The organism is Roseateles sp. T103 (genome assembly GCF_057219915.1).
In genome coordinates, this window is record NZ_JBXVVS010000001.1 from 621,101 (window position 1) to 847,127 (window position 226,027).

The 226,027-nt window shown below is 67.2% G+C and carries 199 protein-coding genes, 2 tRNA genes, 1 pseudogene and 1 riboswitch (2 of these 203 cut by a window edge); of the genes and pseudogenes, 126 read left to right on the plus strand and 76 right to left on the minus strand.

What is annotated here, in order from left to right; all coding sequences use genetic code 11:
- The 6 genes from AC2EBS_RS02720 to trmB all read left to right on the plus strand — a co-directional run.
- A protein-coding gene (locus tag AC2EBS_RS02720) for an ABC transporter permease (protein WP_484726838.1) crosses the window boundary here: on the plus strand, positions 1-614 show its 3' portion. 361 nt of this gene lie to the left of the window's left edge; the window shows 614 of its 975 coding nt (coding positions 362-975); its start codon lies off the left edge, out of view; it ends in the stop codon at positions 612-614.
- A 2-nt stretch (positions 615-616) separates the two neighbouring features.
- Complete coding sequence (cdd, locus tag AC2EBS_RS02725; protein WP_484726839.1) at positions 617-1,045, plus strand: cytidine deaminase; 429 nt, start codon at positions 617-619, stop codon at positions 1,043-1,045.
- 40 nt (positions 1,046-1,085) lie between these two features.
- Positions 1,086-1,937, plus strand: a complete 852-nt coding sequence (locus tag AC2EBS_RS02730; RefSeq protein WP_484726840.1) for a purine-nucleoside phosphorylase — start codon at positions 1,086-1,088, stop codon at positions 1,935-1,937.
- A complete protein-coding gene (gene deoC / locus AC2EBS_RS02735; protein WP_484726841.1) occupies positions 1,934-2,710 on the plus strand; it encodes a deoxyribose-phosphate aldolase in 777 nt (258 codons plus the stop codon). Before AC2EBS_RS02730 ends, deoC begins: the two co-directional genes overlap by 4 nt.
- Before the next feature lie 14 nt (positions 2,711-2,724).
- Complete coding sequence (gene deoA / locus AC2EBS_RS02740) at positions 2,725-4,044, plus strand: thymidine phosphorylase (protein ID WP_484726842.1); 1,320 nt, start codon at positions 2,725-2,727, stop codon at positions 4,042-4,044.
- Between the two features lie 72 nt (positions 4,045-4,116).
- Positions 4,117-4,866: a tRNA (guanosine(46)-N7)-methyltransferase TrmB gene (gene trmB / locus AC2EBS_RS02745; protein WP_484726843.1), complete on the plus strand. Its 750-nt coding sequence runs from the start codon at positions 4,117-4,119 to the stop codon at positions 4,864-4,866.
- Here trmB and AC2EBS_RS02750 read toward each other — a convergent pair.
- Positions 4,844-5,605 (minus strand): YoaK family protein, encoded by a 762-nt coding sequence (locus AC2EBS_RS02750; protein WP_484726844.1) that lies wholly within the window; start codon positions 5,603-5,605, stop codon positions 4,844-4,846. The genes trmB and AC2EBS_RS02750 overlap by 23 nt on opposite strands.
- A gap of 76 nt (positions 5,606-5,681) precedes the next feature.
- Here AC2EBS_RS02750 and coaBC point away from each other — a divergent pair, with 76 nt between their 5' ends.
- Positions 5,682-6,911 (plus strand): bifunctional phosphopantothenoylcysteine decarboxylase/phosphopantothenate--cysteine ligase CoaBC, encoded by a 1,230-nt coding sequence (coaBC, locus tag AC2EBS_RS02755; protein WP_484726845.1) that lies wholly within the window; start codon positions 5,682-5,684, stop codon positions 6,909-6,911.
- Positions 6,908-7,357, plus strand: a complete 450-nt coding sequence (gene dut / locus AC2EBS_RS02760) for a dUTP diphosphatase (protein ID WP_484726846.1) — start codon at positions 6,908-6,910, stop codon at positions 7,355-7,357. Before coaBC ends, dut begins: the two co-directional genes overlap by 4 nt.
- A gap of 207 nt (positions 7,358-7,564) precedes the next feature.
- Here dut and AC2EBS_RS02765 read toward each other — a convergent pair whose 3' ends face one another.
- Positions 7,565-8,086, minus strand: coding sequence for an FKBP-type peptidyl-prolyl cis-trans isomerase (locus AC2EBS_RS02765; protein ID WP_484726847.1), 522 nt, complete (start codon positions 8,084-8,086; stop codon positions 7,565-7,567).
- Between the two features lie 41 nt (positions 8,087-8,127).
- Here AC2EBS_RS02765 and AC2EBS_RS02770 point away from each other — a divergent pair, with 41 nt between their 5' ends.
- The 3 genes from AC2EBS_RS02770 (at position 8,128) to AC2EBS_RS02780 (ending at position 10,124) form a co-directional block, all read left to right on the plus strand.
- A complete protein-coding gene (locus tag AC2EBS_RS02770; protein WP_484726848.1) occupies positions 8,128-9,243 on the plus strand; it encodes a JmjC domain-containing protein in 1,116 nt (371 codons plus the stop codon).
- 16 nt (positions 9,244-9,259) lie between these two features.
- Complete coding sequence (locus tag AC2EBS_RS02775; RefSeq protein ID WP_484726849.1) at positions 9,260-9,763, plus strand: hypothetical protein; 504 nt, start codon at positions 9,260-9,262, stop codon at positions 9,761-9,763.
- A gap of 166 nt (positions 9,764-9,929) precedes the next feature.
- Positions 9,930-10,124, plus strand: a complete 195-nt coding sequence (locus AC2EBS_RS02780; RefSeq protein ID WP_484726850.1) for a hypothetical protein — start codon at positions 9,930-9,932, stop codon at positions 10,122-10,124.
- A 115-nt stretch (positions 10,125-10,239) separates the two neighbouring features.
- On the opposite strand, the gene AC2EBS_RS02785 is transcribed toward AC2EBS_RS02780, so the two are convergent.
- The 7 genes from AC2EBS_RS02785 to AC2EBS_RS02815 form a co-directional block, all read right to left on the minus strand.
- Positions 10,240-11,028 (minus strand): MBL fold metallo-hydrolase, encoded by a 789-nt coding sequence (locus AC2EBS_RS02785; RefSeq protein WP_484726851.1) that lies wholly within the window; start codon positions 11,026-11,028, stop codon positions 10,240-10,242.
- Positions 11,029-11,145: 117 nt separating this feature from the next.
- Positions 11,146-12,354 carry an outer membrane protein assembly factor BamC gene (bamC, locus tag AC2EBS_RS02790; RefSeq protein ID WP_484726852.1) on the minus strand — a complete coding sequence of 403 codons (1,209 nt, stop codon included), beginning with the start codon at positions 12,352-12,354 and terminating at the stop codon, positions 11,146-11,148.
- Positions 12,355-12,439: 85 nt separating this feature from the next.
- Positions 12,440-13,321, minus strand: a complete 882-nt coding sequence (dapA, locus tag AC2EBS_RS02795) for a 4-hydroxy-tetrahydrodipicolinate synthase (RefSeq protein ID WP_484726853.1) — start codon at positions 13,319-13,321, stop codon at positions 12,440-12,442.
- A gap of 67 nt (positions 13,322-13,388) precedes the next feature.
- A complete protein-coding gene (locus tag AC2EBS_RS02800) occupies positions 13,389-13,964 on the minus strand; it encodes a class I SAM-dependent methyltransferase (RefSeq protein ID WP_484726854.1) in 576 nt (191 codons plus the stop codon).
- Positions 13,961-14,779, minus strand: coding sequence for an SDR family oxidoreductase (locus tag AC2EBS_RS02805; RefSeq protein WP_484726855.1), 819 nt, complete (start codon positions 14,777-14,779; stop codon positions 13,961-13,963). The genes AC2EBS_RS02800 and AC2EBS_RS02805 overlap by 4 nt, the downstream gene beginning before the upstream one ends.
- Positions 14,780-14,847: 68 nt before the next feature.
- Positions 14,848-14,997, minus strand: coding sequence for a hypothetical protein (locus tag AC2EBS_RS02810; protein WP_484726856.1), 150 nt, complete (start codon positions 14,995-14,997; stop codon positions 14,848-14,850).
- Positions 14,998-14,999: 2 nt separating this feature from the next.
- Positions 15,000-16,229, minus strand: a complete 1,230-nt coding sequence (locus tag AC2EBS_RS02815; protein ID WP_484726857.1) for an MFS transporter — start codon at positions 16,227-16,229, stop codon at positions 15,000-15,002.
- An 83-nt stretch (positions 16,230-16,312) separates the two neighbouring features.
- Here AC2EBS_RS02815 and AC2EBS_RS02820 point away from each other — a divergent pair, with 83 nt between their 5' ends.
- From AC2EBS_RS02820 to parC, 3 genes are all read left to right on the plus strand, one after another.
- The gene (locus AC2EBS_RS02820) at positions 16,313-18,322 is read left to right on the plus strand and encodes a DNA topoisomerase IV subunit B (protein ID WP_484726858.1); all 2,010 of its coding nucleotides are present in this window, start codon (positions 16,313-16,315) and stop codon (positions 18,320-18,322) included.
- Between the two features lie 127 nt (positions 18,323-18,449).
- On the plus strand, positions 18,450-19,490 hold the full coding sequence (locus AC2EBS_RS02825; RefSeq protein WP_484726859.1) for a histone deacetylase family protein: 1,041 nt from the start codon (positions 18,450-18,452) through the stop codon (positions 19,488-19,490).
- A gap of 51 nt (positions 19,491-19,541) precedes the next feature.
- Positions 19,542-21,911, plus strand: a complete 2,370-nt coding sequence (gene parC, locus AC2EBS_RS02830; protein WP_484726860.1) for a DNA topoisomerase IV subunit A — start codon at positions 19,542-19,544, stop codon at positions 21,909-21,911.
- Between the two features lie 44 nt (positions 21,912-21,955).
- Here parC and AC2EBS_RS02835 read toward each other — a convergent pair whose 3' ends face one another.
- Together AC2EBS_RS02835 and AC2EBS_RS02840 are read right to left on the minus strand one after the other, a co-directional pair.
- Positions 21,956-22,492 carry a hypothetical protein gene (locus AC2EBS_RS02835; protein ID WP_484726861.1) on the minus strand — a complete coding sequence of 179 codons (537 nt, stop codon included), beginning with the start codon at positions 22,490-22,492 and terminating at the stop codon, positions 21,956-21,958.
- A 51-nt stretch (positions 22,493-22,543) separates the two neighbouring features.
- Positions 22,544-23,584, minus strand: coding sequence for a quinone-dependent dihydroorotate dehydrogenase (locus tag AC2EBS_RS02840; protein ID WP_484726862.1), 1,041 nt, complete (start codon positions 23,582-23,584; stop codon positions 22,544-22,546).
- Positions 23,585-23,692: 108 nt separating this feature from the next.
- On the opposite strand from AC2EBS_RS02840, the gene AC2EBS_RS02845 reads away from it, so the two are divergent.
- The 4 genes from AC2EBS_RS02845 (at position 23,693) to rpiA (ending at position 27,634) form a co-directional block, all read left to right on the plus strand.
- On the plus strand, positions 23,693-24,820 hold the full coding sequence (locus AC2EBS_RS02845) for a 3-deoxy-7-phosphoheptulonate synthase (RefSeq protein WP_484726863.1): 1,128 nt from the start codon (positions 23,693-23,695) through the stop codon (positions 24,818-24,820).
- 144 nt (positions 24,821-24,964) lie between these two features.
- The gene (locus AC2EBS_RS02850; RefSeq protein ID WP_484726864.1) at positions 24,965-25,408 is read left to right on the plus strand and encodes a DUF2141 domain-containing protein; all 444 of its coding nucleotides are present in this window, start codon (positions 24,965-24,967) and stop codon (positions 25,406-25,408) included.
- A 10-nt stretch (positions 25,409-25,418) separates the two neighbouring features.
- Positions 25,419-26,888: a carotenoid oxygenase family protein gene (locus AC2EBS_RS02855; RefSeq protein ID WP_484726865.1), complete on the plus strand. Its 1,470-nt coding sequence runs from the start codon at positions 25,419-25,421 to the stop codon at positions 26,886-26,888.
- 71 nt (positions 26,889-26,959) lie between these two features.
- Positions 26,960-27,634, plus strand: a complete 675-nt coding sequence (rpiA, locus tag AC2EBS_RS02860; RefSeq protein WP_484726866.1) for a ribose-5-phosphate isomerase RpiA — start codon at positions 26,960-26,962, stop codon at positions 27,632-27,634.
- Between the two features lie 503 nt (positions 27,635-28,137).
- Here the strand turns inward: rpiA and mnmC are convergent.
- From mnmC to AC2EBS_RS02885, 5 genes are all read right to left on the minus strand, one after another.
- A complete protein-coding gene (gene mnmC / locus AC2EBS_RS02865) occupies positions 28,138-30,057 on the minus strand; it encodes a bifunctional tRNA (5-methylaminomethyl-2-thiouridine)(34)-methyltransferase MnmC2/FAD-dependent 5-carboxymethylaminomethyl-2-thiouridine(34) oxidoreductase MnmC1 (RefSeq protein WP_484726867.1) in 1,920 nt (639 codons plus the stop codon).
- Positions 30,054-31,355 (minus strand): MgtC/SapB family protein, encoded by a 1,302-nt coding sequence (locus AC2EBS_RS02870; protein WP_484726868.1) that lies wholly within the window; start codon positions 31,353-31,355, stop codon positions 30,054-30,056. Before AC2EBS_RS02870 ends, mnmC begins: the two co-directional genes overlap by 4 nt.
- Entirely contained in the window at positions 31,355-32,716 is a 1,362-nt protein-coding gene (locus tag AC2EBS_RS02875) for an MBL fold metallo-hydrolase RNA specificity domain-containing protein (RefSeq protein ID WP_484726869.1), read from the minus strand. Before AC2EBS_RS02875 ends, AC2EBS_RS02870 begins: the two co-directional genes overlap by 1 nt.
- The gene (locus tag AC2EBS_RS02880; protein ID WP_484726870.1) at positions 32,713-33,396 is read right to left on the minus strand and encodes an NAD(P)H-binding protein; all 684 of its coding nucleotides are present in this window, start codon (positions 33,394-33,396) and stop codon (positions 32,713-32,715) included. The genes AC2EBS_RS02875 and AC2EBS_RS02880 overlap by 4 nt, the downstream gene beginning before the upstream one ends.
- A gap of 87 nt (positions 33,397-33,483) precedes the next feature.
- On the minus strand, positions 33,484-34,974 hold the full coding sequence (locus AC2EBS_RS02885) for a DEAD/DEAH box helicase (protein WP_484726871.1): 1,491 nt from the start codon (positions 34,972-34,974) through the stop codon (positions 33,484-33,486).
- Between the two features lie 337 nt (positions 34,975-35,311).
- Between AC2EBS_RS02885 and ettA the strand changes: the two genes are divergently transcribed.
- The 4 genes from ettA to AC2EBS_RS02905 all read left to right on the plus strand — a co-directional run bounded on the left by ettA (position 35,312) and on the right by AC2EBS_RS02905 (position 39,975).
- A complete protein-coding gene (ettA, locus tag AC2EBS_RS02890) occupies positions 35,312-36,976 on the plus strand; it encodes an energy-dependent translational throttle protein EttA (protein ID WP_484726872.1) in 1,665 nt (554 codons plus the stop codon).
- A gap of 147 nt (positions 36,977-37,123) precedes the next feature.
- Positions 37,124-37,642, plus strand: a complete 519-nt coding sequence (locus AC2EBS_RS02895) for a Spy/CpxP family protein refolding chaperone (RefSeq protein WP_484726873.1) — start codon at positions 37,124-37,126, stop codon at positions 37,640-37,642.
- A 91-nt stretch (positions 37,643-37,733) separates the two neighbouring features.
- Complete coding sequence (locus AC2EBS_RS02900) at positions 37,734-38,450, plus strand: response regulator (protein WP_484726874.1); 717 nt, start codon at positions 37,734-37,736, stop codon at positions 38,448-38,450.
- A gap of 28 nt (positions 38,451-38,478) precedes the next feature.
- Entirely contained in the window at positions 38,479-39,975 is a 1,497-nt protein-coding gene (locus tag AC2EBS_RS02905) for a sensor histidine kinase (protein ID WP_484726875.1), read from the plus strand.
- A gap of 33 nt (positions 39,976-40,008) precedes the next feature.
- Here the strand turns inward: AC2EBS_RS02905 and AC2EBS_RS02910 are convergent, their stop codons facing one another.
- From AC2EBS_RS02910 to trpS, 3 genes are read right to left on the minus strand one after another with little or no spacing between them, the layout of a single operon-like run.
- A complete protein-coding gene (locus tag AC2EBS_RS02910) occupies positions 40,009-41,397 on the minus strand; it encodes an MATE family efflux transporter (RefSeq protein WP_484726876.1) in 1,389 nt (462 codons plus the stop codon).
- The gene (locus tag AC2EBS_RS02915) at positions 41,394-41,825 is read right to left on the minus strand and encodes a DUF3717 domain-containing protein (protein WP_484726877.1); all 432 of its coding nucleotides are present in this window, start codon (positions 41,823-41,825) and stop codon (positions 41,394-41,396) included. Before AC2EBS_RS02915 ends, AC2EBS_RS02910 begins: the two co-directional genes overlap by 4 nt.
- Positions 41,826-41,830: 5 nt before the next feature.
- Positions 41,831-42,823 (minus strand): tryptophan--tRNA ligase, encoded by a 993-nt coding sequence (gene trpS / locus AC2EBS_RS02920; RefSeq protein WP_484727550.1) that lies wholly within the window; start codon positions 42,821-42,823, stop codon positions 41,831-41,833.
- Positions 42,824-42,922: 99 nt separating this feature from the next.
- Here trpS and purN point away from each other — a divergent pair, with 99 nt between their 5' ends.
- Positions 42,923-43,558 carry a phosphoribosylglycinamide formyltransferase gene (gene purN / locus AC2EBS_RS02925; RefSeq protein ID WP_484726878.1) on the plus strand — a complete coding sequence of 212 codons (636 nt, stop codon included), beginning with the start codon at positions 42,923-42,925 and terminating at the stop codon, positions 43,556-43,558.
- Here the strand turns inward: purN and AC2EBS_RS02930 are convergent.
- Positions 43,545-43,817: a DUF1653 domain-containing protein gene (locus AC2EBS_RS02930; protein ID WP_484726879.1), complete on the minus strand. Its 273-nt coding sequence runs from the start codon at positions 43,815-43,817 to the stop codon at positions 43,545-43,547. The two genes, purN and AC2EBS_RS02930, sit on opposite strands and share 14 nt — an antisense overlap.
- 38 nt (positions 43,818-43,855) lie before the next feature.
- Here AC2EBS_RS02930 and AC2EBS_RS02935 point away from each other — a divergent pair, with 38 nt between their 5' ends.
- The 3 genes from AC2EBS_RS02935 to AC2EBS_RS02945 all read left to right on the plus strand — a co-directional run bounded on the left by AC2EBS_RS02935 (position 43,856) and on the right by AC2EBS_RS02945 (position 47,110).
- A complete protein-coding gene (locus AC2EBS_RS02935) occupies positions 43,856-45,118 on the plus strand; it encodes an RsmB/NOP family class I SAM-dependent RNA methyltransferase (protein ID WP_484726880.1) in 1,263 nt (420 codons plus the stop codon).
- Between the two features lie 104 nt (positions 45,119-45,222).
- Positions 45,223-46,446, plus strand: a complete 1,224-nt coding sequence (locus AC2EBS_RS02940) for a DesA family fatty acid desaturase (protein WP_484726881.1) — start codon at positions 45,223-45,225, stop codon at positions 46,444-46,446.
- Positions 46,447-46,570: 124 nt separating this feature from the next.
- Positions 46,571-47,110: a DUF3016 domain-containing protein gene (locus AC2EBS_RS02945; protein ID WP_484726882.1), complete on the plus strand. Its 540-nt coding sequence runs from the start codon at positions 46,571-46,573 to the stop codon at positions 47,108-47,110.
- A gap of 102 nt (positions 47,111-47,212) precedes the next feature.
- Here the strand turns inward: AC2EBS_RS02945 and rpmG are convergent, their stop codons facing one another.
- From rpmG to trxB, 3 genes are all read right to left on the minus strand, one after another.
- On the minus strand, positions 47,213-47,383 hold the full coding sequence (gene rpmG, locus AC2EBS_RS02950) for a 50S ribosomal protein L33 (RefSeq protein ID WP_058934741.1): 171 nt from the start codon (positions 47,381-47,383) through the stop codon (positions 47,213-47,215).
- Between the two features lie 21 nt (positions 47,384-47,404).
- Entirely contained in the window at positions 47,405-47,638 is a 234-nt protein-coding gene (gene rpmB / locus AC2EBS_RS02955) for a 50S ribosomal protein L28 (protein WP_022979438.1), read from the minus strand.
- Between the two features lie 205 nt (positions 47,639-47,843).
- A complete protein-coding gene (gene trxB, locus AC2EBS_RS02960) occupies positions 47,844-48,803 on the minus strand; it encodes a thioredoxin-disulfide reductase (protein WP_484726883.1) in 960 nt (319 codons plus the stop codon).
- A gap of 192 nt (positions 48,804-48,995) precedes the next feature.
- On the opposite strand from trxB, the gene AC2EBS_RS02965 reads away from it, so the two are divergent.
- From AC2EBS_RS02965 to AC2EBS_RS03005, 9 genes are all read left to right on the plus strand, one after another.
- Entirely contained in the window at positions 48,996-49,661 is a 666-nt protein-coding gene (locus tag AC2EBS_RS02965) for a Crp/Fnr family transcriptional regulator (protein WP_484726884.1), read from the plus strand.
- Positions 49,662-49,887: 226 nt separating this feature from the next.
- A complete protein-coding gene (locus AC2EBS_RS02970) occupies positions 49,888-52,116 on the plus strand; it encodes a DNA translocase FtsK (RefSeq protein ID WP_484727551.1) in 2,229 nt (742 codons plus the stop codon).
- Entirely contained in the window at positions 52,109-52,720 is a 612-nt protein-coding gene (gene lolA / locus AC2EBS_RS02975; RefSeq protein ID WP_484726885.1) for an outer membrane lipoprotein periplasmic chaperone LolA, read from the plus strand. The genes AC2EBS_RS02970 and lolA overlap by 8 nt, the downstream gene beginning before the upstream one ends.
- A 15-nt stretch (positions 52,721-52,735) precedes the next feature.
- Positions 52,736-54,448, plus strand: coding sequence for a cation:proton antiporter domain-containing protein (locus AC2EBS_RS02980; RefSeq protein WP_484726886.1), 1,713 nt, complete (start codon positions 52,736-52,738; stop codon positions 54,446-54,448).
- Positions 54,445-55,824: a replication-associated recombination protein A gene (locus tag AC2EBS_RS02985; protein WP_484726887.1), complete on the plus strand. Its 1,380-nt coding sequence runs from the start codon at positions 54,445-54,447 to the stop codon at positions 55,822-55,824. Before AC2EBS_RS02980 ends, AC2EBS_RS02985 begins: the two co-directional genes overlap by 4 nt.
- 189 nt (positions 55,825-56,013) lie before the next feature.
- Positions 56,014-56,937, plus strand: coding sequence for a branched-chain amino acid ABC transporter permease (locus AC2EBS_RS02990; protein ID WP_484726888.1), 924 nt, complete (start codon positions 56,014-56,016; stop codon positions 56,935-56,937).
- A gap of 18 nt (positions 56,938-56,955) precedes the next feature.
- On the plus strand, positions 56,956-58,044 hold the full coding sequence (locus tag AC2EBS_RS02995; RefSeq protein WP_484726889.1) for an ABC transporter permease subunit: 1,089 nt from the start codon (positions 56,956-56,958) through the stop codon (positions 58,042-58,044).
- 21 nt (positions 58,045-58,065) lie between these two features.
- Positions 58,066-58,845 carry an ABC transporter ATP-binding protein gene (locus AC2EBS_RS03000; protein WP_484726890.1) on the plus strand — a complete coding sequence of 260 codons (780 nt, stop codon included), beginning with the start codon at positions 58,066-58,068 and terminating at the stop codon, positions 58,843-58,845.
- Between the two features lie 15 nt (positions 58,846-58,860).
- A complete protein-coding gene (locus tag AC2EBS_RS03005; RefSeq protein WP_484726891.1) occupies positions 58,861-59,586 on the plus strand; it encodes an ABC transporter ATP-binding protein in 726 nt (241 codons plus the stop codon).
- 66 nt (positions 59,587-59,652) lie between these two features.
- Here the strand turns inward: AC2EBS_RS03005 and AC2EBS_RS03010 are convergent, their stop codons facing one another.
- From AC2EBS_RS03010 to AC2EBS_RS03020, 3 genes are all read right to left on the minus strand, one after another.
- A complete protein-coding gene (locus AC2EBS_RS03010) occupies positions 59,653-60,771 on the minus strand; it encodes a Leu/Phe/Val dehydrogenase (protein WP_484726892.1) in 1,119 nt (372 codons plus the stop codon).
- 180 nt (positions 60,772-60,951) lie between these two features.
- Positions 60,952-61,683 carry a 2OG-Fe dioxygenase family protein gene (locus AC2EBS_RS03015; RefSeq protein WP_484726893.1) on the minus strand — a complete coding sequence of 244 codons (732 nt, stop codon included), beginning with the start codon at positions 61,681-61,683 and terminating at the stop codon, positions 60,952-60,954.
- 54 nt (positions 61,684-61,737) lie between these two features.
- On the minus strand, positions 61,738-62,775 hold the full coding sequence (locus AC2EBS_RS03020; protein WP_484726894.1) for a CDP-6-deoxy-delta-3,4-glucoseen reductase: 1,038 nt from the start codon (positions 62,773-62,775) through the stop codon (positions 61,738-61,740).
- Positions 62,776-62,882: 107 nt separating this feature from the next.
- Between AC2EBS_RS03020 and AC2EBS_RS03025 the strand changes: the two genes are divergently transcribed.
- Positions 62,883-63,779 (plus strand): SDR family oxidoreductase, encoded by an 897-nt coding sequence (locus AC2EBS_RS03025; protein WP_484726895.1) that lies wholly within the window; start codon positions 62,883-62,885, stop codon positions 63,777-63,779.
- A 9-nt stretch (positions 63,780-63,788) separates the two neighbouring features.
- Here the strand turns inward: AC2EBS_RS03025 and AC2EBS_RS03030 are convergent, their stop codons facing one another.
- Together AC2EBS_RS03030 and AC2EBS_RS03035 are read right to left on the minus strand one after the other, a co-directional pair.
- Positions 63,789-64,367 (minus strand): rhomboid family intramembrane serine protease, encoded by a 579-nt coding sequence (locus tag AC2EBS_RS03030; protein ID WP_484726896.1) that lies wholly within the window; start codon positions 64,365-64,367, stop codon positions 63,789-63,791.
- A 140-nt stretch (positions 64,368-64,507) separates the two neighbouring features.
- Positions 64,508-64,592: transfer RNA gene (locus AC2EBS_RS03035), tRNA-Leu, on the minus strand.
- Between the two features lie 80 nt (positions 64,593-64,672).
- Here AC2EBS_RS03035 and cysM point away from each other — a divergent pair.
- Genes cysM through AC2EBS_RS03050 form a run of 3 tightly spaced genes read left to right on the plus strand, consistent with a single transcriptional unit; the run spans position 64,673 to position 66,401 of the window.
- The gene (gene cysM, locus AC2EBS_RS03040) at positions 64,673-65,593 is read left to right on the plus strand and encodes a cysteine synthase CysM (RefSeq protein WP_484726897.1); all 921 of its coding nucleotides are present in this window, start codon (positions 64,673-64,675) and stop codon (positions 65,591-65,593) included.
- Between the two features lie 14 nt (positions 65,594-65,607).
- The gene (locus tag AC2EBS_RS03045) at positions 65,608-66,147 is read left to right on the plus strand and encodes an NUDIX domain-containing protein (protein ID WP_484726898.1); all 540 of its coding nucleotides are present in this window, start codon (positions 65,608-65,610) and stop codon (positions 66,145-66,147) included.
- A gap of 26 nt (positions 66,148-66,173) precedes the next feature.
- Positions 66,174-66,401 carry a sulfurtransferase TusA family protein gene (locus AC2EBS_RS03050; protein WP_484726899.1) on the plus strand — a complete coding sequence of 76 codons (228 nt, stop codon included), beginning with the start codon at positions 66,174-66,176 and terminating at the stop codon, positions 66,399-66,401.
- Positions 66,402-66,468: 67 nt separating this feature from the next.
- Here the strand turns inward: AC2EBS_RS03050 and galU are convergent, their stop codons facing one another.
- On the minus strand, positions 66,469-67,344 hold the full coding sequence (galU, locus tag AC2EBS_RS03055) for a UTP--glucose-1-phosphate uridylyltransferase GalU (protein WP_484726900.1): 876 nt from the start codon (positions 67,342-67,344) through the stop codon (positions 66,469-66,471).
- A gap of 80 nt (positions 67,345-67,424) precedes the next feature.
- Between galU and AC2EBS_RS03060 the strand changes: the two genes are divergently transcribed.
- Positions 67,425-68,405, plus strand: coding sequence for an NAD(P)-dependent oxidoreductase (locus AC2EBS_RS03060; protein ID WP_484726901.1), 981 nt, complete (start codon positions 67,425-67,427; stop codon positions 68,403-68,405).
- A 72-nt stretch (positions 68,406-68,477) separates the two neighbouring features.
- Here the strand turns inward: AC2EBS_RS03060 and AC2EBS_RS03065 are convergent, their stop codons facing one another.
- The gene (locus AC2EBS_RS03065) at positions 68,478-71,309 is read right to left on the minus strand and encodes a valine--tRNA ligase (RefSeq protein ID WP_484726902.1); all 2,832 of its coding nucleotides are present in this window, start codon (positions 71,307-71,309) and stop codon (positions 68,478-68,480) included.
- 185 nt (positions 71,310-71,494) lie between these two features.
- On the opposite strand from AC2EBS_RS03065, the gene AC2EBS_RS03070 reads away from it, so the two are divergent.
- Positions 71,495-72,556 (plus strand): alkene reductase, encoded by a 1,062-nt coding sequence (locus tag AC2EBS_RS03070; RefSeq protein WP_484726903.1) that lies wholly within the window; start codon positions 71,495-71,497, stop codon positions 72,554-72,556.
- A gap of 115 nt (positions 72,557-72,671) precedes the next feature.
- Here the strand turns inward: AC2EBS_RS03070 and AC2EBS_RS03075 are convergent, their stop codons facing one another.
- Positions 72,672-73,649: a GMP reductase gene (locus tag AC2EBS_RS03075; RefSeq protein WP_484727552.1), complete on the minus strand. Its 978-nt coding sequence runs from the start codon at positions 73,647-73,649 to the stop codon at positions 72,672-72,674.
- Positions 73,650-74,009: 360 nt separating this feature from the next.
- On the opposite strand from AC2EBS_RS03075, the gene AC2EBS_RS03080 reads away from it, so the two are divergent.
- On the plus strand, positions 74,010-75,131 hold the full coding sequence (locus AC2EBS_RS03080; protein WP_484726904.1) for a beta-ketoacyl-ACP synthase III: 1,122 nt from the start codon (positions 74,010-74,012) through the stop codon (positions 75,129-75,131).
- 10 nt (positions 75,132-75,141) lie between these two features.
- A complete protein-coding gene (locus AC2EBS_RS03085) occupies positions 75,142-76,152 on the plus strand; it encodes an NAD-dependent epimerase/dehydratase family protein (RefSeq protein WP_484726905.1) in 1,011 nt (336 codons plus the stop codon).
- A 6-nt stretch (positions 76,153-76,158) separates the two neighbouring features.
- Here AC2EBS_RS03085 and AC2EBS_RS03090 read toward each other — a convergent pair whose 3' ends face one another.
- Positions 76,159-78,429, minus strand: a complete 2,271-nt coding sequence (locus AC2EBS_RS03090) for a penicillin-binding protein 1A (protein WP_484726906.1) — start codon at positions 78,427-78,429, stop codon at positions 76,159-76,161.
- Between the two features lie 51 nt (positions 78,430-78,480).
- On the opposite strand from AC2EBS_RS03090, the gene sbcB reads away from it, so the two are divergent.
- Positions 78,481-79,938, plus strand: a complete 1,458-nt coding sequence (gene sbcB / locus AC2EBS_RS03095) for an exodeoxyribonuclease I (RefSeq protein WP_484726907.1) — start codon at positions 78,481-78,483, stop codon at positions 79,936-79,938.
- Between the two features lie 145 nt (positions 79,939-80,083).
- Positions 80,084-81,028: a GGDEF domain-containing protein gene (locus AC2EBS_RS03100; RefSeq protein ID WP_484726908.1), complete on the plus strand. Its 945-nt coding sequence runs from the start codon at positions 80,084-80,086 to the stop codon at positions 81,026-81,028.
- An 80-nt stretch (positions 81,029-81,108) separates the two neighbouring features.
- Here the strand turns inward: AC2EBS_RS03100 and AC2EBS_RS03105 are convergent.
- Positions 81,109-81,199, minus strand: a tRNA-Ser gene (locus tag AC2EBS_RS03105).
- A gap of 98 nt (positions 81,200-81,297) precedes the next feature.
- Positions 81,298-81,463: riboswitch (FMN riboswitch) on the plus strand.
- Positions 81,464-81,651: 188 nt separating this feature from the next.
- Here AC2EBS_RS03105 and ribB point away from each other — a divergent pair.
- Positions 81,652-82,272, plus strand: a complete 621-nt coding sequence (gene ribB / locus AC2EBS_RS03110; protein ID WP_484726909.1) for a 3,4-dihydroxy-2-butanone-4-phosphate synthase — start codon at positions 81,652-81,654, stop codon at positions 82,270-82,272.
- 41 nt (positions 82,273-82,313) lie between these two features.
- Here the strand turns inward: ribB and AC2EBS_RS03115 are convergent, their stop codons facing one another.
- A complete protein-coding gene (locus tag AC2EBS_RS03115; RefSeq protein WP_484726910.1) occupies positions 82,314-83,228 on the minus strand; it encodes an SPFH domain-containing protein in 915 nt (304 codons plus the stop codon).
- 40 nt (positions 83,229-83,268) lie between these two features.
- Positions 83,269-83,688 (minus strand): NfeD family protein, encoded by a 420-nt coding sequence (locus AC2EBS_RS03120; RefSeq protein WP_484726911.1) that lies wholly within the window; start codon positions 83,686-83,688, stop codon positions 83,269-83,271.
- A 180-nt stretch (positions 83,689-83,868) separates the two neighbouring features.
- Between AC2EBS_RS03120 and AC2EBS_RS03125 the strand changes: the two genes are divergently transcribed.
- Complete coding sequence (locus tag AC2EBS_RS03125) at positions 83,869-86,127, plus strand: Orn/Lys/Arg family decarboxylase (protein WP_484726912.1); 2,259 nt, start codon at positions 83,869-83,871, stop codon at positions 86,125-86,127.
- Between the two features lie 75 nt (positions 86,128-86,202).
- On the opposite strand, the gene fabI is transcribed toward AC2EBS_RS03125, so the two are convergent.
- Positions 86,203-86,988 carry an enoyl-ACP reductase FabI gene (fabI, locus tag AC2EBS_RS03130; RefSeq protein WP_484726913.1) on the minus strand — a complete coding sequence of 262 codons (786 nt, stop codon included), beginning with the start codon at positions 86,986-86,988 and terminating at the stop codon, positions 86,203-86,205.
- 273 nt (positions 86,989-87,261) lie between these two features.
- Between fabI and rimP the strand changes: the two are divergent.
- The 14 genes and pseudogenes from rimP to AC2EBS_RS03200 form a co-directional block, all read left to right on the plus strand.
- A pseudogene (gene rimP / locus AC2EBS_RS03135) lies at positions 87,262-87,729 on the plus strand (ribosome maturation factor RimP); the annotation flags it as partial.
- Positions 87,730-87,887: 158 nt separating this feature from the next.
- Positions 87,888-89,366: a transcription termination factor NusA gene (gene nusA, locus AC2EBS_RS03140; protein ID WP_484726914.1), complete on the plus strand. Its 1,479-nt coding sequence runs from the start codon at positions 87,888-87,890 to the stop codon at positions 89,364-89,366.
- A 58-nt stretch (positions 89,367-89,424) separates the two neighbouring features.
- Positions 89,425-92,406, plus strand: coding sequence for a translation initiation factor IF-2 (gene infB, locus AC2EBS_RS03145; protein ID WP_484726915.1), 2,982 nt, complete (start codon positions 89,425-89,427; stop codon positions 92,404-92,406).
- 133 nt (positions 92,407-92,539) lie between these two features.
- Complete coding sequence (rbfA, locus tag AC2EBS_RS03150) at positions 92,540-92,923, plus strand: 30S ribosome-binding factor RbfA (protein WP_484726916.1); 384 nt, start codon at positions 92,540-92,542, stop codon at positions 92,921-92,923.
- A gap of 5 nt (positions 92,924-92,928) precedes the next feature.
- Positions 92,929-93,885, plus strand: a complete 957-nt coding sequence (gene truB, locus AC2EBS_RS03155) for a tRNA pseudouridine(55) synthase TruB (protein WP_484726917.1) — start codon at positions 92,929-92,931, stop codon at positions 93,883-93,885.
- A gap of 25 nt (positions 93,886-93,910) precedes the next feature.
- Complete coding sequence (gene typA / locus AC2EBS_RS03160) at positions 93,911-95,740, plus strand: translational GTPase TypA (RefSeq protein ID WP_484726918.1); 1,830 nt, start codon at positions 93,911-93,913, stop codon at positions 95,738-95,740.
- Between the two features lie 48 nt (positions 95,741-95,788).
- The gene (locus AC2EBS_RS03165; RefSeq protein ID WP_484726919.1) at positions 95,789-96,691 is read left to right on the plus strand and encodes a DMT family transporter; all 903 of its coding nucleotides are present in this window, start codon (positions 95,789-95,791) and stop codon (positions 96,689-96,691) included.
- 43 nt (positions 96,692-96,734) lie between these two features.
- Positions 96,735-97,859 (plus strand): enoyl-CoA hydratase/isomerase family protein, encoded by a 1,125-nt coding sequence (locus AC2EBS_RS03170; protein WP_484726920.1) that lies wholly within the window; start codon positions 96,735-96,737, stop codon positions 97,857-97,859.
- Between the two features lie 110 nt (positions 97,860-97,969).
- Positions 97,970-99,268 (plus strand): MFS transporter, encoded by a 1,299-nt coding sequence (locus tag AC2EBS_RS03175; RefSeq protein WP_484726921.1) that lies wholly within the window; start codon positions 97,970-97,972, stop codon positions 99,266-99,268.
- Between the two features lie 37 nt (positions 99,269-99,305).
- Positions 99,306-100,982: a formate--tetrahydrofolate ligase gene (locus tag AC2EBS_RS03180; protein WP_484726922.1), complete on the plus strand. Its 1,677-nt coding sequence runs from the start codon at positions 99,306-99,308 to the stop codon at positions 100,980-100,982.
- Between the two features lie 117 nt (positions 100,983-101,099).
- Positions 101,100-104,069, plus strand: coding sequence for an EAL domain-containing protein (locus AC2EBS_RS03185; protein WP_484726923.1), 2,970 nt, complete (start codon positions 101,100-101,102; stop codon positions 104,067-104,069).
- Positions 104,070-104,157: 88 nt separating this feature from the next.
- Positions 104,158-105,168, plus strand: a complete 1,011-nt coding sequence (dusA, locus tag AC2EBS_RS03190; protein ID WP_484726924.1) for a tRNA dihydrouridine(20/20a) synthase DusA — start codon at positions 104,158-104,160, stop codon at positions 105,166-105,168.
- Between the two features lie 24 nt (positions 105,169-105,192).
- The gene (locus AC2EBS_RS03195; protein ID WP_484726925.1) at positions 105,193-105,777 is read left to right on the plus strand and encodes a methylated-DNA--[protein]-cysteine S-methyltransferase; all 585 of its coding nucleotides are present in this window, start codon (positions 105,193-105,195) and stop codon (positions 105,775-105,777) included.
- Positions 105,778-105,878: 101 nt separating this feature from the next.
- Positions 105,879-107,012: an aminotransferase class V-fold PLP-dependent enzyme gene (locus tag AC2EBS_RS03200; RefSeq protein WP_484726926.1), complete on the plus strand. Its 1,134-nt coding sequence runs from the start codon at positions 105,879-105,881 to the stop codon at positions 107,010-107,012.
- A 305-nt stretch (positions 107,013-107,317) separates the two neighbouring features.
- Here AC2EBS_RS03200 and AC2EBS_RS03205 read toward each other — a convergent pair whose 3' ends face one another.
- The 7 genes from AC2EBS_RS03205 to AC2EBS_RS03235 all read right to left on the minus strand — a co-directional run bounded on the left by AC2EBS_RS03205 (position 107,318) and on the right by AC2EBS_RS03235 (position 114,386).
- Positions 107,318-108,283, minus strand: coding sequence for a recombination-associated protein RdgC (locus AC2EBS_RS03205; protein ID WP_484726927.1), 966 nt, complete (start codon positions 108,281-108,283; stop codon positions 107,318-107,320).
- A gap of 72 nt (positions 108,284-108,355) precedes the next feature.
- Positions 108,356-109,006 (minus strand): DsbA family oxidoreductase, encoded by a 651-nt coding sequence (locus tag AC2EBS_RS03210; protein WP_484726928.1) that lies wholly within the window; start codon positions 109,004-109,006, stop codon positions 108,356-108,358.
- A 57-nt stretch (positions 109,007-109,063) separates the two neighbouring features.
- Positions 109,064-109,480, minus strand: coding sequence for a hypothetical protein (locus tag AC2EBS_RS03215; RefSeq protein ID WP_484726929.1), 417 nt, complete (start codon positions 109,478-109,480; stop codon positions 109,064-109,066).
- Between the two features lie 218 nt (positions 109,481-109,698).
- Complete coding sequence (locus AC2EBS_RS03220; protein WP_484726930.1) at positions 109,699-110,559, minus strand: PIG-L deacetylase family protein; 861 nt, start codon at positions 110,557-110,559, stop codon at positions 109,699-109,701.
- 40 nt (positions 110,560-110,599) lie between these two features.
- The gene (locus tag AC2EBS_RS03225; RefSeq protein WP_484726931.1) at positions 110,600-111,538 is read right to left on the minus strand and encodes a DMT family transporter; all 939 of its coding nucleotides are present in this window, start codon (positions 111,536-111,538) and stop codon (positions 110,600-110,602) included.
- Between the two features lie 162 nt (positions 111,539-111,700).
- A complete protein-coding gene (locus tag AC2EBS_RS03230; RefSeq protein ID WP_484726932.1) occupies positions 111,701-112,621 on the minus strand; it encodes an EDSAP-1 family PEP-CTERM protein in 921 nt (306 codons plus the stop codon).
- Positions 112,622-112,724: 103 nt separating this feature from the next.
- Positions 112,725-114,386 carry an FAD-binding oxidoreductase gene (locus AC2EBS_RS03235; protein ID WP_484726933.1) on the minus strand — a complete coding sequence of 554 codons (1,662 nt, stop codon included), beginning with the start codon at positions 114,384-114,386 and terminating at the stop codon, positions 112,725-112,727.
- 212 nt (positions 114,387-114,598) lie between these two features.
- On the opposite strand from AC2EBS_RS03235, the gene AC2EBS_RS03240 reads away from it, so the two are divergent.
- The 26 genes from AC2EBS_RS03240 (at position 114,599) to AC2EBS_RS03365 (ending at position 145,954) form a co-directional block, all read left to right on the plus strand.
- Positions 114,599-115,201 carry an XrtA/PEP-CTERM system exopolysaccharide export protein gene (locus AC2EBS_RS03240; protein ID WP_484727553.1) on the plus strand — a complete coding sequence of 201 codons (603 nt, stop codon included), beginning with the start codon at positions 114,599-114,601 and terminating at the stop codon, positions 115,199-115,201.
- Between the two features lie 101 nt (positions 115,202-115,302).
- A complete protein-coding gene (locus AC2EBS_RS03245) occupies positions 115,303-116,880 on the plus strand; it encodes an XrtA system polysaccharide chain length determinant (protein WP_484726934.1) in 1,578 nt (525 codons plus the stop codon).
- The gene (locus AC2EBS_RS03250; RefSeq protein WP_484726935.1) at positions 116,880-117,818 is read left to right on the plus strand and encodes an XrtA-associated tyrosine autokinase; all 939 of its coding nucleotides are present in this window, start codon (positions 116,880-116,882) and stop codon (positions 117,816-117,818) included. Before AC2EBS_RS03245 ends, AC2EBS_RS03250 begins: the two co-directional genes overlap by 1 nt.
- Positions 117,787-119,349, plus strand: coding sequence for a TIGR03016 family PEP-CTERM system-associated outer membrane protein (locus AC2EBS_RS03255; protein ID WP_484726936.1), 1,563 nt, complete (start codon positions 117,787-117,789; stop codon positions 119,347-119,349). Before AC2EBS_RS03250 ends, AC2EBS_RS03255 begins: the two co-directional genes overlap by 32 nt.
- A gap of 3 nt (positions 119,350-119,352) precedes the next feature.
- Positions 119,353-120,456, plus strand: a complete 1,104-nt coding sequence (locus AC2EBS_RS03260) for an XrtA/PEP-CTERM system-associated ATPase (RefSeq protein WP_484726937.1) — start codon at positions 119,353-119,355, stop codon at positions 120,454-120,456.
- Complete coding sequence (gene wecB / locus AC2EBS_RS03265; RefSeq protein ID WP_484726938.1) at positions 120,453-121,610, plus strand: non-hydrolyzing UDP-N-acetylglucosamine 2-epimerase; 1,158 nt, start codon at positions 120,453-120,455, stop codon at positions 121,608-121,610. The genes AC2EBS_RS03260 and wecB overlap by 4 nt, the downstream gene beginning before the upstream one ends.
- A 15-nt stretch (positions 121,611-121,625) precedes the next feature.
- Positions 121,626-122,522 (plus strand): XrtA system polysaccharide deacetylase, encoded by an 897-nt coding sequence (locus AC2EBS_RS03270; protein ID WP_484726939.1) that lies wholly within the window; start codon positions 121,626-121,628, stop codon positions 122,520-122,522.
- A gap of 2 nt (positions 122,523-122,524) precedes the next feature.
- Positions 122,525-123,571 (plus strand): FemAB family XrtA/PEP-CTERM system-associated protein, encoded by a 1,047-nt coding sequence (locus AC2EBS_RS03275; protein WP_484726940.1) that lies wholly within the window; start codon positions 122,525-122,527, stop codon positions 123,569-123,571.
- Between the two features lie 8 nt (positions 123,572-123,579).
- A complete protein-coding gene (locus tag AC2EBS_RS03280) occupies positions 123,580-124,800 on the plus strand; it encodes a TIGR03087 family PEP-CTERM/XrtA system glycosyltransferase (RefSeq protein WP_484726941.1) in 1,221 nt (406 codons plus the stop codon).
- Positions 124,797-126,371 (plus strand): exosortase A, encoded by a 1,575-nt coding sequence (xrtA, locus tag AC2EBS_RS03285; RefSeq protein WP_484726942.1) that lies wholly within the window; start codon positions 124,797-124,799, stop codon positions 126,369-126,371. The genes AC2EBS_RS03280 and xrtA overlap by 4 nt, the downstream gene beginning before the upstream one ends.
- Before the next feature lie 36 nt (positions 126,372-126,407).
- The gene (locus AC2EBS_RS03290) at positions 126,408-127,688 is read left to right on the plus strand and encodes a nucleotide sugar dehydrogenase (protein ID WP_484726943.1); all 1,281 of its coding nucleotides are present in this window, start codon (positions 126,408-126,410) and stop codon (positions 127,686-127,688) included.
- Between the two features lie 10 nt (positions 127,689-127,698).
- Positions 127,699-128,874, plus strand: a complete 1,176-nt coding sequence (locus AC2EBS_RS03295; protein WP_484726944.1) for a TIGR03088 family PEP-CTERM/XrtA system glycosyltransferase — start codon at positions 127,699-127,701, stop codon at positions 128,872-128,874.
- Between the two features lie 2 nt (positions 128,875-128,876).
- Positions 128,877-130,847 (plus strand): XrtA/PEP-CTERM system amidotransferase, encoded by a 1,971-nt coding sequence (locus AC2EBS_RS03300; RefSeq protein WP_484726945.1) that lies wholly within the window; start codon positions 128,877-128,879, stop codon positions 130,845-130,847.
- A gap of 2 nt (positions 130,848-130,849) precedes the next feature.
- Entirely contained in the window at positions 130,850-132,073 is a 1,224-nt protein-coding gene (locus tag AC2EBS_RS03305; protein WP_484727554.1) for a TIGR04063 family PEP-CTERM/XrtA system glycosyltransferase, read from the plus strand.
- The gene (locus tag AC2EBS_RS03310; RefSeq protein WP_484726946.1) at positions 132,070-133,176 is read left to right on the plus strand and encodes a glycosyltransferase family 4 protein; all 1,107 of its coding nucleotides are present in this window, start codon (positions 132,070-132,072) and stop codon (positions 133,174-133,176) included. The genes AC2EBS_RS03305 and AC2EBS_RS03310 overlap by 4 nt, the downstream gene beginning before the upstream one ends.
- A 48-nt stretch (positions 133,177-133,224) precedes the next feature.
- The gene (locus tag AC2EBS_RS03315) at positions 133,225-134,568 is read left to right on the plus strand and encodes a phenylacetate--CoA ligase family protein (protein ID WP_484726947.1); all 1,344 of its coding nucleotides are present in this window, start codon (positions 133,225-133,227) and stop codon (positions 134,566-134,568) included.
- An 11-nt stretch (positions 134,569-134,579) separates the two neighbouring features.
- Positions 134,580-135,905 (plus strand): putative O-glycosylation ligase, exosortase A system-associated, encoded by a 1,326-nt coding sequence (locus AC2EBS_RS03320; RefSeq protein ID WP_484726948.1) that lies wholly within the window; start codon positions 134,580-134,582, stop codon positions 135,903-135,905.
- Entirely contained in the window at positions 135,902-136,894 is a 993-nt protein-coding gene (locus tag AC2EBS_RS03325) for a polysaccharide deacetylase family protein (protein ID WP_484726949.1), read from the plus strand. Before AC2EBS_RS03320 ends, AC2EBS_RS03325 begins: the two co-directional genes overlap by 4 nt.
- A gap of 41 nt (positions 136,895-136,935) precedes the next feature.
- Positions 136,936-138,078: a glycosyltransferase gene (locus AC2EBS_RS03330; protein ID WP_484726950.1), complete on the plus strand. Its 1,143-nt coding sequence runs from the start codon at positions 136,936-136,938 to the stop codon at positions 138,076-138,078.
- Positions 138,079-138,090: 12 nt separating this feature from the next.
- Positions 138,091-139,908, plus strand: coding sequence for a hypothetical protein (locus AC2EBS_RS03335; RefSeq protein WP_484726951.1), 1,818 nt, complete (start codon positions 138,091-138,093; stop codon positions 139,906-139,908).
- Positions 139,905-140,510: an arsenate reductase/protein-tyrosine-phosphatase family protein gene (locus AC2EBS_RS03340; protein ID WP_484726952.1), complete on the plus strand. Its 606-nt coding sequence runs from the start codon at positions 139,905-139,907 to the stop codon at positions 140,508-140,510. Before AC2EBS_RS03335 ends, AC2EBS_RS03340 begins: the two co-directional genes overlap by 4 nt.
- A gap of 5 nt (positions 140,511-140,515) precedes the next feature.
- Complete coding sequence (locus AC2EBS_RS03345) at positions 140,516-141,469, plus strand: polysaccharide deacetylase family protein (protein ID WP_484726953.1); 954 nt, start codon at positions 140,516-140,518, stop codon at positions 141,467-141,469.
- Between the two features lie 19 nt (positions 141,470-141,488).
- A complete protein-coding gene (locus tag AC2EBS_RS03350; RefSeq protein ID WP_484726954.1) occupies positions 141,489-141,917 on the plus strand; it encodes a GtrA family protein in 429 nt (142 codons plus the stop codon).
- Complete coding sequence (locus tag AC2EBS_RS03355) at positions 141,918-142,895, plus strand: glycosyltransferase family 2 protein (protein ID WP_484726955.1); 978 nt, start codon at positions 141,918-141,920, stop codon at positions 142,893-142,895. It begins immediately after the preceding gene.
- 3 nt (positions 142,896-142,898) lie between these two features.
- Positions 142,899-144,707 (plus strand): hypothetical protein, encoded by a 1,809-nt coding sequence (locus tag AC2EBS_RS03360; protein ID WP_484726956.1) that lies wholly within the window; start codon positions 142,899-142,901, stop codon positions 144,705-144,707.
- Positions 144,704-145,954, plus strand: a complete 1,251-nt coding sequence (locus AC2EBS_RS03365) for a carboxylate--amine ligase (RefSeq protein WP_484726957.1) — start codon at positions 144,704-144,706, stop codon at positions 145,952-145,954. The genes AC2EBS_RS03360 and AC2EBS_RS03365 overlap by 4 nt, the downstream gene beginning before the upstream one ends.
- A 7-nt stretch (positions 145,955-145,961) precedes the next feature.
- Here AC2EBS_RS03365 and AC2EBS_RS03370 read toward each other — a convergent pair whose 3' ends face one another.
- The 13 genes from AC2EBS_RS03370 to AC2EBS_RS03430 all read right to left on the minus strand — a co-directional run bounded on the left by AC2EBS_RS03370 (position 145,962) and on the right by AC2EBS_RS03430 (position 160,624).
- A complete protein-coding gene (locus AC2EBS_RS03370; RefSeq protein WP_484726958.1) occupies positions 145,962-147,635 on the minus strand; it encodes an asparagine synthetase B family protein in 1,674 nt (557 codons plus the stop codon).
- 88 nt (positions 147,636-147,723) lie between these two features.
- Positions 147,724-148,608 (minus strand): sialate O-acetylesterase, encoded by an 885-nt coding sequence (locus AC2EBS_RS03375; protein ID WP_484726959.1) that lies wholly within the window; start codon positions 148,606-148,608, stop codon positions 147,724-147,726.
- A gap of 5 nt (positions 148,609-148,613) precedes the next feature.
- Positions 148,614-149,612: an acyltransferase family protein gene (locus AC2EBS_RS03380; RefSeq protein WP_484726960.1), complete on the minus strand. Its 999-nt coding sequence runs from the start codon at positions 149,610-149,612 to the stop codon at positions 148,614-148,616.
- 429 nt (positions 149,613-150,041) lie between these two features.
- Entirely contained in the window at positions 150,042-151,295 is a 1,254-nt protein-coding gene (locus tag AC2EBS_RS03385; RefSeq protein WP_484726961.1) for a glycosyltransferase, read from the minus strand.
- A gap of 78 nt (positions 151,296-151,373) precedes the next feature.
- Complete coding sequence (locus AC2EBS_RS03390) at positions 151,374-152,720, minus strand: 3-deoxy-D-manno-octulosonic acid transferase (protein ID WP_484726962.1); 1,347 nt, start codon at positions 152,718-152,720, stop codon at positions 151,374-151,376.
- Positions 152,713-154,167: a lipopolysaccharide biosynthesis protein gene (locus AC2EBS_RS03395; protein WP_484726963.1), complete on the minus strand. Its 1,455-nt coding sequence runs from the start codon at positions 154,165-154,167 to the stop codon at positions 152,713-152,715. Before AC2EBS_RS03395 ends, AC2EBS_RS03390 begins: the two co-directional genes overlap by 8 nt.
- A gap of 37 nt (positions 154,168-154,204) precedes the next feature.
- Positions 154,205-155,257, minus strand: coding sequence for a GNAT family N-acetyltransferase (locus AC2EBS_RS03400; protein WP_484726964.1), 1,053 nt, complete (start codon positions 155,255-155,257; stop codon positions 154,205-154,207).
- Positions 155,258-155,268: 11 nt separating this feature from the next.
- Entirely contained in the window at positions 155,269-156,537 is a 1,269-nt protein-coding gene (locus AC2EBS_RS03405; RefSeq protein ID WP_484726965.1) for a glycosyltransferase, read from the minus strand.
- 2 nt (positions 156,538-156,539) lie between these two features.
- Positions 156,540-157,796, minus strand: a complete 1,257-nt coding sequence (locus tag AC2EBS_RS03410; RefSeq protein ID WP_484726966.1) for a DegT/DnrJ/EryC1/StrS family aminotransferase — start codon at positions 157,794-157,796, stop codon at positions 156,540-156,542.
- Entirely contained in the window at positions 157,793-158,557 is a 765-nt protein-coding gene (locus tag AC2EBS_RS03415; RefSeq protein WP_484726967.1) for an ABC transporter permease, read from the minus strand. Before AC2EBS_RS03415 ends, AC2EBS_RS03410 begins: the two co-directional genes overlap by 4 nt.
- 5 nt (positions 158,558-158,562) lie before the next feature.
- Positions 158,563-159,480 (minus strand): hydrolase 1, exosortase A system-associated, encoded by a 918-nt coding sequence (locus tag AC2EBS_RS03420; RefSeq protein WP_484726968.1) that lies wholly within the window; start codon positions 159,478-159,480, stop codon positions 158,563-158,565.
- On the minus strand, positions 159,477-160,346 hold the full coding sequence (locus tag AC2EBS_RS03425) for a hydrolase 2, exosortase A system-associated (protein WP_484726969.1): 870 nt from the start codon (positions 160,344-160,346) through the stop codon (positions 159,477-159,479). Before AC2EBS_RS03425 ends, AC2EBS_RS03420 begins: the two co-directional genes overlap by 4 nt.
- Positions 160,347-160,375: 29 nt before the next feature.
- Positions 160,376-160,624 carry an acyl carrier protein gene (locus tag AC2EBS_RS03430; RefSeq protein WP_484726970.1) on the minus strand — a complete coding sequence of 83 codons (249 nt, stop codon included), beginning with the start codon at positions 160,622-160,624 and terminating at the stop codon, positions 160,376-160,378.
- 282 nt (positions 160,625-160,906) lie between these two features.
- Between AC2EBS_RS03430 and AC2EBS_RS03435 the strand changes: the two genes are divergently transcribed.
- Together AC2EBS_RS03435 and AC2EBS_RS03440 are read left to right on the plus strand one after the other, a co-directional pair.
- On the plus strand, positions 160,907-162,526 hold the full coding sequence (locus tag AC2EBS_RS03435) for an acyl-CoA ligase (AMP-forming), exosortase A system-associated (RefSeq protein ID WP_484726971.1): 1,620 nt from the start codon (positions 160,907-160,909) through the stop codon (positions 162,524-162,526).
- A 24-nt stretch (positions 162,527-162,550) separates the two neighbouring features.
- Positions 162,551-163,804, plus strand: a complete 1,254-nt coding sequence (locus AC2EBS_RS03440; RefSeq protein WP_484726972.1) for a pyridoxal-dependent decarboxylase, exosortase A system-associated — start codon at positions 162,551-162,553, stop codon at positions 163,802-163,804.
- Positions 163,805-163,814: 10 nt separating this feature from the next.
- On the opposite strand, the gene AC2EBS_RS03445 is transcribed toward AC2EBS_RS03440, so the two are convergent.
- Positions 163,815-164,840 (minus strand): polysaccharide pyruvyl transferase family protein, encoded by a 1,026-nt coding sequence (locus tag AC2EBS_RS03445; RefSeq protein WP_484726973.1) that lies wholly within the window; start codon positions 164,838-164,840, stop codon positions 163,815-163,817.
- 53 nt (positions 164,841-164,893) lie between these two features.
- Complete coding sequence (locus tag AC2EBS_RS03450; protein ID WP_484726974.1) at positions 164,894-166,834, minus strand: bifunctional 2',3'-cyclic-nucleotide 2'-phosphodiesterase/3'-nucleotidase; 1,941 nt, start codon at positions 166,832-166,834, stop codon at positions 164,894-164,896.
- A 172-nt stretch (positions 166,835-167,006) separates the two neighbouring features.
- Between AC2EBS_RS03450 and AC2EBS_RS03455 the strand changes: the two genes are divergently transcribed.
- The 3 genes from AC2EBS_RS03455 to trhP all read left to right on the plus strand — a co-directional run bounded on the left by AC2EBS_RS03455 (position 167,007) and on the right by trhP (position 171,227).
- The gene (locus AC2EBS_RS03455) at positions 167,007-167,477 is read left to right on the plus strand and encodes a (2Fe-2S)-binding protein (RefSeq protein ID WP_484726975.1); all 471 of its coding nucleotides are present in this window, start codon (positions 167,007-167,009) and stop codon (positions 167,475-167,477) included.
- Entirely contained in the window at positions 167,474-169,780 is a 2,307-nt protein-coding gene (locus AC2EBS_RS03460) for a xanthine dehydrogenase family protein molybdopterin-binding subunit (protein ID WP_484726976.1), read from the plus strand. Before AC2EBS_RS03455 ends, AC2EBS_RS03460 begins: the two co-directional genes overlap by 4 nt.
- Before the next feature lie 76 nt (positions 169,781-169,856).
- The gene (trhP, locus tag AC2EBS_RS03465) at positions 169,857-171,227 is read left to right on the plus strand and encodes a prephenate-dependent tRNA uridine(34) hydroxylase TrhP (protein WP_484726977.1); all 1,371 of its coding nucleotides are present in this window, start codon (positions 169,857-169,859) and stop codon (positions 171,225-171,227) included.
- Positions 171,228-171,235: 8 nt separating this feature from the next.
- Here trhP and AC2EBS_RS03470 read toward each other — a convergent pair whose 3' ends face one another.
- On the minus strand, positions 171,236-171,871 hold the full coding sequence (locus tag AC2EBS_RS03470) for a DUF938 domain-containing protein (protein WP_484726978.1): 636 nt from the start codon (positions 171,869-171,871) through the stop codon (positions 171,236-171,238).
- Between the two features lie 61 nt (positions 171,872-171,932).
- Positions 171,933-172,469, minus strand: a complete 537-nt coding sequence (locus AC2EBS_RS03475; protein ID WP_484726979.1) for a hypothetical protein — start codon at positions 172,467-172,469, stop codon at positions 171,933-171,935.
- 232 nt (positions 172,470-172,701) lie between these two features.
- Here AC2EBS_RS03475 and AC2EBS_RS03480 point away from each other — a divergent pair, with 232 nt between their 5' ends.
- From AC2EBS_RS03480 to AC2EBS_RS03505, 6 genes are all read left to right on the plus strand, one after another.
- The gene (locus AC2EBS_RS03480) at positions 172,702-173,097 is read left to right on the plus strand and encodes a YciI family protein (RefSeq protein ID WP_484726980.1); all 396 of its coding nucleotides are present in this window, start codon (positions 172,702-172,704) and stop codon (positions 173,095-173,097) included.
- Between the two features lie 109 nt (positions 173,098-173,206).
- Positions 173,207-173,719 (plus strand): VOC family protein, encoded by a 513-nt coding sequence (locus AC2EBS_RS03485; RefSeq protein WP_484726981.1) that lies wholly within the window; start codon positions 173,207-173,209, stop codon positions 173,717-173,719.
- A 75-nt stretch (positions 173,720-173,794) separates the two neighbouring features.
- Positions 173,795-173,947 (plus strand): hypothetical protein, encoded by a 153-nt coding sequence (locus AC2EBS_RS03490; RefSeq protein WP_484726982.1) that lies wholly within the window; start codon positions 173,795-173,797, stop codon positions 173,945-173,947.
- Complete coding sequence (locus AC2EBS_RS03495; protein WP_484726983.1) at positions 173,947-174,384, plus strand: YciI family protein; 438 nt, start codon at positions 173,947-173,949, stop codon at positions 174,382-174,384. The genes AC2EBS_RS03490 and AC2EBS_RS03495 overlap by 1 nt, the downstream gene beginning before the upstream one ends.
- 27 nt (positions 174,385-174,411) lie before the next feature.
- Complete coding sequence (locus AC2EBS_RS03500; RefSeq protein ID WP_484726984.1) at positions 174,412-174,822, plus strand: VOC family protein; 411 nt, start codon at positions 174,412-174,414, stop codon at positions 174,820-174,822.
- A 25-nt stretch (positions 174,823-174,847) separates the two neighbouring features.
- Positions 174,848-176,125 carry an RNA polymerase sigma factor gene (locus AC2EBS_RS03505; RefSeq protein WP_484726985.1) on the plus strand — a complete coding sequence of 426 codons (1,278 nt, stop codon included), beginning with the start codon at positions 174,848-174,850 and terminating at the stop codon, positions 176,123-176,125.
- Positions 176,126-176,236: 111 nt separating this feature from the next.
- On the opposite strand, the gene AC2EBS_RS03510 is transcribed toward AC2EBS_RS03505, so the two are convergent.
- The 8 genes from AC2EBS_RS03510 to AC2EBS_RS03545 all read right to left on the minus strand — a co-directional run bounded on the left by AC2EBS_RS03510 (position 176,237) and on the right by AC2EBS_RS03545 (position 184,239).
- The gene (locus AC2EBS_RS03510; protein ID WP_484726986.1) at positions 176,237-176,830 is read right to left on the minus strand and encodes a discoidin domain-containing protein; all 594 of its coding nucleotides are present in this window, start codon (positions 176,828-176,830) and stop codon (positions 176,237-176,239) included.
- A 230-nt stretch (positions 176,831-177,060) separates the two neighbouring features.
- The gene (locus tag AC2EBS_RS03515) at positions 177,061-177,861 is read right to left on the minus strand and encodes a nitroreductase family protein (protein ID WP_484726987.1); all 801 of its coding nucleotides are present in this window, start codon (positions 177,859-177,861) and stop codon (positions 177,061-177,063) included.
- Positions 177,862-177,979: 118 nt separating this feature from the next.
- Positions 177,980-180,565 (minus strand): bifunctional aconitate hydratase 2/2-methylisocitrate dehydratase, encoded by a 2,586-nt coding sequence (gene acnB, locus AC2EBS_RS03520; protein ID WP_484726988.1) that lies wholly within the window; start codon positions 180,563-180,565, stop codon positions 177,980-177,982.
- A gap of 41 nt (positions 180,566-180,606) precedes the next feature.
- On the minus strand, positions 180,607-181,011 hold the full coding sequence (locus tag AC2EBS_RS03525) for a type II toxin-antitoxin system VapC family toxin (RefSeq protein WP_484726989.1): 405 nt from the start codon (positions 181,009-181,011) through the stop codon (positions 180,607-180,609).
- A gap of 23 nt (positions 181,012-181,034) precedes the next feature.
- On the minus strand, positions 181,035-181,280 hold the full coding sequence (locus tag AC2EBS_RS03530; protein WP_484726990.1) for an AbrB/MazE/SpoVT family DNA-binding domain-containing protein: 246 nt from the start codon (positions 181,278-181,280) through the stop codon (positions 181,035-181,037).
- Positions 181,281-181,486: 206 nt separating this feature from the next.
- Entirely contained in the window at positions 181,487-182,008 is a 522-nt protein-coding gene (locus AC2EBS_RS03535; protein ID WP_484726991.1) for a hypothetical protein, read from the minus strand.
- 163 nt (positions 182,009-182,171) lie between these two features.
- Positions 182,172-183,170: an HpcH/HpaI aldolase/citrate lyase family protein gene (locus tag AC2EBS_RS03540; protein WP_484726992.1), complete on the minus strand. Its 999-nt coding sequence runs from the start codon at positions 183,168-183,170 to the stop codon at positions 182,172-182,174.
- An 82-nt stretch (positions 183,171-183,252) separates the two neighbouring features.
- A complete protein-coding gene (locus AC2EBS_RS03545) occupies positions 183,253-184,239 on the minus strand; it encodes a malate dehydrogenase (protein WP_484726993.1) in 987 nt (328 codons plus the stop codon).
- Between the two features lie 247 nt (positions 184,240-184,486).
- Between AC2EBS_RS03545 and AC2EBS_RS03550 the strand changes: the two genes are divergently transcribed.
- From AC2EBS_RS03550 to purL, 12 genes are all read left to right on the plus strand, one after another.
- Positions 184,487-185,251, plus strand: a complete 765-nt coding sequence (locus AC2EBS_RS03550; protein ID WP_484726994.1) for a GntR family transcriptional regulator — start codon at positions 184,487-184,489, stop codon at positions 185,249-185,251.
- 96 nt (positions 185,252-185,347) lie between these two features.
- Positions 185,348-185,776 carry a succinate dehydrogenase, cytochrome b556 subunit gene (gene sdhC / locus AC2EBS_RS03555; RefSeq protein WP_484726995.1) on the plus strand — a complete coding sequence of 143 codons (429 nt, stop codon included), beginning with the start codon at positions 185,348-185,350 and terminating at the stop codon, positions 185,774-185,776.
- A 23-nt stretch (positions 185,777-185,799) separates the two neighbouring features.
- Complete coding sequence (gene sdhD, locus AC2EBS_RS03560) at positions 185,800-186,159, plus strand: succinate dehydrogenase, hydrophobic membrane anchor protein (RefSeq protein ID WP_484726996.1); 360 nt, start codon at positions 185,800-185,802, stop codon at positions 186,157-186,159.
- Positions 186,159-187,934 carry a succinate dehydrogenase flavoprotein subunit gene (sdhA, locus tag AC2EBS_RS03565; protein ID WP_484726997.1) on the plus strand — a complete coding sequence of 592 codons (1,776 nt, stop codon included), beginning with the start codon at positions 186,159-186,161 and terminating at the stop codon, positions 187,932-187,934. Before sdhD ends, sdhA begins: the two co-directional genes overlap by 1 nt.
- Positions 187,935-187,944: 10 nt before the next feature.
- Positions 187,945-188,652, plus strand: coding sequence for a succinate dehydrogenase iron-sulfur subunit (locus tag AC2EBS_RS03570; RefSeq protein ID WP_484726998.1), 708 nt, complete (start codon positions 187,945-187,947; stop codon positions 188,650-188,652).
- Between the two features lie 24 nt (positions 188,653-188,676).
- Positions 188,677-188,952, plus strand: a complete 276-nt coding sequence (locus AC2EBS_RS03575) for an FAD assembly factor SdhE (protein ID WP_484726999.1) — start codon at positions 188,677-188,679, stop codon at positions 188,950-188,952.
- 33 nt (positions 188,953-188,985) lie between these two features.
- Entirely contained in the window at positions 188,986-190,296 is a 1,311-nt protein-coding gene (gene gltA, locus AC2EBS_RS03580) for a citrate synthase (protein ID WP_484727000.1), read from the plus strand.
- 298 nt (positions 190,297-190,594) lie between these two features.
- Positions 190,595-191,611 (plus strand): LacI family DNA-binding transcriptional regulator, encoded by a 1,017-nt coding sequence (locus tag AC2EBS_RS03585; protein WP_484727001.1) that lies wholly within the window; start codon positions 190,595-190,597, stop codon positions 191,609-191,611.
- Positions 191,612-191,642: 31 nt separating this feature from the next.
- Entirely contained in the window at positions 191,643-192,578 is a 936-nt protein-coding gene (gene rbsK, locus AC2EBS_RS03590; RefSeq protein WP_484727002.1) for a ribokinase, read from the plus strand.
- Positions 192,575-193,570, plus strand: a complete 996-nt coding sequence (locus tag AC2EBS_RS03595; RefSeq protein ID WP_484727003.1) for a nucleoside hydrolase — start codon at positions 192,575-192,577, stop codon at positions 193,568-193,570. The genes rbsK and AC2EBS_RS03595 overlap by 4 nt, the downstream gene beginning before the upstream one ends.
- 5 nt (positions 193,571-193,575) lie before the next feature.
- Positions 193,576-194,904 carry a TRZ/ATZ family hydrolase gene (locus AC2EBS_RS03600; RefSeq protein WP_484727004.1) on the plus strand — a complete coding sequence of 443 codons (1,329 nt, stop codon included), beginning with the start codon at positions 193,576-193,578 and terminating at the stop codon, positions 194,902-194,904.
- Between the two features lie 128 nt (positions 194,905-195,032).
- Complete coding sequence (gene purL / locus AC2EBS_RS03605; protein ID WP_484727005.1) at positions 195,033-199,034, plus strand: phosphoribosylformylglycinamidine synthase; 4,002 nt, start codon at positions 195,033-195,035, stop codon at positions 199,032-199,034.
- Between the two features lie 414 nt (positions 199,035-199,448).
- On the opposite strand, the gene AC2EBS_RS03610 is transcribed toward purL, so the two are convergent.
- Positions 199,449-200,465 (minus strand): LLM class flavin-dependent oxidoreductase, encoded by a 1,017-nt coding sequence (locus tag AC2EBS_RS03610; RefSeq protein WP_484727006.1) that lies wholly within the window; start codon positions 200,463-200,465, stop codon positions 199,449-199,451.
- A 207-nt stretch (positions 200,466-200,672) separates the two neighbouring features.
- Here AC2EBS_RS03610 and AC2EBS_RS03615 point away from each other — a divergent pair, with 207 nt between their 5' ends.
- Together AC2EBS_RS03615 and AC2EBS_RS03620 are read left to right on the plus strand one after the other, a co-directional pair.
- The gene (locus AC2EBS_RS03615) at positions 200,673-200,999 is read left to right on the plus strand and encodes an HPF/RaiA family ribosome-associated protein (RefSeq protein ID WP_484727007.1); all 327 of its coding nucleotides are present in this window, start codon (positions 200,673-200,675) and stop codon (positions 200,997-200,999) included.
- A 76-nt stretch (positions 201,000-201,075) separates the two neighbouring features.
- A complete protein-coding gene (locus AC2EBS_RS03620) occupies positions 201,076-201,417 on the plus strand; it encodes a hypothetical protein (protein WP_484727008.1) in 342 nt (113 codons plus the stop codon).
- A gap of 27 nt (positions 201,418-201,444) precedes the next feature.
- On the opposite strand, the gene AC2EBS_RS03625 is transcribed toward AC2EBS_RS03620, so the two are convergent.
- Together AC2EBS_RS03625 and AC2EBS_RS03630 are read right to left on the minus strand one after the other, a co-directional pair.
- Positions 201,445-203,433 (minus strand): peptidase U32 family protein, encoded by a 1,989-nt coding sequence (locus tag AC2EBS_RS03625; protein WP_484727009.1) that lies wholly within the window; start codon positions 203,431-203,433, stop codon positions 201,445-201,447.
- 330 nt (positions 203,434-203,763) lie between these two features.
- Positions 203,764-204,900 (minus strand): S1C family serine protease, encoded by a 1,137-nt coding sequence (locus AC2EBS_RS03630; RefSeq protein ID WP_484727010.1) that lies wholly within the window; start codon positions 204,898-204,900, stop codon positions 203,764-203,766.
- Positions 204,901-204,960: 60 nt separating this feature from the next.
- On the opposite strand from AC2EBS_RS03630, the gene AC2EBS_RS03635 reads away from it, so the two are divergent.
- The 3 genes from AC2EBS_RS03635 to upp are packed head-to-tail and all read left to right on the plus strand — an operon-like array spanning position 204,961 to position 207,152.
- On the plus strand, positions 204,961-205,734 hold the full coding sequence (locus AC2EBS_RS03635; protein WP_484727011.1) for an acetyltransferase domain-containing protein: 774 nt from the start codon (positions 204,961-204,963) through the stop codon (positions 205,732-205,734).
- Positions 205,731-206,477: a 23S rRNA (guanosine(2251)-2'-O)-methyltransferase RlmB gene (gene rlmB, locus AC2EBS_RS03640; RefSeq protein ID WP_484727012.1), complete on the plus strand. Its 747-nt coding sequence runs from the start codon at positions 205,731-205,733 to the stop codon at positions 206,475-206,477. Before AC2EBS_RS03635 ends, rlmB begins: the two co-directional genes overlap by 4 nt.
- 42 nt (positions 206,478-206,519) lie before the next feature.
- Complete coding sequence (gene upp / locus AC2EBS_RS03645; protein WP_484727013.1) at positions 206,520-207,152, plus strand: uracil phosphoribosyltransferase; 633 nt, start codon at positions 206,520-206,522, stop codon at positions 207,150-207,152.
- A 36-nt stretch (positions 207,153-207,188) separates the two neighbouring features.
- Here upp and AC2EBS_RS03650 read toward each other — a convergent pair whose 3' ends face one another.
- The 4 genes from AC2EBS_RS03650 to AC2EBS_RS03665 all read right to left on the minus strand — a co-directional run bounded on the left by AC2EBS_RS03650 (position 207,189) and on the right by AC2EBS_RS03665 (position 209,886).
- Entirely contained in the window at positions 207,189-207,731 is a 543-nt protein-coding gene (locus tag AC2EBS_RS03650; protein ID WP_484727014.1) for a chromate transporter, read from the minus strand.
- 17 nt (positions 207,732-207,748) lie between these two features.
- The gene (locus AC2EBS_RS03655; protein WP_484727015.1) at positions 207,749-208,345 is read right to left on the minus strand and encodes a chromate transporter; all 597 of its coding nucleotides are present in this window, start codon (positions 208,343-208,345) and stop codon (positions 207,749-207,751) included.
- Positions 208,342-209,349 carry a D-2-hydroxyacid dehydrogenase family protein gene (locus AC2EBS_RS03660; RefSeq protein ID WP_484727016.1) on the minus strand — a complete coding sequence of 336 codons (1,008 nt, stop codon included), beginning with the start codon at positions 209,347-209,349 and terminating at the stop codon, positions 208,342-208,344. Before AC2EBS_RS03660 ends, AC2EBS_RS03655 begins: the two co-directional genes overlap by 4 nt.
- 96 nt (positions 209,350-209,445) lie before the next feature.
- A complete protein-coding gene (locus tag AC2EBS_RS03665; RefSeq protein ID WP_484727017.1) occupies positions 209,446-209,886 on the minus strand; it encodes a hypothetical protein in 441 nt (146 codons plus the stop codon).
- Between the two features lie 354 nt (positions 209,887-210,240).
- Between AC2EBS_RS03665 and AC2EBS_RS03670 the strand changes: the two genes are divergently transcribed.
- The 5 genes from AC2EBS_RS03670 to AC2EBS_RS03690 all read left to right on the plus strand — a co-directional run bounded on the left by AC2EBS_RS03670 (position 210,241) and on the right by AC2EBS_RS03690 (position 218,058).
- A complete protein-coding gene (locus tag AC2EBS_RS03670) occupies positions 210,241-212,103 on the plus strand; it encodes an O-linked N-acetylglucosamine transferase, SPINDLY family protein (protein ID WP_484727018.1) in 1,863 nt (620 codons plus the stop codon).
- Positions 212,104-212,122: 19 nt separating this feature from the next.
- Positions 212,123-214,498, plus strand: a complete 2,376-nt coding sequence (locus AC2EBS_RS03675) for a type I secretion system permease/ATPase (protein ID WP_484727019.1) — start codon at positions 212,123-212,125, stop codon at positions 214,496-214,498.
- 22 nt (positions 214,499-214,520) lie between these two features.
- Positions 214,521-215,723 carry an HlyD family type I secretion periplasmic adaptor subunit gene (locus tag AC2EBS_RS03680; protein ID WP_484727020.1) on the plus strand — a complete coding sequence of 401 codons (1,203 nt, stop codon included), beginning with the start codon at positions 214,521-214,523 and terminating at the stop codon, positions 215,721-215,723.
- Between the two features lie 81 nt (positions 215,724-215,804).
- Positions 215,805-217,247, plus strand: coding sequence for a TolC family protein (locus tag AC2EBS_RS03685; protein ID WP_484727021.1), 1,443 nt, complete (start codon positions 215,805-215,807; stop codon positions 217,245-217,247).
- Positions 217,248-217,263: 16 nt separating this feature from the next.
- Entirely contained in the window at positions 217,264-218,058 is a 795-nt protein-coding gene (locus tag AC2EBS_RS03690; protein WP_484727022.1) for a glycosyltransferase family 2 protein, read from the plus strand.
- 52 nt (positions 218,059-218,110) lie between these two features.
- Here the strand turns inward: AC2EBS_RS03690 and AC2EBS_RS03695 are convergent, their stop codons facing one another.
- On the minus strand, positions 218,111-220,297 hold the full coding sequence (locus AC2EBS_RS03695) for a glycosyltransferase family 10 domain-containing protein (protein ID WP_484727023.1): 2,187 nt from the start codon (positions 220,295-220,297) through the stop codon (positions 218,111-218,113).
- A gap of 251 nt (positions 220,298-220,548) precedes the next feature.
- Here AC2EBS_RS03695 and AC2EBS_RS03700 point away from each other — a divergent pair, with 251 nt between their 5' ends.
- The 6 genes in view from AC2EBS_RS03700 to AC2EBS_RS03725 are tightly spaced (at most 19 nt apart) and all read left to right on the plus strand, a layout consistent with a single transcriptional unit that may run on beyond the window.
- Positions 220,549-221,544: a 2Fe-2S iron-sulfur cluster-binding protein gene (locus AC2EBS_RS03700; RefSeq protein WP_484727024.1), complete on the plus strand. Its 996-nt coding sequence runs from the start codon at positions 220,549-220,551 to the stop codon at positions 221,542-221,544.
- 19 nt (positions 221,545-221,563) lie between these two features.
- Positions 221,564-222,337, plus strand: coding sequence for a glucose-1-phosphate cytidylyltransferase (rfbF, locus tag AC2EBS_RS03705; RefSeq protein WP_484727025.1), 774 nt, complete (start codon positions 221,564-221,566; stop codon positions 222,335-222,337).
- On the plus strand, positions 222,319-223,431 hold the full coding sequence (gene rfbG / locus AC2EBS_RS03710; RefSeq protein WP_484727026.1) for a CDP-glucose 4,6-dehydratase: 1,113 nt from the start codon (positions 222,319-222,321) through the stop codon (positions 223,429-223,431). The genes rfbF and rfbG overlap by 19 nt, the downstream gene beginning before the upstream one ends.
- Positions 223,428-224,783, plus strand: coding sequence for a lipopolysaccharide biosynthesis protein RfbH (gene rfbH / locus AC2EBS_RS03715; RefSeq protein ID WP_484727027.1), 1,356 nt, complete (start codon positions 223,428-223,430; stop codon positions 224,781-224,783). Before rfbG ends, rfbH begins: the two co-directional genes overlap by 4 nt.
- A 5-nt stretch (positions 224,784-224,788) precedes the next feature.
- Positions 224,789-225,847 carry an NAD-dependent epimerase/dehydratase family protein gene (locus AC2EBS_RS03720; RefSeq protein ID WP_484727028.1) on the plus strand — a complete coding sequence of 353 codons (1,059 nt, stop codon included), beginning with the start codon at positions 224,789-224,791 and terminating at the stop codon, positions 225,845-225,847.
- Positions 225,844-226,027: the 5' portion of a transketolase gene (locus AC2EBS_RS03725; protein WP_484727029.1), read on the plus strand. 635 nt of this gene lie beyond the right edge of the window; 184 of the gene's 819 nt are visible here — the first part of the coding sequence; the start codon lies at positions 225,844-225,846; the stop codon falls past the right edge of the window. Before AC2EBS_RS03720 ends, AC2EBS_RS03725 begins: the two co-directional genes overlap by 4 nt.

Sequence of the window (226,027 nt, forward strand, 5' to 3'; positions counted from 1 at the left end):
CCATCGCACCCGAGCAGCGCCTGACGGCGCTGAGCGGCAGCTTTGCGGAACCGCTGGCCGGCAACTGGTTGGCTTCGGTGCTGGGCCATGGCCTGCTCAGCCACAACACCTTGGTCTACCTGGCCTTCGCCTCGGTGCTCGTGGTCTGGTTCTTCCTGGAGCGCACGCGCCCGGGCCTGCGGCTGCGCGCGGTGGGCGAGAACCCGGCGATGGTCGATGCCGCCGGCGTTTCGGTGCCGCGCCTGCGCTACATGGCGCTGATGATGAACGGCGTGCTCTGCGGCCTGGCCGGCGCCTACCTGACGCTGGCGCAGAATGCGGCCTTCTCGCCGAACATGACGGCAGGCCGCGGCTTCATCGCGCTGGCCGCGATGATCTTCGGCAAGTGGAAGCCGGTGCCAACGATGCTGGCCTGCCTGCTGTTCGGCTTTCTCGACGCGGTGGCGATCCGGCTGCAGGGCGTTGCGCTCCCGGCCTCATTGGGTGGGGGCGAAGTGCCGGTGCAGCTGATCCAGGCGCTGCCCTATCTGCTCACCGTCGTGCTGCTCGCCGGCTTCATCGGCCAGGCGCTGGCGCCCAAGGCGCTGGGCCGCCCTTACGTCAAGGAACGCTGATCATGCTTTGGCAAGACTTGACCCCGGCGCTACGCCAGCAGTTGGTCGACGCCTCGCTCTCGGCGCGAGCCCAGTCCTATTCCCCTTATTCAGGCTATGCCGTCGGCGCGGCCATCCTCGACGAGCAGGGCCGCATCCATGCCGGCGCGAACATGGAGAACGCCGCCTACCCGCAGGGCTGGTGTGCCGAAACGACCGCGCTGGCGATGATGCGCATGGCCGGCGGCCGGCAGGCGCGCGTCGTCGTGGTCAGCGGCCCCGGCCCCGACGTGATCACCCCCTGCGGCGGCTGCCGCCAAAAGCTGCGCGAATTCGCCGCCGGCGATCTGCTCATCATCGCTGCCGATCCGGGCGGCATCCGCCAGCACTGGACGCTGGACGAATTGCTGCCTTTCAGTTTCGGCCCCGGCCATCTCAAGCCCCAGGCCTGATCGGCGTAGGCTTCTCCCATTGCATTTCGATTGCCAGACCATGATTGACAACAAGACTCTCGAGCCGCTGATCCAGACCTCGGTGGCCACGCTGCGCGAGCGCTTCGGCGACGCGCCCGAAGTGGCGGTGGTGCTGGGCTCCGGCTGGGCCGGCGCGGTGGCCAAGGTCGAGGACGCGCAGCCGCTGGCCTACAGTGCGCTGCCGGCCTTCCCGCAGCCCAAGGTCGAAGGCCATGTCGGCGAGATCGTCGTCGGCCGCATCGGCAGCCAGCGTGTGGCCATGCTGCGCGGCCGCGCCCACACCTACGAGAGCGGTGACTGCACTGGCATGGCCGGCGCGCTGCGCAGCCTGGCGCGCTGGGGCTGCAAGGTGCTGGTGCAGACCAATGCCTCGGGCTCGCTGCGCAGCCAGATGCCGCCGGGCAGCCTGATGCTGATCGCCGATCACATCAACGCGCCGCAGCGATCGCCGCTGGTCGGCGAGCAGGGCAGTGAGCGCTTCGTCGACATGAGCGCCGCCTACGATGCGGAGCTGCGCAGCCACGCCAAGTCCATGGCGATGAGCCAGGGGCTCAAGCTGGGCGAGGGCACCTATGTGTGGGCGCTGGGACCGCAGTTCGAGACGCCCGCCGAGATCCGCATGTTCGCTGCCTGGGGCGCCGACGCCGTGGGCATGAGCACCGTGCCCGAGACCATCCTGGCGCGCCATGCCGGCTTGCGCGTGATGGGCCTGGCGCTGATGACGAACATGGCCGCAGGCCTCTCGGACGAGGCGCTGACCCATGCGCTGACGCTGCAGCAGGCCGCCGCCTCGGGCGAGCGCGCCGCGCAGTTCCTCGCCGACGTGATCGCTGGCATGGCGGAGCTGCCGTCGCTGAAGGGCAGCGCATGAACGCGACGAGCAGCCTGAGCCTGAAGGAGGCGGCGCAGCTGGCGCTGCAATGCCTGGACCTGACCAGCCTGAACGACGCCGATACCGCGGCCGACATCGAGGCGCTGTGCCGCCGCGCGCAAGGCCCGCACGGGGCGGTGGCGGCGGTCTGCGTGTGGCCGCGCTTTGCCGCGCAGGCGCGTGCGGCACTGCCGGCGGCGATCAAGGTTGCTGCGGTGGCCAATTTCCCTGACGGCTCGCTGGACCTGCCGCGCACGCTGGCCGAGGTGGCCGAGATCGCTGCGGCGGGTGCCGACGAGATCGACGTGGTGCTGCCCTACCGCGCGCTGATCGCGGGGCAGGCCAGCGAGGTGGCCGAGTTCCTCGCCGAGGTGCGCCATGCCAGCCGGCCGCTGACTTTGAAAGTCATCATCGAGAGCGGCGAGCTGAGGACGCCCGGGCTGATTGCCGAGGCCACGCGCATCGCGCTGATGGCCGGCGCCGACTTCATCAAGACCAGCACCGGCAAGACGCCGGTGTCCGCCACACCCGAAGCGGCGCGCGTGATGCTGGCCGAGATCGCCGCCAGCGGCATGAGCGCCGCGGGCTTCAAGGCCTCCGGCGGCATCCGCAGCGTGGCCGATGCACAGGGTTATCTGCAGCTGGCCGCCGAAGCGCTGGGTCGCGACGCGCTGAACCCGCGCCGCTTCCGCTTCGGCGCCAGCGGCCTGCTGGCGGCGATCGAGGCCGAGCTTGGTGGTGCGGCGGCGCCGGCTGCCGGCCAGGGCTACTGAGGCAAGACATCGCGATGCTGGCCCAGGAAGTCATACGCGCCAAGCGCGACGGCGGCACGCTCGATGCCGCACAGATCGCCGCCTTCGTGCGCGGCCTCACCGATGGCAGCTGGAGCGAGGGCCAGGTGGCTGCGCTGGCGATGGCCGTCTTCCTGCGCGGCATGGACCGCGACGAGGCGGTGCTGCTGACGCGCGCGATGATGCACTCGGGCCGCGTGATGGTCTGGCGCGACATGCCCGGTCCGGTGCTCGACAAGCACTCCAGCGGTGGCGTCGGCGACAAGCTCAGCCTGATGCTGGCGCCGCTGGTGGCGGCCTGCGGCGGCCATGTGCCGATGATTTCCGGCCGCGGCCTGGGTCATACCGGCGGCACCTGCGACAAGATGGAGGCCATCCCCGGCTATTGCACCGCGCCGAGCCCGGCGATGTTCGAGCAGTTGGTGCGCCGCGTCGGCTGTGCCGTGATCGGCCAGACCAGCGACCTCGCGCCGGCTGACCGCCGGCTCTACGGCATCCGCGACGTCACCGCGACGGTGGAGAGCGTGCCGCTGATCACCGCCAGCATCCTGTCGAAGAAGCTGGCCAGCGGGCTCGAAGGGCTGGCCATGGACATCAAGTGCGGCAACGGCGCTTTCGCCGCCACGCCGCAGATGGCCCGTGAGCTGGCCGAGAGCATCGTCGCGGTGGCCGGCGGCGCCGGCTTGCGTACGCAGGCACTGATCACCGACATGAACCAGGTGCTGGGTCACGAGGTCGGCAACGGGCTCGAGGTGCGCGGCGCGATCCGCTATCTGAGGGGCGAGGAGCGCGAGCCGCGCACCCATGCGCTGACGTTGGCGCTGGCCAGCAGCATGCTGCTGATCGGCGGTCTGGCGGCGGACGAGGCCGATGCGCAGGCCAAGCTGAATGCCGCGCTGGACAGCGGTGCTGCGGCTGAGCGCTTCGCCCAGATGGTGAGCGCGCTTGGCGGTCCGGCCGACCTGCTTGAGCGCCCGCAGGCCCATCTGGCGGCAGCGCCGCTGGTCTTGCCGGTCCCGTCGCCGCGGGCAGGGCGCCTGGTGGCGATGGACACCCGGGCCATCGGCCTGGCCGTGGTGGAGCTGGGCGGAGGCCGTCGCCGGCCGGGCGAGGCCATCGACCACCGCGTCGGCCTCGAGCAGGTGCGCCAGCTCGGCGAGACGCTGGCCGCTGGAGAACCGCTGGCGCTGGTGCATGCGGCCGACGAGGCAGCGGCGCGCCAGGCCGTGGCGACGCTGCAGCGCTGTTTCACGCTCGACGAGCCCGGCGCACCTTGGCAGCCGGCGCCGCTGATCCAGGCACGCGTCGGTGCCTGAGGCCGCCCGTTTCGGGACGATCGGCTAGACTGCCGGCCCCTGAAGCAGTCGCCGCAGCAGTCCGACCCCGCCATGTCCGCAGAGAACGCCAACGAATCCGCCGAACCCGTCCAGCCGCCCGAGGTCGAGGCTGGCGAGGCCGCGCCGCGCCGCGGCATCAAGAGCTTCGTGGTGCGCGCCGGGCGCATGGGTACCGGTCAGATCAAGGCGCTGGCCGAGCTGGGTCCCCGCTATGTGCTGCCGTTCAAGCATGAACTGCTGAAGCCGGCCGAGGTCTTCGGCCGGGAGGCACCGCTGGTGCTGGAAATCGGCTTCGGCATGGGCGGCGCCACTGCGCAGATCGCACAGACCCTGCCCGACCACGACTTCATCGGCTGCGAGGTGCACGAACCCGGCGTCGGCGCGCTGCTGAAGCTGATCGGCGAGCAGCAGATTCCGAACATTCGCATCTTTCAGCACGACGCGGTGGAGGTGCTGGAGCAGATGATCGCGCCTGACTCGCTGGCTGGCGTGCACATCTTCTTTCCCGATCCCTGGCACAAGAAGCGCCACCACAAGCGCCGTCTGATCCAGCCCGAGTTCGTCGCCAAGCTGGTCAGGCACATCAGGCCCGGCGGCTATCTGCACTGCGCCACCGACTGGGAGCCCTATGCCCAGCAGATGCTGGAGGTGCTGTCGGCCGAGCCGCTGCTGCAGAACACGGCGGCGCAGGGCTATGCCGAGAAGCCGGCCTACCGTCCGCTGACCAAGTTCGAGAACCGCGGCCTCAAGCTGGGCCATGGCGTGTGGGACCTGGTGTTCAGGCGTCGCGCGAATTCCTGATCGCGTCCGACCGGCTCTTGATCAGGCTGGCCGTCGCCAGCAGCAGCAGGGCCAGCGCCAGCGGCACCGTGGAGACAAAGCCCAGGTGCTTGAAGGCCAGCGCGCCGGCAATGCCGCCGGCGAAGAAGGCGAGCACCAGGCTGGCGTGGATCCTGAGCTTGTGTCGGTTGGCCATCACCTTGTCGAGCGCGCCGCTGTGGCTGCGGTTCCAGTAGACCAGCTTGCCCAGCTCCAGGCCCAGGTCGGTGAGCAGGCCCGTGACATGCGTGGTGCGGATCTCGGCATTGGAGATCTTGGTCACCAGTGCGTTCTGCAGGCCCATGGTGTAGCTGAGCAGCAGCGCAGTCAGCGAGACGCGCTCAATCTGGTGTGGCAGCAGCGCGCTGCCGACCAGGCCGAAGAGCAGCAGCAGCGCCGCTTCCAGCAGCAGCGTGGGTACATAGGCCCAGGCGGGATGCGTGCGTCGGCTGTAGTTCACCAGCAGCGCGGTCGTCGCCGCGCCCAGCACGAAGGCCAGCACCGCGACGAGCGCGCTGACCACCAGGGTCAGCTGGCCCAGGGCCAGCTGATCGGCCGCCATCGAGACCATGCCGGTCATGTGCGAGGTGTACTGGCCGATGGCGAGGAAGCCGCCTGCATTGAGGGCGCCGGCGATGGCCGCCAAGCCTATGCCCAGGTGCAGGTTGGCCCGCGCGCTGCGCTGCGGTGCGGTGAGTTCGGCCAGGTAGTCGACAGGCATGTGGGACCGGAGCATAAGGCTTTGGCGATGCAATATGCGCGCCAGGCGCCGGCCACGTCCTGATAGAGTGCGCGCCATGTCGAACGCAAGCCCTGTCCAACAACTCGCCGGCAAGCATGTGCTGCTCGGTCTCTCCGGCGGCATCGCCTGCTACAAGAGTGCCGAATTGGTGCGCTTGCTGGTGAAGGCCGGTGCCACGGTGCAAGTCATGATGAGCGAGGCCGCGCAGGCCTTTGTGACGCCGGTCACCTTCCAGGCCTTGTCGGGCCGCACGGTCTACACCGACCAGTGGGACGCGCGCGAGGCCAACAACATGGCGCACATCAACCTCAGCCGCGAGGCCGATGCGATGCTGGTGGCACCGGCCAGCGCCGACTTCATCGCCAAGCTGGCGCAGGGCAGGGCGGACGAGCTGCTGAGCCTGACCGCGCTGGCGCGACCTGCCGAGCGCTGCCCGCTGCTGGTGGCGCCGGCGATGAACCGCGAGATGTGGCTGCACCCGGCCACGCAGCGCAATGTGGCGCAGATCGTCGCCGACGGCGCCACGGTGCTGGGCCCCGGCCATGGCGAGCAGGCCTGCGGCGAGACCGGAGACGGCCGCATGCTCGAAGCCGAGCAGCTCAGCGATGCGTTGATCGCCTTCTTCCAGCCCAAGCTGCTGCGCGGCAGGAAGCTGCTGATCACCGCCGGTCCGACCTTCGAGCCTATCGATCCGGTGCGCGGCATCACCAATCTGTCCAGCGGCAAGATGGGTTTCGCGATCGCGCGGGCCGCCGCCGAGGCGGGCGCCGAGGTCACGCTGGTGGCCGGACCGGTGCACCTGCCCACGCCGGCGGGCGTGCGCCGCATCGATGTACAGACCGCGCAGCAGATGTATGACGCCGTGCTGCCGCTGGCGCCCCGGCATGAGGTCTTCGTGGCCACCGCCGCGGTGGCCGACTGGCGGCCGGCGCAGAGCAACGAGCACAAGATCAAGAAGGACGGCAAGAAGCAGGCGCCGGTGTTCGAACTGACCGAGAACCCGGACATCCTTGCCGCCGTCGCCGCGCTGCCCGACAAGCCTTTCTGCGTCGGCTTCGCCGCCGAGAGCCAGGACCTGGCCAAGCACGCGCGCGAGAAGCTGCTGCGCAAGAAGGTGCCGCTGGTGGTGGGCAACCTCGGGCCGGCCACCTTCGGCCGCGACGACAACGCGCTGCTGCTCGTTGACGAGCAGGGCGAGCGCGCGCTGCCGCATGCCGACAAACTCAGCCTCGCCCGCGAACTGGTGCGCGAGATTGCCGACCGATTCGAGAACAAGACACGATGACCACCGTTGACCTGAAGGTGCTCGACCCCCGCATGGACGAGCAGCTGCCGAGTTATGCCACGCCCGGCTCGGCCGGCCTGGACCTGCGCGCCTGCCTGGACGAGGCGATCACGCTGGAGCCAGGGCAGACCATGCTGATCCCCACGGGCCTGGCCATCCACATCGGCGACCCGGGACTGGCGGCGCTGATCCTGCCGCGCTCGGGCCTGGGCCACAAGCACGGCATCGTGCTGGGCAATCTGGTCGGCCTGATCGACTCCGACTACCAGGGCCAGCTGATGGTCAGCTGCTGGAACCGCGGGCAGACCAGCTTCGTGATCCAGCCGATGGAGCGCATCGCCCAGCTGGTGCTGGTGCCGGTGGTGCAGGCGACGTTCCGCCGCGTCGACGAGTTCGACGCGACAGAGCGCGGCGAAGGCGGCTTCGGCTCAACGGGGAAACACTGAGCCAGGACCGAGAAAGGTCCCTGCGGACCTTTCGACGCCTGGCGAAGGACTGGCCGCCTACGAGCGGACAGGCTGGGCCAGGACCGAGAAAGGTCCCTGCGGACCTTTCGACGCCTGGCGAAGGACTGGCCGCCTCTCAGCCAAGCCGCATGTATCGCGGCTCGTCCTTCGCCGGCCACAGGCTCCTTCCGGAGCCTGTGCGCGGGCTCAGTGCAGCGTATCGTCCGGCGCCGCGCCGCTGACGACGCTGAACACCGCTTCGCCGACGCTGCCGTCCTGGATTTCCTGCTCGGTGGCTTCGCGTACGTCGCGCACCTTGATGTGCATGCGCAGGCCGATGCCGGCCAGCGGGTGGTTGCCGTCCAGCACCACATGCTCCGGATAGACCTCGGTGACTGTGTAGACGAGGTCAGGTGGCATGCTCTCGGTGGCCGCGCCCTCGGGCAGGCCCTCGAACTGCATGCCTTCGCTGACGTTCTCGGGCAGCAGGCTGCGGCTCTCGAAGCAGACCAGGTTCGAGTCGTAGTCGCCGAAGGCCTCCTCCGGCTGCAGCGCAAGGCTGGTCTCGAAGCCGATTTCCTGGCCGGCCAGCGCTTTCTCGACCTTGGCGAAGAGGTCTTCGCCGCCGTAGAAGAACTCCATCGGCTCGGCCAGCTCGTCGATCAGCTGGCCTTGGGCGTCTTCGAGTCTCCAGCTCAGGGAGACGACGCAAGGGGCGGTGATTTGCATTGGCGCATTGTTTCACAGCGCTGCGGCGCGACAATGCGCGCATGGATATCGATACCCCGACACCCCTGCTGGGCGGCCTGAGCCGCGCCCAGTTCATGCGCCGCTATTGGCAGAAGAAACCGCTGCTGGTGCGGCAGGCCATGCCCGGCGTGCAGCCGCCGGCGACCCGGCGCGAACTGGCCGAACTTGCAGCCAGCGACGAGGTCGAATCGCGCCTGGTCAGTTCTTTCGGCGGCTGCTGGGCGCTCAAGCACGGCCCCATGGCCAAGCTGCCGCCCTGGAGCAAGCCCGACTGGACGCTGCTGGTGCAGGGCCTGGACCTGCATCTGCCCGCGGCCTACGAGATGCTGCGCCCGTTCCGCTTCGTGCCCGAGGCACGGCTGGACGACCTGATGATTTCCTACGCCACCGACGGTGGTGGCGTCGGGCCGCACTTCGACTCCTATGACGTGTTCCTGATTCAGGTCCACGGCAAGCGCCGCTGGCGCATCGGCGCCCAGAAGGATGCAGTGCTGCGCGACGACGTGCCGGTCAAGCTGATCGCCAATTTCAAGCCCGAGCAGGAGTACGTGCTGGAACCTGGCGACATGCTCTATCTGCCGCCGGGCTGGGCGCATGACGGCGTCGCGATCGGCGAGTGCATGACCTGCTCGGTGGGCTTTCGCACGCCCTGGCGCGCCGAGCTCGCGCGCGAGCTGCTGCCCCGCCTGATGGACGACGAGTCGCGTGCTTACGCCAACCGCATCTACGCCGATCCCAAGCAGCCGGCGACCGATGCGCCGGGCGAGATCCCCGCGTCCTTGATCGAGTTCGCCCGCGACGCGGTGGCACGCGCGGTGGCCGAGCCTTTGGCGCTGGAGCGCGCACTGGGCGAGGCGCTGACTGAGCCCAAGCCCAAGGTCTGGTTCCATCCGGGTGACGGGCTGCCGGCAGGCTGCGGCGTTCGCCTGGACCAGCGCAGCCGCATGATGTACGACCGCGCGCATGTGTTCATCAATGGCGAATCGTTCCGAGCCAGCGGCAGCGATGCGCGGCTGATGCGTCGCCTCGCTGATGGTGGCGCGCTCAGCGCCGCCGAGGTGGCCAAGCTGTCCGAGGGGGCGGCCGAGCTGCTGGAGCAGTGGGTCGAGGACGGCTGGCTGCAGCCGCAGGACTGACCAAAGGAGGGTGGCGATGGCAGACACGCCGGGGATGAGCGAAGGCTTGATCAATTCGCGCGCCGACTGGGTTGCGGCGCTGCGCCAAGGGCTGCTGACCGCCGCGGCGCAGGGCTGCCGCGAGCTGTGCTGCTTCGATAGCGACTTCAGTCAGTGGCCGCTGTCCGAGCAGCCAGTGCTGGATGCGCTAACCCAGTGGGTGCTGCCCCATCGCCGCTTGCGCCTGCTGGCAGCGCAGTACGACGATCTGCGGCGTGTCCATCCGCGCTTCGTCGTCTGGCGGCGGCATTTCGATCATGTCATCGTGGCGCGCCAGTACTCGGCCGACGAGTTGCCGTCCGACGGGCCACATGCGCTTCTGCTGGCTCCCGGGCTTTTCACGCTCCGATTGATCGACGCACGCTCAGGCCGGGCGGTATGCAGCCTGGAAGCCTCCGCCCAGATCTGGGCGCGGGAATGGTTCGATGCCGTCGAGCAGCGCTCGCATGAGGCATTTGCCGCGACCACGCTCGGTCTATAGGACATTCCCGAATTGAGGTTAGAATATCGGGCTAGATGGGAGTGGCGCTCGAGGCCTCTTGCATCTTTGTTGAAACGAGGCCCAAGGAGTCCAGTTGTTTGGACCCGATGTCTGGTCTCGACAATTACCGGTAATTCAACATCGTCTCATCGATTCGAGGACACAAATGAACAAGTCGATCCTGTTGGCATCCCTGCTGGCCGCTGCTGCTCTGACCGCTTGCGGCAAGAAGGAAGAAGCTCCCGCCCCGGCTCCGGCTCCGGCTGCTGCCCCCGCTCCGGCCGCTTCGGAAGCCGCTTCGGCTCCGGCCGCTGACGCGTCGGCTCCCGCTGCCGCCGCTTCGGAAGCTGCCAGCAAGTAATCGGTTATCCGATCACGCAAGAGCCGCCTGGCTGCAAAGCCAGGCGGCTTTTGTTTTTTGGTGGGCTAGTCTGGGCTGGAACGGCCCTGGTCTTGACGCCCGAAACGGCTCTGGCTCAAAGCTCCTGCCAGGCCAGGCCCTGGGCCTGATCGGCCGCGACGAGGCGCGGGCTTGCGGCAGAGCAGGCGTCGGCCAGTGCCGCCAGCGCCAGCTCCGGCCGATTGTTTTCCTCGCTGAGGTGAGCCACCGCGACCAGTTGCAGGTCCGGATGCAGGCAGGCGGCCAGGATTTCCGCGGCGCTGGCGTTGGACAGATGACCGTGCGTGCCGAGGATGCGCCGCTTCAGCGGCCAGGGGTAGCGACCTTCGCGCAGCAGCTGCTCGTCGTGATTGCACTCCAGCAGCAGCGCGTCGCAACGCTGCAGGGCCTCCAGCACATTGGGCGTCGGGCTGCCGATGTCGGTGAGCACGCCCAGACGGCGCTGGCCGTCTTCGAGCCGCAACTGCAAGGGCTCTGCCGCATCGTGCGGCACCGCGAATGGATGGAGCAGCAGGTCGCCGATCGCAGCGGCCTCCCCGGCGCGGCAGAAGTGCAGCAGCGCCGCATCGAAGTCCTCGGCGCCGCGTCGATGTGCGACGGCCTTCCAGGTACCGCGGCTGGTCCATAGCGGCAGCCGGTGGCGCTGTGCCAGCGTCAGCGCGCTGCCGACATGGTCGCCGTGCTCATGGGTGACGAACACCGCATCGATCTGTTCGATCTCCAGGCCTGCACGTGCCAGGCGGCGCCTGAGTTCGCGCTCGCTGAAGCCGCAGTCGATCAGCACGCGCGTGGTCGTGATGCCTTGACTGGCCTCGACTACCGTGGCATTGCCGCCGCTGCCGCTACCTAGACTGCAAAAGCGCATGGTGACTGTTTTGAGGGCCTTGCTTGGCGCCGCCCTTGAAGCAGCGACGCCGTCGCTGCAGAGCATGAACCCTGCATCGCGACGGCGTCTTCAGACCTGCTCAGGCGCTGCTGCGGATCAGCGCAGGTCGTCCATCAGCAGGTTGAGGATGCGCTTGGCGATCTCGTTGGTCTGCTGCTGGCCCTTGTCGTCCAGCACCATCACCGTGCTGCGCTCGCCCTGCGACTTCACCGCGACGCGGTAACGCTTGGCCGTCTGCGTCTGCTCGCCCTTGAAGAGGCGCTGGAAGAAGTTGGGCTCTTCCTTGCCGACCTGGTTCGGATCGGCATAGCGCAGGTAGAACATGCCCTGGTTGCGGTCGCGGTCCTCGATGGTGAAACCATGGCGGTCCAGCGATTGACCGACGCGGCGCCAGGCACGCTCGAAGCCCTCGTTCATCTCGATGCGATCCGGCACCTCGCTGAGCGAGCGGCTGCGAGCGCCGGGCGTCGGCTGAACGCTCGGGGTCGGTGCGGCGGCCGCTGCGGGTGCAGCAGCCACGTTCGCCGCGGATTCAGGCTTGCCGCCCAAGGCCAGCATCAGGCGCGAGAGCATTTCGCCTTCCAGCATCACGTCGGGCTTGCGCGGCTGCCAAGCGGTCTGGTCGCGCATGCCGGAGGTGTAGACCTCCTCCATGCCGCGATGCGCGATGTAGATGTCGGTGCCGCCGCCCGGCGCACGCTCGACGCGGGTGCGGTACATGTCACGCTCGCCGGTCGAATACAGGCCGTCGAAAATGCGACCGATGGTCGAGCGGATCATGTCCTGCGGCAGCTTGGCGCGGTTCTCGGCCCAGTTGGTTTCCATCACGCCGAGCTCGGGCTGGTCCTTGACCAGCGCGAAACCGCGCTCCTGCCAGAAGCTGCGCAACTGCGGCCACAGCTGCTCGGGCGACTGGTTGCTGCGCAGCCAGCGTTGCTCGCCGGCGCGTTCGAGCTTGACATCGCCTGCCGCGCTGAGGGCCACCTGGGCGGCGCCCGACGCCGTCGCGCGCGCTCCGGAGGCCTGTGGCTGAAGCTTGTCCTGCTGCTGTTGCTGCAGTGCCGCCGCGCTGACCGGGCCGCTTTGCGCGCGGTTGCGCGGGTCGCGCGCCAGCTGGCTCAGGTCGGGCGGCACATCAAGGCCGGTGGTCTGCTTGGAGCCGGTGCGGTAGTCGACCTTGTCCGAGCTGATCAGGTTGTCGAACGTGCTGCAGCCGCCGAGTGCAGCAGCGACGGCGGCGATGCCGGCCAGGCGCAGGGCTGCGGGCTTGCGGGAACGGGTGGAGGAACGGGTCACGCTGGACATCTCCGGTTTGTCTGCGACAGGGGGCTGAAAGGCTGGCGTTCGCGGCCGAGTCTTTTGGGGTGGTCGAGGCGGGATGCAGGCCCGCTCAGAGCAGGCCCGCCTCCTGCATCGCCTGCTTGACGCTGGCCTGTCCTGCGGCGGTCAGCGGCGTGATCGGCAGGCGCAGGTGGGGCTTGCAGCGGCCCAGCTGCGACAGCGCCCACTTGGCCGGGGCCGGGCTGGGCTCGCAGAAGAGCTGCTTGTGCAGGCCGAGCAGTTGCATGTGGATGCGCGTGGCTTCGCGCACATTGCCGGCCAGCGCGGCCTTGCACAGCTCGTGCATGGCGCGCGGCGCGACGTTGGCGGTGACGCTGACGTTGCCATGGCCGCCGAGCAGCATCAGCGCAATGGCGGTGCCGTCGTCGCCCGAGTAGATCGAGAAGCCCTGCGGGGCATGCTTGATCAGGTAGGCGGCGCGCTCGATATTGCCGGTCGCTTCCTTGACGCCGATGACGCCAGGCAGGTGCGCGCAGCGCAGCGAGGTCTCGGGCAGCATGTCCGCGACGGTTCGACCGGGCACGTTGTAGAGCATCATCGGGATGTCCACGGCCTCGGCGATCGCCTTGTAGTGCTGGTAGATGCCTTCCTGGCTGGGCTTGTTGTAGTAGGGCACGACGGAGAGCGTGCAGTCCGCGCCGACTTCCTTGGCATAGCGGCTCAGCTCGATGGCCTCGGCGGTGCTGTTGGCACCGGTGCCGGCCATGATGGGTACGCGGCCCTTGGCGTGCTCGACCGCGACGCGGATGACCTCGCGGTTCTCTTCCATCGTGACCGTGGGCGACTCGCCAGTGGTGCCGACCACGCCGATGCAGTCGGTGCCTTCGGCGATATGCCAGTCGATCAGGCTGCGCAGGGCCGCATAGTCGATGCTGCCGTCTTCGTGCATCGGCGTCACGAGCGCCACGATGCTGCCAACAATGGGTGTCATGGGAGGGAATTCCTTGTGATCGGCGGATTCTACTCAGCGGCAGCGGCTGCTTCCGTCGGCACCGGGCTCAGCCCAGCGGATAGCGGGTAAAGACCCCTTCGGGCGCTGCCTCGCGAACCGCAGCAACGCGCTGCACATAGCGGGCGTTGACCGTGCCGTCGGCGCTGGCGGGCTCGAAGCCGTCCTCGTAGGCAACCACGCGGAGCTGGCCGCGGCAGGCCTCGAGCAGTTCGCCCGGTGCCAGCAGGAATTCGGCCCGCGCGGGCCGGCCTATGGTTTGCTGCCCGAGCGCGAAGGTTTCATAGATCAGCCAACCGCCCGGCGCCACCGACTCGACGATGGTCGGCAGCAGCGGCCGCCACAGGTAGTTCGTCACCAGCACCAGGTCGAAGCGCTCGCCGACCAGCGGCCAGGGACCGGCCTCGATGTCGGCCTGCACGACGCGCGCCACGTCGTCCAGCCCGGCCAGTGCCTGGGCATCACGGTCCACCGCGGTGACGCGCATGCCCTGTGCGGCCAGATGGCGCACGTGGCGGCCGGCGCCGCAGGCCAGGTCCAGCGCGCTGCCGCCGGGCCGGATCGCGGCCGGCCAGCGCAACAGCCAGGGTGAGGGCGCGCCAGCACAGGCGCCGGGATTGCTCATTGCAGCTTTTCTTCCTTGTGCAGCGCGGCCAGCGCCATGCGGTCGACCATCGCCGGGGCCAGCAGCTTGAGCCAGCGGCCGATCTTGCCCTTGGAGGTCATCACGATCTCGCGCTTGCGCGCCAGCGTGCCGTCGAGGATCTGCCGCGCGCATTGCTGCACCGGCATTGCGTTGCTTTCGTCCAGCGAGCTGCTGCCCTTGGCTTCGCCCTTGGCATTGAAGCCGCGGTAGCGGATCTGCGTGTCCACCACGCCCGGATAGGCCACGGTGACGCTGACGCCATGCAAGCCCACCTCCGGGCGCAGCGCCTCGAAGAAGCCATTCATCGCGAACTTGCTGCTGCTGTAGGCGGTACGGCCCGGCACGCCGACCAGCCCGGCCAGGCTGGACACCGCCACGACACGGCCGCGGCTGGCCTTCAGATGGGGCAGGGCAGCGTGCGTGGTCCAGACACTGCCCCAGAAGTTCACGCGGAACAGATGCTCGTACCAGGACAGGTCCTCGACCTCGCCCAGCATCGCATGGCCGGAGATGCCGGCGTTGTTGACCAGCGTGTCGATGCGGCCGAAGCGCGCGAGCGCCTGCTCGACCAGTTGCAGGCAGTCGCCCTGCTGCGAGACGTCGCAGCGCAGCGTCAGTACCTCGCCGCCATGGGTGCGGCAGTCCTGGGCGACGGCGGCCAGCTTGTCCTCGCTGCGCGCCGCCAGCACCAGGGCCAGCTTTTCACCCTCGCGCTGCGCCCATTGCCGGGCCAGCTCGGCGCCGATGCCATCCGAGGCGCCGGTGATCACCACCACATTGCTTGCTGTTGCCATCGATGCTCCTCCAGCGGCCGCGCTGTCGTTCAGGCGGCTCGGTTCTCGTCGTCGGCGATTGTGGCGTACTAGAAGCAGGCCCAGAGCTGCTCGGACAGCTGCATCATCAGCGCCGGCTGCGTATAGGCGAGGAAGACGGACAACAGCACGACCAGCAGCAGCGCCCAGAGCAGCGCGCGCCGCCAGCGGCGGGGTCCCTGTGGCGAAGCAGCGCCCATGTTCAGGCCGCCGCCGGCACGGCGCTGCGCTGGATGGGTTGCTCGCGCACCGGCAGGTTGACGATCGCGGCCATCACGCCCAGCGCCACCGCAATCCACCAGACGATGTCGTAGCTGCCCGTCGTGTCATAGAGCTTGCCGCCCAGCCAGACGCCCATGAAGCTGCCGATCTGGTGGCTGAAGAAGACGATGCCGCTGAGCATGGACATGTGCTGCACGCCGAAGATCTGCGCGACGATGGCATTGGTCGGCGGCACGGTGGACAGCCACAGGAAGCCCATGGTCGCCGAGAACAGGTAGACGCTGGTCGGCGACAAGGGCACGCTCAGGAACACGACGATCGCCACCGAACGCAGCGCATAGATGCCGGCGAGCAGGTAGCGCTTCGGGTAACGCTGGCCCAGCGTGCCGGCGATGTAAGTGCCGAAGACATTGAACAGGCCGATCAGCGCCAGTGCGTAGGTCGCGACCTGGGGGCTCAGGCCATGGTCCTTCAGATAGCTGGGCATGTGCACGCCGATGAAGACCACCTGGAAGCCGCAGACGAAGTAGCCCAAGGTCAGCAACTGGAAGCTGCGGTAGCCGAAGGCCTCGCGCAGGGCCTGGCCGATGCTCAGGTGCACCCCGCCGTGGTGGACGTTGGTGTCACGCTCGCGCAGGCCGAAAGCCAGCGGCACGATCAGCGTGGCGGCAATGCCCAGCACGAACAGCGCGTTCTGCCAGCCGGCGCCGGCGATCAGCCAGTTCTCCACCGGCACCATCAGGAACTGGCCGAAGGAGCCCGCGGCCGCCGCCACGCCCATCGCCCAGGAGCGCTTCTCCGGTGCGACGTTGCGGCCGATCACGCCGTAGATCACCGCATAGGTGGTGCCCGACTGCGCCATGCCGATCAAGAGGCCGGCACTGCCGGTGAAGGCCAGGCCGGTGGTGGACAGGCCCATCAGGATCAGGCCCAGCGCATAGAGCAGGCCGCCCACGATCAGCACCTTGAAGGCGCCGAAGCGGTCGGCCAGCATGCCGGCGAAGGGGCCGGCGGCGCCCCAGGCGATGTTCTGCACCGCCAGCGCGAAGGCAAAGGTCTCGCGGGTCCAGCCACGATCCATGGTGATCGGCTGCAACCACAGGCCGAAGCCATGGCGTATGCCCATGGAGAGGGTGACGATGGCGGCGCCGCAGAGCAGCACCTGGGTCATCGAGAGCTTGGCGGTGGAACTGGTTTGCGCTGTGGACATCGCAGCACTGTAGCCAAAGCCGAGCCGCCGTGTCCGTCACCTGTGCGAAAGGCGCGCCGCCGGCTTGCCTAGAATCCGCGCCCATGGCGACCAAAGCTTCCCCTACCTCTTCCGGCAGTACCCCCAGCAGTTACGGCGAAAGCTCGATCCGGGTCCTCAAGGGCCTGGAGCCGGTCAAGCAGCGGCCGGGCATGTACACCCGCACCGACAACCCGCTGCACGTGATCCAGGAGGTCATCGACAACGCGGCCGACGAGGCGCTGGCCGGCTTCGGCAAGCGCATCGACCTGGTCCAGCACGCCGACGGCTCGGTGTCCATCGAGGACGACGGCCGCGGCATCCCCTTCGGCCTGCACCCGGAAGAAGGCGTGCCGGTGGTGGAGATCGTCTTCACGCGGCTGCATGCCGGCGGCAAGTTCGACAAGGGTTCGGGCGGCGCCTACAGCTTCTCCGGCGGCCTGCACGGCGTGGGCGTCTCGGTGACCAATGCGCTGGCCAAGCGGCTGGAAGTGACGGTCTGGCGCGAGAAGCAGGTCGCGAAGCTGGCCTTCGAGCATGGCGATGTGGTGGAACCGGTCAGCGTGCGCCCCGCCGAGACTTCTGGAAAAGCGGGCGACCGCAAGCAGGGCACGACGGTGCGCGTCTGGCCCGACGCCAAGTATTTCGAGAGCGCCGAGCTGCCCAAGGGCGAGCTGATCCATCTGCTGCGCTCCAAGGCCGTGCTGATGCCCGGCGTGACGGTGACGCTGAAGCACGAGAAGTCGGGCGAGCTGCAGACCTGGTCCTACAAGGGCGGCCTGCGCGACTACCTGATGCAGTCGCTGCCGGCCGATCCGCTGATCCCGCTGTTCGAGGGCGGGCAGTACGCCACCGCGGCCGAAGCGGAGAACTTCGCCGAGGGCGAGGGCGCGTCCTGGTGTGTGGCCTTCACCGAGGAAGGCCAGGTCATGCGCGAGAGCTATGTGAACCTGATCCCCACGGTGGCCGGCGGCACGCATGAGTCGGGTCTGAAGGACGGCCTGTTCGGCGCGATCAAGGGCTTCATCGAGATGCACTCGCTGCTGCCCAAGGGCGTCAAGCTGATGCCTGACGATGTGTTCTCGCGTGCTTCTTTCGTGCTCTCGGCCAAGGTGCTGGACCCTCAGTTCCAAGGCCAGACCAAGGAGCGGCTGAATTCGCGCGATGCGCTGCGCCTCGTGTCCGCCTATGTGAAGCCGGCGCTGGAGCTGTGGCTGAACCAGCATGTCGAGCATGGCAAGAAGCTGGCCGAGCTGGTCATCAAGCAGGCGCAGACCCGCCAGCGCGCCGCGCAGAAGGTCGAGAAGCGCAAGGGCTCGGGCGTGGCCGTGCTGCCGGGCAAGCTGACCGATTGCGAGAGCCGCGACATCCTGCACAACGAGCTCTTCCTCGTCGAGGGCGACTCCGCCGGCGGCAGCGCCAAGATGGGCCGCAACAAGGAAACCCAGGCCATCCTGCCGCTGCGCGGCAAGGTGCTGAACTCCTGGGAGGTCGAGCGCGACCTGCTGTTCAAGAACAACGAGATCCACGACATCTCGGTGGCGATCGGCGTGGACCCGCATGGCAAGAACGACTCGCCGGATCTGTCCAATCTGCGCTACGGCAAGATCTGCATCCTCTCGGACGCGGACGTGGACGGCTCGCACATCCAGGTGCTGCTGCTGACCCTCTTCTTCCGCCACTTCCCCAAGCTGATCGAGACCGGCCACGTCTATGTGGCGCGGCCGCCGCTGTTCCGCGTCGACGCACCGGCGCGCGGCAAGAAGCCGGCCGCCAAGATCTATGCGCTGGACGAGGGCGAGCTGACCGCCACGCTGGACAAGCTGCGCAAGGAAGGCGCGCGCGAGAACAGCTGGACCATCAGCCGCTTCAAGGGCCTGGGCGAGATGAGCGCCGAACAGCTGTGGGACACCACGCTGAACCCCGAGACCCGCCGCCTAATGCCGATCGCCTACGGCCAGCTGGACTTCGGCCAGACCGAGGAAGCGATCAACAAGCTGATGGGCAAGGGCGAAGCCGCCTCGCGCCGTGAGCTGATGGAGCTGCACGGCGACTCGGTCGAGGTCGATATATGACCCACCCCCTACGCGCTGCGCGCGCCCCCTCAAGGGGGCGGTGCCGGCCGCCCGGCGGAGCCGGATCGGCGGCACCGGCTCGGGGATGCAAGGCGTGTGCGACGCCGATAGCGACTGAACCTGCACCATGAAGACGATCTACAACCAGCACCACAGCGTGCACGCCGCCGCGAAGGAGTTCTTCCGCGGGCGGCTGGTCGATGCCTTCGAGATTCCGGCCCGTGCTGACTATGTGCTGCGGGCCGTGCAGGTCAGCGGCCTGGGCGAGATCGTCGCGCCGGTGGATCATGGACGCGCGCCGCTGGAGCGCGTGCATGCGCCGGCCTATCTAAGCTTCATCGAGGGCGCGCATGCCGAGTGGCTGGCCACGGGCGGCGAGGGCGAGGCCTTTCCGGCGGTCTGGCCGATTCGCACGCTGCGCTCCGATGTCGAGCCCAGGAGCTTCGCCGCTCGCATGGGCCTGTACTCGATGGACAGCGGCTCGCCGCTGACGGCCGGCACATGGGAAGCCGCTTACTGGGGCGCGCAGGCCACGCTGACAGGGCTTGATGCGATCCTGAAGCAGGGCGAACGCAGCGCCTATGTGCTGACCCGCCCGCCCGGCCACCATGCCGGCGTCGATTTCTTCGGCGGCTACTGCTTCATCAACAACGTCGCCGTTGCCGCGCAGGCTGCGCGCGATGCCGGTGTGGAGCGCGTCGCCATCCTCGATGTGGACTACCACCACGGCAATGGCACGCAGGCGATCTTCTATGCGCGCGCCGATGTGCTCTTCGCCAGCATCCACGGCGACCCGCAGACCGAATACCCGTTCTTCCTCGGCCATGCCGACGAGCATGGCGAGGGCGAGGGGCTGGGCTTCAACCTGAACTTCCCGCTGCCCGCCGGGGCCAGCAACGAGGCCTGGTTCGCGGCCTTCGAGCAGGCGTTGGCGCGCATCCAGGCCTATGCCCCCGGCCTCTTGATCGTCTCGCTGGGCGTGGACACCTATGCCGGCGACCCGATCTCGCATTTCAGGCTCGACCAGCCCGAGTTCCGCCGCATCGGCGAGCGCCTGCGCGGCCTGAACTTGCCGACGCTCTTCGTGCAGGAGGGTGGCTATGCCACCGAGGCGATCGGCCACAACGTCGTCGCCGTGCTCAAGGGCTTCGAGACGCCCGCCGGCTGAACCCAACAGAATCCATCGGTGGCGGCATCAAGCCGGCCCACCCGCAGCACCATGAACCAGAACTCCTTCGATTTCGACGACGAACCGCCGCAGACGCCACCGCCGCCACAGAACCACGGTGGCGATGAGGGCGACGGCGGCGACAGCCTGGCCCTGGCGCATTACGCCGAGCGCGCCTATCTCGAGTACGCGCTGTCGGTCGTCAAGGGCCGGGCCCTGCCCGATGTCTGCGACGGCCAGAAGCCGGTGCAGCGTCGCATCCTCTACTCGATGGAACGCATGGGCCTGGCCTTCACCACGGCCAGCGGCCCGAAAGCGGTGAAGAGCGCCCGCGTGGTCGGCGATGTGCTGGGCCGCTTCCACCCGCATGGCGACCAGGCGGCCTACGACGCGCTGGTGCGCATGGCGCAGGACTTCAGCCAGCGCTATCCGCTGATCGACGGCCAGGGCAACTTCGGCAGCCGTGACGGCGACGGCGCCGCGGCGATGCGCTACACCGAGGCACGCCTGGCGCCGATCACGCGACTGCTGCTCGACGAGATCGACGAAGGCACGGTCGACTTCGTGCCCAACTACGACGGCTCCACGCAGGAGCCCAAGCAGCTGCCGGCGCGTCTGCCTTTCGTGCTGCTCAATGGTGCCAGCGGCATCGCCGTGGGCCTGGCCACCGAGGTGCCCAGCCACAATCTGCGCGAGGTGGCTGCGGCAGCCGTGGCGCTGCTGAAGAACGAGAAGCTCTCTGACGACGAGCTGTTCGCGCTGCTGCCCGGCCCTGACTATCCGGGCGGCGGCCAACTGATCTCGTCCACCGACGACATCCAGGCCGCCTACCGCAGCGGCCGCGGCTCGCTGAAGCTGCGCGCGCGCTGGAAGATCGAGGACCTGGCCCGCGGCCAGTGGCAGCTGGTGGTGACCGAGCTGCCGCATGGCGTGTCGAGCCAGAAGGTGCTGGAAGAGATCGAGGAGCTGACCAACCCCAAGGTCAAGGCCGGCAAGAAGGCGCTGACGCAGGAGCAGCTGCAGCTCAAGGCCAGCGTGCTGGCGGTGCTGGACGGCGTGCGCGACGAGTCCAGCAAGGACGCACCGGTGCGTCTGGTCTTCGAGCCCAAGAGCCGCACGGTGGAACAGCAGGAGCTGATCACCACGCTGCTCGCGCAGACCTCGTTGGAGAGCAGCGCGCCGGTCAACCTGACGATGATCGGCGCCGACGGCCGTCCGGTGCAGAAGAGCCTGCGCCAGATCCTCGTCGAATGGCTGGGCTACCGCCAGGCCACGGTGCAGCGTCGCACCCAGCACCGCCTGGACAAGGTCAATGACCGCATCCATGTGTTGGAAGGCCGCCAGCTGGTGCTGCTGAACATCGACGAGGTGATCCGCATCATCCGCAACAGCGACGAGCCCAAGGCCGCGCTGATCGAGCGCTTCCGCCTGTCGGACCGGCAAGCCGAGGACATCCTCGAAATCCGTCTGCGCCAGTTGGCGCGGCTGGAGGCGATCAAGATCGAGCAGGAGCTGAAACAGCTGCGCGAGGAGAAGGCCAAGCTAGAGGACATCCTCGGCATCCCCGGCGTGCTCAAGCGCACCGTGGTCAAGGAGATCGAGGCCGATGCCAAGGCCTACGGCGACGAGCGTCGCACGCTGATCCAGGAAGAGAAGAAGGCCGTCGCCGAGATCAAGGTGGTGGACGAGCCGGTCACCGTGGTGGTGTCGATGAAGGGCTGGGTGCGCGCACTGAAGGGCCACGAGGTCGATGCGGCTGCGCTGTCCTTCAAGAGCGGCGACCAGCTCTACGGCGTCTTCCCCTGCCGCAGCGTCGATCCGCTGATCGTCTTCGGCAGCAATGGCCGCGTCTACTCGGTGCCGGTGGCGGTGCTGCCCGGCGGCCGAGGCGATGGCCAGCCGATCACGACGATGATCGAGCTGGAAGCGGGCACGCAGATCGCGCATTACTTCGCCGGCGCGCCGGCGCAGCGCCTGGTGCTGGCCGGTACCGGCGGCTTCGGCCTGATCGCGCAGATCGGCGATCTGGTCAGCCGCCAGAAGGCCGGCAAGACCTTCCTCAGCCTGGAAGGCGAGGAAAAACCGCTGCCGCCGGCGCCGCTGCCGGGCGGCGAGGTGCTGGGCGTGCAACTCGCTTGCCTGTCGCTGCAGGGCCGCTTGTTGACCTACCCGCTGGACGAACTCAAGCACCAGCCTAAGGGTGGCCGCGGCCTGACGCTGATGGACCTGGAGGCCAAGGACGCGCTGATCAGCACGGCCGCCTTCACGCAGACTCTGCTGGTCCAGGGCAGCGGCCGCGGCGGCAAGCCCAAGGAAGAGCTGCTCAAGGGCGCGGCGCTGGCGGGCTATGCCGGCAAGCGGGCGCGCAAGGGCAAGGCGGTGGAGGGGCTGCAGAAGGTGCTGCGCGTGCTCGCCGGCTGAGCGCATTGGTTCGTTCGACAGGCCTGCTTGCAGGCCGTGGCGGCTCAGCGCGTCGCGGGCGGGGCACTGTCGCGCTGGCGCTCCTCGAGGGCCGACTTGACCAGACGTTCGGCACGCCGGTCGGCAACCTTGTCGACCACCAGCCGCTGCCAGGCCGGTGCGTCCTTGCGCAGCTTGTGGGACATCGCGTCGCAGGGCGGCGTCAGGCGCTCGCGCTCGGCGGCGCTGAGCCGCGCCAACTCGGCCTTGGCCTTCTCGAGCTCGGCACGGCCCTGCGATTCGCTCATCGAATCCAGATAGGCATGGCCGACAAACACCGCACCCTTGCGCAGCACCTGACTCAGCTCGGCGCGCAGCGGGGCGCGTGAGGCTTCCGCGCTGGCAGCGATGCGCTGGGCGAGCTGGCGCGACAGCTGGTCGAAGTGCGCGGTGCAGAGCGCCTCGCTCGGCGCGGCGACGCTGACGGTTGCAGCCGGCTTGGCCGTTGCCGTCTGCGCCAGGGTCCACGCCGGCAGGGCGATCAAGGCGATTGCAGCTGCCAGCGCCTGGATTCGTGGCAGACCGATGTGCTTGTCAGGCATAGGCTTGTCAAAACGCGCCGCGCGGCCCTTGCGCTGACAGCGTCAGTGCGCTCAGACGCGCGCCAGCGCCTGCGCGCAGGCGCGCACCAGGGCCGGACCCTTGTAGATCAGGCCGGTGTAGATCTGCACCAGGTCGGCCCCGGACTGGATCTTGGCGCGTGCATCCTCGCCGCTGAGCACGCCGCCGACACCGATGATGGGGTAGCTGCTGCCCAAGGCGGCGCGCAGCAGGCGGATTACGCGGTTGCTCGCCTCGAAGACCGGCCGGCCGGAGAGGCCGCCGGTCTCGTCGGCATGCGGCAGGCCCTTCACCGCATCGCGGGCGATGGTGGTGTTGGTGGCGATCACGCCGTCGATGCCGTTCTTCTGCAGGGTCTGCGCGATCACCGCGACCTGGTCCTCGTCCAGGTCGGGGGCGATCTTCACGAACATCGGCACCTTGCGGCCCGACTGCGCCTGCAGCTCCAGCTTGCGCGCCTGCAGGCGCGACAGCAGCGCGTCCAGCGCCTCGTCACTCTGCAGCGCACGCAGGTTCTTGGTGTTGGGGCTGGAGATGTTGACGGTGATGTAGTCGGCATGCGGGAAGACGCCGTCCAGGCCGATCAGGTAGTCGTCGACCGCGTTCTCGATCGGTGTTGCCGCGTTCTTGCCGATGTTCAGACCAAGCAGGCCGCCGGCCGCGCGGAAGCTGCGCGCCTGCCGGACGTTGGCAATGAAGCTGGCGAGGCCTTCGTTGTTGAAGCCCAGCCGGTTGATCAGCGCCTCGGCCTCGGGCAGGCGGAACATGCGCGGTTTGTCGTTGCCCGGCTGGCCCTTGGGTGTGACCGTGCCCACCTCAATGAAGCCGAAGCCCATCGCGCCCAGGCCATCGATGCAGCGGCCGTTCTTGTCCAGACCGGCGGCCAGGCCGATGCGGTTGGGGAACTTCAGGCCGGCGACGGTGACCGGATCGGCGATGCGCGGCTGGCTCCACAGGCATTGCGCCGGCGTGTTCTGCAGCCGTGCGATGGCGCCCAGGGTCAGTTCGTGGGCATGCTCGGCATCCAGGCCGAAGAGAAAGGGGCGGGTGAGGGCGTAGGGGACGAGGGCCATGATGGGTCGAAGCTGTCGCATCAATTGTCGCATCGAGGCCTGCAGGGCGGCGCCGCAGACGCCGATAATCGATGCGAGGCCATCGACGGCCCGACGCTCTGGATACCTATGAACAAGCTTCTCGACGACCACAAGCACGACCGCGAGGTCGGTTCGCTGGATGCCACCCAGGACAGCACCCGCACCGACGACACGCGCATCGGCGCGGTGCGCCCGCTGATCTCGCCGGCCTTGCTGCTGGACGAGCTGCCGGTGCCGGCGGCTTCGCTGGATCTGGTCGAGCGCGCGCGCCAGGAGATCAGCGCCGTGCTGCACGGGCAGGACGACCGCCTGCTGGTCGTCGTCGGTCCCTGCTCGATCCACGACCACGACCAGGCGATGGACTATGCGCGCCTGCTCAAGGGACTGCGCGACGAGCTGGCCCAGGACCTGCTGGTGGTGATGCGCGTCTATTTCGAGAAGCCCCGCACCACGGTGGGCTGGAAGGGCTATATCAACGACCCGCGCCTGGACGGCAGCTTCCACATGAACGAAGGGCTGCGCCTGGCGCGCCAGCTGCTGCTGGACGTCACCGCGCTGGGCCTGCCGGCCGGCACCGAGTTCCTGGACCTGCTGTCGCCGCAGTACATCGCCGACCTGATCGCCTGGGGCGCGATCGGTGCACGCACGACCGAGAGCCAGAGCCACCGCCAGCTGGCGTCGGGCCTGTCCTGCCCGGTGGGCTTCAAGAACGGTACCGACGGCGGCCTCAAGGTCGCCTCCGACGCGGTGCTCGCGGCGCAGGCCAGCCATGCCTTCATGGGCATGACCAAGATGGGCGTGGCGGCGATCTTCGAGACGCGGGGCAATAGCGACTGCCACGTGATCCTGCGCGGCGGCAAGACACCCAACTACGACGCCGCTTCGGTGGCCGCAGCCTGCGAGGTGCTCAAGGGCGCCGGCCTGCGCGAGCAGGTGATGGTCGACTTCTCGCATGCCAATTCGAGCAAGAAGTACGAACGCCAGATCGACGTGGGCCGCGACGTGGCGGCACAGATCGCCGGCGGCGAGCGCCGCATTAGCGGCGTGATGATCGAGAGCCATCTGCACGAAGGCCGCCAGGACCTGCTGCCTGGCCAGTGCAAGGCCGATCTGAAGCCCGGCGTGTCGATCACCGACGCCTGCCTGGGCTGGGATCAGACCGCACCGCTGTTGCGCGAGCTGGCCGCTGCGGTGCGCGCGCGACGCAGCCGCTGAGCAGTCCCGCCGCAGCGGCGGATACCGTTCGCGCCGCGCTGGCTACCGTTGGCGACCAGCGCCAGTGCCCGGTCGCATGCGGCTCGCGAGCCGAGACCTGCCTTTCTAGAGTTCAGCCACCTTCACTGAACCTGGAGATGAGGCATGCGAAACGAATTCAGCGGGCGAGCCCGCGTGGCCCTGCTGGTGGCGGCACTTGGCTTGAGCCTGGGTGGCGCGGCTCGAGCGGCGGACCTGGAAGTCGAGATCGAGGGCCTGACGTCAACCGAGGGCCGCTTGCTGGTGCTGGTGTTTGCCGATGCCAAGGGCTGGCTGCGCCAACCGGCGGCGGTGCGCAGCCTGGCCGCGGCACAGGCGCAGGATGGCAAGCTGCTCATCCAGCTGAGCGCCTTGCCCGAGGGGCCGCTGGCGCTGAGCATCATCCATGACCTCAATGGCAACGGCCGGCTGGACATGAATCCGGTCGGCATGCCGGTCGAGCCTTTCGGCTTCTCCAACAACGCTGGCGGCGGCTTCGGCCCGCCGCGGTTCGAGGACGCCGTGCTGTCGGTGGCCAGCGGCAGCCGTGTCGCCGTCAAGCTCTACTGAGGAGGCGGCCATGCATAGACGTGAATTGCTGGCGGCCGGACTCGGCGCCCTGCTGGGCGCGCCCGCCTTGTCCGCCGCCCCGACGGGCTTCGCGGCGGCTGCGCCGGAGCTGGCGCCGCTGGCGGGCTGGGACGGTACAGATCGCGAGGCCGCCGCGCTGACGATCGAGGGCCGCCTGCCGCAAGGGCTGCGCGGCGTCTACTACCGCAACGGGCCGGGTCTGATGGAGCGCGCCGGTCGCCGCTACGAGCACTGGTTCGACGGCGACGGCCTGCTGCAGGCCTGGCATTTCGAAGATGGCGGCGTGCGCCACCAGGCGCGCTTCGTCAACACGCTCAAGTTCCGCGCCGAGCAGCAGGCCGGCCGATTCCTGCTGCCCACGCTGGGCACGGCGATCAAGCCGGAGCTGCCGATCCGCGGCGCGGACAGCCTGAACACCGCCAACACCAGCGTGATGCGGCTCGATGGCAGGCTGTACGCGTTGTGGGAGGGGGGCAGCGCCTACGAGCTGGACCCGCAGAACCTGCAGACGCGTGGCCCCAAGGCCTGGGCGCCGGATCTGCAGGGCATGCCCTTCTCGGCGCATCCCAAGGTGGAGCCGGACGGCACGCTGTGGAACTTCGGCACCATGAACGGCCGGCTGGTGGTCTACCAGATCTCGCCGCGCGGCCAGCTGCTGCGGCATGCGGTGCTGAAACTGCCGGTGCCGGCGATGGTGCATGACTTCGTGGTGTCGCAGCGCCATCTGATCTTCCTGCTGCCGCCGCTGAGTCTGGACATGCAGGCAGTCCGCGCAGGCCAGAGCATGGCGCAGGCGATGCGCTGGCAGGCTGGCGAGGGGACGCGCGTACTGGTAACAGACAAGGCCGACTTCCAGCAGCTGCGCATCTTCGAGATGCCCGCGACGATGGTGTTCCACTTCGGCAATGCCTGGGATGAGGGCGACGAGATCCACCTGGACTATGTGCGCTCTCAGCCGATGACCGACTTCAATGCCAGCGCCGGCGAGTTGATGCGTGGCATCAGGCCGCAGGAGCGTGGCTCGACGCCTGCGCTGCTGCATCTGTCGCTGTCCAGCGGTCGCCTGCGTCAGGACAGCCGGGATGAAGCGGTGGAGTTTCCGGTGGTCGACCCGCGCGTCGTGGCGCAGCGGCATCGGCAGGTCTTCTACACGCACGCCAGCGCGCTGGCAACGCGTTGGGGCGCCGATGCGCTGATGCGCCTGGACCTGGACAGCGGCCGCCGCGAACGCTTCGTGTTCGGCGCCAATGTGGTGGTGGAGGAGCATGTGCTGGTGCCCAAGCCCGGCAGCCGGCGCGAAGGCGAGGGTTGGCTGGTAGGCATGGGCTACGACCTGCGCCGCCGTCAGAGCTTTGCCAGCGTATTCGATGCTGAGGCCTTGAGCGCCGGACCCATGGCGCGGGTCTGGTTGCCGTACTGGGTGCCTTACGGCTTTCACGGCAAGTTCTACGCTGCCTGAGCCGGGTCAGAGGCCGGGCGGGACAGGGATAATGCGGCGCATCTCCTGTCTGCATCTCCTGCCTGCGAACCATGAACAAGCCCCTCACCCAAGACGAACTCAAGGCCCTGGTCGGCCAGGCTGCGCTGCAGTATGTGCAGCCGGGCTCCATCGTGGGCGTGGGCACCGGCTCGACGGTGGACAAGTTCATCGACGCGCTGGCCGCCAGCGACCGCGCCATCGCTGGCGCGGTGTCGAGTTCGGTGCGCTCGACCGAGCGCATGAAGGCGCTGGGCATCCGCATCCTCGAGGCTTCCGAGGTGACGAGCCTGCCGGTCTATATCGACGGTGCCGACGAGATCGACCACCAGGGCCACATGATCAAGGGCGGCGGCGCCGCGCTGACGCGCGAGAAGATCGTCGCCGACCTGGCCGAGCGTTTTGTCTGCATCGCCGACGAATCGAAGCTGGTGCAGACGCTGGGCAAGTTCCCTCTGCCTGTCGAAGTGATCCCGATGGCCGCCGCGCAGGTGGCGCGCCGCTTCGCCGCGATGGGCGTGGACGCCAAGCTGCGCGAGGGCGTGGTGACCGACAACGGGTGCGCCATCCTCGACGTGCGCGGTCTTGCCATCAGCGACCCCAAGGCCTTCGAAGCCGATGTGAACCAGTGGCCCGGCGTGGTGACCGTGGGCGTGTTCGCGCGCAACCGTGCCAGCGTGTGCTTGCTGGGCACGGCGGGTGAGGTGAAGACGCTGAGCTTCGACTGAGATCTCTTTTTGTGCTGACCTGGCGGCATGCCAAGGTCAGCGCGTGGTGGCGGCTCGGCCCGCTGCCGGGCTCATGCTGCGCGGGTCGGCCCTGCGGGCCGACTGCCCTCGGTGCTCGCTGCGCGGGCCGGGGGCGCAGAACTCGCTACGCTCACCTGCGGTTCGCTGCGCTCGAACAACCGCGCCCAGTTAGATGTTGAAGCGCGCTGCGCGCGCCGGCCCACTCCGCTGCGCTCTCGGCCGCGCAGAAATCGCCCGGCAGCGGGCCGAGCCGCCGCCAGGCACTGTGGTGGCAGGCCACGAGTTCGTGCCAGCGCTCGGCGTCTCGGGCACTGCGGCCCGGGCAGCTGCCGGGTGAATGTGCGGCGCTGAGCAGCGCAGGGGAGTCGGACCGCAGGGCCGACCGCCGAACCTGAACCCGGCGACTGCCCGGGCCGCAGTGCCGCACTCCACCATCAGCACGACCGGTGTTCTTCACCGGTCACGCGCCCGCGAGGAGGTACCTAACGCCGCCGCTGCGCCAACGCAAATCGCGCCGGTGCGATGGCGTCCAGCAGGCCGGCCTCCAACGGCACCGGCGCGCCGCTGAGGCGGCTGGCCAGCACCTGGCCGCACAGCGCCGCCCAGCCGATGCCGCGCGAGGCCAGGCCGGTGCAGACCGCCAGCCCCGGCAGCTCGGGCCACAGCCGTACCTGGTCCTGGCGGCCATGATGCTCAGACACAGGCAGCCCGCCAACCAGCGGCAGCCGGTCCGGCGCCAGCAACCGCCAGCCCACCCGGCCGGCCAAGGGCGCGTCGGCGATGGCTGCATCGATGCCGGCCAGCGCGCGGTACTGCGCCAGATTGGCCGCGTGATCGCTGTCGCGCAGCGTCGCGTCGAGGTCGCCTTCCTGCGCCGTCGCGCCGCACCACAGGCCGCCCTGGCCATCGGCGATCGCATAGCCGGCGCCGGCCACTGGCAGCGTCGGCACTGGCCAGCCCAGACCGGCGGGGATGTGGGCAATCTGCCCGCGCTGCGGCTGCAGTGGCCAAGATGGGATGGCTGTGCGCAGCGAGGCCAGCAGCGCGGGTGTGTCGCGGCCGGCGGCCAGCACCAGCGCATCGGCGCTGGCGATCGTCCGGCCCTCGGCATCCAGCACCGACCAGGCCTCACCGTCCCGGCGCAAGGCCGCGACGGTGTGACCGCTCAGCAGCGGCGTGGCGCCGAGCAGCGCACGCACATAGGCCTGGGGCGGCAGCGCACCGCCGCCGGGGTAGAACCAGGCCGGCTGCGCCAGCGGCAGGCCGCAGCGTGCGGCGGCCTCGCTCGCATCGAGCGCCTGCACATAGTCTGGTGGCAGGCCCAGCCTGACGAGAAGCGTCCGCATCTCATCCATCCCGTAGCGGGTCTCCAGCCGCAGCAGGCCGCGCTGCAGCCAGGGCAGGGCGGGGCCCAAGGTCTGCAGCTGGCGCTCGGTCGCTAGCGCGGCGGCGCGGTTGAAGCGCGCATGCAGGCCGTCGTCAGGATTCAGCGTGCCGTGGAAGAGTCCGCCGGGGTTGCCCGAGCCGGCCTGCGCGGGGCCAGGTCTTGCCTCCAGCACGCGGCAGGCGATGCCCTGCTCGCGCAGCGCATGGGCGCAGGCTGCGCCGGCCAAGCCGGCGCCGACGATCAGCACCTCGCGCGCCTGCGGCGCCAGCGCCAGCCGGCCGGCAGGGCGCTCGGTCGCGTGGCGCGGGCGGAACTCGGCCACACACATCTGTCCCTTGCTGGCGAAGCCAGGCACGCGTTGCACCTCGAAGCCCGCCGCCGCCAGGCCGTCACGCACGCCGCGCGCCACGCTCCAGGTCGCTGCGGTGGCGCCCGGCGCCGCCAGGCGGGCCAGGCGCTTGAGCGTGTAGGCATCCCACATCTCCGGGTTCTTCGCCGGTGCGAAGCCGTCGAGGTAGACCGCATCGACCTCGGCGACCAGCTCGGCCAGCCAATCGCGCACATCGCCCAGCGCCAGCAGCAGCTGCACGCGGCCGCCTTCGAAGACGAGCCGGTGCAGATTGGGCGTCAGCGCCGGCCAGGCCTGCACCAGCTGCGCGGCCAGCGCCGGCTCGGGCGAGGCGGCATGGGCGCGCGCGAGATCGGCGCGCGTCGGCGGATGCTTTTCGATGCTGATGAAGAAGAGTCGCTCGCTGCGCTGAGCATCCTCACGCCAGGCCGCCCAGCTGGCGAGGAAGTTGTTGCCCAGCCCGAAGCCGGTCTCGAGGATCACGAAGCGCGCGCGGCCGCGCCAGCGCTCGGGCAGGCGGTTGCCGCCGAGGAAGACATGGCGGGCCTGCGCGAAGGCGCCGGCGCGTGCGTGATAGACGTCGCCGAAGTCCGGCGCCGATGGCGGTGCATCCGGGCCCGGGCCGTCGAAGGCGATGCGGGCCGGGACGATGGGCGCAGTCTTCATCCCGCCAGTCGTGCCAGCAGCAGCCAGCTGAGCGCGCCGCCGAGCAGCAGCGGCAGCGCCAGCGCCGGGATGACGTAGCGAGCGAAGCCCCAGCCGCCCGAGACTACCGCGGTGATGCTGCGCGTGATGCTGTTGCAGCCGATCGCGAGCATCAGGCCGAGCAGGGCCTGGCCGCGGCTGATCTGGCCGGCGGCCTGCAGGCCGGCCAGCGAGGCGATCGGCGAGTGCGCGTCGGCGAAGGCCGCGATCGCCACCGCGCCGTAAAGGCCCGAGGCGCCGAAGTGCTCGCGCGCCCAGCTGACCACGATGGCCACCGCGCTGAGCATCAGCGACAGGATCAGCGCCTCGCGCAGCCGCAGCGGACCTTGACGCTGGCCATCGCTGCCGCTGGCCGCGGCTTCGCCGTCGGCCTCCAGGCGCCGCGAGCGCCGGGCCAGCAGCAGGCCCATGCCGCCGCACAGCGCAATGCCCAGCGCCGCGACCGGCAACGCCAGCATCGCGGCCTGAGGCGCCATCGCGAACAGCATCAAGATCGCCTGCAGCCAGGTGGCGCAGGTCGACATCACCGCGCCGGAAGCACAGGCCAGACTCAGGCCGGGCATCGCACGCGCGCGCGTGCCCATCGACGCGATGGTGGCGGTGCTCGATACCAAGCCGGAGAGCAGGCCCGACAAGGCCAGGCCGGCCTGCGCACCGGCCAGGCGCAGCGCGATATGGCCCACCGCCTGCAAGGCGAGCAGCAGCAGCATCAGGCCCATCAGCGAATGCGCCTTCATGCCGGCCAGCCAGGGCAACGGGTCCTTGGGCATCAGCGGCATCACCACAAGCGCCAGCGCGCCGAGCAGCAGGCCGTCGTGCAGCTCTTCCTCGCGCAGCACGTCGGTGGCGAAGCGGTGCAGCCGCGTGCGCGCGGCCAGCAGCGCGGTCATGACCACGGCGGCGGGCGCGCCGAGCAGCGGCGCGGTGATGCACAGCACGCCGATCAGGTAGGTGACCAGCAGCGCGATCTCGGTGGTCAGGCCCGGATCGCGGTCGCGGCTGCGCGCATAGGCGATCGCGGCCAGCGCGGTGATCGCCAGCGCGCCCACCGCGACCAAGCCCGGCACATTGAGCGCCTGTGCCAGCGCGCCGCTCATCGAAGCCAGCGTGAAGGTGCGCAGCCCGGCCGGCTCGCGGTGCTGGCCGCGGCGCTTGTGGCGCTCGCGCTCCAGACCGATCAGCAGGCCGCTGCCCAAGGCGGCAGCCAGCCCGGTGATCAGCTCGCCGGAAACGCCGAAGGCAGTGCTGAGCCCGCTCATCACAGCGCCACGCTCTCCCCGTGCTGCGGCACGCGCACGCGCCAGCCCAGCTCGTCCTGGATGCGGCAGCGCAGCGCGTCGCTGGCGTCGGGCTCGCCGTGCACGACGAAGACCTGCTCCGGCTGCTTCTTGAAGCTGCGCATCCAGGCCAGCAGCCCGTCGGCATCGGCATGGCCGGAGAAGCCTTCCAGATGGCTGACCTGTGCGTTGACCGGCACGAAGGCGCCGCGCATCTTGATCTCGCGCGCACCGGCGATCATCTTCGCGCCGCGGCTACCGCCGACCTGGAAGCCGGGGAAGACGATGTGGTGGCGCTCGCCCGGTGCCAGTGTCTTCAGGTAGTTCAGCACCCGGCCGCCGGTGGCCATGCCGCTGGCCGAGATGATCACCGCAGGCCGGCTGATTGCGCGCGTCGCCGCTTTCAGCGAATCGGCCGGCTTGCTGACGATCTGCACATCGTCGCAGAGCGTTGCCACCTCGCTGGCACTGACGCGCAGCAGGCGCCGGTAGTGGCCGAGGATCTCGGTGGCCTCGCTGGCCATCGGGCTGTCCAGGATGATGGGCAGATCCATAGGGATCTCGCCCGCGCTGCGCAGGCGCTGCAGCACCAGCAGCAGCGCCTGGGCGCGACCCACCGCAAAGCTGGGCAGCAGCACGCTGCCGCCACGCTTGATGGTCGTGCGGATGATCTGGCCCAGGTGCGCCTGCACGTCCTCGGCGGGATGCAGGCGGTTGCCGTAGGTCGATTCGACAATCAGGATGTCGGCGCCTTCGACCGGCTGAGGCGGCGGCATCAGCAGGTCGTTGTCGCGGCCGATGTCGCCGGAGAACACCACGGTCCTGCCCTCGGCGGTCACGCTGATGGAGCTGGCACCAAGGAGATGGCCGGCCGGCGTGAAGCGGATCTCGCTCTTGCCCAGCTTGAGTCGGCCATCGCGCGGCAGACCGACGAAGTGCTGCAGCGCCTTCTTGGCGTCCTTGGCGGTGTACAGCGGCAGTGCCTTCTCATGGCGCGAGGTGTGGTCGCGGTTGGCGCGGCGCGCGTCTTCCTCCTGCAGCTTGGCACTGTCCATCAGCAGCACCTCGCAGAGGGCGCGCGTCGCCGGCGTCGAGTAGATCTGTCCGCGAAAGCCCTGGCGCACCAGCGCCGGGATGTAGCCGCTGTGGTCCAGGTGCGCGTGCGAGAGCAGCACGGCGTCGACGCTTTGCGGCGCCACGCCCAGGCCGCTCCAGTTGCGCTCGCGCAGCACCTTGTAGCCCTGGAACAGGCCGCAGTCGAGCAGCAGGCGCTGCTGACCGATATCGAGCAGGTGGCGCGAGCCGGTGACGGCATCGGCGGCGCCGAGGAAGGTGAGTTTCATGAGGCTCCCAGTGTTTGCATCTGTGCGGATTCGAGCACGCAGACTGCGCCCGTGTCTTGACCGATGGCAAGACGCATCGCCCGCGCCACCCGCTCGGCGGCGATCGGTCGCCAGCGTGCCGGGATCAGCGGCGACAGCGGCAGGCTCAGGCGCAGCGCCCAGGACTCGCCGGGCCGGCCCGGCTGGCCGAGCGCGGCGCGGTCGCCGCTGAGCAGCGAGGGCCGCGCCAGCACGAGGCGTGCGAAGCCAAGCGCGCGCAGCGCCTGCTCGGTCTCGCCCTTGACGCGGTTGTAGAAGACGGTGGAGCCGGCGTCGGCACCCAACGCCGACACGACGGCGCAAGACCTGGCCCCGGCGGCGCGCGCCGTCCGCGCGACGTTCAGCACCGCGTCGAAGTCGACGGCGCGGAAGGCCTGCTGCGAGCCTGCTTGCGCCATCGTGCTGCCCAGTGCAATGAACACCTGCGCGGGCGCCGGCAGCTCGCCCGTGCCGAGGTCGGCACGGCTGAAATCGACCCGGTGGCAATGCAAGCGTGGCGAGTCCGGCAGCCCGGCGGGCGCTGCGCGGCGCAGCAGCACATGGAGTTCCACCTCCGGCTGGGCGAGCAGTTGCCGGATCAGCTCGCCGCCGACCAGGCCGGTGGCGCCTGCCAGCCAGACGATCACTGTGTCTTTGCTCATGCGCAGCATGCTAAGCGAGAACGAACAAGGCCCGGCGTTAGCCGGGCCTTGCTTGTCGGCACGTCGTGCCGCGGCTGCGCTGTGGCTTCAGCGCTTGGGCTGGGTCAGGCGCGGGCCGTTGTTGTGCCGCGGGGCGCCGCCGTCGTGGCGCGGGCCGTTGGCATGGCCGGTGTTGCCGCCCGGGCGCGGATGGTTGCCCTGGGGTTGCTGGGCCTTCTTGGCTGCCGGCTGCTGGGCACGGCCCTGGCCGCTGCCCTGGCCCTGCTGCGGGCGACCCTGGCCGCCACCCTGGCCTTGGCGTTGGCCACCGCCACCTCCATGTCCACCGGGACGACCGCCCCGACCACCACCGCCGCCGCCAGGCGCGCGGCCGCGACTGCCGTTGGGGTTGAGCACCATGCGGCCCAGCACGATGGGCTCGGGCTTCTCGTTGGGATCGGGTGCATAGCCGGGCACGATTTCCTTGGGGATCTCGCGCTTGATCAGCTTCTCGATGTCGCGCAGGAACAGGTTCTCGTCCACGCAGACCAGCGACACCGCCTCGCCCTGGGCGCCGGCGCGGCCGGTGCGGCCGATGCGGTGCACATAGTCCTCGGGCACGTTGGGCAGCTCGAAGTTGACGACGTGGGGCAGCTGGTCGATGTCGATGCCGCGGGCCGCGATGTCAGTCGCTACCAGCACTTGCAGCGTGCCGGCCTTGAACTCGGACAGCGCCTTGGTGCGCGCGCCCTGGCTCTTGTTGCCGTGGATGGCCATCGCGCTGATGCCCTGGTCGTTCAGGTAATCGGCCAGGCGGTTGGCGCCATGCTTCATGCGCGTGAACACCAGCACCTGGTGCCAGTCGCCGCTCTTGATCAGATGGGCGAGCAGCTCCTTCTTCTTCTCGCGCGCCACCGGGTGGATCTTCTGCGCGATCGCATCGTTGGTCTGGTTGCGACGCGCCACCTCAATCAGCGCCGGCTGGTTCAGCAGCCGGTCGGCCAGGGCCTTGATGTCGTCGCTGAAGGTGGCGGAGAACAGCAGGTTCTGCCGCTTGGGCGGCAGCACGGCCAGCACTTTCTTGATGTCGTGGATGAAGCCCATGTCCAGCATGCGGTCGGCTTCGTCGAGCACCAGGATTTCGACCTTGGACAGGTCCAGCGTGCCCTGCTGGTGGTGGTCGAGCAGGCGGCCGGGCGTGGCCACCAGGATGTCGACGCCGTCGCGCAGGCGGTTGATCTGCGGCTGCATGCCGACGCCGCCGAACATGACCATGCTGGTCAGCGGCAGGTACTTGCCGTAGGTCTTGACGCTTTCCTCGACCTGGGCGGCGAGTTCGCGGGTGGGGGTCAGCACCAGCGCGCGCACCATGGCCTTGCCGCGCGCGTTGCGCACCGGCTGGCCTTCGCTGAGGCGATGCAGCATCGGCAGCGTGAAGCCGGCGGTCTTGCCGGTGCCGGTCTGGGCGCCGGCGAGCAGGTCGCCGCCCTTGAGGACGGCGGGAATTGCTTGGTTTTGGATGGGAGTCGGCGTGGTGTAGCCGGCGTCGGCGATGGCCTTGAGAAGCGGGGCGGCCAGGCCCAGGGATTCAAATGTCATTGACTGCTTGTTGTGCACGTCGCGCTTGAGTGCAGGGCCGCGCTGTACAGGGTGTGCAGCGCCAGTCGTCGGGCCGGCTGTTGGGAGCGTGCAGGGCTCTGGAAAAAACAAACGCCGCGGAAGACTGGTGGTCCGCAGCGTTGGTGCGCATTATAGGCTCAGCCTTGCTGAAGGCGCTGCCGGCAGCGCGATGGGCCGGCTCGGCGCGAAACTGCGACAATACAAACCTTCGCGTCCCGCCAAGGGGCGCATGCGGGCCGAGGCCGATCGTGATGATCCCAGGGCCGGCAACGCTCCCCCCAAGACTCGCAAAGCTAACCGCAGGAACAGCCCCGCCATGGCGCAATACGTCTTCTCGATGAACCGTGTCAACAAGACGGTTCCCCCCAAACGCCACATCCTCAAGGACATCTCGCTGTCCTTCTTCCCCGGCGCCAAGATCGGCGTGCTGGGCCTGAACGGTTCCGGCAAGTCCACGCTGCTGAAGATCATGGCTGGCGTCGACAAGGAGTTCGAGGGCGAGGCCGTGCCCATGCCGGGCATCAAGATCGGCTACCTGGAGCAGGAGCCCAAGCTCGACCCCGAGCAGACCGTGCGTGAGGCGGTCGAGGAAGGCATCGGCGGCGTGCTGGCGGCCAAGAAGCGCCTGGACGAGGTCTATGCCGAGTATGCCGAGCCGGATGCCGACTTCGACAAGCTGGCTGCCGAGCAGGCCGAGCTGGAAGCGATCATCGCCGCGGCCGGCTCCGAGAACACCGACCTGCAGCTGGAGCTGGCGGCCGACGCGCTGAACCTGCCGCCCTGGGACGCCAAGATCGAGCACCTCTCCGGTGGTGAGAAGCGCCGCGTGGCGCTGTGCCGCCTGCTGCTGAGCAAGCCCGACATGCTGCTGCTCGACGAGCCGACCAACCACCTGGACGCCGAGAGCGTGCACTGGCTGGAGCAGTTCCTGCAGCGCTTCCCCGGTACCGTGGTGGCGATCACCCACGACCGCTACTTCCTGGACAACGCGGCCGAGTGGATTCTCGAGCTGGACCGTGGCCACGGCATTCCCTGGAAGGGCAACTACTCCGACTGGCTGGACCAGAAGGAGCGCCGCCTGGAGCAGGAGCAGAAGAGCGAAGACGCGCGCATGAAGGCGATGAAGGAGGAGCTCAAGTGGGTGCGCTCCAACGCCAAGGGCCGTCAGGCCAAGAGCAAGGCGCGTCTGGCCCGCTTCGAGGAGCTCTCCGACGTCGACTACCAGAAGCGCAACGAGACCAACGAGATCTTCATCCCGGTGGCCGAGCGTCTGGGCAACGAGGTGATCGAGTTCAAGAACGTCACCAAGAGCTTCGGCGACCGCGTGCTGATCGAGGATCTGAGCTTCCGCGTGCCGCCCGGCGCCATTGTCGGCATCATCGGCCCCAACGGCGCCGGCAAGTCCACGCTGTTCCGCATGATCCAGGGCACCGAGACTCCGGATAGCGGCGAGGTGGTCATCGGCAAGACCGCCAAGCTGGCCTTCGTGGATCAGAGCCGCGCCAGCCTGGACGGCAGCAAGACCGTCTGGGAGGACGTGTCCGGCGGCCTGGACAACATCGTCGTCGGCAAGTTCGTCATGCCCAGCCGCGCCTACATCGGCCGCTTCAACTTCAAGGGCAACGACCAGCAGAAGCTGGTGGGCAACCTCTCCGGCGGTGAGCGCGGCCGTCTGCACCTGGCCAAGACTCTGGCCCAGGGCGGCAATGTGCTGATGCTCGACGAGCCGTCCAACGACCTCGACGTCGAAACCCTGCGCGCGCTGGAAGAGGCGCTGCTGGAGTTCGGCGGCAGCGCGATGGTGATCTCGCACGATCGCTGGTTCCTGGACCGCATCTGTACCCACATCCTCGCCTTCGAAGGCGATGCCAAGTGGGTGTTCTTCGACGGCAACTTCACCGAGTACGAGGCCGACAAGGTCAAGCGTCTCGGTGAGGAAGGCGCCCGCCCCAAGCGCGCGCGCTTCAAGTCGATCAAGTAAGTCCGTCCTGCATCGGGTGCAGCATTAGCAAGGGGCCTGCGGGCCCCTTGCGTCTTGTTGCCGCTTCACAGTTCTTTACGCCGCCGGCATCGCTGCGCAACGGCCTGGGCCGACCATCTGCACACCCCGATGTAACAGGAGTGCGAGATGAACAAGCTGCGTTTGATGAAGTGGGTCAAGGCGGCAGCCCTGGCCGTGCCGCTGGCGCTGGGCGCCGGCGTCGCTGTGCACGCGATGCCCGGTGGGCATGGCGGCCCTGGCCATCCGAACCATGGCGGCCCCGGCTACGGGCCGGCGCCTATGGCGGGGCGGATGCTCGATGCGGTGGACGCCAGCGAGACCCAGCGCAAGCAGATCCGCGCGATCATGGATGCGGCCTTCACTGAGCTCAAGCCGCAGCACGATGCGCTGCGGCAGCTGCACCAGGACAGCCGCAAGCTGTTCACGGCGGCGACCATCGACACCGCCGCCATCGAGGCCAAGCGGCAGCAGATGCAGGCCCAGCATGACGCGATCAGCAAGCGCATGAGCCGGGCCATGGTCGACGCAGCCCAGGTGCTGAGCCCCGAGCAGCGCGCCAAGCTGGCTGAACGCATGGCCAAACGCGATGCGCGCCGCGCTGAGCGCATGAAGGACCGCGGCCCGGCAGGCAGCGGCGGCCAGTAAGGACTCGGGCTCGCTTATGCTTGCTCCGCCCCCGCTGACGAGCCAGGCGCGCCGCGCTGCCCTGTGCAGCGATCGCGCCCGGTCTGCCCCCATGAGTCAACAACGCCTGCTGCTGATCGACGACGATGCCCGCCTGACCGGCATGCTGTCCGACTATCTGCGTGCGGCCGGCTTCGATGTCGAGGTTGCTGGCACGCTGGCTCAGGGCCGCCAGGCCCTGGAGGCCCGTGTGCCCGACCTGCTGGTGCTCGATCTGATGCTGCCCGATGGCGATGGCCTGGACTTCTGCCGCATGCTGCGTCGCCAGCCTCGACTGCGCCGCCTGCCGGTGCTGATGCTGTCGGCGCGCGGCGAGCCGATGGACCGCATCCTGGGTCTGGAGCTCGGCGCCGACGACTACCTGGCCAAGCCTTTCGAGCCGCGCGAGCTGCAGGCCCGCGTGAAGGCGCTGCTGCGCCGCAGCGGCCCTGACGAGCAGGGCGACGATGTGCTGCGTTTCGGCCGGCTGGAGATCGATCTGGCGGCTCGCGTGGCGCGCCTGGACGGCAGGCCCTGCGAGCTGACCAGCCACCAGTTCGACCTGCTGGTGGTGCTGGCGCAGAGCCCGGGCCGGGTGCTGACGCGCGACCAGATCATGGACTCCCTCAAGGGCCATCCGCTCGATGCCTTCGACCGCTCGATCGACGTGCATGTGTCGCGCATCCGCGCAGTGATCGAGGACGATCCCAAGAGTCCCCGACGCGTGCTGACCGTGCGCGGCGTCGGCTACGTGTTCGCGCGCAAGCAGGACGCCGACGGCGACAGCTGAGTCTTTGCCGCTGTCCGGAAAGCCCGCATTGAAAAGCCTTTACCTGCGCATCTATCTGACGCTGGTGGCGCTGCTGCTGGCGTTTGCCTTTGGCGCCGCCTGGCTGTTCCAGCGCCAGATCGAGCAGGAGCGCGGCAATTTCGACGCCGCCGCCAATGAGCGGCTTGTCGCGATGGCGGTGCTGATCCAGCGCGCGCTGCCGGCGGCCGATGCGCCGCGCGAGCAGCAGGCCGCAGCGCTGGAGGACTGGGGCCAAAGGCTGCGCATGCCTATCGAACTGCGGGACAGCGGCGACGAACGCATCGCTGCCTCGTCCTTCTTCGAGCGCTACGAAGACGCGCCCGGCGTGCGCCGCAGCAGCGTTGCCCTCGGCGATGGGCGTAGCCTGGTGATGCTGCGTCTGCCACGGCCGTTCGGTCCGGGCCGCGAGCGCCGCGGACCGCCGCCCGAGCCGGCCGGCGAGCGGCCGCCCGGCCTGCCAGCCGGACCGGATGGTGCCGGTCCGCCGCCAGGCCCGCATCCCGGCGGCCCGGCCGAGTTCCATGCCCGGCGCGACGCCGGTACAGAGATGGCCCCGCCGCTGGCACGTGGTGGTCCGCCTGGGGAGCGCGAGCCGCGCAGCTGGTGGAACACTTTTGGTGCTGCGCTGCCGCCTGGCCAGATTCTGGTGCTGCTGCTGGTGCTGCTCTTTCTTGCCGTCGCGATCGCCGCCTACCCGGTGGTGCGCCGCCTGACGCGGAGGCTGGAGCACCTGAAGCAGGGCGTCGAGCAGTTCGGTTCCGGCCAGCTCGATCTGCGCGTGGTCGACGAGGGCCGCGACGAGGTCGGGGCGCTGGCGCGCAGCTTCAACAGCGCGGCCGCGCGCATCGAGGAACTGGTGCGCTCGCACCGCAGCCTGCTGGCCAATGCCAGCCACGAGCTGCGCTCGCCGCTGGCGCGCCTGAAGATGGCCTTCGCCATGCTTGACGATGCAGCGCCGGAGCGGCGCGAGCAGCTCAGGCGCGAGATCGTCACCAACATCGCCGAGCTCGACGCACTGGTCGAGGAAGTGCTGCTGGCCAGCCGCCTGGAGGCCGGCGCGCAGCCCGCTGCGCAGGAGCGAGTGGACCTGCTCGGACTGGCCGCCGAAGAGGCGGTGCGCTGCGGCGCAGAGCTGCAGACACAGGGCGGCGCGGACAGCTTCGTCGCGCGGGGCGACGAGCGCCTGCTGCGCCGCGCGCTGCGCAATCTGCTCGAGAACGCCAGACGCTACGGCGGCGACGAGGTGCTGCTCGAGTTGCGTCGCGGCGATGCGGCGCGCATCGAGATACGCGTCTGCGACCGCGGTCCGGGCGTGCCGGAGGACATGCGCGAGCGCATCTTCGAGCCGTTCTTCCGCCTGCCCGGCCACGCGGAGCGGGCCGGCGGCGTCGGCCTGGGCCTGAGCCTGGTCAAGCAGATCGCCGAGCGGCATGAGGGCCGCGTCGTCTGCGAGTCGCGGGCAGACGGGGGGTCCTGCTTCGTGCTCAGCCTGCCGGCCGCCTGAAGGCGAGCTGACGGCGGGCTGTCTTTGCGGCGTTCAGCTGCGCTCGCCGGCCTCCTGGCGATGCACCCAGGCCAGCAGCGCCCACAGCGCCAGTGCCGAGATCGTCAGGCCGGCGGAGGCCGCGACCCAGAAGCCGCCTGCGCCACGCAGCTCGGCCGGTACCCAGGGCGCGCCGCTGTAGGCGAGGTGATAGCCGCCGCCCAGGCCCACCCCCCAGATCGCCAGCGCGTAGACCAGCATCGGCAGCGTGGCGATGTGATGGGCGCGCAGCACAGCAGCAGCCACGGTCTGCACCGCGTCGGCGGTGTGGAAGATCCATAACCAGAGCAGCAGCGGCAGCGCCGCAGCGATGATGGCCGCGTCATGCGTGTACAGGCCCAGCACCTGTTCGCGCAGCAGGAAGATTGCGCCGGCCAGCGTGGCCGAGGCGATCAGGCCGATCTCCGTGCCATGGCGGCCCAGCCGGCGCGCGTCGTCCCAGTGGCGCGCGCCCAGGCTCTGCGCCACCAGCGTCGCCGTGGCATTGCCCAGCGCCATCGGCAGCATGAACATCAGCGCGGCCAGGTTCACCGCCAGCTGGTGGCCGGCCACCACGGTGGCGCCCAGGCGCGCGATGAAGATGGCCATGAAGGTGAAGCCGGTCACCTCGATCAGGATGGACAGGCCCATGGGTACGCCCAGGCGCAGCTGGCGCCGGATGATGTCCCAACGTGGCCTATGCAGACCGCCCTGTTGCAGGCCGAAGGGCGCATAGAAGGCGTCGCGGCGCAGCAGCAGCCAGCCCAGCAGCACCTGGCCCCACATCACCAGCGTCGTAGCCAGCGCGGCGCCGGTGGCGCCCAGCGACGGAACCGCGGGCAGGCCGGCCGGCAGCGCGAAGCCCTGGATCAGCAGCGCGCTCAGCGGCACCTTGGCGGCCAGGCCGCCGACCTGCAGCGCCATGATCACCTTGGGCCGCGAGACCGCGGTATTGAAGCCGCGGATCGCTGCGAAGACCAGCGCTGCCGGCAGGCCCAGCGCCAGCATGTGCAGATAACCGCGCACGCGCTGCTCGACGTCCGGCGTGGTCTGGGCCAGCGCCAGGAAGGGCTCGGGCCAGAGCAGGAAGATCTCGCCGACGAGGGTCAGCGCCAGCGCCAGCCAGATCGCCTGATGCAGCTGGTCGCCGGCCTCGGGCAGCTTCTTCGCGCCGTAGAGCTGGCCGGCCATCGGGCCGACCGCGATCACCACGCCCATCAGGCCGACGAACACCGTCATGTAGCAGGCGGCGCCGACCGCGAGCGCGGCGAGGTCCAGCGCCGAATGGCGCGCCAGCAGTATGGTGTCCACGGTGGAGAAAGCCAGCACCGCGATCTGGCCCACGAACACCGGCCAGGCCTGAGGTGCGATACGGCGCAGGCTGTCGAGCAGGCCCGGGCTCATGCCAGCGGCTCCGGCGGAGTCGCGTTGCCCAGCGCGCGCTCGGCATAGCGGTTGAAGCGCCAGGCCGTGCCTTCCAGCGTGATGCGCCGCCAGGTGGCACGCTTCTCCGCCGGCGTCAGCACCGGCCAGTGCTGCACCTCGTCGAAGGTTCGGCCGCAGCCCTTGCAGACCTCGTCGCCCTGGCTGGTCGAGCAGATCGCGATGCAGGGCGCGTCAGGCGTGCTCGCATACCAGGCCAGCCAGGCGTCCTTGGCGGCGGCGGGCATGCGGTCTTCGTCGCACTCGCTGTCGCGGTGGTAGATCAGCAGTGCATAGACCTCGGCGAGCGCCTGCACCTCGGCGCAGGCCGACAGGCCGTCCGCCGAGGGCTTGCGCGCGCGCCACCAGTTGATGGCCGCCTCGATGTCGGTGATGTGGATGCCGGCCATTCAGATCAATAGCTCAGGCCCATGGCGCCGCGGAATTCGCGCAGGGTCTTGCGCGCCACCGCGCGGGCGCGTTCAGTGCCGACCTCGACGATCCAGTGCACCTGCTTGGGATTGGCCAGGTACTGGTCGGCGCGTTCGCGCCAGCCGGCCTGCTCGCGCTGGATCGCGTCGATCAGCGGCTGCTTGCAGTCCAGGCAGCCGATGCCGGCGCTGCGGCAACCCTGGGCGGCCCATGTACGCGTGGCCTCGTCGCTGTAGAGCTGGTGCAGAGGCCAGACCGGGCAGTGCGAAGGTTCGCCGGGGTCGCCGCGGCGCGCGCGCTGCGGGTCGGTGGGCATGGCGCGGATCTTCTGCTCGGTGGCCGCCGGCTCGTCGCGCATCGCGATCGCGTTGCCGTGGCTCTTGCTCATCTTCTGGCCATCGAGGCCGGCCAGGCGCGAGGTTTCGCTGAGCAGGGCCTGGGGCTCGACCAGCAGCGGCTGCGCAGCGCTGTAGAGATGGTTGAAGCGGCGCGCCACTTCGCGCGTGACTTCCACATGCGCCTGCTGGTCTTCACCGACCGGCACCAGCGCGGCCTTGTAGAGCAGGATGTCGGCAGCCTGCAGCAGCGGATAGCCCAGCATGCCGTAGGTGGCGCTGTCCGGCGACTTCGCTGACAGATCCTTGAAGCTGGGAATGCGCTCTAGCCAGCTCAGCGGCGTGCTCATCGCCAGCAGCGTGAACAGCTCGGCATGCTCGGGCATGCGGCTCTGGATGAACAGGGTGCTGCGCTCCGGGTCTATGCCTGCGGCCAGCCAGTCCACCACCATGTCGTAGACATGGCGCTCCAGCGTGGCGCGGTCCGGGCGGCTGGTGGTCAGCGCATGCCAGTCGGCGACGAAGAAGAAGCAGTCGTGCGTGTCCTGCAGGCGCAGCCAGTTCTTCAGCGCGCCGTGGTAGTGGCCCAGGTGCAGCGCGCCCGTGGGGCGCATGCCCGAGAGGACGCGGGGGGCGGGCAGGGCAGGGGTGGAATCGGTGCTCATCGTGGGCGGCTGGGCTGAGCGGCGCATTGTAGGGAGGGCGCTCGAGGAGGGCCGGGGGGCTACACTGCCGGCCCTATGAAACGCATCGTGATCCTGATCTCCGGCCGTGGTTCGAATATGGAGGCCATCGTCAAGTCCTGCCAGGCTGAGGGCTGGCCGGCGCGCATCGCCGCGGTGATCAGCAACCGGCCCGATGCCGCCGGCTTGAAGTTCGCCGCCGCGCACGGCATTGCCGCCGAGGTGGTGGATCACAAGGCCTTCGCGAGCCGCGAGGATTTCGACGCGGCGCTGGCCCGCGCGATCGACGCCCATGCGCCGGATCTGGTGGTGATGGCTGGCTTCATGCGCATCGTCGGCAGCGCCTTCACCGCGCGCTACGAAGGGCGCATGCTCAACATCCACCCCTCGTTGCTGCCGGCCTTTCCTGGCCTGCACACGCACGAGAAGGCGATCGCGATGGGCTGCCAGCTGGCCGGCGCGACGGTGCACTTCGTCACCGCGCAGCTGGACCACGGACCCATCGTCGCGCAGGCGGTGGTACCGGTGCTGCCGGGCGACGACGCCGATGTGCTGGCGGCGCGCGTGCTCGTGCAGGAGCACCGCATGTATCCGCGCGCGGTGCGCTGGTTCGTCGAGGGCAAGGTCGAGCTGCTGGCCGATGGCCGCGTGCGCCAGACTGAGGGCGAGACGCAGCTGTTCAGCGGTCTTTGACGGCCGCGCTGTCGTCGCCGGCCAGCGGCGTGAAGCGCGGCTGCGCGATGCCGTCCACCAGCACGGTCTCGAAGAACATCGCGTGCGGCCGCACCCACAGGCCGCTGGTCTGGTAGAGCGGGCGATACAGCACCAGTGGCTCCAGCGTCTCGCTGTGGCGGGCCACGCCGATTACCTCGTACTCGCCGCCCTTGTAGTGGCGGTAGCGGCCCAGTGGTGTGTCGGGCAACTCGGGCAGGTCGCTGTCTGAGTCGTTCATGGCAAGGCTCGTCTGGGTGGGCAGGGATAATCGAGGGCATGCATGCTAATGCCCTTCTCGATCTGAGCTGCGAGCTCCTGCGCGCCGTGCTCAAGTTTGACGCCCCGGCCGACGGCCTCGTCTCCTCCTTCTTCCGCAAGCACAAGGCCCTGGGCCAGCGCGAGCGCCATGCGCTGGCTGAAACCGCCTATGCGGTGCTGCGCCAGCGTCTGCTGTTCCAGCATCTGGCTCAGTCGGGCAGCGGCCCGATGGAGCGCCGCCTGGCGCTGCTCGCCTGGCAGGGCAGCATGGACTTCCTGCGCCAGGCGCTGAGCAAGCAGGAGCAGCAGTGGCTGGACGAGATCGCCACCATCGACCGCAGCACGTTGGCGCCGAAGCTGCGCCACAACTTGCCGGACTGGCTGGCCGAGCCGCTGCTGGCGCGCCTGGGTGAGCAGGAGTTCTGGGCCCTGGCCCAGGCGATGAACGAGGCAGCGCCGCTGGACCTGCGCGTCAATACCTTCAAGGCCAAGCGCGAGGAGGTGCAGGCGGCGCTGAAGGCCAGTGGCATCGAGGCCGAGCCCACGCCGTATTCGCCTATCGGTCTGCGCGTGCAGGGCAAGCCCGGACTGTCCAAGCAGGAGGTCTTCACCAGCGGTGCCGTCGAGGTGCAAGACGAGGGCAGCCAGCTGCTGGCGCTGTTGCTCGATGCCAAGCGCAGCGAGATGGTGGTGGACTTCTGCGCCGGTGCCGGCGGCAAGACCCTCGCTCTCGGTGCGGCGATGCGCAATACCGGACGGCTCTACGCCTTCGACGTCTCGGGCTACCGGCTGGATAAGCTCAAGCCGCGGCTGGCGCGGAGCGGTCTGTCCAACGTGTACCCGGCGCAGATCGCGCATGAGCGCGACGAGCGCATCAAGCGCCTGGCCGGCAAGATCGACCGCGTGCTGGTCGACGCGCCGTGCTCGGGTCTGGGCACTTTGCGTCGCAATCCGGACTTGAAATGGCGGCAATCGCCGCAAGCTGTGTCCGAGTTGCAGTCCAAGCAGGCAGCGATCCTGGAAAGTGCGGCGCGCCTGGTCAAGCCGGGCGGCCGGCTGGTCTATGCGACCTGCAGCCTGCTGGACGCCGAGAACGAGGGCATCGCCGAAGCCTTCGGCGCCCAGCACAAGGATTTCGTCGCCGTGCCGGCGCAGGAAGCGCTGGAGCGTGCCCATGTGGCCCGGGCCGGCGAACTCTGCGAAAACGGCTATCTGCGGCTGTGGCCGCATCGTCACCAGACCGACGGCTTCTTCGCCGCGGTCTGGGAGCGGCGCGCCTGACCCTTGTCTGAGGGAATGGCCCGAGGTGGCAGACAGCGTGTCGCCTACAATTCAGGGACATTGATCAACCCGCATCGAGCTCTGGTGAGCAAGGTCCGTACCGAATGAATCTTTTGACGACTCTGCGCGATGCGCTGGTGCAGTGGCTGGGCCACGGCCTTCTCGATGCGAGCTGGTGGCAGGTCCTTGCCTACACGCTGGTGATGACCCATATCACTATCGCGGCGGTGACGATCTTCCTGCACCGCTGCCAGGCCCACCGCGCACTGGACCTCGGGCCTATCCCTTCGCACTTCTTCCGGCTCTGGCTGTGGCTCACCACCGGCATGGTGACCAAGGAGTGGGTGGCCATCCATCGCAAGCACCACGCCAAGTGCGAGACGGTCGATGATCCGCACAGCCCGCAGACCCGCGGCATCAAGACGGTGCTGCTGCAGGGGGCTGAACTCTACCGCGCCGAGGCCAAGAATCAGGAAACCCTGTCGCGCTTCAGCCATGGCGTGCCGGACGACTGGATCGAGCGCAATCTCTACAGCCGCTACAGCTGGCAGGGCGTGGGCCTGATGCTGATCGTCAATCTGGCGCTTTTCGGTGCCATCGGCGCCACGATCTGGGCTGTGCAGATGCTGTGGATCCCGATCTGGGCCGCCGGCGTCGTCAACGGCATCGGTCACTACTGGGGCTATCGCAATTTCGAGGCGCAGGATGCTTCGACCAATATCTCGCCCTGGGGCATCATCATCGGCGGCGAGGAGCTGCACAACAACCACCACACCTATCCGACCTCCGCCAAGTTCTCGGTCAAGCCCTATGAGTTCGATATTGGCTGGGGCTATATCCGCGCGATGGAGATGATCGGCTGGGCCAAGGTGCGCAAGACAGCGCCCAAGCTGCGCGAGGGCGAGGTCAAGCTGGCTGCGGACAAGTCCACGCTGGAGGCCATCATCGCCAATCGCTACGAGGTGATGGCGAACTATGGTCGTGGGCTGAAGCGCGCCTGCTCCGCCGAGCTGGACCGGCTCAAGGCCCAAGGCAAGCAGCACAGCGCCCAGTGGCAGCAGTTCAAGCTGGCCAAGCGGTGGGTGCACCGTGACCAGGACCGCATCCCGAGCGCCTACCAGCAGGACATCGCTCAGGTGCGCGCGGCCAGTCCGGCGCTGGATAAGCTGCTGAGCATGCGCGAGGAACTGCGTCAGCTGTGGACGCGCACCAATGTGTCGATGGAGCAACTGGTTGCCGATCTGCAGGGCTGGTGCCAGCGGGCCGAAGAGAGCGGCATTGCTGAGTTGCGTGCTTTCTCGATGCAACTGCGTGCGGCGCGGGTCTGATTCGGACGCAGTTCACTCGCATCGTTTCGCTAGGGTAAAGGCGCCGCATCGCGGCGCCTTTTTTAATGGCGAGCTCCGTATACTGAGTTGGAGTTAGAGGTTCCGTACCTATGAGGAGCTCTTCATGGCAGTGACTGGCAATGGGATGTCGGGCAGTGGTCCTGCTGCCAAGGCGCGGAAGATGGGCATGGCCGCTTGCTTCGCGCTGATCGGTCTGGCGGCGACTGCACATGCGGCTGGCGCTGAGCAGGTGGAAGTGCGCTTCATCCAGCCTGAGCGCTTCACCGATGCCGAGGAGTCGGAGCGAGATCGCGAGCGGGCGTTGGGTGAGTTGAGCGCCCATCTGAAGCGGCAGGCCGCCAAGCGCCTCGCCCAAGGGCAGAGCCTGCTTGTCGAAGTCCGCGATGTCGACCTGGCGGGATCCATCGAGCCTGTCGGACGCTCGATGCAGCGGGTTCGTATCCTGCGGAACGTGACCTGGCCGCGGATGAAGCTGCACTTTGTGCTGAAGTCCGGCAGCGAGGTATTTCGCGAGGGTGATGCGGAACTCAGCCGCGTGGCATACCTCGACAGCGTGATGCCGTATTTCGACAGCGAGGCCTACCGCTACGAAAAGGTGATGCTGGACGACTGGCTGATGAGCGAATTCCCGAGCCAGCGCTGAGCGGGTCTCGGCGATACACCGAGCGGCAAGGACAGACAAAAAAAGGCCCGTCATCGACGGGCCTTTCTTGTCTGAGTGGCATGCGCGCCAAGCGCGCCGAGCTCACTTCAGCTTGGTTTCCTTGTACAGCACGTGCTTGCGCGCCTTGGGATCGAACTTCATGAATTCGAGCTTTTCGGGCGTCGTCTTCTTGTTCTTGTTGGTCGTGTAGAAGTGACCGGTGCCGGCAGTCGATTCCAGCTTGATCTTTTCGCGTCCGCCTTTGGATGCCATGGTGTCGCTCCTTGTCTGTGATTAGGCTTGGCCGCGCGCGCGCAGGTCAGCCAGAACGGCGTCGATGCCCTTCTTGTCGATCAGGCGCAGGGCAGCATTGCTGATGCGCAGGCGGACCCAGCGGTTCTCGCTCTCGACCCAGAAACGACGGTATTGCAGGTTCGGCAGGAACCGGCGCTTGGTTTTGTTGTTGGCGTGGGAAACGTTGTTCCCGACCATGGGCTTCTTGCCCGTGACTTCGCAGACGCGTGCCATGTGGACACTCCGATTTGTCATACAGCCAAGCACTTGATTGATCCTTGTGGATCCGATCAGCCACTTGGCCTCACCTCGCCATAGGGTGGCGGTAACCCGTTCTTGCTGGAAGATGTCCCCGGCGCAGCACGAGATCTGCGCAGCGGTTTGCAAGAAAGCCCGCAAGTATAGCCGATCGGCCGTCCTCCGGCCAGCGGCATAGGGCTCAGCGCTCTTCCTGTTCCAGGAAGCGCTGCGCATCCAGCGCGGCCATGCAGCCGGTGCCGGCGCTGGTGATGGCCTGGCGGTAGACATGGTCCTGCACATCGCCGGCGGCGAAGATGCCTGGCACGCTGGTCATCGTCGCGAAGCCATTGAGGCCGCTCCTGGTGACGATGTAGCCGTCCTTCATCTCCAGTTGGCCCTTGAAGATGTCAGTGTTGGGCTGGTGGCCGATGGCGATGAAGCAGCCGTGCAGGGCGATGTCCTGCGTCGTGCCGTCCGTGGTGCTCTTGATGCGCACGCCGGTGACGCCGCTCTGGTCTCCTAGCACCTCGTCCAGCGTGCTGTGCAGATGCAGCTTGATCTTGCCGCTGGCGGCCTTCTCCATCAGCTTGTCGATCATGATGGGCTCGGCGCGGAACTTGTCGCGGCGATGGATCAGATGCACGGTGCTGGCGATGTTCGACAGGTAAAGCGCTTCCTCGACGGCAGTGTTGCCGCCGCCGACCACGCAGACTTCCTGACCGCGGTAGAAGAAGCCGTCACAGGTGGCGCAGCCGCTGACCCCGCGACCCATGAAGGCGGTCTCCGAGGGCAGGCCCAGGTACTTGGCTGAGGCACCGGTGGCGATGATCAGCGCATCGCAGGTGTAGACGCCGCTGTCGCCGGTCAGCGTGAAGGGGCGCTTGCTGAAGTCGACGCTGTTGATGTGGTCGAAGACGATGCTGGTGTTGAAACGTTCGGCATGCTGCTGGAATCGCTGCATCAGCTCAGGCCCTTGCACGCCCATCACGTCGGCCGGCCAGTTGTCGACTTCGGTGGTGGTCATCAGCTGGCCGCCCTGGGCCATGCCGGTGATCAGCGTGGGCTTGAGGTTGGCACGTGCGGCATAGATCGCAGCGGTGTAGCCGGCCGGGCCGGAGCCCAGGATCAACAACTGGTGATGGGTGGTGGTGAGGCTCATGAGGCAGGTCGGTGAGTTGCAGTCACGGCACAGATGCGCGTCCGGCGGGCAGGATACGGCCTAGACCCTATAGGAAAGCGTGACCTAGTTGGCACAATAGCCTGCATTCTAGGCACCGGCCTTACACCGCGCCGGCGTCGGGACAAGAAGTACAAGCTTGCAAACCGATCAGCAATCAGAGGAGTTCATTACATGGCGATGCTGTCCAATCTGGACCTGATCCGCAGGGTGCCGCTGTTTTCGCGCCTGACCACTGACCAGGCGCAGGCCATCGCGGATAGCGTCGTCAAGCGCCGCTTCAAGCGCGGTGAACTGATCGTCGAGCAGGGCACCAAGTCCAATGCGCTGTTCATCCTGCTCAACGGCCGGGCCCGCGTGCTGACTGCCGACAGCCGCGGCCGGGAAGTCATCCTGGCGGTGCTGCAGCCTGGCGACTACGTCGGCGAGATGAGCCTGATCGACAACGAGCCCCATTCGGCGACGGTGCGCGCCGAGGTCCAGACCGACATGCTGGTGTTGGGACGCAACGAGTTTGCCCGCTGCCTACCCGAGTCCTCCAGCCTGGCCTACGGCATCCTCCGTGGCCTGGTCGCGCGTCTGCGCAATGCCGACCGCCAGATCGAGTCCCTCGCCTTGTTGGACGTCTATGGTCGGGTGGCCCGCACGCTGCTGGACATGGCTGAGGAAGAGAAGGGCATCAAGATCATCCGCGGCAAGGTCTCGCGCCAGGACATGGCCAAGGTCGTCGGCGCCTCGCGCGAGATGGTCAGCCGCGTGATGAAGGACCTGGAAGAGCGCGGCGTCATCGAGACGCTGGAGAACGGCTCGGTGGTCATCAAGGAAAAGCTGCACGACTGATGGTGGCAGCCGGGCCTGTCCGGTCCGGTTCGCCAGAACTGTCAGCAGAGGTGACGGTGCAGCGCGAAGCCCGGGCATCCTGGGTCACAATCGCGCCATGAGTTTTCCCCTGGGTTCCCTGTTGGGCGGCGACGAGGGCGCGCCCGGCGACAAGGTCTACAAGCGTCAGAAGCGACAGCAGGCTCCGGCCCCGGCCCGGCCGGCCGGCCGCGGCGCTTCGCCGCTGATGCTGCTGGTCGGCGGCCTGGTGTGGCTGCTGGCCGTGCTGGCGCTGCTCAGCCATAACGGCGGCGATGCTGCCTTCTCCGTCTCGGGTACGGGCGCGCCGACGCGCAATCTGGTCGGCAGCCTGGGTGCCTGGGTGTCCGACCTGCTGCTCTTCGGCTTCGGCTTCTCATCCTGGTGGCTGCTGCTGATCGGCCTGCGCATCTGGCTGGGCAGCCTGGCTTCGCTGTTGCGAGGTGGGGAATCAGGCGTCACACATCCCTCTCGCAGCCTGTGGTTGCTGGGCCTCGTGCTGCTGCTGGTGTCCAGCTGCGCGCTGGAATGGTCGCGCCTGTATGCGCTGGAATCCAGGCTGCCCGGCCATGCCGGTGGAGTGCTGGGCTACACGCTGGGCCCCTGGGGCATGCGCGTGCTGGGCTTCGCCGGCTCGGGCGTGGTGTGGATCGTCGGACTGCTGGTGGGCATGTCTCTGGCGCTGCGCTTTTCCTGGGTGCGCGTGGCCGAGCTGATCGGCAGCTGGATCGAAGGTCAGCGCGAACGCTTGCAGGAGCGTCGCGAGATCGCCGAGGACCAGCGTGCCGGCGAGCAGGCAGCGCTGGAGCGCGAGCAGGTGGTCGAGGTCGAGCGCCACGTTGTCGAGGAGCACAAGCCCATCGTCATCGAGGCGCCGGTGGTCGAGGTGCCGCAGTCCACTCGTGTGGCCAAGGAGCGCCAGAAGCCGCTGTTCAGCGAGCTGTCCGACACCAAGCTGCCGCAGGTCGACCTGCTCGATGCGGCGCCCGGTCGCGTCGAGACGGTGACGCCCGAATCGCTGGAAATGACCAGCCGCATGATCGAGAAGAAGCTGAAGGATTTCGGCGTCGAAGTGCGGGTGGTGGCGGCGTCGCCGGGCCCGGTGATCACGCGCTACGAGATCGAGCCGGCCACCGGCGTGAAGGGCTCGCAGATCGTCAACCTGGCCAAGGATCTGGCCCGCTCGCTGAGCTTGGTGTCGATCCGCGTCGTCGAGACCATCCCCGGCAAGAACTACATGGCGCTGGAGCTGCCGAACGCGCGGCGCCAGACCATCCGTCTGTCGGAGATCCTGGGCTCGCAGGTCTATGCCGACGCGTCGTCGATGCTGACCATGGGTCTGGGTAAGGACATCGTCGGTGCGCCGGTCGTCGCTGACCTGGCCAAGATGCCGCACTGCCTGGTCGCCGGCACCACCGGCTCGGGCAAGTCGGTGGGCATCAACGCGATGATCCTCTCGCTGCTCTACAAGGCCGAGGCGCGCGATGTGCGGCTGATCATGATCGACCCGAAGATGCTTGAGATGAGCGTCTACGAGGGCATCCCGCATCTGCTGTGCCCGGTGGTCACCGACATGAAGCAGGCCGCCAACGCGCTGAACTGGTGCGTGGGCGAGATGGAGCGGCGCTACAAGCTGATGTCCAAGCTGGGCGTGCGCAACCTGGCCGGCTACAACAAGAAGATCGACGAGGCCGCCGAGCGCGGCGAGAAGATAGCCAACCCCTTCAGCCTGACGCCCGAGCAGCCTGAGCCGCTGGAGCGCCTGCCGCATATCGTCGTCGTGATCGACGAACTGGCCGACCTGATGATGGTCGTCGGCAAGAAGATCGAGGAGCTGATCGCCCGTCTGGCGCAGAAGGCGCGTGCCGCCGGCATCCACCTGATCCTGGCCACGCAGCGACCCTCGGTGGACGTGATCACCGGCCTGATCAAGGCCAATATCCCAACGCGCATCGCCTTCCAGGTCAGCTCCAAGATCGACAGCCGCACCATCCTCGACCAGATGGGCGCCGAGGCGCTGCTGGGCATGGGCGACATGCTCTACATGGCCTCGGGCACCGGCCTGCCGGTGCGGGTGCACGGCGCGTTTGTGAGCGACGAGGAAGTGCACCGCGTCGTCGAGTACCTGAAGTCGCAGGGCGAGCCCAACTACATCGAGGGCATCCTCGAGGGCGGCGTGCTCGAAGGCGAGGGCGGCGGCGACGGCCTGCCCGGCCTGGTGGCTGGCGGCGACGGCGAATCCGACCCGATGTACGACCAGGCGGTGGCCATCGTGCTGCAGCACAAGCGCGCGTCGATCTCGCTGGTGCAGCGCCACCTGCGCATTGGCTACAACCGCGCTGCCCGCCTGCTGGAGCAGATGGAAAAGTCTGGCCTCGTGGGTGCCATGGCGACCAACGGCAGCCGTGAATTGATCGTCCCCAAACGCGATGAGTAAGCGTCTCTTGATCGGTGCGGCCCTGGTCGCTGCCATGGTGCCCGTCTGGGCCGATGCGGTGCAGACCCTGAAGGACTTCAGCCGCGAGGTGAAGAGTGGCCGCGCCGACTTCACCCAGACCGTCACCTCGCCGGACGGCAAGCGCAAGAAGACCTCCTCGGGCAGCTTCGAGTTCCAGCGCCCGAACCAGTTCCGCTTCGCCTACACCAAGCCCTTCGAGCAGCTGATCGTCGCCGACGGCAAGAAGGTGTGGATCTACGACCCCGATCTGCAGCAGGCCAGCTCGCGCCGGGTCGATCAGGCGCTGGGCGCCACGCCGGCAGCGCTGCTGGCAGGCGGCAATCTGGAGCGGGACTTCGCGCTCAAGGCGCTGGCCGACGAGCAGGGGCTGAGCTGGGTGCTGGCCACGCCTCGCCAGGCCGACAGCATGCTGCAGAGCCTGCGCATCGGCTTCAAGGGCCGGGAGCTCGCCGCGCTGGAGGTCGTCGACGGCTTCGGCCAGCGCTCGCTGCTGCAGTTCAGCGCCGTCGCTGCCAACGCGAGCATCGCGTCGGAGCGCTTCCGCTTCACGCTGCCGCCGGGTACCGACTTGGTCGAGCAGTAGCAGCAGGCCCGAGCGATGCCGCACGACGTCAGCCTGATCGCCACCATCGCCGCCGGTTTCGGGCTGGCGATCATCCTCGGCTACCTCGCGGCGCGCTTGCGCCTGCCGCCGCTGGTGGGCTATCTGGTGGCGGGCATCGCCATCGGCCCGGCCACGCCGGGCTTCGTGGCCGACGTCGGCCTGGCCGCTCAGCTGGCCGAGATCGGCGTGATGCTGCTGATGTTCGGTGTCGGACTTCACTTCTCGATGGCCGATCTGTTGGCCGTCAAGCGCATCGCCGTGCCTGGTGCCATCGTGCAAATCGGCGCGGCCACGTTGCTGGGCTTCGGTCTCGCGCAGGCCTGGGGCTGGGGTGTCGGTGGCTCGCTGGTCTTCGGCCTGGCGCTGTCGGTGGCCAGCACCGTGGTGCTGCTGCGGGCGCTGGAGGCACGCGGGCAGTTGTCCAGCGCCAATGGCTCTATCGCCGTGGGCTGGCTGGTGGTCGAGGATCTGGTGATGGTGATGGTGCTGGTGCTGCTGCCGCCGCTGGCCGGCCTGCTGGACCCCGACCGGGCCGCCGCAGGCGATGCCCAGGGCGGCATGCTGGCCGCCGTCGGCTGGACGCTGGCCAAGGTGGCGGCCTTCATCGCATCGATGCTGCTGGTCGGGCGCTGGCTGTTCCCGCGGCTGCTCTGGGCGGTGGCACGCACCGGCTCGCGCGAGCTGTTCACGCTGTGCGTCGTCGCCGTGGCAGTAGGCGTGGCCTTCGGTGCGGCCAAGCTCTTCGACGTGTCCTTCGCGCTGGGCGCATTCTTCGCCGGCATGATGATGCGCGAGTCCGAGTACGCGCACCGCGCCGCCGACGAATCGCTGCCGCTGCGCGATGCCTTCGCGGTGCTGTTCTTCGTCTCGGTGGGTATGCTCTTTGACCCACGGGTGCTCGTCGAAGAGCCGCTGCGCGTGCTGGCCGTCGTGGCCATCATCGTCGTCGGCAAAACGCTGGCGGCGATGGCCCTTGTGCTGCTGCTGCGCTATCCGCTCAATACCGCGCTCACCGTCGGCGCCAGCCTCGCGCAGATCGGTGAATTCAGCTTCATCCTTGCCGGCCTGGGCGTGGCGCTGGGCCTGTTGCCGACGCAGGGTCAGAGCCTGATCCTGGCTGGCGCACTGATCTCGATCGCGTTGAATACGGCGCTGTTCTCTGCGCTGGAGCCGCTGAAGGCCTGGATGCTGCGGCGCTCCGCCTGGGCTCGGCGCATGGAGCAGCGCGACGACCCGCTCGCCGAGCTGCCTGCCGAGACGGCCGCCACGCATCTGCAGGGTCAGGTGGTGCTGGTGGGCTGGGGCCGGGTCGGCCGTCGCATCGGCGAGCAGCTGCGCGCCCAGGCGCTGCCCTTCGTGGTGGCCGAGCAGCAGCGCGAGCTGGTCGAGGACCTGCGCGCCCAGGGCCAGGCCGCGGTGCTGGGCGATGCCAGCGAGGCGGCGGTACTGATCCAGGCACACATCGCTCGTGCGGCGCTGCTGGTCGTTGCTGGGGGCGACAGCCTGCAGGCGCGCCGCATGGTCGAGGTGGCGCGCGCGCTCAATCCCGATGTGCAGGTGCTGCTGCGCGCTGCCAGCGAGGACGAGGCGGCCTTGCTCAGCGCCGAGGGGCTGGGCGAGGTCTTCGTCGCCGAGCGCAGCTTGGCGGACCAGCTGGGTCTGGCGGCCGTCGCTCGCGCGAAGGGCGCTGCGACAATGGCGCGATGAGCGCAGAGTCCTCCGCATCGCTGTTTCCTGACCTGCCCGAAGAAGCGGCCGCGCCGCGCAAGCCGGCCACGGCAGGCTTGCCACCGCACCAGCCTCTGGCCGAGCGACTGCGCCCGCACACGCTGGACGAGGTGATCGGCCAGCGCCATCTGCTCGGGCCGGGCATGCCCTTGCGCACTGCCTTCGACGCGGGCCGGCTGCATTCGATGATCCTCTGGGGCCCGCCCGGCGTCGGCAAGACCACGCTGGCGCGGCTGATGGCCCATGCCTTCGATGCGCAGTTCATCGCCATCTCGGCGGTGCTCGGCGGCGTCAAGGACATCCGCGAGGCGGTGGAGCGCGCCGAGGCCGTCGCCCGGCAGGGACGCCGCACCGTGGTCTTCGTCGACGAGGTGCATCGCTTCAACAAGGCACAGCAGGACGCCTTCCTGCCGCATGTCGAATCGGGCCTGTTCACCTTCATCGGTGCGACCACCGAGAACCCGTCCTTCGAGGTCAACTCGGCGCTGCTCTCGCGAGCCACCGTCCATGTGCTCAAGTCGCTGGACAAGGACGATCTGCTTGCATTGATCGAGCGCGGTCGGCAGACCTTGAACGGTCCGCCGTTCACTGCGGCGGCCGCCGAACGGCTGGCCGTCTATGCGGACGGCGATGCGCGCCGCCTGCTCAATGCCGTCGAGGCGGTGCTGAGCATGTCGCCGAAGGGGGCGACACAGATCGACGAGGCCCTGCTCGAGCGCACCCTTGGCGAGCAGCTGCGCCGCTACGACAAGGGCGGCGAGCAGTTCTACGACGTGATCTCGGCGCTGCACAAATCGGTGCGCGGGTCGGACCCGGACGCCGCGCTGTACTGGTTCGTGCGCATGCTCGACGGCGGCGTGGACGCGCGCTACATCGCGCGCCGGCTGATCCGCATGGCCAGCGAGGACATCGGTCTGGCCGACCCGCGCGCGCTGCGCCTGACACTGGACGCTGCCGAGACCTACGAGCGCCTGGGCTCACCCGAGGGCGAGCTGACGCTGGCGCAGGCGGTGGTCTATCTGGCCGTGGCGCCCAAGTCCAATGCCGTCTACAGCGCCTACAAGGCTGCGCGCGCGCTGGTGAAGCAGGACCAGAGCCGGCCGGTGCCGCTGCACCTGCGCAATGCGCCGACCCAGCTGATGAAGGGCCTGGGCTACGGCCGCGAATACCGCTACGCGCACGACTACGAGGGCGGATTCGTGCCCGGCGAGCAGTACCTGCCCGACGGGCTGGAGGGCACGCGCTTCTACGAGCCGGTGCCGCGCGGTCTGGAGCTGCGCATCGGCGAAAAGCTGCAGCAGCTGCGTGCGCTGAACAGCGCCGCGGCGGATGGGACAGACGCCGCTGGCGACTGAGCCGCTGCGTCGTCACAAGGGTGTAATCCCGACCGGGAGCAGCCTGCCGCGCCCCTACAATCCGGGCCGCTTGCCAGGTCGCCACGCCGGAGCCGTGACGGGCCGGGCATCTTTCTTGCTGCAGGTACGCATCTGCATTCTCACCGGTGAGCGGGGCTCGCGCCCGTCCACCGGACCGGAGCCTTCGGTATGGAAACCCTTGTTCAACAAATCATCAACGGCCTGGTGCTGGGCAGCATGTATGCCCTGGTCGCGCTGGGCTACACGATGGTGTACGGCATCATCAACCTGATCAACTTCGCGCATGGCGAGGTGCTGATGGTCGGCGCCCTGGTCAGCTGGACGGTGGTCACCGTGCTGGCCGGCAGCGGTCTGCCCGGCTGGGCGCTGATGCTGGTGGCGCTGGCCTGCGCGGTGGTGGTTTGCGCGGTGCTGAACTTCAGCATCGAGAAGATCGCCTACCGGCCGCTGCGCAATGCGCCGCGCCTGGCGCCGCTGATCACCGCGATGGGCGTGTCGCTGCTGCTGCAGACGCTGGCGATGATCATCTGGAAGCCCAATCCCAAGCCCTTCCCGCTGCTGCTGCCCACCGACCCGATCGACCTGGGCGGTCCGGTGATCACCGTGACGCAGGTGCTGATCCTTGCCGTGACGGCTGTGGTGCTGGCGGCGCTGCTCTGGCTGGTGAACCACACCAAGCTCGGCCGCGCGATGCGCGCCACCGCCGAGAACCCGCGCGTGGCCGGCCTGATGGGTGTGAAGCCCGACTTCATCATCTCGGCCACCTTCGTGATCGGCGCGATGCTGGCCGCCGTGGCCGGTCTGATGTGGGCGGCCAATTACGGCACGGTGCAGCACTCGATGGGCTTCATGCCGGGGCTCAAGGCCTTCACAGCGGCCGTGCTCGGCGGCATCGGCAATCTGGCCGGCGCCGTGGTCGGCGCGCTGCTGCTGGGTCTGATCGAGGCCATCGGTGCGGGCTACCTGGGTGACCTGACCGGTGGCGTGCTGGGCAGCCACTACGCCGACATCTTCGCCTTCGTTGCGCTGATCCTCGTGCTGACGCTGCGGCCTTCGGGCCTGCTCGGCGAACGCGTCGCGGATCGTGCCTGAGCGGGAGGAGACGACATCATGAACTCCAACAGCAACAAGATCTTCGTTTTCCTCGCTGCCGCCATCGGCCTGCTGGTCGTTCCGCTGATCGCGCAGCAGTTCGGCAACGGTCCGGTGCGCATCATCGACCTGGCGCTGCTCTACGTGATGCTGGCGCTGGGCCTGAACATCGTGGTCGGCTACGCCGGCCTGCTGGACCTGGGCTATGTGGCCTTCTACGCGGTCGGCTCCTACATGTTCGCGCTGCTCGCCAGTCCGCACCTCAGCGAGAACTTCGAATGGTTCAAGGCGGCCTTCCCGGATGGCCTGCACTCGCCGCTGTGGATCGTGATTCCGCTGGGCGCCGGCCTGGCGGCCATCGCGGGCGCGGTGCTCGGCGCGCCGACCTTGAAGCTGCGCGGCGACTACCTGGCCATCGTCACGCTGGGCTTCGGCGAGATCATCCGCGTGTTCCTGAACAATATGGAGCACCCGGTCAACATCACCAACGGACCGCGCGGCATCGGCCAGATCGATGCGATCCACTTCTTCGGACTGGACCTGGGCAAGGGGCTGGAGATCTTCGGCTTCAGGCTGCCCAGCGTGACGCTCTACTACTACCTGTTCCTGGCCCTGGTCGTGGCCTCGGTGCTGATCTGCTACCGGCTGGAGACCTCGCGCATCGGCCGTGCCTGGATGGCGATCCGCGAGGACGAGATCGCTGCCAAGGCCATGGGCATCAACACCCGCAACATGAAGCTGCTGGCTTTCGGCATGGGTGCCACCTTCGGAGGCGTGGCGGGCTCGATGTTCGCGGCCTTCCAGGGCTTCGTCTCGCCGGAGTCCTTCTCGCTGCAGGAGTCGGTGATGATCGTCGCGATGGTGGTGCTGGGCGGCATCGGTCACATCCCCGGCGTGATCCTCGGTGCGCTGCTGCTGGCGGCGCTGCCGGAAGTGCTGCGCTACGTCGCTGGCCCGCTGCAGCAGATGACGGACGGACGTCTGGACGCGGCGATCCTGCGCCAGCTGCTGGTCGCGCTGGCGATGATCGTCGTGATGCTGCTGCGTCCGCGCGGCCTGTGGCCGGCGCCGGAGCATGGCAAGGCCGCGCCGCGCAAGCAGCAGTAAACGGGCGCGAGGACACACAACATGGGCAACAACATCGTTCTCAAAGTCAGCGGCGTTTCCAAGCGCTTCGGCGGTCTTCAGGCGCTTTCAGACGTCGGCATCCAGATCGACGCCGGCCAGGTCTATGGCCTGATCGGCCCCAACGGTGCTGGCAAGACGACTTTCTTCAACGTCATCACCGGCCTGTACACGCCGGACTCGGGCAGCTTCGAGCTCGGCGGTGCGCCGTACACGCCGCAGGCGGTGCATCAGGTCGCCAAAGCGGGCATCGCGCGCACCTTCCAGAACATCCGCCTGTTCGCCGAGATGACCGCGTTGGAAAACGTGATGGTCGGTCGCCATGTGCGCACCCACTCGGGCCTGTTCGGCGCGGTGTTCCGCAGTGCTGGCTTCAAGGCCGAGGAGAAGGCCATTGCCGAGCGGGCCCGCGAGCTGCTGGACTATGTGGGCATCGGCAAGTACGCCGACTTCAAGGCGCGCACGCTCAGCTACGGCGACCAGCGTCGTCTGGAGATCGCCCGCGCGCTGGCCACCGATCCCAAGCTGATCGCGCTGGACGAGCCGGCCGCCGGCATGAACGCCACCGAGAAGGTGGTGCTGCGCGAGCTGATCGACCGCATCCGCAAGGACGGCCGCACCATCCTGCTGATCGAGCATGACGTGAAGCTGGTGATGGGCCTGTGCGACCGCGTGACCGTGCTGGACTACGGCAAGCAGATCGCCGAAGGCACGCCTGCCGAAGTGCAGAGGAACGAGAAGGTGATCGAGGCCTACCTCGGCGCCGGACACGCGGCGCATTGAACAGGAAGCACGGCAATGGCAGATAGCAAGAACGTCCTGCTCAAGATCAGCGGGTTGAAGGTGGCCTATGGCGGCATCCAGGCCGTCAAGGGCGTGGATTTCGAGGTGTGCCAGGGCGAGCTGGTCAGCTTGATCGGGGCCAACGGCGCAGGCAAGACCACCACGCTCAAGGCCGTCACCGGCCTGCAGCCGGTGGCTGACGGCGACATCCAGTTCATGGGCCGCAGCATCAAGGGCCAGGGCTCCTGGGACCTGGTCAAGCAGGGCCTGGTGATGGTGCCCGAGGGGCGCGGCACCTTCACCCGCATGACCATCACCGAGAACCTGCAGATGGGCGCCTATGTGCGCAACGACAAGGCAGAGATTGCTGCCGACATCGAAAAGGTCTTCACGATCTTTCCGCGCCTGAAGGAGCGTCGCAACCAGCTGGCCGGCACGATGAGCGGCGGCGAGCAGCAGATGCTGGCGATGGGGCGTGCGCTGATGGCCCGTCCCAAGGTGCTGCTGCTCGACGAGCCCAGCATGGGCCTGTCGCCGATCATGGTGGACAAGATCTTCGAGGTCGTGAACGACATCCACGGCCAGGGCGTGACCATCCTGCTGGTCGAGCAGAATGCCTCGCGCGCGCTGGGCCTGGCCAATCGCGGCTACGTGATGGACTCGGGCGAGATCACGATGAGCGGTGAGGCCAAGCAGCTGCTCAACGACCCCAAGGTGCGCGCTGCCTACCTGGGCGAGTGAGCGCCAGCGGCAGCGCACTGTTGCGCGCCTGGCGGGCCGACAGAGGCCCGCCAGCCCTGACGCGACTCAGGCCGGCTTGACCAGCTTGGCCTGCGCCCATTGGTCAGCGGCGCGGGCCGGGGTCAGTCCCGACGCGCGCGAGCGCTCCAGCAATTCGGCCACGCGCTCGCCGATGCGCGCGACTTCGGCCATCACCGCCGACTCCTCGCCCTCGCCGCGATGCTCGCGGGCGACCGAGATGATGCCGCCCGCGTTGACCAGGTAGTCGGGCAGGTAGCAGATGCCGCGCTGCTGCAGCGCGTCGCCGTCGGCCGGCGTGGCCAGCTGGTTGTTGGCGGCGCCGGCGATCAGGGGTGCGCGGATCTGCGGCACGCTTTGCGCATTCAGTGCGGCACCCAGGGCGCAGGGGGCCAGCACATCGCAGTCGGCCGCAACGATCTGCTGCGGATCGAGCACCTGCGCGCCGAATTCGGCCTGGGCCCGTGCGAGCTTGGCCGCATCGATGTCTGCGACCTGAAGTCGGGCGCCGCTGCGGTGCAGGAGCTCGGCCAGATGCCAGCCGACCGCGCCCAGCCCCTGGATCGCCACACGCACGCCGTCCAGCGAACTGCGGCCCAGCACACGTCGCACGCCCTCGACGATGGCCACGAACACGCCGTAGGCCGTCTTGGGGCTGGGGTCGCCGCCGAAGGCGCCGTCGCGCGGGATGCCGGAGACATGGCGGGTCAGGGCTTGCATGCCGCGCATGTCAGCGGTGGTGGTGCCCACGTCCTCGGCGGTGATGTAGGCACCGTCCAGCGACTCCACGGCGCGAGCGAAGGCGGCGAAGAGGGCGGCGCGATCGAAGTCGCCGGCCGGCTTGATGATCACGGCCTTGCCGCCGCCGAAGGGCAGGTCGGCGAGGGCATTCTTCAGGCTCATGCCCTGCGACAGGCGCAGCGCGTCGTTCAGCGCCGCGAGCTCGCTGTCGTAGCGCCACAGCCGGCAGCCGCCGAAGGCAGGGCCGCGCGCGGTGCTGTGCAGCGCGATGATGGCCTTCAGGCCGGTCTGCGCGTCGGCCGCCAGCAGCACGCGCTCATGCGGGGCTTGGTCGGGCAGACCGAAGAGGGAGGAGGGGAGGGTGGCGGCGGCTGCGCCGTCTGCGCCGGCGAGGGCGCGGGAGAGGTCTGAACTGATGGCGTTCATGGGGATGCACTCGTGATGCCTGAGCTGGAAAAGCCCGCGGGCCAGCGATCGGCTGACCCGCGGCGTGAGTGGCCGCCGGCTTGTGGCCGGCTGGCGCCACGGCAGTGTAGAGGCCCGAGACAGGCTGCCGGGCAAGCGCTTGTGCATGGGCCGATGCCATCCCGGCATCAGCGCCGGCACTCAGGCGGCGGGATCCTGAAAGCCGTGGCGGCGCAGCGTCACCACCAGGGTGTCGCGCCAGCCGTGAGGACCGACGGGCTGGATAGGCGTGGTCTCGTGGATCATGCGCTCGTCGTCGAGCAGCAGCAGGGTCCAGGGCTCGCTCATCGTGAAGCGCTGGCCCTGCGGGCCCTGGGCTTCGAAGATACGCGACTCGCCGCCCTTGATGCCCTGCCGGCCGACCAGGAAGACCGCAACGAAATCGACCCCGTCGCGGTGGGCGCCCTCGGGGGTGGGGCGGCCGATGCCATCGCTGGTGTCGATGCGGAACTGGTGCGCCTCGATGAACCAGGGCTGCTCGCCCTTCAGGTGCGAGGCGATACGGGCCAGCCCGAGCAGCAGCTTGCGCCAGCCGGGCTGCGCGTGCGTCTGCTCGTGCACCGGTTCGAACCAGCGCTCCAGGCCGCCGTGCAGCGCGTTGTAGTCCAGCGGCTGCCAGTGCGCGCGATGCGGCACGAGGGTCAGACTGTCGCCCTCGGCGACCAGGCTGGCATGGCGGCGGAAGCGGTAGCGGCCGCCATCGCGCAGGTACTTGTCAGGGGGCAGGTCTTGCCAGCTGGGTACCAGCGCAGCGAGTTCGGCGGCATCGACGCCGAACAGCGCACCCAGCGTTGCCGGCGCAACGACGGCATGTCCTTGCGTACGCAACTGGGGCTCGAGCTGATCAGCCGTGACATAGGGCGGCGCGAACATCAGCGTGCTCCGGGATGCCTGTGGCTGCGACTTGCGCCGCAGGCATGGCCGCTTTCAGTTGCCATGCTTGTCGGCTTCCGAGGTGAAGGCGTCGGCATAGAACTCGTCTGCTGGCAGCTTGCAGTTCGCGACGAAATCGCGCTGTGCCGACGCCACCATCACCGGTGCGCCGCAGGCATAGACCTGATGGCCGCTGAGGTCGGGGAGGTCGGCCATCACCGCCTGATGGACGAAGCCGGTGCGGCCGGTCCAGCCATCCTCGGGTCTGGGCTCGGACAGCACCGGCACATAGCGCAGATGCGGCATGCCCGCGGCCGTCTGCAGCGCCCAGTCGTGCAGATAGAGGTCGGCCTTGCTGCGGCAGCCCCAGTAGAGCACGACGGGGCGGCTGGAGCCTAGGTGCTGCAGCTGCTCGACGATGGCCTTGATCGGCGCGAAGCCAGTGCCGCTGGCCAGCAGCACGATGGGCTTGTCGCTGTCCTCGCGCAGGAAGAAGCTGCCGAACGGCCCTTCCATGCGCAGGATGTCCTTTTCCTTCATCGCGCCGAACACATGGTCGGTGAACTTGCCACCGGGCATGTGGCGGATGTGCAGTTCGATGGATGGCGGCGTGCCGACCTTGTGCGGCGCATTGGCCATGCTGTAGCTGCGCCGCGCGCCGTCGCGCAGGATGAATTCGACGTACTGGCCGGCGCGGTACTGGAAGTTCTGGTTGGCCGGCAGTTGCAGGCGGAGCACCGCGACATCGGCCGCAGGCCGGCTCATGCTCAGCACCCGGGTGGGCAGCTTGAGCACCGGAAACTCGCCGGCGCCAGGCACGGTGCGGGCCTCCAGCACGCAGTCGGTCTGCGGCGTCGCGCAGCAGGTCAGCACCAGGCCGGCGTTCTCTTCGTCGATCGACAGCGCCTTGGCCTGGTGCGCACCGTGGATCACGCGACCCTCGAGCAGCTTGCTCTTGCAGGAGCCGCAGGCGCCGTCCTTGCAGCCGTAGGGCAGGCCGATGCCCTGGCGGATCGCGGCGCTGAGCAGGGTTTCGTCACGTTCGACTTCGAAGACACGGCCGCTGGGCTGGACGGTGACCTGGAAATTCATGATGGCAGGGGAAGGGCGGGTTCTGTTCGGGGGAGAAAAGGCACGGCCCGCCCGGCTGGACCGGCGGGCCGTACACTCGGCGGCCATTTTGCCTGAGCCCTTGCGCCATGCCTGTTGTCACCGCTCAATCCCTGCGCCGCCCGCGGCTCTTGATCGTCGGCTGCGGCGATGTGGGCCTGCGTGTGGCCAAGCTGCTGCGCAAACGCTGGCAGCTGCTGGCATTGACGTCGAGCCCGCAGCGCGTGGCCGAGCTGCGCGCCGCGGGCGTGCGGCCCTTGCTGGGCAACCTCGACGAGCCCGCCACGCTGGGCCGGCTGGCCGGGCTGGCCGATGCGGTGCTGCATCTGGCGCCGCCGCCGGGACAGGGTACCGAGGATCCGCGCACGCTGAACCTGCTGCGCGCGCTGGCACGCAGCAGTCGGCCGACGCGTCTGGTCTATGCCAGCACCACCGGCGTCTATGGCGATTGCGGTGGCGCGCGTTTCGACGAGACGCGGCCGGTCTCGCCGGCCACCGATCGAGCGCGACGCCGTGTCGACGCCGAGCAGCGGCTGCGCTGGTTCGGTGCGGTGTTCGGCGTGCGTGTCACGCTGCTACGCGTGCCGGGCATCTATGCCGGCGACCGTGCCGGCGGGCATCCGCGCGAGCGGCTGGCGCGCGGCAGCCCGGTGCTGGCGCGCGAGGACGATGTCTACACCAACCACATCCACGCCGACGATCTGGCGCGTGCCTGCGTCGGGGCGCTGCACCGCGGTCTGCCGCAGCGGGCGGTGCATGTCTGCGACGACGGCGAGATGCTGATGGGCGACTACTTCGATCTGGCTGCCGATCTGTGCGGCCTGCCGCGCCCCGAGCGCATTGCGCGTGCGCAAGCGGCGGAGCGCTTCAGCGCGATGCAGCTCAGCTTCCTGAGCGAATCGCGACGGCTGATCAACGGCCGCTTGAAGCGGGAGTTGCGGCTGAGGCTGCGCTATCCCAATCCTGAGACGGGGCTGCTCGCCTAGCGGCGAGGCTCAGCGGCGCCGGCTGGAGCGCCAGTAGCGGATCATCAGATAGGCGCCCAGCATGCCGCCCAGGTGGGCGAAGTGCGCGATGCCGGCGCCGCCGCTGATGCCCATCAGCAGCTCCAGCGTGCCGAACAGTGCGACGAAGTACTTGGCCTTCATCGGGATCGGCGGGAACAGCGGCATGATCACGCGGTCCGGGAAGATCATCGCGAAGGACAGCAGCAGACCGAAGATCGCTCCCGAGGCGCCGACCGTCGGTGCCATCGAGCCGATCATCAAGGTGAAGACTTGCTGCAGCACCGCTGCTGCCAGCACGCTGGCCAGCAGCAGTTGGAGGTAGCGCTTGGAGCCCCAGACGCGCTCCAGCTCCGAGCCGAACATCCACAGGCCCAGCATGTTGAAGAACAGGTGCAGTATGTCGCCATGCAGGAAGGCATAGCTCAGGGGTTGCCAGGGCAGAAAGCCGCCGGAGCTGATGGGCCAGAGTGCGAACCAGGGCTTGAAGCCAGGGAAGAGCACGAAGGCGCAGAAGATGCCGACACAGGCCAGCATGAAGGCTTTGGTGACCGGGGGGAGCTGGGGCATGGTGGTGGAGTGAGCTGATGGCTCCGGACCTGGGAGTTGCAGGCAAGTGTATGCGTGCGGCTGGGTCAACAAAAAAGCCGCAGGTTGCCATAGACAACGTGCGGCTTGCATCGCGGATTCAACCAAAGCTCTACCCAAGCTGGTGCCCAGGGCCGGACTCGAACCGGCACACCTTGCGGCGGGGGATTTTGAGTCCCCTGCGTCTACCGATTTCGCCACCTGGGCCGCTACGGCAGAGCATCTGGCTGCTGCGAGGGCGCGATTATGCCATGTGAGTTCTTGCGCTCGCTGCGACAATGCGCGGCATGACGACGCAAGCTGAACAGACCCGCTATCCGACGCTCGAAGACGTGATCGGCAACACGCCGCTGGTGCGGCTGCAGCGCCTGGGCGCCGAGGCCGCGGCGCGCGGCAATGTGATCCTGGCCAAGCTGGAGGGCAACAACCCGGCCGGCTCGGTGAAGGACAGGCCGGCGATCAGCATGATCCGGCGTGCCGAGGAGCGCGGTGAGATCAAGCCCGGCGACACCTTGATCGAGGCGACCTCCGGCAATACCGGCATCGCGCTGGCGATGGCTGCGGCAATCCGTGGCTATCGCATGGTGCTGATCATGCCGGAGGACCTGTCGATCGAGCGGGCGCAGACCATGAAGGCCTATGGCGCCGAACTGATCCTGACGCCGCGCTCCGGCGGTATGGAGTACGCCCGCGATCTGGCCGAGCAGATGGTGCGCGAGGGCAAGGGCCGGGTGCTCGATCAGTTCGCCAATGCCGACAACCCGCGCGTCCACTATGAGAGCACCGGGCCGGAGATCTGGCGCGACACCGGCGGCCGCATCACCCATTTCGTCAGCGCGATGGGGACGACCGGCACGATCACCGGCACCGGCCGTTTCCTCAAGGAGCAGAGCGCCGACGTGCGCATCGTCGGCGCGCAGCCGGCCGAAGGCTCACGCATCCCTGGCATTCGCAAGTGGCCCGAGGCCTACCTGCCCAAGATCTACGACGCCAGCGTGGTGGACGAGTTGGTGCTGGTGTCGCAGACCGATGCCGAGGACATGGCTCGCACGCTGGCGCGCGAAGAGGGCCTGTTTGCTGGCATCTCTGCCGCCGGCGCCTGCTGGGTGGCGCTGCAGCTGGCGCGCACGCTGTCCAACGCCACCATCGTCTTCGTGGTCTGCGACCGCGGCGATCGCTATCTCTCGACCGGCGTCTTTCCGGCCTGAGTAAGGTCGCGGCGATGCTGCCCTCGCCCTATCGGTACTGCCCGTCCTGCGCCAGCGAGCTTGCCTGGCTGGAGCAGGACGAGGACGGCGGTCGCAAGACCCGGCTGCGCTGCGCTGCCTGCGGCTTCACGCACTGGAACAACCCGACGCCGGTGCTGGCTGCGGTGGTCGAATGCGTGGACCGCGAGGGGCAGGTCTTGCTGGCACGCAATGCAGCCTGGGGCGGGCGCTTCTTCGGCCTGATCACCGGCTTCATGGAAGCGGGCGAATCGCCAGAGGAAGGCGTTGCGCGCGAAGTGAACGGGGAAACGGCGCTGCAGGTCGAATCGCTGGACTTGCTCGGCGTCTGGGACTTCCAGCGCATGAACCAGGTCATCATCGCCTATGGAGTGAAGGCGCGTGGCGAGATCCATCTTTCACCAGAGCTGGCCGAGTACAAGCTCTTCGCGCCGGAGCGCCTGCGCTGCTGGCACGCCGGTACCGGCTTGGCGCTGGCTCGCTGGTTGCGCCTGCGCGGCATTGAGCCACAGTGGCTGGAGCCCAGCCAACCTTAGAATGGCGACATCAGAAGGACCGAGACATGAACATTGACAAGGAACTCGATACGCGCGGCCTGAACTGCCCGCTGCCCATCCTCAAGGCGAAGAAGGCCCTGGCAGAGATGGAGAGCGGTCAGTTGCTCAGAGTCGTGGCCACCGATCCGGGTTCGATGCGCGACTTCCAGGCCTTCGCGCGCCAGACCGGCAACGAACTGGTCGAGCAGAGCCAGAAGGGCGACGACATCGTCCACGTGCTCAAACGCCGCTGAGAGGCAGCGTCCAGAACGAGCAAGCCGCGCCCAGGCGCGGCTTTTCTTCGTCCGCTGGGCTGTCGCTTCAGAGTTCGAGGCTGCGCAGGTAGTCGCGGAAGCCCGGGCCCAGCTGGGGGTGCGCCAGTGCCAGTTCCACATTGGCCTGCAGGAAGCCTTCCTTGCTGCCGCAGTCGTAGCGCTTGCCCTCGTAGCGGTAGGCAAACACCTTCTCGCGGCGCAGCAGGCCGGCGATGCCGTCGGTCAGCTGAATCTCGCCGCCGACGCCACGCGGCTGGCTGGCGATTTCGTGGAACACGCCGGGGGTCAGGATGTAGCGGCCGGCCACGCCCAGACGAGAGGGCGCCACTTCAGGCGCAGGCTTTTCGACGATGCGGCTGACGTCCAGCAGGTGATCGTTGACCGGCGTGCCGGCGACGATGCCGTAGCGGCGCGTGTGCTCGGGCGGCACTTCTTGCACCGCCAGGATGGAGGCACGCCATTCGGCGAACTGCTCGACCATCTGCTTGAGCACCGGCGCGCCATTCTCGGGTCCGACCATCAGGTCGTCGGCCAGCAGCACGGCGAAGGGTTCATTGCCGACCAGGCGCTGCGCGCACATCACCGCATGGCCCAGCCCCAGGGCCTGGGCCTGGCGTACGTAGATGCACTCCATGTCGGCGGGCTTGACCGAACGCACCACGTCCAGCAGCTCTTGCTTACCCGCCTGTTCGAGGGCTAGTTCCAGCTCGAAGGTCATGTCAAAGTGATCCTCGATCGGCCGCTTGTGCCGGCCGGTGACGAAGATCATTTCCCGCACGCCGGCGGCATAGGCTTCCTCGACGGCATACTGGATCAGCGGCTTGTCGACCACCGGCAGCATTTCCTTGGGCTGGGCCTTGGTGGCCGGCAGGAAGCGCGTGCCGAGACCGGCAACGGGGAAGATCGCTTTGCTGACTTTCATGTCCGTACACTTGTTTGGTTTGGCCGCAGTGATTGTGCCTGCGGAAGATGACGCCTGATGAGGGCAAACTGCGCTGTTTCATGAGCTTGTTGATCGTCGAGCCACTGGAAGCCGAGGTGATGCAATGGCTGGCCGAACGCCATGCCGTGCGCTTTGCGCCTGAGCTGGCGCTGGACGGTCAGGCCTTGCGCGAGGCGCTCTATCAGGTCCAGGGTCTGATCGTGCCGCCCACCGTGGCGGTGGATGCGAGCCTGTTGCGCAGCGCGCCGCGCCTGCGCGTGCTCGGCCGCATGAGTGCCGGGGTCGAAAACATCGATATGGAGGCCTGCCGCGCCGCTCGGGTCGAGGTGGTACGCAGCCTCAGTGCAACGGCCAATGCCGAGGCCGAATTCATCGTCGGCGCGCTGCTCGCCTTGCTGCGTCGTGTGCCGGTGCAGGCCAGCGATGGTTTGCTGGTCGGTCGTGAGCTGGGCTGCGCGACGATAGGCCTGATCGGCATGAGCCCGGCAGCACGCATGCTGGCGCAGCTGCTGCCGGCCTTCGGTACTCGCGTGATCGGCTACGACCCCAGCCTGCACCACACCGAGGCACTGTGGGCGCAGTGGGGCATCGAACCGGTGTCGCTGCGCGAGCTGATGGAGCACAGCGACGGTATCAGCGTGCAACTGGCCTATTTCCAGCGCTATCGCGGCCTGATCGGCGATCGCGTCCTGAGCTTCGCCAAGGCCAACCAGGTGCTGGTCAGCATCGCGCACTCGGCGCTGTTCGACGAGCAGGCACTGGCCGATGCGATCGCCAGCGGCCGCATCCTCGCCGCCTGGTTCGACAGCCTGGAGCCCGGCATGCTCGATCCAGGCCGGCCGCTGGCAGGACTGGAGGCGCTGCAGGTGACGCCGCGCCTGGCCAGCACCACGCGCGAATCGCGCGTGCGCGCGGCCTGGGGCGTGGCGCGGCGCATGGACGAGCTGCTTGCTGCGCTGCCGACCACGCAGGCCGGCGACTTCCGGCCCACCGCGCCTGCCGAGCTGCCGGAGCCCTCTGGCGCCCGGCGCTGGCGCTGAACCGCCCGATTCAGGCGGCCTGCAGTGCTTGCGGCTGTGCACGCAGGCGCATCACGGTGTTGCTGACCCGCATTAGATGGCCAGCAACTGACTCAACTGCGCGCGCAAGCGCGTCACGGTGTTGCTGAAATCGGCGATGCGCTGACGCTCCTGCTCCACCACGGCAGCCGGCGCGCGGGCCACGAAGCTTTCGTTGGACAGCTTGGCCGTGGCCTTGGCGATCTCGCCGTCCAGGCGGGCGATCTCCTTGCCCAGGCGCGCCTTCTCTGCCTCGACGTCGATCTCCACCTTCAGCGCCAGGCGCGCGGCGCCGTGCACCAGCACCGGCGACAGGCGGCTGGCCGCGTTGAAGGCCGCTTCGTCCTCGATCAGCTGCACGTCCGACAGCTTGGCCAGCACCTTCAGCACCGGCGCCGCCTCGCGGATGAAGGACAGGTCGCCACCGACCAGCAGCGGCACGCGCTCGGCCGGGGAGAGGTTCATCTCGCTGCGCAGGCTGCGGCAGGTGCCGACCACGTCCTTGAGCTGCGCCACCCAGGCGCAGGCCTTGGCGTCGATGCGCTCGGGCTGCGCCACCGGGTAGGCGGCGTTGACGATGAACTCGGTGTTCTTGCGCCCGGCGATCGGAGCCACGGTCTGCCACAGCGCCTCGGTGATGAACGGCGCGATCGGGTGCAGCAGGCGCAGCGTGGTCTCCAGCACGCGGATCAGCGTGCGGCGCGTGGCGCGCTGCTGTGCCTCGTTGCCGCCCTGGATCTGCACCTTGGCGATCTCCAGGTACCAGTCGCAGTACTCGTTCCAGACGAAGTCGTAGATCGCGTTGGCGACGTTGTCCAGGCGGTAGTCGGCAAAGCCCTGGGCCACCGTGGCCTCGACCTTCTGCAGCTCGCTGCTGATCCAGCGATCGGCCTGGCTGAACTCCAGATAGCCGCCGGCCACGCAGCTGCCGGCCTCGTGCTCGGCCAGGCCGCAGTCCTGGCCCTCGGTGTTCATTAGCACGAAGCGCGTGGCGTTCCAGAGCTTGTTGCAGAAGTTGCGGTAGCCCTCGCAGCGCTTGCTGTCGAAGTTGACGCTGCGGCCCAGCGTGGCCATCGCCGCGAAGGTGAAGCGCAGCGCATCGGCGCCGTAGCCGGGGATGCCCTCGGGGAATTCCTTCTCGGTGGCCTTGCGCACCTTGGGCGCGGTCTCGGGCTTGCGCAGGCCTTGGGTGCGCTTGTCCAGCAGCGGCTCCAGCGCGATGCCGTCGATCAGGTCCACCGGGTCCAGCACATTGCCTTCGGACTTGGACATCTTCTTGCCCTGCGCATCGAGCACCAGGCCATGGATGTAGACATGCTTGAACGGCACCTTGCCGGTGAAGTGCTTGGTCATCATGATCATCCGGGCGACCCAGAAGAAGATGATGTCGTAGCCGGTCACCAGCACCGACGAAGGCAGGAAGAGATCCTGCTCCAGCGTCTTCTCGGGCCAGCCGAGCGTGGAGAAGGGCACCAGCGCCGACGAGTACCAGGTGTCCAGCACGTCCTCGTCGCGGGTCAGCGGCCCCTTGTAGCCGGCAGCGGCGGCCTTGGCATGGGCCTCGGCCTCGTCGCGCGCCACGAAGACCTGGCCGTCCTCGCCGTACCAGGCGGGGATCTGGTGGCCCCACCAGAGCTGGCGCGAGATGCACCAGTCCTGGATGTTCTTCATCCACTGGTTGTAGGTGTTGACCCAGTTCTCGGGCACGAACTTCACCTCGCCCGAGGACACCGCCTCGATGGCCTGCTCGGCGATGCTCTTGCCGCCGGCGCCGGGCTTGCTCATCGCGACGAACCACTGGTCGGTCAGCATGGGCTCGATCACCTGGCCGGTGCGCGCGCAGCGCGGCACCATCAGCTTGTGCTTCTTCACCTCGACCAGCAGGCCTTCGCGCTCCAGCTCTGCAACGATCTGCTTGCGCGCCACGAAGCGGTCCAGGCCGCGGTAGGTCGCCGGGATGTCGGCCACGTCGGTGCTGACCTTGGCCTCGAGATCGAAGATGGTCAGCATGGGCAGGCCGTGGCGCAGGCCCACCTGGTAGTCGTTCTGGTCATGCGCGGGCGTGACCTTGACGACGCCGGTGCCGAACTCCTTGTCCACGTAGGCGTCGGCGATCACCGGCACCAGGCGGCCGGTGATGGGCAGGCGCACCTGCTTGCCGATCAGCGCGGTGTAGCGCTCGTCCTCGGGGTGCACCATCACTGCGGTGTCGCCCAGCATGGTCTCCGGGCGGGTGGTGGCCACGACCAGCGATTCGTCCGAGCCGTCGATGGGGTAGCGGATGTGCCACAGCGAGCCGTCTTCCTCCTCGCTCTCCACCTCCAGGTCGGAGACAGCGGACTTCAGGATCGGATCCCAGCTCACCAGGCGCTTGCCGCGGTAGATCAGGCCTTCCTCATAGAGGCGCACGAAGGTTTCGGTGACCACCTTGGACAGCTTGTCGTCCATGGTGAAGTACTCGTGCTCCCAGGAGACCGAGTCGCCCATGCGGCGCATCTGCTGCGTGATGGTGTTGCCGCTCTGCTGCTTCCATTCCCAGACGCGGGCGACGAAGTTCTTGCGGCCCAGGTCGTGGCGACTCTGGCCCATGCCCTGCAGCTGGCGCTCGACGACGATCTGCGTGGCGATGCCGGCATGGTCGGTGCCCGGCACCCACAGCGTGTTGTGGCCGCGCATGCGGTGGTAGCGCGTCAACGAGTCCATGATGGTCTGGTTGAAGGCATGGCCCATGTGCAGCGTGCCGGTGACGTTGGGCGGCGGCAGCTGGATGCAGAAGGATTCGCGCGCCGGGTCCAGCGTGGGCTTGTACAGGCCGCGGGATTCCCACAGCGGGCCCCAATGGGCTTCGAGGGCGGCAGGTTCGAAGGACTTCGCGAGTTCGGTCATGGATGGGCTCGGCAGGCGCCGCACGGCAGCGCCTGAATGTGTTTCCGGGATGGTCTCGATTGTAGGTGGCCGGCCCGGGCAGGCGTCGGCCCTAGCACAGCGACGCCCAAGTCGTCTCGCACGCGGAATCCGCTCATGGGCACACTGCGCCCTTCAACTGAGCTTCATTGCCACCACATCCGAGCATGACCGAACTTTTCCAAACCCTGCAGGCCGGCGCACTGTCGCTGCCCAACCGCATGCTGATGGCCCCGCTGACGCGCACGCGCTGCGACCCCGAGCACATGCCCAACGCCCTGATGGCCGAGTACTACGCGCAGCGCGCCAGCGCGGGCCTGATCGTTACCGAGTGCGCGGCCATCCTGCCGAACACCTCGGCCTTCGGTGCCGACCCAGGCATCTACTCCGACGCCCATCAGCAGGCCTGGAAACAGGTTGCTGAGGCCGTGCATGCCAAGGGTGGGCGCATCTTCATGCAGATCTGGCACGCAGGCCGGGCCGCACATCCTGCGCTCAATGGCGGCGTGCAGCCGGTGTCGTCCAGTGCGCTGGCCATTGAGGGCGACACCCACACGCCGCAGGGCAAGCAGGCCAATGTGCCGGCGCGCGCACTGGCCGCGGACGAGATCCCGGCCATCGTGAAGGCCTATGCCGATGCCGCTCGACGGGCGCGCGCTGCCGGCTTCGATGGCGTCGAGGTGCATGGCGCCAATGGCTATCTGATCGACCAGTTCCTGCGCGATGGTGCCAACCAGCGCAGCGATGCCTATGGCGGCTCCGTGGCCAATCGTGCGCGCTTCCTGTTCGAGGTGCTCGAGGCGGTGTGTGCTGCCATCGGGCCTGGCCGCGTGGGCCTGCGTCTGTCGCCGCTGAACAGCTACAACAGCATGAAGGACAGCGACCCGATCGGCCTGACTGCCTTCCTGGCCGAGCAGCTGGGGCGCTTCAATCTGGCCTATCTGCACCTGATGCGCGCCGACTTCTTCGGCGTGCAGAAGGCCGATGTGATGACGGTGGCCCGCGAGAAGTACCAGGGCGTGCTGGTCGGCAATATGGGCTACAGCGCCGCTGAGGCCGAGCAGGCCATCGCCGCGGGCAAGCTTGACGCGGTGGCCTTCGGCACCGGCTTCCTGGCCAATCCGGACCTGCCGGCGCGTATCAAGGCCGGTGCGCCATGGAACACGCCCGATCAGGCGACCTTCTACACGCCAGGGGCCAAGGGCTACACCGATTACCCGACGCTGTAATCGCTAGCGCTGGTGTCGAAAGAGAGAAGGGGCCGCGAGGCCCCATCTTTGTTCTGGTACGGGCGGCGTTCTGGCTGCGCTTCGCTGCGCCGGAACGCGGGAGCAAGACCGAGCGTCACATGAACAGGTGCTCGCCCGCGTTCTCCCCACCCAGGATGACGTAGTTGACCTTCTTCAGGTCCACCAGCGAGCGGCCGCCCGCATAGGAGATCGAGCTCTGCAGGTCTTCGCGCATCTCGCGGATGGTCTCGGCGAACTTGCCCTTGATGGGCTCGAGGATGCGCTTGCCCTCGACGTGCTTGTATTCGCCCTTGTTGAAGTCGCTGGCCGAGCCGTAGTACTCCTTGTAGAGCTTGCCGTCGACTTCCACCGTCGTGCCGGGCGACTCCTCGTGGCCGGCGAACAGCGAGCCGACCATCACCATGCTGGCGCCGAAGCGCACGCTCTTGGCGATGTCACCGTGATGGCGGATGCCGCCGTCGGCAATGATCGGTTTGGTGGCCACGCGGGCACACCACTTCAAGGCCGACAGCTGCCAGCCGCCGGTGCCGAAGCCGGTCTTCAGCCGCGTGATGCAGACCTTGCCCGGGCCGATGCCGACCTTGGTGGCGTCGGCGCCCCAGTTCTCCAGATCGATCACGCCCTCGGGCGTGCCGACGTTGCCGGCGATGACGAAGGCCTGCGGCAGCTTGTGCTTGATGTGCGCGATCATGCGCTGCACGCTGTCGGCATGGCCATGCGCGATGTCGATGGTGATGTAGTCGGCACCCACGCCTTCGGCCGCCAGGCGGTCGATCACCGCGTAGTCGGCTTCCTTCACACCCGAGCTGATCGAGACGAATAGGCCCTTGTCGCGCATCGCCTTCGCGTAGGCGACGGTGTCGAGATCGAAGCGGTGCATGACGTAGAAGTAGCCGTTGGCAGCCAGCCATTCGGTCAGGCGCTCGTCGACGACGGTCTTCATGTTCGCGGGCACGACCGGCAGCTTGAAGCGGCGCGGGCCGAATTCGATCGAGGTGTCGCATTCGCTGCGGCTTTCCACGCGGCATTTGCGCGGCAGCAGCAGGATGTTGTCGTAGTCGAAGATTTCCATCTGGTTCAAGTTCGCAAGTGTCGGCGTGCGTTGGTGCAGTGCACGGCCTGGGCTGCGAGCGCTTGACTTGCTTCGGCATGAGGGCGGGTACCCTCGACGGCCGGGGAGGCCGTCGCGTCGGAGGCTGACTTCGCTGGCGAAGTCAGGGCGCGACGCACCGGGCCGAAGACAAAATTTGGGCCCGGTGCTTGATTCTACGCAGATCGCCCCGGGGCGTGGCTGAGGGCGGCGGTAGACCGGATGCCGCGCCAGTAGCGATCGCTACACTTGCTGCCGAGGCTGCGCCTGCGCGAAGAGCGACACGACGCTGCCAGACCAAGATCCAAATAGACAGACAGCCAGAGACCAGGAACGAATCCCATGCATCAAGTCGTCATCAGCGGCACCGGCCTGTACCAGCCGCCTTTCACCATCAGCAATGCGGAACTGGTGGCCTCGTTCAACCGCTACGCCGATCTGCAGAACGAGAAGCACGCCGAGGACATCGCTGCCGGCCGCCGCGAGCCGCTGACGCATTCCAGCGTCGAGTTCATCGAGAAGGCCTCCGGCATCAAGCAGCGCTACGTGATCGACAAGGAAGGCGTGCTCGACCCGACGCGCATGTATCCGCGCTTCCAGGAGCGCGCCGACGACCAGCTGTCGCTGATGGCCGAGATCGCGGTGGACGCCGGCCGCAAGGCGCTGGAGGCCGCCGGCAAGAAGCCCGAGGACGTGGACGCGGTGATCTGCTCGGCCGCGAACATGCAGCGCCCCTATCCGGCGATGGCCATCGAGATCCAGCAGGCGTTGGGCTGTGGCGGCTATGGCTTCGACATGAACGTGGCCTGCTCGTCGGCCACCTTTGCGCTGGAGCAGGCCTACAACGCGGTGCGCTCGGGCGCGTCCAAGTGCGTGCTGATCGTCAACCCCGAGATCACCTCGGCCCACCTGGAGTGGAAGGACCGCGACTGCCACTTCATCTTCGGCGATGTCTGCACCGCCATCGTCGTCGAGCGCGCCGACCTGGCCACGTCCAAGGATCAGTGGGAGATCCTCGGCAGCAAGGCTGCCACGCAGTTCTCCAACAACATCCGCAACAACTTCGGCTTCATGAACAAGGCCGAGGACAGCGACCCGGACGCACGCGATAAGACCTTCCGCCAGGAAGGCCGCAAGGTGTTCAAGGAAGTCGTGCCGCTGGCCGCCGCCCATATCGAGAGCCATCTCGGCACGCTGGACTTCGCGCCGGCGCAGGTGCGCCGCTACTGGCTGCACCAGGCCAATCTGGGCATGAACCAGCTGGTGATCAAGAAGCTGGTCGGCGGCGAGGCCGGCTCGGACGTGGCGCCGCTGATCCTCGACGAGTTCGCCAACACCGCGTCGGCCGGCTCCATCATCGCCTTCCACAAGCACCGCGCCGATCTCGCCGCCAGCGACCTGGGTGTGATCTGCTCCTTCGGCGCCGGCTACTCGATCGGCTCCGTCGTCGTGCGCAAGCGCTGAGCCAGCCACGATGCGCCTGCTGGTGCTGGGCGGCACGCAGTTCGTCGGTCGTCACATCGTCGAGACGGCACTGGCGCGCGGCCATGAGCTGACGCTGTTCAACCGCGGCCAGACGGCCGCGAGCCTGTTCCCGCAGCTCGAATGCCGGCGCGGCGACCGGCGCAGCGATCTGTCGGCGCTGGCCAGCGGCGAGTGGGACGCGGTGCTCGACACCTGCGGCTATCTGCCGCGCGAGGTCGAGGCCAGCGCCAGTCTGCTGGCCGGGCGCGTCGGTCGCTATGCCTACATCTCCAGCATCTCGGCCTATGCCAGCTTCTCGCAGCCCAGCAACGAGCAGTCGCCGTTGGCATCGGTGCAGACGCTGGCCGACCCGGACACCGAGATCGTCGATGGCGCCAGCTACGGCCCTTTGAAGGCCGCCTGCGAGGCGCGCGTGCAGCAGGCCCTCGGCGAGGCGCGCAGCCTGCTGATCCGCCCCGGCCTGGTGGTCGGGCCGCATGACGCGACGCAGCGCTTCACCTACTGGCCGGCCCGCATCTCGCAGGCCAGGGACGGCGAACCGGTGCTCGCGCCCGGCAGCCCGCAGGATGGCCTGCAGTTCATCGACGCCCGCGATCTGGCGGCCTTCGTGCTCGACCAGGTGGAGCAGGGCGCCTCGGGTGCCTACAACGCGGTGGCCGCGCCTGCGCAATGGACGCGGGCAGAGTTGCTGGACACCTGCGCGGCTGTTGCCGGTACGCGGCCGCGCCTGGTCTGGGTGGACAGCGCGACGCTGCTGGCGCGCGGTGCCAAGCCCTGGAACGAGCTGCCGCTGTGGCTGCCCGACACGTACGAGTACGCCGGCTTCATGCAGGCCAGCAATGCCAAGGCGCTGGCTGCCGGCCTGCGCATCCGGCCGCTGGCCGAGACGGTGGCCGACACGCTGGCCTGGTGGCGCAGCCTGCCGGCCGGGCAGCAGGCCTTCAGCAAGGCCGGCATGTCGGCCGAGCGCGAGGCCGAGTTGCTCGCTGGCCTGGTTTGAGTCGACCTAGGGCGCGCTGGCCGCAGCTGCCGCCGGCTCGCCGAGCTGACGCACGCCGGCATCGCCGGCGAACTCCTCGAACACCCAGTCGTCGCCCTGCTGAATGACACCGTCCACCGGCGCAATCTCGCGCGGCGGCTGGCCCTTCAGCGCTTCGCTCATCAAGTTGATCCAGGCGGGCAGCGCGATGCCGCCGCCGCTTTCGCGTTCGCCCAGGCTGCGCGGCTGGTCGTAGCCCATCCACACCACCGCCACCAGGCTGGGATGGAAGCCGGCGAACCACGCGTCGACCGCTTCGTTGGTGGTGCCGGTCTTGCCGTAGATGTCGCTGCGCGCCAGTGTCGCCGACGCGCGTGCCGCGGTGCCGCTGCGCGTGACCTCCTGCAGCAGCGTGCTGGTGACGAAGGCATTGCGCGCGGAGATCGCGCGCTTGTCTTCGCTGGGTGCATCGGGCTGGGCCTCGAAGAGCTGCTGCCCCTTCGCGTCGACGATGCGCGTGATCAGCAGCGGCTTCAGCAGGTAGCCGCCGTTGGCGAACACCGCGTAGGCGCCGGCCATCTGCAGCGGCGTCACCGCGCCCGAACCCAGCGCAATGGTCAGGTTGTCCGGCTGCTTGTCGGCATCCAGGCCGAAGCGGCCCGCCCAGTCGCGCACGCGCTGCGGACCGAGCTGCTGCACCAGGCGGATCGAGACCATGTTCTTCGAGCGCGCCAGCGCCTGGCGCAGCGTGATCGGGCCGTCGTACTTGTCGTCGGAGTTCTTCGGCTCCCAACCGCCGATGCTGATCGGCGCGTCGTCGATCACCGTGGCCGGCGTGACGCCTTGCTCCAGCGCGGCCGAGTAGATCAGCGGCTTGAAGCTGGAGCCCGGCTGGCGCCAGGCGCTGCTGGCGTGGTTGAACTGGTTGCGCGCGAAGTCGAAGCCGCCGACCAGCGCGCGCACGCTGCCGCTGGCCGGGTCCAGCGCGACCAGCGCGCCTTCGGCCTCGGGCTGCTGGGTGATGGCCCAGGCGCCCTTGGGTTCGGACTTGGTCGGCGCGCCGCGCATCACACGGATCACCGCGCCGGGGCGGATGCGCAGCTCGTTCTTCGCCTTGGGCGAGAGCGCCGCCTGCACGCTGCGCAGACCTTCGCCGCTGATGACGATGTCCTCGCCGCTCTGCAGGCTGGCCAGCACCTTGGCCGGCCCGGCCTCGGTGACGACGGCGGCGCGCAGATCGTCCTGGTCGGGATGCTCGGCCAGCACTTTGGCAATGGCGGCGTCGCGCGCGGCTTCGCCCGCGGGCAGATCGATCAGCGCTTCCGGCCCGCGCCAGGGCTTGCGCCGCTCATGCTCCATCAAGCTGGCGCGCAGGCCGCGGTAGGCGGCCGCCTGCTCGCGCGAGTCCAGCGTGGTGTAGACCTGCAGGCCCAGCGTGTAGGCCTCGTCGCCATACTGCGCATGCACCTGCTGGCGCGCCATCTCGGCGACGAACTCGGCATGCAGGCGCGGGTCCTGCGCGCTGCGGATGTGCAGCTTCTCGGCCTTGGCGGCGGCGAGCTGGGTGTCGTCAATCAGCTTGAGTTCGTGCATGCGGCCCAGCACGACGAACTGGCGGCGCTGCGCGCGCGCGAAGTTGGCGATAGGGTTCGCATAGATCGGGTTCTGCGGCAGGCCGGCCAGCATCGCGGTCTCAGCGATGGAGAGCTCCTTCAGGCTCTTGCCGAAGTAGATGCGCGCGGCGGCCTCGAAGCCATAGGCGCGCTGACCCAGGAAGATCTGGTTCATGTAGAGCTCGAGGATCTGCGGCTTGGACAGTGCGGCCTCGATCTTCAGCGTCAGCAGCAGCTCGATGAACTTGCGGCTGTAGGTCTTCTTCTTCGTCAGGTAGAAGTCGCGCGCCAGCTGCTGCGTGATCGTCGAGGCGCCCTGGCTGCGCGAGCGGAAGAGGTTGGCGACCAGCGCCCGCGCGATGCCGGTATAGGAGACGCCGCCATGCTCGTAGAACTGCGTGTCCTCGATCGCCAGCAGCGCGTCCTGCATGGGCTTGGGGATATGCTCCAGCGGCAGGAAGCGGCGCCGCTCGGCGCCGAACTCGCCGATCTGCACGCCGTCGGCGGTGTAGATGCGCAGCGGCTGCTTGGGGCGGTAGTCGGTGAGCTCGGAGAGGTCGGGCAACGTGGGCCAGATCAGCGCGGCCGCCAGCGCCAGCAGCAGCAGGGCCAGCACGGGCAGGGCAGTCAGGAGAGCCAGCAGTCGCGGGCGCGCCATACCCGAGGCGGGGGACGGAATCGGCATGGGGCGCGATTATCGATGCCCGGCGACGATGCCTTCGGGTATCGTGCCGCCATGAGCGAAACAATGAGTTTCTACTGGCACGACTACGAGACCTTCGGTCGCGTGCCGCGCCGCGACCGCCCGGCGCAGTTCGCCGGTGTGCGCACCAATGCCGATCTGCAGGAGATCGGCGAGCCGCTGATGGTCTATTGCCAGCCCGCGCCCGACTACCTGCCCGAGCCCGAGGCCTGCCTGCTGACCGGCATCCTGCCGCAGACCTGTCTGGAACTGGGCGTGCCCGAGCATTCCTTCGCCGCCACCATCGAGGCCGAGCTGTCAAGACCTGGCACCGTGGGCGTCGGCTACAACAGCATCCGCTTCGACGACGAGGTGACGCGCCACCTGTTCTGGCGCAGCCTGATTGATCCCTATGCGCGCGAATGGCAGAACGAATGCGGGCGCTGGGACATCCTCGACGTGGTGCGCTGCGCCTATGCGCTGCGCCCCGAGGGAATCGCCTGGCCCAAGCACGAGGACGGCCGGCCCTCGTTCAAGCTGGAGCATCTGACCGTGGCCAACGGCCTGGTGCACGAGGCGGCGCACGATGCGCTCTCGGACGTGCGCGCGACCATCGCGCTGGCGCGGCTGCTCAAGACGGCGCAGCCCAAGCTGTGGGACTTCTGCCTGAAGCTGCGCAAGAAGGAGGCCGTCTGGGCCGAGATCGGCGCGGGGCGGCCTTTCCTGCATGTCTCGGGCATGTACGGGCCGGAGCGCGGCTGCATCGCGCTGGTCTGGCCGCTGGCGCCGCATCCGACCAACAAGAACGAGCTGATCGTCTGGGACCTGGCGGCCGACCCGGCGGAGCTCTTCGAGCTGGACGCCGCAGCGGTGCGCGAGCGCATGTTCACCCGCCAGGACGAGATGCCTGAGGGCGTGACGCGGCTGCCGATCAAGACCATCCACATCAACAAGTCGCCGGTGGTGATCGCCAATCCGAAGACGCTGTCGCCGGCCATGGCCGAGCGCTGGGGGCTGGACCTGGCGCAGGGCCAGCGCCACGCGCAGCTGCTGGCCGAGCGCGGCCGCAAGCTTGACGGCCTGTGGCGCGAGGTCTTCGCCCGGCCGGCACCGGAGCAGGCACCCGATGTGGACGAGGATCTCTACGGCGGCTTCATCGGCAACGAGGACCGGCGTCTGCTGAACAAGCTGCGCACGCTTGCGCCGGAACAGCTGGCCGAGCGGGTGTCGGAAGGTCGTGTCGGCTTTGCCGACCGGCGGCTGGACGAGCTGCTGTTCCGCTACCGGGCGCGCAACTTCCCGGCGAGCCTCGGCGAGGCCGAGCAGCAGCGCTGGCTGGAACATCGCGCCCAGCGCCTGCACGAGGGCGCCGGCGGCGCGCTGAGCCTGCAGGCCTATGCCGAGCGCATCGACGCACTGAGCGAGCAGGTCGAGGCGCAGGGTGACGAGCGGGGCCAGCAGATCCTCGAGGCGCTGTACGACTACGCCGAGCAGATCGCCCCGGAGTGCTGAAAGCGGGTCGAAATGCCTGCGCCAGCACAACAGAACCCATTGCCACGGGGTTTTCGTCAGCGCACAAAAGGGTTACACCTGCAATAGTCCAGACTAGGGCGGGTGCTGTGTGCCCCGCCGGTTCGCAGGCACTAGGAGAACTGAGATGGCAGCAAGCAATGAGGCATCCAAGGCTGGCAGCGGCGTCGATACCGCAGCGACGCGCCTGCGCGCTCTGCTGGTGCGTTCGCCGGTGGCCGCCGGCTTCGTGCAAGGCGAGCGTTTCGAGGTCGTCAGCGAACACTTCAACAACCTCTTCGGCCATGGCGACGACACCGACCTGAGCGGTCAGCCGATCCGCGCCATCCTCGTCTCGGATGCGGCGCAGGCCAGCCTGCTCGAGCGGCTGGGTGCGGCAATCGGCGCCGGGCGACCGCTGGACGAGGAGGTCGAATGCGTTCGCAGGGACGGCTCGCGCTTCTGGGCCCGCCTACAGGCCACGCCGGTGCAGTGGGATGCACCGTCCGGCGAAGGGCTGTGGATCGTCGAGGACATCACCGCGGCGCGTCAGCAGCGCATGCTGCCGACCTGGACCGCCAAGCACGATGTGCTGACCGAGCTGGCCAATCGCCGCGAGTTCGAGCGGCGTCTTGCCGAGCATGTGGGCAGCCGTCGTCATGAGCCGGTGTCGGTGCTCTGGGTGGATGTCGACCGCTTCAAGGACGTGATCGCGCAGATGGGCGCCGAGGTGGCGAACCATTTCCTCTACGGACTGGGCCAGATGCTGGTGACCAAGGTGCGCGCGACCGACCCGGTGGCGCGCATGGAGGATGACCATTTCGCGGTGCTGCTGGCCGACTGTGACCAGCATTACGCCGAGATCGTGGCCGAGAAGATCCGCGCCTCGGTGGCGGGCTACCGCTTGCGCTGGGGCCTGCACCGCACCCGCGTCAAGGCCAGCATCGGTGTGGTGCAGCTGCAGCCCAGCCTGGAGACGGTGGACGCGGTGCTCGGCGCGGCGACGCTGGCCTGCGCCGAGGCCAAGGCGGCCGGCGGCGACACGGTGCGTGTCTTCGTCTCCAGCGGCGGCTATGAGCAGCTGGCCGGCTGAGCCAGGCGGCGCCCAGAAAGACGAAAGGCCCGGGAGACCGGGCCTTTTGCTTTGCGCGCTGGCTGGCACGCGGTGTTTTCTGGCGGAGAGGGCGGGATTCGAACCCGCGGTGGGCTATTAACCCACACACGCTTTCCAGGCGTGCGACTTAAACCGCTCATCCACCTCTCCTGCAAGCCCGGCATCATAACCGAGTTTGCGGCGGTCGCAGGCGTGACAGCATGCCCGGCGCGCTCCGCTACGATGGCCGCGCCGGTCCTCGGGCCGGCACACGTCTTCAGGGCGGGGTGGAATTCCCCACCGGCGGTATGCCGGCGGGTCGCGCAAGCGGCCGAGCCGGTGAGCCCGCGAGCGCCCGGACCGTCAGGTCCGGGGTCAGCAGACCTGGTGCGATGCCAGGGCCGACGGTCACAGTCCGGATGAAAGAAGATGTGCTGACGCGCGCGCGGCGTCGCGGCCGTCGGGCTCTGCCCGGCCGGTCGCGGCGTCGCGTCGAGCGTTTGCGCGCCCTGAAATGTCTTCTCTCCAACGCGAGGAGCGTTTCAATGCCTCAAACCACGCTGACTTCTTATTCTTCCTCCCTTCCGCAGGCGCGGGCCTGCAGCGAGCAGGAGATCTTGCGCATGCCGGCCCGATTGGCTGCGGCGTTGCTGGCCATGCGTGCCGGCCAGCCCGTGCTGCTCACCGACGACCCCGACCGCGAGGACGAGGCCGACCTGATCGTTGCGGCCGAGCGGCTCGACGAGGCGAGCATGGCCCTGCTGATCCGCGAGTGCAGCGGCATCGTCTGCCTGTGCTTGACGGACGAGCGGATCCGCCGGCTCGAACTGCCGCCGATGGTGGCCGAGAACCGCAGCCGACACGGCACGGCCTTCACGGTCAGCATCGAGGCAGCGCAGGGTGTCTCTACCGGCGTCAGCGCCGCCGACCGTCTGACCACAGTGCGCGCGGCGATTGCGCCGGACGCGCAGCCGCTGGACATCGTCAGCCCGGGCCATGTCTTTCCGCTGCGCGCTGATCCTGGTGGCGTGTTGGCACGACGCGGCCATACCGAGGGCTCGGTGGACCTGGCGCTGATGGCTGGGCTGTCGGGCGCCGCGGTGCTGTGCGAGCTGATGAACCCCGACGGCACGATGGCGCGCGGCCAGCAAGTGCTGGACTTCGCCGCGCGCCATGGTCTGCCGCTGCTCAGCATTGCCGAGCTGGTGGACTACCGCTCGGGCGGCTGGAAGCTGGCGGCCTGAGTGCGGTAGGGCAGGGCAGGGCGGGCGAGCGCTGCAGTGACTCAGCCCGCCTTGCTGCCACCCTTGAGCAGCGCCATCGCGGTGCCGATCAGGCCGCTGACCTCGCTCATATTGCCCGGCACGATCATCGTGTTGTTCTTCTGCGCCAGCTGGGCATAGGCGTCGACGGCCTTCTCGGCGACCTTGAGCTGCACCGCCTGCTCGCCGCCGGGTTGCTGGATGGCGGACGCGATCTTGCGGATCGCGTCGGCGGTGGCGTCGGCCACCGCGGTGATGGCGGCAGCCTCGCCCTGGGCCTTGTTGATCTCGGCCTGCTTCTCGCCTTCGGAGCGGGCGATCGCCGCCTCGCGCTCGCCGGTGGCGATGTTGATCTGCTCCTGGCGACGACCCTCGGACGCGGCGATCAGCGCGCGCTTCTCGCGTTCGGCGGTGATCTGCGCCTGCATCGAGCGCAGGATCTCGGCCGGTGGCGTGAGGTCCTTGATCTCATAGCGCAGCACCTTGACGCCCCAGTTCAGCGCCGCCTCGTCCAGCGCTTGCACGACCGCGGCGTTGATGGCGTCGCGTTCCTCGAAGGTGCGATCCAGCTCCATGCGGCCGATCACGCTGCGCAGCGTGGTCTGCGCCAGCTGGGTGATGGCGACGATGTAGTTGCTAGAGCCGTAGCTGGCGCGCATCGCGTCGGTAACCTGGAAATACAGGATGCCGTCGACGGTGAGCTGCGTGTTGTCCTTGGTGATGCAGACCTGGCTGGGCACGTCCAGCGGGATCTCCTTCAGCGAATGCTTGTAGGCCAGACGATCGACGAAGGGGACGAGGATGTTCAGTCCTGGCGTCAGCGTGGCGTGGTACTTGCCCAGGCGTTCGACCACCCAGGCGTTCTGCTGCGGCACGACTTTGATAGAGCGGACGATGAAGATGGCTGCAATGACCAGCAGCACCAGTGCGATTTCCATGAGGTCTCCCTGAATGGCCCATCCGGGCCGGTTGGTCTTGTCAGTGGCCCAGCAGCAGGCAGCTGCCTTCGACCGCGCGGATCACATGGCGGCCAGCTCCCGGCGCACCGCTGCCGACCCAGCGCGCTTGCCAGTCGCTGCCGCGGTAGCGCACAGTGGCTGAGCCGTCTGGATTCCATTGCTCCACCTGCACGGCCTGCCCGATGTCGAGGTTGACGTCGGGGTTGCGCTCGGCGGGGCGTCCGCGCGGCCGCTTCAGGTGCCAGGCGATGACGGCAGCCCCGCCAACCACGGCCGTGGCGACGATCTGCCCCGCGGTGCCCAGCCCCAGGTGCGCCGCGATGGCGCCGGCCGCAGTGCCGATGGCCAGCATCAGCAGATAGAACGTGCCAGTGGCCAGTTCGGCGGCGACGAGGATGCCGCCGGCCACCCACCAGAGCGTGCTTGCGCTCATATCCATCTCAGACCTCCCTGATCAGACGATGCGCGGGCAGTGTAGCCCCGTGCTGCACCGGCGGTATCGTTCGCTTTGTGCGACAGCGCAGGACTGGCGCAATGGGCTGTCGCCGGCTTGGCCCTACACTTCGCGCCTTCGCGTTTTTCCCCTGGTTTTATCCGTCTCGCCCTCCGGAGGCACCCGATGCTGCGTTTTCGCTTTCCCATCGTCATCATCGACGAGGACTACCGCTCCGAGAACACCTCGGGTCTAGGCATCCGCGCCCTGGCTGATGCCATCCAGAAGGAAGGCTTCGAGGTGCTGGGCGTCACCAGCTACGGCGACCTGAGCCAGTTCGCGCAGCAGCAAAGCCGTGCCAGCGCCTTCATTCTGTCCATCGACGACGAGGAATTCACGCCTGGCCCCGAGCTGGATCCGGCGGTGCTGAACCTGCGCAAGTTCATCGAGGAGATCCGCTTCAAGAACGCGGACATCCCGATCTACGTCTACGGCGAGACGCGCACCTCGCAGCACCTGCCCAATGATGTGCTGCGCGAGCTGCACGGCTTCATCCACATGTTCGAGGACACGCCGGAGTTCGTGGCGCGTCACATCATCCGCGAGGCCAAGAGCTACCTCGACGGCCTGGCGCCGCCCTTCTTCAAGGCGCTGATGGACTATGCGCAGGACGGCTCCTACAGCTGGCACTGTCCCGGCCACTCCGGCGGTGTGGCCTTCCTGAAAAGTCCGGTGGGCCAGATGTTCCATCAGTTCTTCGGCGAGAACATGCTGCGTGCCGACGTCTGCAACGCGGTGGAGGAACTCGGTCAGTTGCTGGATCACACCGGCCCGGTGGCCGCTTCGGAGAAGAACGCGGCGCGCATCTTCAATGCCGACCATTGCTACTTCGTCACCAACGGCACCAGCACCTCGAACAAGATGGTCTGGCACCACACGGTCGCGCCGGGCGACGTGGTGGTGGTGGACCGCAACTGTCATAAGAGCATCCTGCACAGCATCATCATGACCGGCGCGGTGCCGGTGTTCATGACGCCGACGCGCAACCACTACGGCATCATCGGACCCATCCCCGAGAGCGAGTTCTCGCCCGAGACCATTCGCAAGAAGATTGCCAAGAACCCCTTGCTCAAGGGTGTGGACCCTAAGAAGGTCAAGCCGCGCATCATGACCTTGACGCAGAGCACCTACGACGGCGTGCTCTACAACACCGAGACCATCAAGGCCAAGCTAGACGGCTGGATCGACACGCTGCATTTCGACGAGGCCTGGCTGCCGCATGCGGCCTTCCATAGCTTCTACGGCAGCTATCACGCGATGGGCAAGAACCGTCCGCGGCCGAAGACGGCGGTGGTCTATGCCACGCAATCCACGCACAAGCTGCTGGCCGGCATCTCGCAGGCCTCGCAGGTGCTGGTGCAGGACTCGCAGAACGTCAAGCTCGATCGGCACCTCTTCAACGAAGCCTATCTGATGCACACCTCGACGAGTCCGCAGTACAGCATCATCGCCAGCTGTGACGTGGCCGCGGCGATGATGGAGCCGCCCGGCGGCACGGCGCTGGTCGAGGAGAGCATTGCCGAGGCGCTGGATTTCCGTCGCGCCATGCGCAAGGTCGACCAGGACTACGGCAAGGACTGGTGGTTCAAGGTCTGGGGTCCGGACAAGCTGGTCGACGAAGGCATTGGCAAGGCGAGCGACTGGATGCTCAAGGCCAACGAGAAGTGGCACGGCTTCGGCAATCTGGCCACTGGCTTCAATATGCTGGACCCGATCAAGTCCACGGTGATCACGCCGGGCCTGGACATGAGCGGCAAGTTCGCCAAGACCGGGATCCCTGCGGCCATCGTCACCAAGTTCCTCGCCGAGCACGGCGTGGTGGTGGAAAAGACGGGCCTCTACAGCTTCTTCATCATGTTCACCATCGGCATCACCAAGGGCCGCTGGAACACGCTGGTGACGGCGCTGCAGCAGTTCAAGGACGACTACGACAAGAACGCGCCGCTGTGGCGCATCATGCCGGAGTTCTGTGCCGCGCAGCCGCGCTACGAGCGCATGGGCCTGCGCGACCTCTGCCAGAACATCCACGAGGCCTATGCCAAGGGTGACATTGCGCGCCTGACCACCGAGGTCTACCTGAGCGAACTCGAGCCGGCGATGAAGCCCAGCGACGCCTATGCGCACATCGCGCACCGCAAGACCGAGCGCGTGGAGATCGACAAGCTCGAGGGCCGCGTCACCACGGCGTTGCTGACGCCTTACCCGCCGGGCATCCCGCTGCTGATTCCGGGCGAGCGCTTCAACAAGAAGATCGTCGAGTACCTGAAGTTCACGCGCGACTTCAACGCCAAGTTCCCCGGCTTCGCGGCCGACGTGCACGGCCTGGTTGCCGAGACCGGCGAGGACGGGCGCACGCGCTATTACGTGGACTGCGTGGCGGGCTGAACGAAGCTTGCCGATAACAAAACGGGGCCCGAGGGCCCCGTTTTCACGTCCTATCCCGCCGCAGGGCGGGCGAGATCAGACTTCCTCGTCCGTCAGTGCCACGTGGCTGAAGCCGCCGTCCACATAGATGATCTCCGCGCTCAGGCCGGCAGCCAGGTCGGAGAACAGGAAGGCGGCGACGTTGCCGACGTCGTCGATGGTGATGTTGCGGCGGATCGGCGTGTTGGCGGCGAAGTGCGTCAGCAGCTTGCCGAAGTCCTTAATACCCGAGGCTGCCAGCGTCTTGATTGGGCCGGCCGAGATGCCGTTGACGCGGATACCCTTGCCGCCCAGGTTGTAGGCCAGGTAGCGCACGCTGGCTTCCAGCGAGGCTTTGGCCAGGCCCATGGTGTTGTAGTTGGGTACATAGCGCTCGGCGCCCAGGTAGGACAGGGTCAGCAGCGAGGCGCCTGGGCGCAGGCGAGGCAGGGCGGCCTTGGCCAGCGCCGGGAAGCTGTAGGCCGAGATGTCGTGGGCGATGCGGAAGTTCTCGCGCGTCAGACCGTCGAGAAACTGGCCGGCGATGGCCTCGCGGGGGGCGAAGCCGATGGAGTGCACGAAGCCGTCGAACTCGGGCCAGTGCTCGCCCAGGTTGGCGAAGAGGCGCTCGATCTGGGCGTCGTCGCCGACATCGCAGTCGAACACCAGCTTGGAGCCGAACTCGGCTGCGAACTCGCTGATCCGCTCCTTGAAGCGCTCACCGACATAGCTGAAGGCCAGCTCGGCGCCTTCGCGGTGGCAGGCCTTGGCGATACCGTAGGCAATCGAGCGGTTGGACAGCACGCCCGTGATCAGCAGTCGCTTGCCGGCGAGAAACCCCATATGTACTCCTGGTTATTGGAATGGTCGCGGATTTTCGCATGGCTCGCCGCTGCGGCAAGCAGCTTGCTTGCGGGCATGGTGCTTGCATAGTACAATGCCGGCTTCGCTGGAGAGCTCGGTCGCGTGAATCGGCCGAGCAGCCGCAGGGGTGCATGTCAGACATGCGCGCGGCGCAGCGACGACGGTGGGCGGATTCATCCAGCCCATTTTTTTTGCTTGATCGTTTTGTCGACGCATTGCACTGAAAGAGCCTGAGGCCAGAGAAACGCACGCATGAATTGGCAAGCTGCTGTTGAGACAACCGTGACCGGTCTGGGTTACGACCTGGTGGACTGCGAGCGCAGCGCCGGTGGCTTGCTGCGCGTCTTCATCGACAGGCTGCCGGAGCAGGCGTTGGCCGGCGAGTTGATCTCGGTTGACGACTGCGAGCGCGTGACGCGCCAGCTGCAGTATGTGCTCGAGGTCGAGAATGTCGACTATCAGCGCCTGGAGGTGTCCTCGCCTGGCGTGGATCGGCCGCTGAAGAAGGCGACCGACTACCAGCGTTTCGTTGGTGAGGAAGTCGAGATCACGCTGCGCACTGCATTCCAGGGGCGCAAGAAATACCGTGGCCAGCTGTTCGCCGAGGGCGAGGGCTGGCGCGTCGTCTTCAATGACGGCAAGGGTGAACAGGCCTTGGACTTTTCCCTTGACGAGGTGCGTGCGGCGCGTTTGGTGCCGCAACTGAGCTTCAAGGGGCGCGGTGGCAAGCCGTCCGAGTCGGGCCAGAAGCCGGCCAAGCCGGGTGCCGCCAAGGCGGCCAAGCCGAAGAAGAAACAGAGCAATGCCAAGTCCCGTCAGTCGCCAGATGAGCAGGCGGACATGGGCAAGGAAGACAAGGTTGACGGAGGTCTCGATCAATGAACCGCGAACTGTTGATGCTGGTGGATGCGATTTCGCGCGAGAAGAGCGTGGAGCGCGATGTCGTGTTCGGAGCCGTGGAGGCTGCGTTGGCCTCGGCCACCAAGAAGCTCTATGGCGGAGAGGTCGATATCCGCGTGACGATCGATCGCGACTCCGGTGAGTACGAAACCTTCCGCCGCTGGCATGTGGTGCCCAACGAGGCCGGCCTGCAGAATGCCGATGCCGAGATCCTGCTGTTCGAGGCGCAGGAGCAGATCGCCGACATCGAGGTGGATGACTACATCGAGGAGCCGGTCGAGTCGCTGCCCATCGGCCGCATCGGTGCGCAGGCTGCCAAGCAGGTGATCCTGCAGAAGATCCGCGATGCCGAGCGTGAGCAGCTGCTCAACGACTTCATGTCGCGCGGCGAGAAGATCTTCGTCGGCACGGTCAAGCGTCTGGACAAGGGCGACATCATTGCCGAGTCGGGCCGCATCGAGGCACGCCTGAAGCGCGGCGAGATGATCCCCAAGGAAAACCTGCGCACCGGCGACCGCCTGCGTGCCGTGATCCTGGGTGTGGATCCGACGCTGCGTGGCCCGCAGATCATGCTGTCGCGCTCCAGCCCGGAGTTCATGAAGGAACTGTTCGCGCAGGAAGTGCCCGAGATCGAGCAGGGCCTGCTGGAGATCAAGAGCTGCGCGCGTGACCCGGGCAGCCGCGCCAAGATCGCCGTGCTCTCGCACGACAAGCGTGTCGATCCGATCGGTACCTGCGTGGGTGTGCGCGGTTCGCGCGTCAATGCGGTCACCAACGAGTTGGCCGGCGAGCGTGTGGACATCGTGCTGTGGTCCGAAGACCCGGCGCAGTTCGTCATCGGCGCGCTGGCGCCGGCGAACGTGCAGTCCATCGTCGTGGATGAGGAGCGCCACGCGATGGATGTGGTGGTCGACGAAGAGAACCTTGCCATCGCCATCGGCCGCGGCGGCCAGAACGTGCGCCTGGCCTCGGACCTGACCGGCTGGCGCATCAACATCATGTCGGCCGAGGAGTCCGCGGCCAAGCATGAGCAGGAAAGCGAGTCCATCCGCAAGCTCTTCGTCGAGAAGCTCGACGTCGATGCCGAGGTGGCCGATATCCTGATCGAAGAAGGATTCACCAGCCTGGAAGAAGTGGCCTATGTGCCCATGCAGGAGATGCTGGAGATCGAGGCCTTCGACGAGGACACCGTCAACGAGCTGCGTACCCGTGCCAAGGATGCGTTGCTGACGATGGAAATCGCCCGTGAGGAGAAGGTCGAGGAGGTTTCGCAGGATCTGCGCGACCTGGAAGGCATGACGCCCGACCTGATCGCCAAGCTGGCCGATAACGACATCCATACCCGTGACGACCTGGCCGATCTGGCGGTCGACGAGCTCGTCGAAATGGCTGGCGTCGACGAGGCGCAGGCGCGTGCGCTGATCATGAAGGCGCGTGAACACTGGTTCACTGCCTGAGCCTCGCCCCAGCCCATCGCACGACACCGCACCGACAGCATTAGTTAAGGATTCCACAATGGCTGTGACCACCGTCGCCCAGTTCGCTGCAGAGCTCAATCGGCCTGCGAGCACGCTGCTGGAGCAGCTGCAAGCAGCGGGCGTCAAGAAGGCGTCTGCAGATGACACGCTCAACGAGAACGACAAGGAGCGTCTGCTCGATTACCTGCGTACTGCGCACGGTACCGGCGGCGCCGAGCGCAAGAAGATCACGCTGACGCGAAAGTCCACCAGCGAGATCAAGCAGGCTGATGCCAGCGGCAAGGCGCGCACCATCCAGGTGGAGGTGCGCAAGAAGCGTGTCTTCATCAAACGCGACGAAACCGCTGGCGCGGTCGACGAGGCTGCGCAGGCGGCCGCCGAGGAAGCCGAGCTGCAGCGCCGCGAGGAAGAAGCCAAGGCGCAGGCCGAGGCATTGCGTCTGCAGGAAGAAGAGCTGGCCGCTCGCATGCGTGAGCGCGAAGCCGCCGAGCGGGCAGCCAAGGAAGCCGAGGCCCAGCGACGTCAGGAGAAGGCTGAGGCGGAGGCCGCGGCGCGTGCTGCCGAAGAGGCCGCAGCCAAGGCGGCGGCCGAAGCTGCTGCGAAGCAGGCTGCCGCCAGCAAGGCCAGCGCCCGCGAGGCCGCAGCCGATGCTGCTGCCGCGATCAACAAAGCCATGAGCCGCGGCAAGCCGGCGGCAGCTGCGCCTGCACCGGCACCTGCTGCTCCCGAGCCGACGCCCGAGCCGGCAGCTGCGCCCGCGCCCGCGGCGCCCGTCGAGCCGCCCAAGCCCGCGCTGCGCGTGGTGAAGGCTGTCGACGCCGCAGCCGAGGACAAGCAGAAGCAGGCCGAGCTGGAGCGCCGCCGCAAGGCCGCAGAAGCCGAGGCTGCTGCCATTCGCGCGATGATGAATGCGCCGAAGAAGGTGCTCGTCGCGAAGAAGCCCGAAGAGGCCAAGCCGGCCGAGCCGGCCAAGGAGATCAAGGGCACGATTCACAAGAAGCCTGGCGTTGCTGGTGCGCCGGCTCCTGCTGCTGGCGGCAAGCCGGGCGACAAGAAGTCGGTCAAGTCCGAGAAGCTTTCGTCGAGCTGGGCCGACGATGCGGCCAAGAAGCGTGGCCTGAAGACCATCGGCGCTGGTGCGCCGACCGGTGCCCGTCCGGCAGGCTGGCGCGCGCCCAAGGGCGCGGCGGGCCGTCGTGGCGACCGCAACGATCGCGGCGGCGCACCGTCCAACTTCGTCGCTCCGTCCGAACCGGTGGTGCAAGAGGTGCACGTGCCCGAGACCATCTCGGTGGCCGACCTCGCGCACAAGATGTCGGTGAAGGCCTCCGAGGTCATCAAGCAGCTGATGAAGCTGGGCCAGATGGTCACCATCAACCAGCAGCTGGACCAGGAAACGGCCATGATCGTGGTCGAGGAAATGGGCCACAAGGCTTTTGCCGCCAAGCTGGACGATCCCGATGCCTTCCTGGAAGAAGAGGGCGCCGCAGCCGAGGGCCAGCACGAGCTGCTGCCGCGTGCTCCGGTGGTCACGGTGATGGGTCACGTCGACCACGGCAAGACCTCGCTGCTGGACTACATCCGCCGCAGCCGCGTTGCGGCGGGCGAAGCCGGCGGCATCACGCAGCACATCGGCGCCTACCACGTCGACACGCCGCGCGGCACCGTCACCTTCCTGGATACCCCAGGTCACGAGGCCTTCACGGCCATGCGTGCCCGCGGTGCCAAGGCCACCGACATCGTCATCCTGGTCTGCGCGGCCGATGACGGCGTGATGCCGCAGACCAAGGAAGCGATCCACCATGCCAAGGCGGCGGGTGTGCCCATCGTCGTGGCGATGACCAAGATCGACAAGCCCGACGCCAACCCCGAGCGCGTGAAGAGCGAGCTGGTGGCCGAGGAGGTCGTGCCGGAGGACTTCGGCGGCGACAGCCCCTTCGTCGGCGTGTCGTCCAAGACCGGCCAGGGCATCGACGAGCTGCTCGAGCAGGTGCTGCTGCAGGCCGAGGTGCTGGAGCTCACCGCGCCCAAGGACTCCATGGCCAAGGGCCTGGTGATCGAAGCGCGTCTGGACAAGGGCCGCGGCCCGGTGGCCACGGTGCTGGTGCAGAGCGGTACGCTCAAGCGCGGCGACGTGGTGCTGGCCGGCTCGACCTATGGCCGCGTGCGCGCCATGCTGGACGAGGACGGCAAGCCCACGCAGGAAGCTGGTCCGTCCATCCCGGTGGAGATCCAGGGCCTGACCGAGGTGCCGCAGGCCGGCGACGAGTTCATGGTGCTGGCCGACGAGCGTCGTGCCCGCGAAGTGGCGACCTTCCGTCAGGGCAAGTACCGCGACGTCAAGCTGGCCAAGCAGCAGGCCGCCAAGCTGGAGAACATGTTCAGCGAGATGGGCCAGGGCGAGGTGCAGACCCTGCCGCTGATCATCAAGGCCGACGTGCAGGGTTCGCAGGAAGCGCTGGCTTCTTCGCTGCTCAAGCTCTCCACCGACGAGGTCAAGGTGCAGATCGTGCACGCGGCGGTGGGCGGCATCAGCGAGAGCGACGTCAACCTGGCGATCGCCTCCAAGGCCATCATCATCGGCTTCAACACCCGTGCCGACGCCAACGCCCGCAAGCTGGCCGAGGGCAATGGTGTTGATATCCGCTACTACAACATCATCTACGACGCCGTGGATGAGGTTAAGGCGGCGATGGGCGGCATGCTGGCGCCGGAGCAGAAGGAAGAGTTCCTGGGTACGGCCGAGATCCGCGTGGTCTTCGTGGCCTCCAAGATCGGCACGGTCGCCGGCTCGATGGTCACCTCGGGCCTGGTGCGCCGCAACGCCAGGTTCCGCCTGCTGCGCGACAACATCGTCGTCTACACCGGCGAGGTGGAGTCGGTGCGCCGCGAGAAGGACGACGTCAAGGAAGTCAAGGAAGGCTTCGAGTGCGGTATCAAGCTCAAGAACTACAGCGACATCAAGGAAGGTGATCAGCTGGAGTTCTTCGAGATCAAGGAAGTCGCAAGAACTCTCTGAGCCCCCCAGTCGCTGCGCTCCTGCCCCCGAGGGGCGCCGCCCACGCCTCGGGGCGGCCCTTCGGCGGGGCGTGGCTTGATCGAACCCCGCCCAGCAGTACCGGCGGGGTTTGTGTTTGGAGCGTCGAATCATCATGCGTCATAAAAGAGCCATCCCCAACCGCGGTTTCCGCGTGGCCGACCAGATCCAGCGCGATCTGGCGGAGTTGATCCGCGAGCTCAAGGACCCGCGCATCGGCATGCCCACCGTCAACGCGGTTGAGGTCACGCCGGACTATGCGCATGCCAAGGTGTTCTTCTCGGTGCTGGTCGGCGATCCGGCCGAGACCGAGGCGGCGCTCAACGAGGCCGCTGGCTTCCTGCGCAACGGCCTGTTCAAGCGTCTGCAGATCCACACCGTGCCGACGCTGCACTTCCATTTCGATCGCAGCATCGAGCGCGCCGCCGAGCTAAGCGCGCTGATCAGCAAGGCCAACGCCACCCGCGCCCTGGACGACGACGAGAACCGCGAGGACTGAACACCGTGAGCGAGGCCAAGCCCCAGCGCGTCAAGCAAGTTCGCCGTGCCCTGCACGGCGTGCTGCTGCTCGACAAGCCGCTGGGCTTGTCCAGCAACCAGGCCTTGCAGAAGGCCAAGTGGCTGCTGCGCGCCGAGAAGGCCGGCCATACCGGCACGCTGGACCCGCTGGCCACCGGACTGCTGCCGCTGTGCTTCGGTGCGGCGACCAAGTTCAGCCAGGTGAGCCTGGATGCCGACAAGGTCTACGAGGCCACGCTGAAACTGGGCGAAACGACCAGCACCGGCGATGCCGAGGGTGAAGTGCTGCAGACCCGGCCCGTGGCGGTAACGCGCGAGCAGATCGAGGCCGCCTGCCAGGCCTTCACCGGCGAGATCGAACAGATCCCGCCCATGCACTCGGCGCTCAAGCATGAGGGCCGCGCGCTCTATGACTATGCGCGCGAAGGCGTGCAGATCGAGCGCGCGCCGCGCCAGGTGACGATTCACAGCATCGACATCCTGGACTGGCAGCATGAGGCGCTGACGATCGCCGTGCGCTGTTCCAAGGGCACCTACATCCGCACGCTGGCCGAAGACATTGGCGAGCGCCTGGGGTGCGGCGCGCATCTGTCGGCGCTGCGTCGCACCGGCAGCGGGCCGCTGCAGCTGCGCGACGCGATCAGCCTGGACGCGCTGGCCGCGATGACCGAGGCCGAGCGTGAGGCCATGCTGCGGCCGCCCGACGTGCTGCTGCAGCAGTGGCCGGCGCTGGTCCTCGAGGCCGAGGACGCGGCGCGCTTTCTCAGCGGGCTGCGGCGCCGCGTGAAGGCGCCCGATGCGCCGCAGGTGCGGGTCTACGGACCCGGCCGGGCCCTGCTGGGCAGCGCCCACATCAAGGCCGGCGAGCTGATCGCCGACCGCCTGCTGAGCCCGCAGGAAGTGCAGCAGCTGCAACGAGAAGAGCCGAGGCTCAGCGCCTGAACCGAATTCACAGAAAGTTGTCCCTATGAGCACCCAGATTCGCAACATCGCCATCATCGCCCACGTCGACCATGGCAAGACCACGATGGTTGACCAGCTGCTGCGGCAGAGCGGCACCTTTGCCGAGCACGAGAAGGTGGTCGACACCGTGATGGACAACAACGCCATCGAGCGCGAGCGCGGCATCACCATCCTGGCGAAGAACTGCGCTGTGTCTTGGAAGGGCACGCACATCAACATCGTCGACACCCCGGGACACGCGGACTTCGGTGGCGAGGTCGAGCGTGCGCTGTCCATGGTGGATGGTGTGGTGCTGCTGATCGACGCCCAGGAAGGCCCGATGCCGCAGACCCGCTTCGTCACCAAGAAGGCGCTGGCCCTGGGCCTCAAGCCCATCGTGGTCGTCAACAAGGTGGACAAGCCCGGCGCCAAGCCCGACGCGGTGATCAATGCCGCCTTCGACCTGTTCGACAAGCTCGGCGCGAACGACGAGCAGCTCGACTTCCCGGTGGTCTACGCCTCGGGCATCAACGGCTGGTCTTCGCTGGAAGAGGGCGCTCCCGGCGAGCAGTGGGGCCCTGACATGTCGGCGCTGTTCGAGACCATCCTCAAGCATGTGCAGCCGCATGCCGGCAACCCGGACGATCCGCTGCAGCTGCAGATCTCGGCGCTGGACTACAACAGCTTCGTCGGCCGCATCGGCGTGGGTCGCATCAACGCCGGCAAGATCAAGCCGGGCATGAACGTGGCCGTCATGGAAGGCCCGGACGGCAAGACCGTCAACGGCCGCATCAACCAGGTGCTGACCTTCCAGGGGCTGGACCGCGTGCAGGTCAGCGAGGCCGGCCCGGGCGAGATCGTGCTGATCAACGGCATCGAGGACATCGGCATCGGCGTGACCGTGACCGACCCGGCGAACCCCGCGCCGCTGCCGATGCTGAAGGTGGACGAGCCGACGCTGACGATGAACTTCTGCGTCAACACCTCGCCGCTGGCCGGCCGCGAGGGCAAGTTCGTCACCAGCCGCCAGATCTGGGACCGCCTGCAGAAGGAGCTGCAGCACAACGTGGCGCTGCGCGTCTCGGAGACCAGCGAGGACGGCATCTTCGAGGTTTGCGGCCGCGGCGAACTGCACCTGACCATCCTGCTGGAGAACATGCGCCGCGAGGGCTACGAGCTGGCCGTCTCCAAGCCGCGCGTGGTGTTCCAGGAGATCGACGGCCAGAAGTGCGAGCCGATGGAGCTGGTCACCGCCGACGTGGAAGAGGAACACCAGGGCGGCGTGATGCAGGCCCTGGGCCTGCGCAAGGGCGAGATGGTCAACATGGAGCCGGACGGCCGTGGCCGCGTGCGCCTGGAATACCGCATCCCGGCGCGCGGCCTGATCGGCTTCTCCAACGAGTTCCTGAACCTCACCCGCGGTTCGGGACTGATCTCGTCGATCTTCGACGGCTACGAGCCCTTCAAGGGCGAGATCGGCGGCCGCAAGAACGGCGTGCTGATCTCCATGGACGACGGTGAGATCTTCACCTATGCGCTGGGCAAGCTGGACGACCGCGGTCGCATGTTCGTCAAGGCTGGCGACCCGGTCTACGAAGGCATGATCGTCGGCATCCACAGCCGCGAGAACGACCTGGTTGTCAACGCCACCCGTACCAAGCAGCTGACCAACTTCCGCGTCAGCGGCAAGGAAGACGCGATCAAGATCACGCCGCCTATCGAGCTGACGCTGGAATACGGCGTGGACTTCATCGACGACGACGAGCTGGTCGAGATCACGCCCAAGAGCGTGCGCCTGCGCAAGCGCTACCTGAAGGAGCACGAGCGCAAGCGCATGGCCCGCGAGAACGGCTGAGCGCAGGCTGACGCGGCTGCCCCTGAGTCGCCGCAGCTCATGCAAGCCATGTCGCATCGTCGCGCAGTCGCGTTGATGATCTTCGTTACGCTGCTGTGGAGCACAGCGGGCGTGGTCTCGCGCCACCTGGAGGCCGCGCGCGGCTTCGAGGTGACGTTCTGGCGCAGTGCCTTCAATGCGCTGGGTCTGCTGTTCGCGCTGTTGCTCATGCGTGGCGCCGGTCTGTGGCGGCAATTGCTCGGTGCAGGCCGTCGCGTGTGGATCTCCGGTCTGTGCTGGGCGGTGATGTTCACCGCCTTCATGCTGGCGCTGACGCTGACCAGCGTGGCCAATGTGCTGGTGACCATGTCGCTGGGGCCGCTGCTCACCGCGCTGTTCGCTCGCGTCTTCCTGCAACACCGTCTGCCTGTGCGGACCTGGGCGGCCATCCTGCTAGGCAGCAGCGGCATCGCCTGGATGTTCGGCCACGAAATGCAGGCCGGGCTTGCCGGACTCGCTGGCATGGCGGTTGCGCTGGGCGTGCCGCTGGCGGCGGCGAGCAACTGGACGCTGCTGCAGCACAGCCACACGCAATCGGGCCAGGCTGCCGAGGGCGGCGGCGACGACATGCTGGTGGCCGTGCTGATCGGTGCGGTGGTCTCAGCGGCCGTGACGCTGCCGCTTGCCTGGCCGCTGCAGGCCTCGCCGCACGATATGGGCCTGCTTGCCGGACTCGGCGTGTTCCAGCTGGCCTTGCCGTGCCTGCTGGTCGTGCGCCTGACGCGTGTCCTGCCCGCCCCCGAGATCGCGCTGCTCGGTCTGTTGGAAGTGGTGTTCGGCGTGCTCTGGGCCTGGTTGTGGGCCGGGGAAGCGCCGGGTACCGCCACCCTGGTCGGCGGTGTTATCGTGCTGGGCGCCCTGATGGGCAACGAGCTTCTGGGATGGCGCGGGCGCAAGGCCCTGTCGCCATAGAACGAACAACGACAACTCTTCACGACGACGGAGTAGCTGGCCAATGTCCGCCGCACAGACGACGCTTCCCACCTTGCAGTCCGAAGGCCAAATCCTGGCCGAGGTCAATGGTTGCCTGGGCCTGATCACGCTGAACCGCGCGAATGCGCTGAATGCCCTGTCGCTGGCGATGATCCGCGACATAACCACGCTGCTCAAGCACTGGGCCGCTACGCCGGCCATCCAGGCCGTGGTGGTGCTGGGCGCAGGCCGCGAAGGCAAGCCGGCAGCCTTCTGCGCCGGTGGCGACATCCGCTTTTTCCATCAGGCTGCGTTGGCCGGCGATAGCGCGCTGGAGGACTTCTTCACCGAGGAGTACGCGCTCAACCACCTGATCCACCATTACCCCAAGCCCTACATCGCCTTGATGGACGGCGTGGTGATGGGCGGTGGCATGGGCATCAGCCAGGGCGCCAAGCTGCGTGTGCTGACCGAGCACTCGAAGCTTGCGATGCCCGAGACCAATATCGGCCTGTTCCCCGATGTGGGTGGCGGCTGGTTCCTGGGTCAGTGCCCGGGTCGCAGCGGCGAATGGCTGGCCCTGACCGGCCAGGTGATCGGTGCCGGCGATGCGATCGCGCTGGGTCTGGGCGATGTCTTCGTGCCCAGCCGTGAGCTGCCGGCCATCGTCGAGGCTTTCCGCGCCGGGGCGCAGACCAGCGCCGAGCATGTGGTGGCAACGGTGATGGAGCGCGCCGACCTGGCGCCGGCGCCCGACCACCTGGAACTGCGCGAGCGCATCGACACGCACTTCGCCAAGGACAGCGTTGCCGCCATCATGGCCTCCCTGGCCGAGGCTGGCGACGAATGGTCGCGTCATACCCATGCGCTGCTCGCCAAGCGCTCGCCGCTGATGATGGCCGTCACGCTCGAACAGGTGCGCCGTGCCCGCGCGATGAGCCTGGCTGAGGACTTGCGCATGGAGCGCGACCTGGTGCATCGCTGCTTCCATCTGCGCCCGGGCGCTGCGAGTGAAACTGTCGAGGGCATACGCGCGCTGGCGGTGGACAAGGACCATGCGCCGCGTTGGAACCCGACGCGCATCGAGGACGTCACGCCGGCGATGGTCGCCGCCTTCTTCGACAGCCCCTGGTCGGCCGAGACGCACCCGCTGCGCGAGCTGCGCTGAGCATCTCTTCAGCCGCACGCTTGACGCGTTAGGCGCGCCGCTACACTCCCTCGGGACGCCGCCGCGTGCGGCACGACCGCGAAGCGGCACAGCCGAGGGAGACCCCATACATGCTTGCGAGCCTGCCTGCCCGCCTGCGCGCCACCCCAAGCGCGCTGCGCAGCCTGCTGCTCGCCGACGGCCTGTTCCTGCTGGCCACGATGATCGGCGCGGTCACCGTGCCCTGGTGGGTCAGCGCCCATGGGGGCGCAGCGCATCTGGCCTGGCAGGGCGTGGTCGGCTCCTGCTGCGCCTTCCTGGCCGCACCGCTGCTCGGGCCGCTGGGTGACCGGCACCACAAGCGCTGGCTGATCGCTGTCGGCCTGGCCGGCCTGGCCTTGGCGGCCCTGCTGCTGGCCAGTGTCGCGAGCTTCGGGCGCTACGGCCTGAGCTGGGTGCTGGTCTATGCGCTGCTGGGCTCGCTGGCCGGCGGGCTGGTGATGCCGGCGCTGATGACCATCGCGGCCGAGCTGGTCGAACCTGCGGCGCTGCCCGAAGCACTCAGCCTGCAGCGCAGTGCCGAGTCGCTAGGCAGGGTGCTCGGCCCGGCGCTCGCCGGGCTGCTGCTGGCCTTGTACGTCGGTGCCGCGCTGGCAGCCCAGGCGCTGCTGCTCTTGCTCGCCGTGGCGCTGGCCTGGCGTCTGCCGGCTGCGCCGCCGGCGGCGCAGCCGGCCGCGCGTCGTGGCCGGGCGGCCTGGCGCGCCGACCTGCGCGCCGGGCTGCATGCCTGCTGGGCGATGCCGCTGGAGCGCGGTTGGACCCTGGTCAACTTTGTCGGCGTGCTCTTCATGGTGCCGGCCTTCACGATGCTGGTGCCGCTGAAGGTGCGCTCGCTGGGCCTTGGCGCAGGCTGGCTGGCGGCAGCCGAGGTCGGCTTGTCGGTGGGCATGCTGATCGGTGCGCTGGGCGGCTCGGCCTGGATGGTGCAGCGCATCGGCCGCCATGCGACGCGCATCGGGGCGACCGCGGCGCAGGGCCTGGGGCTGGCCCTGGCCGGCTGGGCCGAGCATGGCGCCGTGCTGGTGCTCGCGCTGTTCAGCGTCGGCCTGGCCAACTCCTGCGGCGTGCTGGTGGGGCAGACGCACCGCCTGCTCGCCATACCGCAGTCCTTCCGCGCCCGTGTGCAGGCGGTCGGCATGATGTCGATGACGGTGGCTGGCGCGCTTGGCCCGGCGCTGGCCGGGCTGGCGCTGCTGCAGTGGCCGGTGGCGCAGGTCTACATTGCCTTCGGCCTGGCCGCGGCCTTGAGTGCGCTGGGCTTCCTTCTCGTGCCGGACTTCCGCACGCTGATGTCGCTGGACCACGAGTCGGTGAAGGACTGGTATGCCCGGCGCCATCCGGAGCTGTTCGGCACTGCCGCCTCGCCATAATCGGCGCGAGTCTTCGTCCCGCAGGAGCACCCGACGCATGTCCACCGATCTCGAGATCGCCCGCGCCGCGCAACTGCGGCCCATCGTCGAGCTGGCGCACGAACGCCTCGGGCTGGCGCCCGATGCACTGATTCCCTTCGGTCGCTACAAGGCCAAGCTCTCGACCGAGGCTCTGGCGGCGCTGCAGGACCGATCCGAAGGCCGGCTCATCCTGGTCACCGCGATCAGCCCGACGCCGGCCGGCGAGGGCAAGACCACCACCACGATAGGCCTGGGCGACGCGCTGACGCGGCTGGGCCGGCGCGCGATGGTCTGCCTGCGCCAGCCCTCGCTGGGCCCCTGTCTGGGCATGAAGGGTGGCGCCACCGGCGGCGGCCGCGCGCAGGTGGCGCCAATGGACGAGATCAATCTGCACTTCACCGGCGACTTTCACGCGGTGGCCAGCGCGCACAACCTGCTCGCCGCGATGCTGGACAACCATGTGCACCAGGGCAATGCGTTGGGCATCGACGTGCGCCGCGTCGTCTGGCGGCGCGTGATGGACATGAACGACCGCGCGCTGCGGCAGATCACCGTGGGTCTGGGCGGCACGGCCAACGGCTTCCCGCGCGAGGACGGCTTCGACATCGTCGTGGCCTCCGAGGTGATGGCCATCCTCTGCCTGGCGAGCGACCAGGCCGACCTGAAGTCGCGGCTGGCGCGCATCGTCGTGGCCTACACGGCCGACAAGCGGCCCGTCACCGCGCAGGATCTGCAGGCTGTGGGCGCGATGGCCGCGCTGCTCAAGGACGCGCTGCTGCCCAATCTCGTGCAGACGCTGGAAGGCACGCCGGCGTTGGTGCATGGCGGGCCCTTCGCCAATATTGCGCATGGCTGCAACTCGGCGCTGGCCACGCGCAGCGCACTGAAGCTGGCCGACTATGTCGTCACCGAGGCCGGCTTCGGCGCCGACCTGGGCGCAGAGAAGTTCATCGACATCAAGTGCCGCCAGACCGGTCTGCAGCCGGCCTGCGCGGTGCTGGTCGCCACGGTGCGCGCGCTGCGCTGGCACGGCGGCGACGACGCGGCCGACGCGCATGGCGCCAATCTCGCCAGCCTCGAGCGCGGTCTGGCCAATCTGCGCCGCCATGCCGAGAACCTGCGCGTGCATCTGGGCCTGCCGGTGGTGGTGGCGATCAACCGCTTCGACGGCGATACCGAGGCCGAGCTTGCGTTGATCGAGCGCGCCTGCGAGCACGACAGCATGCCCTGTGTACGCGCCAGCCATTGGGCTGACGGTGGCGCCGGCGCCGAAACGCTGGCGCACGCGGTGCTGCGTGCCTGTGCCAGCGGCCAGGCGCGGCCGGCCAGCGTCTATGCGGATGACGAACCGCTGCTCGAGAAGATCCGCGCGGTGGCACGCAAGATCTACCGTGCCGCCGACGTCAGCTTCACGCCGCAGGCGCTGGCTCAGCTGCACGAGTGGCAGGTCGCCGGCTATGGCCGGCTGCCGGTGTGCATCGCCAAGACGCCCTACAGCTTCTCGGCCGATGCCAAGCAGCGCGGCGCTGCCGAGGGTCATGTCCTGCCGGTGCGCGAGCTGCGACTGGCTTCCGGGGCGGAGTTCGTCGTGGCGATCTGCGGCGACATCATGACCATGCCCGGTCTGCCCAGGCATCCGGCGGCCGAACGCCTGGACCTGGACGCGCAAGGCCGCATCGTCGGGCTGGGCTGAGCCGCAGCTGGGCCTGGTGTGGCGTCGGCATCATTTGCATCAGATTTTTCTGTCAGATGCTGCGTTCTGTTCGCAACATACGGCGCAGAATGGGCAACCCGATCTGAGAGCGTCCTGATGCGAAGCAGCGAGACCGGTTGGTGCATGTCGATGCGAGGCTGGCGGCCCGGCGGCGGTCTGGCTGCCTGGCTGAGCGCCGCCACGCTGGCTCTTGCGCTGCAGGCGCCTGTGCTTGCCCAGGCGCCCGTGCCAGCGCCGGCTTCGGCGCCTGGCAAGGCCCAGCCGGCTGCGGCTGTTGCCGAGCCCGGGGTGCTGATGCTGCTGTCCACCGGCTATGGTCAGGCCGGCATCGACAGCTATGTGAAAGGCTTCTACGAGGTGCTGCGCGAGCGCGGCATTCGCTTCAACCGCATCCACATCGAATACCTGGATCTGGTGAAGAACACGGGGCCCGCCTATCGGGCCGAACTGGCCGATCTGCTGGCGAGCAAGTATCGCGAGGCGCCGCTGCGTGCCATCGTCGTGATGCAGCCGCCGGCGCTCGGCTTTCTGCTCAAGGAGGGCGCGAGCCTCGCCCCTGAGGCGCCAGTGCTGGTGGCGCAGGCGAGGCCACCCAAGGAGGCGCAAGCGCAGCAGGCCCGCAACTTCCATCTGCAGACGCCGGCGCTGGCCTTCGCCGGCACGCTGGAGCGCGCGCTGGAGCTGTTCCCGGCGACGCAGCGGGTCTATGTGCTGTCGGGCAATAGCGCGGTGGAGCAGGAGCGGCTGGCCGATGCGCGGCGGCAGTTCGAGCCCTTTGCCGCACGCTTCGAGTTCGTCTATCTGGATGGCAAGCCCTTTGACGAGATCGAGCGCGAGATCGGTGCCGCGCCGTCGCACTCCATCGTGATCGCGCCCGGCGTGAACCGCGACGGCCGCGGCCAGGTGATGGTGCCGGTGGACAGCATCGTGCGCGTGGCCAAGCTCGGCCGGGCGCCGGTGTTTCCTGTCTATGCCGGCTCGATGGGGCAGGGGCCGATCGGCGGCATGGTCTCGGTGCTGGAGGATGAGGGCCGCTCGATGGCGCGCTCGGTGCTGGAGCTGCTCGACGCCCAGGTGCAGGCGCCGCCGGATTTCCGCGTGCAGACCTCGCGGCCGGTGCCGATGTTTGATTGGCGCGAGATCCAGCGCTGGGACGGCGACTGGCGGCGTCTGCCTGAAGAGACCGTCTATCTGCATCGCCCGCCCAGCCTGTGGAACGAGTACCGCGGCTATGTGCTTGGCGCGGGTCTGGCGCTGGTGCTGCTGTCGCTGCTGGTCGTCGCGCTGGCGGTGCAGAACCGCCGCCGCGAGAGGGCCGAGTTGTCGCTGCGCACCAGCCAGGCACGCTACCAGTTGCTGGCCGACAATATGTCCGATGTGCTGTGGGTGATGGATGTGGATCGCGGCCGCATCGAGTACCTGAGTCCGTCCATCCAGCAGCTGTTGGGCTACCCGGCGGAGGAGTTCGCGGCCCTGGGCTTCGGCGCGGCGATGCCCGAGAAGCTGCACCAGCTCTTCCTGCAGAACAACGCTGCCCGCGCGAAGCTCTACAGCCAGCAGCCGGACGAGCAGCGGCGCTATACCGATGTGCTGGAACTGAAGCACCGCGACGGCAGTGTGGTCTGGACCGAGTCGGTGACCCACTACCTGCGCAACGAGGCGGGTGCCGTGGTCATCATGGGTGTCACGCGCGACATCAGCCAACGCATGCGGGCCCAGGCGGAGATCAACCGTCTGGCCTTCTACGACGGGCTGACCCAGCTGCCCAACCGCAAGCTGCTGCAGGATCGAGCGCAGCAGGCTGTGTTTGTCAGCGGGCGTAGTCACCGCCATGGGGCGCTGCTCTTCGTCGACCTGGATCACTTCAAGACGCTCAACGACACGCGCGGTCACGAAGTCGGCGATCTGTTGCTGCAGCAGGTGGCGCAGCGTCTGGCCACCTGCCTGCGTGCCGGCGATACGCTGGCGCGGCTGGGCGGCGACGAGTTCGTCGTGTTGCTGGAGGACCTCAGCGAGGAGCCCGCGCGCGCCGCCGCCGAGGCCAAGGTGGTGGGCGACAAGATGCTCGCTGCGCTCGAGCCCGAGTTCAGCCTTCAGGGGCAGGAGCACCACATCACCGCGAGCATCGGCGTGGCGATCTTCGTCGGCGCGAGCGACAGCTACGACGAACTGCTCAAGCGCGCCGACCTGGCCATGTACCGCGCCAAGTCTGCGGGGCGCAATTCGCTGTGCTTCTACGACCCGCAGATGCAGGCCATCGTCTCGGCGCGTGCCGCGCTGGAGACCGATCTGCGCCGCGGACTGCAGCTCGGCGAGCTGCAGCTGCACTACCAGCCGCAGGTGCTGGCCGATGGCCGCATCGTCGGCGCCGAGGCGCTGGTGCGCTGGCAGCGGCCCGGCCACGGCATGGTGTCACCGGTCGAGTTCATCCCGCTGGCCGAGGAGACCGGGCTGATCAAGCCGCTGGGCCGATGGGTGCTGCAGGCGGCCTGCCGCCAGCTGCTGGCCTGGTCTGGCGACGCGCAGCTGCGCGAGCTGAGCATCGCGGTGAACGTGAGTCCCCGGCAGTTCCGTCACGCCGACTTCGTCGCCAGCGTGCTGGCCACACTGGCTGGCAGCGGCGCCCGTGCCGACCTGCTCAAGCTGGAGCTGACCGAAAGCGTGATGCTGGAGGACGTCGAAGGCACGATCGCGAAGATGAACGAGCTCAAGTCCCACGGCGTGAGCTTCTCGCTCGACGATTTCGGTACCGGCTACTCGTCGCTGGCCTATCTGAAGCGCCTGCCGCTGGACCAGCTGAAGATCGACCGCTCCTTCGTGCGCGATGTGCTGACCGACTTCAACGACGCGGCGATCGCCCGCACCGTGCTGGCGCTGGGTCACAGCCTGGGCCTGCCGGTGGTGGCCGAGGGCGTGGAGACCGAAGGTCAGCGAGAGTTCCTCGCGCAGCACGGCTGCCAGGCCTTCCAGGGCTATCTGTTCGGCAAGCCCATGCCGGTGGGTGAGTTCGAACAGGCGCTGCGCGATGCGGCTGGTGGGGAAGGGGCCAAGGCCCGTTTGGGATAATCGGCGGGTGCAAACCCACGATTCCCCCAGCTCTCATGACCAGACGCCTTCCAGCGGACTGAGCCCCTGGCGCCTGTCTGTCGCGCCGATGCTCGACTGGACCGATAGGCACTGCCGCTACCTGCATCGCCTGCTGAGCCGCCACACGCGCCTGTACACCGAGATGGTCACCACCGGCGCGCTGCTGCATGGCGATCAGCCGCGGCATCTGGACTTCAATGCCGAGGAGCATCCGGTGGCACTGCAGCTCGGCGGCAGCGAGCCGGCCGATCTGGCCGCCTGCGCGAAGCTGGCTGAGCAGTGGGGCTACGACGAGGTCAACCTCAACTGCGGCTGCCCCAGCGAGCGCGTGCAGCGCGGCGCCTTTGGCGCCTGCCTGATGGCCGAGCCGCAGCTGGTGGCCGACGGCGTGAAGGCGATGCGCGATGCGGTCAGCCGCATCCCGGTGACGGTCAAGCACCGCATCGGCATCGACCGCATCGAGAGCTATGAGTTCGTGCGCGACTTCATCGGCACGGTCGCTGCGGCCGGCTGCGAGGTCTTCATCGTCCATGCGCGCAATGCCTGGCTGCAGGGGCTGTCGCCGAAGGAGAACCGCGAGGTGCCGCCGCTGCGCTACGAGATCGTGCACAGGCTCAAGCGCGACTTCCCGGCGCTGACCATCGTCGTCAACGGCGGCATCAAGAGCGATGACGAGATCGAGGAGCAGCTGCGCCATGTGGACGGCGTGATGGTGGGCCGCCAGGCTTATCACGAGCCCTGGCAGCTGGCCGGCTGGGACGAACGCTTCTTCGGCGCGCCCGGCCCGGCGGCCAGCCGCGAGCAGGTCGAGCAGCAATGGCTGCGCTATCTGGAGACCCAGCAGGCCGCGGGCCGGCCCTGGCCGCAGGCGATGCGCCACGCGCTGGGCCTGTGGAACGGCATGGCCGGCGCGCGGCGCTGGCGCCAGGTGTGGAGCGACCACAAGCTCAAGGAGCTGCCGCCGGCCGAGGTGGCCAGGCTGGCGACGCAGGCGCGCTGCGGTGTGGCGGCGCATGTGGCTCAGCACCAGGCCGAGCATCAGGCCGCGCATGCCGCCGCGTTCGCCACTGCTGGCTGAGCGATCCGTCACGGCTCTGGTCCGATGGACACGAACGCCGCTCCTTTGCAGGGCCTGCTGTGCTTCGACACCGCGCTGGGCCGCTGCGCGCTGGTGTGGAGCGGCGAAGGCATCCTCGGCTCGCAGCTGCCCGAGGAGAACGCGCGGGCCACACGCGACCGCATGCGCCAGCGCTTTCCGCTGGCGCAAGAGAAATTGATGCCGCCGCCCTTCGTTGAACAGGCGGTGCTGGCGATCAAGCGGCTGCTGGCCGGCGACAGCGCCGACCATCGCGAGCTGCTGGCGCTGCCGCTGGACGACAGTGCGTTGCCGGTGTTCAACCGCTGCGTGCTGGCGCTGACCCGGCAGATCCCGGTCGGGCAGACGCGCAGCTATGGCGACATCGCCCGCGCGCTGGGCCAGCCCGGCGCGGCGCGCGCGGTGGGTCGTGCCGAGGCGACCAATCCTTTTGCGCCCATCGTGCCCTGCCACCGCGTGGTCGGATCGGCCGGGCAGGGCGTGGGCTTCTCGGCCCATGGCGGCGTGCAGACCAAGGAGCGGCTGCTGGCCATCGAGGCGCGCGCTGCCGGAAGGCCGCAGCCGCAGCAGGGCACCTTGTTCGGGGACTGAGTCCCTGCGGTGGCGGTGATAAGCTGACCTGCGCCTGAGTCTGCCTTGCGCGAGGCTCAGGCAGACGACTCCAAGAACGAAGGATAGAAAGGAAGACGCCCATGCCCGGCCTGCTGCCCCATGTCGATCCCGATGGCCTGCTGGAGTATTCGGTGGTGTTCACCGACCGCGCGCTGAACCACATGTCGCAGCGCTTCCAGGGCGTGATGCGCGACATCTCGGCGACGCTGAAGAGCGTCTACAACGCCCACACGGCCGTGGTCGTGCCCGGCGGCGGTACCTTTGGCATGGAGTCGGTGGCGCGCCAGTTCGCCGCCGATCAGCGTGTGCTGGTGATTCGCAACGGCTGGTTCAGCTATCGCTGGACGCAGATCTTCGAGATGGGAAGGATCCCCTCGGCGCAAACCGTGCTGAAGGCGCGCCAGGTCGGCAGCGGCGCGCAGGCGCCCTATGCGCCGGCTCCGATCAACGAGGTGGTCGCGACCATTCGCGCCGAACGGCCTGCGGTGGTTTTCGCGCCGCATGTGGAGACGGCGGCCGGCATGATGCTGCCCGACGACTATCTGCGCGCGGTCGGCGCCGCTGCCCATGAGGTGGGCGCGCTCTTTGTGCTGGACTGCATCGCGTCCGGCGCCATGTGGGTGGACATGCAGGCCTGCGGTGTCGATGTGCTGATCAGCGCGCCGCAGAAGGGCTGGAGTGGCACGCCCTGTGCGGCCTTCGTGATGCTCAGTGAGCGCGCGCGGGCACGGCTGGACGAGACCACGTCGAGCAGCTTCGCGATGGACCTGAAGAAGTGGCAGCAGATCATGGCGGCCTACGAAGGCGGCGGCCACGCCTATCACGCCACCATGCCCACCGACGCACTGGCTTCCGTGCGCGATGCGATGCTCGAGTCGCGCGACTACGGCTTCGAGAAGCTGCGCGGTGAGGCGCTGGAGCTGGGCAAGCGCGTGCGCGTGCTGCTCGCCGAACTGGGGCTGCCCAGCGTGGCGGCGCCGGGCTTCGAGGCGCCGGGCGTGGTGGTGAGCTACACCACCGACGCCGGCCTGCACACCGGCAAGGCCTTCCTCGCCGAAGGCTTGCAGACTGCCGCTGGTGTGCCCTTGCAGTGCGACGAGGGGCCGGAGTTCAAGACCTTCCGTATCGGGCTTTTCGGCCTGGACAAGCTACACAACACCGCGCGCAGCGTGGCGAACCTGGAGCAAGCGCTGAGGAAGATTCTGGGGCGCTGAGGTTTCGGGCGGCGGGCTGAGCGCGATCACGCGTGCGGGGTACCCGTCTCCGCTCGTGTCCTCCGCCGACTGCCTGCGGCAGCCGTCTCCCCCTTTACCTCGCTGATCCGGGCACCCCACCCACCTGATCCGGCACCCTTGGTGCGATGCCACCAGGGCATGCGGCGATGGTGTGCGCGAGGATGCTGGGCGAGTCTCTGCGCGAGGTAAAGGGGGAGCCGGCGGCCGAAGGCCGCTGGCGGAGGACACGAGCGCAGGGACTCGCCCGGCGTCCTCGCCCGCTCAAACCAGCGCAGTAGGGGCCTTCACTCCCAAGGTGCCGCACCTTCAGCCGAAGAAGCAGGCGCAGCCATTTCAGCAACCGGCGCCGCCGCCAGGAAGTCGTGCTCGCCGCCGAGCCCCTCGATCAGCGCCGGGATCAGCTGGATCAGCTCGCCGGTGGCCAGCGCCGCGTCGGCGTCGAAGGCTTCGTCCTTCTCGGGCTCGACACGGCCCTCGAAGACGAGGTCCAGGAAGGCGATCTTCTTCAGCTGCAGCGTGTCGGTGAGCAGGAAGGACACGCGGTCCTGCCAGGTCATTGCCAGCCGGGTTGGGCGCTTGCCGCTGCTCAGGTGCTGGCGCACCTCGTCGATGTCCAGCGCGTGGCGGGCGTAGCGCACCACGGACTTCATCTCGTCCTCGCTCTTGAGCTCGCACTCGCGATCGATGGTGAAGCCTGCGGGCGGGACGCCGTCCATCAGCCAGGCGGCCATGCAGGCCGCGGGAGTCTCGGCGCTCTGCACCAGATGCAGTGCCAGACCGTCGAGCGATTTGACAAGCAGGCTCACCACCTCCTCGCAGCGCGCGGGGCTGGAGGCGTCGATCATCAGCAGGCGTTCCTTGGGCGAGATCCACACACGCACGCTGTGGCGCTTGCGGAAGCACAGTGGCAGCAGCTCTTGCGTGGCCTGCTCCTTTAGATCCTTGAGCGCCTTCTTGCCGGGCTTGCGGCCGGTCTGCTCCTCGATCTCGGCGGCGATCTCGTCGACGCGCTCCTTCACCACCGAGCCGGGCAGCACGCGCGACTCGATCTGCAGCTTCAGATGGATCTGCCCGTCGATGATCTCGATCAGCGGGGCATGCTCGATGCCGCGCGGCGGCACCCAGCCCATGGACAGTGCCTCGGTAGCGCCGCAGGGCTGGAACTGGCCCTTGGCCAGCGCGGCTTCGACTTCTTGTTGCGAGGGCTGCCAGTCCGGGCCCATGCGGTAGATCGTCAGGTTCTTGAACATCGTCTCTCGTCGGGAATCGGCAAAAAAAGACCGCCCCGGCTGGGGCGGTCTGGGGTTCGCGTTGATTGTCGCTCAGGCCGAGGCGGGTTCGGCGGCAGCGATCTGGCGCAGCGCCTGTTCGAAGACCTCGGGCGGCTGGCCGCCGGAGATCAGGTGACGGTCGTTGATGATCACCGCCGGCACCGAGTGGATGCCGTGCTGCTGGTAGAAGGCCTCGGCCTCGCGCACCTCGGCGGCATAGGCGTCGCTCTCCAGCATCTGGCGCGCAGCGTCGCGGTCCAGGCCGACGCCTTCAGCCGCTTGTAGAAGCACCTCGTGGTTGCTCGGGTCGCGGCCTTCGGTGAAGTAGGCGCCGAAGAGCGCCAGCTTGAGTTCGCGCTGCTTGGCGCTGCCCTGCAGACCCGCCCAGTGCAGCAGGCGGTGCGCATCGAAGGTGTTGTAGATGCGGCTGCGCGCACCCTGCGTGAACGTGAAGCCCACCGCCGCGCCGCGCTGGCGGATGTGCTCGCGCGTCTGCGCCATCTGCTCGGGACTGGCCCCGTACTTGCGGGACAGGTGTTCGTCGATGTCCTCGCCTTCCGCCACCATCTGCGGATTCAGCTCGAAGGGCTGGATGTGCAGGTCCACCGGCAAGTCTGGCAGTCGCGTCAGCGCCTGCTCCAGCGACTTGAGTCCAATGGCGCACCAGGGGCAGGAGACGTCGGAGACGAAATCGATCTTCATGGAGCGACTGTAGTGCGGACTGCCATCCGGTGGCGCCATGGGGACTTGGGGAACTGCTCAGGCCTTGATGGCCAAGCCTTGCTCGGCCAGCCAGGCCATGGCGGAATCGACATCCGGGCTGTGTCGGTAGTTCGCCAGCGCCATGGCGCGCTGCGCCTGCTCGCGCACCATGGCCTCATGGAAATGACTGGGCAGCACATCGGTGACGGCTGTCATGCCATGGGCCACGGCATCCTCGAAGAAGGCCCACCAGGCTGCAAGGGCCTCGGGTGTCGCACCCTCCCAGTCGCGTGCGTCGCTGAGCAGGCCCCAGGGGCGTCCGCTACCGCGCTGCTGCCAGAGCTCCTGCGCCTGTCCATGCAGGCGCTGGGCGCAAATCTCGTTCCAGCAGCCCTGGTAGCGCGCCCACAGCACATCGCCATGCCATTGCAGAGAGAAGCTGCCGTGTTGAGCCCAGTCCATGCTGTTTGCCATCTGCACACTCCCTACTGCCAAAGCGTGTGTGCAGTCTAGTCAATTTGCAGGCGAGGTCTGCTGGAGACAGCGAGATGAAACCACTGCTGTCCGGGTTGTCCGCACCAGTTCGGGCCGATGGGGTAGGTGTCGCCTCAGACCAGCGCCTGTGTAGACGGACTGGCGGATGCGCAGAGGCGTGAGCGCGGCGGCGGCGTTCTCGTTGGCTGGTCCGGGCATCAACGTGGCAGCTCTATTGCTTGGCCGGCCGGGAAGAGCAGCGGGGCCAGGTCTCGAGGCAAGGTCTGACCGTCGGCCCAGCGGCTCAGACGGTAGAGGGTGGCAAAGGCCCAGCTTGGCGGCGTGCCGCCCGCACCGCCCAACAGTTCGCCTCCACGGCGCACGTTGTCGGCCATCCAGGCCGGCAGGCGCAGGTGATATGGATTGCGCGCCACCTCGCCCTGGTGGCAGGCCAGGGCCTGGATCAGGCGTGCGGTGTCGGCCACGCTGGTCTGCACCATGCAGTTGGGCGCCTGCTGTGGTGCCCAAAATTCGGTCTCGGCGACCCAGCCGCGAAAGCGAACCTCGGCCAGCGTGGCACTGGCAAGCCGATGCACGCCGATATGCGTGGGGTTGGCGTCTGCCGCGTGCGGCATCAGCACGAGTCTGGGCTTGATGTCGTTCAGCGCTGCAGCCAGGCTTGCGCGGTTCTCGCGCCACAGCACTGGATCGGTCGTGGCGGAATCTGGCCGCACACGCTCGAGTCCGTCCGAGCCCAGGTGCCGCAGCCCAAACCCCAGCAACTCGCAGGCGGCCTGCATCTCCGCCCATCGCTCGGCTCGGCGCTCGGCTCGACTGCCCAGCGTCACCGCCAGCACGGTGACACGCCAGCCGGCTTCCTGGCGCAGGCGCAGTGGCAGCGCGCCGACGATGCATTCATCGTCCGGGTGCGGAGCCAGGATCAGGGCATGCGCGCCAGCCGATTCTTCCTGCGGCAAGGGTACTGGTGCATCTGGCTGGGCCTGCATCAGCACGGCAAAGGCCTGCACCCAGGCTTGCCAAGCCTCGGTATCACTGGGCAAGGCGTGGCTGTGCGTCATGGGACTCGGGGCGCTGTGATACGAAGAAGGAGCAGGATTGTCAGCGATGCTGAAGTGGCTGAGCGTCTGTGGCTGCTGCTGGCCAGCTCGCCAACACCACGCCAGCCAGCGCGATGGCATAGGCCAGCGCCTGGACGGCGCTGATCGACTCGCCCAGCACGAAGAAGCCGATCAACGCAGTGGAGATGGGCAGGAACACCATGAACACGCCGGCTTGTGCCGCCGGTACATGGCGCAGTCCTCGCATCCACAGCCAGACGGTGGCAATGCTTGCTGCCAGCGCATAGAAAAGTAGCAGGCCCCAGTTGCTCAACTCAACGGCGGCGAAATCGAAGCTCCAGGCCTGCCAAATGCCAAATGGGGTAACCAGCGCCAGTCCCCACAGATTGATCAAGGCACTGATGCGCTTGGGGGACAGGTTCTGCGTCAGCTTCTTGCCGATCACCACATAGCTGGCTTCGCAGAAGACGGCGGCAAGCACCAGCAGGGCGCCAAGCAGGCTGGTCTGCGTAGCGCCGCCGGTGTTGCTGTTGCCGCTACCTCGGTCGAGCGCAACCAGCGCGATGCCGGCCACGCTGAGCGCAATGCCCAGCCGCACGCGTCTTGCAATGCGCTCTCTCAGGAACAGCCAGCTGAGCAAGGCGACTGCGGCCGGTATGCCGGCCATCAGCACGCCTGTCACCATGGCGGAAGTCTCGCGCACGCCGAAGAGCAGGCAGATCGAAAAGAGGAAGTTACCGAGAAAGGACTCGAGGAACACGAGCCCCTGCGTCCGCCTGTCCATCTGCGGCTCCTCCGGCCCACGCCGGATCCAGCCAAGCATGGCCACAGCGGCAATGCCGAAGCGCAGCCACGCGAGCAGAAACACTGGGAAGGCGAGCAGCAGCAGCTTGGACAGGCCGACATAGCTGCCTATGAGGCTGGTGCTGAGGGCGAGCGAGAGAAACGCAGCAGGTCGCTGCAAATTGTGCGAACTCACGGCGGCAGCATAGCGCCTGGCGCTGGCGCTAGACCGGTGGCGTGGTGTGAACAACGAGAACAAGAAAAGAAAAGGCCCGTGCGAACACGGGCCTTGAGTACCTGGGCCTGAGTCGGCTCACGCAATGCGCGAGCCGGGTTCAGTGCCAGACAGTCGACTTGCTTACTGCACGCGGCGACGGCGGGACGTCACACCTGCCACGCCCAGCAGCGCCAAGCCAGCCAGAGCGAGAGAGGCGGGCTCGGGCACATACGACATCGTGGCATTCGACGATTGCTGGATCGTCACGCGGTAGTTCAGTCCACCGATGATGTCGAAGAAGTTGGAGAAGACCAAGCCGTTATTGCTATAAGTGATGTTGTCCTCGACGGCAAACGCGCTGTAGTTCACGTTCACCTGATTCGGGGCCCAAGCGAAGACCACGTTGTTGCCCTGAAGGATTTGCACATCCCAGCCGATGCTTGCGCTCGAGGTGGCGCTCTGGCTACCGGTCAGGCTGTCAATCCAGGTACGCACGAAGGCGTCGAAGCCCAGGAACATGCGAACCGATGCCGTCTCGTTAGCGGTGAAGGTTGTCGTCACGCGCAGGCCGTTCTGGATCGTCGCATTGGCACCGCCCTCGTTGGTGGTGCTTGTAGCGGCGGCATTGGCACGGGTCAAGCCAGACGGGTTCGGCTGAGCGACACCGAACACAGAGCCCGAGATGTACATGTCGCCGAGCGCGTAGTTCGCGACAGCACCGTTCAGATGGGTCGTGCCGTTGTTCTCCAGCTGACCACCGTAGGCAGCCGTGACTGCAGCGCCGCAATCACCCGCGCAGCGATAAGTGACATCGACGGTAGCGCCGGTGACGTTGCTGTTCGCGTTGCCGCCATTCGTCGAGGGGCCGTTGTAGTTCGACGATGCGTTGCCGGTACGCGTCTCGCTGGTGACGTTCACTGCCGTGAACAGGCCGCCGGTGACTGTTTGCAGACCCAGGCTGTTGATCGCCAGGTCGGCCATTGCAACCACGCCCGCCTGGGCCGGGGCTGCTGCCATTGCGAGCGCCGATGCGGCGGCTGCAATTGCGTGTTTCATGTTCATGTTTCGCTCCTCAGGTTGGTACTCATCAAGGGCGTCGTCAAACTCCCTTGCCCTGAATAAGCAGAATGCGTGCCAGGATTGGTTTCCTGTGTAAGTCGTTGATTTACATGGGCGAGGTGTGTTCATTCGGAGTCGGTGTCCGTTGAGTGTCAAAAATGCCGACGCTCTGCTGCTGGTATCGGCCTGGTGCCAGCACATTGCCGGGGTCGAGCGACATCTTGAGTCGTCCGCCGACCCCGCTGGCCTCCGGGCAGCGTTCTGTATAAGACGGCATCTGTTCTTGGGCCAGGCGGTAAGGGTGAAAGCCGAGTGACGCGCCGTCGTGCAGCAGGCTTTCCCGGCAGGCTCTTGCCTCCTGTCCTTTCTGCGTCGATGTTCGGTCGAACAGGATTGGTACGGTACTGTCGAACAGTCTCTCCCCAAGGCTGGTAAGCGTGATGAGGGGCTCGATTCGGTGGCTTCGGCATACGTCAGTGACCATAGAAACATAGGCACGAACCGACTCTGCCCGCATTGGAACCAGTGGGGCATACCAGAGCAGCCCGCAGGCATCTCGAGCAGGGTTCAGTGGGGCGGACTTTTGTGCGGCGGGGCTTCGCCAGTACGCCAGGGGGAGGGCGGTCTCGTTCGGGCGGCCGTTGACCAGTTCCAGCGACTGGGCGAGCGTGCCTGCCGTGCTGGCGAGTCTTTGTCCCAGGGCGCCGGGAATCAGGCGCGCCATGCCGGCCAAGGATCGTGCCTGTGCCTGGCTGAAGAACATCAGACGCGAGGCTACGGGCCCGAGTGCATGTCGGACCTCCTTCTGTGCGGCCTTGACGATGCTCTTGGTGCCATAGAGCGTCATGAAGCCCGTCCAGGGCAGCACCTGATACTGCTTCCCCAGTTCGGCAAGCTTTGCTGCGCTGATCAGGCCATCTGCGTCGATGCCGTCCGCGGGATAGGGGGCCGTCATGGCCAGCACGCGGTGTCGATTCATCAGATTGATCGCGCCAATCGTGCCGGGCAGCTTGCTCAGGAGACTGCGGACCTGCGCGACGGCGGGCTCCAGCAGGGCATCGTCCTTGAGTCCGAAGAAGCAGACCTTGACTGACTCAGGTCGCCTGGCCAGCAGGATGCTCATGCGCGTGACGATGCCGAAGTTGCCTTGTGTGAATAGTCCGGCCGTGTAGGGGCCGATGCCCCATTTGAAGAGCCTGGCAATTTCGGGGCAGCCCAGTTCTGCCATTGCAGTCCGGTAGATCCGTCCATCCGGTAGCACGGCTTCGATATCAGTGACTGCCGAAAAGTGGTCGGTATAGGGGGTGACACCGTAGCCTCGCTCAAGCGCATTGCCCAGGAGGCTGACGCTGGGGCCTGCCCCGGTGACTGGTACGAGAAAATCATGCCCTCCCGCATCTAAGAAGTCGGCAAGCATGCCCTGTGTGACACCTGGCTCCACGGTCACAACGCCGAGTTCCGCATCGAAATGCAGGATCCTGTTCATGCCGGACAGATCGACGATGACGCAGCCATCCTGTGCGGGCAGGGCCGAACCGTAGCCCCAGTTGCGGCCTGTACTGATGGGATAGATGGGGGTGCGGTGCTTCTGCGCGATGCGGACCAGGTCGGGTAGCGCTGAGCCATCCTTGATCAGGAGTGCGCAGGGGATGTGGCGGGATGTGCCGCTGGTGTCCCTGCCGTAGCGCTCTTGTGAGGAACGCTCGTCGAGGACGTACTCGGCACCAAGTAGTTCTTTCCAGTCTCTGATCGCAGCTTCGATGCTCATCCTGTTCCTTGCAGCGGCTCTCGCGTGAATAGTACTCGCGCAGGGCGGCTGCGCCCCCTTGGCTGAGTGATAGTTGTGCCTTGGGTGTGTGGTCCAATGGCCGATATCATCTCGACGTTAGACAGCTTCGGCGGCGGTGCTTGGCTCGTGATGCATGCCGTCGCAAAGATTGAGGGAGTCGTAACTTGAAGACCTTTTTTGCTGGTGGATCGATGATCGTCCGCTATCTGGCCGCAGGTATCGCAGCCCTGAGTTTGTTCGGCTGCGCTTCTAGCAGCCACCCGCCGGCGCCGATCAATGCTGGTCTGGCGGACTACAGCTACATCGTTGGTCCCGGCGACAGCCTGAATGTGATGGTCTGGCGCAACCCCGAGTTGTCCATGTCGGTGCCGGTGCGTCCCGACGGCAAGATCTCGGCGCCTCTGATTGATGAGATGGTCGTGCAGGGCAAGAATTCGGTCGAGATTGCCCGCGACATCGAGAAGCAGCTGGCCAAGTACGTCCGCGATCCCATCGTCACGGTGATCGTGACAGGCTTCGTCGGTCCCTACAGCGAACAGATTCGCGTCGTCGGTGAGGCAGCTAAGCCGCAGTTCCTGCCTTTCAAACAAAAGATGACGCTGCTGGACGTGATGATCGCTGTGGGCGGCCTGACAGACTTCGCGTCGGGCAATAGCGCGACGATTCTGCGCACCAGTGAAGGTAACAAACAGTACGCGGTCAGGCTGAAGGATCTGATCCAGCGCGGCGATGTGTCTGCCAACGTCGAGATGCGTCCCGGCGACATCCTGATCATTCCGCAGAGCTTGTTCTGAGTCTCGCCGGGTTTCGCCCCGGCTTCTCTCTGCTCGAACCAGCTGACGGCGTGTTGTGACGCCGGGCTGGATTCATCACCTCTACTTGATTTCGCCACCCGATGGATCAGTTGCTCAGCCAAGTCCTGTCGATGCTGCGGCGTACCTGGAAGTACCGCTGGGCTGGCCTGGCTGCGGCCTGGATTGCCGGCCTCGTCGGCGCTGTCGTCGTGCTGGCCATGCCAGACCGCTACGAAGCCAGTGCACGCATTTATGTTGACACCCAATCGATCCTGAAGCCCCTGATGTCGGGGCTGGCCGTCCAGCCCAACGTCGAGCAGCAGGTGGTCATGCTCAGCCGCACGCTGATCAGTCGGCCGAACCTCGAGAAACTGGTCCGCATGGCAGACCTCGATCTGAAGAATCAGACCAAGGCAGAGCAGGAGGCGACGATCGACAAGTTGCAGAAGGCACTCTCGATTCAGAGTACTTCGAGGGACAACCTCTACACGCTGTCGTATCGCGGCGAGGATCCAGAGACCGCCAAGCGCGTGGTCCAGGCGCTGGTGTCCATCTTCGTTGAATCGAGCCTCGGTGCTAGCCGCAAGGACACGGCGACTGCGACGACCTTCATCAACGAGCAGATCAAGGCCTATGAAGCCAAGCTCGAGGAGGCCGAGGCACGCCTGAAGGAATTCCGACTCCGCAATATCCAGACTATGGCTGCCGACGGGAAGGATTCAGCGTCGCGTCTGGCAGAGATGAGCTCGCAGCTGGAGCGCGCGCGACTGGAGCTGCGCGAGGCGGTCAACGCGCGAGATGCTGCCAAGGCGCAGTTGCAGGCTGAGCGCACTCAGGCTGGCAATACGACCACGCAGAGCCTGCTGCAGGAGTCTTCGCTGTCGGTCGCCACGCCGGAGCTGGATGCGCGCATCGACGGATTGAAACGCAATCTCGATGGCTTGCTGCAGCGATTCACCGAGCAGCATCCGGACATCGTTGCCACGCGGCGTCTGATCAAGGATCTCGAGGAGCAGAAGCGCAAGGAAGTCGCCGAGCTGCGCAAGGCAGCGATGGCCGCGCCTGTAGGCACGGGCCCCAATGCTTCGCTCGCGCAGCAAGAGCTCGCGCGCATGCTGGCAGCCGCAGAAGTGCAGGTGGCTGGACTTCGGGCACGCGTCGACGAGTACTCTTCACGCTATGCACAGGCACTGGCCGCCGTGAAGACCGCGCCGCAGTTGGAAGCTGAAGCCGCCCAGCTGAATCGCGACTATGCGATACACAAGAAGAACTACGAGGATTTGGTGGCCCGTCGTGAGTCGGCCACCATCTCGGGCGAACTGGATGTGGCATCCGGTGTGGCCGACTTCCGTTTGATCGATCCTCCCCGTGCATCGCCCAAGCCAGTGGCGCCCAACCGCCTGCTGTTGCTGGCGGGTGTGTTCGTTGTTGCACTGGGAGCAGGTCTGTTCACTGCTTTCGCGGCAAGTCAGCTGCGGCCGGTCTTCCATGATGCTGCCGAGCTGCGGCTGCGCACGGAGCTGCCAGTGCTGGGGGTGGTTTCTGCCTTGGTGGCGGATGTCGATAAGCGCCGCGAGCGTCTGGACACGATCCGATTCCTCGCGGGCTCGGGCAGTCTGGTCGGCGTCTTCATCGCCGGTCTGGCTGTCATGGCCTACATGATGAGCAGGCAGGTGTGATGAGCATGGGCAGCAGTCTTATCGAGCAGGCCGCGCAGCGGCTGGAGCAACTGCGCCAAGCGGGCGTGCAGCTCCCGGACGAGGCCGCGGCGCCTCATGCCGAGGCAGCGCCTCGCGAAGTAGCGGCACCCAAGGTGGCGTCCGTCGAGCGTGAGCCTCAGTTCCATTCGAAGCGGGTGGATCTTGACCTTGAGGCTCTGGCCGTTCAGGGCTTCCTCACTCCTCAGGCGCCGCGCAGCCAACTGGCCGATCAGTACCGGGTGATCAAGCGGCCGCTGATCAAGAACGCTGTCGGCAAGGGTGCTTCGACGATCAACCATGCCAACCTGATCATGGTGACCAGCGCCCTGCCCGGCGAAGGCAAGAGCTTCTCGTCGCTCAACCTGGCGATGAGCATCGCTGCCGAACTCGATCACACCGTGATGCTTGTCGATGCCGACGTGGCGCGCCCCTCGGTGCTGCGCATGCTTGGCTTGCCGCCGGGGCCGGGACTGTTGGACGTTCTGGAGAACTCGGTGGACATGGCCGATGTTCTGCTGCGCACGAACATCGACAAGCTGACCATCTTGCCCAGTGGCACGCCACACCCAAAGGCCACCGAGCTGCTGGCCAGCGATGCGATGTCGAATCTGCTCGACGACATGGCAAGGCGCTACCCGGACCGAATCATCATTTTCGATTCCCCGCCGCTGCTACTGACGACCGAAGCCCGCGTTCTGGCCAGCCACATGGGTCAGATCGTCGTCGTGGTCGAGGCGGACAGGACGCTGCAAAGTGCCGTGCAGCAGGCGATCGGCACGATCGAACACTGTCCGGTGAAGATGTTGCTGCTCAATCGTGCCCGCTCGAACGCTGGCGCGCCCTACGGGTATGGCTACGGATACGGACAGGCGCATGGCTATGGCTATGGTCACGAAGATGCGCCGAGCAAGGGGTGAGCGGCGCCGCCATCTAGGCCTGGGCCTGCTGCCGCAATTGCTGGGTCTTGCTGGCGGCCTTTTCGTCACCGCGGTCTACGCCCAGTCCGGCGAGGCCAGCGCGCGCACCGGTCTGACGCTGCAGCCGCGCCTGAGCGTCTCGCAGACCTTCACCGACAACCTGAGGCTTGCCGAGGGCAATCGGGATCAGGCGCTGATCATGACCGTGGCGCCCGGCTTGGCGCTGTCGAGTCGCGCCGGCATGCTGCGCGGCAGCTTGGATTACTCGCTGAACGGGCTCTTCTACGCGAAGACGGATCAGCCCGATCGCCTACAGCACTTCTTGAACAGCCAGGGCACGGCGGAGCTGCTGTCGCGCAGGCTCTTTGTCGATGTTCGTGCGTCGATCGGCCAGCAAGCGGTGTCGGCCTTCGGCGTGACATCGATCGATCCGGCGTTGGTCGACAACAACCGGCGGGAGACGGCCAGTCTGTCGGTCTCGCCCTATCTGCGTGGTGAGCTGGCAGGATTGGTTGCCTACGAGTTCCGCGCTGACGGCGCGCTCACCCGAGTCAAGGACAGTCAGACCGGCGACAGCAGTTCGCAGGGCCTGGCATTGCGGATCGATAGCCTCGGCGGCGGGCGCGGGCTTGGCTGGGGTGCCAGCCTGTCCGAACAACGCCAGATGCCGCGCTATGGTCGTGAGACCGTGGTCGACACGGCCGAGCTGAAGCTCACCTACCGACCGGACGTGGACTGGACGGTCGGCGGCAGCGCGGGCTGGCAGCGCAGCGATCTCAATGCGCTGCAGTCCAGAGATGGCGCCACCTATGGCGCCTCAGTCAGCTGGGCGCCGACGCCGCGAACCAAGCTGGTTGCGGATGCCAAGCATCAATCCTTCGGTGACACCCATAGCCTGAGCTTCGAGCACAGAATTGCTCGCGCGGTCTTCAGGCTGTCGGACAGTCGCAATCTTGCCGTGGGCCAGGTCGGAGCGGCGGGTGTTCAAGGCACCTACGAACTGCTGTTCTTGCAGTTCGCGTCCATCGAGCCTGATCCGGTCAAGCGTGATCTGCTGGTGCGCCAATACATCGAGGCGAACGGACTGAGCGCCGGCAATGTTTCGACGGGCGGCTTTCTCAGTTCATCGACCAGCCTGACACGCAGGCAGGAGTTGTCCGCCGCCTGGACCGGCAGGCGCACCACGGCCACCTTGAGCATCAGCCAAAGCCGCAGCGAGCGTCTCGGTACCGCGGCGACCGTCGGCGATGACTTCTCGCTGTCGGGTGTGGTGCTTCAGCGCGGTGCCTCGCTCGCGCTTTCGCACCGCCTCGCGCCGGACAGCAGCCTGAGCCTTACGCTTTCGGAACAGCAGGGCCGTGGCGACACTGCGAGCCAAAAGACGGACCTGAAGTCGGTCCTGGCCAACTGCAGCCTCAACCTGGCGCGCCGTTCCAGCCTGCAACTCGGCCTCAGGCACAGCAGTTCCGACAGCCTGAGCCGGAGCTACCGCGAGAACGCCGTGCTTGCCACTTACGTCCACCAGTTCTAGGCCATGTACGAAGCCTTCTATGGTCTGAGCAGCAAGCCCTTCCAGCTCAGCCCGGACCCCAATTTCTATTTCGGCAGCAAGCAGCACCGCCGAGCCAAGGCCTACCTGGACTACGGCGTACTGCGAAACGACGGCTTCATCGTCATCACTGGCGAGATTGGCGCCGGCAAGACGACCTTGCTGCGCGGTCTGCTCGACAGCCTGAACCGCAGCAATGTGGTCATCGGCAACCTGGTCACCACCCAGCTCGACGCGGAAGACACGCTTCGCCTGGTGGGTGCGGCCTTCGGTGTGCGCGTGAAGGACCTGCCCAAGTCCGAACTGCTGATGACGCTGGAGGCCTTCTTCGTCAGCCAGGTCAGCCAGGGGCGGCGCTGCCTGCTGGTGGTGGACGAGGCGCAGAACCTCAGTGCCCGTGCCGTGGAGGAACTGCGCATGCTGTCGAACTTCCAGTTCGGCAACCAGTCGCTGCTGCAGACCTTTCTGGTCGGCCAGCCAGAGTTCCGCAACATCCTGCAGCGTCCGGAGATGGAGCAGTTCCGCCAGCGTGTCGCGGCGACCTGCCATATCGGCCCACTGGATGAGGGCGAGACCAAGGGCTATATCGAGCATCGGCTGAAGTGCGCTGGCAGCACCGGCAAGCCGACCTTCGATGTCGAGGTCTTCCCGGCGATCTACCAGGCCACACAGGGCATACCGCGCCGGATCAACACCCTCTGTGACCGCCTGCTCTTGCTGGGGTTCATGGCCGGCCGGGCGCATCTGACGCTCGACGATGTGCAGGAAGTCCTGCGCGACATGGCGCAGGAGAGCGAGGTTCCACTCAAGCCGGTGAATGGCGCGACCGATCTCTCATCAGACGCTGCTTCGTCGGCCGGGACGCTGGACCTGGACCTGTCCCGCTTGGGACGGAGTGATCTCGGTCGCTTGTCGGCGGAGATCGCCGCGATAGGGATGGACCAGCCCGCCGATAGGCTGGCGCGGCTCGAAGCCGGGCTGCAGCGCATCGAACGCATCAATCTCCAGACACTGGCCCTGATGCAGCAACTGGTGGATGCGATGGCGCGCAACGCGCCGGGCAACGAGAAAGAGCAAGGATCCGCATGAGCCGCAACAGCGAATCGTCAACAAACCTGGCGCCGGTGATGTGCGTCGTTGGCGCGCGCCCGAACTTCATGAAGATGGCGCCCATCCTGCGCGCCCTGGCCGCGCACGAGCCGCCGATCCCAGCCTTGCTGGTGCACACCGGTCAGCACTACGACACCGACATGAGCAAGAAGCTCTTCGTCGATCTCGGTCTGCCGCAACCGGACATCAATCTCGAGGTGGGCTCGGGCAGCCATGCGGTGCAGACAGCTGAGGTGATGAAGCGCTTCGAGCCCGTACTCGATGAGCGCAAGCCCTCCTGCGTGCTGGTGGTCGGCGATGTCAACTCGACCCTGGCCTGCACCCTGGTGGCGGTGAAGAAGGATGTGCCGGTGGCGCATGTCGAGGCAGGGCTGCGCAGCTACGACCGCAAGATGCCCGAGGAGATCAACCGCCTGCTCACCGACCAGGTGGCCGATCGTCTCTACACCACCGAGCGCAGCGCCGCCGACAACCTGGCTCGCGAAGGCATAGACCTGTCGCGCGTCTGCTTTGCCGGCAATGTGATGATCGACTCCGTGGTGGCCAGCAAGCCCCATGCACGCCCGGCCGCGCAGACGCTGCGCGAGCACGGACTCGATGCGTCGCTGGTTGGCGGCCGATACGGTGTGGTGACACTGCATCGTCCGTCCAATGTCGACGATGCGGCGACGCTGAAGCAGCTGCTGGGCCTGCTGGCCCAGGTCGCCAAGGATCTGCCGCTGGTCTTTGCGATGCATCCGCGCACGCGCAACAACATCGAGCGCTTCGGCCTGCAAGGACTGCTCGATCCCGCGCGGGTCGCCGTGCTGCCGCCGCAGGGCTATCTGGAGATGCAGGGCCTGATGGGCGGTGCCACCGTGGTGCTGACCGATTCGGGCGGGCTGCAGGAAGAGACCACCGCACTGGGCGTGCCCTGTCTGACGCTGCGCGAGAACACCGAGCGTCCGATCACGGTGGAGCAGGGCACCAACACGCTGATCGGCCTCGACGGCGCGGCCCTGCTCGCGGCTGTGGCCGACATCCTGGCCGGCAAGGGCAAGCAGGGGCGCGTGCCGGAGTATTGGGACGGCCATGCGGCCGAGCGCATCGCCGCCGATCTCTGGCGCTGGCTGCGTCGCGAATCCGAAGGCTGAACCGGGGGATAGCTGATGCTGATGCCGACGTCGCAGCCCTTGCTGCGCAATGCGATGACCATCGACGTGGAGGACTACTTCCAGGTCTCGGCATTCGCGCCCTATATCCGGCGCGAGGATTGGGATCGCAAGGAGTGTCGGGTCGAACGCAATGTCGACCGCATCCTGGCCTTGCTCGACGAGAGCGGGACCCACGCCACCTTCTTCACCCTGGGCTGGGTGGCCGAGCGCTACCCGGCGCTGGTGCGGCGCATTGTCGACGGCGGCCATGAACTGGCCAGCCATGGCTACGGGCATGAGCGCGCCAGCGATCTCTCTCCCCAGGCTTTCCATGCCGACATCAGTCGGGCAAAGGCCTTGCTCGAGGACATCGGTGGCCAGGTCGTGCAGGGCTACCGCGCGCCGAGCTTCTCGATCGGCGAAGGCAATCTCTGGGCCTTCGACGTGCTGCTTGAGGCCGGCTACCGCTATAGCTCCAGCGTCTATCCGATCCAGCACGACCACTACGGCATGCCGGATTCGCCACGCTTCGCCTATCCGGTGCGCGAGGGCCTGCTCGAGGTGCCCGTGACCACGTTGCGCCTGGGCGGACGCAATCTGCCGTCCAGCGGCGGCGGCTACTTCCGCCTGCTGCCCTATGCGGTATCGCGCTGGCTGATCGAGCAGGTCAATCGCCGCGACGGCCAGTCGGCGGTCTTCTACTTCCATCCCTGGGAGATCGATGCCGAACAGCCGCGCATCCCGGGCATCGATGCGAAGACGCGCTTCCGGCATTACGTCAATATTGCGCGCACGCAGGCGCGCATCGCCCAACTGCTGAAGGACTTCGCCTGGGGCCGCATGGACGAGATCTTCCTCGGCAGCCCCGTGCGCCTGCGCACTGGCGATGCGGTCGAGCTGGCGGGCCGCTAGCCATGTCATCGACGCTCCAGATCAAGCGCCTGTCATCGGGCGATGCACCGGCCGTGGCGGCCTGGGACGCCTTCGTGCTCGCGCATCCGCAAGCGAGCTTCTTCCATCGCGCCGGCTGGCAGAAGGCCATCAGCGAAGTCTTCGGCCACCGCTGCTTCTTTCTCTACGCAGAGCGCGATGGCGCGGTCGAGGGCGTGCTGCCGCTGGCGCAGGTGAAGAGCCTGCTCTTCGGCCACGCGCTGACCAGCCTGCCGTTTGCCGTCTATGGCGGCGTGGTCGCGCTCAACGAAGAGGCCGCGGCCGCGCTTGAGGCCGAGGCGCAGCGCATCGCCCAGGAGCTGGGTGCCGAGCATCTGGAACTGCGTCACATCCAGCCCCGCCACGACGACTGGCCGCGTCAGGATCTCTACGTCACCTTCCGCAAGGAAATCCTGCCGGAAGAGGAAGCGAACATGCTGGCCATCCCGCGCAAGCAGCGCGCCATGGTGCGCAAGGGCATCAAGAACGGTCTGCTCAGCCAAATCGATGCCGATGCCTCGCGCTTCTTCGCGCTGTATGCCGACAACGTGCACCGGCACGGCACGCCGGCCATGCCCAGGCGCTGGTTCGATGCGCTGATGCGCGAGTTCGGTCCGGACTGCGAAGTGCTCACCGTGACCGATGCGCAGGGCACCCCCCTAAGTTCGGTGCTGAGCTTTTATTTCCGTGACGAAGTGCTGCCTTACTACGCGGGTGATGCCGAGGCAGCCCGCGAGCTCGCAGCGAATGACTTCAAATACTGGGAACTGATGCGGCGTGCCTGCGCGCGGGGCCTCAAGGTCTTCGACTACGGGCGCAGCAAGCAGGGCACGGGCTCCTATTCGTTCAAGAAGAACTGGGGCTTCGAGCCGACGCCGCTGCACTACGAGTACTGTCTCTACAAGCGCGACGCCGTGCCGCAGAACAACCCGTCCAACGCCAAGTACCAGCTGCTGATCCGGACCTGGCGCCGCATGCCGCTGTCCTGGGCCAACTGGCTCGGGCCCTTCATCGTGCGCAGCCTGGGCTGACGGTTCGCATGGCCAAGCTGCTCTACCTCGTGCATCGCATGCCTTATCCGCCCAACAAGGGCGACAAGGTGCGCTCCTACCACCTGCTCAAGCATCTGGCGGCGCAGCACGAGGTCTATCTCGGTACCTTCATCGACGACCCGGACGATGCGCAGCACCTGCCGGTGCTGCAGTCCCTGTGCACCGAAGTGCATGCGAGCCGGCTCAATCCCGGCACCGCCAAGCTGGCCAGCCTGCGCGGCCTGCTGACCGGCGAGGCGCTGACCCTGCCGTACTACCGCGATGCCGGCCTGGCGCGCTGGGTGCGCGAGCTGGCCCGGCGCGTGCCGCTCGATGCGGTGGTGGTCTTTTCATCATCGATGGCGCAATACGCCACCGAGCTGCGTGAGCTGCCGATGCTGGTCGATTTCGTCGACGTGGACTCGGCCAAATGGGCCGAGTATGCGGATGCGCGCTCCTGGCCCCTGTCCTGGCTCTACCGGCGCGAGGGCGCGCGGCTGCTAGATTTCGAGAGCCGCGTCGCCGCGCAGGCCGCCTGTTCCTTCTTCGTCACCGACAAGGAGACGGCGCTGTTCCAGCGTCTTGCACCGGACTGCGGCGGCCGTATCGAGGCGCTGTGCAACGGTGTCGATGCGGACTTCTTCGCGCCCGATGCGCAGCGCGCTTCGCCGTTTCAGGCCGGCGAGCAGGCCCTGGTCTTCACCGGCGCGATGGACTACTGGCCCAATGTCGACGCGGTGAGCTGGTTCTGCAGCGAGGTGCTGCCCCGGCTGCGCCAGAGTCACCCGGCGCTAACCTTTTACATCGTCGGCCGCAGCCCGACGCCGGCGGTGCGCGCGCTGGCAGGCCCTGGCGTGGTGGTGACCGGAACGGTGGACGATGTGCGGCCCTATCTGCAGCACGCGAGCGTGGTCGTGGCGCCGCTGCGCCTGGCTCGCGGCATCCAGAACAAGATCCTCGAGGCCATGGCCATGGCCCGACCTGTGGTTGCGGCACGCCATTGCGTCGAGGCGATCGCTGCGAACGAGGGGCAGGAACTGCTAGCCGCCGACAGTGCGGACGACTACCTGCGCGAAGTCAGCGCCTTGCTGGCGGACTCGCCGCGTGCCGCGGCACTGGGCCGCGCCGGTCGCGACTGCGTGCTGCGCGGCTACAGCTGGTCGGCGCACCTGGCCGGCATTGACCGTCATTTGGACAAGGCCCGGCCAAGGGAGGCGCAGGCAGCATGAGTCATGTTCTCACCGGAGTCCGGCCCGCAGGCGCGGCCAAGAGCTGGCGTAGCGCCTTGCCGCTGTTCGTTGCGCTGGTGCTGGCCTTGCTGTGGCTCTACCGGGACACGGCGCTGGCCATGGTCGGCATCTGGCAGCGTTCGGACACGTTCGCGCATGCCTTTCTGGTGCCGCCGATCACGCTGTGGCTGATCTGGCGGCGTCGTGCGGTGCTCGCCGCGATCGAACCCCGGCCGAGCTGGTGGTTCCTGTTGCCGCTGGCGCTTGCGGCAGCGGCCTGGCTTCTCGGCGAGATGGTCGCCGTCAATGCGCTGACGCAGGCGGCCCTGGTGGCGATGCTGGTGGCCTGCGTGCCGCTGCTGCTGGGCCTGCGCCTCGCCAGTGCGATCGCCTTCCCGCTGGCCTTCCTGTTCTTCTGCGTGCCGGTGGGCGAGTTCCTGATGCCGCAGCTGATGGAATCGACTGCCGACTTCACCGTGGCCGCCTTGCGCTTGTCCGGCATTCCGGTCTACCGCGAGGGCATGCAGTTCGTCATCCCGAGCGGCAACTGGTCGGTGGTCGAGGCCTGCAGCGGCCTGCGCTACCTGATCGCTTCGGTGATGGTGGGCACGCTGTTCGCCTATCTGAACTACCGCGGCCTGCGCCGACGCCTGATCTTCATCGCCTTCGCCACGCTGCTGCCCATCGTCGCGAACTGGCTGCGGGCCTACATGATCGTGATGCTGGGGCACTACTCCGGCAACACACTGGCCGTCGGTGCTGATCATTTGGTCTATGGCTGGGTCTTCTTCGGCGTCATCATGCTGGCGATGTTCATGGTCGGCGCGCGCTGGGCCGATACCGGCGGCGAGGATGACGCAGCGGCAGCAGGTGCATCGGTGCTGGCGATCTCCGGCGCCGCAGCGCCGGTCTGGCCGGCCGCGCTGCTGGCACTGGCCCTGCTCGGTGCTCCTGGTCTGCTTTTGCAAAGGATGGATGCCCAGGCCGCGTCGGCCGCTTCGGTGCGACTGCAACTGAATGCGCTCGGCGCCTGGTCGGCCCAGCCAGCTGAGCCGACAGACTGGCGCCCGGTGTTCGTGCAGCCCAGGGCTGAGCTGCAGAACGTCTACCGCGCTGAGCCGGGTGTGGTCGGCCTGCATATCGCCTACTACCGTCATCAGGGGTACGAAAGCAAGCTGATCAGCTCCAGCAATGCCATCGTGCGCTCCGACGACAAGCAATGGGCTCGGGTGGGGGGCGACACAGCCGGCGTCGCGCTCGGCGATCGGCAGCTGACGCTGCGCTCGACCGAGCTGCGGGCCACGGCAAGCCCGGACCTCACAGCCGCGCGGCTGCGGGTCTGGCAGCTCTACTGGATCGGCGGACAGCTGACGACCAGCCCGGTGCGCGCCAAGCTCTATGCGGCCTGGCATCAGCTGAGCGGGCGGGGCGACGACTCGGCTTCCGTCATCGTCTATGCACGCAAGAGCACGGACAATGGCAAGGACACGGATGAACTGCTGGCGCGTTTCCTGCGTGAGAACTGGGCGACCATCGATGCTGCGCTGCAGCAGGCGCAGCGCGAGCGCTGATTTCCAGAGATGTTGACGACAAAGAGGGAAGACGAAATGACGACGGTAGCGGTGATCGGCCTGGGCTATGTGGGCCTGCCTCTGGTGGTCGAGTTCGGCAAGCACATGCGCACGATCGGCTTCGACATCGCGGAGGCCAAGGTGGAGGCCTGCCTGCGCGGCACCGACCCCTCGCGTGAACTGACTGACGAGCAAGTGCAGGCGGGCAAGCTGGCCGTCTACACCGCCGACCCGAAGATGCTGGGCGAGGCCGACATCATCGTCGTGGCCGTGCCGACGCCTGTTGACGAGGCCCACATCCCTGACTTCAAGCCGCTGATCGGTGCGTCGATCAGTGCTGGTCGCCACATGAAGAAGGGCGCCATCGTCGTCTATGAGTCCACTGTCTACCCCGGCGCTACCGAGGAGGTCTGCATCCCGGTGCTGGAGCGCGAGTCCGGCATGAAGTGGAAGCAGGACTTCTTCGTCGGCTACAGCCCCGAGCGCATCAACCCGGGCGACAAGGAGCACACGCTCACCAAGATCCTGAAGATCGTCTCCGGCGACACCCCGGAGACCCTGGACAAGGTGGCCAAGCTCTACGAAACCATCGTCGAGCCTGGCGTACACCGGGCTTCCAGCATCAAGACTGCCGAGGCGGCCAAGGTGATCGAGAACACCCAGCGCGACCTGAACATCGCACTGATGAACGAGCTGGCCATCATCTTCGACAAGATCGGCCTGGACACCAGCGAGGTGCTGGAAGCCGCGGGCACGAAGTGGAACTTCCTCAAGTTCAAGCCCGGTCTGGTCGGTGGTCACTGCATCGGCGTGGACCCCTACTACCTGACGCACAAGGCCGACATGCTGGGCTACCACCCGCAGGTGATCCTGGCTGGCCGGCGCATCAACGACAGCATGGGCAAGTTCGTTGCCGAGCAGACGATCAAGCACATGATCGCGTCGGGCTCCTACATCAAGGGTGCACGCGTCAATGTGCTGGGCCTGACCTTCAAGGAGAACTGCGGCGACCTGCGCAACTCCAAGGTCATCGACATCATCAACGAGCTCAAGAGCTACGGCGTCGAAGTGTTTGTCACCGACCCGCAGGCCGAAGCCGAGGAGGCGATGCACGAGTACGGCGTGCGGCTGCTGCCCTGGGACGAGTTGCCGCGCGCCGATGCGATCGTCGCGGCGGTGTCGCACCGCGAGTTCCTGGATTTGGGCATGGACGATATCGGCAAGAAGCTGGTCAAGAACGGCGCCTTCATCGACGTCAAGGCCTGCTTCGATGCTCAGGCACTGAGCGGTGCCGGCTACAAGGTCTGGCGTCTCTGAGCCCGAATCCATGAGCGAGGATCTCCGCCCGCTGATCTTGCACGTCGTGTATCGCTTCGATACCGGCGGGCTGGAGAACGGGGTGGTGAACCTGATCAACCACATGGACCCGCGCGCCTACCGGCATGCCGTGCTGGCGCTGACCGAAATCACCGATTTCAAGCAGCGCATCAAGTTGCCGGACGTGCAGTTCTTTGCGCTGCACAAGGCGCCGGGCCACGGCTTCTGGCTCTACCCCAAGCTGTACCGCCTGCTGCGCGAGCTGAAGCCAGCGGTGGTGCACACCCGGAATCTGGCGGCGTTGGAGGTGGTCGTGCCGGCCTGGGCTGCGGGCGTGCCGGTGCGCGTGCATGGCGAGCATGGCCGCGACGGCAACGATATCGCTGGCACGCGACGTAGCTATCAATTGATGCGGCGTGCGTACGGTGTCTTCGTGCAGCGATTTGTTGCGCTGTCCGGCGAGCTGGCGGACTACCTGGTTCATCGCGTGGGGATTGCTCACGAGCGCATCGTTCAAGTCTGTAACGGTGTGGACACGCAGCGCTTCAACGTGGTCGCGCAGCGTGCACCGATTGCCGGCTGTCCTTTCAGTGGAGACGAACTGGTGCTGTTCGGCACGGTCGGCCGTATGCAGCCTGTCAAGGACCAGGCGAATCTAGCGCAGGCCTTCGCGCGCGCGCTGGAATTGCGTCCCGACCTGCGTGCCCATGCCCGGCTGTTGATGGCCGGCGATGGTCCGCAGATGTCACGGGTGCGCGGTTTGCTCGTCGAGGCCGGCGTCGATGCGCTGTGCTGGCTGCCGGGCGAACGGCGCGACATTCCCGACTTCCTGCGCGGGCTTGACGTCTTCGTGCTGCCATCGCTCAGCGAGGGCATTGCCAATACCATTCTTGAGGCGATGGCCTGCGGTCTTCCGGTGCTTGCGACCCGCGTCGGCGGCAACGCCGAGCTGGTGGAGGAGGGCGTCACCGGCAAGCTCGTGCCGGCGGCGGACCCCGACGCGATGGCGCAGGAGATGATCCGCCTGGCCGACGAGGCACTGCTGCGGCGGGAGATGGGCCGCGCCGGGCGCCGCCGTGTCGAGCAGCGCTTCAGCATGGAAGCGATGGTTGGTGCCTATCAGTCGCTATATGACGAGCTGACGGGGCGCGCCGAATCCGCGCGTGTGGCGCTGAGGGGGAACTGAAGATGTGCGGCATCACAGGCATCGTCGATACTCGAAGCGTTCGCGAGATCGACGCCGTGCAGTTGCGGCGCATGAACGACTCGCAATGGCATCGCGGGCCGGACGAGGGCTCGGTGCACCTTGAGCCCGGCGTCGGTTTCGGCCATCGCCGCCTGTCCATCATCGACATCGCCACCGGCCAGCAGCCGCTGTTCAACGAGGACGGCTCGGTCGTCGTGGTCTTCAACGGCGAGATCTACAACTACCAGTCGCTGATCCCGGAACTGCAGGCCCTGGGTCATGTGTTCCACACCAAGAGCGACACCGAGGTGATCGTCCATGCCTGGGAATCCTGGGGCGAGGACTGCGTGCAGCGCTTCCGCGGCATGTTTGCCTTCGCGCTGTGGGATCGCAACCAGCAGACCTTGTTCATGGCGCGTGACCGGCTGGGTGTGAAGCCCATGCACTATGCGGTGCTCGACGACGGCACGCTGCTCTTCGGCTCGGAACTGAAGTCCTTGCTGGCCTATCGTGATGCGCGCGGTGGCATGAGCCGCGAGCTCGACCCGCTGGCGGTTGAGGAGTACTTTGCGCTGGGCTATGTGGCCGAGCCGCGCAGCATCTTCAAGCAGGCCCGCAAGCTGGAGCCGGGCTACAGCCTGTGCATACGCCGCGGCCAACCGGTGCCGGCGCCGCGACGCTACTGGGATGTGCGCTTCACGCTGGATCGACAGATCGGTGTCGAGGAGGCCTGCGCCGAACTGCGCGAGCGCCTGGCCGAATCGGTGCGCCTGCGCATGATTGCCGAGGTGCCGCTGGGCGCCTTCCTCTCCGGCGGCGTGGACTCCAGTGCCGTGGTGGCGACCATGGCGGGCCTGTCAGCTGCGCCGGTGAACACCTGCTCGATCGCCTTCGACGACCCGAAGTTCAACGAGTCTGAGTTCGCCCAGCTCGTGGCCGATCGCTACAAGACCAATCATCGCGTCGAGACGGTGCGCAGCGACGATTTCGATCTGATCGATCGCTTGGCGCGGCTTTACGACGAACCCTATGCCGACAGCTCGGCGATCCCGACCTACCGCGTCTGCGAGCTAGCGCGCAAGCATGTCACCGTGGCCTTGTCGGGCGATGGCGGCGACGAGAGCTTCGGCGGCTACCGTCGCTATCGCACGCATCTGGCGGAGGAGCGGCGCCGTGCCGCCTTGCCTGCTGCGTTGCGCGAGCCGCTGTTCGGGCTGCTGGGGCGTCTCTATCCCGAGGCGGCCTGGGCGCCTCGCGTCCTGCGGGCCAAGTCCACCTTCGAGGGCTTGGCCAGAAATTCGGTCGAAGCGTATTTCCACGAGGTGTCCATCTTGCGTGGCGCGATGCGCCGTCAACTCTTCAGCCCGACGCTCAAACGTGCTGTGGGCGGATATGACGCGCTGCAGGTGTTCGAGCGTCACGCCGCCCAGGCGCAGACGGACGATCCGCTGGCGCTGATCCAGTACCTGGACCTGAAGACCTATCTGGTCGGCGACATCAACACCAAGGTGGACCGGGCCAGCATGGCGCATTCGCTGGAGGTGCGCGAGCCGCTGATGGACCATGAACTGGTCGAATGGCTTGCCACGCTGCCTTCCGAACTGAAGATCCGTGGGCAGGAGGGCAAGTTTCTCTTCAAGAAGGCGATGGAGCCCAGCCTGCCCGATGAGGTGCTGTACCGGCCGAAGATGGGATTTGCCGTACCGCTGGCCCGTTGGTTCCGCGGTCCGCTGAAGCAACGCGTTCGCGACGCAGTGCTGGGCGAGCGGCTGGCCGCCACTGGATGGTTCGAGCCAAGGTACCTGCGCCAGTTGGTCGACGGTCATCAGTCTGGCGCGCAGGACTACAGTGCCTCGCTGTGGACGCTGATGATGTTCGAATCCTTCCTGCGGCAGGTCGTCGATGGTGACGATGCCGTGCCTTCGCCCGCCGCTCCTGTGCCTGCCGTCGAGGAGGCGGCTTCTCTGACATGAACCTGCGTGTTCTCCATGTGCTGGATCACTCGATCCCGCTGCACAGCGGCTATACCTTCCGCACCCTGTCCCTGCTGCGCGAGCAGCGCAAGCTGGGCTGGGAGACGCATCACATCACCAGCCCCAAGCATGGCGCCGGCCTGATGGGCAAGGGCGCCGACATGCTGGAGGAGACAGTCGATGGTTGGCACTTCTTCCGTACGCCGGTACCGCAGGGCGGCCGAGCGCTGCCTGGCCTGGGCGAACTGAAGCTGATGCGCCAGCTCGAGGCGCGGCTGCAGGCCGTCGCGGAGCAGGTCCGCCCGCAGATCATCCATGCACATTCGCCGGTGCTCAACGCGCTGCCGGCGATCAAGGTGGCGCGGCGGTTGGGCATCCCGGTGGTCTACGAGGTGCGCGCGTTCTGGGAGGACGCCGCGGTCGACCATGGCACCACCACCGAAGGCAGCCTGCGCTACCGCATGACGCGCGCGATGGAGACGCATGCGCTCAAGCGGGTCGACCATGTGTTCACCATCTGCGAAGGGCTGCGCAGCGACATCGTCGCGCGTGGCATCCCCGCTGAGAAGGTCACCGTGATTCCCAATGCTGTGGACATCGAGTCCTTCGAGCCCGGCGGCCAGCCGGACGAGGCGCTGAAGGCCCAGCTGGGCCTGACGGGCTGCACGGTGCTGGGCTTCATCGGCTCTTTCTATGCCTACGAAGGACTGGACCTGCTGCTCGACGCGCTGCCGCGCATCGTCGCCCAGCGGCCGGACGTGCGCGTGCTGCTGGTCGGCGGCGGCCCGCAGGATGCGGCGCTGAAAGCCCAGGCCCAGCGCCTGGGCCTGCAGGACAAGATCGTGTTCACCGGCCGTGTGCCGCATGCCGAGGTGAATCGCTACTACGACCTAGTGGACGTGCTGGTCTATCCGCGCCATTCGATGCGCCTGACCGAGCTGGTTACGCCGCTGAAGCCGCTGGAGGCGATGGCGCAGGGGCGCATCCTCGTTGCCTCCGATGTCGGTGGCCACAAGGAGCTGATCCGCCATGGCGAGACCGGCATGCTGTTCAAGGCCGGCAGCGATGAGGCCCTGGCGGGGGCCGTGCTTGCGCTGCTCGGCCAACCTGGACTCTGGTCGCAGCTGCGCTCCCAAGGGCGCCGCTTCGTCGAAGCGGAACGCAACTGGGCAGCCTCTGTCGCGAACTATCCGGCTGTCTACGAGGCGCTGACGGGGCGTCGATGACCGAAGCGGCGGGGCAACTGCAGGGTTTGCGGCTGGCGCTCGTCGGCCCCTTGCCGCCGCCGGCTGGCGGTATGGCGAACCAGGTGCGCCAGTTGGCCGAACTGCTCGCGCAGTCAGGTGCGCGCGTCGATGTGGTACAGACCAATGCACCCTACCGCCCGGGCTGGCTAGGGGGTATTCCGGTGCTTCGCGCGATGGCGCGCCTGCTGCCCTATCTGCTTGCCTTGTGGCGGGCCGCGGGGCGCTGCGAACTGATGCACGTGTTGGCCAATTCCGGCTGGTCCTGGCACCTGTTTGCCGCGCCGGCGATCTGGATAGGGCGACTGCGCGGCCGTCCGGTGCTGGTCAACTACCACGGCGGCGAGGCGCAGCGCTTCCTGGCGCACTCACGAGCATTTGTTGGCCCGAGCCTCGACCGCGCTGCGGTGCTCACCGTGCCTTCGCCGTTTCTGCAGCGCGTGTTTCTCGCGCAAGGGTGGCGCTCGCAGATTGTGCCTAATGTGGTGGACCTGACGCTGTTCAAGCCACGCAGCCCGGATTCCTTCGATGCCAGTCGACCTCACTTGGTCGTATTGCGCAACCTCGAGCCGGTGTACGACAACGCCAGTGCGCTGCGAGCCTTCGCGCTTGTGCGTCAACGGCATCCCGGCGCACGCCTGAGCATTGCCGGCTCTGGTCCCGAGAAGGGGGCGCTCCTTGCTCTTGCAGAAGAACTCGAGCTCGGCGAAAGCGTGAGTTTTTGCGGTCGCCTCGACCGAGAAGGCATTGCCCGTCTCCTTGCCGATGCCGATATCAGTCTGAATCCCAGTCTGGTGGACAACACGCCGGTGTCGGTGTTGGAATCGCTCGCCGCTGGCGTGCCGGTGGTGACTACCGATGTCGGGGGCGTACCGGATCTGGTGCAGCATGAAGTGTCGGCGCTGCTCGTGCCGCCTGCAGACCCGGCGGCAATGGCAGACGCGATTGCCCGGCTGCTTCTAGATCAGGTCTTGCGCCAGCGCCTGCGCGATGGAGGTCTGGCCGTCGTTGGCGACTACAGCTGGACGTCTGTCGCACCGCGACTTGCGCAGTGCTACGGCGATGCGTTGGCGACGACCCGCTGAGGGTAGGCGCAAAGAAAAGAAACGACAAGGCTTCAAGCAGTTCTTGGCATGTACACCCAACTGGTTTCAGGCGTTCTCTTCCCGCTGCACGAGCGGCTCAAGCACCACGACAGCGTCGCGGTGCGCAAGAGCCTGGAGAGCAGCCAATGGCTGGGCCGCGCCGAGCTCGAAGCGCTGCAGCTGCGGAGGCTCAATGCGCTGCTGGCAGACGTCGGACAGCATGTGCCGTACTACCGCGATCTCTTCAAGTCGCTTGGCCTGCCGGCGCAGGGCCTGCGCAGCCTGAGCGAGCTGCAGCAGCTGCCGTTTCTGACCAAGGCGGTGATCCGCGCCAATACCGAGGCGCTGAAGAGCGAGCGGGCGCAGGGCCTGGCCCGATTCAACACCGGCGGCTCCTCCGGCGAGCCGCTGATCTTCTTCATCGGCAAGGAGCGCGTCTCGCACGATGTGGCGGCCAAGTGGCGCGCCACCCGCTGGTGGGGCGTAGACATCGGCGACCCGGAGATGGTGGTCTGGGGTTCGCCGATCGAGCTGGGCAAGCAGGACCGCATCAAGGCCTGGCGCGACAAGCTGCTGCGCACCGAGCTGCTACCCGCCTTCGAGATGAGCGAGACGAAGCTGGACGGCTTCGTCGCCACGATCCGCCGCAAGCGTCCGCGCATGCTGTTCGGCTATCCGTCCGCGCTGTCGCACATCGCGCGGCATGCCAAGGCCCGTGGCCAGCGCATGGACGATCTCGGCATCAAGGTGGCCTTCGTCACCTCGGAGCGGCTCTATGACGAGCAGCGCGCGCAGATCAGCGAGGTCTTCGGCTGCCCGGTGGCCAACGGCTATGGCGGGCGCGATGCCGGCTTCATCGCGCACGAGTGCCCCTCCGGTGGCATGCACATCACTGCGGAGGACGTGATCGTCGAGCTGGTGGATCGCGACGGAGCGCCGGTGCCCACGGGGCAGCCCGGCGAGATCGTCGTCACACACCTGGCCACACGCGACTTCCCCTTCATCCGCTACCGCACCGGCGACGTGGCGGTGATGGACGATCGCGCCTGTGCCTGCGGTCGAGGACTGCCCATGCTCAAGGAGATCCAGGGCCGCACCACCGACTTCGTGGTTGCCGCCGACGGCACGGTGATGCACGGCCTGGCGCTGATCTACATCCTGCGCGACCTGCCGGGCCTGGCTTCCTTCAAGGTCATCCAGCACAGCCGCTCTCGCACCGAGGTGCTGCTGGTGCCGGAGCCCGGCTTCGACCGCGCGCGGGGACAATCGGTCATCGTCGAGGGCTTCCGCCGCCGCCTTGGGACCGAGGTAGAAGTCGAGGTCGGCTTCGTCGAGACCATCCCGGCCGAGAAGTCGGGCAAGTTCCGCTACATCGTCAGTCACGTCAGCTGAGGCAAACGTCGATGCGCGATATCGCCCTTGTACTCATCGTAGGTGTAGCCTGCCTGATCGCGCTGCGGCGCCCCTGGGTGGGCGTGCTGCTGTGGACTTGGCTGAGCATCATGAATCCACATCGATTCACTTGGGGCTTTGCCTACAGCGCGCCGCTGGCCGCGGCCGCAGCTCTCGCAACGCTCATCGGGCTGTTTTTGACGAGGGAGAAGGAGTCGCCCTTCAAGGGGCCGCCGGTCTGGGCCTTCTTCGTATTCTGCGTGGTGCTGACTGTCTCTTGGCTGGTTGGTCTCGACCCGGCGCGGGACTATGGGCAGTGGGACAAGGTCATGAAGATCAACCTAATGATCTTTGTCGCTTTGGCCGTGATCCGCAGTCGCGATCACATTCAATTGCTCATGTGGGTGGTTGTGATGTCGCTGGCGCTTCTTGGTACCAAGGGTGGACTCTTCACCTTGATCCATGCGGGTGCCTATCGCGTGTGGGGCCCGCCGGGTTCATTCATTCAGGACAACAACGAGTTTGCACTGGCACTGGTGATGACGGTGCCGCTGCTGCGCTTTCTTCACCTCCAGGTCAAGAATGTCTGGCTCAAGCGGCTCCTGCTGCTGATGATGATTCTCTGTGCAGTGTCGGCGCTGGGTAGCCATTCGCGCGGCGCCTTGCTGGCGATCATCGCGATGGCAGCTTTCCTGTGGCTCAAAGGAAAGAACAAGCTGCGCACGGCATTGGTGCTCGTTGTCGCTGGCGCGGTGATGATCACCTTCATGCCTGACGAATGGACGGCTCGCATGCAGACGATCGACAACTACCAGGAGGACCGCTCGGCGATGGGTCGCATCAGCGCTTGGTGGGCTGCGTGGAACATCGCCTGGCACTATCCGCTCGGCGTGGGCTTCAATCCTGCACGTCCAGATCTGTTTGCCCGCTTCTCGCCGTATCCGGACTATGTGCACGCTGCACACAGCATCTATTTCCAGGCACTTGGAAACCACGGCTTCCCCGGGCTGTTTGCCTTTCTCGCCATCTGGTTGGCAACCTGGCGTAGCGCTTCCTGGATCCTGCGCGAGGCACCCAAGCACGCCCAAGCGCGCTGGTGTGTCGACCTCGCTGCGATGTGCCAGGTTTCGCTGGTCGCCTATGCGGTCGGCGGCGCATTCCTCAGCCTCGCCTACTTCGATCTGCCTTACAACATCATGGTGCTGGTGGTTGCCACCCGGTTCTGGCTGCAGCGCAAGCGCTGGCAGACGGAAACCGACGTGGTGCCGCGATGGATGCGAATTCTCGGCATCGAGGCGACGAGCACGACCTTGTCGAATCAAAGGCCTGCCAAATGATCGTCGCGCCGCTGATCAAGGCGATGTTTCCTGCGGGCCGCGATGCGCGCCTGAGCATCCTCATCTTCCATCGCGTGGTGCCGCGTCCCGATCCGTTGTTCCCGGATGAAATCGATGCCGAGCGTTTCGATCGTGTGTGCTCGTGGCTGAGTCGCTGGTTCAGAGTGCTGCCATTGGATCGTGCCGTTGATGCGCTGCGCGCAGGGACCTTGCCCGACCGAGCGGTGGCGATCACCTTTGACGATGGCTATGCGGACAACCACGACGTTGCGCTGCCCATCCTGAAGCGTCATGGCCTGAACGCGACCTTCTTCGTCTCGACTGGCTTCCTCGATGGTGGACGCATGTGGAACGATACGGTGATCGAGGCCGTGCGCCATTGCAGCCAGAAGATGCTGGATCTGGACGGTTTGCCCGACGGCTGGTCGCTGGGTCGGCATGCGCTGGACGACAGCCACGCCCGTCGCCAGGCCATCGATGCCGTGATCGGGCAGATCAAGTACTGCGAGCCACCGCAGCGGCTTGCGCTTGCTGAGGCTGTGGCCGAGCGAGCCGGGGTAGTCCCGCCTGACGACCTGATGATGACGTCGGCGCAAGTGCTGGCCCTGCGGCGCGCAGGCATGCTGATCGGTGCTCACACCGTCAGCCATCCGATCCTGGCGAGACTGGACGATCAGAGTGCAAGAGCCGAGATCCTCGAAGGCAAGCAGGCGCTCGAGCGGCTGTTGGGGGAATCGGTGACTCTGTTCGCTTACCCGAACGGGCGGCCCGATGAGGACTACGACGCCCGTATCCTGGACCTCACGCGCTCGCTGGGTTTCGAGGCGGCAGTGTCGACATCCTGGGGCGCCTCCGCTGCGGGCAAGACCGATCTGTTCCAGCTGCCTCGCTTCACGCCCTGGGACCGCAGTGCGTGGCGCTTCGTGCTGCGTTTGTGGCGCAACACGAGCGCGCCGGTCCGCTGTGTTGTGCCGAGTCTCGCCACTTGAACTTGCAGATATCGAAAAGAACTCTTATGTCAGGGAATCCAATGCTGCATACCCCCGCTGACTCCGCCGGCATCGCCGGCCGCCCCTCGGCAGGCTGCGAGTTGTCGATCGTCGTGCCGACATACAAGGAGAAGGACAATGTGCGCGAGCTGGTTCGCCGCATCGACGCCGCATTGCCGGGGCGCAACTGGGAGGTGATCTTCGTCGATGACGATTCGCCTGACGGTACCGCCGACGAAGTGCGTGCGCTCTCGGCAGAGGACCGTCGCGTGCGTTGCCTGCAGCGCATCGGCCGGCGCGGACTGTCATCGGCTTGTGTGGAAGGCATGCTTGCCAGCAGCGCGCCTTATGTGGCCGTCATGGATGCCGATCTGCAGCACGACGAGCGCATCCTGCCGCAGATGCTGGCGAGCCTCGAGGGCGAGGATTTGGACATCGTGGTGGGAAGCCGCTATGTGGATGGTGGAGGCCTGGGTGAATGGGATGAAAGCCGAGCAGCAATTAGCCGGTTTGCGACGCGCCTGAGTCACCTGGTGGTTCCCGCTAGCCTGAAAGATCCGATGAGCGGCTTCTTCATGCTCCGGCGCTCGGTGCTTCACGGTAGCGTACGCAGGCTTTCGGCGCTGGGGTTCAAGATCCTCGTCGACCTGTTCGCATCCGCTCCTGAGCCGCTGCGATTCAAGGAGATTCCGTACACCTTCCGCAACCGGCTTGCCGGAGAGAGCAAGCTGGACAACCAGGTGGCGTGGGACTACCTCATGCTGCTGCTTGACAAGCTGATCGGCCACATCGTGCCGGTCCGTTTCGTGGCCTTCGGCCTGATCGGTGGCCTTGGCGTGTTCGTGCACATGGCGCTGCTCACGGCCGTCTTCAAGGGCGGCTACGCTGACTTCACGACCGGCCAAGTGATTGCGACCTCAGTGGCGATGGTCTTCAACTTTTTCGTCAACAACCTCATCACCTACAGGGACCAGCAATTGAAGGGCAGGGCCTGGCTGTTCGGTCTGTTGTCTTTCATGCTGGTCTGCAGTGTCGGCGCCGTCGCCAACGTCGGTGTTGCACATTACCTTTTCAGTCGTGATGGCGGCTGGGTGCTGGCTGCGATCGCCGGCATCCTTGTCGGCGCCGTCTGGAACTATGCAGTGACCTCGGTCTACACCTGGGGCAAAGGCAAGCGCAAGTGAACGTACGTCGCGATGAGCATGCTTGAGCCGGGTTTGAACGACGTGAGGGGAAGGCACGAGGCGCTGCGAGTGCTTGGCATGCTGCTTGTGGCCGCATTGGTGTTCCACGTGCCGCATCTAGTGCTGCAACTCGCTGATACCAATAACGACTTCTACCTGCATCACTTCTGGGTGAAGGACTTTGCCGAGGCCCTGCTCGGCGGCGATGCGTATCCGCGCTGGGCACGGCATGCGCGCTTCGAGATGGGCGAGCCGGTATTCCTGTATTACTCGCCGCTGTACTACTTCGCGACTTCGGGGCTGATCGCGCTCGGTGCCTCTGCCTGGACTTCAATGCAAGTCCTGGAGGTGTCCGCGAGCTTCCTGCTGGGCTGGACGGTCTACCTGGGGCTGGCACATCACACCAGGGGATGGATTGCCGCACTGGCAGCGCTGGCGTCGATGTTCAGCCCGTTCCTGGTGGGCATCAGCTACAAGTTCAATGGCTTCCCCTGGGCCGTGGCCATCTGCAGCTTCGGCCTGCTCTTCTGGGCTGTGCTGCGCCCCTTGCGTCGGGGAATTGACGCTTGGGCTGCCCTGGCTATCGCACTGCTGACTCTGCTTCACACAGTCAGTGGCTTGATGGCGATGCTGTACTTCAGTGTCGCCCATGGTCTGGTGGCACTGAGCGACTGGCGCCATCAAGGGCCTGCAGTGGCTCTGCGTCGTCTGGCGGCCTGGCTTGTCACCGTGGCGCTGGGCCTTGCGCTGAGCGCTGCCTACCTCGTGCCCGCACTTGGCTCCATGGGCCTGATCTCCTCGCAGGTCTGGACCCAGGCCTATCTGCCTTGGCACAGCTTCGCGTTCCCGACCTGGACCGCGACACGTTACGGCATGAACTGGCCTGCCTTTCAGTGGCCCGTGGCACTGCAGAGCGCCGTCGTGCTGCTGGTGCCAGCGTTCTACTTCTGGCGTTCGCGTCGCAGCCTGACAGTCGAACAGGCCCGGCCTGTCCTGCTGTTGGCGGGCGTCGGATTGGGCGCGCTGTTCTTGTCGAGCGAACTTGCCTATCCGCTGTGGCTGCTCGATACGCCCATTCGGAAGATCCAGTACCCCTGGCGCAGCCTGGTTCTTGTGGGCCTGCCGGGATTGCTGCTGCTGGCGCTGATGGCAGAAGTCCTGTTGCGACGCACTGGTCGTGCGAACCGTGCAGCCTTGCTGCCGCTGAGTCTGCTGGGTGTGAGCCTGGCGATGGGAGTCGCTTCGCTCTACAAGGCCGGCGTGGCCGATGCGCGCCCCTTGCATTCGAGTCTGTCGCAGGGGGAGTTCAGCTTCGGTGAGTTCCGCTCCGCCTTTCTGCAAGGGCGCGACTGTCTCTCGCTAGGCAAGCGCAAGACCGATTGTGTCGAGGAGTACAGGGTCGCAGCCGGTTACGTCGGACTTCCGGAGTACCAGACTCCGGCAGCAAAGCCGCTTGCAGCGGAGGTAGCCCGACGGGGCATCGCCGCGCAATGTCTTGGCCTGGGAGCCCGCTGCGGCCCATTGCCGGCTAGCGGCAATGAGTCCTATGTCTGGCAAGTCAGCGCAGGCAGCCCGCTGCAGCTGGTCCTGCCAGTCTTCGACTTTCCTGCTTGGCAGCTGCGTGCAGACGGTGCTGTCCTTGCGCATGCTGTCGATGCGAGCACAGGGCTGATCAAGCTGTCGCTGCCCGCAGGCGAGCATCGACTGAGCCTGGTCTGGCAGCGATTGCCCCAGGAGCGCTGGGGCGCCGGGGTCAGCTTGGCGGCGCTGGCGCTGCTGATCGTGCTGGCCTGGCGTCAGCGCTCACCGGCTGCCGTGGAGCGCGCATGAGCACCCACGGATCCTCAGCGGTGCAGCGACTGATGCAGGGCACCCGCACCAATCACGGCACGGCGCGTGGCTGGGTGCGCAGCCTGCTCGGTGAGCTTGAATACCTGAGTGGCCGTCTCGACGCGCACCTGGAGCCGGAGTCGTCGTCGACACGCCGCCTGGTCTTCGTCTGCCTGGGCAACATCAACCGCAGCGCATTCGGCGAGGGCGTGGCCCGCCAGCTCGGTGTGCGGACCAGCTCGCTGGGGCTGTCGACGACGACCGGTGCGCCGGCCTTTCACAAGGCCGTCGAGACAGCCGCCCGGTTTGGTGTGGACCTGAGCCGGCATGCGGCGACCGACATTTCCGACTACAGCTATCAGGAGGGCGATCTGCTCCTCGCCATGGAGGTGCGGCACTTGCGGCGCCTCGTGGCTCAAGGCATCCCGGCTCGATCGATCGTACTGCTCGGTCACTGGGCCACGCCGCGCCGCGTGCATCTGCACGATCCGCACACCTTGGGCGACGAGTACTTCAGGACCTGTTTCACGCTCATCCACTCGGCCACGCTCAACCTCGTCCATACGCTCAAGTCGGGAGGCAGTCCGTGTCTGAGCGAATGAGAGTGGTGCTTTCTTTCGATACCGAGATCTGGTGCCGAGGCTGGGACCGGCTCGACGCTGACTTCCCCTGGAGCTTTCAGCGCTATGTGTACGGGGACTCCAGCGAGAACGGCTATGCCTTGCCCAAGACGCTGGAGATCCTCAATCGCAACGGTCTGAAGGGTGTCTTCTTCGTCGAGCCCCTTTTTGCGATGCGCTTTGGCCGTCAGCACCTGCGCACCATCGTGCAGCTGATCCTGGACGCCGGCCAGGAGGTGCAACTCCATCTGCATCCGGAGTGGGTCGACGAAAGCCCGGTGCCGCTGATCGCGGATTGCGAGCGCAAGCGCCAGCACCTGTGCCACTACACGCTGGAGGAGCAAATCCGCCTGATCGAGCATGGCCGTCAGATGCTTCAGGAGGCGGGTGCGCCAACCCCGACCGTGTTTCGTGCCGGCAGCTATGCCGCCGATGGTTCGACCCTGCAGGCGCTGCGTCACCTCGGCTTCGAAGCGGATAGCAGCCTCAATCGCTGCTACGACATCAGCCTGGCGTCGCTGGGCGATGATCGTGCGAGGGCAACTGACTTCGATGCCGAAGGGCTGCGCGAGTTTCCGATCGCCGTCTTCCGTGACGGCCGCGGCCGACTCAGGCCCGCGCAGGTCGGCGCCTGCAGTTTCAGCGAGCTGCGCTCTGCGCTGGAGCAGGCCAGGCAACTGTCGTGGTCCAGCTTCGTCATCGTCTCGCACAACTTCGAGATGCTCAAACCGGACTCGACGGCGCCAGACGCCGTGGTCGTGCGACGCTTTGAGGCCCTGTGTCGCTTCCTTGCGCAATCCCGGGCAAGCCTGGAAACAGGCTCCTTCCCGTCGCTTGTGTCGCAGCATCCGAGTGCGCCTGTGCCCGTTGGCATGCCTGCGGTATCGCTTGGCGCCACGCTGGCCCGCTATGCCGGTCAAGCCCTGCGGCGCCTCAACTAGCACGAATAGGGGCTGTTCCTTGACCGCATTGCACCGCCTGCTCTCGACACTCGCCGGGCACTCCTTCGTGCGCTACCTGGGCGTGGGGGCGTCGCTGTTCCTGCTCGACTTGCTGGTTTTCCTTGTGCTGGTGCAGGGGCTCAATGCGTCAACGGTTCTGGCCCAGTTCGTCGCTCGGGCAACTGGCGCGGCTGCCGGCTTCCTCGGGCATCGCTACGTGACCTTCCGGCAGTCTCTTGACGCACCCAGGCATGGCGTGGCCGGCCAAGGGGGGCGTTATGCTGCGGTCGCCCTGCTGACCTTCCTGGTGTCGCCGTGGGTGGTTGTGGCCATGCTCAAAGTGGTGGGCGGTCATCTGATCGTGGCAAAGGTGCTCGCCGAGGTGGTGCTCGTGCTGCTGACCTATGCCGCAATGCGCATTGTCTTTCGCAGACGGGAGCAGAGTTGAATGGATCCAGTGCTTTCCATCGTTGTGCCGGCCTACAACGAGGCCGAGGGCCTGCCTCGCTTGTTCGATCGCTTGAATCGCATCGTCGCGCCGCTGGTCCGCAGCTACGAGTTGGTGATCGTCAACGACGGCTCCGCTGATGCCACCGAGCAGGTGCTGGAACGCATGTCTGCGGACCACCCGGAGCTGGTTGCCGTCAATCTTGCGCGCAACTTCGGCAAGGAAGCGGCCATGGCTGCCGGCCTTGCTGTGGCGCGAGGTCAGGCGATCGTGTTCATCGATGCCGACCTGCAGCACCCGCCCGAGCTGATCGTAGAGATGCTGCAGGCCTGGCGCGATGGTTTCGATGTCGTCAATGCCACCAAGCGCCGGCGCTCTGCCGAATCGGCGCTCTACCGTGCCGCAGCTGGCCTGTTCAATCGCATCATGAGCCGTGCCGTGGGGCACGACATGGAAGGCGCCAGCGACTTCAAGCTGATCGATCGCCAGGTGGCGGATGTGCTGCTGGCCTGTCCCGAGCGCAAGCGCTTCTTCCGGGGTCTGGTGACGTGGGTCGGATTCCGCGTCAAGAACCTTGAGTTCGACGTGCAGGAGCGCGAGGTCGGCATGACCAAGTGGTCCGGCATGTCGCTGCTGCGCTACTCGATCAACAACATGCTGGCCTTCTCGTCGCTGCCGCTGAGGCTGGTGGCCTACACCGGCTTTGCGGTCGCCGCACTGGGCTTCGTGCTGCTGATCCAGACGCTGGTGCGCTACATGCTGGGTACCGCCGCCATAGGCTTCACCACGGTCATCGCCGTGCAGATCCTGCTGGGCGGCATGATCCTGCTGGCGCTGGGCGTGATTGCCGTCTACCTCTCCAACATCTACGACGAGCAGAAGGCGCGTCCCGTCTTCATCATTCGTCAGCCGCGTCCGCCGGCGGCGCAAAGCCCGGCCGAAGAGCCGGCAGTGCGCGCTTTCGAAAGGTCCCACTGAGCCATGAATCTCCCTCTCGCCATGCAAAGGCCTGCCGGGGTGTCGCAGCATGCGCTGGCCTTCGCGCTCTGCCTGCTCGGTGCACTGCTGCTGAATTGGCCGCACATCTGGTCGCCGCGGGCCGACATCAACTTCGACATCTTCATTCACTACAACTGGGTGCGCGAGTACCTGGACAACGTGGCTGCCGGCGCCTTCTATCCGCGCTGGACCTTCACTGCCAGTTTCGGCCTCGGCGAGCCGGCCTTCGTCTTCTACTCGCCGCTGTATTACATGGCCACGGCATGGGTGGCGCTGGCGACCGCTGTGCCGGCTTGGCAGGCCATGCAGCTGGTCGAGGTGGCCGGCAATGCGCTGTTCGCCTGGTTCGTCTACCTGACGATGAGCAGCTACACGAGCTGGCGTACCGCCGTGTTCATCGCGCTGGTGGCGCTCTTCAGTCCCTTTCTGGCGATGCTCCACTACAAGTTCCATGGCTTCGCCTGGGCCTCGCTGGGCTACGCCTCGCACGGCCTGCTGCTCTGGGCCCTGATGCGTCCAGGTGCTGATCGGCGGCTGGTGAACATCGCAGCGGCGCTGGCCATCGGCCTGGCGGTGTGCTCCCACACCATCAGCGCGCTGGTGAATCTGGTCTGTTTCTCGGCCGTGGCCTTTGCGCGCCCGCTCGGTGATCCGCGGGGCTACTGGGCTGCGCTGCCCCGCGCTGTGCTCGGCTGGTCGCTGACAGCGGCACTGGGCCTTGCGCTCAGCGCTGTCTACCTGCTGCCGGCGCTGGGCTCGATGCAGCACATCAACACCACGGCCTGGACGGGCAGCCACATCCTGCAAGCCTTCGCCTGGCCCACGTTCAGCATGCGCTGGCATGGTGTGCAGTGGTTCTCCTTCCAGTGGCCCATCGCGCTGCCGGCGCTGCTGCTGATTGCAGCAGCAATGGCTTATGCCTACGTCAATCGCAGGCAGGGGCCGCTCGATGCGCCAGTGCCTGCGGCTCTGGCGATGGGAGGGGTGGCCTTGTTCTTCGGTTCCGAGCTGTCCTATCCGCTCTGGACCTTCGAATGGCCCTTGCTGCGCATTCAGCTGCCGTACCGCTTCGTGTCGGTGCTCTACCTGGTCGGCGCGATCGCTGCCGGTCTGCTGCTCGTGCGCGCCCAAGCCCGCCGGCAGCGGGGCTGGACCGTGCTGCTGGGGGGCTCGCTGGCGCTGAGCCTGCTTACCGGCATCGGCGTCGCCTTCAAGGCCAGCTATGGCGACGGCGCGCCGCTGAGTGCCGAAATCCGCGCAGGGGATTACAGCTTCCGTCCCCTGGAGCGACGCTTCCTGCAGGACGGCTTCGATGGCAACTGCGCCAGTGGCGACACCGCCTGCCGGGCGATCTCGCTGGCCGGCGGCGGCTATCGCGGCGTGCCGGAGTACGCCAGCCGTTGGCGCGGCCCCGAGTGGCGCGACTTCGCGCGGGGTGGACTGGCTGCCGAATGCCAGCGACTGCAGGCCGAGTGTCAACTGACGGCGCAGTACGGCGACGGCCGGCAGTGGCGGATCCAGGCGCCGGCCGACGTGGCGCTGCGGCTTCCGGTGTTCCATTTCCCCGGATGGACGGTCGAGGTCGACGGCACCCGCATCGAGCATCGCATCGACGCACGCACCGGCCTGATCGAAGTGCCGCTGCGTGCCGGTGAGCACCGGGTCGAACTGCGCTGGCATGCCACGCCGGTCGAGCGCTTGGGTCAGAGCCTCAGCGCTTCGGCGGCCGCGGTGCTGCTGGGCTTGTGGGCGCTCGCACGCTTGCGCCGACCACGGGCGGGGCAGGCGTGAGCGGCGGCACGCCTGAGACGCAGGCCGGCCGGGCGCCGGCGGGATTGCCGCCATGCATCGTGCTCGGTCTGGAGACGCAGATCGGGCTTGGCGTGGTGCGTGAGCTTGGCCGAGCGGGTGTCACCGTGATCGGCATTGCACAGGATCCGCATGCCATCGGTCTGTCGTCGCGCTACCTCGCTCGCGGCCTCGTCGTGGAGGAAGCCCGCAGCGAGGCGCTATTGCGCACGATACGTGCCTTGGGCGAGGAGCTCGGTCCCTGCTGCCTGCTGGCCATATCCGAGACCAATGTGGCCTGGTTGATGAAGCGGCAGGACCAGCTGGGGCAGGTGCGGGCCGTGCTGCCCGATGCGCAGGCCTGGTCCACGGTGCTGGACAAGGCTCGCACGCTGGCGGTGGCCAGCGAAGTCGGCATCGAAGTGCCGCAGACCGTCGAGCCTCGCTCGGCGCATGAATTGCCGGCCATCGCCGCGAGCTTCCGCTTCCCTGGCGTGATGAAGTGGCGCGACCCGGCCGAGGTGATGCATGCGCTCGAAGCCCATGGCCTGCCGCTGCTGAAGGCCGAGTACGTCAACGATGCGGCCGAATTTCTCGCGGCTGCGGCTCGCTATCAGCCCATCGGGTGCTGGCCGCTGCTGCAGAGCTATTGCGCCGGCCGCGGCCTCGGACAGTTCTTCTTCATGCACGAGGGGCAGGCGGTGCGGCGTTTCCAGCACCTGCGTGTGGCCGAGTGGCCGCCTGAGGGCGGTTTTTCCAGCGTCTGCGACGCCGTGCCGCTGGACCAGCATGCCGAACTGCAGCAGCGATCCATTGCGCTCCTGCAGCGCATCGGTTGGCAAGGGCCGGCGATGGTGGAGTACCGGCTGGACGAAGCCAGCGGACGTGCGGTGCTGATGGAGATCAACGGGCGCTTCTGGGGAAGCTTTCCGCTGGCGGTGCACTGCGGCGCCGGCTTTGCGCTGCTGGCCTACCGCGCCTGCAGCGGTCGCGGTTTGCCCACGCTGCCGCCGCCCCGCGACGACCTGCGCTGCCGTATGGTGCTCACCGAGGTCAAGCGCCTGGTGCGCATCCTGCTGCAGCCCAGCCGCATCCAGGACAGGCATTTCAAGCGCCGGCCTGCCGCCGAGGTCTGGCGCTTCCTCGCTGACTTCCTGCGCCCCGGCGTGTGCTACTTCGTCTGGGACCGGCGCGATCCGCGCCCCTGGTTCAGCGACCTGGGCAATATGCTGCGGCGGCTGCGCGGCTGAGGCCGGCTCATTCCGCGACGCGGAATCCCGGCGCATGGGCCTGCAGCCACAGCTCCAGCATCGTCAGGATCCAGACCATCTCGCCGTAGTAGCCCGGATACGCGGGCAGATGCGTGTCGAGCAGCTCTTTGATGAAGGCCGGCCGCACGATGTGCCGGCGTGAGAGGCTGTCCAGTGCCTCGCGCGCCAGGCCCATCAGCTTGGGATTGCGCGTCAGCCACACACCGAAGGGCAGGCCAAAGCCCTGCTTTTTCTTCACCAGGATCTCGTCGGGCAGGAAGCCACGGAGCGCCTCCTTGAAGAACCAGCGCAGCTTCAGGCCGCGCAGCTTGTAATCGTCCGGCAGCGTCAGCGAGAAATCCAGCAGCGCCTGGTCCAGCATCGGGAAGCCCACGGCCACACCGGCCAGACGCGTGGTCTCGCGAACCTTGGGCAGGTCGCTCTCGGCCAAGGTGTAGCGCCAGTCGTAGGCCAGCGTGGTGTTGAGCTCGCTGGCGCCTTGCACCTGATCCCACACCGCCTGCTGGTGACGTGCCGGGCCCTGGCGATCGAGCCGGGCCAGGAATCCCGGCGTCAGCACCTTGTCCACGCCCAAGCGCAGCAGCAGGTTGTACATCTGCAGCCGCGCCGGCATGGCGACCTTGGCCTGCTCGATATAGCTGCTGCCCTTCTTGAGCAACGGCGTGCGGCGCAGCAGCGCGCTCTCGAACACCGGCTCGAGCAGGCCGGAGCGCAGCGGCCCCGGCACCTGCTGATACCAGCCGAAGACGCGCTGCTTGGCATAGCGGGCGTTGCCGCCAAAGAGCTCGTCGCCACCGTCGCCGGCCAGCAGCTTGCTCACGCCATCCTGCCGGGCCATGCGGGCGCAGTAGTAGGCGGGCAGGGCGGACGAGTTGCCGAAGGGCTGGTCGTAATGCGCCGCCACGGCCGGCATGCTGTCCACCAGATCCTGCGGCGTCACGTAGTACTCGTGATGCTCGGTGTCGAAGTGGCGCGCTGCCAGTCGCGCAAAAGCCATCTCGTCGTAGCCTTCCGCCTCGAAGCCGATCGAGTAGCTGGCGGCGCGCTGGCCGCTGGCTTCGCGGATCATGCCGGCCACCGTGGAGCTGTCGGTGCCGCCGCTCAGGAAGCAGGCCGGCTTGCTGCCATCCAGCTGCGTCTGCACCGCGGTGCGCAGCAGTTCGCGGAAGCGCGTCGCGGCGGAGCCGAAGTCGGTGCTTGCGGCCGGCTGGAACGCTGGCGTCCAGTAGCGCTCGACGCGCAGCTTGCCGTGCTCGTAGATCGCCCAGTGGCCGGGCGGCAGGCGATAGACATCCTTGAAGATGGTGCGTGGCGACGGGATGCAGTGGAAGAACAGGTAATCGAAGATTGCCTGCTCGTCGATCTCCGCCCCGTCCGCCAGGGCGTCGGCGCGCTCGGCGAACTGCAGGCCCTGCGGCGTGAGCCGGTAGCACAGCGTTTGCACGGCAAAGCGGTCCACCGCCAGCACGCAACGGCCGCTGGCCTCGCGCAGGCCGATCGCAAAGTCGCCCTCGATCTGCTGCAGCGCCTGCAGCGGCTCGCTGGCCAGGGCTTGCTGCCAGGCAGCTGCGCTGCCGGCTTCGCGCGCCAGGGCTGCCAGGGCATCCTGCTTGAAGCGCGGATTGCCGAGCAGGAGGGTGTTGTTGCTGTTGTCGCTCATGGGTCGGGCCGAATAGATGCTGGTTCGGAGTGTCGGTGCTCTGCGCCGCTGCGGCTATCGCTCGCATCGGGGTCGCTTGTCGAATTGCTCACGGGCTGGGCCGGCTGCGCGGATCCTGTGGCGCAAGCGCCGCACCGATGGCGCGCGCCCACAGGGCGGCCGCAGCCTGCAGGCCTGTCTGTGACAGGTGGCAGGGGCCATGGCGCTCCGCACCGGCGAGGATGTCCGTGTCCGGCCCCGGGCGCATGTCCGGATGGCGCGTGAGCAGTTCGGTCACGGCCTGTCGCACCTGGGTACCGTCGGCAGCACCGCAGCGGGTGGAGCAGGCGATGACGATGGGTGCATCGATGCCCTGCGCGCGCAGCCGGTTCTTCAGCACCTCGAAATCCTGCACATAGCGCGCGGCCGACGTGCCTGCACGCGCATCCGCCTCGCCCTGCTGCCACAGCACCAACTGGGGTCGCCACTGGCTCGCGGCCAACTGCGCCAGCCTGGCCTGCAGGTGTGTCGCCAGCGGGCTGTCCGAACGACTCCAGTCGGAGATCAGACTTGCGTCGACCGCGACCACAGCGAACTCTGGCGACGCCGTGACACCAGCGCGCTGCAGCGCGTCCGGCAGGCGTGTCCAGATGCTGGCGCCCTGGCCAGTGCCGCCGCTCAGCGGATCATGGGCCATCACGCAGCCCTGCGCCGTCATCAGGCGCACCGGCCCTGCCGGTGGGGTAACTGACTCGCCGTGATTGCCGGCATTGGACTGGCCGAGCACCAGCAGGCGCAACACGCCAGACGCCGGCATGGTGCCGCAGCCGTCCGCAGCAAGGCCTTGCTCGGCCCCCAGGGCCGGAAGTCGGCGGGCCAGTTCATCGTCGTGCCGCGCCAGTTGCCAGTGCGGCCATGACAGCCACGCGGCAGCGAGCCCCAGGCAGGCCAGGCAGAGCAAGAGCGCGAAGCGGCGAGGTCTGACGCGGCCCATCCGAGTCAGGCAGCCTTCACCTGCAGCCTGCGGTAGCGGGTGCGAATCCACTGCATCGCCGGTTTCTCGACTGTGCGCGTGACCAGCCAGGCCAGCGACAGCGCCACCACCAGCGTGATGGCGATCGAGACATTGGTGTCGACCCCGGCGGCCTTCAGGCGCAGCAGCAGGGCCCAGCCGATGTTCTCATGTAGCAGGTACAGCGAATAGGACACCTCGCCCAGCCAGCCGAGCAGGCCGATGCGCAGCACGCTCAGCTGGCCCTTGGCGGCGAGGTAGATCACCAGCGAGAGCGCAGCCGCCAGCAGCGCGAGGCCAGTGAAGCCCGCGGCTGCGATCGAGGCGATCGAGCAGCCCAGCACCGCCAGATCGCGTCCGCGCGTCGCGCCGCCCTGCGTCAAGCGATAGACCATGATGCCGCAGCTGAACCAGGCGATGTAGGGCAGGATCAGCACGTGCGACAGCGTCCACGACAGATCGACGCCAAACACGCGGTGGGCGATGCTGTAGACCAGCTGCAGCCCCAGTGCCAGCAGCAGCAGCAGGTGAACGCGCTCCAGCGAACGCAGCCCGAAGGCCAGCAGCGCCCAGGCATAGAACAGCAACTCGATCTCCAGCGTCCAGTACACGCCATCGACATGCGGCACCTTGAACAGGCCGTGGAACATCAGCAGGTTCAGCAAGGCCGCGCCCGGCGACACCTCCTTGCCGGGTAGGCCCATCCAGGCCACCAGCGCAAAGGTCATGGCTGCGGCCACCCAATAGGCCGGATAGAGGCGACTGAAACGCGAGACCACGAAGTCGCGGGCGCTGCGCGTGCGGCTCAGCGTCATGAAGATCACGAAGCCGCTGATCATGAAGAACAGGTTCACGCCCAGATAGCCCCAGGGCACGCTGAAGAAAGGCGCGCTGCTGTGCTTGAAGAACTCGTCGAACTTCGTCGTGTAGTGGAAGAGCACCACCATCACGGCGGCGATGCCGCGCAGGGCATCGATCTCCAGCATCCGATTGCCACTAGGGCTTGACTCCCGATTCGCGGCGTCGGGAACTACTTCTCCCACCGCTCGGATGGACACTTGATCAGGGCTCAATGTCGCCATATCGCAGTGGTTCCCTTTTAAATTTGTGAGGCCAAAGGTGAGGCAATAAACCATTTTTGCCACTGAATCGCAGACTATTGCTGAATTGCAGATCATCAGGGCAATTCAATTTAATCTAATTCTGGCTTGAAATTGGTTGGATGTGACTTGCCGGTTTCAGCTGTGGGGAGTCAGTTGCCGCTACTCGCTGTGGGGCGGTAGATGTGTTTTCGGCTGGAGATTGGAGTTCTTGTTCTTCGGTTGATGCTATTTGTGCTGGCGGCAAATCCTTTACTGTTCTTCTTATGATTGGTCCCGAGATTGCGTCGGCGAGGATTGAGGTCAAGGTAATCTCTATTCTTCTGACGGGGGCGGTAGCAGCCCTGCAATGGGGGCATATACGGCATCTTCACTAAAGTGCTCTCGCGCGTAGTGATGCGCTTGTGTCGATAAGCGCTGGGTTGTGTTTGGATCACTCATTAGTGTGATGAACGCATCACAAAACGGTTCACCTGCTGGAGCAATTACGAACCCGCTGTTTCCGCCATCGATTAGACCCTCCGCACCTACGGCAGTCGTAAGCAAGCCTCTAGAGTTGCATAGAGCCTCGACACTTTTAATCTTAAGGCCTGAGCCGTAAGTAACCGGGTTCAAGACTATCTCTGCGCTCGCGTAAAGAACGGCCAGATCATTTACTACTCCGTGTAGGACAATGTTTGGCGGCAGGGCGATGTCTTGAAGAGATTCACAGACTGAACCAGCAATTCTAAGTTCAAGCTTGCGTGGGATCGCGCTGGTTATCTTGGGCCAGCAGCCAATTAGCCATCGTGCAGCATCAATGTTTGGACTGGATGACGACCCTACAAATAGTACGTTGCCCGTTGGGAAAAAAGCATGGTTTGCGATTTCTGGTGCGTGCATCACCGTGAGCACTGAGTCCAAACCCCATCTCGACTTCAGGAAGTCAGCTTCAGTGTGCTGGATCGCAAGTAGATGGTCTGCTCGTTTCAAATTGAGCCGCTCACGCCATCCTGTGACTGCCAGGGTGTTTAGTCGCCCTGTCTGTTTGAAGCTCTGCCAGCGATTACTCTGTATGTCATGCAGGTCAATGGCTGTCAAGCAGTCTTTTGGCAGTTTTTGCTTTATCAAGTAAGCGAGTCTAAGATACTCAATGATCACGAGTTTCGGGCGATACTCTTTTAGCTTCTCTCGGAAGAAGTCTGCGTAGTCCTGATGAAAATAATAGTCGAGGGTGGTGGGAGGACTATCCAGCTTTAGCAGCTTGTACCTGAGCCTATGAGACTTCCACAGCAAGTGATGGATCAGGCTGCGTGCTGAAAGCTCTTGGAGAAGGGTTTTATTGGTAGGTAACGCTGCGCCATAACCTTTTGCTGGCGTGAGACATATGTTCGGATTTGTGAATTTTTGCCGGAACTCGCGGCAGTCCTTTTCTGTGGTTTCTCCTGCAAAGAATATCCATACCGAATAGTCCTTGCTAATTAGCCACTTCAGCAGGCGAGATATCCGGGTTTGACTGCCCAGCTGATCTCGCCAGAAGCGGACATCAGTTGCCATGACGACGTCAAATGAGTCGGGCTTGGGGGGCATGTTGTGCAGACGCTAGGAATTGGGCGGCTTGTGAGCCTAAATCGAAATGACTTGAGATTCTGGTGCGACGATTGACTGCTAGGACTTCGGCACAAGTTTGGGGTACAAGGCTCGCTTGTGAGCATCTAGTGCGCCGCGAGAACTAACCACAGCGGCAGCGCTGCGCTCCAGATGCGCAATTACAGTCTGCTCTTGTTGAATTGCTTGGCGCCAGAAGGTGGAAAGTGTGCCTGCATCTGAATGGATGCTCAGAACTCCCTTTGACCTCAGCTGCTGAAAAACTGGATAGGAAGGATAGGTCGGATTCCAGCTAGGCGTAACAGTAAGCGGCTTGCTGAAAGCAAGTGGCTCCAACACATTGTGATCGACACCAACATGGCAGACGGTTGCTGCAGCGTAGAAGTCGCGCAGCTCCCCAACAGTGTCGAGGATGAGGCAGTCGCAGCTTTCCGGCAGCGGGCCATCTTCGAGCTGAGTTCGGTACGAAACACCTAGGTCGTACCTGCTCAAGACATCTGCAAGAGAGGCCATCGCTTGAGAGTTCTCTGGATGGCGGGGCGCCAAAATTAGCAGCACATCGTCCAGTTCCGACCTCAGTCGACAGAAAGCATCCAAAACGACAGCTTGTTCAGATGCATCCGTGACGCAGCCGGCCACGACCACCGGGCGCCCGGCTTGCAGCAGCGAACCCAGCAGTCGCGGGCTGCGCGCTTGCTCCACCCGCCAGTCGCTGCGGTTCATCGCATCGAACTTCATGTTGCCGGTGACATGCACGCGCTCGGGCCGCGCGCCGCGCTCCAGCAGGTGCTGGCGGGTGGGTTCGTCCTGCACGCACAGGGTGTCGAAGCGCCGCAGGTAATCGCGCTGGAACCAGCGGCGCTCCAGTGCGTCCAGCCGCGCTGCTGTGCCGTAGTGATAGAGCCAGCCATTGATCAACGCCAGCTTCGCTCCGGCCTCGCTGGCCTGCCGCACGAAGGCGTAGGAAAAGCGGCAGGGCCCATCGGACGGCATGCAGGGAATCTCGGCAACCACCAGCAGCTGTGGCGGGTAGTGGCGCGCCAGAAGCACGGCGTCGGCGCTGTAGCCACGGCTCACGCAGACGCGTGCCTGCGGGTAGCGGGCCTCGTAGGCGGCCCGGTAGTGCGGATGGTCGGTGATGAACACCGGGATCAGATCCGGCCGCTGTGCGAGCAGCCAGTCCAGCGCGGGGCTCACTGCGTTGAGCTCGCCGATGGTGGAGACATACAGCCACATGGCCGGGCCGCCGGCGGTCTGGGTGTCGAGCTCGAGAAAGCGGCTGACGGTGTCGTCGCGCAGCGCGCTCAGGCGCTCGAGGGCGCGGAAGGCCAGCCAGCGCAGAGGCTCGGGCCAAGCGGGCTCGGCGGGTATGGGCTGTGCTGGGACGGCAGTGGGGAGGTCACGCATGCCGGGCTCTCAGGTGTTTGACGAGTCGCGCCAGTTCGTCCAACACTGGATGGCGCAGGAACCTTGCCGCTACGAGCCAGCTGGCGCCTGCCGCGAATGCAACGAGCAGCAGTCGTGCCAGCAGTGGCAAGCCGAGTTGCGCGCTCAGTGCCAGTGCCAGTGCTTGGCCTGCAACGCAGGCGACCGTGATCTTTGCGCTGGACAGGCTCGGCCCGAACAGGCTGCGGGCGCTTGTTTGCATCACTTGGCGCAGGTGATGGATGTACAGGCCGGACTGCAGCAGCCGGCCGATGCTGAACACCGCGGCCACTGCATGCAGGCTGACAAAGGAGGCAGCAAACACGCAGGCCAGATGCACCGGGCTGTACCAGAGCGCGACGGACATGCGGCGCTGGACATGGCCGGTCGCGGCCAGGGTGTTCGTGGCCAGCGCGGTCAGGCAGTTGGGCAGTGCGGCAAACACCAGCAGGCTGGCGATAGGCCCAGCTTGCAGCCACTGCGCGCCGAAGAGCAGATGGATGATGTCGGTGGACATCATCCCGACGAACCCCATGAACGGCCAGGCGATGCTGGTGAACAGCGCAGTGCCCTTGGCAAAGGGCTCCACCAGGCTGTGGCCGGCCCGGTGGTCAGCGGCCAGTGCCGGGGTGGCGACGCGCGCGACGGCCGAGGTCACGGCCGTGAACAAGAGGTCGATCAATCCGGTGGCCCGGCTGAACAGGCCCAGCGCGGTGAAGCCGAACTGCTTGCCGATGATCAGCTCGTGCCCGTTGTGCGCGAGCGATTCGAGCAGGCGCGAGGTGGTGAACATCGAGCCGAAGCGCAGCGCTTGGCGGATCGCGGTGAAGCCGGGCAGCATCATGGAATCTCCAGGCCGCATGTAGATCTGCAGCAGCACCTGGGCACCGATGCCGGCCACCGGTCCCCAGGCCAGGCTCATATAGCCATGGCCGCGCAGTGCCAGCGTGATGCTCGTGCCGGCGGCGATGATGTTCGAGCAGGTCTGCAGGATGAAGATCTTGCGGAAGGCCATCTCGCGGTTGAGCATCGCGTAGGCCGGCGAGGCCAGTGGCAGCATCAGGAAATTCAGTGCCAGCACGGCCAGGACGTCGCGCAGTCCGGGTTCGGCGTAGTAGTCGGCAAGCAGATTGCGGCCGAAGAAGACGGCGATCGCGATGCTCCAGGCCATCACCAGGGTCAGGGTAAAGGCGCTGCGCAGCTTGTCGCGGGTGAGCTCGCGCTCCTGGATCAGGTACTCCGAGGTCCCGAAGTCGCGAAAGATCGTCGCCAGCGTGCTGACGGCGGCGCACAGCGAGTAGATGCCGACTTCCTTTGGCGTGAGCAGTCGCGCCAGCACCATGGTGCTGACGATGGCAACGCTCAGCCCAAGATAGCGCTCCGCGAAGGACCAGGCCAGCGCGCCGCGGACCGTCGGGGTGTCGCTCATGTCGTGCCGGCCTGCGTGGCGTGGTTGGAAAGGCTCATCATGCCGCGGCCACGGTCTCGGCGGCGCGGGATTCCTGCTCGCCGCCGCCGCGCAGCCAGCTGTGCAAGCGCTTGAGGGCTGCCCAACGGTAGGCGGTGGCATGGAAGATGGGGCGCGCCTGATCGGTCCAGCGCGTATGCCACTCCATCGTCTTGCCGTAGAACTCGATGCGTCGGTAGACACCCTGTTCGAAGAACTGCTTGAACTCCTCCTGGCGCATCAGTGTCGAGGGCGACAGGCTCTTGAAGCTTTCGTCGTAGGCTGTCTTCAGGATGATGACGACCGGGCCGCTGTCTATGCACAGGTCCATGGCGACGATCTTGTCGCCGAAGCGGTAGCGGTAGATGCGCCCGCGGCCCAGGGCGCAGAAGTTCTGCAGCATCTGCCGGTAGAAGCGTCCCTGGCTGTTGTCAGGATGGATGGCCGTGCCGTCGGCGGCCTTCCAGCCGGCACTCTCCAGCGCGCCGTAGTCGGCGATGGCCTGCGCCACGTCGTCGGCGCTGGTCAGGCACTCCAGGCTGGCGCTCTGCCCCTCGGCTGCCAGCTTGTTGCGCTGCTTTTTGGTGTTCTGTTTGAGGTTCTTGCCGCGGGCTTCCCAGTACGCGTCGAAGTCGCCGTTGATGTCCACCCAGGAGGTGTCGATATAGCTCTGCGTGCGCAGCCGGTCGCCGTCGGCGGGACGGGGGGTGAGAAGGTCGTCGAGTTGGGGCAGGCTGAGCATGAGCGCCAGGCCAGGCAGTGCGCGTAGCAGTTCATTCGCCAGCTGATCCAGGTCGGCGTCGCGCGGGCAGACCAAGGCACCCAGGGGCAATTGCGAGGGCTGGAAGAGCTGCCAGCGCCCCGTGCCTGTACGGAAGACGATGGCTGCTGCCGCCAGCCTGGGGCCCTCCTGCCTGAAGGCCAGCAACTCGCGGCCCGTGCCGAACTCAGTCAGCAGGGGGCGCAGAAAGCTGCTCTCCAGGAAGGCGGCGTTCGAGCAGCTGCGTTGCAGCTCGTCCCACTTGGGGCTCAGCGCAGCGAATTCGCCGATCGGATACAGGGTCCAACTCATGGTGGGTCGATTCAGAGGGTGCGAGTCAAGGCGCGTGCTGCCGCCGGGGTGGTCAGATCGTTGAGCAGCGCGGCCAGGGCCGCGCTGCGGCCGCGACGCGATGCCGCATCGATCAGGGTTGGATCGGTCTGGGGGGCGGAACCGCTACGCAGCTGGGTGAGCAGGGTTTCGAGGGCAACGGCGATGGCGCCGGCATCTTCGAGCGCACACACCGGGCCGGCATTGGCGCGCTGTAGCAGCGCGCCGGTGTCGCTGCTGGGGGCGGCCAGACCGAGGATGGGCTTGCGCGCACGCAGGTACTCGTAGACCTTGGCAGGTACCTGGTCACCGCAGTCGTGAGACTGCAGCGCGAGCAGGGCATCTGCGCACAGCATCTCCTGCAGCGCCTCCTGATAGGGCAGCGCGGGTAACACTTCGATCAGCTCGCCCACGCCGTGGCTGGCTGCAAGGGCGGTGAGCCAGGCCTCGTGCACAGGTGCGCGAAAGCGCAGGCGAAGCTGCGCCGGCTGCAGCTGGCCCCGGTTCAGCAGATCGCGCAGCGCGGTGAACAGGGCCGCGGGATTGCGCCATTCCGGGTAGACGATGCCGCTGTGTAGCAGGGTGTAGCACCCCGGGTTCAGCGCCCGGGCAGGGTGCTGCTCGGCGCGGGTGAAGGCAGCTTCATCGAAGCCGTTCTCGATCACGCTCACATCGCCGGCGCGCGTGGGGTAGCGGGCGCGATACAGCGCCGCTGCTCCGGGCGTGGTGAACACCATGCGGTCGGCATGCTCGAACACGCCGCGCTCGGTGCGCAGGTAGCTGCGCCAGGTGGCTGGATCCTGCGGATAGCCGTCATGGGCCATCGGATCACGGAAGTCGGCGACCCAGGGCAGTCCGCTCAGCCGAGCCAGCACGCCAGCGATGAGATGTGCGGTCGGGATCGGGTAGGTGCTCCAGATAGCTGCCGGGCGTTCGCGCCGGATCATCGCCAGCCCCGCCGGCACGGCGCCCAGCAGCCAGCTGGTCCAGCGGTCAGGCCGTGCCAGCCAGCCCGGGTAGCGACCGGCCAGGGCCAGATGCCGGCTGGCGTCCAGCGCGAAAGCCCGGGTGACCTGGAGGTCGGCAGGCAGTTGTCGCAGCAGATCGTCGTTGTGGTTCTCGTAGGCGCGCGGATGGGCGCTCAGCACCAGCGGCGTCCAGCCGAATTCGGGCAGCTGTCGGGCGAAGCTCAGGCTGCGCTGGATGCCGCTGCTGCCCGCCAGCGGCGGGAAGTGATAGGCGATCATCAGCAGCTTGCGCATGCTCAGGCCCGGTGCTCGGCCAGCGCTTGTGCCCCGAGCCCGTGGGACGCACCTGCAGTCTGCATTGCAGCCGTCTGGTTGGGGCGCGCATACAGCCGAAGCACGGCGGCGATGATCTGCTCGACCTCGCCGTCGCTCAGGTCCTGATGGCAGGCCAGCTGCAGCACATGATGGGACCAGCTCAAGCCCTGATCCCCGGGCAGATCGGGGATACCCGGCCAGAGCCGATCCCAGCGCGACACGGGGATGCCCAGCCGGCGCAACTCGCCGTAGCCCGGATCAGGTTCGGCGACCCATAGCGGGAAGACATATGGGGCGGCGTCATCCGGCAGGCATGGGCACAGCGGCCGCATTCCTGCGCTCTTGCTCAGCGCGCGGGCCATGGCCTGGAAGTGCCGGCGGCGTTGCTCGACGATGCGCTGACGCGGGGCGTGAGCAGCCACCAGGGCAGACGCGCTCGTCAGCTGACGATGCGATAGCTCGGTATCGATAGTGAAGCCGTCCATGGCTTCCTCGCCTGAGGGTGCCTCCACAGTCGGCGATTGGCGATTGCGCTTGAACCATTGGCGCAGCGCAAAAGCACCGCCAAGCAGTGCGTTGAAACCTTTGAGGCGCTGATGGTTGGCCGCGACATGGACGATGTCCACGAAGGCCTTGAGCTGCAGCAACAGGCCGGGCTTGCGCAAGGGCGGGCAGGCGCCCGACCTGCGGTTGACGACCAGGCAGCCACCTTCCGGAACGGGCAGGAACTTGGTCAGGCTGCCGATGGCGATGTCGCCGGAGCTGCCGACTGGCACGCCGTCGGCACGGCCGAAGAGGGCGTGCGCGCAGTCCTCGATCAGGGCAACGCCTCTCTCATCGCACCAACTGCGCAAGGTGAGCATGGGCCGCGGCAGGCCGAAGTAATGGGCAGCCAGGATGGCGCGCACTCCATGAAGCGCCGTCTCATCCAGTCCGTCCAGTCGGGGCGCACCACAGTCATCGATGGCATAGAAAAGTGGCGTCGCGCCCAAGGCAACGATGGGCGCCACCATGGTGGGGCAGTGGTAAGTCGGCACCAGCACCCTGTCCCCGGGGCGGATGCCCAGCATTTCGAGCGCCAGCAGGATCGAGGCGCGTCCACTGGTGCTCAGCAGCATTCCTTCTCGGTCGAGCAAACAGGGCAGATCGGCATGCTGCCTGCCCGCGAAGGTCTGCCAGCTGAGAACCGGCAGCCTTGGAATGGCTGGCTGCGGTGCTCGAGACTCAGCGTCGCTCATTGCTGTGCTTGCGGTGCGGAGGCGGGCGTGGCCGCATCGCTGGCCGTGCCGGCGGGTACGGGTGGCGGCACTTCGTCGCGCCATTGACCGACCGCAACGAGCCGCTGGCGCAGGTCCTGCCGCGGCATGCCGAGCCGGGCTGCCGTGTGCGCCTGGACCAACGCACGGTCGTAGTCCTTCAGGTCGAAGTAGAGCAGCCCGATGTTGTAGTGCGTGAAGCCGTTGTCCTTGGCGATCTCGGTTGCTGTCTCAAGCTGCTTGCGCGCCTCGTCCACACGCTGGCGCTTGGCCAGAAAGCTGCTGTACATCATGCGGACGATCGCATCGTCCGGGCGGAAGCGTATGGCTCGATCAAACCAGCACTCCACCGTATAGCGTGCCTTTCCCGGTGGATCCTTGCGCTCGAGTTCGGAGAGCCGAACCATCGCATCCAGGGCGCGGTGGTGGTTGGGAAAGGCGCGCAGCGTGTAGTCGAACTCGCCCCCTAGGGTCTCGCGACCAGCGCCGTTCTTCCCCTTGTACAAGGCCTCCATCTGCGGCAGGAAGTGCGCGCCTTCGACCAGCCGTATCGGGCTGTTCGGGTCCCGTCGCTCAGCGGCATTCGTCGCATAGTCGCGATAGTCATAGGGGCCGAAATTGTTTGCCAGCCCGCCGCAAGCGCTTGCACCTTGCTGAGCCTGGGCCAGGCCATGCGAAAGCAGGGCTAGCCCGCAGAACAGCAGCGGCAATGTCTTGAGTCGGTGCATTGGATGCAGCGCCATAGCAGTCAGACCTTTGCAGAGGGAGGGTGAGCCGCCAGTCCGGCAAGCCATGCCAGGCACTGGCGCTCGAGCTCGCGAGAATGGCCAAGTTCAGAGAATGTGTGATCGGCTTGCTCCAGGGACAGCCGGGAGATGCCGGAGCGATTCATGGCCCGGTGCCAGGCCGACTCTTTGCTCGCTACTGTCGCTTCGAACTCCTTGGCTACAAGGTCGCGGCCACTCAGAATCAGCAGAACCGGGCCGCCAAAGTGATGCAGCCCGTGTGCCATGCGGCTGCGGAAGTCCGTGGCAGGACCTGCAGCTCCGGTAGCCTGTGCGCCATTCGGTCGCAGCAGCAGCCACAGCTTGGCCATGAACTCACTCAACGCGCCTAGCGTGATGCCATGTCGCAACCGGTTGCGCCAGAAGTCAGCCTGCAGCAGGCGCCGGGTGTAGTAGTGCTTGACCTGAGCGCGTGCCAGCCCTTCGTCTGAGCGAACCCAGGGATTGAGCAGCACGACGCCGTCGATGCCGGCCTGTGAGGCCTTGGCTTCCAGATGCATCAGGATGGCCGAGGCGGCATCGCAGAGTCCCCACAGCACGAGTCGCCGAACTTCCGTCCGCTGAGCCCGTAGCGCATTGACCGCTGCGGCGATGTCGGCATCAACCTGGAGGAAGTCGCGTGCCGCTCCGGTGCTGTCGCCCATGCCGCGATAGTCGAAGCGCAGGCAGTGGTGGCCCTGCGCGGCCAGCGCGCGCGCAAGCTGGACGAACTGGCGATGGCTACCCGCACGGTACTGCGGCCCGCCGACGACGATGACGACACCAATGCCGGTAGCCGCCACACCGGCAGGTGGGCTGCTGATGACGCCCAGCAGTTGTTCGCCCTCACAAGCGAAGACGATGGCTTCTTCTCGTGCCTGGACGGCGGGCTGGGGCCTCACGTCGCCACCTCGGATACCGGAGCATGTCCGGCACTCTGTCCGCTCGGCATCGAGTTCTCCAGCGACTGGCTCACAGTCGCCGCGATCAGCGCCGGCGCCTCCTCGATCTCGGTCGTCTGCCAGAAGGCGGGGCCGACCAGCAGTCGGGCGTCCAGCTGCCAGCCGGCATCGCGCCAGCGCTGCTGCGCCTGGCTGCTCACCGGCGTCCATTCGGCATCGGTGCGGGCGTTCAGCTCCAGCCAGACCAGGCGGCCCGGACGCGCACCCTCGGGTGGTTGCAGTGTCGCGGCCTCCAGGCCCTCGGCCAGCGCCGGGGCCAGCAGGTAGCCGGCGATCTCGACAGTCTCGCCCCGGCCCAGTGCGCTGCGCAGCTCGGCCATCAGGCCCTTGTTGGCGCCGTCGAGCATCTCGCCGGCCAGCTTCAGGCGCAGGAACTGCTGCAGCAAGGGCTTGCCCGAGGCGGGCGGCTGCTGCAGCAGCAGATGGGCTGGGGCGCCCAGCTGGCGCAGCGTCTCGACCGCCAGCAGGCAGCCCGCACGCAGGCCCCACAGCCACAGAGGCGCAGGGTCAGGTCTTGATTGCAGCCAGCGGCAGCCCAGCAGGGCGTCGTCCACCCAGGCCTGCCAGCTGGCGTCGCCGAAGTCGCCGGCGCTGTCGCCGCAGCCCAGCAGGTCGATCTGCAGCACCTCAAAGCCGGCCGCCGCGAGGGCGCGTGCCTGCAGCGCCGCCATGCGCCGGGACTTGTTCATTTCCTCGGCGAAGGGGTGCAGGTAGAGCAACTGGCCGCGCTTGACGGGGCCTTGCGCCGCGTGATGGACGCAAAAGCGCTGCGAGCCGTCGCTGCTGTCGAGGAAGAAGGCTTGCATGGCGTCTGATCGCTCGCCCAAGCCGGTATTCAGGGCAGACGCGCGGCGACGAAGTCGGTCAGCGAGCCGACGCTGGCAAAGGTGGCGCCGTCGATCTCGTCGTCGTCCACGGTGATGCCCAGTTGCTCCTCGAAGCTGGTGATCAGGCTGACCACGGCCATGGAGTCGAGCTCGGGAATTGCGCCGAGCAGCAGCGTGTCGCGGCTGAAGGCGGCGCTGCGGCCGTCCAGGCTGAGCACCTCGTCGAGGATGCGGAGTACTTGCTTTTCGATGTCCATATTGTCGTGACGATCCCTGCGTCGGAGCACGGGTGTGAGCCCGGCTGTCCCTCTGGAGCGGCATCTTAACTGGGGCCTGTTGACGCTCATCGGCACGGCGCCCCCTTAGACCAAGGGACAGGGCGGTGAATATGTCACGCGGGGATCGCTTACCCTTCGCAGCCTGTCGTCAACATGGTGCAATGCAGGGCCGAAAGCACTGAGGTTGAAGCATTCCTGCATTCACTGACGGTGCGACTCACCGTTCCAAATGCCTGCCGAACCCGGCTGGCCAGAATCCGCATGACCGTGAACCGCGAGCGATCCATCCCTGTCGAAGCCCACCTATTGCATGAACTAGCGCTGCGTCAGGCGGCACTCAGGCCGGAGGCCACGGCCTTGAGCTACGGTGCGAAGTCGCTGAGCTATGGCGAGCTCGGCGAACAGATTCGCGGCTTTGCGGCCGGCCTGATGGGGCTGGGCCTGGGGCGCGGCGAGCGGGTGGGCATCTACCTGGAGAAGCGCTTCGAGACCGTGGTCGCCAGCTTCGGCGCTCCGGCCGCCGGCGGCGTGTTCGTGCCGATGAACCCGCTGCTCAAGCCGGAGCAGGTGGGCTTCATCATGCGCGACTGCGACGTGCGCGTGCTCGTGACCTCGCCGGAGCGCTATGCGCTGCTGAAGGATTCGCTGGGCGACTGCCCAGCCCTGCGCCATGTGGTGCTGACCGACGAGCCGGCTGACACCGCAGGGCCTCTGCCCGTGCACCGCTGGCAGGCGCTGGTCCAGACACCGCCTTGCGCCGGTCATCGGGTCATCGACGGCGATGTGGTGGCGATCCTCTACACCTCCGGCTCGACCGGCCGGCCCAAGGGCGTGGTGCTGTCGCACCGGAACATGGTCACCGGCGCGAAGAGCGTGGCCTCGTACCTGGAAAACGGTTCGGACGACACGCTACTGGCGGCGCTGCCGCTGTCCTTCGATGCCGGCTTCAGCCAGCTGACCACCGCTTTCCATGCCGGCGCGCGCGTCGTGCTGCTGAACTACCTGCTGCCGCGCGACGTGCTCAAGGCGATGGAGCGCGAGGGCGTCACCGGCCTGACGGCCGTGCCGCCGCTGTACATCCAGCTCGCGCAACTCGAGTGGCCGGCAGCGATCAACGAGCGCCTGCGCTACTTCGCCAATACCGGCGGCCGCATGCCGCGCGAGACGCTGCAGCTGCTGCGCCAGCGCGTGCCGGCAGCCAAGCCCTTCCTGATGTACGGCCTGACCGAGGCTTTCCGCTCCACTTATCTGCCTCCCGAGGAGGTGGACCGCCGCCCCGATTCGATCGGCAAGGCGATCCCGAATGCCGAGATCCTGGTGCTGCGCGAGGACGGCAGCGAGTGCGCGCCGGACGAGCCCGGCGAGCTGGTGCACCGCGGTCCGCTGGTCGGCCTGGGCTACTGGAACGACGCCGAGAAGACCGCCGAGCGCTACAAGCCGTTGCCGGCTGGCGTCGGCGGCCGTGAAGGCGGGCTGCAACTGCCCGAGTACGCGGTGTTCTCTGGCGACAACGTGCGCCGCGATGCCGAGGGTTTTCTGTACTTCATCGGCCGGCGCGACGAGATGATCAAGACCTCGGGCTACCGCGTCAGCCCGACCGAGGTGGAAGAGATCCTCTACGCCACCCAGCTGGTCGGCGAATGCGTGGCTTTCGGCGTGGACAACGACGCGATCGGCCAGTCCATCCAGGTGATCGCCACGCCGCCGGCCGGCGCGGCGGCCATCGATATGGCTGCGCTGCAGGCCGCCTGCCGCAAGCACATGCCCGCCTATATGGTGCCGGCCGGCATCGAGCAGCAGGCCGGCCCGCTGCCGCGCAACCCGAACGGCAAGATCGACCGCAAGCTGCTGTCCACCGCCTGGGTGGAATGCAACACCTGACCCCCGCGAGCTTTTTCCCTGACCATGAGCGATACACCCAACGCGCCGCGTCGCGCCCCTGTCCACACGCCGATGACGCAGTTCCCGGTGCAGGGCGGCGAGCTGATCGTCGGCGGCCAGCGCCTGTCGGTGCTGGCCGAACGCGTCGGGCAGACGCCGTTCTACGCCTATGACCGCGGCCTGCTGAAGGCGCGCGTGGCCCAGCTGCGCGCCGCGCTGCCGGCGCAGGTCAAGCTGCACTACGCGATGAAGGCCAACCCGATGCCGGCACTGGTGGGGCTGATGGCCGGCCTGGTCGACGGCATCGACGTGGCCTCGGCGGGCGAGCTCAAGGTGGCGCTGGATGCCGGCGCCGATCCGGCCGAGGTCAGCTTTGCCGGCCCGGGCAAACGCGACATCGAGCTGCGCCAAGCGGTGGCCGCCGGCGTGCTGGTCAATGTGGAGTCGGTGCGCGAGCTCCCGGTGCTGGCGCAGGCCTCGCAGGACCTCGGCCTGCCGGCACGCGTGGCGCTGCGCGTCAATCCGGATTACGAGCTCAAGGGCTCGGGCATGAAGATGGGCGGTGGCCCCAAGCAGTTCGGCATCGATGCCGAGGCGCTGCCGCCGGTGCTGACCGAGGTCGGCCGCCTGGGCCTGGCCTTCGAAGGCTTCCATCTGTTCGCCGGCTCGCAGAACCTGAAGGCCGAATCGATCTGCGAGGCGCAGCAGAAGTCCTACGAGCTGGCGCTGCGCCTGGCGGCAGATGCGCCAGCGCCCGTCAAGTTCCTGAACCTGGGTGGCGGCTTCGGCATTCCGTATTTCCCCGGCGAGACGCCGCTGGAGCTGGCGCCCATCGGCGCCAATCTGCAGGCCCTGGTCGAGCGTGCCGCTGGCGATTTGCCGCAGGCTTCGCTGGTCATCGAGCTGGGGCGTTACTTGGTCGGCGAGGCCGGCGTCTATGTGGCCCGTGTGCTGGACCGCAAGGTCTCGCGCGGCCAGGTCTTCCTGGTCACCGACGGCGGGCTGCATCACCACCTGTCGGCGTCCGGCAATTTCGGCCAGGTGATCCGCAAGAACTACCCGGCAATGATCAGCCAGACGCGCGGTGAGACGGCGCTGGAGAGCGCGTCGGTGGTCGGGCCGCTGTGCACGCCGCTGGATCTGCTGGCCGACAAGATGGAGCTCGCCGCGGCACAGCCAGGCGATCTGGCGGTGATCTACCAATCCGGTGCCTACGGCGCCAGCGCCAGCCCGCAGGGTTTTCTTGGCCACCCTGCAGTGGTCGAGGTGCTGGTCTGACCAGCTGCGGCTAGACCAGGCGGGACAGCGCCGACTTCAGCCCAGCCACGGCCAAGCGCCGCAGCCCGGTTCGCTGCCGGGGTTCGATGGCGGCCACCGCCTGGTCCAGTGCGGCCGCAAGGCGCTGACCGTCGTCCAGCAGCTGCCGACGAAGTTCGAGCGTCTTCCGTCGAGCAGGCTCGAAGTCGGCTGCCAGTGCCCTTGCAACTGCGGGCAGGCTGGCCGGATCCGCGACGAGCTGATCGCGCAAGCCATGGTCTTGGCAGAACTGCCTGAGCTTGTTGTGCACGTCGGCCACAATCACCGGTCGACCCGCGCGAACCGCGCACAGCATGCCGTGATAACGCATCGTGATAACCGCGCGTGAGCGGCGTAACGGCTGCAGGGAGAAGCTGGTCGGCGCATTGCCGTAATAGGCCTGCAAAGCAGCGAAATCCCCAGCGCCGCCACGGTCATGACGCGCGTGCCCGTAGTAGAAGGGCCAGGCGTAGGCTGGGCCGCCGAGCGCATCGACTGCGGCATCAAGGTCCCGTGTTGCCCATGTTGGCATCTCGTCCGAGCGCAAGGCAACAGCGACTCCTGAGGGCGGGCTGGGCTGATCGGCCTCGATGTCGCCACTCCAGGGCGCGGACCAGAAGAGATCGGAGCCGACCATCACCCTGGGGTGATCAATCCAGTCGCCCGTCTGCCGGTCGCGCACATGGAAGAAGGCCGCACGATCCGCCAGACTGCGGGTCTTCTCGGCGACTTCGGCGTCGTAGTTGCGGCCCGAGATGCCGGCGACGATGAACGGAATACGAAGGCGCCGCGCGTACCGATCGCCAAGCTGGAAGAACTGGTGTTGCGGCCAGAGGCTGCCGCCGCCGATCACCAGCAGGTCGAACTGATTGACCATGTCCAGCGGGGGAAGCTGGCCTGTGAAGCTCAGCTTGTGGTCCCGCAGTCGGTGGCAGAGGGCAGACTCCAGCAGATCATCGCCTGCGTTCATCACGCCATAGAAGCCGACGATGAGCACCCTGAGTGGCTGTGACGACATGAGCCTGGCGGTTCCCTGCTAACCGAACCTGTCCAACACGCCCCAATCATGACCTATTTGCCGGACCTTGCGACCAGTTCAAAGGTAACAAAGCCGATAGTCCGCGTTGGTTTGCCATTTGGCAACACGCGACCCCGTGCATGGCCGATGGCGCGCTCGGCTGAAACAAAGCTGAGTCGAACGCCGTCTACCGGCCGGATGCTCCAGTTCCCATCCGCCGACGGATCAAAGCGCTTCGCGCCCGCCAGATACTGCGCCACCGCCTCGCGGTTCTCGTCCGGCGCATCGATCACGATGTTGCGGCCGTCCAGGCCGGGGAAGTTGCCCCCGCCGTTGGCGCGGAAGCTGTTGGTGACGACGAGGAATTCGGCCTGCGCGTCGACGGGCCGGCCCTGGTAGCGCAGCTCGACGATGCGGTGGGCCTGGGATTCGGTGCGCTTGCCTTCGGGCGTGTAGCGCGCCGGCTGGGTGACATCGATCTCGTAGCTGACGCCCTCGATGCTGTCGAAGTTGTAGGAGCGAAAGCTCGGTTCGAGCAGGTCCTGCACCGCCGGGCCGGCCGGGTCGATGCGGCGGAACTGGCCGGCCGACATCTCCAGCCACTCGCGCAGCTCGGCCCCGGTGACCTTCACGATCTTGATCGTGTTCGGATAGACATAGAGGTCGGCCACATGCTTGATCGCGATCGGCCCGGCCGGGATGTCGGTGTAATAGCCGGGCCCCTGGCGGCCGCCCGCCTTGAAGGGCGCGGCGGCCGATAGCAGCGGATAGCGCTCCCAGGCCGTGCCTTGCAGCGCCCGCTTCGCATAGGCCAGCTGCGCGCGCGCCACCAGTTCGACCGAGGGGTCGTCCATCACCTGCGCGAAGTAGCTGTGGATGGGCGCGGTGGCCTCGGCCACCTGGCCGCGCACATAGTCCAGCGTCTGGGCATGCTCGCGCGCGATGGCCTCGCCGACCATGGGGTCGGCCTCGACCAGCGGTTTGCGCGTGCGGCGATCGAAGATGGGTCGCAGGCTGGCGCGACTTTCCGTCACCTGCCAGCGGCCAGCCTTGTCGCGCGCCAGCTTCAGGTCGATCAGGCCCAGATGGTCGCCCCAGCGGCCGGGCATCACCGCCGGCACGCCGTGGATGCTGCCGCGCTGCAGGTCCACGCCGGGAAAGCCGGCGAAGGCCTCGCTGGGGAACTCGGCGTGCGCATGCCCGAGCAGCAGCACGTCGATGCCCGGCACCTGGGCCAGCTGCACCGCCACGTTCTCGGCCATTCGCGGCTGCTCGATCTTCTCGATGCCGCTGTGCGCGATCGCGACGATCAGGTCGGCCCCCTCGGCGCGCATCTGTGGCAGATAGCGCCGGGCGGTGTCGAGTATGTCCAGCGTGTCGACGCGGCCCGTCAGGTGCTGACGGTCCCACTGCATGATCTTGGGCGGCACGAAGCCGATCACGCCGATCTTCAGCGCGTGCTCGCGGCCACTGTCGTCACGCAGGCGGCGATCCAGCAGCACATAGGGCGTGAAGGCGGGTTTGCCGTCGCCGCCCGCCTCGACCACATTGGCGCTGACATAGGGGAAGGCCGCGCCTGCGATGGCCTGGCGCAGGAAGGGCAGGCCGTAGTTGAACTCGTGGTTGCCGATGTTGGCGGCGTCCACGCCCAGGCGGTTCAGCACCTTGTAGGCCGGATGCACCTCGCCCGGTGCCAGCGGCTTGACGCGTGCCACCAGATCGCCCAGCGGGTTGCCCTGCAGCAGGTCGCCGTTGTCGAACAGCAGGCTGTTGGGTGCTTCGGCGCGCGCGGCCTTGATCAGCGTGGCGGTCTTGGCCAGGCCGTACTCGTCGGTGATGCGGTCCTGGTAGTAGTCGTAGTTCAGCAGGTTCATGTGCACGTCGCTGGTCTGCAAGATGCGCAGACGCAGCTCCACGGCGCCGGCCTGGAAGGCGAGCAGCACGATCAGCGCGGCGAACAGCCGCTTCACGAGGGCGGATATCGATGTCGTCATGGTGAGCGATGCTAGCCCCATGTGGCCAGACGTCGGGCCCGAAGGGCTGTCGGCACGCGCCATGCCAGCCGGACAAGGATCGCTTAGCATGCGCGCCGAGGAGCGCCGCGCCCGCGATGTGCGCAAGGCGTCGCCCGCATCATCAGACCACACAGCAAGTGAAAGACTCCGCATGATCGAATTGACGATCAACGGCGAGCCGCGTCGGCTCGACCTCGAGCCCGAGATGCCGCTGCTCTGGGTGCTGCGCGACGAGCTGGGCCTGACCGGCACCAAGTTCGGCTGCGGCATCGCCAGCTGCGGCGCCTGCACGGTGGAGATCGACGGCGTGGCCACGCGCTGCTGCGTGATGCCGGTTGGCGCGGTGGCCGGCAAGCAGGTGCGCACCATCGAGGCCGGCGCGCAGGATCGCACCATTCAGGCGCTGCAGCAGGCCTGGGTGCGCCACCAGGTGCCGCAGTGCGGCTACTGCCAGAGCGGCATGATCATGGCCGCCGCGACGCTGCTGCGCAGCCATCCCAAGCCCAGCGACGCCGACATCGACGCCGGGCTGACCAATCTCTGCCGCTGCGGCACCTACCAGCGCATCCGTGCGGCGATCCACGACGCCGCGGCCACGCTGGCGCAGGGGGTGGCGCGATGAGCCGCCGTGCGCAAGCGCAGCAGGGCGTGTCGCGCCGCGGCCTGCTGATCACCGGTGCGGTGCTGGGCGGTGGCCTGCTGCTGGGCGTGGGTGCGATCACGCGGCCGCTGTCGCGCGACGAGCAGCTCGGCAAGGCCGAGCAGTTCCGCCCGCAGGCAGACCAGATCGGGCTGAACGCCTGGGTGAAGATTCGCCCCGACGGGCAGGTGATCGTCGCGCTGCCGCGCGCCGAGATGGGCCAGGGCGTGCAGACCGCGCTGGCCATGCTGGTGGCCGACGAGCTGGATGCCGACTGGTCGCAGGTGCAGACCGAGCAGGCACCGCCGGAGCGCGTCTATGCGAATACCGCGCTGCTGCTCAATGTGCTGCCCATCGACGGCGAGGACCAGAGCCTGGGCGCGCGCCTGGCGCGGCGCGCGCTGATGCGCACTGGCCACGCGCTGTCGCTGCAACTCACCGGCGGCTCGTCGAGCATCCGCGACGCCTGGGAGCCGATGCGTCTGGCCGGCGCTGCTGCGCGATCCATGCTGATGCAGGCCGCGGCCAAGCGCTGGGGCGTGGCGGTGGCGGACTGTCGCGTCGATGCCGGCGTCGTCATCCACGAAGCCAGCGGGCGCCGCGCCGGCTTTGGCGAGCTGGCCGCCGAGGCGGCCAAGTTCTCGCCGCCGGCCGAGCTGGCGACCAAGCCCGCCTCGGCCTACAAGCTGATCGGCAAGCCGGTGCCGCGCCTGGACATCCCGGCGAAGGTGGATGGCAGCGCGGTGTTCGGCATCGATGTGCGGCCCGAGGGTTTGATCTATGCGGCGATTCGCCAATGCCCGGTGTTCGGCGGCGGCGTGGCCGGCTATGACGCGCAATCGCTGCGCGGCAAGCGCGGCATCGTCGATGTGTTCACGCTGGCCGAGCATGGCGCGGTCGTGGTGCTGGCCGACAGCTACTGGCGGGCACGCAGCGCGCTGGACAGCCTGGAGATCCGCTGGGACGAAGGCCCCAACGCGCAACTGGACAGCGCAGCGATCCGCAGTCAGCTGCAGACGGCGCTGCAGGGCGAGGGCGGCTTTGCCTTCCGCGATATCGGCGACGCGCGCTCGCGGCTGGACCAGGGCGGCGCGAAGAAGCTCGAGACGGTCTACGAGGCGCCTTTCCTCGCCCATGCGGCGCTGGAGCCGATCAACTGCACGGCGCAGTTCAAGGACGGCGCGCTGACGCTGTGGTGCTCGACCCAGGTGGCGCTGCTGGCGCGCTGGAAGGCGGCGCAGGCCGCGGACATCCCGATCGAGCAGGTGACGCTGCATGTGCCCTATCTGGGCGGCGGCTTCGGCCGGCGCCTGGAGGTGGACATGGTCGAGCAGGCCACGCGTATCGCGATGCGCACGCAGGGCAAGCCGGTCAAGCTGGTGTGGAGCCGCGAGGAGGACATGCAGCACGACATGTACCGCCCGGTGGCGATGGCCAGTTTTGCGGCGGTGCTGGACGAGCAGGGCCGCCCGGCCGCCTGGCTGAACCGCGTGGCCGCGCCCTCGGTGGGCCTGGCGACCAGCGAGCGCCTGATGCCGGCCTTCGCGTCCGACATGCCCGACAAGAACCAGGCCGAAGGCGCCTTCGACCTGGCCTATGCGGTGCCCAATCTGCGCGTGCAGCAGCTGCGCGTGAAGACGCCGGTGCCGGTGGGCTACTGGCGCAGCGTGGGCCATTCCTACAACGCCTTCTTCACCGAGGGCTTCATCGACGAGCTGGCCCACCTGGCCGGGCAGGATCCGGTGGCCTACCGGCTGGCGCTGCTGGCCGACAAGCCGCGCCACCGCGCGGTGCTGCAGCTGGCGGCCGACAAGGCCGGCTGGGGTCAGGTCTTGCCCAAGGGCCGTGCGCGCGGCGTGGCCGTGCACGAAAGCTTCGGCGGCTGGTGCGCCCAGGTGGCCGAGGTCTCGCTGGGTGAGGGCGGTCAGCCGCGGGTGGAGCGGGTGGTCTGTGCGATCGACTGCGGCATCGTCGTCAACCCCGACACGGTGCGTGCGCAGATGGAGAGCGCCATCGTCTTCGGCCTGAGCGCCGCGCTGTACGGCGAGATCACCATCAAGGCCGGCCGCGTCGAGCAGAGCAACTACCCCAGCCAGGAGGTGGTGCGCATGGCGCAGATGCCCAGGATCGAGGTGCACATCGTGCCCAGCCTGGCGCCGCCCGGCGGCGTCGGCGAGCCCGGCACGCCGCCGATCGCGCCGGCGGTGGCCAATGCGCTGTTCGCGCTGACGGGCAAGCGGCTGCGCCGGCTGCCGCTGCGCCCGGCGGACTTGCAGCAGGCCTGAGCAGCAAGCCTGTTTAGCAGACCTGAAGCGCAGGGGCTTCGCGCCTGCTTTGCCCCTTGCTGGGACAATAGCGGGCATGAAGATCAAGTCTCCCGAACTGCTGCTGCCTGCCGGCTCGCTGGCCAAGATGCGCGCCGCCTATGACTTCGGCGCCGATGCCGTCTATGCGGGGCAGCCGCGCTACAGCCTGCGCGCCCGTAACAACGAGTTCCGCCTGGAGCAGATCGCCCAGGGCATCACCGAGGCGCATCAGCGCGGCAAGAAGTTCTTTGTCACCAGCAACCTGATCGCGCACAACGACAAGGTGCGCACCTATCTGCGCGATATCGAGCCCATCATCGAGCTCAAGCCCGACGCGCTGATCATGGCCGACGCTGGCCTGATCATGCAGGTGCGCGAAAAATGGCCCGAGGTGCCTATCCATCTCTCGGTACAGGCCAACACCACCAACTGGGCTGCGGTGAAGTTCTGGCAGAAGATGGGCGTGGAACGCATCATCCTGTCGCGCGAGCTGAGCCTGGACGAGATCGAGGGCATCCGCAACGAATGCCCGGACATGGAGCTGGAGGTCTTCGTGCACGGCGCGCTGTGCATCGCCTACTCGGGCCGCTGCCTGCTCTCGGGCTATTTCAACCGGCGCGACCCCAACCAGGGCACCTGCACCAATGCCTGCCGCTGGGAATACGGCACGCAGGCTGCCAGCGAGGATTCGCTCAGCGGCGAGGCCGTGCCGGTGGGCAAGCTGGAGAGCGACTTCAACTTCGCCGAGGCGCAGGCCGAGGCTGAGAGCAGCTTCTCGACCTGTGGCAGCGGCCAGCGCCATCCGGCCGCCGACAAGGTCTATTTCCTCGAGGAAAAGGGCCGTCCGGGCGAGCTGATGCCGATCATGGAAGACGAGCACGGCACCTACATCCTGAACAGCAAGGACCTGCGCGCGGTCGAGCATGTGGAGCGCCTGGCCAAGATCGGCGTCGACTCGCTGAAGATCGAGGGTCGCACCAAGAGCCTGTACTACGTGGCCCGTACCGCCCAGGTCTATCGCCGCGCGATCGACGACGCGGTGGCCGGCCGGCCGTTCAACCCCGAGCTGCTGCTGGAACTCGAAGGCCTGGCCAACCGCGGCTACACCGGCGGTCTGCTCGAGCGCCGCCCGGCGCAGGACTACCAGAACTACATCAGCGGCCACAGCGAGCTGCACCGCAGCCACTTCGTCGGCGAGGTGACCGGCGTGCGCGAGGACGGCTGGGTGCAGGTGCAGGCCAAGAACCGCTTCTCGGTAGGCGACCGCATCGAGCTGCTGCACCCCAGCGGCAACCGCGTCGTCGAGCTCAAGGAAATGCAGAACCTCGACGGCGAGCCGGTGCAGGTGGCGCCGGGCGACCCGGTGCGCGTCTGGGTGCCGCTGGGCCTGCCGGCCGAGGGTGGATTGGTGGCGCGGCTGCTCTAAGCCGAGGCTCAGGCGCCGCGGCGCCAGACCAGCAGCAGGTTGTTGGCCGGCATCGCCAGGCGCTGCGCCAGTTGCAGCCCGGCACTTGCCGCCTCAGCCTGCACATCGACCAGCCGCCTCAGCCCCCAGCCTGGATTGCGTTGCCGCAGGTCGGCGTCGAAGGCCAGGTTGCTGGGTGCGGTGACGATATCGTCTTCCCGATAGGGGCCATAGCTCAGCAGGCAGCCGTGGGGCTTCAGCGCGCGTGCGGCGCCTTGCATCAGCCCCGTGCAGCAAGCCCAGGGCGCGATGTGCAGCAGGTTGGCGCAGAAGACCAGATCGAAGCTGCCCGCGTCGACCGGCCAGGGCTGGACGCTCACATCCAGCATCAGCGGCTCGGCCACGCGCTGCAGCTGCTCGGCGGGCCAGCGCTGGCGGAGCTCGCGCAGCCAGGCCAGCAGCTCGGGCTGCGCCTCGCTGGGCTGCCAGGTCCAAGCCGGTAGGCCGGTCGAGAAGTGTTCAACATGCTGGCCGGTGCCGCTGGCGATCTCTAGCGCGTGGCCGTTGGGCGGCAGCAGCGTTTGCAGCGCTTCCAGCAGCGGCTGCTTGTTGCGCTCGGCGGCGGGGGAGAAGGGCGTTGATGGCTGGGGCGGGGCGGCGGGCATCGCGGCAGTGTAGTCAGACCAATCGCCGCGCGAGGGAGCCCGAGGACTTCCTGAGCACCGATTATTTTGCCGCGCCACCCAGCGTGTAGCTGCCCTGTCCTTCCAGGAAGCCGTCGCCCAGCGCGCCATCCGCCTTGGCATCCACACCCATGATGGCGCGGAAGCGAAAGCTGCCGCTGGCGCCAGCAAAGCGGCCGGTGCCGGAGACGATCTGGCCTTCGCCCCGCCATTCGCCGGGCGCATGGGTCATCGCCGGGGTGAGGGCGATGAGCTCGCGGCTGTGCATCACCAGCGTGGAGCCATCGGCGAAGCGGTACTCGGCCTCGACCTTGATCGGCAGCTTGCCGTCGGCGGGCGGGCCGGCGGCCTCGACGCGGCGCTGCGTCGTCGCCGGCTCGCGATTGTCGAAGATCGCCACGCCCAGGCGCGTGTTCACGCCACCCACGCGTGGGCCTTGGACCGAGCTGGCGCGCCAGCTCAGCTCCTCGGCCTGAGCGGGCAGACAGGCCAGCAAGCCGAGGCCGGCGGCCAGCATCAGCGAGGCCAAAGAAGAGGTGCGTGCGTGCGATGCGCGAGGTGCCCAGGCAGCATTGAGCATGATGGCTTCCTTTACGTCTGTCTTGTCTGTCAGTCTTCTGTTCACCGAGCAGCAGACGTTGCTGCCGCACTCAGAGTCTCGCGCCGTGTCCAGGGTCAGGTCTTGATGAATGTCAGGCGTGAGGGCGGGCGGGGCTTGGCCGCCGCAGGCTCACGCGCCGTGTAGCATCGGCTGCCAGACCCGCCCGGTCGTTCCTCTCGATCGGCCCGCTGTCCGCCGCGAGAAGCCCGCCATGACCGCCGACACCGCGCTCCACCAGGAGGCCAATGAGACCTCGTCCTACCTGCTGCTGATCGTCGAGCCGGTCGGCCAGCGCGCCACGCGCAGCGAGGCCGAGGGCCGCGAGGCCTATGCGCTGATGCAGCGCTTCGGCGAGACCATCGCCGCAGCCGGGCAGCTGGAGGCGGTGCAATCGCTGGCCTCGCTGGAGCGGGCAGCGCGCGTGCAGCAGGGCCGCGTGCTCGACGGGCCGTTTGCCGAGGCCAAGGAGATGGTGGGTGGTTTCTTCCTGCTGAAGAACGTCACGCGCGAGCAGGCCATTGCCTGGGCGCAGCGCTGCCCGGCGGCGCAATGGGCGACGGTCGAGGTGCGGCCGCTGGCGCCTTGCTACGACGACTCAAGAGGCTGAGCCATTTCGCGTGCCGCGGTTCAGGGTTTGTCCTGATCGGCGCCGGGTCGAAAACGGCAGCGCTTGTTCGTCGTCGGTGTATCAGGCAACAAGTCCAGGAGATCACCCCATGAACAGCAGCAGCATCATCAACAGCAGCGGCAGCGCCGAAGGCCGCATGCCGCGCGTCCATCCCTGTCTCTGGTTCGGCGAGCAGGCCGCCGAGCATTACCTCAGCGTCTTTCCGAATTCGCGTCTTGGCGCAATCACCCGCTACGGGTCGGGCGGCCGCATGCGCGAAGGGCTGGCGATGACGGTCTCGCTGGAGCTGGACGGCTCGATGCTCACGCTGCTCAACGGCGGACCGATGTTCACGCATTCGCCCGCCGCCTCGCTGGTGCTGACCGTGCAGAGCCAGCAGGAACTGGACCGCTACTGGCAGTCGCTCTCGGCGGTGCCCGAGGCCGAACGCTGCGGCTGCCTCAAGGACCGCTGGGGCATTCACTGGCAGGTCGTCCCGCAGCAGCTGATGGCCCTGATGCAGCAGCCCGACAGCCCCGGCAAGCGGCGCGTGGGCGAGGCGCTGATGCAGATGCGCAAGATCGAGCTGCCGACCCTGCTCGCCGCCTATCACGGCCACTGAGCGCCTCTGTGGCACGGCCCCGAGCTGCCGTTGCCACTGGCTTCCTTCGTCCCCTGCTTCCAAAAGGAGAACCCCATGTCGACCGCCATGTGTTCTGTCGTCCATTTCGAAATGCCCTATCGCGACGCCGCGCGCACGATGCGCTTCTACGCCGCAGCCTTCGGCTGGCAGCTCCAGCAGCTGGGTGCCGAGATGGGCGAGCCGGCGCCGTGCAAGGAGGCGCAGTGATGAGATTCATGATCATCGTGAAGTCCTGTGCCGAGTTCGAGGCCGAGCAGCAGCCCGAGGCGCCACCCGAGCTGCTGGCCGAGATGGCGGCCTTCCACGAGGAGCTGGCGCGTGCCGGCGCGCTGCTCGACGGTTCGGGTCTGCACCCGAGCCGCATGGGCTGGCGGGTGCATTACGGGCCCGACGCCGGCCCCGACGGGCGGCGCATCGTCGACGGCCCATTTGCCGAGGCCAAGGAGCTGATCGCCGGCTACACCCTGATCCAGGTGCGCTCGCGCGAGGAGGCGCTGGAATGGTCGCGGCGTTTTCCGAACCCGGCCGGCGCGGGCAAGGAGGCGGTGATCGAGCTGCGCCAGCTGATCGAACTCGACGAGTTCCCGCCCAGCGCGGAGATCGAGCGCATGCGCCAGCTCGATGCCGAGCGCAAACCGTCCTGATCACGCCACCGAGGAGACACCGACATCATGCTGCGCCAGATCTTCGTCAACCTGCCCATCGCCGACATGGCGCGCTCGCGCGCCTTCTTCGAAGCACTGGGCCTGAGCTTCAATCCTCGTTTCACCAACGAGCAGGGCGCCTGCCTGCAGATCGCCGAGAACATCTACGCGATGCTGCTGGTCAAGCCCTTCTTCCAGGGCTTCACGCCGCGGCCGGTGGCCGATGCCAACAGGGCGACCGAGGTGCTGATCGCGCTGTCCTGCGACAGCCGCGAGGAGGTGCAGGCGCTGGTGGCCAAGGCCGTCGCGGCGGGCGGCGCCACCTACGCCGAGCCCAAGGACTATGGCTTCATGTTCCAGCACGGCTTTGCCGATCCGGACGGCCATCTCTGGGAAGTCTTCTACATGGACGAGAACGCGGCGCCGGCGCAGCTGTGAGCGCGGCCTGAGCGATCATCGCCGCATGTCCAGCACGGTACGCGACACGCTGAATGCCATCTGGCGCCTGGAGTCGGCGCGCATCGTCGCCACCGTGGCGCGGCGCGTGCACGAGCTTGGCGTGGCGGAGGAACTGGCGCAGGACGCCTGGCTGGCCGCGCTTGAGCACTGGCCATGCGATGGCGTTCCGGACAATCCGGCCGCCTGGCTGATGACGGCCGCGCAGCACCGAGCGCTGGACTATCTGCGCCGGCGGAAGATGGCCGCGGCACGGGAGGAGTCGCTGGCGCAGGACCTGGTGGCGATGCAGTCCGACCATCAGCGTGACCATAGCGAGGGCCTGGACGCGCGCCGCGAGCGCGAGGCGACGCTGGGCGACGACCTGCTGCGGCTGGTCTTCTGCGCCTGCCATCCGCTGCTTGGCATCGACGCGCGCGTCGCGCTGACGCTGAAGGTGGTGGCGGGCCTGTCCACCGAGGAGATCGCCCGTGCCTTCCTGGTCAGCGAGGCCACGATGGCGCAGCGCCTGGTGCGCGCCAAGCGCGCGCTGGCCGAGGCGCGCGTGCCTTTCGAGCTGCCACGCCGCGAGGCGGCTCTGGCTGAACGTCTGTCCGCCGTGCTGGAGGTGGTCTACCTGATCTTCAATGAGGGCTACACCGCGACACGCGGCGAGGACTGGATGCGCAGCTCGCTCTGCGACGAAGCGCTACGCCTGGCGCGCATGCTGACGCAGCTGGCGCCGGCTCAGCCCGAAGCCTGGGGACTGCAGGCCCTGCTGGAGATCCAGGCTTCGCGCAACGCGGCACGTGTCGGTGCGCAAGGCGAGCCGGTGCTGCTGGCCGAGCAGGACCGCCAGCGCTGGGACCGCCTGCTGATCCGTCGCGGGCTGGACGCGCTGGCGCAGGCCGAGCGGCTGGCGACCCAGCCGGGCTCGTACCAGCTGCAGGCCGCGATCGCGGCCTGCCATGCACGCGCCGCCCGTGCGCAGGACACCGACTGGGTGCGCATCGCCGCGCTCTATGCCGAGCTGATGCGCGTCGCGCCATCGCCGGTGGTCGAGCTCAACCGCGCGGTGGCGGTGTCCATGCACCAGGGGCCGGCGGCGGGCTTGGCGATCGTCGAGCGTCTCACTGAGGAGCCGGCGCTGGCGCGCTACCACTGGCTGCCGGCGGTGCGTGGCGACCTGCTCGCCAAGCTGGGTCGGCACGCCGAAGCACGCCAAGCCCTTCTCGCCGCGGCGGCATTGGCCGGGAACGAGCGTGAGCGGGACTTGCTTCAAGGCAGGGTGGAGTCATTGACCTAAACGGCTAGCTGAATGGACGTGCCAGTGGCTTGGCCGCAACCAGGGAAGTCCGCAGCAAACGGGTCCTGAGAAAGATGCCGGCCACCGGCGCCGAGCGCCGATCGAGCGGTCTCAGGCTTCGCGGCGACCGCGACTTCCCCGCTGGAAGGCCATGGCCGCGAGCGCGAGACCGATCAGCGAGACCGTGGCCGGCTCGGGCACTTGGGCCGGGTTCTCGCCATTGATCTCCATCTCGTACAGGTGCGCCCAGTGCGTCCCGCCAGTCACTTGGAATGCCGCATAGCGCATCGACGCATTCACCGCCACCTCGTCCCACCATGCATCGCCGGCGTCATCGGTCAAGCGACCGGTCTTCAGCTGCCACCAGGTGGACTGATCGGTGCTGACCAGGAACTCGTAGTCGATGTAGAACCCGGGGCCGTACTGCTCCAGATCGCGGCTCTTCAGCACGACGTTGGAGACGTGATACGCCGCGCCCAGATCCACCAGCAGCCAGTAGGGGTTGCGCGGGTCGGACCAGCCCGCGGCGGACCAGTTCGTCGTCGGGTCGCCATCGATGGCCTTGCCGGCATTCCAGTTGGGCGCGTACTCGCTGTTGCTCGTCGCGGTCGTGCCGGGATTCAAGGCCAGGTTTGCCGCGTTCGCGACAGGCGCGGCGCTGATGAGAACACAGGCGCACAGGCCAAGCGCCAGTCTTGCAGTCACGGGTTTCATCGATCCTCCAGAGTCAGCGTCAATCTCAGGGCAGGGCAGGGCAGTCTGGCGCCGGCTGCGCTGCGGGTACTGATTCGAGTCTCCAGCGGCCCGAGCTCGCCGGCTTGAGCAGGATCAGACGCGGTCTGGTGGATCCCGCAATTGCGGGGGGCTCATGCTGCAGTGGTGCGACGGTCGAAGGCCTGTCGCCTTGCTGCGAGCAGGTTCGTCGCGGCCCAGAGTCAATCGCGTGGGCTGTTGTTCATGAAGCCTTGCCGGTTCAGCAGCGCCAGCAGGTCACGTGAGCTGCGCTGCAGGGCGGCGGGTGAGTACTTCAGCTCCGAGGTATAGAACTGCGCCAAGGACGTGATGCCGTGCTGGGCCCAGGTCTGCCGAGCGTCGGCGCTCAGGCTCTGGTAACGCTGCAGCCCGCGCTGGTCGCGCTGGGCATACAGGTCTGATATCGCCTCCGGACTCGCGCGCCGATAGCGTTCGTGATGCACATACGCGGCCAAGGGCAGGCGATCGCGCGGCTCAGGCTGCTCATCAGGCCAGCCGATCACCAGGCTGGTCACGGGCAGGGTGCCTTCGGGCAGCTCCAGATAGTCTGCGATCGGTGTCGCTGCGTTGAGCGTGGTGCCCAGGTAGCAAATGCCCAGCCCCTGCGCTTCGCAGGCCAGGGCCACGCTCTGGGCAAGGATGATCGCGTCGAATGCCGCAACCAGGAAGCCGTGGAAGTTGTCGAAATTGTCGCGCGCCTGGTGCAGGGCCAGCCAGTCGCGGGTGCGCCGGGTCTCCGCACAGAAGGTCAGCAATACCGGTGCTTGCCGGATCATGGTCTGCTCGCTGTGCAAGCGGCAGAGCTCGGCCTTTCGCACGGGGTCGCGTGTCTCGATCACGCAGTAGGTGTTGAGGTTGCCAGAGCTCGAGCTGCCGGTGATGGCGGCCTGCAGAATGTCCGTGAGCAGTGAAGGCGGCACCTCGTCAGGCTTGAAGGCACGAATGGAGCGATGTGCGCGCATCAGGTCGAGCATTTCGGTCATGGAGTCATCTCCTGTGTTCGGTCAGGGCCGCGCCGCGTCCTGACGAGACGGCAAAGAAAAGGCCCGCACGCGGCGGGCCAGGGCAAGTGCAGGATCACCCGCAGGTGATCGCGCCGCTTCAGACGCTCTTGGCGACTTCGGCGTATTCCTCGATCTGGTCGAAGTTCATGTAGCGGTACACGCTGGCGGCATCCTTGTTGATGATGCCCATCGCCTCGTGGTACTCGGCCAGCGTCGGGATGCGGCCCAGCTTGGAGCAGATCGCAGCCAGCTCGGCCGAGCCCAGGAACACATTGGTGTTCTTGCCCAGACGGTTGGGGAAGTTGCGGGTCGAGGTGGACATCACCGTAGCGCCTTCCTTCACCTGCGCCTGGTTGCCCATGCACAGCGAGCAGCCCGGCATCTCGGTGCGCGCACCGGCGGTGCCGAAGGCGGCGTAGTGGCCTTCCTTCATCAGCTCGCTCTGGTCCATCTTGGTCGGCGGGGCGACCCACAGCTTGACCGGGATGTCGCGCGCGCCGCCCAGCAGCTTGGCTGCCGCACGGAAGTGGCCGATATTGGTCATGCACGAGCCGATGAAGGCCTCGTCGATCTTGGTGCCAGCCACTTCGGACATGAACTTGGCATCGTCCGGGTCGTTCGGGCAGCAGACGATGGGCTCCTTGATGTCGGCCAGATCGATCTCGATCACGGCGGCGTACTCGGCGTCCTTGTCGGCCTCGAGCAGATCGGGCTTGGCCAGCCAGGCTTCGACCTTCTCGATGCGGCGCTGCAGGGTCTTCGCGTCCTCGTAGCCGTCGGCGATCATGTTCTTCATCAGCACGACGTTGGAGCGCAGGTACTCGATGATCGGCTCCTTGTTGAGCTTGATCGTGCAGCCGGCGGCCGAGCGCTCAGCCGAAGCGTCGCTCAGCTCGAAGGCCTGCTCGACCTTCAGGTCCGGCAGACCTTCGATCTCCAGGATGCGGCCCGAGAAGATGTTCTTCTTGCCGGCCTTGGCGACGGTCAGCAGACCGGCCTTGATCGCGTACAGCGGGATCGCATGCACCAAGTCACGCAGCGTGACGCCCGGCTGCATCTGGCCCTTGAAGCGCACCAGCACCGACTCGGGCATGTCCAGCGGCATCACGCCGGTAGCAGCGCCGAAGGCCACCAGGCCGGAACCGGCCGGGAAGGAGATGCCGATCGGGAAGCGGGTGTGCGAGTCGCCGCCGGTGCCGACGGTGTCGGGCAGCAGCAGGCGGTTCAGCCAGCTGTGGATCACGCCGTCGCCCGGGCGCAGGGCCACGCCGCCGCGGCTGCTGATGAAGGGCGGCAGCTCGCGGTGCATCTTGGCATCCACCGGCTTCGGATAGGCCGCGGTGTGGCAGAAGGACTGCATCACCAGATCGGCCGAGAAGCCCAGGCAGGCCAGGTCCTTGAGCTCGTCGCGGGTCATCGGGCCGGTGGTGTCCTGGCTGCCGACCGTGGTCATCTTGGGCTCGCAGTAGGTGCCCGGGCGGATGCCCTTGCCCTCGGGCAGGCCGCAGGCACGGCCGACCATCTTCTGCGCCAGCGTGAAGCCCTTGCCGGTGTCCTTCGGTGCCACGGGCAGGCGGAAGGTGGTGGAGGCGGGCAGGCCCAGGGCCTCGCGGGCCTTGGCGGTCAGCGAGCGGCCGATGATCAGGTTGATACGGCCGCCGGCGCGCACTTCGTCCAGCAGCACCTGGCTCTTCAGCGCGAACTCGGCGACGACGGCGCCGTTCTTCTCGATCTTGCCGTCATAGGGGTAGATGTCGATGACGTCGCCCATCTCCAGCTTGGAGACGTCCACTTCGATCGGCAGCGAGCCCGAGTCTTCCTGCGTGTTGAAGAAGATCGGCGCGATCTTGCCGCCCAGCGTGACGCCGCCGAAGCGCTTGTTCGGCACGAAGGGAATGTCCTGGCCGGTGGCCCAGATCACCGAGTTGGTGGCTGACTTGCGCGAAGAACCGGTGCCGACCACGTCGCCCACGTAGGCGACCAGGTGGCCCTTCTTCTTCAGGTCCTCGATGAACTGCATCGGGCCGCGCTTGCCGTCTTCCTCGGGCTTGAAGGCCGCGTCGGGGCGGGTGTTCTTCAGCATCGCCAGGTAGTGCAGCGGGATGTCCGGGCGGCTCCAGGCGTCGGGAGCGGGCGACAGGTCGTCGGTGTTGGTCTCGCCGGGCACCTTGAAGACGGTGACGGTGATCTTCTTCTCGACTTCCGGGCGGGAGGTGAACCACTCGGCGTCGGCCCAGCTCTGCATCACTTCCTTGGCCTTGGCATTGCCGGCCTTGGCCTTGGTGGCGACGTCGTTGAAGTAGTCGAACATCAGCAGGGTCTTCTTCAACCCTTCAGCGGCGACGCCAGCGACTTCGGCGTCGTCCAGCAGCTCGATCAGCGGATGCACGTTGTAGCCGCCGACCATGGTGCCCAGCAGCTCGGTGGCCTTGGCCTTGGAGATCAGGCCGACCTTGATGTCGCCATGCGCCACGGCAGCCAGGAAGCTGGCCTTGACCTTGGCGGCATCGTCCACGCCCGGCGGCACGCGGTGGGTCAGCAGATCCAGCAGGAAAGCCTCTTCACCGGCGGGCGGGTTCTTGATCAGCTCGATCAGCTCGGACACCTGCTTGGCGTCCAGCGGCAGCGGCGGAATGCCGAGGGCGCGGCGCTCGGCTTCGTGTTGGCGGTAGGCTTGCAACATGGCTTCTCCTTGGTGGAACTGGCTGGCGGAGTGGTCAATGATCATGCCAGTTTGGGCACGATCAGTTTCAACCCCTTGAAATAGTCGCGAAAGAACGAGTCGTCGGCGGTGATCAGGCCGCTGCACTGCAGCAACGCATGGGCGCCGACGATGAAATCGGGAACGGTGCGCTGGCGTTCGCCGCCGCGCTTGCGGTAGCGGCGCTGCATCTCGCCGGCGCGCACCGCGGCGCGTTGCTCGACGGCGCTGTAGACGATGCCCATCTCCTCGAGCACCTGCATCGCCTGATCGCCATCATGCAGCGAGGAGCAGACCTCGGAGACGACGACGTCGCAGACCACCACCGGTCCCTTGGAGAGCGCCTCGCGCAGCGCCGCCTCGGCCAGGTCGGCGCGGGGGCTGTCGCTGAGCAGGTCGACGAGCACGGAGGAGTCGATGGCGATCATGAGGAGGCCCTGCCCGTGAGCCTTCAGCGCTCGACCGGATCGCCCGGGGCGCGGCCGCGCACGGCGCGCATTGCATCGTCCACCGACTCGAAACCGTCCAGCTTGAAGCGACCACGCGCACGAGAGATCGCGTCGTCGACGTTCTTGCGCAGGATGATGCGTCCGCCATCAAGCTCGACCTTGAGCGTCGTGCCCTTGGTCAGGCCCAGTGCGTCGCGCACGGCTTTGGGAAGCGTGATCTGTCCGCGCTCGGCGACAGTGGCTTCCATGGCGGTCTCGGTGCGAGGCATGAGCGTGCGGTACGACCCGAAAAGTATGTATTGATTATACGTACTCGAGCTCATCTACCAAGCGTCGCGCAAGCCTGAGAAGCGCGGATGGTCATGCACCGCCATGAAGCACAAATGCAACGGGAGGCCCAGGCCTCCCGTGTTGTGGACGCGACCGATGCGGGCGCGTCGAGCGGGTCCGCGGCTTACTGCCTGCTGCCACCCGGGGCGATGCCGATGCCCGCTTCGGCGCTGGGCGCTGCGTTGGCCACCGGGCGCTGTTCCTCGTGGAGGCAGCTGTCCACCATGCGCTGGCCCAGCTTGCTGTTCATCAGCATGGATTTGCTCGGGATCTGCAGCCACACGATGCCGGCGCGCTTGTCCTCCAGTCGCACGGCACCGGTGGTGGTCGGCTCGGGCGAGAGGTTGTAGACCATCTTGTTGAATTGCAGGCGGAAGCGGCCCGGCTTGTCCGGATGCGGTGTGACGCTCACCTTCTGGTTGAACTCGCACTGGGCTTCGCCCTGATGGACGCGCTGCGCGGCGGCGAGCTGCGCCTCGCTCAGCTGCTGATCCTCTTCCGGGGCGGCGACAGGTGCAGGCTTGGTGACCTTGGCGGCCAGGCGGTTCTGCGGCTTGGCCTTGGTCTCGACCGAGGCCTGGGCAGGCAGCGCGAGCAGCGCAGCAGTCGTGATGATGCAGGGCAGGGCGGTAAGGCGATGGCGCATGGTGCGGATCCTCGTTCAAGCCGGAGCGGATTGTCCCCGCTGCGCATGGGCCAGTCACTGGCGTTTGCGAGCATCCCGGGACGGCTCAGCTGTAAGCGTGAACCGAAGCAGCCCTGCTGTAAAGCGACAGTTGTATCGGCTGGTCAACGGAGGAAACCGTCGGTCAGGCACCGTCGAACCAGTTGCGCTTCACCTCGGCGGGCAGTTCCTGTCCGGTGCGATGGGCGCGTTCCAGCACCTGCCAGAAGTAGCGGTAGCTGGCGCGGTCGTGGAGTGTGTCGCGGTGTTGGATAGGCGCCCAGTGTGCGGCCTGGGCCGCATGGATGATTTCGATGGCTTCGTCGATCTCGGCCACGCTGGGTGCGAAGGCCTCGATGATGGGTTCGATCTGGTTGGGGTGGATGCTCCACATGCGCGTGTAGCCGAACTCACGCGCGGCTCGGGTGGCGGCTTCCTGGATGGCGCTTTTGTGCTTGAACTCGGTTACCACGCAATGCGAGGGCGTCTTGCTGTTGGCATGTGCCGCGGCAGCGATCTCGAGCTTGGCTCGCACCACCAGGGGGTGGCTGAACTGGCCCTGTGCGCTCATGCCGGCGCGTGGGATCGCGCCGCGATGGGCCGAGACGAAGTCCATCAGACCGAAGGACAGCGACTCGATACGCGGGTGTGCGGCGATCTGCCAGACCTCGTGCAGCGCGCCGTGCGTCTCGATCAAGGTGTGCACCGGCAAGGGCTTCTTGATGCCGTGGCGCTGCAGCGCGGCATCGATGGCGCTACAGGCAGCGCGCACCTCGGCGGCGCTGCGCGGCTTGGGCACCATCAGGTAGGCCAGCCGTTCGCCGGCCTTGCCGATCAGCGTGTCCACATCGGCTTCGAAGCAGGCGTGGTCCAGCGGGTGCACGCGCGCACCGATGCGGCCGAAGCGGTTGTCGCTGCTCGTCACCAGCTCGGCCACCATCTGCGCATGCTGGGCCTCGGCGCCGATTGGTGCGCCGTCCTCGCAGTCCAGCGTGATGTCGAACAAGGGGCCCATCTGCTGCTGCAGCTCCATGCTCTTGCGCATGCGCAACTCGACGCCGCAGTAGTGGTCGACCACCGGCAGCACGGTGGCGGCGTCGCCTTCCTCGAACAGGGCCAGCTTGGGATGCAGGGTGTTGCTCATGCGGTACGGATGGGATCCAGCAATGACAAAGGGCCGGCATGGCCGGCCCTTCAGTGTCGCTCAGAAAGCGCCAGCGAACGACTTACAGCAGGTGCTTGACGCCGTCCTTCTCGCCTTCCAGCTCGGCCAGGGTCTTGTTGATGCACTCTTGCGAGAAGGCATCGATGGGCAGGCCCTCGACAATCTTGTACTCGCCGCCTTCGCAGGTGACGGGGTAGCCGAACATCACTTCCTTCGGGATGCCGTATTCGCCGTTGGACGGGATGCCCATCGTGACCCACTTGCCGTTGGTGCCCAGGGCCCAGTCGCGCATATGGTCGATGGCTGCGTTGGCGGCCGATGCGGCCGAGGACAGGCCACGAGCGGCGATGATGGCGGCACCGCGCTTGCCGACGGTCGGCAGGAACACGTTGGCGTTCCAGTCGTGATCATTGATGGTGTCCTTGACCGACTTGCCGTTCACCGTGGCGAAGCGGTAGTCGGCGTACATCGTCGGCGAGTGGTTGCCCCACACGCACAGCTTCTCGATGTCGCCCACGGCGCAGCCGATCTTGGTGGCGATCTGCGAGGCGGCGCGGTTGTGGTCCAGACGCAGCATGGCGGTGAAGTTCTTGGCCGGCAGGTCCGGGGCCGACTTCATCGCGATGTAGGCATTGGTGTTGGCGGGGTTGCCGACGACCAGCACCTTGACGTTGCGCGAAGCCACGGCGTTCAGGGCCTTGCCCTGGGCGGTGAAGATCTGCGCGTTGGCAGCCAGCAGGTCGGCGCGCTCCATGCCGGGGCCGCGAGGACGGGCGCCGACGAGCAGCGCGTAGTCGGTGTCTTTGAAGGCGCTCATCGGGTCGCTGTGGGCCTCGATGCCGGCCAGCAGCGGGAAGGCGCAGTCTTCCAGTTCCATGATCACGCCCTTCAGCGCGTTCTGGGCCTTCTCGTCAGGGATCTCCAGCAGCTGCAGGATCACGGGCTGGTCCTTGCCCAGCATTTCGCCGGAAGCGATACGGAACAGCAGGGCATAGCCGATCTGGCCGGCGGCGCCGGTGACGGCAACGCGAACGGGTTTCTTGCTCATGGAGATCTCCGGAATGGGATGGAAGTGAAGCTGCTCGGCGCTCGCGCGGGCCACGGCCCTCCCGGCGCTGTGGGCGCCAAGTGTAGGCCAGAGCGAGGGCAATTCCCGGCTTGACCGTCGCGCGCAATCGCGGTTGCCCGAGATTATGCGTGTTGCTTTGCACAAAACTGACGCTCTTATGTCTTATACAAGACAGCAGTCGGCTATTGCTGGACTGCCCTGCTGGCTTGTGCTGCAATGCCGGCCGATGTCCGCCTCCTCCGTCCTGCCGGGCGACGCCGTACGCGTCGAAGCCGGTCCCTCCTTCAGCCCTCTGTACCGACAGATCAAGGGGCTGATCATCACCAGCCTTCAGGGTGGCGAATGGAAGGCGGGCGAGGCAATTCCCAGTGAGCTCGACCTGGCCGCGCGCTTCGGCGTCAGCCAGGGTACGGTGCGCAAGGCGGTGGACGAGCTGGCTGCGGAGAATCTGTTGGTGCGGCGCCAGGGCAAGGGCACTTTTGTTGCCACCCATGCCGAGCAGCAGCAGCAGTACCGCTTTCTGCGCCTGATGCCTGACGAGGGGCAGGATCCAGGTCTTGGGCGCCAGCTGCTCGACTGCCGCCGTCAGCGTGCGCCGGCCTGGATTGCCAAGCAGTTCGGCTTGCGCGCCGGTGCGGCCATGGTCGAAGTGCGGCGCATTCTGCACAAGCAGGGCAGTCCGGTCGTGCTCGACGACATCTGGCTGCCTGGCGAGCTGTTCAAGGGGCTGACGACCGAGCGCCTAGAGCGCCATCGCGGGCCGTTCTATGGACTGTTCGAGGCTGAGTTCGGTGTGCACATGATCCGGGCGCAGGAGAAGATCCGCGCCGTGGCTGCTGATGCAGAGTCTGCAGCCCTGCTGCAGGTGCCGCAGGGCACGCCGCTGCTCAGCGTGGACCGACTTTCTTTCACCTATGGGGACAAGCCGGTGGAGTTGCGGCGCGGTCTATATAACACCGCCACGCACTACTACCGGAATGACTTGAACTGAGGCAATGACGCCAGTGCGGCAGGGACGAATTTCGCTCGGTGACGTGCTGCGTTGCAATAAAATCTATCGGTTTCATGTTGATTACAAAGGTCGGGTATGACAGAGATTGCTAAGAAGCGACCGGTCTATCGCAACATCCATGTGACGCAGATCGTCTCGTACCGTCTGCCGCCCGCAGGCATCGTGTCGATCCTGCATCGCATCAGCGGCATGCTCATGTTCGTGCTGCTGCCGCTGGTGATCTGGATGTTCGATAACAGCGTCACCTCGGAGGTCAGCTACGGCGCCTTCACCAATGCCTTCGTCGCCGGCATCGGCTTCGTGCCTGGCTGGTTCGTCAAGCTGGTCAGCCTGGGCTTGATCTGGGGCTATCTGCATCACTTCATCGCCGGCGTGCGCCACCTGTGGATGGACGCGACGCACAGTGTCAGCAAGGCGCAGGGTCATAGCAGCGCGCTGGCGACGCTGGGCCTGAGCGTGGTGCTGACCGTTGCGCTGGGCGCCAAGCTGTTCGGCCTGTACTGACCAACCCAAGAGGCACAACAACAATGAGTACTTACGGCTCCAAGCGCATCGTTGCGGGTGCGCACTATGGCCTGCGCGACTGGCTCGGCCAGCGCATCACCGCAGTGCTGATGGCCTTGTTCACCATCGTCCTGCTGGTGCAGGTGCTGATGCCTGGTGAACTGGGCTACGAACGCTGGGCGGGCATCTTCGCCCAGCAGTGGATGAAGTTCCTGACTTTCGCGCTGATCGTCTCGCTGGCGTACCACGCCTGGGTCGGTGTGCGTGATATCTGGATGGACTACGTCAAGCCGGTGGGCGTGCGCCTGGCGCTGCACGTGTTCACGCTGGTTTGGTTGGTGGGTTGCGCGGGTTGGGCGATCCAGGTGCTGTGGAGGCTGTAATGCAAATTGGAACGTCGCTCGCAAAGCGCAAATTCGATGTGGTGATCGTCGGAGCCGGCGGCTCCGGCATGCGTGCCTCGCTGCAGCTGTCGCTGGCCGGCCTGAACGTGGCCGTGCTGTCCAAGGTGTTCCCGACCCGCTCGCACACGGTGGCCGCCCAGGGCGGTATCGGTGCCTCGCTGGGCAATATGTCCGAGGACAACTGGCACTACCACTTCTTCGATACCGTCAAGGGCTCGGACTGGCTGGGCGACCAGGACGCGATCGAGTTCATGTGCCGTGAGGCGCCGAAGGTCGTGTACGAGCTCGAGCACTTCGGCATGCCCTTCGACCGCAACCCCGACGGCACGATCTACCAGCGTCCCTTCGGCGGTCACACCGCCAACTACGGTGAGAAGCCGGTGCAGCGTGCTTGCGCCGCTGCCGACCGTACCGGCCACGCGCTGCTGCACACGCTGTACCAGCAGAACGTTAAGGCGCGCACGCAGTTCTTCGTCGAGTGGATGGCGCTGGACATCATCCGCGACGCCGATGGCGATGCCGTGGGCGTGACTGCGCTGGAGATGGAGACCGGCGAGGTGCACATCCTCCAGGCCAAGACCGTGCTGCTGGCCACCGGCGGCGCGGGCCGAATCTATGCGGCCTCGACCAACGCCTTCATCAACACCGGCGACGGCCTGGGCATGGCGGCGCGTGCCGGCATCCCGCTGGAGGACATGGAGTTCTGGCAGTTCCACCCGACCGGCGTGGCTGGCGCGGGCGTGCTGCTGACCGAAGGCTGCCGCGGTGAGGGCGCGATCCTGCGCAACTGCAACGGCGAACGCTTCATGGAGCGCTATGCCCCGACGCTGAAGGATCTGGCGCCGCGCGACTTCGTCTCGCGCTCGATGGACCAAGAGATCAAGGAAGGTCGCGGCTGCGGTCCGAACAAGGACTATGTGCTGCTGGACATGACCCACCTGGGTGCCGAGACGATCATGAAGCGTCTGCCCTCGGTGTACGAGATCGGCCACAACTTCGCCAACGTCGATATCACCAAGGAGCCTATCCCCGTGGTGCCGACCATCCACTACCAGATGGGCGGCATTCCGACCAACGTCCACGGTCAGGTGGTGGTGCCGAAGAACGGCAAACCGAACGACATCATCAACGGCCTCTACGCTGTAGGTGAGTGCTCCTGCGTCTCGGTGCATGGCGCCAACCGCCTGGGCACCAATTCGTTGTTGGATCTGGTGGTCTTCGGTCGTGCCGCGGGCAACCATATCGTCGACTTCAACCTCAAGACGAAGTCCTTCAAGGAACTGCCCAAGGACGCTGCCGACCGCACGCTCGAACGCCTGGCCCGCCTGGATTCGGCCAGCAACGGCGAGTATGCGCAGGATGTCGCCAACGACATCCGCTCGACCATGCAGAAGCATGCGGGCGTGTTCCGCACGCAGGCCAGCATGGACGAAGGCGTCAAGAAGATCCTCGAGGTCGCCGAGCGTGTGAAGTCCATCGGCCTGAAGGACAAGTCCAAGATCTTCAACACCGCCCGTGTGGAAGCGCTGGAGGTCGAGAACCTGATCGAGGCCGCCAAGGCCACGATGATCTCGGCAGCCGCACGTCCGGAAAGCCGTGGCGCCCATGCGCACAACGACTATCCGGATCGTGACGACGCGAACTGGATGAAGCACACGCTGTGGTACTCCGAAGGCAACCGCCTCGACTACAAGCCGGTGAACCTGCAGCCGCTGACGGTGGAGTCCGTTCCGCCCAAGGTCCGGACTTTCTGAGGATTGAGACATGAGCGACAAGCGCACTTTTCAGATCTACCGCTACGACCCGGACAAGGACGCCAAGCCCTACATGCAGACCATCGAGATCGAACTCGAAGGTAACGAGCGCATGCTGCTGGACGCCCTGGTCAAGCTCAAGGCTGTCGATCCCACGCTGAGCTTCCGCCGTTCCTGCCGCGAAGGCGTGTGCGGTTCGGATGCGATGAACATCAACGGCAAGAACGGCTTGGCCTGCCTGACGAATATGCGTTCGCTGCCGAAGACCGTGGTGCTCAAGCCGCTGCCTGGTCTGCCCGTCGTGCGCGACCTGATCGTCGACATGACGCAGTTCTTCAAGCAGTACCACTCGATCAAGCCCTTCCTGGTCAACGACAACCCGCTGCCCGAGAAGGAGCGCCTGCAGTCGCCGGAGGAGCGTGAAGAGCTCGATGGCCTGTACGAGTGCATCCTGTGCGCGAGCTGCTCGACCAGCTGCCCGAGCTTCTGGTGGAACCCCGACAAGTTCGTCGGCCCGGCCGGTCTGTTGCAGGCCTACCGCTTCATTGCCGACAGCCGCGATCAGGCCACCAACGAGCGTTTGGACAATCTGGAAGATCCCTACCGTCTGTTCCGTTGCCACACGATCATGAACTGCGTGGACGTCTGCCCGAAGGGTCTGAACCCCACCAAGGCGATCGGCAAGATCAAGGAACTGATGGTGCGCCGCGCCGTCTGATCGAGCATCGGGTCGAGCACGCTCATGAACTCCGCCAGCGATCTGATCGACGAGAGGGCGCTCTCCAAGCTGAAGTGGCGCTGCCGCCGCGGCCTGCTGGAGAACGACCTCTTCATCGAGCGCTTCTTCGCGCGGCATGAGCGTAGCCTGACCCAGTTCCAGGCCGAAGGCCTGCGGCAGCTGATGGAGCTGGCCGACAACGACCTGCTGGATCTGCTGCTGGCCCGCAAGGAACCCGAGGGCGAAATCGACCGCGCCGATGTTCGCGAAGTGCTCGCCATGCTCCGAGTCCCCCACTGAAGAAATCCTCACTTAGAGTCATAAGGAACGCCCATGACCCCGTCCGACGTGAAAGCCACCCTGTCGTTCTCCGACGGCAGCCCCAGCATGGACCTGCCCATCTACAAGGGCACGATCGGCCCGGATGTGATCGACATCCGCAAGCTGTACGCGCAGACGGGCAAGTTCACCTACGACCCGGGTTTCCTCTCGACCGCGTCCTGCAATTCGACCATCACCTACATCGATGGCGACAAGGGCGAGCTGCTGTACCGCGGCTACCCGATCGAGCAGCTCGCGGTGAACTGCGACTACCTCGAGACCTGCTATCTGCTGCTGTACGGAGAGCTGCCGAACGCCACGCAGAAGGACGCCTTCGTCGAGCGCGTGATGAAGCACACGATGGTCAACGAGCAGATGCAGTTCTTCCTGCGCGGCTTCCGTCGTGACGCCCATCCGATGGCCGTGATGACCGGCCTGGTTGGCGCGCTGTCGGCCTTCTATCACGACAGCACCGACATCAATAACCCCGAGCACCGCGAAATCGCCGCGATCCGCCTGATCGCCAAGATGCCCACGCTCGTGGCCATGGCCTACAAGTACACGATCGGCCAGCCCTACATCTATCCGAAGAACGAGCTCTCCTACGCCGGCAACTTCATGCGCATGATGTTTGCCACCCCCTGCGAGGAGTACAAGCCCAACGACGTGCTGGTGCGTGCAATGGACCGCATCTTCACGCTGCACGCCGACCACGAGCAGAACGCGTCGACCTCGACGGTGCGCCTGTGCGGCTCGTCGGGCACCAACCCGTTCGCAGCCATCGCGGCCGGTGTGGCCTGCCTGTGGGGCCCGGCCCACGGTGGCGCCAACGAGGCTTGCCTGAACATGCTGGCCGACATCCAGCAGCAGGGCGGCGTGGCCAAGATCGGCGAGTTCATCAAGCAGGTCAAGGACAAGAACTCCGGCGTCAAGCTGATGGGCTTCGGTCACCGTGTCTACAAGAACTACGACCCGCGTGCCAAGCTGATGCGCGAGACCTGCCACGAGGTGCTGGGCGAACTGGGTCTGCACAACGACCCGATGTTCAAGCTCGCCATGGAACTCGAGAAGATCGCGCTGGAAGACGAATACTTCGTCGCGCGCAAGCTGTACCCGAACGTCGACTTCTACTCGGGCATCGTGCAGCGCGCCATCGGCATTCCGGTGCCGCTGTTCACCGCGATCTTCGCGCTGGCTCGCACGGTCGGCTGGATCGCCCAGCTCAACGAGATGATCGGCGACCCCGAGTACAAGATCGGCCGTCCGCGCCAGCTCTTCGTCGGCGCCACCAAGCGCGACGTCAAGCCGATCGCTCAGCGCTGATCGCCGCCGGACTGGCTTGGGCAGGTCTTGGCCTGCCCAAGGCGTCCTCCGCCACAGGCCCTGCCGCACATCAGCGGCAGGGCCTTTTTGCTTTTCATTGTTCTGCTGTCGCGAGGACTTTCTATAGAGGTGCACTAATTTTGCGCAACGTGACGCAAAGTTGGCGCAAGACTTCTCAGGTAAAAAACAAGGGATCGGGCATCGATGATGCCAATCGTTTGCCGATAATGCCGTCGTGCGTCTTGGTCCTCGGACCGGCGTGCCTCTTGAACCTTCTTGACCGATTTCAGCGCCCATCGTGAGCACCATCAAAGACGTCGCCGCACGCGCCGGCGTGTCCTTCACCACCGTCTCCCATGTCCTCAACGAGACCCGCCCTGTCAGCGCCGATGCGCGCCGCCGGGTGCTGGCTGCGGTGGAGGAGATCGGTTACCTGCCCAGCGCTGTGGCCCGGTCCTTGCGCAAGGCGCAGACGCGCATCGTCGGCGTGCTCGTGCCGACCGTAACCAACCCCTTCTTCGCCGAGTTGGTGGTCGGCGTCGAAGCCGCCTGTCGCCAGGCTGGTTATTCGGTGTTCCTGTGCAACTCGGACAACGATCCCAAGCGCCAGCAGCAGTACATGCGGACCCTGCTGGAGAAGCGTGTCGATGGCTTGTTGCTGACGTCGGCCGGCGACGCCGACGCGCTGGCGCGCATCTTCAAGCAGGCCACGGTGCCCGCGGTGACGGTGGACCGCCTGGTGCCGGGCGCCCGTGCCGACTGCGTCAGCATCGACAACCTCGACGGCGCACGCAAGGCGGTCGAGCACCTGATCGGGTTGGGCCATCGCCGCATCGGCTGCATCAGCGGCCCGGCGGAGTTCGAGGTGGCACAGGAGCGCATCGGCGGCTGGCGTCGTGCCCACGAGGAGGCGGGCCTCAGCGTCGACGAGGGCCTGCTCATCGAAGCCGATTTCAGCAGCGCCGGCGGCTACTCGGCGGCACGCGCGCTGCTGCAAGCGCGGCCGGACATCACGGCGGTCTTCGCCAGCAACGATCTGATGGCGCTGGGTGCGCTGCGCGCGGCGGCCGAGATGGGCCTCAAGCTGCCTCAGCAGCTGTCCATCGTCGGCTTCGACGACATCGAGTTGGGACATTTCGTCTTTCCCGCGCTGAGCACCGTGGGCTGCTCGATCCAGGAGCTGGGGCGCGAGGCAGGGCGCGTGCTGATCGAGCGCATCGAGCATCCCGGTGCATCGTTGAAGGATCTGCGTCTCAAGCCCCGCCTGGTGGTGCGAGAGAGCAGCTGCCCGCCGGCCAGCGATGCAGCAGGCTGAGCTGCCAGCACCACGGCAAGGGATTTCTGGAATGAATCTGCAGCAGGAACTGGGCAAGTCGACGCCGCAGGTGGTCGTCGTCGGCAGCATCAATATGGACATGGTGGCGCGCTCGGCGCGCCTGCCGGCCCCGGGCGAGACCCTGCTCGGCGACGGCTTCGACATGTCGCCGGGCGGAAAGGGCGCGAACCAGGCGGTTGCCGCCGCGCGTCTGGGCGCACCGACCGCCTTTGTCGGTCGTCTGGGCACCCGCCTTCACGGCGATGACCTGCTGGCCGCGCTGGCGGCGGAGGGCGTGGATTGCTCCGGCGTCGCGATCGACGCGCAGGCCTTGCCTGGCATCGCAGTGATCATGGTGGCCAGCGCCGGTGGCGAAAATTCCATCGTCTATGTGCCGGGCAGCAATGCCCAGCTTGGCCTTGGCGACGTGCAAGCGGCGGCGCACCTGCTGCAGAGCGCTCGCGTCGTCGTTGCGCAACTGGAAGTGCCGATGCCGGCCATCGAGGCCGCCTTCGCGCTGGCGCGAGAGGCCGGCGTGCAGACGGTGCTCAATGCTGCGCCGGCGCTGAGTCTGAGCGACCGGTTGCTCTCGCTGTGCGATTGGCTGGTGCTCAACGAGACCGAGCTGGAGGAGCTGTCCGCCGGAGCCGCCTCGATGGAGAGCGCGGCTGGCCTGCTGCTCGCGCGTGGCGCGAGGCAGGTGCTGGTGACGCTCGGTGCGCAGGGTGTGCTGTGGTGCTCGTCAGAGGGCTGCCGCATGCTGCCGACGCGCGCCGTGCAGGCGGTCGACACGGTTGGTGCCGGCGATACCTTCGTTGGCGGCTTTGCCACAGGGCTGGCGGAGGGCCAGCCGGCCGACCTGGCGATCCGTCTCGGCCAGGCGGCAGCCGCCATCGCGGTGAGCCGCTCCGGTGTGCAATCCGCGATGCCGCGCCGCGACGAGATCGGCCAGCAGGAGGGCGCATGACGATGATGAAACGCGCCATCCCGGTGATCTTCGACACCGATCCGGGCATAGACGATGCGATGGCCTTGTGTCTGCTTGCCCGGCATCCGGACATCGATTTGCGCGCGATCACCACGGCCTTCGGCAACGCCTCGCTGGAGATCACCACGCGCAATGCGCAGCGTCTGGCGGCCTTCTATGGGCTGGATGTGCCGATCGCCGCTGGCGCAGCCGGCCCGTTGCGCGCTGGTGCCGAGCGCGAGGCGCCGGCCCATGTGCACGGTGACGACGGGCTGGGCGGCATGGTCTCGCGCCTGCCCCCTGCGGTGCGCGCACTCGATCCACGGCCTGCGCACGAGCTGATCTGCGACATGGTCAATGCCGAGCCGGGCGAGCTCACGCTGCTCGCCGTCGGACCGATGAGCAATCTGGCGCTGGCGCTGCGCCATGACCCGGGTATTGCCGCCAAGGTCAAGCAGGTGGTGGTGATGGGCGGCGCTTTTGGCATGCACGGCCACGGCGGCAACGTCACGCCGGTGGCCGAGGCCAACATCATCAACGACCCCGAGGCGGCCGACATCGTCTTCACCGCCAGCTGGCCGGTGGTCATCGTCGGACTGGACGTGACGCACGAGGTCGTCATGTGCCACGACTACCTGGCCGATCTGCGCGGCGAGCCGGTGGGCGACTTCCTTTGGGAAGCCACGCGCCACTACCAGGACTTCTATCACGAGCTCGCCGGCATCGGCGGCATCTACTGCCACGATGCCACGGCGGCAGCCCATATCGTCGCACCCGGGCTCTTCCGCCTGCGCAGCGGCCCGGTGCGCGTGGTGCTCGACGGCATCGCCGTCGGCCAGACGATTCAGGACACCAGCAAGCCCGCTGGCACGCAGCAGACGCCATGGAGTGGCTGCCCGCCGCAGCAGGCCTGCATCGGCGTGGACGCCGAGGGCGTGCTCGCGCTGTTCGCCTCGCTGTTCAAGCCCTCATCTGAAGCACAAGGAACGTAGACCTCATGACCACGTCCGCCACCTCTACCCAGCTGATCAAGGCAGGCTGGATCGTCTCGATGGCGCCGGGCAGCGCCGTGCTCGAACAGCATGCGCTGGTGATCGAAGGCGAGCGCATCGCCGCGATCCTGCCCTGGGCCGAGGCGCAAGCGCGCTACGCGCAGGCCGCGCGCATCGAGCTGCCTCAGCATGTGCTGATCCCGGGTCTGATCAATGCGCACACGCACTCCGCGATGTCGCTGCTGCGCGGCGTGGCCGACGACCTGGCGCTGATGGACTGGCTCAACAACCACATCTGGCCGCTGGAGAAGAAGTGGGTCAGCGAGGACTGGACCTACCAGGGTTCGCTGCTGTCCGCGGCCGAGGCGCTGCGCGGCGGGGTCACCTACCTCAACGACATGTATTTCTTCCCCACCGCGATGGCGCGCGCCGCGCTGGACTCGGGCATACGCGCCGGCGTGTCGATCAATGTGATCGACTTCCCGACCGGCTATGCCTCGGGGCCGGACGACTACATCGCCAAGGGCCTGGCCGCCTACCAGCAATTCAAGGGCGAGAAGCTGCTGGACTGGACCAGCGCGCCGCATGCGCCCTACACGGTGTCGGACGAGACCTTCGTCAAGCTGCGCGAGCTGGCCGAGACGCACGATCTGCAGCTGCACTGCCATATCCATGAGACGCTCGACGAGGTCGAGGGCAGCGTCAAGCAGCATGGCATGCGGCCGCTGGAGCGCCTGCACAAGCTGGGCCTGCTCAGCGAGCGCATGATGGCCGTGCACATGGTGCATCTGAACGAGGCCGAGATCGAGCTGATCGCCAGGCAGGGTGTGCACCTCGTGCACAACCCCAGCTCCAATCTCAAGCTGGCCTCGGGCATCGCGCCGGTGAAGGCGCTGGAGGCTGCCGGCGTCAACACCGTGCTGGGCACCGACGGCGCCGCATCGAACAACCGCCAGGACATGTTCGCCGAGGTGCGCGCCGCGGCGCTGCTGGCCAAGGGCGCGACCGGCGACCCGCTGACCGTCTCGGCGCGCACCGCGCTGGAGATGGCGACGATCCGCGCCGCCAAGGCCATGGGCCGCGAGGCCGATCTGGGCTCGCTGGAAGTGGGCAAGCTGGCCGACGTGGTGGCTGTCTCGCTGGAAGCGCTGGAATGTCGCCCGGTCTATCACGCCGATGCACAGCTGGTCTATGTGGCCGGACGCGAGCATGTCAGCGATGTCTGGGTCGGCGGCCGCCGCGTGCTCGACAAGCGCGAGCTGACGACCATCGACCAGGCCGCCTTGCTCGATCGCGCCGAGGCCATCGTGCGACGCATGAAGACCGAAAAGTGAGTGTCTGATCGCCTGGGCAGGCCGCGCCGACGGGGTGCGCCTGCCTAGGTAGAATCCCGGGCTGCTTCCACGGTCCGGCCACGAGCCGGGCTGCAACCACCGCGCCGCTGGCGCCGCCCCGGGATTCCATGGCCTCCACCACCACGTCGTCCAAGCACTTCCTGCTTCACTTCGAGGGCGGCAACGCGCTGTCCGCCTTCCGCGCCCAGGCGCTGCTGCCCAAGCTGCAGGCGGTCAACGATCGCATCACCGGCGTCCATGCGCGCCATGTGCACTGGGTGTGGAGCGATGCCGATCTGGGCGCCGAAGCGCAGGCCAAGTTGGCCGCGCTGCTGGACTACGGCGATGCCTATGCCGGCCCGGCGGAGGGCAGTCTGATCGTCGTGGCGCCTCGCCTGGGTACGGTCAGCCCCTGGGCCTCCAAGGCCACCGACATCGCGCACAACTGCGGCCTCGATATCCACCGCGTCGAGCGCGTCACCGAATACCGCATCACGCTCAAGTCCGGCTTGCTGGGTGGCACGAAGACGCTGAGCCAGCAGGAGCTGCTGGCCTGCGCCGAGGCCCTGCATGACCGTATGACCGAGAGCGTGCTCTTCGCGCGCGAGGACGCTGCCCATCTCTTCGACGAGAAGACGGCCCAGCCGCTGGAGCATGTGGATGTGCTGGGCAAGGGCAGGGCGGCGCTGGAGAAGGCCAACAAGGATTTCGGCCTGGCGCTGTCGGATGACGAGATCGACTACCTGGTCAATGCCTTCCAGGGCCTGAAGCGCAATCCCAGCGACGTCGAGCTGATGATGTTCGCGCAGGCGAACTCGGAGCACTGCCGCCACAAGATCTTCAACGCCAAGTTCACCGTGGATGGCCAGGAGCAGGACCTGTCCCTGTTCGGCATGATCCGCAACACCGAGAAGCTGCATCCGCAGCATTCGGTGGTCGCCTACTCGGACAACGCGGCGGTGATGGAAGGCCACGAGATCGAGCGCTTTATGGCCGCGGGCGACAAGCGCGCACCGCAGTACCAGGCCCGCGCCGAGACCTCGCATGTGCTGATGAAGGTCGAGACGCACAACCACCCGACGGCGATCTCGCCCTTCCCGGGCGCGTCCACCGGCGCTGGCGGCGAGATCCGCGACGAAGGCGCCACCGGCCGCGGCGCCAAGCCCAAGGCCGGCCTGACCGGCTTCTCGGTATCCAACCTGCGCCTGCCCGGCTTGGCCGAGCCCTGGGAGGCGAAGAACATCGGCAAGCCGGAGCACATCGCCAGCCCGCTGCAGATCATGATCGAAGGCCCGATCGGCGGCGCAGCCTTCAACAACGAATTCGGCCGGCCCAACCTGGGCGGCTACTTCCGCGTCTACGAGCAGAGCGTGGACGGCGTCGAGCGCGGCTATCACAAGCCCATCATGATCGCCGGCGGCATCGGCGCGATCCGTGCCGACCTGACCAAGAAGATCGAGTTCCCGGCCGGCAGCCTGCTGGTGCAGCTGGGCGGCCCGGGCATGCGCATCGGCATGGGCGGCAGCGCGGCCTCGTCGATGGCGGCGGGCACGAACACCGCCGATCTGGACTTCGACTCGGTGCAACGCGGCAACCCGGAGATCGAGCGCCGCGTGCAGGAGGTCATCAACCACTGCTGGGGTCTGGCCGAAAAGAACCCCATCCTGGCCATCCATGACGTCGGCGCCGGCGGCATCTCCAATGCCTTCCCCGAGCTGGTCAACGATGCCGGCCGCGGCGCGCGCTTCGACCTGCGCAAGGTGCCGCTGGAGGAGTCCGGCCTGGCGCCCAAGGAGATCTGGTGCAACGAGAGCCAGGAGCGCTATGTGCTGGCCATCGCGCCCGAGAGCCTGGAACTCTTCAAGAGCATGTGCGAGCGCGAGCGCTGCCCCTTCGCGGTGGTGGGCGTCACCACCGAGGCGCGCGAGCTGATCCTGGAAGACGGCGAGGGCGGCGAGCGCGCCATCGATATGCCCATGGACGTGCTCTTGGGCAAGCCGCCCAAGATGCACCGTGTGGTCGAGCGCGTGGCGCGCGACGCCGGCACGCTGAACCTGGCCGATGTGGACCTGGCTGCCGTGGCGGCCGATGTGCTGCGCCACCCGACCGTGGCATCCAAGCGCTTCCTCGTCACCATCGGCGACCGCACCGTGGGCGGCCTGAACCACCGCGACCAGATGGTCGGCCCCTGGCAGGTGCCGGTGGCCGATTGCGCGGTCACGCTGGCCGACTTCAAGGGCCTGCGCGGCGAGGCGATGAGCATGGGCGAGCGCACGCCGCTGGCTGCGGTCGACGCGCCGGCCTCGGGCCGCATGGCCGTGGCCGAGGCCATCACCAATCTGCTCGCCGCGCCGATCGAGCTGCCGCGCGTCAAGCTCAGCGCCAACTGGATGGCCGCCTGCGGCGAGCCCGGCGAGGACGCGGCGCTGTTCGACACGGTAAAGGCTGTGGGCATGGAGCTGTGCCCGGCGCTGGGCATCTCGATCCCGGTGGGCAAGGATTCGCTGTCGATGCGCACGCGTTGGTCGGCCGACGGTGAAACCCGCCAGGTCACTGCGCCGGTCTCGCTGATCGTTTCGGCCTTCGCGACGCTGTCCGATGTGCGCGGCACGCTGACGCCGCAGCTGCAGCCGGGTGACACCAGCCTGATCCTCGTCGATCTGGGCCAGGGCAAGAACCGCATGGGCGGCTCCATCCTCGCGCAGGCGCTGAACCAGTTCGGCGGTGCGGTGCCCGACCTCGACGATCCGGCGCTGCTGAAGAGCCTGGTCGAGGCGGTCAACGAGCTGCGTGCCGAAGCCAAGTTGCTGGCCTATCACGACCGCAGCGATGGCGGCCTGTGGGCCGCCGCCTGCGAGATGGCCTTCGCCGGCCATATGGGCGTCAGCCTGAACGTGGACATGTTGGTCACCGAAGGCGACGGCGTCTCCGACAGCCGCGCCGATGTGGGCGACTCCAAGAACTGGGCCACCCAGGTCGGCGCGCGCCGCGCGGAGCTGACGCTCAAGGCGCTGTTCAACGAGGAACTGGGCGCGCTGCTGCAAGTGAATACGGCCGACCGCGACGCGGTGATGCAGGTGCTGCGCAAGCACGGCCTGGCCAAGCACTCGCATGTGGTGGGCAAGCCCAACACCAGCGGCAAGGTCGAGGTCTGGCGCGATGCGAAGAGCGTCTACAGCGCGCCGCTGGCCGAGCTCCACCAGCAGTGGGACATGGTGTCCTGGAAGATCACGCAACTGCGCGACAACCCCGCCTGCGCCGACCAGGAACATGCCCAGGCCGGCCGTGCCGACGATCCCGGCATGCATGTCAGCCTGAGCTTCGATCCCAAGGAAGACGTCGCCGCGCCCTTCATTGCTACCGGCGCGCGTCCGCGCATGGCGATCCTGCGCGAGCAGGGCGTGAACTCGCATGTGGAGATGGCCTATGCGATGTCGCTGGCTGGCTTCGACACCTTCGATGTGCACATGAGCGATCTGCAGTCCGGCGCCGTCACGCTGGATCAGTTCAAGGGCTTTGTCGCCTGCGGTGGCTTCTCCTACGGCGACACGTTGGGCGCCGGCGAGGGCTGGGCGCGCTCGGTGATGTTCAACCCGGTGCTGGCCGATCAGTTCAAGGCCTTCTTCGCGCGCAGCGACAGCTTCGCGCTCGGCGTGTGCAACGGCTGCCAGATGATGGCGGCGCTGTCGCCCATCATTCCCGGTGCCGAGCACTGGCCCAAGTTCACGCGCAACAAGAGCGAGCAGTTCGAAGCCCGTCTGGCCATGGTCGAAGTGCTGGAGTCGCCCAGCCTGTTCTTCCAGGGCATGGCCGGCAGCCGCCTGCCGATCGCGGTCGCGCACGGCGAGGGTTATGCCGATTTCTCGCAGCGCGGCGACGCCGCCAAGGTGGCCCGCGCCATGCGCTATGTGGACAACAGCGGCGCACCCACCGAGGTCTATCCGCTGAACCCCAACGGCAGCCCCGAGGGCCTGACCTCGGTGACGACGGCCGACGGCCGCTTCACCGTGCTGATGCCGCATCCGGAGCGGGTGTTCCGCAATGCGCAGATGAGCTGGACCTCGGGTGCGATCGAGGAGCTGAGCCCGTGGATGCGCATGTTCCGTAATGCGCGGAAGTGGGTTGGTTGATGCCCGCGGTCTGATCCTGACTGCTGAGGTGTGAGCGACGGGGCGGCGGCGCTGGCCGGCTGCTCCGGGTCACGCTCGCGGTCGACCACTGCGTGTATCGATCACTGCCTCGTCAACACGAGCCCGCCCTTGCCGTGAGCCAGGACACCGCGAATGGCCCCTGCGCATCCGGCCAGCACCACCACCCCGCGACGCGCCGCGTCATGCGAAGCAGGGCATGCCACCGGTGGTGCGGGGGTAGGTGGTTCGGGCAGGCGGGCGCAGGGGCCATTCGCGGTGTCCTGACTCGTGCCCAGCCAGGTGCATGTTGACGAGGTCAGGGTGGCAGGGCTCGGTCTTGCCCCGCGAGCGTGACCCGGAGAACGCCTGCCCGGACCGCCTGCCCCACACTCAGTCGACGCAGTACCCAGCGAGCTACCGAACCAATTCGGCGAGCAACTCGTACGACCGCAGCCGCGCCGAAAAATCATGCACCGCGCTGGCGACGATGAACTCGTCCGCCCCGGTGCGCTCCGCCGCCGCGCGCAAGCCCGCGCGCACCGTCACCGGCGAGCCGACCACGCTCTCGGCCAGCATGCGCTGCACCTGGGCCTTCTCAGCCGGGCTCCACAGCGGCTCCATATCGTCAACCGGTGGCGGCAGCGGTCCGCGCCGGCCGCGCACCATGCCCAGGAAGCGCTGCTGCAGCGAGGTGAAGAGGCGCTGCGCCTCGGCATCGCTGTCGGCCACGATCACGTTGATGCCCACCATCGCACGCGGCTTCGGGTGGCGCTCCGTGGGCCGGTACTGGGCGCGATAGACCTCCAGCGCCTGCATCAGCAGATCGGGCGCGAAATGCGAGGCGAAGGAATAGGGCAGGCCCAGATAGGCGGCCAGCTGCGCGCCATAGAGGCTGGAACCGAGGATCCAGATCGGCACCTCGGTGCCCTGGCCGGGGATCGCACGCACGCCTTGCCAGCCCTCGGGCTTGGCGCTGAAGTAGGTCTGCAGCTCCAGCACGTCCTCGGGAAAGCGGTCCTCGGCGGCGCTGCTCAGATGGCGGCGCAGCGCACGCATCGTGGCCTGGTCGGTGCCGGGCGCGCGGCCCAGGCCCAGCTCGATGCGGCCGGGGTAGAGCGTGGCCAGCGTGCCGAAGGCCTCGGCCACGGTCAGCGGCGCATGGTTGGGCAGCATGATGCCGCCGGAGCCCACGGTGAGGGTCTGGGTGACTGCGGCGATCTGGCCGATCAGCACGGCGGTGGCAGAGCTCGCCACGCCGTCCATATTGTGGTGCTCGGCCACCCAGTAGCGGGCGTAGCCCAGCTGTTCGGCGCGCTGGGCGAGCTGCAGGCTGTTGCGCAGTGCGGTGGCAGTGTCGGAACCTTCGACGATCGGCGAGAGGTCGAGAATCGACAGCGGGGGAAGAGAACTCAGGGTGTCGGCTTGGGGCATGCGCCGAGTCTAGCGAGGCCCTGCGCAGGCCGCGGCTGTGGGGCCATCGCCGCACTGCCCGGATTCCTTGAGACGTATCAAGGCGCAAAGGTCCCCGAGGGTTCATCGTGGCAGGGCGGTGAGCGATGATGCCGCAGCGCCGAGGCCCAGTGCTCTGGCGCCAGACCGATCCGAACGAAGACTGAACGAACCTAGAAAAGACCCATCATGAAGAAGCCCCTGGAGATCCGTTTTCTCGGCATGGACGCCTCGGAAGCGCTGGAGACCGCCGCCCGTGAAAAGGCTGCAAAGCTGGAGCAGTTCTGTGCCGACCTGACCTCGTGCCGCATCACCATCGACGCCGAGCATCGCCACAAGCACCAGGGCCATCCTTACGCCGTGCGCATCGACCTGACGTTCCCGGGGCATGAACTGAATGTCGATCGCGTGCAGAACGAAGATGCCTATGTCGCGCTGCGCGACGCCTTCGATGCGATGAGGCGCAAGCTGGAGGAAACGGTGCGTCGCTCGCAGGAGAAGCACCAGGGCCATTGATGGTCAGCCGCCATTAGATGGCGCGGGTGCGGCCTGGGCACTTGAAGCCCGGGCCGCCGCCCTCATCTGTGATGGCATGAGCCAATCCGCCGTCACCACCATTCAAGTGCCGGCCAGCCTTCAGCCGCTGGCCGCGATGGGGCTGCTGCTCGAACGCCTGGAGCGCATGCCCCGCAGCACCGCCAGCGCTGCGCAATACCGCGAGGTAGCGCTGAAGTCCCAGGCCCTGCTGGCCGTGGCCGAACCCGGCCCGGCGCTCGACGCGCTGCTTGGCGTGATGCCGGCGCTGGCCGAGTTGTACGAGAACCTCCATTACGACCATGCCGGGCTGTGTCGGCATGCGCTGGAGCCCGCTTCGGCGGCCGAGCTTGCCACTCGCGAACTGCTGGTCAAGCTGCGCGGCGCGGCGCGCGCCTGAAGCGGTCGCTGCTCTGACGTTGCGTCGTCAGCCGGCCTGACCGGCCGTCGGCCGCGAGCGATAGAACTGCATCGGCACTGCCTTCGCCTCGTTCAGCACGCTCTTCTTCATCTTGCCGACCACGTGCATCTCGCAGGGTTTGCAGTCGAAGCGCAGCGTGAGCTTTTCCTTGCCGTTGATCAGCTGCAGCGGCTCGGCACGTACCGTGCCCTGCACGCCGGTCACGCCCTTGGCCTGCTTGGGGCACAGCGAGAGCGAAAAGCGCACGCAGTGCTTGGTGATCATCAGGCTGACCTCGCCGAGCTCTTCGTGGCTTTCGTAGGCGGGGGCGATGACTTTCACGCCATGCTTGGCATAGAAGGCCGCCGCCTGCTGGTTGTAGACATTGGCCAGGTAGGACAGGCTGTCTTCCGGATAGGGCGCCAGCGGCTCCAGCGGAGTGGCGCGCGGCAGGCGGCCCAGCGCATCGGCGCGCGCCTGCTCAAGTGCAGCGATGCCGTCGCGGCGCAGCGCATTGAGCAGTGAGGCCGGCCAGAAGCCCAGGCCTTCCTCGCCTGAGCCCAGCGGCTGCAGGCTGATCTCGCGCGGGGCGAAGATGGTGTTGCCCAGCTTGGCCATCGCCTCGCGCGCGGCTGCCTCGGCCTTGGCCGCGTCGCGCGCAGCCTGGCGCTCGTGCGCCAGCTCCACATAGGCGGCATGGCCGTCTTCGTCCTGCAGCTGCAGGGCCAGGCCGTCGGGCGTCTCCATCAGCATCAGGTCCACCGCGATGCGGCGCTCTGCCGTGCGCTCGCTGTCGATCAGCCGGTCCCAGGCCATGTCGCGGTTGCGCGAGAGCTCGGCCCCCTTGCGCAGGTCTTTCAGCGTCTCCATGGCCTCGTTGGGCCAGGCACGCCAGCGGCTGCCGCCCAGCGCTTCGGCCACGTTGACGCGCAGACCGATCAGCTCCTTCTGCAGGTCGAAGTAGGTGAGGGCATCGCCGTTGTTCAGCGCGCCGACGCCGTCGTGCAGCTCCAGCTCGAAGTGGTCGGCCGCGGTCTTCGTCACCCAGCCCAGCGGCAGGCCGGCGTGCTTGGGCGTGTCGAAGGCGCCGATGTCGTCCTTGCGGCCGTTGACGAAGTAGTCGGTCGCGCCGCGGTTGAAGCTGCGCTCGGGGTCGGGGGTGAAGAAGAGCTTGGTCGTGCCGCTGGACGCGCGCGAGAGGTTGGGGCGCTCTTCCAGCAGCTCGTCGATCAGCCGGCGGTAATGGCCGGTGATGTTCTTCACATAGGCCATGTCCTTGTAGCGGCCCTCGATCTTGAAACTGCGCACGCCGGCGTCGACCAGGGCGCGCAGATTGGCGCTCTGGTCGTTGTCCTTCATCGACAGCACATGCTTCTGGTGCGCGACGATGCGGCCCTGGCCGTCGATCACCTCATAGGGCAGGCGGCAGGCCTGCGAGCAGTCGCCGCGGTTGGCGCTGCGGCCGGTGTGGGCATGGCTGATGTAGCACTGGCCGCTGTAGGCCACGCACAGCGCGCCGTGCACGAAGAACTCCAGCACCGCGCGGTCAAGCTGCTGCGCCACGTCGCGGATCTGCGGCAGCGTCAGCTCGCGCGCCACCACCACTTGCGAGAAGCCGGCGTCCTGCAGGAAGCGCGCCTTCTCCGGCGTGCGGATGTCGCATTGGGTGCTGGCATGCAACTGGATCGGCGGCAGATCGATCTCCAGCAGGCCCATGTCCTGCACGATCAGTGCATCCGCGCCTGCTTCGTAGACCTGCCAGGCCATGCGGCGCGCGCCTTCCAGCTCGTCGTCGCGCAGGATGGTGTTCAGCGTGACGAAGATGCGCGCGCCATAGCGATGCGCATGCTTGACCAGGCGCTCGATGTCGGCCACCTCGTTGCCGGCGTTGTGGCGCGCGCCGAAGGATGGGCCGCCGATGTAGACGGCATCGGCGCCATGGTTGACGGCCTGGATGCCGATATCGGCGTTCTTGGCCGGGGCCAGCAGTTCGAGGTGTTTGGGCGAGGCGCTCATAGAGTCAATTTTAGTTTTGTGCGCCGTCGGCGTTTGTCCGCGCTTGCTGGGCTGCGTTGGAGCGGGGCAGCGCCGGGCTGGGTCGATTTGCTCCGTCTCCCCCGCCGCCCTTCGGTTGGCTCCTCCTTAAGCTACGCAAATCGCCCCAGCCCACCGCTGCCGGCACGGTGCGAGCTTGCGATGGGTGGCGTGCCACAGTGGCGTACGGAGCGATGCGGCGGGCTTGCTTTGCGCAAGTAAAGGAGGAGGACCCGCCTCGCGGGTCCGGGGGACATGGAGCAAAGCAAGCCCGCCGCGTCGCTCCTCGCGCCGCCCTTCCAAACGTCAGGACTACTCCGACGACCTCACCAGCTCCACGCCCACCTGCCGCTGCTTTCCCGCATTCCACACCGTCAACGTAATGCGCTCACCGATCTGCCGCGACTCCAGCGCGTTGAGCAGATCGTCCATATCGTCGATCGCCTGGCCGTTGACGGCGGTGATCACGTCGCCCTGCACGATGCGGCCGTCGCGGCCGCGGCGGAAGGGCTGCAGGCCGGCGCGCTCGGCCGGCCCGCCGCGCATCACATCGACCAGCACCACGCCCTTTGGCAGGCGCAGCGCCTGCTGCAGCTGCTGCGGGCCGGCGCTGATGCCCAGCGCAGGGCGGATGAAGCGGCCGTCGCGGATCAGGCGCGGCACCACGCGATTCACCTCATCGGCGGGGATCGCAAAGCCGATGCCGGCGCTGGCGCCGCTGGGGCTGTAGATCGAAGTGTTCACGCCGATCAGCCGGCCGGCGGAATCGAGCAGCGGGCCGCCCGAGTTGCCGGGGTTGATCGCCGCATCGGTCTGGATCGCACCGCGGATCTTGCGGCGGTTCATCGACTCGATCTCGCGGCCCAGCGCCGAGACGATGCCGGTGGTCAGCGTCAGGTCCAGGCCGAAGGGGTTGCCGATCGCATAGACCTGCTGGCCGACCAGCAAGTCGCGGCTCGAGCCCAGCGGGATCGGCGGCAGCTTGTCGCGCGGCGCCTTGATGCGCAGCACCGCCAGGTCGCGGTCCTCGAAGGCGCCGACCAGCTCGGCGTCGTAGCTGCTCTGGTCGGCCAGCGTCACCTTGGCGGCATTCGCACCCTGGATGACGTGGAAGTTGGTCACGATGTGGCCTGCCTCGTCCCAGACAAAGCCAGTACCGGTGCCGCGCGGCACCTCGCTGACATTGAGCGAGAAGATGTCGCGCTGCAGGGCCAGCGTGGTGATGTGTACCACCGAGGGTGAGATGCGGCGGAAGACGTCGATATGCGTCTGCTCCGCCGGCAGCAGGGGTCCTCGGGGCTGCACCGCGCGAGGCTGGGCGGCAGGGTTGCTGCCCTTGGCCCAGGCCGGGACCAGCCCAAGCGCGCTGGCGAGAACGAGCACGACTAGGGCATGCAGGCGGATGGTCGCGGGGCGTGTCGAGCCGGGGCGCTGGATTGAAGTGGACATGGTGCTGCGCAGATGAGGAAGCCCGTTGCGCTCTTCAAGTCGCCTAGACTTCGGCCCGCCATGATAGGAAAGAACAGCGACCCGGCACGACCTGACCCCACGCCGTCGGCGCGGGTGGCGGGCCGCTTCGACCGTCTCGACGCGCTGCGTGGCGCGGCCATCGTCTGGATGGCGGTGTTCCATTTCTACTTCGACCTGGCCTATTTCCGCTTCATCGAAGCGGACTTCTACCGCGACCCCTTCTGGACCACGCAGCGGACCTGCATCGTCAGCCTCTTCCTGCTCTGCGCCGGCATGGGGCAGGCGGTGGCAGTGGCGCAGGGGCAGAGCTGGCCGCGCTTCTGGCGGCGCTGGGCCCAGGTGGCCGGCTGTGCGCTGCTGGTCAGCCTGGGGTCCTGGCTGATGTTCCCGCGCAGCTTCATCAGCTTCGGCGTGCTGCATGGCATGGCGGTGATGCTGATCGTCGTGCGCCTGATCGCGCCGCGGCTGCCCGGCTGGGCGCTGGCGCTGCTGGGGCTGGGGGCTCTGCTGGCGCCGCAGTGGCTGGCGCATCCAGTCTTCGATACGCGCTGGACCAACTGGCTGGGCCTGGTGACACGCAAGCCGATCACCGAGGACTACGTGCCGGTGCTGCCCTGGCTGGGCGTGATGCTGTGGGGCTTTGCGCTGGGACGCTGGCTGCTGCAGCGGCGATCGCATGTCCTACAGGGGGCGTTGCCGGCAGCGGCGCAGCCGTTGGCCGTGCTGGGCCGCTGGTCGCTGAGCTTCTACATGCTTCATCAGCCGGTGTTGATCGGCCTGCTCCTGCTGGTCCGGGCGACAATCGGGGCATGAGCAGCGCCCCCAAGATCCTCTTCGGCTTCCATGCCGTCACCGTGCGGCTGAAGACCGCGCCATCCTCCATCGTCGAGATCCATGTCGACACCACGCGGCGCGACCAGCGCATGCGCCAGTTCGTCGAGCGGGCCAAGGAGGCCGGCGCCAAGCTGGTCGACAGCGACGACGATCGCCTCAAGGCGCTGTGCGGCACGCACCGCCACCAGGGCGTGGTGGCGCGCGTGCAGGCCGTGGCGCAACTGCATTCGCTGGACGATGTGCTCGACGGCGTCGAAGCCTCGGGTGACAAGCCGCTGCTGCTGGTGCTCGACGGCGTGACCGATCCGCACAACCTTGGCGCCTGTCTGCGTGTGGCCGATGGCGCCGGCGCGCACGCGGTGGTCGCGCCCAAGGACCATGCGGTCGGCCTGAACGCCACCGTGGCCAAGGTGGCCAGCGGCGCGGCCGAGACGGTGCCCTATCTGATGGTGACCAATCTGGCACGCACGCTGAACGAGCTGAAGGAACGTAATATCTGGGTGGTCGGCACCTCCGACCAGGCCGAGAAGTCCATCTACGACCTCGATCTCAAGGGCCCGGTGGCCCTGGTGCTGGGTGCAGAAGGCGCGGGCATGCGCCAGCTCACCGCCAAGACCTGCGACGAACTGGTGCGCATTCCGATGAAGGGCGCGGTGGAGAGCTTGAACGTCTCGGTGGCCGCCGGCGTCTGTCTCTATGAAGCGCTGCGCCAGCGCGGATAATCGGTCTCACCCCAGCAACCGTTTGCCACCCGGCGCCTCATCATGGCTGTCATCGAAGTCAAGCACCCCCTCGTCAAGCACAAGATCGGCCTGATGCGCGAGGCCGATATCTCTACCAAGAAGTTCCGCGAGCTCACCGGCGAGGTGGCACGCCTGCTGGCCTATGAGGCCACCGCGGACTTCCCGCTGGAGAAGACGGTCATCGACTGCTGGAGCGGCCCCACCGAGGTCGACCAGATCGCCGGCCGCAAGGTCACCGTGGTGCCCATCTTGCGCGCCGGTCTGGGCATGCTGGACGGCGTGCTGGACATGATGCCCAACGCGAAGGTCAGCGTGGTCGGCCTGGCTCGCGATCACGAGACGCTCAAGCCGGTGAACTACTTCGACAAGTTCGTCGGACACCTGGGCGAGCGCACCGCGCTGATCATCGACCCGATGCTGGCCACCGCCGGCTCGATGATCGCCACCATCGATCTGCTGAAGGCGCGCGGCTGCAAGGACATCCGCGCGCTGGTGCTGGTGGCCGCGCCGGAAGGCGTGGCGGCGCTGGACCAGGCCCACCCCGAGGTGCGCTGCTGGACCGCCGCGATCGACAGCCATCTCAACGAGAACGGCTACATCATCCCGGGCCTCGGCGACGCGGGCGACAAGATATTCGGAACGAAAGAGGGCTGAGAAGCTCCCCTCTCTGCGAAGTCCGCTTCAGCCCGGTCAGACCAGCCCCAGCGCTCCCAGCACGCCACCGCCCGCCACCAGCCACAGCAGGCTGAGTTTGCTGCGCATCACCACCAGCACCGTGATGCCCATCAGCGCCAGCGTGGTCCAGCGGTGGGCCGGGTCGGCCACATAGGGCAGGGCGAGCAGCCAGCCGGTGGCCGAGAGCAGCCCCAGCGTCAGCGGCGCCATGCCGGAAGTGAAGCTGCGCACCGCCAGGCTGTCGCGGTTGGCCTCGGCCCAGCGCGTGGCCGCCATCACCAGGGTCGTCGAGGGCAGCATGATGCCCAGCATCGCTGCCAGCGTGCCGGCCCAGCCGGCGGTGTTCCAGCCCAGCACGGCGACGAAGAGGATGTTGGGTCCTGGCGCGGCTTGTGCCAGCGCGATCGAGCTGGTGAACTGGGTGTCCGTGAGCCAGCCCTTCTCGACCACCAGATAGCGGTGCATCTCCGGCGCGGTGCTGATCGCGCCGCCGATCGACAGCAGCGACAGGCTCAGGAAGCGCAGGAACATGTCGAACAAGTCGGCCATGCTCAGCATGGCTGGGGCTGCGGCGTTCAAGAGCGTTTCTCCGGCGGCTGCGTTTCGCGAAGCCGATAGGCCGCCAGTGCCATGCCCAGGCCGCCCAGGCCGAGCACGGCCCACACCAGTGGCAGCCGCGCGATGGCGATGGCCAGGAACGCCGCCACGGCGATCAACAGTGCCGTTGGCAGCCCTAGCGGACTGCTCCTCATCGCCGGCAGCAACTTGACGGCGGTGGCGACGATCAGGCCCGCCGAGACCGCCCCCATGCCGCGCAGCGCGCCGGCCACCTGGGGCAGCTCCAGATAATGGCCGGCCAGCGCGGCCAAGGCGAGCACGATGATGGCGGGAAACAGCATCATGCCCAGGAAGGCCGCCACCGCACCGCGCCAGCCGAAGAAGCGGTCGCCGATCATCAGCGCCAGGTTCATCACATTGGGGCCGGGCAGCACCTGCGCGGCGCCCAAGGCGTCGACGAAGTCCTCGCGGCTCATCCAGCCCAGGCGTTCGACCAGCTCGCGCTGCGCCACCGCGATGACGCCACCGAAGCCCTGCAGCGCCAGGCGCGAGAAGGCCCAGAACAGATCGGACGGCTTCGCGGGGGCGCGCGGCGTGAGGCCTGCGGCGCTCACCGCAGCACCTTCAGCGCTTCCGGATTGACGATGTTGGTCGGCTTGCCGGCGATGAAGGCCAGGATGTTGTCGAAGGCAGCGTTGAAGTAGAGCTCGTAGCTGTCCTGCTCCACATAGCCGATATGCGGCGTGCACACCGCGTTCTCCAGGCGCAGCAGCGGGTGGCCCTGCAGGATGGGCTCGCTCTCGAACACGTCCACCGCGGCCATGCCGGGGCGGCCGCGGTTGAGCGCAGAAACCAGCGCGCTGTCGGCGACCAGTTCGGCACGGGAGGTGTTGACCAGCAGGGCCGTCGGCTTCATGCGGGCCAGATCCTCCGCCCCCACCAGGCCGCGCGTGGCCTCGGTCAGGCGCAGATGCAGGCTGAGCACATCGCTGCTCGCGAAAAAGGCCTCGCGGCTCTCGGCCGCCTCGTAGCCATCGCTCTGCGCGGCCAGGCGCGAGGCCTCGCTGCCCCAAACCTGCACGGTCATGCCGAAGGCGCGCCCGTAGCCAGCGACCAGCCTGCCGATCTTGCCGTAGCCCCAGATGCCCAGGGTCTTGCCGCGCAGCACCATACCGACGCCGAAGTTCGGCGGCATCGACCCGGACTTGAGGCCGGCTTGCTGCCAGGCGCCATGTTTCAGATTGCCGATGTATTGCGGCAGCCGGCGCATCGCCGCCATGATCAGCGCCCAGGTCAACTCGGCCGGCGCGACCGGCGAGCCTACGCCTTCGGCCACCGCAATGCCCAGCCGTGTGCAGGCCTCGACATCGATATGCGGGCCGACACGGCCGGTCTGCGCGATCAGCTTCAGCCTGGGCAGCTTGTCCAGCAGCTGGCGTGGGAAATGGGTGCGCTCACGGATCAGCACCAGCACTTCGGCATCGCGCAGCCGCACCGCGAGCTGGCCTATGCCCTTGACCGTGTTGGTGTAGACCTTGGCGTTGAGCGCGTCGAGCTTGGATGCGCAGTGCAACTTGCGCACCGCGTCCTGGTAGTCGTCGAGGATGACAATATTCATGGCGTCTTGGCCTGGCATTCTGCCCTGCCGTGGAGCGCCCGGCATCGGTGTCGCTGCCGATGTCGTGTCGGTGCGTATCGCGCGCGGCGTCCGGACTCAGTGGCCACGGCGTGCCGGCGCACCCGCACTGCCGTAATGGCGGAAGTAGCTCGCGAGTGAGGCCAGACGGGCTTCGGCTTCCGCCTGGCTGTATGCGCGGGCGATGGCGGTGTAGAGCCGGCCGCGCAGATGCCAGAACTCGCGCATGCTCTGCGCCGTGGCGATGCTGCGCTGGAGGTCGTCCACACCGGCCAGACCTTCCAGGCAGGCCAGGAAGTCCTCGCGCACCCTCGGCACAGGTGTCGTCGCCGGCTTGCTGCCGGCGCCCCAGGGATCGGCCTCGCCCGGCAGCCAGCGCAGCAGGCTCTGCAGCAGCGAGGAATCGCTGCCGCGCTGCTGGCCAAGGGGCGACGTTCCGCTGGGCATGGTGCTTGCGGCGGCATCCTGCCGCGGCGCAGCTGGCTGGCGCCGCCAACGGGTCAGGATCGTGTTCAGCATGGCTTGACTTGTCGATCTTCTTTGCAGTCCAGGGTCGCGCGGCCAGATGTACTGCCTGCGGGCCATGCCCAACCCTCACCCATTGATTTTCGGCAGGCCGAGCCCAGTCCTTAGCGAAGAAAAGGGCTGGGTTTCCCGCACAAGTCCGCCACCCCGCCGTGACATCTGACACGGCCCGGGGCGGAACGCCCGATGCACGCGCCACCGCCGCCGCGCAGCCTGCGATTTGCCGGCAAATCACCGGTCTAATCGAGGGCCGGGGCAGCCATCCCCCCACTACCATGGTGGCAGCCACAGCTTCGTGCCGTCTTGGCCGCTTTCGTCATGGACATGTCGCAACCCAGCCCTCAGACCTTGAGCATCCCTGCAGCGCTTGCGCAGCAGTGGGAGGGCCTGCTCGCCGCTGCGCGTGCCGGCAGCCTTGGCCTGGGCGACCTGATGGGCCTGGCTAATGAATTGCAGGCCAAGGGCGCCAGCGAGGCGGCGGTGCTGCTCTACCAGGCCTGGATTGCCTCGGCCAAGGGCGTCAACCTGGCCTACCGGCCCATCGCCTGCTACAACCTGGGCACCCTGCTGGGCGGTCTGCTGCGTCATGCCGAGGCCGAGACGGTCTATCGCCAGGCGCTGGCGCTGAAGCCCGACTTCACGCAGGCGCGACTGAACCTGGGCCATCAGCTCGAGCACCTGGGCAAGATCGCAGAGGCGCTGGCCGAATGGCGCAGCGTCGCCGACCTGACGCTGCCGCTGGACGCGGTAGGTTCCGATCCGGTGGAGCTGCGCCTGCATGCGCTGAACAATATGGCGCGCCTGCTCGAGCAGGAGAAGCGCTTCGCCGAGAGCCAGGCGCTGATGCGCCGCAGCCTGGAGCTGAAGGCCGAGCAGAGCGACGTGCTGCAGCACTATGTGCATATCCGCCAGAAGCAGTGCGACTGGCCGGTCTACCAGCCGGTGGGCGAGGTCACGCACAACCAGCTGCTGACCAGCACCTCGCTGCTGGCGATGCTCAACGTCAGCGACGATCCCGTCCTGCAACTGATGACTTCGCAGCGCTTCGTGCTGGAGAAGGTGGTCAAGTACAAGGAAGCGCCGTTCCACCAGCGCCACGCCAAGGGCAAGCGCGCAGGGCGCGTGAAGATCGGCTATCTGTCCGGCGACCTGTGCATGCACGCGGTGGGCCTGCTGACGCCGGAGCTCTTCGAGCTGCACGACCGCAGCCGCTTCGAGGTCCATGCCTTCTGCTGGAGTCGCGACGACGGCACCGCGCAGCGCGCGCGCATCCTGGCTGGCATGGACAAGCACCATCGCATCAAGAGCCTCGCTGACGAGGCTGCGGCGCGGCTGATTGCCGAAGAGGGCATCGATGTGCTGGTGGACCTGCAGGGTCTGACCAGCGGCGCACGCCCCAACATCCTGGCCTACCGACCTGCACCCGTGCAGGTCAGCTACCTGGGCCTGCCGGCGACCTCGGCGATCCCCGGTGTCGAGTGGATCATCGCCGACCGCTATGCGATGCCGCCCGAGTACCTGCCGTACTGCACCGAGAAGCCGATCTACCTGGAAAACCACAGCTACCAGATCAGCGACCGCAAGCGCGCGGTGGCGCCCACGCCGACACGCGCGCAGTACCAGTTGCCCGAGGACGCCTTCGTGTTCGCGTCCTTCAACAACAACCACAAGTTCACCGAAGAGATGTACCGCTGCTGGATGCGCATCCTGCAGCAGGTCGACAACAGCGTGCTGTGGCTGCTGGCGGACAACGAATGGTCCAAGGCCAATATGCTGCGCGTCGCCGCCGAGCACGGCATCGCCGAACAGCGGCTGATCTTCGCGCCGCGCGTGGCGCCGCCCGAATACATCGCCCGCTTCGCGCTGGCCGATCTGGTGCTGGACACCTTCCCCTTCAACGCCGGCACCACGGCGAGCGACTGCCTGTGGGCCGGCGCGCCCATCCTGACGCGTTCGGGTCGCAGCTATATCTCGCGCATGGCCGGCAGCCTGCTCACGCATGTGGGCCTGCCCGACCTGATCACCGAGTCGCTGGAAGAGTATGAGAAACGCGCCGTGCAGATCGGCCGCAACCCGGCGCGCGCCGCCTCCTACAAGCGCTTCTTGCAGGAGCACGGCCGCGAGTCCAGACTGTTCGACATCCCCGGCTTCGTGCGCGAACTCGAGGACAAGTTCGAAGCCCTGGCGCTGGCCCGGCGCGGCCAGGCCTGAGCACAGCTGAAGGACCACGGTGACCCAGCGACACGACCCCTTCTTCGACGGCCCGAACAGCAGCCGCAAGCCCGGACAGCCCAGCCTGTATCTGGCTGCCGACGGCGGCACAGTCGCGCCCGAGCTGGAGCAGGGCGCAGCTGGCGAGGACTGGGAAGCCCAGGCCGCCGCGCAGGATCTGGGCGATCCGCTGCTGCAGGCCCTGGTCTGGCTGACCCGTCACCATGGCCGCGCGCGCTCGGCTGAGTCATTGCGCGCCGGCGGTCCGGCCGATGGCGTGCTGGGCCCCGATCAGGCTCTGCGCCTGATGCGCGAGGCCGGCTACAACGCCGGCCTGGTGCGCAAGCGCATCGAGGAAGTCAGCCCCTTGCTGCTGCCGGCGGTGCTGCTGCTCAACGGCGGCGATGCCTGCGTGCTGGTGCGCCGGCTGGAGCCGGCCGCAGCCGGGCAGAGCCCGCAGTACGAGGTGGTCTTTCCGGGCGCGGACGCCAATGTCTGTACTGCCGGCGCCGAGGAGCTGAACGCCGAGTACAGCGGCTTCATGCTGCTGGCCAGCCTGCCCGAGACCTCGCAGGCCGGCAAGCGCGCCGACGCACACCTGCTCGTCGGCGGCGAGCATTGGCTGTGGGGCACGCTCAAACGCTTCGTCCCCTACTACCGCGCGTCCATGGTCGCGGCGCTGCTCAGCAATGTGCTGATGCTGGCCACCGGCGTGATCACCTCGGTGATCTACGACAAGGTCATCCCGAACCAGAGCTTCGTCACGCTGTGGACGCTGGCGATTGGTGCAGCACTGGCACTGACCTTCGATCTGTTCGCCCGCCATCTGCGCGCGCACCTGATCGATATCGCGGGGCGCAAGACCGACCTGATCGTCGGAGCCAAGCTGTTCCGTCAGACGCTGGGCGTGCGCATGGAGCACAAGCCGGCCTCGGCGGGCTCGCATTCGCATGTCATCGGCCAGCTGGAGATGGTGCGCGACTTCTTCGCCTCGGCCAGCGTCTCGGTACTGACCGATCTGCCCTTCATCGTGCTTTTCGTCGCGATGATCTTCGTCATCGGCGGGCCGCTGGGCTGGGTGATGGTGCTGGCCATTCCGCTGATCCTCGGCATCAGCTGGGCCATCCAGGGTCACATGCGACGCGCGGTGCGCACCAACCTGGCCGAGACGGCCGACCTGCACGGCACGCTGGTGGAAGCCATCGAAGGCCTGGAAGACCTGAAGACCTCGGGCGCCGAGGGCCGCTTCCTGCACCGCTACGAGACCAGCAACGCGGTGGCGGTGGAGTCCAGCATGCGCACCCGCGCGCTGCACAGCTTCAGCAACAACCTCACGATGACGCTGCAGCAGGCGATCACCATCGTGATGCTGATCTGGGGCGTCTATCTGATACACGACGGCATCATCAGCTCCGGCGCGCTGATCGGCGCGGTGATGTTCGCCAGCCGCGCGATCGCGCCCTTGGGCAGCATCGTCAGCCTGGCAGCGCGCTACCAGGGCGCGCGCGCCGCGATGATCTCGCTCAACGAGCTGATGTCCAAGCCCACCGAGCGCGAGGCCCATCGCAACTACGTGCCGCTGCCGGCGCTGACCGGCAGCGTCGGCCTGCACGACGTGGGCTTCTCCTATCCGGTGAACGAGCAGGGCAATGCGCCCAAGGTGCTACGCGGCGTCAATCTCAAGCTGAAGGCGGGCGAACGCGTCGCCGTGCTGGGCCGCATCGGCAGCGGCAAGTCCACCGTGCTGCGCCTGCTGGCGGGCCTCTACCAGCCAACCGAGGGCATGGTCGAGGTCGACGGCATCGACCTGCGCCAGATCGACCCGGCCGAGTTCCGTGCCCGCGTCGGCTTCGTCTCGCAGGACCCGCGCCTTTTCCATGGCACGCTGCGCGACAACGTGCTGATGGGGCGCAGCCAGATCGATGCCGCGCGCCTGGTCGAAGTGGCGCGCCTGACTGGGCTGGATCGCGTCATCGCCGCCCATCCGCTGGGCTGGGATCTGCCGGTCGGCGAGATGGGCAGCCTGCTTTCCGGCGGCCAGCGCCAGCTGGTGGCACTGGCCCGCGCGCTGGTCACCAAGCCGCAGATCCTGCTGATGGACGAGCCGACCAGCTCGATGGACGCGCAGTCCGAGGTGGCCTTCCTGCGCCAGCTGCGCGACGCCGCTGGTGACGTGACGCTGGTCGTCGTCACGCACCGACCGGCGGTGCTGGAGCTGGTCTCGCGCATCGTGGTGATGGATTCGGGCCGGCTGGTGATGGACGGGCCGCGCGACCAGGTGCTGGCTGCGCTGTCGGGCGTGCGCCCGGCGGCACCGCCGGCCGGCGACGCCGCATCCTCCAATCTGCACATGCATCCGGCCGCGCAGCCGGTGCAGCGCTCGGCCTCGGTCTGAGCCCAAGGGACGCTGACGCATCATGAACGTGGCCCGCGACGAAGGACAGTTCCTCTCCGCCCTGGCGGCAGCGCAGGTGGACGAGCCGCTGCCCAAGGTGATCTGGGTGCTGTACCTGCTGGTGGCGGTGCTGGGCGCCGGCCTGCTGTGGGCCTCGTTCGCCAAGGTGGATCAGGTGAGCCGCAGCGACGGTCGCATCGTGCCAGAAGGCCGCGAGCAGATCATCGCCAGCGCCGAGATCGGCATCCTGCGCGAGCTGCTGGTCAAGGAAGGTGACCGCGTCGAAGCCGGGCAGGTGCTGGCGCGGCTGGACCCGACGCGCGTCGAGGCGCAGCAGAACGAAGGCCAGGTCAGGCGCCTGGCCGCCATGGCCACGGTGGCGCGGCTGCAGGCCGAGGCCAGTGGCCGGCCGCTGCAGTTTCCGCCGGAGCTGAAGAGCGCGCCGTCGCTGATGGCGGCCGAAACCGAGGCCTTCGAGGCCCGTCGCCGTGTGCTCGAGGAAGCCGTGGCCAGCATTGGCCGCAGTACCGCGCTGCTGCAGCGCGAGCTGAAGGTTTCGCAGGACATGGCCGCGCGCGGTCTGATGTCGGACGTCGAGGTGATGCGGCTGAGCCGGCAGGTCAACGAGCTGCAGCAGCAGCGCAGCGAGCGCATCGCCCGCTTCCGCCAGGAGGCCAGCTCCGAGCTGGTGAAGATGCAGAGCGACCTGGCGATGCAGGAAGAGCAGAAGGTGGTGCGCGACGATGCGCTCAAGCGCACGGTGCTGACCTCGCCGGTGCGCGGTCTGGTGAAGAACATCCGCGCCAACACGCTGGGCGGCGTGGTTACCACCGGCGCGCCCATCATGGAGATCGTGCCGCTGACCGAGGGCGTGCAGGTCGAGGTGCGGCTCAAGCCCACCGAGGTGGGCTTTGTGCGCGTGGGCCAGACGGCCCGGGTCAAGGTGGCCGGCTTCGACTACAACACCTTCGGCGGTCTGGAAGGTACGGTGAGCTACATCAGCCCCGATGCCCTGGGTGAGACCGACCCCAAGGCCGGCGACGCCGGTCGCTACTACCGCGCGCTGATCCGCTGCGAGCGCAGCACGCTGCGTTACAGGGGCGAGGCGGTGCAGGTGATCCCGGGCATGAATGCCCAGGTCGAGATCCGCACCGGCGAGCGCTCGGTGCTGGGCTTCCTGCTGCAGCCCATGCTCAAGGTGCAGGACGCGATGCGCGAGCGGTGAAGCCGCGCCGCCGGGAATAAAGGGCCGCAGCGCCAAGTTGTTCCGGCCTTCAGCGCCGCCGGGCTGTGTTGAAGTACCGGCATGGCCAAGATCCCGACTTCCAGACCCGCGATGCTGCTGCTGCACGGCGCGCTCGGCGCTGCCGTGCTGCTCGCGCCCGTGATGCCGGCGCAGTCGGCGCCCAAGCGCGCCAAGCCCGCAGCGGTGCAGCCACCGTCGGCAAGCGCCGCGGCGAGCACCGAGTCGCGCCAGCAGTCGCGCTGCGGCGAAGAAGATGCGCTGCCCTCCAGCAGCGGCCGCGACGCCAGCATGTTCGAGCCGGCGAATGTCGATCCGCGCACCCAGCTGCAGCAGCTGGTGCAGACCGCGCAGCGCCGCAGCCAGTCCATCGGCATGATGACCCTGCTGGCCCAGGCAGCCAATGACGATCTCGAGGAAACGCGCGCCTCGCGCCTGCCGCAGGTCAATCTTGGCGGCACCTTGACCCAGGCCGGCAGCAAGTCGGCCGGCATGCCGATGGAGCAGGGCGCGCAGGCGCAGCTGAGTCTCAACGTCAGTGCACCGCTCTACGACTTCGGCCGCCTGCAGCAACTGGCGGCCTGGCGCAGCCAGCTGGCCGAATCGGCCCGTCTCGGCCTGATGAATGCTGAGCAGCAGCTGGCGCTGCAGACCGTCTCGCTGGCGATGGACCGCAGCCGTTACCAGCTTCAGATCCAGATCTACGGCCAATACGTGCGCAAGATGGCCTGCCTGGTCGAGGCGCTGGAAACCATCGTCAAGGCCGACCGCGGCCGCGCCAGCGAGCTGGTGCAGGCGCAGAAGAACCGCCAGCAGGCCGAGCTGGCCGTCGAGCAGACGCATTCGGCGCTGCGCCAGACCGAGATCCGCCTCAAGCGCTTCGTCGGTGACGATCTGCCGCCCAGCGCCAGCTACGCGGCGCTGCTGACGCAGATCCCCGAGCTGACCGAACTGCAGCGCGATGCCGAGCAGGCGCTGGATCTGGCCCAGCTTGCCGCCCAGGAGCGTGCGCAGGCGCGCTATGCCGAGTCGGTGGCTTCCAGCTACAAGCCGCAGGTGAATCTGCTGCTCAACGGCACCGGCATTGCTGGCCAGAGCCGGGGCAGCGACTATGTGGTGGGCGTCAGCGTCAGCGTGCCGCTCTACAACGCCGCCGCCGCGCCGGGCATCGCCGCGGCGCAGAAGCGTGCCGCGGTGGCACGGCTGCAGCTCGAGGATGCGCTGGAGACGCGCCGCTACCGCATGGCCGACATGCACGAGTCCGCCACCTCGGCCTTCGACCGCGCGCGCCGCATCGTCGAGATCCTGCGCAACAGCGACCGCGTGCGCGCCGCCACGCTGCAGCAGTGGCAGCAGCTGGGACGCCGCTCACTGTTCGACGTGATGGGCTCCGAGGCCGACTACTACGGCCTGCGCATTGCCCATGTGAATGCGCTGTTCGATGGCCAGCAGGCCGTGGCGCTGTTGTGGTCCATGGGCCGTGGCGTGATGACGCCGCTGCGCTGAAGGATCGCCGCCCGCCATGAGCCCGCAATTCAGCTTCATCGTCACCACCCATCTGCGCGCGCCGCTGCTGCGCCGCTCGCTGGGCAGCATCCTCGCGCAGAGCGTGCAGGACTTCGAGATCATCGTCGTCGCCGATGCGCTGGACGCCGGCACCGGTCTCGCCGTCGGCGAGCTGCTGCGCCCGCAGGACCAGTTCATCAAGCGTGCCGGCCGTCCCGGCCCGGCCGAGAGCCGCAACGTCGGCATGCAGGCCGCACGCGGCGAATGGGTGCTCTTCCTCGACGATGACGACAGCCTGGAGCCGCATCACCTGGCGGTGCTGCAGCAGGCCATTCGTGATCTGGGCGCGACGCACCCGGTGCTGTTTTCCGACCTGCAGGTGGTCTACGAGAACCGTGCGCCCGAGGGCATCGCCTTCATCAAGCGCGAGGCCATTGCGCTGGGCCATGTGCCGGTCGAGAACCTGCATGTGAAGAACTTCATCCCGAACAACGCTCTGGCCTTTCGCCGCAGCGTGCTCGAAGGCATCAGCGTCGACACGCACATGGCCTCGCTGGAGGACTGGGACTTCCTGCTGGCCGTCTGCGCGCGCGCGATGCCGCGCCACTATGCCGGTGGCGGCGCCGTGGTGCACAAGGATGTCAATCCCGGCACGCGCCGCGGCAGCTCGGATGCAGCCAAGGATCTCACCGTGGTGCTGGACTTCATCCACGCCTACCGCCGCTGGCCGGCCCCCACCGAGGCGCTGCGCGAGCAGCGCAAGGCGCTGATCCGCAGCGTGGGGCTGGACCTGCCGGTGAACTGGTTCTGAGCTCACGCGCCAGGCGTGCCAGGCCAGCCGGCCGGCACGAACGCCGGGCGGCTCAGCGCACCAGGGCGAGGGCGCTGTCGGCCAGATCAGGATAGAGCGCGTCGATCTCCTCGTCGTGCAGCACGAAACTGCGCGGGCCGCGATAGATGCTGTCGGCGCTGAAGGGCGCCTGGGTTTGCCCGTCGGCCGGGCTGATCCAGGCCAGTTGGCGCTCGAGCAGCTGCTGCGTCGCTTGCGGATAGGCAGGGCTCTGCAGGATCGCATCCATGACCGAGAGCATCACCCAGGGGTCGATGTCCTCGCGGGGACCGATGCCGTTCTCGGCGCTGCGGGTCTTGATACGGAAATGGAAGTGCCCTTGCTCGAGCATGCGCCGGGTGATCGCGGGGACGAGCTGGCGCCGCGAAGCCGTGCTGCGCGGCTTGGTGAAGCTGAAGAAGGGCACGGGACGCCGGCCGACATCGTCCAGCATCAGCGCCTGCCATACGTCGTTGGGAAACCCCGCGAAGGGATGCTGCGGGTCGAAGTCTTCGCTGAGGCGGCGCATCAGGTCGCTGGAGATCAGCGTGTTGGCGCCGCTGACCAGGGTCAGCCCGTCGACGGTGGGCGGCGAGTTCAGTCGGCCCATCGATCCAGCGAAGCAGCGCTCGCGCGGCATGCGCTCCAGCACCGCGCACAGGCCTCGGAAATCGATGACCGAGGTGACGGTGGTCTGGTAGAGGAAGAAGGGCTCGGGATGCTCGCGCAGCAGGTGCTTGTAGACCGCCTGCTGGCGGTAGATCGTGTCGCGGTTCTCCGCTGCCGACCAGATGCCCGAGGCGGCATAGCCCTCGTTCGCGCCGCTTGCGTCGTCCGCTCCGCCCACGCCGATAATCAGTTCGTTGCCTTGCTTGCGCTCGGTGCCGAGCGGCAGCGCCTTGCTGGTGCGAACGAACAGAGCCGTGACGCCAGGGAAGTGGGAGATGTAGAACTGCCAGAGCGCTCGGGCGCGGGTGAAGACTGGCAGTTCGTCTCCATAGCCGAAGTAGACGATCAGGTCTGGCCGCCCGGCTTCCAGCAAGGAGAGCCTTCGCTGCTCGGCGGTCGCCGGCGTCTCCTGCGCCTGCTCGGCCGGTGCTGTCGCCGCCGCGCTGTCGCCGCCGGGCGCATCGATGGCTTCCGGCCGGGTGAGGGCGAGCGTGGCGTGGTCCTGCTTCAGCAGCTCCCAGGCTAGCCGACTGTCGCGCCTGAGGTCCCAGTCGACGATCTGGGTGACGGTGTCAAGGAAGCACTCGCTGGAAAAGGGATAGACCCCCGCGCCGTTGAGGAAATCTGCGATGCGTTCTAGATAGGCGCCGTGCTCGTCCGCCCCCATGCCGGTCAGCGTGCGATGCAGCTCCGGGTAGCTGGAGAAGCGGCGCAGGTCGATGAAGCAGTCGGCTGGAATCCAGCGCTCGATATTCGGCGCACCGGCATAGACAGGCACCGTGCCGGCGCGCAGGCAGTCCAGCGCCTTCTCGGTGATGTAGCCGGGTATGTTGCGCGCGTTCTCGTAGCAGATCGAGAAGCGGTAGCGGGCAAGCGTCGCCAGTTTGTCGTCGACCGGGCCGCGATAGCTGGGGTAGCTCGCCGCATCCCAGCCCATGCCGTAGAGGTCGAAGTCGGCCGGCGCGTTGTGCTCGTACCAGCGGATCGCGCGCACACGCTCGGAGTAGAGCTCGTTGGGATGACTGGACGACTTCGCACCGGCGATGATGGTCGCGAGCCTGCGTTGCGCGAAGCGTTGCGTGAGCGCGCCGAAGTCATAGGGCCGCTCGAAATCGAGAGCGAAGTTGAACTTGATGTAGCGCAGGCCGTCGACCAGGGCATCGTTCCAAGTGAAGATGCGGTCGAACTGGCGGTGGTAGTCGAGGTCCCAGTTGTCCGGCTTGATGACATCGCACTCGAAGAGCATCAGGTATTTCTTGATCGGGGCGCGCAGCAGCGCGTCGATCAGCGGCCGGCCTGCGCGCGGCCTGTCCATGAAGATGACTGCGTCCAGCTCCTCCGGACTCTGGACCTGATCCAGTGTGAGGAACTCAATGCCCAGCGCCTGGCCCCGCAGGTAGAGATCGCACCAGGGCTTGAGCAGGCCGGCGCCGACGCCGGCGTTGGCATTCTTGAACAGGAAGCCGTCGCGTGTGATCTCTTCGTAATAGTTCCAGACGCCGACGCGCACGGGGCGGCGTGCGTCGCTTGCGGAGATTGGGTTCGAACTCATCGTCTGGCTGTTCCGGATTGGAGTTTGGAGCGCGTGCGCATGGACGTGCGCGCAGAACTGGTGCTTGCCACCGAAGTAGACCGCGACAGCAACCATGCCGATCGGCAGATCAGCGCCGCCAATCCGGGCTTCTCGCGCTTCGTCGCACGGGCAACCCGGGTGAGCGGATTTGGACTGGACTCGAGCCCATTTCCCAGCCATTGCCCTGGCGCAGCGACCATTAAGATGCCCGTCAGACTGGAGCCCAGCCCGTGGCCGAACCCCACCGAATCACACTCGCCAACCGCAAGCAGTTCCTCGCGCCTGCCGATGTCAGCCTGCTCGACGCGGCTCGCGCTGCCGGCCTGGTGCTGGAGCACGGCTGCCGCACCGGCCGTTGCGGGAGCTGCCGCGTCCAGGTGCTGCGCGGCCGGACGAGCTCGCTGCAAGACGATGCGGTGCTGTCGGCCGAGGACCAATCGGCCGGTTGGAGGCTGAGCTGCACGAGTGCGGCGGCGAGCGATCTCGAGCTGGATGCCGAGGACCTGGGCGCCGTAGCGGCGATTCGCGTCAAGACATTGCCGGCACGCATCGCCGCGATGGACCGGCCGGCGCCCGATGTGTTGCGCCTGCTGCTGCGACTGCCGCCAGGCAGCCGCATGGACTATCTCCCCGGCCAGTACGTCAATGTGATCGGTCAGGGCGGCGTGCGCCGCAGCTATTCAATGGCGGCAGCGCCCGCAGGCGATGCGCCGCTGGAGTTGCAGATCCGGGCGGTGGATGCCGGCGTCATGAGCCGCTACTGGTTCGAGCAGGCCCGGCTCAATGATCTGCTGCGCCTCGAAGGCCCGCACGGCAGCTTCTTCCTGCGCGATGTGGCCGGGCGCGATGTGGTCTTCCTGGCCACTGGCACCGGGATCGCACCGCTGAAGGCGATGCTGGAGTCCATGCTGAGCCTGCCTGCCGATCAGCAACCGCGTTCGCTGCACTTGCTTTGGGGGGGGCGCCTGCCGGCCGACCTCTACTGGCAGCCTGCGGACTTGCCGGCCTGGTTCAGCTACACGCCGGTGCTCTCACGCGCTGATGAAGGGTGGGGCGGTGCACGCGGCCATGTGCAGGACGTGCTGCTGCAGCAGCGCCCGGACATGCAGGGCGTGGCTGTTTACGCCTGCGGCTCGCTGGCCATGATCGAAACGGCACGTCGTCAGCTGCTGGCTGCGGGCATGTCAGCGCGCGATTTCCACTCAGACGCTTTCGTCAGCGCCTGAACGAAAGGGTGAAGCCAAGATGAAAGCAGTGATCCTCGCCGGCGGACTGGGCACGCGGCTCAGCGAAGAAACCTCGGCCCGGCCCAAGCCCATGGTCGAGATAGGCGGCAAGCCCATCCTTTGGCACATCCTGAAGATGTACTCGCACCATGGCATCAACGACTTCGTGATCTGTTGCGGCTACAAGGGCTATGTCATCAAGGAGTTTTTCTCGAACTACTTTATGCACACCTCGGACATCACCTTCGACATGCGCTCCAACCGCATGGAGGTGCATCAGAAGCGCGCTGAGCCTTGGAACGTCACGCTGGTCGATACCGGCGAGCATTCGATGACTGGCGGACGCATCAAGCGCATTGCGAAGTATGTGGAGCTGGACGAGGCCTTCTGCCTGACCTATGGCGACGGCGTCAGCGACGTCGACATCAGCGCCAGCATCGACTTTCACCGCAACCACGGTAAGCTCGCCACGTTGACCGCCACCTATCCGCCGGCACGCTTTGGCGCACTCGATCTGGATGGCGCGCAGGTGAAGAGCTTCAAAGAGAAGCCCTTCGGCGAGGGCGGCATGATCAATGGCGGCTTCTTCGTGCTGAGCCCCCAGGTGATCTCGCTTCTGGAGGATGACCGTACCATCTGGGAGCGCGAGCCGCTGGACACCCTGGCCGCGCGCGGCGAGCTGATGGCATTCGAACACCAGGGCTTCTGGCAGCCGATGGACACGCTGCGGGACAAGATTCTGCTGGACGATCTATGGAGCAGCGGCAAGGCGCCATGGAAGAAGTGGGACTGATGGGCAGCACCGCAACTCCGAGCGCCGATTTCTGGCGTGGACGCCGCGTGCTGCTGACTGGCCACACCGGCTTCAAGGGCAGCTGGCTGGCCCTGTGGCTGCAGTCCATGGGTGCCGAGGTGCACGGCCTGGCGCTGCCAGCGCCGACCGAACCGGCGCTTTTCAAGGTTGCGCGCGTGGCTGATGGCATGGCCAGCTCCACGCTGGCTGACATCCGCGACCTGGCGGCTGTGCAGGCCGCGATGGCACGAGCCCGGCCCGAGGTGTTGCTGCATCTCGCGGCGCAGCCGCTGGTGCGCCTGTCCTATGAGCAGCCGGCGGAGACCTTCGCCACCAATGTGATGGGCACGGTGCATGTGCTGGAGGCGGCAAGGCGCTGCGAGAGCCTGCGCGCCATCGTCAACGTGACGACCGACAAGTGTTACGAGAACCGCGAATGGGCTTGGGGCTACCGCGAGGACGAGGCCATGGGCGGGCACGATCCCTACAGCAGCAGCAAGGGCTGCGCTGAACTGGTGACTGCCGCCTACCGCCGCTCCTTCATGGCCGCGGGGCGCACCGCGCTGGCCAGTGCTCGCGCCGGCAATGTGATCGGCGGCGGCGACTGGGCAGCCGACCGGCTGCTACCCGATATCTTGCGTGCCTGCGAGAGCGGCCAGCCGGTGCGGATCCGCAACCCGCATGCCACCCGTCCCTGGCAGCATGTACTGGAGCCGTTGGGCGGCTACCTCGTGCTCGCCGAGCGACTGTACGAGCAGGGTCAAGCCGTTGCCGAAGGCTGGAACTTCGGCCCGCGTGATGGCGATGTGCAGCCGGTGCAGTGGATCGTCGAGCGCATGGTGGCGCAGTGGGGCGGCAACGCCCGCTGGCAGCTCAGCGAGGGCGATCATCCGCACGAAGCTAGCTACCTTAAGCTTGATATCTCCAAGGCCCGAGCGCGCCTGGGCTGGCAGCCGCGCTGGAGTCTGGCCACGGCGCTGACGCGTATCGTCAGCTGGCACCAGGCCTGGTTGTCCGGCGCCGACATGCAGGCCTTGTGCCTGCAACAGATCCACGACTACTGCAATACCCGCAGCGACGCAGAGCCCCTATGAGCACCTCGATACCCGTTTCCTTCGAACCGCAACTGGACCAGCTGCGCGCCCAGATTGGCGAGCTGGTGCGCCAGTACGCCGCCATCGCGCATGCGCCCAAGCCCTTCGTCCCGGGTGAATCGGCCGTGCCGGTGTCGGGCAAGGTGATCGGTGCCAAGGAGCTGGAGCTGATGGTCGAGGCTTCGCTCGATGGCTGGCTGACCACCGGCCGTTTCAACGCGCAGTTCGAGCAGCGCCTGGCGCAGTTCCTTGGCGTCAAGCACCTGATCACGGTGAACTCGGGTTCGTCGGCCAATCTGGTGGCCTTCTCGGCGCTGACCTCGCCGCGTTTGGGCGCGCGGGCGATCAAGCCGGGCGACGAGGTGATCGGCGTGGCCGCGGGCTTCCCCACCACGGTCAACCCCATCCTGCAGTTCGGCGCGGTGCCGGTGTTCGTGGATGTCGACCTGGATACGCACAACATCGACGCCAGCCTGATCGAGGCGGCGATCACGCCCAAGACCAAGGCCATCATGCTGGCCCACTCGCTGGGCAATCCCTTCAACCTGGACGTTGTCACCGCGCTGTGCAAGAAGCACGGGCTGTGGCTGGTCGAGGACTGCTGCGACGCACTGGGCGCCACCTACAAGGGCCAGATGGTCGGCAGCTTCGGCGATATCGGCACGCTGAGCTTCTACCCGGCGCACCACATCACGATGGGCGAGGGCGGCGCGGTCTTCACCAACAACGCCGAGCTCAAGCTGATCGCCGAGTCCTTTCGTGACTGGGGGCGCGACTGCTACTGCCCGCCCGGCAAGGACAACACCTGCAACAAGCGCTTCTGCTGGAGCAAGAAGGAGCTGGGCGGCGACCTGCCGGACGGCTACGACCACAAGTACACCTACAGCCACCTGGGCTACAACCTGAAGATCAGCGATATGCAGGCGGCCTGCGCGCTGGCGCAGTTGGACCGGCTGGAAGAGTTCATCGCCAAGCGTCGAGCCAACTTCGCCTACCTGAAGAGCCGCTTGCAGAGCTGCGCCGAGTTCCTGCATCTGCCCGAGGCCACGCCGGGGTCGGAACCCTCCTGGTTCGGCTTTCCGCTGATCCTGAAGGAGAGCGCAGGCGTGCAGCGCGCCGACCTGATCAATTTCCTCGAGCAGAACAAGATCGGCACCCGGCTGCTGTTCGCTGGCAACCTCACCAAGCAGCCCTATATGGCGGGCCGCAACTTCCGTGTGGCCGGCAGCCTTAAGAACACCGATGTGGTGATGAACCAGACCTTCTGGCTGGGCACCTTCCCGGGACTGGGCGAGCCGCAGTTGGACTTCATCGCCGACAAGCTCGAAGAGTTCTTCGGGCTCAACTTCTGAAGGCAATGAGCGCGCGAGCCGCTGCGCCCCTGGCCCTGCCGCCCGAGGACCTGGCCCATGTGCTGGATGGCGTGGGAACGCATTGGCAGTCCCTGCGCGGCCAGCGCCTGCTACTGACCGGCGGCACCGGCTTCATCGGCAAGTGGCTGCTGGGCAGCTTTGTGCACGCCAACCGTGCGCTGGCGCTGGACGCGCGCGTCGTCGTGCTGAGCCGCGACGTGCGGGCCTTCCAGGCGCAGCATCCTGAGCTGGCTGATGCGCCGGAGATCGACTGGCTGCAGGGCGATGTGCGTGACTTTGCGCTGGCGCCGCTGCAGCGCTGCGCGTACGCCATTCACGCCGCTACCGATGTGGTGGCCAGCCGGCCGCCGGCAGAGGTTCTCGATGTCTGCGTGCGCGGCACCCAGCAGGTACTGGCGCAGGCGCGCCAGGCCGGTGTGCGGCGCCTGCTGCTGTTGAGCTCGGGCGCTGTCTACGGCCGTCAGCCGGCAACGCTGGACCGCCTGCCAGAAGACTTCAGCGGTGCGCCCGACTGCCTGGCGCCGGGCTCGGCCTATGGCGAGGGCAAGCGCGTCAGCGAGCTGCTGTGCGCCATGGCGGCGGCCGAGTCCGGCATCGAGATTCCGGTGGCCCGCTGCTTCGCCTTTGTCGGCCCCTACCTGCCGCTGGACCGCCAATTCGCCATCGGCAATTTCATCGGCGCTGCGCTGCGTGGCGAGGATCTCCACATCCAGGGCGATGGCACGCCGCTGCGCAGCTATCTGCATGCCGCCGATCTGGCGCTGTGGCTGTGGCTGCTGCTGTTCTGTGGCCAGAGCGCCAGGGCCTACAACGTGGGCGGCGACGAGTCGCTATCGATCGCGCAGCTGGCGCGGCGCGTCGTGGCTGCGCTGGGGGCGCGCTCGGCCGTAAAGATCGCTCGCCAGCCGCTGCCTGGCATGCCAGCCCAGGCCTATGTGCCTGAGCTGCAACGGGTCGAGTCCGAGCTCGGCCTGCGCGTACGCATCGGCCTTGACGAGGCCATCCAACGAACCGCCCGCTGGGCGCAACGGGCGAGACCATGAGTGCAGCCTCTCAAGAAACCGTAGACCTCGCGCGACGCATGCGCGTGCAAGCCTTGCGCATGGTGCAGCGCGCGCGCGCCTCGCACATCGGTTCGGCGCTATCGATCTGCGACATCGTCGCGGTGCTCTATGGCCAGGTGATGCGGCTCGATCCGCGCCGGCCCGACTGGACCGAGCGTG

Bases quoted from the DNA above. Each gene is read 5' to 3' on its own strand.
- AC2EBS_RS03535 (WP_484726991.1), bottom strand. From the start codon at position 182,008: ATGCGCCATCGCCTTACCGCCCTGCCCTGCATCATCACGACTGCTGCG.
- AC2EBS_RS02840 (WP_484726862.1), bottom strand. From the start codon at position 23,584: ATGGCCCTCGTCCCCTACGCCCTCACCCGCCCCTTTCTCTTCGGCCTG.
- AC2EBS_RS03570 (WP_484726998.1), top strand. From the start codon at position 187,945: ATGAGCGACAAGCGCACTTTTCAGATCTACCGCTACGACCCGGACAAG.
- rfbF (WP_484727025.1), top strand. From the start codon at position 221,564: ATGAAAGCAGTGATCCTCGCCGGCGGACTGGGCACGCGGCTCAGCGAA.
- AC2EBS_RS03270 (WP_484726939.1), top strand. From the start codon at position 121,626: ATGCTGATGCCGACGTCGCAGCCCTTGCTGCGCAATGCGATGACCATC.
- AC2EBS_RS03085 (WP_484726905.1), top strand. From the start codon at position 75,142: ATGCGCCTGCTGGTGCTGGGCGGCACGCAGTTCGTCGGTCGTCACATC.
- AC2EBS_RS03005 (WP_484726891.1), top strand. From the start codon at position 58,861: ATGGCAGATAGCAAGAACGTCCTGCTCAAGATCAGCGGGTTGAAGGTG.
- upp (WP_484727013.1), top strand. From the start codon at position 206,520: ATGGCTGTCATCGAAGTCAAGCACCCCCTCGTCAAGCACAAGATCGGC.
- AC2EBS_RS03115 (WP_484726910.1), bottom strand. From the start codon at position 83,228: ATGGAAATCGCACTGGTGCTGCTGGTCATTGCAGCCATCTTCATCGTC.
- cdd (WP_484726839.1), top strand. From the start codon at position 617: ATGCTTTGGCAAGACTTGACCCCGGCGCTACGCCAGCAGTTGGTCGAC.
- AC2EBS_RS03245 (WP_484726934.1), top strand. From the start codon at position 115,303: ATGGATCAGTTGCTCAGCCAAGTCCTGTCGATGCTGCGGCGTACCTGG.
- AC2EBS_RS02895 (WP_484726873.1), top strand. From the start codon at position 37,124: ATGAACAAGCTGCGTTTGATGAAGTGGGTCAAGGCGGCAGCCCTGGCC.
- AC2EBS_RS03660 (WP_484727016.1), bottom strand. From the start codon at position 209,349: ATGAATATTGTCATCCTCGACGACTACCAGGACGCGGTGCGCAAGTTG.
- AC2EBS_RS03695 (WP_484727023.1), bottom strand. From the start codon at position 220,297: ATGAGTTCGAACCCAATCTCCGCAAGCGACGCACGCCGCCCCGTGCGC.
- AC2EBS_RS03415 (WP_484726967.1), bottom strand. From the start codon at position 158,557: ATGGCGCTGCATCCAATGCACCGACTCAAGACATTGCCGCTGCTGTTC.
- AC2EBS_RS02930 (WP_484726879.1), bottom strand. From the start codon at position 43,817: ATGAACGACTCAGACAGCGACCTGCCCGAGTTGCCCGACACACCACTG.
- AC2EBS_RS03545 (WP_484726993.1), bottom strand. From the start codon at position 184,239: ATGAGCAAGAAACCCGTTCGCGTTGCCGTCACCGGCGCCGCCGGCCAG.
- AC2EBS_RS03620 (WP_484727008.1), top strand. From the start codon at position 201,076: ATGAGCCAATCCGCCGTCACCACCATTCAAGTGCCGGCCAGCCTTCAG.
- AC2EBS_RS03020 (WP_484726894.1), bottom strand. From the start codon at position 62,775: ATGAATTTCCAGGTCACCGTCCAGCCCAGCGGCCGTGTCTTCGAAGTC.
- AC2EBS_RS03175 (WP_484726921.1), top strand. From the start codon at position 97,970: ATGCTTGCGAGCCTGCCTGCCCGCCTGCGCGCCACCCCAAGCGCGCTG.
- AC2EBS_RS03505 (WP_484726985.1), top strand. From the start codon at position 174,848: ATGTCCAGCACGGTACGCGACACGCTGAATGCCATCTGGCGCCTGGAG.
- acnB (WP_484726988.1), bottom strand. From the start codon at position 180,565: ATGTTGCAAGCCTACCGCCAACACGAAGCCGAGCGCCGCGCCCTCGGC.
- AC2EBS_RS03540 (WP_484726992.1), bottom strand. From the start codon at position 183,170: ATGAGCAACACCCTGCATCCCAAGCTGGCCCTGTTCGAGGAAGGCGAC.
- AC2EBS_RS03515 (WP_484726987.1), bottom strand. From the start codon at position 177,861: ATGACCGAAATGCTCGACCTGATGCGCGCACATCGCTCCATTCGTGCC.
- trmB (WP_484726843.1), top strand. From the start codon at position 4,117: ATGTCCGCAGAGAACGCCAACGAATCCGCCGAACCCGTCCAGCCGCCC.
- AC2EBS_RS02835 (WP_484726861.1), bottom strand. From the start codon at position 22,492: ATGCCTGACAAGCACATCGGTCTGCCACGAATCCAGGCGCTGGCAGCT.
- AC2EBS_RS03685 (WP_484727021.1), top strand. From the start codon at position 215,805: ATGGCCAAGATCCCGACTTCCAGACCCGCGATGCTGCTGCTGCACGGC.
- AC2EBS_RS03045 (WP_484726898.1), top strand. From the start codon at position 65,608: ATGCTGCCCTCGCCCTATCGGTACTGCCCGTCCTGCGCCAGCGAGCTT.
- AC2EBS_RS03385 (WP_484726961.1), bottom strand. From the start codon at position 151,295: ATGCCCCCCAAGCCCGACTCATTTGACGTCGTCATGGCAACTGATGTC.
- AC2EBS_RS03240 (WP_484727553.1), top strand. From the start codon at position 114,599: ATGATCGTCCGCTATCTGGCCGCAGGTATCGCAGCCCTGAGTTTGTTC.
- deoC (WP_484726841.1), top strand. From the start codon at position 1,934: ATGAACGCGACGAGCAGCCTGAGCCTGAAGGAGGCGGCGCAGCTGGCG.
- AC2EBS_RS03610 (WP_484727006.1), bottom strand. From the start codon at position 200,465: ATGCCCCAAGCCGACACCCTGAGTTCTCTTCCCCCGCTGTCGATTCTC.
- AC2EBS_RS03205 (WP_484726927.1), bottom strand. From the start codon at position 108,283: ATGTTCAAGAACCTGACGATCTACCGCATGGGCCCGGACTGGCAGCCC.
- AC2EBS_RS03405 (WP_484726965.1), bottom strand. From the start codon at position 156,537: ATGCGCAAGCTGCTGATGATCGCCTATCACTTCCCGCCGCTGGCGGGC.
- AC2EBS_RS03030 (WP_484726896.1), bottom strand. From the start codon at position 64,367: ATGCCCCAGCTCCCCCCGGTCACCAAAGCCTTCATGCTGGCCTGTGTC.
- AC2EBS_RS03490 (WP_484726982.1), top strand. From the start codon at position 173,795: ATGTCGACCGCCATGTGTTCTGTCGTCCATTTCGAAATGCCCTATCGC.
- AC2EBS_RS03525 (WP_484726989.1), bottom strand. From the start codon at position 181,011: ATGATCGCCATCGACTCCTCCGTGCTCGTCGACCTGCTCAGCGACAGC.
- AC2EBS_RS03630 (WP_484727010.1), bottom strand. From the start codon at position 204,900: ATGTCCACTTCAATCCAGCGCCCCGGCTCGACACGCCCCGCGACCATC.
- AC2EBS_RS02775 (WP_484726849.1), top strand. From the start codon at position 9,260: ATGGCAGACACGCCGGGGATGAGCGAAGGCTTGATCAATTCGCGCGCC.
- AC2EBS_RS02750 (WP_484726844.1), bottom strand. From the start codon at position 5,605: ATGCCTGTCGACTACCTGGCCGAACTCACCGCACCGCAGCGCAGCGCG.
- AC2EBS_RS03410 (WP_484726966.1), bottom strand. From the start codon at position 157,796: ATGAGCGACGCTGAGTCTCGAGCACCGCAGCCAGCCATTCCAAGGCTG.
- AC2EBS_RS03260 (WP_484726937.1), top strand. From the start codon at position 119,353: ATGTACGAAGCCTTCTATGGTCTGAGCAGCAAGCCCTTCCAGCTCAGC.
- AC2EBS_RS02785 (WP_484726851.1), bottom strand. From the start codon at position 11,028: ATGCGCTTTTGCAGTCTAGGTAGCGGCAGCGGCGGCAATGCCACGGTA.
- gltA (WP_484727000.1), top strand. From the start codon at position 188,986: ATGACCCCGTCCGACGTGAAAGCCACCCTGTCGTTCTCCGACGGCAGC.
- AC2EBS_RS03280 (WP_484726941.1), top strand. From the start codon at position 123,580: ATGGCCAAGCTGCTCTACCTCGTGCATCGCATGCCTTATCCGCCCAAC.
- rfbG (WP_484727026.1), top strand. From the start codon at position 222,319: ATGGAAGAAGTGGGACTGATGGGCAGCACCGCAACTCCGAGCGCCGAT.
- dut (WP_484726846.1), top strand. From the start codon at position 6,908: ATGACCACCGTTGACCTGAAGGTGCTCGACCCCCGCATGGACGAGCAG.
- AC2EBS_RS03530 (WP_484726990.1), bottom strand. From the start codon at position 181,280: ATGGAAGCCACTGTCGCCGAGCGCGGACAGATCACGCTTCCCAAAGCC.
- AC2EBS_RS03080 (WP_484726904.1), top strand. From the start codon at position 74,010: ATGCATCAAGTCGTCATCAGCGGCACCGGCCTGTACCAGCCGCCTTTC.
- rbfA (WP_484726916.1), top strand. From the start codon at position 92,540: ATGCGTCATAAAAGAGCCATCCCCAACCGCGGTTTCCGCGTGGCCGAC.
- AC2EBS_RS02870 (WP_484726868.1), bottom strand. From the start codon at position 31,355: ATGAGCGGGCTCAGCACTGCCTTCGGCGTTTCCGGCGAGCTGATCACC.
- AC2EBS_RS03235 (WP_484726933.1), bottom strand. From the start codon at position 114,386: ATGAGCATCGAAGCTGCGATCAGAGACTGGAAAGAACTACTTGGTGCC.
- purL (WP_484727005.1), top strand. From the start codon at position 195,033: ATGGCCTCCACCACCACGTCGTCCAAGCACTTCCTGCTTCACTTCGAG.
- AC2EBS_RS03210 (WP_484726928.1), bottom strand. From the start codon at position 109,006: ATGAAGATCGATTTCGTCTCCGACGTCTCCTGCCCCTGGTGCGCCATT.
- rpmB (WP_022979438.1), bottom strand. From the start codon at position 47,638: ATGGCACGCGTCTGCGAAGTCACGGGCAAGAAGCCCATGGTCGGGAAC.
- AC2EBS_RS03495 (WP_484726983.1), top strand. From the start codon at position 173,947: ATGAGATTCATGATCATCGTGAAGTCCTGTGCCGAGTTCGAGGCCGAG.
- AC2EBS_RS03320 (WP_484726948.1), top strand. From the start codon at position 134,580: ATGCGCGATATCGCCCTTGTACTCATCGTAGGTGTAGCCTGCCTGATC.
- AC2EBS_RS03720 (WP_484727028.1), top strand. From the start codon at position 224,789: ATGAGCGCGCGAGCCGCTGCGCCCCTGGCCCTGCCGCCCGAGGACCTG.
- typA (WP_484726918.1), top strand. From the start codon at position 93,911: ATGAGCACCCAGATTCGCAACATCGCCATCATCGCCCACGTCGACCAT.
- AC2EBS_RS03635 (WP_484727011.1), top strand. From the start codon at position 204,961: ATGATAGGAAAGAACAGCGACCCGGCACGACCTGACCCCACGCCGTCG.
- AC2EBS_RS02800 (WP_484726854.1), bottom strand. From the start codon at position 13,964: ATGAGCAATCCCGGCGCCTGTGCTGGCGCGCCCTCACCCTGGCTGTTG.
- AC2EBS_RS03400 (WP_484726964.1), bottom strand. From the start codon at position 155,257: ATGAGTTGGACCCTGTATCCGATCGGCGAATTCGCTGCGCTGAGCCCC.
- AC2EBS_RS02880 (WP_484726870.1), bottom strand. From the start codon at position 33,396: ATGAGCAAAGACACAGTGATCGTCTGGCTGGCAGGCGCCACCGGCCTG.
- bamC (WP_484726852.1), bottom strand. From the start codon at position 12,354: ATGTCCAGCGTGACCCGTTCCTCCACCCGTTCCCGCAAGCCCGCAGCC.
- trhP (WP_484726977.1), top strand. From the start codon at position 169,857: ATGAAGATCAAGTCTCCCGAACTGCTGCTGCCTGCCGGCTCGCTGGCC.
- AC2EBS_RS03065 (WP_484726902.1), bottom strand. From the start codon at position 71,309: ATGACCGAACTCGCGAAGTCCTTCGAACCTGCCGCCCTCGAAGCCCAT.
- AC2EBS_RS03330 (WP_484726950.1), top strand. From the start codon at position 136,936: ATGCTGCATACCCCCGCTGACTCCGCCGGCATCGCCGGCCGCCCCTCG.
- AC2EBS_RS03470 (WP_484726978.1), bottom strand. From the start codon at position 171,871: ATGCCCGCCGCCCCGCCCCAGCCATCAACGCCCTTCTCCCCCGCCGCC.
- wecB (WP_484726938.1), top strand. From the start codon at position 120,453: ATGAGCCGCAACAGCGAATCGTCAACAAACCTGGCGCCGGTGATGTGC.
- AC2EBS_RS03595 (WP_484727003.1), top strand. From the start codon at position 192,575: ATGACGATGATGAAACGCGCCATCCCGGTGATCTTCGACACCGATCCG.
- AC2EBS_RS03310 (WP_484726946.1), top strand. From the start codon at position 132,070: ATGACCGAAGCGGCGGGGCAACTGCAGGGTTTGCGGCTGGCGCTCGTC.
- dapA (WP_484726853.1), bottom strand. From the start codon at position 13,321: ATGACACCCATTGTTGGCAGCATCGTGGCGCTCGTGACGCCGATGCAC.
- sdhA (WP_484726997.1), top strand. From the start codon at position 186,159: ATGCAAATTGGAACGTCGCTCGCAAAGCGCAAATTCGATGTGGTGATC.
- AC2EBS_RS03480 (WP_484726980.1), top strand. From the start codon at position 172,702: ATGACCGCCGACACCGCGCTCCACCAGGAGGCCAATGAGACCTCGTCC.
- AC2EBS_RS03295 (WP_484726944.1), top strand. From the start codon at position 127,699: ATGAGCGAGGATCTCCGCCCGCTGATCTTGCACGTCGTGTATCGCTTC.
- AC2EBS_RS03370 (WP_484726958.1), bottom strand. From the start codon at position 147,635: ATGAGCGACAACAGCAACAACACCCTCCTGCTCGGCAATCCGCGCTTC.
- rpmG (WP_058934741.1), bottom strand. From the start codon at position 47,383: ATGGCATCCAAAGGCGGACGCGAAAAGATCAAGCTGGAATCGACTGCC.
- cysM (WP_484726897.1), top strand. From the start codon at position 64,673: ATGACGACGCAAGCTGAACAGACCCGCTATCCGACGCTCGAAGACGTG.
- rbsK (WP_484727002.1), top strand. From the start codon at position 191,643: ATGAATCTGCAGCAGGAACTGGGCAAGTCGACGCCGCAGGTGGTCGTC.
- AC2EBS_RS02780 (WP_484726850.1), top strand. From the start codon at position 9,930: ATGAACAAGTCGATCCTGTTGGCATCCCTGCTGGCCGCTGCTGCTCTG.
- AC2EBS_RS02915 (WP_484726877.1), bottom strand. From the start codon at position 41,825: ATGGCCGGCATCCACATCACCGACATCGAGGCGGCCATCAACTGGTGG.
- AC2EBS_RS02815 (WP_484726857.1), bottom strand. From the start codon at position 16,229: ATGTCCACAGCGCAAACCAGTTCCACCGCCAAGCTCTCGATGACCCAG.
- nusA (WP_484726914.1), top strand. From the start codon at position 87,888: ATGAACCGCGAACTGTTGATGCTGGTGGATGCGATTTCGCGCGAGAAG.
- AC2EBS_RS03275 (WP_484726940.1), top strand. From the start codon at position 122,525: ATGTCATCGACGCTCCAGATCAAGCGCCTGTCATCGGGCGATGCACCG.
- fabI (WP_484726913.1), bottom strand. From the start codon at position 86,988: ATGGGGTTTCTCGCCGGCAAGCGACTGCTGATCACGGGCGTGCTGTCC.
- AC2EBS_RS03070 (WP_484726903.1), top strand. From the start codon at position 71,495: ATGACCGAACTTTTCCAAACCCTGCAGGCCGGCGCACTGTCGCTGCCC.
- AC2EBS_RS02825 (WP_484726859.1), top strand. From the start codon at position 18,450: ATGAAGACGATCTACAACCAGCACCACAGCGTGCACGCCGCCGCGAAG.
- AC2EBS_RS02940 (WP_484726881.1), top strand. From the start codon at position 45,223: ATGAATCTTTTGACGACTCTGCGCGATGCGCTGGTGCAGTGGCTGGGC.
- AC2EBS_RS03380 (WP_484726960.1), bottom strand. From the start codon at position 149,612: ATGCTGGAGATCGATGCCCTGCGCGGCATCGCCGCCGTGATGGTGGTG.
- dusA (WP_484726924.1), top strand. From the start codon at position 104,158: ATGCTCGACTGGACCGATAGGCACTGCCGCTACCTGCATCGCCTGCTG.
- ettA (WP_484726872.1), top strand. From the start codon at position 35,312: ATGGCGCAATACGTCTTCTCGATGAACCGTGTCAACAAGACGGTTCCC.
- AC2EBS_RS03615 (WP_484727007.1), top strand. From the start codon at position 200,673: ATGAAGAAGCCCCTGGAGATCCGTTTTCTCGGCATGGACGCCTCGGAA.
- AC2EBS_RS02855 (WP_484726865.1), top strand. From the start codon at position 25,419: ATGCATAGACGTGAATTGCTGGCGGCCGGACTCGGCGCCCTGCTGGGC.
- AC2EBS_RS02935 (WP_484726880.1), top strand. From the start codon at position 43,856: ATGCATGCTAATGCCCTTCTCGATCTGAGCTGCGAGCTCCTGCGCGCC.
- parC (WP_484726860.1), top strand. From the start codon at position 19,542: ATGAACCAGAACTCCTTCGATTTCGACGACGAACCGCCGCAGACGCCA.
- ribB (WP_484726909.1), top strand. From the start codon at position 81,652: ATGCCGGCCCGATTGGCTGCGGCGTTGCTGGCCATGCGTGCCGGCCAG.
- AC2EBS_RS03185 (WP_484726923.1), top strand. From the start codon at position 101,100: ATGCGAAGCAGCGAGACCGGTTGGTGCATGTCGATGCGAGGCTGGCGG.
- AC2EBS_RS03060 (WP_484726901.1), top strand. From the start codon at position 67,425: ATGAGCTTGTTGATCGTCGAGCCACTGGAAGCCGAGGTGATGCAATGG.
- AC2EBS_RS03090 (WP_484726906.1), bottom strand. From the start codon at position 78,429: ATGCCGATTCCGTCCCCCGCCTCGGGTATGGCGCGCCCGCGACTGCTG.
- AC2EBS_RS03375 (WP_484726959.1), bottom strand. From the start codon at position 148,608: ATGGGCCGCGTCAGACCTCGCCGCTTCGCGCTCTTGCTCTGCCTGGCC.
- AC2EBS_RS02970 (WP_484727551.1), top strand. From the start codon at position 49,888: ATGCTGCTGGTCGGCGGCCTGGTGTGGCTGCTGGCCGTGCTGGCGCTG.
- AC2EBS_RS03575 (WP_484726999.1), top strand. From the start codon at position 188,677: ATGAACTCCGCCAGCGATCTGATCGACGAGAGGGCGCTCTCCAAGCTG.
- AC2EBS_RS03395 (WP_484726963.1), bottom strand. From the start codon at position 154,167: ATGAGCGACACCCCGACGGTCCGCGGCGCGCTGGCCTGGTCCTTCGCG.
- AC2EBS_RS02810 (WP_484726856.1), bottom strand. From the start codon at position 14,997: ATGGGCGCTGCTTCGCCACAGGGACCCCGCCGCTGGCGGCGCGCGCTG.
- galU (WP_484726900.1), bottom strand. From the start codon at position 67,344: ATGAAAGTCAGCAAAGCGATCTTCCCCGTTGCCGGTCTCGGCACGCGC.
- sdhC (WP_484726995.1), top strand. From the start codon at position 185,348: ATGACAGAGATTGCTAAGAAGCGACCGGTCTATCGCAACATCCATGTG.
- AC2EBS_RS02765 (WP_484726847.1), bottom strand. From the start codon at position 8,086: ATGCAAATCACCGCCCCTTGCGTCGTCTCCCTGAGCTGGAGACTCGAA.
- AC2EBS_RS03220 (WP_484726930.1), bottom strand. From the start codon at position 110,559: ATGACGCACAGCCACGCCTTGCCCAGTGATACCGAGGCTTGGCAAGCC.
- AC2EBS_RS03475 (WP_484726979.1), bottom strand. From the start codon at position 172,469: ATGCTCAATGCTGCCTGGGCACCTCGCGCATCGCACGCACGCACCTCT.
- AC2EBS_RS03255 (WP_484726936.1), top strand. From the start codon at position 117,787: ATGGTCACGAAGATGCGCCGAGCAAGGGGTGAGCGGCGCCGCCATCTA.
- AC2EBS_RS03230 (WP_484726932.1), bottom strand. From the start codon at position 112,621: ATGAACATGAAACACGCAATTGCAGCCGCCGCATCGGCGCTCGCAATG.
- AC2EBS_RS02965 (WP_484726884.1), top strand. From the start codon at position 48,996: ATGGCGATGCTGTCCAATCTGGACCTGATCCGCAGGGTGCCGCTGTTT.
- AC2EBS_RS02770 (WP_484726848.1), top strand. From the start codon at position 8,128: ATGGATATCGATACCCCGACACCCCTGCTGGGCGGCCTGAGCCGCGCC.
- AC2EBS_RS03315 (WP_484726947.1), top strand. From the start codon at position 133,225: ATGTACACCCAACTGGTTTCAGGCGTTCTCTTCCCGCTGCACGAGCGG.
- AC2EBS_RS03650 (WP_484727014.1), bottom strand. From the start codon at position 207,731: ATGCTGAGCATGGCCGACTTGTTCGACATGTTCCTGCGCTTCCTGAGC.
- AC2EBS_RS03170 (WP_484726920.1), top strand. From the start codon at position 96,735: ATGTCCGCCGCACAGACGACGCTTCCCACCTTGCAGTCCGAAGGCCAA.
- AC2EBS_RS03440 (WP_484726972.1), top strand. From the start codon at position 162,551: ATGAGCGATACACCCAACGCGCCGCGTCGCGCCCCTGTCCACACGCCG.
- AC2EBS_RS03050 (WP_484726899.1), top strand. From the start codon at position 66,174: ATGAACATTGACAAGGAACTCGATACGCGCGGCCTGAACTGCCCGCTG.
- xrtA (WP_484726942.1), top strand. From the start codon at position 124,797: ATGAGTCATGTTCTCACCGGAGTCCGGCCCGCAGGCGCGGCCAAGAGC.
- AC2EBS_RS02885 (WP_484726871.1), bottom strand. From the start codon at position 34,974: ATGACATTTGAATCCCTGGGCCTGGCCGCCCCGCTTCTCAAGGCCATC.
- AC2EBS_RS03460 (WP_484726976.1), top strand. From the start codon at position 167,474: ATGAGCCGCCGTGCGCAAGCGCAGCAGGGCGTGTCGCGCCGCGGCCTG.
- AC2EBS_RS03360 (WP_484726956.1), top strand. From the start codon at position 142,899: ATGAATCTCCCTCTCGCCATGCAAAGGCCTGCCGGGGTGTCGCAGCAT.
- AC2EBS_RS03500 (WP_484726984.1), top strand. From the start codon at position 174,412: ATGCTGCGCCAGATCTTCGTCAACCTGCCCATCGCCGACATGGCGCGC.
- AC2EBS_RS03485 (WP_484726981.1), top strand. From the start codon at position 173,207: ATGAACAGCAGCAGCATCATCAACAGCAGCGGCAGCGCCGAAGGCCGC.
- AC2EBS_RS03325 (WP_484726949.1), top strand. From the start codon at position 135,902: ATGATCGTCGCGCCGCTGATCAAGGCGATGTTTCCTGCGGGCCGCGAT.
- AC2EBS_RS02845 (WP_484726863.1), top strand. From the start codon at position 23,693: ATGAACAAGCTTCTCGACGACCACAAGCACGACCGCGAGGTCGGTTCG.
- AC2EBS_RS03000 (WP_484726890.1), top strand. From the start codon at position 58,066: ATGGGCAACAACATCGTTCTCAAAGTCAGCGGCGTTTCCAAGCGCTTC.
- rlmB (WP_484727012.1), top strand. From the start codon at position 205,731: ATGAGCAGCGCCCCCAAGATCCTCTTCGGCTTCCATGCCGTCACCGTG.
- AC2EBS_RS03010 (WP_484726892.1), bottom strand. From the start codon at position 60,771: ATGAACGCCATCAGTTCAGACCTCTCCCGCGCCCTCGCCGGCGCAGAC.
- rfbH (WP_484727027.1), top strand. From the start codon at position 223,428: ATGAGCACCTCGATACCCGTTTCCTTCGAACCGCAACTGGACCAGCTG.
- AC2EBS_RS03450 (WP_484726974.1), bottom strand. From the start codon at position 166,834: ATGACGACATCGATATCCGCCCTCGTGAAGCGGCTGTTCGCCGCGCTG.
- AC2EBS_RS03355 (WP_484726955.1), top strand. From the start codon at position 141,918: ATGGATCCAGTGCTTTCCATCGTTGTGCCGGCCTACAACGAGGCCGAG.
- AC2EBS_RS03075 (WP_484727552.1), bottom strand. From the start codon at position 73,649: ATGGAAATCTTCGACTACGACAACATCCTGCTGCTGCCGCGCAAATGC.
- AC2EBS_RS03435 (WP_484726971.1), top strand. From the start codon at position 160,907: ATGACCGTGAACCGCGAGCGATCCATCCCTGTCGAAGCCCACCTATTG.
- AC2EBS_RS02850 (WP_484726864.1), top strand. From the start codon at position 24,965: ATGCGAAACGAATTCAGCGGGCGAGCCCGCGTGGCCCTGCTGGTGGCG.
- AC2EBS_RS02995 (WP_484726889.1), top strand. From the start codon at position 56,956: ATGAACTCCAACAGCAACAAGATCTTCGTTTTCCTCGCTGCCGCCATC.
- AC2EBS_RS03445 (WP_484726973.1), bottom strand. From the start codon at position 164,840: ATGTCGTCACAGCCACTCAGGGTGCTCATCGTCGGCTTCTATGGCGTG.
- infB (WP_484726915.1), top strand. From the start codon at position 89,425: ATGGCTGTGACCACCGTCGCCCAGTTCGCTGCAGAGCTCAATCGGCCT.
- AC2EBS_RS02910 (WP_484726876.1), bottom strand. From the start codon at position 41,397: ATGAGCCCGGGCCTGCTCGACAGCCTGCGCCGTATCGCACCTCAGGCC.
- AC2EBS_RS03025 (WP_484726895.1), top strand. From the start codon at position 62,883: ATGCCTGTTGTCACCGCTCAATCCCTGCGCCGCCCGCGGCTCTTGATC.
- AC2EBS_RS03195 (WP_484726925.1), top strand. From the start codon at position 105,193: ATGGACACGAACGCCGCTCCTTTGCAGGGCCTGCTGTGCTTCGACACC.
- AC2EBS_RS03290 (WP_484726943.1), top strand. From the start codon at position 126,408: ATGACGACGGTAGCGGTGATCGGCCTGGGCTATGTGGGCCTGCCTCTG.
- AC2EBS_RS03120 (WP_484726911.1), bottom strand. From the start codon at position 83,688: ATGGATATGAGCGCAAGCACGCTCTGGTGGGTGGCCGGCGGCATCCTC.
- mnmC (WP_484726867.1), bottom strand. From the start codon at position 30,057: ATGAAGACTGCGCCCATCGTCCCGGCCCGCATCGCCTTCGACGGCCCG.
- deoA (WP_484726842.1), top strand. From the start codon at position 2,725: ATGCTGGCCCAGGAAGTCATACGCGCCAAGCGCGACGGCGGCACGCTC.
- AC2EBS_RS03215 (WP_484726929.1), bottom strand. From the start codon at position 109,480: ATGGCAAACAGCATGGACTGGGCTCAACACGGCAGCTTCTCTCTGCAA.
- sbcB (WP_484726907.1), top strand. From the start codon at position 78,481: ATGAGCGAAACAATGAGTTTCTACTGGCACGACTACGAGACCTTCGGT.
- AC2EBS_RS03250 (WP_484726935.1), top strand. From the start codon at position 116,880: ATGAGCATGGGCAGCAGTCTTATCGAGCAGGCCGCGCAGCGGCTGGAG.
- lolA (WP_484726885.1), top strand. From the start codon at position 52,109: ATGAGTAAGCGTCTCTTGATCGGTGCGGCCCTGGTCGCTGCCATGGTG.
- AC2EBS_RS03625 (WP_484727009.1), bottom strand. From the start codon at position 203,433: ATGAGCGCCTCGCCCAAACACCTCGAACTGCTGGCCCCGGCCAAGAAC.
- AC2EBS_RS02990 (WP_484726888.1), top strand. From the start codon at position 56,014: ATGGAAACCCTTGTTCAACAAATCATCAACGGCCTGGTGCTGGGCAGC.
- AC2EBS_RS03300 (WP_484726945.1), top strand. From the start codon at position 128,877: ATGTGCGGCATCACAGGCATCGTCGATACTCGAAGCGTTCGCGAGATC.
- AC2EBS_RS02980 (WP_484726886.1), top strand. From the start codon at position 52,736: ATGCCGCACGACGTCAGCCTGATCGCCACCATCGCCGCCGGTTTCGGG.
- AC2EBS_RS02900 (WP_484726874.1), top strand. From the start codon at position 37,734: ATGAGTCAACAACGCCTGCTGCTGATCGACGACGATGCCCGCCTGACC.
- AC2EBS_RS03425 (WP_484726969.1), bottom strand. From the start codon at position 160,346: ATGCAAGCCTTCTTCCTCGACAGCAGCGACGGCTCGCAGCGCTTTTGC.
- AC2EBS_RS03335 (WP_484726951.1), top strand. From the start codon at position 138,091: ATGAGCATGCTTGAGCCGGGTTTGAACGACGTGAGGGGAAGGCACGAG.
- AC2EBS_RS03340 (WP_484726952.1), top strand. From the start codon at position 139,905: ATGAGCACCCACGGATCCTCAGCGGTGCAGCGACTGATGCAGGGCACC.
- AC2EBS_RS02820 (WP_484726858.1), top strand. From the start codon at position 16,313: ATGGCGACCAAAGCTTCCCCTACCTCTTCCGGCAGTACCCCCAGCAGT.
- AC2EBS_RS03015 (WP_484726893.1), bottom strand. From the start codon at position 61,683: ATGTTCGCGCCGCCCTATGTCACGGCTGATCAGCTCGAGCCCCAGTTG.
- AC2EBS_RS03550 (WP_484726994.1), top strand. From the start codon at position 184,487: ATGTCCGCCTCCTCCGTCCTGCCGGGCGACGCCGTACGCGTCGAAGCC.
- AC2EBS_RS03430 (WP_484726970.1), bottom strand. From the start codon at position 160,624: ATGGACATCGAAAAGCAAGTACTCCGCATCCTCGACGAGGTGCTCAGC.
- AC2EBS_RS03665 (WP_484727017.1), bottom strand. From the start codon at position 209,886: ATGCTGAACACGATCCTGACCCGTTGGCGGCGCCAGCCAGCTGCGCCG.
- AC2EBS_RS03125 (WP_484726912.1), top strand. From the start codon at position 83,869: ATGCTGCGTTTTCGCTTTCCCATCGTCATCATCGACGAGGACTACCGC.
- AC2EBS_RS03100 (WP_484726908.1), top strand. From the start codon at position 80,084: ATGGCAGCAAGCAATGAGGCATCCAAGGCTGGCAGCGGCGTCGATACC.
- AC2EBS_RS03165 (WP_484726919.1), top strand. From the start codon at position 95,789: ATGTCGCATCGTCGCGCAGTCGCGTTGATGATCTTCGTTACGCTGCTG.
- AC2EBS_RS03680 (WP_484727020.1), top strand. From the start codon at position 214,521: ATGAACGTGGCCCGCGACGAAGGACAGTTCCTCTCCGCCCTGGCGGCA.
- AC2EBS_RS03600 (WP_484727004.1), top strand. From the start codon at position 193,576: ATGACCACGTCCGCCACCTCTACCCAGCTGATCAAGGCAGGCTGGATC.
- AC2EBS_RS03690 (WP_484727022.1), top strand. From the start codon at position 217,264: ATGAGCCCGCAATTCAGCTTCATCGTCACCACCCATCTGCGCGCGCCG.
- AC2EBS_RS02805 (WP_484726855.1), bottom strand. From the start codon at position 14,779: ATGGCAACAGCAAGCAATGTGGTGGTGATCACCGGCGCCTCGGATGGC.
- coaBC (WP_484726845.1), top strand. From the start codon at position 5,682: ATGTCGAACGCAAGCCCTGTCCAACAACTCGCCGGCAAGCATGTGCTG.
- AC2EBS_RS03455 (WP_484726975.1), top strand. From the start codon at position 167,007: ATGATCGAATTGACGATCAACGGCGAGCCGCGTCGGCTCGACCTCGAG.
- purN (WP_484726878.1), top strand. From the start codon at position 42,923: ATGAAACGCATCGTGATCCTGATCTCCGGCCGTGGTTCGAATATGGAG.
- AC2EBS_RS03180 (WP_484726922.1), top strand. From the start codon at position 99,306: ATGTCCACCGATCTCGAGATCGCCCGCGCCGCGCAACTGCGGCCCATC.
- AC2EBS_RS03200 (WP_484726926.1), top strand. From the start codon at position 105,879: ATGCCCGGCCTGCTGCCCCATGTCGATCCCGATGGCCTGCTGGAGTAT.
- trxB (WP_484726883.1), bottom strand. From the start codon at position 48,803: ATGAGCCTCACCACCACCCATCACCAGTTGTTGATCCTGGGCTCCGGC.
- AC2EBS_RS02730 (WP_484726840.1), top strand. From the start codon at position 1,086: ATGATTGACAACAAGACTCTCGAGCCGCTGATCCAGACCTCGGTGGCC.
- AC2EBS_RS02945 (WP_484726882.1), top strand. From the start codon at position 46,571: ATGGCAGTGACTGGCAATGGGATGTCGGGCAGTGGTCCTGCTGCCAAG.
- AC2EBS_RS03390 (WP_484726962.1), bottom strand. From the start codon at position 152,720: ATGCGTGACCTCCCCACTGCCGTCCCAGCACAGCCCATACCCGCCGAG.
- sdhD (WP_484726996.1), top strand. From the start codon at position 185,800: ATGAGTACTTACGGCTCCAAGCGCATCGTTGCGGGTGCGCACTATGGC.
- rpiA (WP_484726866.1), top strand. From the start codon at position 26,960: ATGAACAAGCCCCTCACCCAAGACGAACTCAAGGCCCTGGTCGGCCAG.
- AC2EBS_RS02985 (WP_484726887.1), top strand. From the start codon at position 54,445: ATGAGCGCAGAGTCCTCCGCATCGCTGTTTCCTGACCTGCCCGAAGAA.
- AC2EBS_RS02875 (WP_484726869.1), bottom strand. From the start codon at position 32,716: ATGAAACTCACCTTCCTCGGCGCCGCCGATGCCGTCACCGGCTCGCGC.